157 protein-coding genes, 1 tRNA gene and 2 pseudogenes are annotated in these 173,530 nt (G+C 64.3%); 67 read left to right on the top strand and 93 right to left on the bottom strand.

Annotated features, from left to right (window positions below; translation table 11 throughout):
• Nucleotides 1-8: 8 nt before the first annotated feature.
• The gene (locus ACFFWD_RS10375) at nucleotides 9-710 is read right to left on the bottom strand and encodes a Hint domain-containing protein (protein ID WP_376964583.1); all 702 of its coding nucleotides are present in this window, start codon (nucleotides 708-710) and stop codon (nucleotides 9-11) included.
• A 453-nt stretch (nucleotides 711-1,163) separates the two neighbouring features.
• Here ACFFWD_RS10375 and asnB point away from each other — a divergent pair, with 453 nt between their 5' ends.
• From asnB to ACFFWD_RS10360, 3 genes are all read left to right on the top strand, one after another.
• Nucleotides 1,164-2,948 (top strand): asparagine synthase (glutamine-hydrolyzing), encoded by a 1,785-nt coding sequence (gene asnB, locus ACFFWD_RS10370; protein ID WP_376964581.1) that lies wholly within the window; start codon nucleotides 1,164-1,166, stop codon nucleotides 2,946-2,948.
• 10 nt (nucleotides 2,949-2,958) lie between these two features.
• Nucleotides 2,959-4,113 (top strand): glycosyltransferase, encoded by a 1,155-nt coding sequence (locus ACFFWD_RS10365; RefSeq protein WP_376964579.1) that lies wholly within the window; start codon nucleotides 2,959-2,961, stop codon nucleotides 4,111-4,113.
• Nucleotides 4,114-4,481: 368 nt separating this feature from the next.
• The gene (locus ACFFWD_RS10360) at nucleotides 4,482-5,873 is read left to right on the top strand and encodes a WcaI family glycosyltransferase (RefSeq protein WP_376964577.1); all 1,392 of its coding nucleotides are present in this window, start codon (nucleotides 4,482-4,484) and stop codon (nucleotides 5,871-5,873) included.
• A gap of 51 nt (nucleotides 5,874-5,924) precedes the next feature.
• Here the strand turns inward: ACFFWD_RS10360 and ACFFWD_RS10355 are convergent, their stop codons facing one another.
• Nucleotides 5,925-7,277, bottom strand: coding sequence for an oligosaccharide flippase family protein (locus ACFFWD_RS10355; RefSeq protein WP_376964575.1), 1,353 nt, complete (start codon nucleotides 7,275-7,277; stop codon nucleotides 5,925-5,927).
• Between the two features lie 186 nt (nucleotides 7,278-7,463).
• On the opposite strand from ACFFWD_RS10355, the gene ACFFWD_RS10350 reads away from it, so the two are divergent.
• Nucleotides 7,464-10,037: a tetratricopeptide repeat protein gene (locus tag ACFFWD_RS10350; RefSeq protein ID WP_376964573.1), complete on the top strand. Its 2,574-nt coding sequence runs from the start codon at nucleotides 7,464-7,466 to the stop codon at nucleotides 10,035-10,037.
• Nucleotides 10,034-11,191: an O-antigen ligase family protein gene (locus ACFFWD_RS10345; RefSeq protein ID WP_376964571.1), complete on the top strand. Its 1,158-nt coding sequence runs from the start codon at nucleotides 10,034-10,036 to the stop codon at nucleotides 11,189-11,191. Before ACFFWD_RS10350 ends, ACFFWD_RS10345 begins: the two co-directional genes overlap by 4 nt.
• 189 nt (nucleotides 11,192-11,380) lie before the next feature.
• On the opposite strand, the gene ACFFWD_RS10340 is transcribed toward ACFFWD_RS10345, so the two are convergent.
• From ACFFWD_RS10340 to ACFFWD_RS10295, 10 genes are all read right to left on the bottom strand, one after another.
• Complete coding sequence (locus ACFFWD_RS10340; protein WP_376964569.1) at nucleotides 11,381-12,607, bottom strand: acyltransferase family protein; 1,227 nt, start codon at nucleotides 12,605-12,607, stop codon at nucleotides 11,381-11,383.
• A gap of 207 nt (nucleotides 12,608-12,814) precedes the next feature.
• Nucleotides 12,815-13,372 (bottom strand): type II secretion system protein GspM, encoded by a 558-nt coding sequence (gene gspM, locus ACFFWD_RS10335; protein WP_376964567.1) that lies wholly within the window; start codon nucleotides 13,370-13,372, stop codon nucleotides 12,815-12,817.
• On the bottom strand, nucleotides 13,369-14,442 hold the full coding sequence (locus tag ACFFWD_RS10330; protein ID WP_376964565.1) for a PilN domain-containing protein: 1,074 nt from the start codon (nucleotides 14,440-14,442) through the stop codon (nucleotides 13,369-13,371). The genes gspM and ACFFWD_RS10330 overlap by 4 nt, the downstream gene beginning before the upstream one ends.
• A complete protein-coding gene (locus ACFFWD_RS10325) occupies nucleotides 14,439-15,386 on the bottom strand; it encodes a type II secretion system minor pseudopilin (RefSeq protein WP_376964563.1) in 948 nt (315 codons plus the stop codon). Before ACFFWD_RS10325 ends, ACFFWD_RS10330 begins: the two co-directional genes overlap by 4 nt.
• Entirely contained in the window at nucleotides 15,383-16,063 is a 681-nt protein-coding gene (locus ACFFWD_RS10320; protein WP_376964561.1) for a PulJ/GspJ family protein, read from the bottom strand. Before ACFFWD_RS10320 ends, ACFFWD_RS10325 begins: the two co-directional genes overlap by 4 nt.
• Nucleotides 16,063-16,476, bottom strand: coding sequence for a prepilin-type N-terminal cleavage/methylation domain-containing protein (locus ACFFWD_RS10315; protein ID WP_376964559.1), 414 nt, complete (start codon nucleotides 16,474-16,476; stop codon nucleotides 16,063-16,065). Before ACFFWD_RS10315 ends, ACFFWD_RS10320 begins: the two co-directional genes overlap by 1 nt.
• A complete protein-coding gene (locus ACFFWD_RS10310) occupies nucleotides 16,445-16,975 on the bottom strand; it encodes a prepilin-type N-terminal cleavage/methylation domain-containing protein (protein WP_376964557.1) in 531 nt (176 codons plus the stop codon). The genes ACFFWD_RS10315 and ACFFWD_RS10310 overlap by 32 nt, the downstream gene beginning before the upstream one ends.
• Nucleotides 16,896-17,369 carry a type II secretion system major pseudopilin GspG gene (gene gspG / locus ACFFWD_RS10305; RefSeq protein WP_376964555.1) on the bottom strand — a complete coding sequence of 158 codons (474 nt, stop codon included), beginning with the start codon at nucleotides 17,367-17,369 and terminating at the stop codon, nucleotides 16,896-16,898. Before gspG ends, ACFFWD_RS10310 begins: the two co-directional genes overlap by 80 nt.
• Nucleotides 17,370-17,386: 17 nt before the next feature.
• On the bottom strand, nucleotides 17,387-18,604 hold the full coding sequence (locus ACFFWD_RS10300; RefSeq protein ID WP_376964553.1) for a type II secretion system F family protein: 1,218 nt from the start codon (nucleotides 18,602-18,604) through the stop codon (nucleotides 17,387-17,389).
• A 4-nt stretch (nucleotides 18,605-18,608) separates the two neighbouring features.
• A complete protein-coding gene (locus tag ACFFWD_RS10295) occupies nucleotides 18,609-20,162 on the bottom strand; it encodes a GspE/PulE family protein (RefSeq protein WP_376964593.1) in 1,554 nt (517 codons plus the stop codon).
• 505 nt (nucleotides 20,163-20,667) lie between these two features.
• On the opposite strand from ACFFWD_RS10295, the gene gspD reads away from it, so the two are divergent.
• Entirely contained in the window at nucleotides 20,668-22,980 is a 2,313-nt protein-coding gene (gene gspD / locus ACFFWD_RS10290) for a type II secretion system secretin GspD (RefSeq protein ID WP_376964591.1), read from the top strand.
• A 49-nt stretch (nucleotides 22,981-23,029) separates the two neighbouring features.
• Nucleotides 23,030-23,527: a tetratricopeptide repeat protein gene (locus tag ACFFWD_RS10285; protein WP_376964551.1), complete on the top strand. Its 498-nt coding sequence runs from the start codon at nucleotides 23,030-23,032 to the stop codon at nucleotides 23,525-23,527.
• Nucleotides 23,528-23,555: 28 nt separating this feature from the next.
• Here the strand turns inward: ACFFWD_RS10285 and ACFFWD_RS10280 are convergent, their stop codons facing one another.
• Nucleotides 23,556-24,062 (bottom strand): prepilin peptidase, encoded by a 507-nt coding sequence (locus ACFFWD_RS10280; protein ID WP_376964589.1) that lies wholly within the window; start codon nucleotides 24,060-24,062, stop codon nucleotides 23,556-23,558.
• A gap of 477 nt (nucleotides 24,063-24,539) precedes the next feature.
• Between ACFFWD_RS10280 and ACFFWD_RS10275 the strand changes: the two genes are divergently transcribed.
• The 4 genes from ACFFWD_RS10275 to ACFFWD_RS10260 all read left to right on the top strand — a co-directional run bounded on the left by ACFFWD_RS10275 (nucleotide 24,540) and on the right by ACFFWD_RS10260 (nucleotide 30,712).
• Nucleotides 24,540-25,160 (top strand): transglutaminase-like cysteine peptidase, encoded by a 621-nt coding sequence (locus ACFFWD_RS10275; RefSeq protein ID WP_376964549.1) that lies wholly within the window; start codon nucleotides 24,540-24,542, stop codon nucleotides 25,158-25,160.
• 326 nt (nucleotides 25,161-25,486) lie between these two features.
• Nucleotides 25,487-26,878 (top strand): hypothetical protein, encoded by a 1,392-nt coding sequence (locus ACFFWD_RS10270; RefSeq protein WP_376964547.1) that lies wholly within the window; start codon nucleotides 25,487-25,489, stop codon nucleotides 26,876-26,878.
• Between the two features lie 251 nt (nucleotides 26,879-27,129).
• Nucleotides 27,130-29,298 carry a type I secretion system permease/ATPase gene (locus ACFFWD_RS10265; RefSeq protein WP_376964545.1) on the top strand — a complete coding sequence of 723 codons (2,169 nt, stop codon included), beginning with the start codon at nucleotides 27,130-27,132 and terminating at the stop codon, nucleotides 29,296-29,298.
• Complete coding sequence (locus ACFFWD_RS10260; RefSeq protein WP_376964543.1) at nucleotides 29,285-30,712, top strand: HlyD family type I secretion periplasmic adaptor subunit; 1,428 nt, start codon at nucleotides 29,285-29,287, stop codon at nucleotides 30,710-30,712. The genes ACFFWD_RS10265 and ACFFWD_RS10260 overlap by 14 nt, the downstream gene beginning before the upstream one ends.
• A 119-nt stretch (nucleotides 30,713-30,831) precedes the next feature.
• On the opposite strand, the gene ACFFWD_RS10255 is transcribed toward ACFFWD_RS10260, so the two are convergent.
• Nucleotides 30,832-30,906, bottom strand: a tRNA-Gln gene (locus tag ACFFWD_RS10255).
• Nucleotides 30,907-31,126: 220 nt separating this feature from the next.
• On the opposite strand from ACFFWD_RS10255, the gene ACFFWD_RS10250 reads away from it, so the two are divergent.
• Nucleotides 31,127-32,905: an acyl-CoA dehydrogenase family protein gene (locus ACFFWD_RS10250; protein ID WP_376964541.1), complete on the top strand. Its 1,779-nt coding sequence runs from the start codon at nucleotides 31,127-31,129 to the stop codon at nucleotides 32,903-32,905.
• Between the two features lie 811 nt (nucleotides 32,906-33,716).
• Here the strand turns inward: ACFFWD_RS10250 and ACFFWD_RS10245 are convergent.
• The 3 genes from ACFFWD_RS10245 to ACFFWD_RS10235 all read right to left on the bottom strand — a co-directional run bounded on the left by ACFFWD_RS10245 (nucleotide 33,717) and on the right by ACFFWD_RS10235 (nucleotide 37,688).
• Nucleotides 33,717-33,923: a hypothetical protein gene (locus tag ACFFWD_RS10245; protein ID WP_376964539.1), complete on the bottom strand. Its 207-nt coding sequence runs from the start codon at nucleotides 33,921-33,923 to the stop codon at nucleotides 33,717-33,719.
• Between the two features lie 491 nt (nucleotides 33,924-34,414).
• A complete protein-coding gene (locus tag ACFFWD_RS10240; RefSeq protein ID WP_376964537.1) occupies nucleotides 34,415-37,039 on the bottom strand; it encodes an MASE1 domain-containing protein in 2,625 nt (874 codons plus the stop codon).
• 367 nt (nucleotides 37,040-37,406) lie between these two features.
• Entirely contained in the window at nucleotides 37,407-37,688 is a 282-nt protein-coding gene (locus tag ACFFWD_RS10235; RefSeq protein WP_376964535.1) for a phytanoyl-CoA dioxygenase family protein, read from the bottom strand.
• Between the two features lie 200 nt (nucleotides 37,689-37,888).
• On the opposite strand from ACFFWD_RS10235, the gene ACFFWD_RS10230 reads away from it, so the two are divergent.
• From ACFFWD_RS10230 to ACFFWD_RS10195, 8 genes are all read left to right on the top strand, one after another.
• Nucleotides 37,889-38,650, top strand: coding sequence for an enoyl-CoA hydratase-related protein (locus ACFFWD_RS10230; RefSeq protein WP_376964587.1), 762 nt, complete (start codon nucleotides 37,889-37,891; stop codon nucleotides 38,648-38,650).
• A gap of 61 nt (nucleotides 38,651-38,711) precedes the next feature.
• A complete protein-coding gene (locus ACFFWD_RS10225; RefSeq protein WP_376964533.1) occupies nucleotides 38,712-40,379 on the top strand; it encodes a bifunctional metallophosphatase/5'-nucleotidase in 1,668 nt (555 codons plus the stop codon).
• A 261-nt stretch (nucleotides 40,380-40,640) separates the two neighbouring features.
• Nucleotides 40,641-41,567: a histone deacetylase family protein gene (locus ACFFWD_RS10220; protein WP_376964531.1), complete on the top strand. Its 927-nt coding sequence runs from the start codon at nucleotides 40,641-40,643 to the stop codon at nucleotides 41,565-41,567.
• A 149-nt stretch (nucleotides 41,568-41,716) separates the two neighbouring features.
• Nucleotides 41,717-41,968: an exodeoxyribonuclease VII small subunit gene (locus tag ACFFWD_RS10215; RefSeq protein WP_376964529.1), complete on the top strand. Its 252-nt coding sequence runs from the start codon at nucleotides 41,717-41,719 to the stop codon at nucleotides 41,966-41,968.
• A gap of 498 nt (nucleotides 41,969-42,466) precedes the next feature.
• Nucleotides 42,467-44,392, top strand: coding sequence for a 1-deoxy-D-xylulose-5-phosphate synthase (gene dxs, locus ACFFWD_RS10210; protein ID WP_376964527.1), 1,926 nt, complete (start codon nucleotides 42,467-42,469; stop codon nucleotides 44,390-44,392).
• A gap of 37 nt (nucleotides 44,393-44,429) precedes the next feature.
• Entirely contained in the window at nucleotides 44,430-44,999 is a 570-nt protein-coding gene (locus tag ACFFWD_RS10205) for a nucleoside 2-deoxyribosyltransferase (RefSeq protein WP_376964525.1), read from the top strand.
• A complete protein-coding gene (locus ACFFWD_RS10200) occupies nucleotides 44,996-45,751 on the top strand; it encodes a TlyA family RNA methyltransferase (protein WP_376964523.1) in 756 nt (251 codons plus the stop codon). Before ACFFWD_RS10205 ends, ACFFWD_RS10200 begins: the two co-directional genes overlap by 4 nt.
• Entirely contained in the window at nucleotides 45,744-46,979 is a 1,236-nt protein-coding gene (locus ACFFWD_RS10195; RefSeq protein ID WP_376964521.1) for a class I SAM-dependent RNA methyltransferase, read from the top strand. Before ACFFWD_RS10200 ends, ACFFWD_RS10195 begins: the two co-directional genes overlap by 8 nt.
• Before the next feature lie 136 nt (nucleotides 46,980-47,115).
• Here the strand turns inward: ACFFWD_RS10195 and ACFFWD_RS10190 are convergent, their stop codons facing one another.
• Nucleotides 47,116-47,967, bottom strand: coding sequence for a DUF1194 domain-containing protein (locus ACFFWD_RS10190; protein WP_376964519.1), 852 nt, complete (start codon nucleotides 47,965-47,967; stop codon nucleotides 47,116-47,118).
• A gap of 213 nt (nucleotides 47,968-48,180) precedes the next feature.
• Between ACFFWD_RS10190 and clpS the strand changes: the two genes are divergently transcribed.
• The gene (clpS, locus tag ACFFWD_RS10185) at nucleotides 48,181-48,480 is read left to right on the top strand and encodes an ATP-dependent Clp protease adapter ClpS (RefSeq protein WP_376964517.1); all 300 of its coding nucleotides are present in this window, start codon (nucleotides 48,181-48,183) and stop codon (nucleotides 48,478-48,480) included.
• Between the two features lie 253 nt (nucleotides 48,481-48,733).
• Here the strand turns inward: clpS and ACFFWD_RS10180 are convergent, their stop codons facing one another.
• The 5 genes from ACFFWD_RS10180 to ACFFWD_RS10160 form a co-directional block, all read right to left on the bottom strand.
• Entirely contained in the window at nucleotides 48,734-50,284 is a 1,551-nt protein-coding gene (locus tag ACFFWD_RS10180; protein ID WP_376964515.1) for a porin, read from the bottom strand.
• Between the two features lie 182 nt (nucleotides 50,285-50,466).
• Entirely contained in the window at nucleotides 50,467-51,639 is a 1,173-nt protein-coding gene (locus tag ACFFWD_RS10175; protein WP_376964513.1) for a CaiB/BaiF CoA transferase family protein, read from the bottom strand.
• Between the two features lie 136 nt (nucleotides 51,640-51,775).
• A complete protein-coding gene (locus tag ACFFWD_RS10170; RefSeq protein WP_376964511.1) occupies nucleotides 51,776-52,582 on the bottom strand; it encodes an enoyl-CoA hydratase/isomerase family protein in 807 nt (268 codons plus the stop codon).
• Between the two features lie 63 nt (nucleotides 52,583-52,645).
• Entirely contained in the window at nucleotides 52,646-53,053 is a 408-nt protein-coding gene (locus ACFFWD_RS10165) for a Zn-ribbon domain-containing OB-fold protein (RefSeq protein ID WP_376964509.1), read from the bottom strand.
• A gap of 14 nt (nucleotides 53,054-53,067) precedes the next feature.
• On the bottom strand, nucleotides 53,068-54,231 hold the full coding sequence (locus ACFFWD_RS10160; protein ID WP_376964507.1) for a thiolase family protein: 1,164 nt from the start codon (nucleotides 54,229-54,231) through the stop codon (nucleotides 53,068-53,070).
• Between the two features lie 389 nt (nucleotides 54,232-54,620).
• Between ACFFWD_RS10160 and ACFFWD_RS10155 the strand changes: the two genes are divergently transcribed.
• A complete protein-coding gene (locus tag ACFFWD_RS10155; protein ID WP_376964505.1) occupies nucleotides 54,621-55,841 on the top strand; it encodes an ABC transporter substrate-binding protein in 1,221 nt (406 codons plus the stop codon).
• Between the two features lie 43 nt (nucleotides 55,842-55,884).
• Here the strand turns inward: ACFFWD_RS10155 and ACFFWD_RS10150 are convergent, their stop codons facing one another.
• The 3 genes from ACFFWD_RS10150 to aroC all read right to left on the bottom strand — a co-directional run bounded on the left by ACFFWD_RS10150 (nucleotide 55,885) and on the right by aroC (nucleotide 59,384).
• Nucleotides 55,885-56,652 carry a helix-turn-helix transcriptional regulator gene (locus tag ACFFWD_RS10150; RefSeq protein ID WP_376964503.1) on the bottom strand — a complete coding sequence of 256 codons (768 nt, stop codon included), beginning with the start codon at nucleotides 56,650-56,652 and terminating at the stop codon, nucleotides 55,885-55,887.
• Between the two features lie 389 nt (nucleotides 56,653-57,041).
• The gene (locus tag ACFFWD_RS10145) at nucleotides 57,042-58,232 is read right to left on the bottom strand and encodes an adenylate/guanylate cyclase domain-containing protein (protein WP_376964501.1); all 1,191 of its coding nucleotides are present in this window, start codon (nucleotides 58,230-58,232) and stop codon (nucleotides 57,042-57,044) included.
• 51 nt (nucleotides 58,233-58,283) lie between these two features.
• Nucleotides 58,284-59,384: a chorismate synthase gene (aroC, locus tag ACFFWD_RS10140; protein WP_376964499.1), complete on the bottom strand. Its 1,101-nt coding sequence runs from the start codon at nucleotides 59,382-59,384 to the stop codon at nucleotides 58,284-58,286.
• 167 nt (nucleotides 59,385-59,551) lie between these two features.
• Here aroC and ACFFWD_RS10135 point away from each other — a divergent pair, with 167 nt between their 5' ends.
• A complete protein-coding gene (locus ACFFWD_RS10135; RefSeq protein WP_376964497.1) occupies nucleotides 59,552-59,962 on the top strand; it encodes a hypothetical protein in 411 nt (136 codons plus the stop codon).
• A gap of 42 nt (nucleotides 59,963-60,004) precedes the next feature.
• Here the strand turns inward: ACFFWD_RS10135 and ACFFWD_RS10130 are convergent, their stop codons facing one another.
• Together ACFFWD_RS10130 and ACFFWD_RS10125 are read right to left on the bottom strand one after the other, a co-directional pair.
• Entirely contained in the window at nucleotides 60,005-60,604 is a 600-nt protein-coding gene (locus ACFFWD_RS10130; RefSeq protein WP_376964495.1) for a histidine phosphatase family protein, read from the bottom strand.
• A gap of 13 nt (nucleotides 60,605-60,617) precedes the next feature.
• A pseudogene (locus tag ACFFWD_RS10125) lies at nucleotides 60,618-60,770 on the bottom strand (SDR family oxidoreductase); the annotation flags it as partial.
• Nucleotides 60,771-61,002: 232 nt separating this feature from the next.
• Here ACFFWD_RS10125 and ACFFWD_RS10120 point away from each other — a divergent pair.
• The gene (locus tag ACFFWD_RS10120) at nucleotides 61,003-61,491 is read left to right on the top strand and encodes a sigma-70 family RNA polymerase sigma factor (RefSeq protein WP_376964493.1); all 489 of its coding nucleotides are present in this window, start codon (nucleotides 61,003-61,005) and stop codon (nucleotides 61,489-61,491) included.
• Nucleotides 61,492-61,566: 75 nt separating this feature from the next.
• Nucleotides 61,567-62,331: an anti-sigma factor family protein gene (locus ACFFWD_RS10115; RefSeq protein WP_376964491.1), complete on the top strand. Its 765-nt coding sequence runs from the start codon at nucleotides 61,567-61,569 to the stop codon at nucleotides 62,329-62,331.
• A gap of 378 nt (nucleotides 62,332-62,709) precedes the next feature.
• Here the strand turns inward: ACFFWD_RS10115 and ACFFWD_RS10110 are convergent, their stop codons facing one another.
• Nucleotides 62,710-63,654, bottom strand: a complete 945-nt coding sequence (locus ACFFWD_RS10110) for a DnaJ C-terminal domain-containing protein (RefSeq protein WP_376964489.1) — start codon at nucleotides 63,652-63,654, stop codon at nucleotides 62,710-62,712.
• A 132-nt stretch (nucleotides 63,655-63,786) separates the two neighbouring features.
• Nucleotides 63,787-64,287 carry an RT0821/Lpp0805 family surface protein gene (locus ACFFWD_RS10105; protein WP_376964487.1) on the bottom strand — a complete coding sequence of 167 codons (501 nt, stop codon included), beginning with the start codon at nucleotides 64,285-64,287 and terminating at the stop codon, nucleotides 63,787-63,789.
• A 15-nt stretch (nucleotides 64,288-64,302) separates the two neighbouring features.
• Here ACFFWD_RS10105 and pdxH point away from each other — a divergent pair, with 15 nt between their 5' ends.
• Both pdxH and ACFFWD_RS10095 read left to right on the top strand, forming a co-directional pair.
• Nucleotides 64,303-64,944 carry a pyridoxamine 5'-phosphate oxidase gene (gene pdxH, locus ACFFWD_RS10100; RefSeq protein ID WP_376964485.1) on the top strand — a complete coding sequence of 214 codons (642 nt, stop codon included), beginning with the start codon at nucleotides 64,303-64,305 and terminating at the stop codon, nucleotides 64,942-64,944.
• Between the two features lie 42 nt (nucleotides 64,945-64,986).
• The gene (locus ACFFWD_RS10095) at nucleotides 64,987-65,739 is read left to right on the top strand and encodes an SDR family NAD(P)-dependent oxidoreductase (RefSeq protein WP_376964483.1); all 753 of its coding nucleotides are present in this window, start codon (nucleotides 64,987-64,989) and stop codon (nucleotides 65,737-65,739) included.
• Between the two features lie 135 nt (nucleotides 65,740-65,874).
• On the opposite strand, the gene ACFFWD_RS10090 is transcribed toward ACFFWD_RS10095, so the two are convergent.
• Both ACFFWD_RS10090 and ACFFWD_RS10085 read right to left on the bottom strand, forming a co-directional pair.
• A complete protein-coding gene (locus tag ACFFWD_RS10090) occupies nucleotides 65,875-66,096 on the bottom strand; it encodes a hypothetical protein (RefSeq protein ID WP_376964481.1) in 222 nt (73 codons plus the stop codon).
• Nucleotides 66,097-66,235: 139 nt separating this feature from the next.
• Complete coding sequence (locus ACFFWD_RS10085) at nucleotides 66,236-67,213, bottom strand: magnesium transporter CorA family protein (RefSeq protein WP_376964478.1); 978 nt, start codon at nucleotides 67,211-67,213, stop codon at nucleotides 66,236-66,238.
• Between the two features lie 340 nt (nucleotides 67,214-67,553).
• On the opposite strand from ACFFWD_RS10085, the gene ACFFWD_RS10080 reads away from it, so the two are divergent.
• The gene (locus ACFFWD_RS10080; protein ID WP_376964475.1) at nucleotides 67,554-68,228 is read left to right on the top strand and encodes a L,D-transpeptidase; all 675 of its coding nucleotides are present in this window, start codon (nucleotides 67,554-67,556) and stop codon (nucleotides 68,226-68,228) included.
• Nucleotides 68,229-68,252: 24 nt separating this feature from the next.
• On the opposite strand, the gene ACFFWD_RS10075 is transcribed toward ACFFWD_RS10080, so the two are convergent.
• Nucleotides 68,253-69,353 carry an extensin family protein gene (locus ACFFWD_RS10075; RefSeq protein WP_376964472.1) on the bottom strand — a complete coding sequence of 367 codons (1,101 nt, stop codon included), beginning with the start codon at nucleotides 69,351-69,353 and terminating at the stop codon, nucleotides 68,253-68,255.
• A 76-nt stretch (nucleotides 69,354-69,429) separates the two neighbouring features.
• On the opposite strand from ACFFWD_RS10075, the gene ACFFWD_RS10070 reads away from it, so the two are divergent.
• Both ACFFWD_RS10070 and ACFFWD_RS10065 read left to right on the top strand, forming a co-directional pair.
• Nucleotides 69,430-71,058, top strand: coding sequence for a fatty-acid--CoA ligase (locus ACFFWD_RS10070; protein ID WP_376964469.1), 1,629 nt, complete (start codon nucleotides 69,430-69,432; stop codon nucleotides 71,056-71,058).
• A 224-nt stretch (nucleotides 71,059-71,282) separates the two neighbouring features.
• A complete protein-coding gene (locus tag ACFFWD_RS10065; RefSeq protein WP_376964466.1) occupies nucleotides 71,283-72,140 on the top strand; it encodes a DUF1499 domain-containing protein in 858 nt (285 codons plus the stop codon).
• 53 nt (nucleotides 72,141-72,193) lie between these two features.
• Here ACFFWD_RS10065 and ACFFWD_RS10060 read toward each other — a convergent pair whose 3' ends face one another.
• The 3 genes from ACFFWD_RS10060 to ribB all read right to left on the bottom strand — a co-directional run bounded on the left by ACFFWD_RS10060 (nucleotide 72,194) and on the right by ribB (nucleotide 75,655).
• Nucleotides 72,194-73,111 carry an MBL fold metallo-hydrolase gene (locus ACFFWD_RS10060; RefSeq protein ID WP_376964463.1) on the bottom strand — a complete coding sequence of 306 codons (918 nt, stop codon included), beginning with the start codon at nucleotides 73,109-73,111 and terminating at the stop codon, nucleotides 72,194-72,196.
• 127 nt (nucleotides 73,112-73,238) lie between these two features.
• Entirely contained in the window at nucleotides 73,239-74,453 is a 1,215-nt protein-coding gene (locus ACFFWD_RS10055) for an acyl-CoA dehydrogenase (protein ID WP_376964460.1), read from the bottom strand.
• Nucleotides 74,454-74,581: 128 nt separating this feature from the next.
• The gene (ribB, locus tag ACFFWD_RS10050; protein ID WP_376964457.1) at nucleotides 74,582-75,655 is read right to left on the bottom strand and encodes a 3,4-dihydroxy-2-butanone-4-phosphate synthase; all 1,074 of its coding nucleotides are present in this window, start codon (nucleotides 75,653-75,655) and stop codon (nucleotides 74,582-74,584) included.
• A gap of 273 nt (nucleotides 75,656-75,928) precedes the next feature.
• Here ribB and ACFFWD_RS10045 point away from each other — a divergent pair, with 273 nt between their 5' ends.
• The 3 genes from ACFFWD_RS10045 (at nucleotide 75,929) to ACFFWD_RS10035 (ending at nucleotide 78,184) form a co-directional block, all read left to right on the top strand.
• On the top strand, nucleotides 75,929-76,471 hold the full coding sequence (locus ACFFWD_RS10045) for a DUF3124 domain-containing protein (RefSeq protein ID WP_376964585.1): 543 nt from the start codon (nucleotides 75,929-75,931) through the stop codon (nucleotides 76,469-76,471).
• Nucleotides 76,472-76,531: 60 nt separating this feature from the next.
• Nucleotides 76,532-77,773, top strand: a complete 1,242-nt coding sequence (locus ACFFWD_RS10040; RefSeq protein WP_376964454.1) for an aminotransferase-like domain-containing protein — start codon at nucleotides 76,532-76,534, stop codon at nucleotides 77,771-77,773.
• Between the two features lie 174 nt (nucleotides 77,774-77,947).
• Nucleotides 77,948-78,184, top strand: coding sequence for a hypothetical protein (locus ACFFWD_RS10035; protein ID WP_376964451.1), 237 nt, complete (start codon nucleotides 77,948-77,950; stop codon nucleotides 78,182-78,184).
• Nucleotides 78,185-78,273: 89 nt separating this feature from the next.
• Here the strand turns inward: ACFFWD_RS10035 and ACFFWD_RS10030 are convergent, their stop codons facing one another.
• The 3 genes from ACFFWD_RS10030 to ACFFWD_RS10020 all read right to left on the bottom strand — a co-directional run bounded on the left by ACFFWD_RS10030 (nucleotide 78,274) and on the right by ACFFWD_RS10020 (nucleotide 84,258).
• Complete coding sequence (locus tag ACFFWD_RS10030; protein ID WP_376964448.1) at nucleotides 78,274-79,854, bottom strand: alkaline phosphatase D family protein; 1,581 nt, start codon at nucleotides 79,852-79,854, stop codon at nucleotides 78,274-78,276.
• 261 nt (nucleotides 79,855-80,115) lie between these two features.
• A complete protein-coding gene (locus ACFFWD_RS10025; RefSeq protein WP_376964445.1) occupies nucleotides 80,116-80,547 on the bottom strand; it encodes a hypothetical protein in 432 nt (143 codons plus the stop codon).
• Between the two features lie 237 nt (nucleotides 80,548-80,784).
• Complete coding sequence (locus ACFFWD_RS10020; RefSeq protein WP_376964442.1) at nucleotides 80,785-84,258, bottom strand: indolepyruvate ferredoxin oxidoreductase family protein; 3,474 nt, start codon at nucleotides 84,256-84,258, stop codon at nucleotides 80,785-80,787.
• A 204-nt stretch (nucleotides 84,259-84,462) separates the two neighbouring features.
• Here ACFFWD_RS10020 and ACFFWD_RS10015 point away from each other — a divergent pair, with 204 nt between their 5' ends.
• The 4 genes from ACFFWD_RS10015 (at nucleotide 84,463) to ACFFWD_RS10000 (ending at nucleotide 87,233) form a co-directional block, all read left to right on the top strand.
• Entirely contained in the window at nucleotides 84,463-85,416 is a 954-nt protein-coding gene (locus tag ACFFWD_RS10015) for a hypothetical protein (protein ID WP_376964439.1), read from the top strand.
• A 45-nt stretch (nucleotides 85,417-85,461) separates the two neighbouring features.
• Nucleotides 85,462-86,016, top strand: a complete 555-nt coding sequence (locus ACFFWD_RS10010; RefSeq protein WP_376964436.1) for a carboxymuconolactone decarboxylase family protein — start codon at nucleotides 85,462-85,464, stop codon at nucleotides 86,014-86,016.
• A 1-nt stretch (nucleotide 86,017) separates the two neighbouring features.
• Nucleotides 86,018-86,818 carry an SDR family NAD(P)-dependent oxidoreductase gene (locus ACFFWD_RS10005; protein ID WP_376964433.1) on the top strand — a complete coding sequence of 267 codons (801 nt, stop codon included), beginning with the start codon at nucleotides 86,018-86,020 and terminating at the stop codon, nucleotides 86,816-86,818.
• 190 nt (nucleotides 86,819-87,008) lie between these two features.
• The gene (locus ACFFWD_RS10000; RefSeq protein ID WP_376964430.1) at nucleotides 87,009-87,233 is read left to right on the top strand and encodes a hypothetical protein; all 225 of its coding nucleotides are present in this window, start codon (nucleotides 87,009-87,011) and stop codon (nucleotides 87,231-87,233) included.
• Nucleotides 87,234-87,251: 18 nt separating this feature from the next.
• Here ACFFWD_RS10000 and ACFFWD_RS09995 read toward each other — a convergent pair whose 3' ends face one another.
• Together ACFFWD_RS09995 and ACFFWD_RS09990 are read right to left on the bottom strand one after the other, a co-directional pair.
• On the bottom strand, nucleotides 87,252-90,434 hold the full coding sequence (locus tag ACFFWD_RS09995; protein ID WP_376964427.1) for an efflux RND transporter permease subunit: 3,183 nt from the start codon (nucleotides 90,432-90,434) through the stop codon (nucleotides 87,252-87,254).
• 27 nt (nucleotides 90,435-90,461) lie between these two features.
• Nucleotides 90,462-91,706: an efflux RND transporter periplasmic adaptor subunit gene (locus tag ACFFWD_RS09990; RefSeq protein WP_376964424.1), complete on the bottom strand. Its 1,245-nt coding sequence runs from the start codon at nucleotides 91,704-91,706 to the stop codon at nucleotides 90,462-90,464.
• A 201-nt stretch (nucleotides 91,707-91,907) separates the two neighbouring features.
• On the opposite strand from ACFFWD_RS09990, the gene ACFFWD_RS09985 reads away from it, so the two are divergent.
• Nucleotides 91,908-92,513, top strand: a complete 606-nt coding sequence (locus ACFFWD_RS09985) for a TetR/AcrR family transcriptional regulator (protein ID WP_376964421.1) — start codon at nucleotides 91,908-91,910, stop codon at nucleotides 92,511-92,513.
• Between the two features lie 26 nt (nucleotides 92,514-92,539).
• Here ACFFWD_RS09985 and ACFFWD_RS09980 read toward each other — a convergent pair whose 3' ends face one another.
• The 9 genes from ACFFWD_RS09980 to phnG form a co-directional block, all read right to left on the bottom strand.
• A complete protein-coding gene (locus ACFFWD_RS09980; RefSeq protein WP_376964418.1) occupies nucleotides 92,540-93,151 on the bottom strand; it encodes a pyridoxamine 5'-phosphate oxidase family protein in 612 nt (203 codons plus the stop codon).
• 72 nt (nucleotides 93,152-93,223) lie between these two features.
• Nucleotides 93,224-93,817, bottom strand: a complete 594-nt coding sequence (gene phnN / locus ACFFWD_RS09975) for a phosphonate metabolism protein/1,5-bisphosphokinase (PRPP-forming) PhnN (RefSeq protein WP_376964415.1) — start codon at nucleotides 93,815-93,817, stop codon at nucleotides 93,224-93,226.
• Nucleotides 93,814-94,968 (bottom strand): alpha-D-ribose 1-methylphosphonate 5-triphosphate diphosphatase, encoded by a 1,155-nt coding sequence (locus ACFFWD_RS09970; protein ID WP_376964412.1) that lies wholly within the window; start codon nucleotides 94,966-94,968, stop codon nucleotides 93,814-93,816. Before ACFFWD_RS09970 ends, phnN begins: the two co-directional genes overlap by 4 nt.
• A gap of 13 nt (nucleotides 94,969-94,981) precedes the next feature.
• Nucleotides 94,982-95,680, bottom strand: coding sequence for a phosphonate C-P lyase system protein PhnL (phnL, locus tag ACFFWD_RS09965; protein ID WP_376964409.1), 699 nt, complete (start codon nucleotides 95,678-95,680; stop codon nucleotides 94,982-94,984).
• 8 nt (nucleotides 95,681-95,688) lie between these two features.
• A complete protein-coding gene (phnK, locus tag ACFFWD_RS09960) occupies nucleotides 95,689-96,486 on the bottom strand; it encodes a phosphonate C-P lyase system protein PhnK (protein ID WP_376964406.1) in 798 nt (265 codons plus the stop codon).
• The gene (locus ACFFWD_RS09955; RefSeq protein WP_376964403.1) at nucleotides 96,479-97,363 is read right to left on the bottom strand and encodes an alpha-D-ribose 1-methylphosphonate 5-phosphate C-P-lyase PhnJ; all 885 of its coding nucleotides are present in this window, start codon (nucleotides 97,361-97,363) and stop codon (nucleotides 96,479-96,481) included. Before ACFFWD_RS09955 ends, phnK begins: the two co-directional genes overlap by 8 nt.
• Complete coding sequence (locus tag ACFFWD_RS09950; RefSeq protein WP_376964400.1) at nucleotides 97,360-98,463, bottom strand: carbon-phosphorus lyase complex subunit; 1,104 nt, start codon at nucleotides 98,461-98,463, stop codon at nucleotides 97,360-97,362. Before ACFFWD_RS09950 ends, ACFFWD_RS09955 begins: the two co-directional genes overlap by 4 nt.
• Nucleotides 98,464-98,466: 3 nt before the next feature.
• A complete protein-coding gene (gene phnH, locus ACFFWD_RS09945) occupies nucleotides 98,467-99,075 on the bottom strand; it encodes a phosphonate C-P lyase system protein PhnH (protein WP_376964397.1) in 609 nt (202 codons plus the stop codon).
• Between the two features lie 4 nt (nucleotides 99,076-99,079).
• The gene (gene phnG / locus ACFFWD_RS09940; RefSeq protein ID WP_376964395.1) at nucleotides 99,080-99,541 is read right to left on the bottom strand and encodes a phosphonate C-P lyase system protein PhnG; all 462 of its coding nucleotides are present in this window, start codon (nucleotides 99,539-99,541) and stop codon (nucleotides 99,080-99,082) included.
• Between the two features lie 104 nt (nucleotides 99,542-99,645).
• On the opposite strand from phnG, the gene phnF reads away from it, so the two are divergent.
• Nucleotides 99,646-100,371 (top strand): phosphonate metabolism transcriptional regulator PhnF, encoded by a 726-nt coding sequence (gene phnF / locus ACFFWD_RS09935; protein WP_376964392.1) that lies wholly within the window; start codon nucleotides 99,646-99,648, stop codon nucleotides 100,369-100,371.
• 174 nt (nucleotides 100,372-100,545) lie between these two features.
• Here phnF and phnE (ACFFWD_RS09930) read toward each other — a convergent pair whose 3' ends face one another.
• The 4 genes from phnE (ACFFWD_RS09930) to phnC form a co-directional block, all read right to left on the bottom strand.
• Nucleotides 100,546-101,394, bottom strand: a complete 849-nt coding sequence (gene phnE / locus ACFFWD_RS09930) for a phosphonate ABC transporter, permease protein PhnE (RefSeq protein ID WP_376964389.1) — start codon at nucleotides 101,392-101,394, stop codon at nucleotides 100,546-100,548.
• Nucleotides 101,391-102,275 carry a phosphonate ABC transporter, permease protein PhnE gene (gene phnE, locus ACFFWD_RS09925; RefSeq protein WP_376964386.1) on the bottom strand — a complete coding sequence of 295 codons (885 nt, stop codon included), beginning with the start codon at nucleotides 102,273-102,275 and terminating at the stop codon, nucleotides 101,391-101,393. The genes phnE (ACFFWD_RS09930) and phnE (ACFFWD_RS09925) overlap by 4 nt, the downstream gene beginning before the upstream one ends.
• An 84-nt stretch (nucleotides 102,276-102,359) precedes the next feature.
• Nucleotides 102,360-103,289, bottom strand: a complete 930-nt coding sequence (gene phnD / locus ACFFWD_RS09920; RefSeq protein WP_376964383.1) for a phosphonate ABC transporter substrate-binding protein — start codon at nucleotides 103,287-103,289, stop codon at nucleotides 102,360-102,362.
• A 78-nt stretch (nucleotides 103,290-103,367) separates the two neighbouring features.
• A complete protein-coding gene (gene phnC / locus ACFFWD_RS09915) occupies nucleotides 103,368-104,183 on the bottom strand; it encodes a phosphonate ABC transporter ATP-binding protein (RefSeq protein WP_376964380.1) in 816 nt (271 codons plus the stop codon).
• Nucleotides 104,184-104,371: 188 nt separating this feature from the next.
• Here phnC and ACFFWD_RS09910 point away from each other — a divergent pair, with 188 nt between their 5' ends.
• The 3 genes from ACFFWD_RS09910 to ACFFWD_RS09900 are packed head-to-tail and all read left to right on the top strand — an operon-like array spanning nucleotide 104,372 to nucleotide 106,941.
• Complete coding sequence (locus ACFFWD_RS09910; protein ID WP_376964377.1) at nucleotides 104,372-105,037, top strand: transferase hexapeptide repeat family protein; 666 nt, start codon at nucleotides 104,372-104,374, stop codon at nucleotides 105,035-105,037.
• On the top strand, nucleotides 105,034-106,224 hold the full coding sequence (locus ACFFWD_RS09905; protein WP_376964374.1) for an alpha-D-ribose 1-methylphosphonate 5-triphosphate diphosphatase: 1,191 nt from the start codon (nucleotides 105,034-105,036) through the stop codon (nucleotides 106,222-106,224). Before ACFFWD_RS09910 ends, ACFFWD_RS09905 begins: the two co-directional genes overlap by 4 nt.
• 21 nt (nucleotides 106,225-106,245) lie before the next feature.
• Nucleotides 106,246-106,941: a DUF1045 domain-containing protein gene (locus ACFFWD_RS09900; RefSeq protein WP_376964371.1), complete on the top strand. Its 696-nt coding sequence runs from the start codon at nucleotides 106,246-106,248 to the stop codon at nucleotides 106,939-106,941.
• Between the two features lie 12 nt (nucleotides 106,942-106,953).
• Here the strand turns inward: ACFFWD_RS09900 and ACFFWD_RS09895 are convergent, their stop codons facing one another.
• Nucleotides 106,954-107,904 (bottom strand): LysR substrate-binding domain-containing protein, encoded by a 951-nt coding sequence (locus ACFFWD_RS09895; protein WP_376964368.1) that lies wholly within the window; start codon nucleotides 107,902-107,904, stop codon nucleotides 106,954-106,956.
• Nucleotides 107,905-108,075: 171 nt separating this feature from the next.
• Between ACFFWD_RS09895 and ACFFWD_RS09890 the strand changes: the two genes are divergently transcribed.
• Both ACFFWD_RS09890 and ACFFWD_RS09885 read left to right on the top strand, forming a co-directional pair.
• Nucleotides 108,076-109,206, top strand: a complete 1,131-nt coding sequence (locus ACFFWD_RS09890; protein ID WP_376964365.1) for an aromatic ring-hydroxylating oxygenase subunit alpha — start codon at nucleotides 108,076-108,078, stop codon at nucleotides 109,204-109,206.
• A gap of 36 nt (nucleotides 109,207-109,242) precedes the next feature.
• On the top strand, nucleotides 109,243-110,031 hold the full coding sequence (locus ACFFWD_RS09885; RefSeq protein WP_376964362.1) for a crotonase/enoyl-CoA hydratase family protein: 789 nt from the start codon (nucleotides 109,243-109,245) through the stop codon (nucleotides 110,029-110,031).
• A 19-nt stretch (nucleotides 110,032-110,050) separates the two neighbouring features.
• On the opposite strand, the gene hemC is transcribed toward ACFFWD_RS09885, so the two are convergent.
• From hemC to ACFFWD_RS09830, 11 genes are all read right to left on the bottom strand, one after another.
• Entirely contained in the window at nucleotides 110,051-111,052 is a 1,002-nt protein-coding gene (gene hemC, locus ACFFWD_RS09880; RefSeq protein WP_376964359.1) for a hydroxymethylbilane synthase, read from the bottom strand.
• An 89-nt stretch (nucleotides 111,053-111,141) separates the two neighbouring features.
• Nucleotides 111,142-111,762, bottom strand: a complete 621-nt coding sequence (pncA, locus tag ACFFWD_RS09875) for a bifunctional nicotinamidase/pyrazinamidase (protein WP_376964356.1) — start codon at nucleotides 111,760-111,762, stop codon at nucleotides 111,142-111,144.
• Between the two features lie 7 nt (nucleotides 111,763-111,769).
• Nucleotides 111,770-112,588 (bottom strand): aspartate dehydrogenase, encoded by an 819-nt coding sequence (locus ACFFWD_RS09870; protein WP_376964353.1) that lies wholly within the window; start codon nucleotides 112,586-112,588, stop codon nucleotides 111,770-111,772.
• Nucleotide 112,589: 1 nt separating this feature from the next.
• On the bottom strand, nucleotides 112,590-114,014 hold the full coding sequence (locus ACFFWD_RS09865) for a M20/M25/M40 family metallo-hydrolase (RefSeq protein ID WP_376964350.1): 1,425 nt from the start codon (nucleotides 114,012-114,014) through the stop codon (nucleotides 112,590-112,592).
• A gap of 102 nt (nucleotides 114,015-114,116) precedes the next feature.
• On the bottom strand, nucleotides 114,117-114,605 hold the full coding sequence (locus ACFFWD_RS09860; RefSeq protein WP_376964348.1) for a RidA family protein: 489 nt from the start codon (nucleotides 114,603-114,605) through the stop codon (nucleotides 114,117-114,119).
• A 30-nt stretch (nucleotides 114,606-114,635) separates the two neighbouring features.
• On the bottom strand, nucleotides 114,636-115,043 hold the full coding sequence (locus ACFFWD_RS09855; RefSeq protein ID WP_376964345.1) for a c-type cytochrome: 408 nt from the start codon (nucleotides 115,041-115,043) through the stop codon (nucleotides 114,636-114,638).
• Nucleotides 115,043-116,617, bottom strand: a complete 1,575-nt coding sequence (locus ACFFWD_RS09850; RefSeq protein WP_376964342.1) for a flavin monoamine oxidase family protein — start codon at nucleotides 116,615-116,617, stop codon at nucleotides 115,043-115,045. Before ACFFWD_RS09850 ends, ACFFWD_RS09855 begins: the two co-directional genes overlap by 1 nt.
• A gap of 126 nt (nucleotides 116,618-116,743) precedes the next feature.
• Nucleotides 116,744-117,496, bottom strand: coding sequence for a 2-amino-5-chloromuconate deaminase CnbZ (cnbZ, locus tag ACFFWD_RS09845; protein WP_376964339.1), 753 nt, complete (start codon nucleotides 117,494-117,496; stop codon nucleotides 116,744-116,746).
• A 707-nt stretch (nucleotides 117,497-118,203) separates the two neighbouring features.
• Nucleotides 118,204-119,157, bottom strand: coding sequence for a hypothetical protein (locus ACFFWD_RS09840; protein WP_376964336.1), 954 nt, complete (start codon nucleotides 119,155-119,157; stop codon nucleotides 118,204-118,206).
• Nucleotides 119,158-119,894: 737 nt separating this feature from the next.
• Entirely contained in the window at nucleotides 119,895-121,016 is a 1,122-nt protein-coding gene (locus ACFFWD_RS09835) for an amino acid ABC transporter permease (RefSeq protein ID WP_376964333.1), read from the bottom strand.
• A gap of 1 nt (nucleotide 121,017) precedes the next feature.
• Entirely contained in the window at nucleotides 121,018-122,205 is a 1,188-nt protein-coding gene (locus ACFFWD_RS09830) for an amino acid ABC transporter permease (protein WP_376964330.1), read from the bottom strand.
• 96 nt (nucleotides 122,206-122,301) lie between these two features.
• On the opposite strand from ACFFWD_RS09830, the gene ACFFWD_RS09825 reads away from it, so the two are divergent.
• The 5 genes from ACFFWD_RS09825 (at nucleotide 122,302) to ACFFWD_RS09805 (ending at nucleotide 127,725) form a co-directional block, all read left to right on the top strand.
• Entirely contained in the window at nucleotides 122,302-123,177 is an 876-nt protein-coding gene (locus ACFFWD_RS09825) for a MurR/RpiR family transcriptional regulator (RefSeq protein ID WP_376964327.1), read from the top strand.
• A gap of 5 nt (nucleotides 123,178-123,182) precedes the next feature.
• Nucleotides 123,183-124,532, top strand: coding sequence for an aspartate aminotransferase family protein (locus ACFFWD_RS09820; RefSeq protein WP_376964324.1), 1,350 nt, complete (start codon nucleotides 123,183-123,185; stop codon nucleotides 124,530-124,532).
• A 13-nt stretch (nucleotides 124,533-124,545) separates the two neighbouring features.
• Nucleotides 124,546-125,556, top strand: coding sequence for an amino acid ABC transporter substrate-binding protein (locus tag ACFFWD_RS09815; RefSeq protein WP_376964321.1), 1,011 nt, complete (start codon nucleotides 124,546-124,548; stop codon nucleotides 125,554-125,556).
• A 170-nt stretch (nucleotides 125,557-125,726) separates the two neighbouring features.
• Entirely contained in the window at nucleotides 125,727-126,362 is a 636-nt protein-coding gene (locus ACFFWD_RS09810) for an aspartate/glutamate racemase family protein (RefSeq protein ID WP_376964318.1), read from the top strand.
• Between the two features lie 115 nt (nucleotides 126,363-126,477).
• A complete protein-coding gene (locus ACFFWD_RS09805; RefSeq protein ID WP_376964315.1) occupies nucleotides 126,478-127,725 on the top strand; it encodes a multidrug effflux MFS transporter in 1,248 nt (415 codons plus the stop codon).
• A gap of 45 nt (nucleotides 127,726-127,770) precedes the next feature.
• Here the strand turns inward: ACFFWD_RS09805 and ACFFWD_RS09800 are convergent, their stop codons facing one another.
• Nucleotides 127,771-128,196, bottom strand: a complete 426-nt coding sequence (locus ACFFWD_RS09800; RefSeq protein WP_376964312.1) for a DUF983 domain-containing protein — start codon at nucleotides 128,194-128,196, stop codon at nucleotides 127,771-127,773.
• Between the two features lie 81 nt (nucleotides 128,197-128,277).
• On the opposite strand from ACFFWD_RS09800, the gene ACFFWD_RS09795 reads away from it, so the two are divergent.
• Nucleotides 128,278-129,654 (top strand): aminotransferase-like domain-containing protein, encoded by a 1,377-nt coding sequence (locus ACFFWD_RS09795; protein WP_376964309.1) that lies wholly within the window; start codon nucleotides 128,278-128,280, stop codon nucleotides 129,652-129,654.
• Between the two features lie 132 nt (nucleotides 129,655-129,786).
• The gene (locus ACFFWD_RS09790; protein ID WP_376964306.1) at nucleotides 129,787-131,100 is read left to right on the top strand and encodes a serine hydrolase domain-containing protein; all 1,314 of its coding nucleotides are present in this window, start codon (nucleotides 129,787-129,789) and stop codon (nucleotides 131,098-131,100) included.
• Nucleotides 131,101-131,179: 79 nt separating this feature from the next.
• Here the strand turns inward: ACFFWD_RS09790 and ACFFWD_RS09785 are convergent, their stop codons facing one another.
• From ACFFWD_RS09785 to ACFFWD_RS09770, 4 genes are all read right to left on the bottom strand, one after another.
• A complete protein-coding gene (locus ACFFWD_RS09785) occupies nucleotides 131,180-131,647 on the bottom strand; it encodes a MarR family winged helix-turn-helix transcriptional regulator (protein ID WP_376964303.1) in 468 nt (155 codons plus the stop codon).
• Nucleotides 131,644-132,069, bottom strand: coding sequence for an EVE domain-containing protein (locus ACFFWD_RS09780; protein WP_376964300.1), 426 nt, complete (start codon nucleotides 132,067-132,069; stop codon nucleotides 131,644-131,646). Before ACFFWD_RS09780 ends, ACFFWD_RS09785 begins: the two co-directional genes overlap by 4 nt.
• Nucleotides 132,066-132,494 (bottom strand): SRPBCC family protein, encoded by a 429-nt coding sequence (locus ACFFWD_RS09775; RefSeq protein WP_376964297.1) that lies wholly within the window; start codon nucleotides 132,492-132,494, stop codon nucleotides 132,066-132,068. The genes ACFFWD_RS09780 and ACFFWD_RS09775 overlap by 4 nt, the downstream gene beginning before the upstream one ends.
• A gap of 96 nt (nucleotides 132,495-132,590) precedes the next feature.
• On the bottom strand, nucleotides 132,591-133,823 hold the full coding sequence (locus ACFFWD_RS09770) for a rhodanese-like domain-containing protein (RefSeq protein WP_376964294.1): 1,233 nt from the start codon (nucleotides 133,821-133,823) through the stop codon (nucleotides 132,591-132,593).
• Nucleotides 133,824-134,075: 252 nt separating this feature from the next.
• On the opposite strand from ACFFWD_RS09770, the gene glgC reads away from it, so the two are divergent.
• Together glgC and glgA are read left to right on the top strand one after the other, a co-directional pair.
• A complete protein-coding gene (gene glgC, locus ACFFWD_RS09765) occupies nucleotides 134,076-135,338 on the top strand; it encodes a glucose-1-phosphate adenylyltransferase (protein WP_376964291.1) in 1,263 nt (420 codons plus the stop codon).
• Nucleotides 135,335-136,792 carry a glycogen synthase GlgA gene (gene glgA / locus ACFFWD_RS09760; RefSeq protein WP_376964288.1) on the top strand — a complete coding sequence of 486 codons (1,458 nt, stop codon included), beginning with the start codon at nucleotides 135,335-135,337 and terminating at the stop codon, nucleotides 136,790-136,792. The genes glgC and glgA overlap by 4 nt, the downstream gene beginning before the upstream one ends.
• A gap of 85 nt (nucleotides 136,793-136,877) precedes the next feature.
• On the opposite strand, the gene ACFFWD_RS09755 is transcribed toward glgA, so the two are convergent.
• From ACFFWD_RS09755 to ACFFWD_RS09720, 8 genes are all read right to left on the bottom strand, one after another.
• A complete protein-coding gene (locus tag ACFFWD_RS09755; RefSeq protein WP_376964285.1) occupies nucleotides 136,878-137,210 on the bottom strand; it encodes a hypothetical protein in 333 nt (110 codons plus the stop codon).
• Nucleotides 137,211-137,443: 233 nt separating this feature from the next.
• Nucleotides 137,444-137,950, bottom strand: coding sequence for a DUF417 family protein (locus tag ACFFWD_RS09750; protein ID WP_376964283.1), 507 nt, complete (start codon nucleotides 137,948-137,950; stop codon nucleotides 137,444-137,446).
• Nucleotides 137,951-138,111: 161 nt separating this feature from the next.
• Entirely contained in the window at nucleotides 138,112-139,332 is a 1,221-nt protein-coding gene (locus ACFFWD_RS09745; RefSeq protein ID WP_376964280.1) for an ABC transporter substrate-binding protein, read from the bottom strand.
• 26 nt (nucleotides 139,333-139,358) lie between these two features.
• Nucleotides 139,359-140,333: an NAD(P)H-dependent flavin oxidoreductase gene (locus ACFFWD_RS09740; RefSeq protein ID WP_376964277.1), complete on the bottom strand. Its 975-nt coding sequence runs from the start codon at nucleotides 140,331-140,333 to the stop codon at nucleotides 139,359-139,361.
• 2 nt (nucleotides 140,334-140,335) lie between these two features.
• Nucleotides 140,336-141,109 (bottom strand): crotonase/enoyl-CoA hydratase family protein, encoded by a 774-nt coding sequence (locus ACFFWD_RS09735; protein WP_376964274.1) that lies wholly within the window; start codon nucleotides 141,107-141,109, stop codon nucleotides 140,336-140,338.
• 9 nt (nucleotides 141,110-141,118) lie between these two features.
• Nucleotides 141,119-141,910 carry an SDR family NAD(P)-dependent oxidoreductase gene (locus tag ACFFWD_RS09730; RefSeq protein WP_376964271.1) on the bottom strand — a complete coding sequence of 264 codons (792 nt, stop codon included), beginning with the start codon at nucleotides 141,908-141,910 and terminating at the stop codon, nucleotides 141,119-141,121.
• On the bottom strand, nucleotides 141,907-143,457 hold the full coding sequence (locus ACFFWD_RS09725; RefSeq protein WP_376964268.1) for a class I adenylate-forming enzyme family protein: 1,551 nt from the start codon (nucleotides 143,455-143,457) through the stop codon (nucleotides 141,907-141,909). Before ACFFWD_RS09725 ends, ACFFWD_RS09730 begins: the two co-directional genes overlap by 4 nt.
• Entirely contained in the window at nucleotides 143,454-144,104 is a 651-nt protein-coding gene (locus ACFFWD_RS09720; protein ID WP_376964265.1) for a TetR/AcrR family transcriptional regulator, read from the bottom strand. Before ACFFWD_RS09720 ends, ACFFWD_RS09725 begins: the two co-directional genes overlap by 4 nt.
• A 98-nt stretch (nucleotides 144,105-144,202) precedes the next feature.
• Between ACFFWD_RS09720 and ACFFWD_RS09715 the strand changes: the two genes are divergently transcribed.
• Together ACFFWD_RS09715 and ACFFWD_RS09710 are read left to right on the top strand one after the other, a co-directional pair.
• Nucleotides 144,203-144,622, top strand: coding sequence for a Zn-ribbon domain-containing OB-fold protein (locus ACFFWD_RS09715; protein ID WP_376964262.1), 420 nt, complete (start codon nucleotides 144,203-144,205; stop codon nucleotides 144,620-144,622).
• 18 nt (nucleotides 144,623-144,640) lie between these two features.
• Complete coding sequence (locus ACFFWD_RS09710) at nucleotides 144,641-145,780, top strand: thiolase family protein (RefSeq protein WP_376964259.1); 1,140 nt, start codon at nucleotides 144,641-144,643, stop codon at nucleotides 145,778-145,780.
• Nucleotides 145,781-145,882: 102 nt separating this feature from the next.
• Here the strand turns inward: ACFFWD_RS09710 and ACFFWD_RS09705 are convergent, their stop codons facing one another.
• Together ACFFWD_RS09705 and ACFFWD_RS09700 are read right to left on the bottom strand one after the other, a co-directional pair.
• Nucleotides 145,883-148,105, bottom strand: coding sequence for a fused MFS/spermidine synthase (locus tag ACFFWD_RS09705; protein WP_376964256.1), 2,223 nt, complete (start codon nucleotides 148,103-148,105; stop codon nucleotides 145,883-145,885).
• Nucleotides 148,106-148,265: 160 nt separating this feature from the next.
• Nucleotides 148,266-148,889: a TetR/AcrR family transcriptional regulator gene (locus ACFFWD_RS09700; protein WP_376964253.1), complete on the bottom strand. Its 624-nt coding sequence runs from the start codon at nucleotides 148,887-148,889 to the stop codon at nucleotides 148,266-148,268.
• Nucleotides 148,890-149,153: 264 nt separating this feature from the next.
• Here ACFFWD_RS09700 and ACFFWD_RS09695 point away from each other — a divergent pair, with 264 nt between their 5' ends.
• From ACFFWD_RS09695 to ACFFWD_RS09665, 7 genes are read left to right on the top strand one after another with little or no spacing between them, the layout of a single operon-like run.
• Entirely contained in the window at nucleotides 149,154-150,467 is a 1,314-nt protein-coding gene (locus tag ACFFWD_RS09695; protein WP_376964250.1) for a phytoene desaturase family protein, read from the top strand.
• A gap of 5 nt (nucleotides 150,468-150,472) precedes the next feature.
• Nucleotides 150,473-151,327 (top strand): ABC transporter ATP-binding protein, encoded by an 855-nt coding sequence (locus tag ACFFWD_RS09690; protein ID WP_376964247.1) that lies wholly within the window; start codon nucleotides 150,473-150,475, stop codon nucleotides 151,325-151,327.
• Entirely contained in the window at nucleotides 151,324-152,118 is a 795-nt protein-coding gene (locus tag ACFFWD_RS09685) for an ABC transporter ATP-binding protein (protein WP_376964244.1), read from the top strand. Before ACFFWD_RS09690 ends, ACFFWD_RS09685 begins: the two co-directional genes overlap by 4 nt.
• Complete coding sequence (locus ACFFWD_RS09680) at nucleotides 152,118-154,052, top strand: AMP-dependent synthetase/ligase (RefSeq protein ID WP_376964241.1); 1,935 nt, start codon at nucleotides 152,118-152,120, stop codon at nucleotides 154,050-154,052. Before ACFFWD_RS09685 ends, ACFFWD_RS09680 begins: the two co-directional genes overlap by 1 nt.
• Nucleotides 154,053-154,925 (top strand): branched-chain amino acid ABC transporter permease, encoded by an 873-nt coding sequence (locus ACFFWD_RS09675; RefSeq protein ID WP_376964238.1) that lies wholly within the window; start codon nucleotides 154,053-154,055, stop codon nucleotides 154,923-154,925.
• Nucleotides 154,925-155,971, top strand: coding sequence for a branched-chain amino acid ABC transporter permease (locus tag ACFFWD_RS09670; RefSeq protein ID WP_376964236.1), 1,047 nt, complete (start codon nucleotides 154,925-154,927; stop codon nucleotides 155,969-155,971). The genes ACFFWD_RS09675 and ACFFWD_RS09670 overlap by 1 nt, the downstream gene beginning before the upstream one ends.
• Nucleotides 155,972-156,001: 30 nt before the next feature.
• On the top strand, nucleotides 156,002-157,159 hold the full coding sequence (locus tag ACFFWD_RS09665) for an ABC transporter substrate-binding protein (protein ID WP_376964233.1): 1,158 nt from the start codon (nucleotides 156,002-156,004) through the stop codon (nucleotides 157,157-157,159).
• A 69-nt stretch (nucleotides 157,160-157,228) separates the two neighbouring features.
• Here ACFFWD_RS09665 and ACFFWD_RS09660 read toward each other — a convergent pair whose 3' ends face one another.
• The 6 genes from ACFFWD_RS09660 to ACFFWD_RS09635 all read right to left on the bottom strand — a co-directional run bounded on the left by ACFFWD_RS09660 (nucleotide 157,229) and on the right by ACFFWD_RS09635 (nucleotide 162,902).
• Nucleotides 157,229-158,422, bottom strand: coding sequence for an acyl-CoA dehydrogenase family protein (locus ACFFWD_RS09660; RefSeq protein ID WP_376964230.1), 1,194 nt, complete (start codon nucleotides 158,420-158,422; stop codon nucleotides 157,229-157,231).
• Nucleotides 158,419-159,354, bottom strand: a complete 936-nt coding sequence (locus tag ACFFWD_RS09655; RefSeq protein ID WP_376964227.1) for an alpha/beta hydrolase — start codon at nucleotides 159,352-159,354, stop codon at nucleotides 158,419-158,421. The genes ACFFWD_RS09660 and ACFFWD_RS09655 overlap by 4 nt, the downstream gene beginning before the upstream one ends.
• Nucleotide 159,355: 1 nt before the next feature.
• Entirely contained in the window at nucleotides 159,356-160,108 is a 753-nt protein-coding gene (locus tag ACFFWD_RS09650; RefSeq protein WP_376964224.1) for an SDR family NAD(P)-dependent oxidoreductase, read from the bottom strand.
• A 3-nt stretch (nucleotides 160,109-160,111) separates the two neighbouring features.
• Nucleotides 160,112-160,906, bottom strand: a complete 795-nt coding sequence (locus ACFFWD_RS09645) for an enoyl-CoA hydratase/isomerase family protein (RefSeq protein ID WP_376964221.1) — start codon at nucleotides 160,904-160,906, stop codon at nucleotides 160,112-160,114.
• 242 nt (nucleotides 160,907-161,148) lie between these two features.
• Nucleotides 161,149-161,643 carry an aromatic-ring-hydroxylating dioxygenase subunit beta gene (locus ACFFWD_RS09640; RefSeq protein ID WP_376964218.1) on the bottom strand — a complete coding sequence of 165 codons (495 nt, stop codon included), beginning with the start codon at nucleotides 161,641-161,643 and terminating at the stop codon, nucleotides 161,149-161,151.
• Complete coding sequence (locus ACFFWD_RS09635; protein WP_376964215.1) at nucleotides 161,643-162,902, bottom strand: aromatic ring-hydroxylating oxygenase subunit alpha; 1,260 nt, start codon at nucleotides 162,900-162,902, stop codon at nucleotides 161,643-161,645. Before ACFFWD_RS09635 ends, ACFFWD_RS09640 begins: the two co-directional genes overlap by 1 nt.
• 341 nt (nucleotides 162,903-163,243) lie before the next feature.
• On the opposite strand from ACFFWD_RS09635, the gene ACFFWD_RS09630 reads away from it, so the two are divergent.
• The gene (locus tag ACFFWD_RS09630; protein ID WP_376964212.1) at nucleotides 163,244-163,615 is read left to right on the top strand and encodes a hypothetical protein; all 372 of its coding nucleotides are present in this window, start codon (nucleotides 163,244-163,246) and stop codon (nucleotides 163,613-163,615) included.
• A gap of 196 nt (nucleotides 163,616-163,811) precedes the next feature.
• Here ACFFWD_RS09630 and ACFFWD_RS09625 read toward each other — a convergent pair whose 3' ends face one another.
• Nucleotides 163,812-164,438 (bottom strand): TetR/AcrR family transcriptional regulator, encoded by a 627-nt coding sequence (locus tag ACFFWD_RS09625; RefSeq protein WP_376964209.1) that lies wholly within the window; start codon nucleotides 164,436-164,438, stop codon nucleotides 163,812-163,814.
• A 99-nt stretch (nucleotides 164,439-164,537) separates the two neighbouring features.
• Between ACFFWD_RS09625 and ACFFWD_RS09620 the strand changes: the two genes are divergently transcribed.
• The 3 genes from ACFFWD_RS09620 to ACFFWD_RS09610 all read left to right on the top strand — a co-directional run bounded on the left by ACFFWD_RS09620 (nucleotide 164,538) and on the right by ACFFWD_RS09610 (nucleotide 166,634).
• Nucleotides 164,538-164,714, top strand: coding sequence for a hypothetical protein (locus ACFFWD_RS09620; protein ID WP_376964206.1), 177 nt, complete (start codon nucleotides 164,538-164,540; stop codon nucleotides 164,712-164,714).
• 2 nt (nucleotides 164,715-164,716) lie between these two features.
• Nucleotides 164,717-165,232, top strand: coding sequence for a hypothetical protein (locus ACFFWD_RS09615; protein WP_376964203.1), 516 nt, complete (start codon nucleotides 164,717-164,719; stop codon nucleotides 165,230-165,232).
• 232 nt (nucleotides 165,233-165,464) lie between these two features.
• Nucleotides 165,465-166,634: a PepSY-associated TM helix domain-containing protein gene (locus ACFFWD_RS09610; protein ID WP_376964200.1), complete on the top strand. Its 1,170-nt coding sequence runs from the start codon at nucleotides 165,465-165,467 to the stop codon at nucleotides 166,632-166,634.
• Between the two features lie 97 nt (nucleotides 166,635-166,731).
• On the opposite strand, the gene ACFFWD_RS09605 is transcribed toward ACFFWD_RS09610, so the two are convergent.
• Nucleotides 166,732-168,780: an NF038122 family metalloprotease gene (locus ACFFWD_RS09605; protein ID WP_376964197.1), complete on the bottom strand. Its 2,049-nt coding sequence runs from the start codon at nucleotides 168,778-168,780 to the stop codon at nucleotides 166,732-166,734.
• Nucleotides 168,781-168,989: 209 nt separating this feature from the next.
• Nucleotides 168,990-169,865, bottom strand: a complete 876-nt coding sequence (locus tag ACFFWD_RS09600) for an ABC transporter substrate-binding protein (protein WP_376964194.1) — start codon at nucleotides 169,863-169,865, stop codon at nucleotides 168,990-168,992.
• A 133-nt stretch (nucleotides 169,866-169,998) separates the two neighbouring features.
• Between ACFFWD_RS09600 and ACFFWD_RS09595 the strand changes: the two genes are divergently transcribed.
• The gene (locus tag ACFFWD_RS09595; RefSeq protein WP_376964191.1) at nucleotides 169,999-170,928 is read left to right on the top strand and encodes a LysR family transcriptional regulator; all 930 of its coding nucleotides are present in this window, start codon (nucleotides 169,999-170,001) and stop codon (nucleotides 170,926-170,928) included.
• 129 nt (nucleotides 170,929-171,057) lie between these two features.
• Here the strand turns inward: ACFFWD_RS09595 and ACFFWD_RS09590 are convergent, their stop codons facing one another.
• From ACFFWD_RS09590 to ACFFWD_RS09580, 3 genes and pseudogenes are all read right to left on the bottom strand, one after another.
• A complete protein-coding gene (locus tag ACFFWD_RS09590) occupies nucleotides 171,058-171,954 on the bottom strand; it encodes a dihydrodipicolinate synthase family protein (protein WP_376964188.1) in 897 nt (298 codons plus the stop codon).
• A gap of 217 nt (nucleotides 171,955-172,171) precedes the next feature.
• Nucleotides 172,172-173,260, bottom strand: a complete 1,089-nt coding sequence (locus tag ACFFWD_RS09585; protein WP_376964185.1) for a branched-chain amino acid ABC transporter permease — start codon at nucleotides 173,258-173,260, stop codon at nucleotides 172,172-172,174.
• 74 nt (nucleotides 173,261-173,334) lie between these two features.
• Nucleotides 173,335-173,530: pseudogene (locus ACFFWD_RS09580) on the bottom strand (ISAs1 family transposase); the annotation flags it as partial.

Raw genomic sequence — 173,530 nt, 5'->3', positions numbered from 1 at the left:
GCCCGCTGTCAGGCAGAAATTCCACTTATCGTCCTGTGCAGAATTCCGCGACCAGCTCTGACCTCGCGCTTTGCGGATCCCCCGAATTTGCGCAGATAGCCGGCAAAATTGCTCATCGTCTCATCGACCTGCAGCAAGGTCTCGCATGGAGTTCCTTCAGCATAGATCACATCATGGCTCTCGAGCTTGATGTGGAAAAACTCCAGTTCGTCATGCTCCTCGGCAGTGTAGACGGTAATCGTCACATCGTTGACCAAGCCTCCAGCCGGGATCAGCAGCCCGTCGATCAGCAAGGCGTGACCTTGCGTCACATAGAGGTCAGCAGATGGAACATTAGGGGCGAGCGCGGAGCGGGCAATCCGGACGGGCAGCGCATCTTTCACCCAGGGCTTGCTGAGATCACGCCTGATCCGTCGAAATCGTCCGATCCACTCGATCGGACGCGCTCCTCCAGAGTGTGTCGCAACCATATCGCCGATACCGAGATCTTCGATCTTGCGTTCCCCTGCTATTGTCGAAATTCTGGTGCCTCTAAGGAAGCATTTCCCGTTCCCGTTGCCGCCGCCGTTGCCGCCGCCATTGCCGGCATTCGCAACGTTCGGTGCAATTAGCCCTCCAGCCATTGCGGCAGCCGCCATCGCTGTCTTAGCGACGACCCCGCGACGCGTTACCGCTTTTGTCCGGACCTTCTCGATACTTGGTTTGGACATCCAACATCTCCAGAAATCTCGGCCGGTCGCTCAACCGTGCGAATATTACATCGTCCGACGATAACATTTGATCTAGTTCAAATAATATTAAAGATAACATTGGAACATGATGATTTGCAATACCGCCTCTCCCCGGCTGGCGGGCGCTCTTTCACACTGGTGACAAACCGACGGGATACACAAGCTATATTGGTAACAGGCCAATAGCGTGCAAATGCTGTTGGCGCTCCTCCCTCTGCTCCGGGCGGGGACGATTTCCAGCTTGGTGCGGCCTTGGTGCGCAGACCGTTGTCGATATGCTTTCCGTGCACGAAGGGTGGTCGCGACAGCGCCGGAACTGGGTGGCGTACTTCCAGGGAGATGGCTCCATCGACGCCTAACCTGCGACAACCCTCCGAGGGCCGTGCGCCAGCCTCCGCCAATTCGCAACCCTCGACCCTGAAGAACTGAACCATGTGTGGAATTGCTGGCGCCTTCGCGTACCGCGCAGACGCGCCTCCCATCGACCGAGCCGAACTGCTGCGCGTGCGTGACGCCATGGTCGCGCGCGGCCCGGATGCCGCGGGCCTGTGGCTGGCCGACGATGGGCGCGTGGGCTTCGGGCATCGCCGTCTGGCCATCATCGATCTCAGCGAAGGTGGCGCCCAGCCCATGCTTGACCCCGACACCGGCAACTGGATCTGCTTCAATGGCGAGATCTACAACCACCAGCAATTGCGCGTCCGGTTGAACCAGGACGGCTTCGCGACGCGCACCCAGTCGGACACCGAAGTCCTGCTCAAGCTCTATGCCCAACGTGGCGAAGGAATGTTCTCCCAGCTGCGCGGGATGTATGCCTTCGCCCTCTGGGACGCGCGTCGGCGCGAGTTGCTGCTGGCGCGGGACCCCTTCGGCATCAAGCCGTTGTACGTGGCGGACGATGGCGCCACCGTGCGCTTCGCATCCCAAGTCAAGCCGCTGCTGCAGGCCCCGGTGGACCGGAGGCCCGAACCAGCCGGCCACGCCGGCTTCCTGCTGTGGGGGTCGGTGCCCGAGCCCTACACCCTATATCGCGGCATTCGTGCGCTGCCGCCCGGGCATTGGCAACGTTTCAGCGCCGAGCGCGCCGGGCAGCCGGTCCGTTTTGCGAACATCGTGGATGCGCTGAGTCGCCTGTCCACGGCCGCCGGCACCCAAACCGACGTGGCGCTCGATCAAATAGCTGCAGCGGTCAAGGACAGCGTGACCGCGCACATGGTCGCCGATGTGCCCGTCGGCGTCTTCCTGTCGGCCGGATTGGACTCGACCATGCTTGCGGCCTGTGCGGCGACGGCCGGCGAGCTACGCACGCTGACCTTGGGCTTCAACGAGTACGCCGACGGCCCCAATGACGAGGCGGGGCTGGCCGGCGAGGTCGCCGACCTGCTCGGCGCGAAGCACGCGGTGCATCGTATCTCGGCTCGCGATTTCGAGCGCGACCGACAGAAGCTGATCGCCGCGATGGATCAGCCCTCGATTGACGGTATCAACGTCTGGTTCGTCTCCAAGGCAGCTGCTGCGCAAGGCCTGAAAGTGGCGATCTCGGGGCTCGGCGGCGACGAGCTGTTCGGCTCCTACCCGAGCTTCCGACAGGTGCCGCGCCTAGTGAAGCTGATGCGCCGCGCGCCGGTGGGCGAACAAACCGGACTGCTGCTCCGACATTTGGCCCGGCCCTTCGCCTCGGCGCTGCCGTCGCCCAAATATGCGAGCCTCGCCGAATACGGCCACAGCATGTCGGGGGCTTATCTGTTGCGCCGCGGGCTGCACATGCCGTGGGAGCTCGCGCGCCTGATGGACCCGGCGATGGCCCGAGACGGCCTGGAGGAGCTCGCGACCCTGAACCGCCTCGATTGCAGCATCGACGGACTGGACAGCGATCGGCTGGCGGTCTCCGCCCTCGAAATGCAGTGGTACATGCGCAACCAATTGCTGCGCGATGCCGATTGGGCCGGCATGGCGCATTCGCTTGAGATCCGCGTGCCCCTGGTTGATCTGCAACTGCTGCAACAGTTCGTGGAGCTTCCGGACTTCGACGCAAACAGCGAAAAGCGCACCATCGTCAGGCGCGTCGCGCCACAACTACCCGAAGGCGTGCTGAACAGGCCCAAGACCGGCTTTGCTGTGCCGATCCATCAGTGGCTCAATCCGGGTGCCGGCAGCGCCGTCATGCGGCATCGCGACTGGGCGATGCACCTGTATCGACACTTTGCCGCTGCCTGAGGTGACACAAATGAAGCTGCTGCATGTGATGTCGTCCGTCGATGCTCGGTATGGCGGGCCCGTTGAGGGCGTGCGTCAACGAGGTTTGCGACTGCTGGAGATGGGGCATCAGGTCGAAGTGGCCTGCCTGGATGATCCCAAGGCGCCCCACGTGGAGAGTTTTCCACTGACCGTACATGCACTCGGGCCGCCGCGCGGTACCTACTCCTACGCGGCCCCATTCCGCCCTTGGCTGCGCGCCCATGCCGGCGACTTCGATGCCGTGATCGTGAGCGGGCTCTGGCAATACCACGGCTTTGCCGCTTGGCAGGTCATGCGCGAGCTGCGGCGGCCTTACGTCGTGTTCACGCACGGCATGCTCGATCCCTGGTTCAAGCAGACCTATCCCCTCAAACACCTGAAGAAATGGCTCTACTGGCCCTGGGCCGAGTACCGGGTTCTGCGCGATGCCGCAGCCGTATTGTTCACCAGCGAGGAGGAGCGGCTGCTGGCGCGACAATCGTTCTGGCTGTACCGGGCGCGCGAGGTCGTTGTCTCCTACGGCACTCAGTTGCCGCCGCAGGACGCGGCCTCGCTGCGGGAGGACTTCCTGGCAGTCCATCCCGAGTTGCGCGACAAGCGGGTGTTGCTCTTTCTCGGGCGCCTGCACGTCAAGAAGGGCTGCGACCTGCTGGTTGAAGCGTTCGCCCGTGTGGCGGCCGAGCAGCCTCGCCTGCACCTGCTCATGGCCGGGCCGGACCAGACCGGCTGGGCCAGCCAGCTCAAGACTCGGGCCCAGGCTTTGGGCGTGGCCGATCGGATCACATGGCCGGGCATGTTGCAGGGCAACGCCAAATGGGGAGCGTTCTACTGCAGCGAAGCCTTCCTGCTGCCCTCGCACCAGGAGAATTTCGGCATTGCCGTCGCTGAGGCCCTGGGTTGCGGTCTGCCCGTGCTGATCTCGGACAAAGTCAATATATGGCGAGAGGTCCACGCCGCCCGCGCGGGTTTTGTCGCCGACGACTCGCAAGCGGGCACGCTCAAGAACCTGCAGGCATGGCTGGCACTATCACCGGAAGACCGGGCGGCGATGGGCCAGCGAGCTCGCAGCCTGTTCGCGGATCGATTCAGTATCGACCGGATGGCGACCACGTTGATCGACGCCGTGAAGACGGTGCATTCCTGACAGCAGCAGTGGTTCGAAACCCTGAGCCGGGCGCAGTTCAAGGCAGTGCCCCGTGGCTTGCGTTGGCCGCATAGGCGGTAGCGCCTACGCCAGATTCCGGCCCGCATCACCATCACATTCAATCTCTGATATCATATCATCTTTGTGAGATTGTCACATAATTAATGATATCAACTCCGGCGCGCAAACGCGGCGCGCTGAAGCGTCAAGCAATTTGTTTGATTATTTGACCTGCGTTCAAGGAGTGCGGCCACGGCCAGCGCTTCCTGAGCCGCGGGCCCCGCAGACAACCGCATGACCTTTTCAGCCCGGGCGTAGCCGACGGCGGCCGATCGAAGCGCTTCGCTTCGACGGAAATGGGGGCAGTCATGCGGGTGTTGGTGATTGGGATAAACTATGCTCCCGATCTGATCGGTGTCGCAAAATACACCACCGAGCTTTGCGAGAGCCTGGCCGCGCATGGTCACACGATTCGTGTCGTGACGGCGCCGCCCTACTATCCGGACTGGAAGGTTCCGGCCGAATATCGTTCGGCATGGTACACGAACGAGACACTTAACGACGTCGACATCATACGAGCGCCGATCTACGTGCCGGACCGCCCTTCAGGGGCGAAAAGACTGCTCCACCATGCGTCCTTCCTGATGTCGGCCGCGGTCCCGCTGCTGTCGGCCGCCGTCCGCTGGCGTCCAGACATCGTGTTCGCGGTAGCACCGTCGCTGCTGTCCGCCCCGATCGCGGGGATGGCCGCGAGAATGGCCGGGGCAGTGTCCTGGCTCCATGTTCAGGATATGGAGGTCGACGCCGCGTACGAGCTCGGGCTGTTGCGGAAAGACTCCGTAACGCACAAGCTGATGCTTGCAGTCGAGTGGCGGATCCTGAACTCGTTTGATCGAATATCGACGATCTCGCCGCAAATGATGCGGCGGCTCGAACAGAAGGGAATCGCGCCGGAAAAGTTGCGGGAATTCCGGAACTGGATCGACACGGGCGCTATCGCACCCGGCCCCAGTCAAACAAGCATCCGCTCGGAACTGCGCCTGAAGCCGACCGATATCGTGGCGCTCTACTCCGGCGCGATGTCGAACAAGCAAGGCCTAGAGCTGATCGTCGAAGCTGCCGCCTCGCTTCAGAACAGCCATCCTTCCGTGCAATTTGTTCTCTGCGGAAACGGTCCGATCAAGCCGGCGCTCGTAGACATGGCGAGCGGCATGAGCAACATGCGCTTCCTGGACCTGCAGCCGCAGGCGCGCGTCGCGGAACTGCTCAGTACGGCAGATATTCACCTGCTGCCGCAGAAGGCCCAGATCTCCGATCTGGTGCTGCCGTCCAAGCTTGCGGGCATGCTGGCATCCGGGCGCCCGGTGATCGCCATGGCTGCTCCCGGCACCGGCATCGCGTCGGAAGTCGAAGGCGCCGGCCTGGTCATTCCTCCGGGCGATGCACGGGCACTTGCCGCCGCCGTAACCAGCCTTGCTGGCGACGCCAATCTGAGAACCCGCCTCGGCGCGATCGCACGTTTACGCGCCGAGCAAAAATGGGATCGCATGCCGATCATCCGCTCGCTCGAGCGCGAATTCCTTGCATTTCCGCAGCAGGCAGCGGTTGCAGCTCTTCGCCCGCGGCAGCCGGCACGATCGGTTCGCTCCATGGAGCAACTGACAACAGGCAGCCGCCGCAGGCCGGAGTGGCCAGACCGCATGTCCACAAATCGACGCCTACGTCCGAATGTGACGAGCATCGGATCCGGAAAGGAATAACGGGGCGCGGCCGTTCCATTGCTGAGACTGGCCGATCGCACACCGGCGGGATCAGCCCAAGCGTCGCAAATATCGATATACGACGTAGCAGGCCACGATGTGAAACGAGACCTCTCCGACAACCAATGCGTAGACGCCAAGCGTCGAAACCAGCGCATAGCCGACCAGCATTGCTGTTACCGAAGATATCGCAAGGGCTTTGGCAATCACACCGTAAGCGCCGAGCGCTGCCATCGACTGTGTCATCATCGAGGAGAGTGACAGCATCACGATCGTCGGCGCAAATGCGGCGATGATCGCCGCCCCCCGATGCAGGCCGAAAGCAGGCACCGCAGCCGCGATGACGGAAGCACCGGTAATGCCCACAGCCAGGATCACGGCGCTATGTAGCGCCATCTTCTGCGCTCCCAGAAGGCTGCCAAGGCTGTGCTTTCCCGGCTCAGCCAGTCTCTCGACAAGGCTAGGAAACTCGACCCGAAGAATGAACACGATGATCTGGTTTGCCGCCGTGGCGATCTGCTTGGCATACACGACTAGCGCTGTCGTCTCGGCACCAAGATAGACCGTGCTCAGCAGCAGCTGAACGCGCATATTGATCTGCCCCGGCACGCTCAGGAACAGCAGCGCGGCGCCGTCCCTGAACGCCTTCATCAGTCCAGCCCGCGTCATCTTCCGGAATTGAGGCAACCAGCCTTTGCGCACGAGCGCAATCCATTGTGCGGCCACCGTCACAAAGTACCCGATCGAGAAAGCGCCCCCCAGGATCGCGCCCGCCGCCTCGGCCGACCGGTGCGTCGCCAGGGCAAGGCCGATCGCCGTGATAACGTAAGCTGCGGATCCCGTGATCCCGCTGACTCCGCTCAGCCTGAGACCATCGAGCAGGCCGACTGGATTGACCGCCCATAGCAGCAATCCCGGAACGGCCAATGCGACGTACCATCGCGTAAAGCCGCCAGACACAAATCCGAGCGCGTAAGTCGCGGTGGCCACGCAGACAAGCGCGGCGATCAGAAGTCTGATCGCGGTGGTCTCGCAGAAAGTCTGCCATACTTCGTCGCACGGCGTCCGCTCGCCCGACAAGCGCGCGACAACGCGAGCGAGCGTAGTGCTCGCTCCGGCATCGACCAGGATGATGCCCAGGACCGCGAACGAATAATGCGTGCCGAAAGCGGCAAGCAGGTCGTACTCGCCGGCCGCCACGAGCACGGTCTGGACGGCGAAGATCGTCCCCTGCCCCAGTCCGAACCCCGCGATCAGCAGACCGACGTTGACGATCTGCTGCCATCGACCGTGAACGGCCCTCAGCCCAGCGGCAATACGGCGAGTCGCGAACATGGGCGACGAGGCCGCAATACTTTTCGTTGCTTCCCGGCGTTTGGAACTCGCAGCGGTGGGGTCAAGCATGGCCTGTTCTGAGAACCGATTGCCGTGGCCGGGAGATCGACTGGATGCTCCCCTGTAGACCAACATCACATCGATTGATACCTGATATCGTCGTTACGATATCGCTTATTCGACTGAAGAGAGCCCGCCTCGTGTCACAGTCCTGTTCAAATGGACGCCTAGAAGGGCAAGGTTGGATGAACAGTGATGCGTGACGAGGGAAAGATACTGGATCGGGCGCTCTCCCTGCATAACAAAGGGGATATCGCAGCTGCCGCCAAACTGTATCGACGTATCGTCAATGCCAACCCCGATAACCTTCAGGCGCTGCATTTTCTGGGCGTAGCCGAGGCTGCGGCGGGAAATATCGACCGCGCCAAGCTGCTGATGAAACGGTCGCTTGAGGCGAAGCCGATGAACGTGCAGTTCATCGAGAACTACGCGGCTGTTCTGCAGCGGGCCCGCGAGCATGAAGAGCTTGTCCGGCTTTGCCAACACGGCCTCCAATTCGCCCCCACCAGCCTGGGGCTGCTGCACGGGAGCGCGGCCGGGCTTTTGGCATTGGGCCGCCACCTGCAAGCCATCGAACAGCTGACACGGCTGCTGGCCAACCATCCCAGCCATTTCCCGGCTCACTTCATGCTTGGATCGGCATTGGCGAAGACACGGCAATATGAGCCCGCGCTCGCCTCGTATGATCAGGGATTGCGGCTGAGGCCAAAGTTCGCCGAGGCCCACCTCGACAAGGGCACGATCTACTTCGCGAACTGCCGTTACGACGACGCACTTTTGGCCTATGACGACGCTCTAGCGCTACGGCCCGACTACACCGAAGCGTCGATCGGTCGCTGCTATGCCCTGATCCAGCTCGGCCGACGCGACGAGGCCTTGGCCGCGGCCGACCATGCTCTCGGGCTCCAACCCGACCTTCCCGAAGCGTGGGTGGGCCGAGGCAACGCCCTCCTCGAGCTCGATCGCCGTCAGGACGCAGCCCAAGCCTACGACCGTGCGCTCGCTGCCCGGCAGGACCTAGCGTCGGCCTGGTCCGGGCACGGAAACATCCTTCTTCGATCAGGACGCCAGCGCGACGCGGAAGCCGCGTTCAATCGCGCCATCGCTGCGGATGCCACTTTCGCGGAGGCATGGTTCGGCCGCGGGACGTCGTCGCTTTCGCTTGGTCGTCACGATGATGCCTTGACGGCTCTCGACCGTGCGCTCGCCTTAAACCAGAACCTGACGGGTGCATGGTTGGCGAAGGGTCAGGTCGCCTATCTCGAGAAACGTTACGACGAAGCGTTGGCCGCCTGGAACCACGCTCTTGCTCGCAATCCTGATCAACCAGCCGTAGCTGCTGCTTGCCTGCGCGCCAGGATGCATCATTGCGATTGGACCGATTTCGAGGCCGGCTGCCAGTCGGTCATATCATCGGTCCGAAACGGAACGACGGTCGCGCCGTTCATGTTCATCGCGATTCCATCCACATCTGCCGAGCAGCTTCAATGCGCCCGGTCATGGATCGGGCACAACTTCGGCGCTCCAAGCGCGCCGGCCTGGCGCGGCGCACGCCACGATCAAGATCGCATCCGCATCGGCTATCTCTCGGCCGATTTTCATCAACATGCGACCTCGCAGTTGATGGCGGGCGTCTTCGAGCAACACGACCGGGCGCACTTTGACGTTTCCGCGATTTCGATCGGTCCGGACGATGGTTCGGACATGCGCCGCCGCCTCGAAGCCGCGTTCGACCGCTTCGTCGACGCCAGACCACGGAGCGACGCCGAAATTGCCGAGCTTGTTAGGGCTCTGGGTATCGACATCCTGGTCGACCTGAAGGGATACACTCGGGACGCGCGGACCGGCATTTTTGCCATGCGCCCCGCTCCGATCCAGGTCAACTATCTCGGCTTTCCCGGCACCATCGGCGCCGGCTTCATCGATTACGTCATCGCTGACCGAATTGTCATTCCCGAGCACGATTTCGATTGCTACGCGGAGAAAATTGTCTGGCTTCCTGAAAGCTACCAGGCAAACGATCGCAGTCGCGCGATTTCTGACACAGCGCCGACCCGCGCAGAACATGGGCTCCCCGAGAAGGCTTTCGTGTTTTGCTGCTTCAATGACAACTACAAGATCACGCCAACCGTCTTCTCCAGCTGGATGCGAATCCTGGGGGCGGTAGAGGACAGCGTCCTGTGGCTGTTTGAAGACAATGCGACGGCTGCGTCCAACCTGCGGCGGGAAGCGAACGCACGAGGCATAGCACCGGAGCGACTGGTATTTGCCCGCCGGCTTCCAAACGCCGAGCATCTGGCGCGGCATCGTTGTGCCGACCTGTTCCTCGACACGCTCCCGTACGGAGCACACACCACCGCAAGCGATGCGCTCTGGGCAGGACTGCCTGTGCTGATCTGCCTTGGCGACACTTTCGCAGGTCGCGTCGGCGCCAGCCTCCTGAACGCGATCCGGTTGCCGGAATTGATCACCACAACGCCGACCGCATACGAGCAGTTGGCGATCCAGTTGGCGACCACTCCCGCCAGACTCGCGGAGCTGAAAGCGAAGCTGGCTCGCAACCGATTGGCGACACCACTGTTCGACACGGAGCAGTTCACACGCCACATCGAGGCAGCCTACATTGCCATGATGGAGCGGCTTCTGGCAGGGGTCCCGCCCGACCATATTCGCATGGGGCACTCGATGGCCGAGAGCGAACGGCCGGTCGCACCGCCTGCCCCTGCGCAGGCGGCGAATGACCCGCCAACGTCAGATATCTCCGCATGACCTTGCACGATCATCGCATCTCCATCATTGCGGCTTCGGTCTCGTTCTGGGCGTGGTGCGCGCTTCTGAGCTATCCGATGATCGGCGACAGTTTCGCGATCTGCCAGGCGATCGGATTGGCCTTTTTCCTCGTGACCATGACTCTCACCTATTCTGCTCGCTTCAGCTCGATCGTGACCAGCATGACCCCCGCGCAGCTAGCGATCCTGCTCATTATCTATCTGTCCCTCTTCCTTCAGCTGCACGACGACGAGCCGAGCACCTTAAGCGGCATACTCTACACCAGTCTCCTCCCCGTGACCGCGGTGGCGGTGTCGGCCCTGTGGACGCTGGAGCCCGTCGATTTCGAGAGGTGCATGACGGTTGCATCCGTTCTCTTGTGCTTGTTTGGCGTCTCCGCAATAGTGATCCTCGGCTGGCCAGAAAGCCGCGACGTCGGTGGGATTCTCCAGCCCAACATCTTCGCCGCGCCCTTGCTTGCAGGATTCCTGTTTTCGTTGTTCAGCCCCGGCCTCATCGGGGTCGCAGTACGTATCCTGTGCTTTGGAATGATCGCATTGGTCAGCTCGCGGTATGCGCTGATTGGCTGCCTCACCGCGCTTGCGCTGTTTGAACTCACCTTCAATCCGCTGAGCCCGGCAAAAATTCCGGCGTTGATTGTTGCCCTGATCGCAGCAATCGTCTTCTGGCCGCTGATCGCTCACATCCTGGCGATCGATGACTCCGACCGAGGTCTTACCTCCGGCATCTCCGGACGGGACGAACGCTGGCATCTCGCCGAGAATATGATCACCAACAATCCACTCGGTATCGGTTTCAAGCGGGCAGACCCCGAGGAGGCGGGCCATAACGGCTTCCTGAAGATCATCGTAGAGTTCGGCATTCCCGGTGGCGCCCTGCTGATCTTGCTGCTTGTGTACAGTCTCGTTATCGCGGCCATCGACGCTGGCAGGCGTGTCGGGAAAAGTTGGCAGCAGCACCGGTTTGAGTGCGCCCGCTTTGGCGGGCTCGCCGCCCTGCTATTCGGCGCATTTTTTCAACCGCAAGTGTTCAGCCTCGGAGACACTTTCGCGGTGTCCGTCCTGCTTTTGTTGTTCAAGCCGAGGATGAAACCGATCGTTGGCACAGCTCGAACGCCGGTTCGAGGCATTTGAGACCCACCATCGGCGCATTAACATTGGTGTCCTATAGTGCCTGGTACTCCGCCCGTTTGCGGCGGGTGAGTTCTGGGCTCGAGGCCGGCATCCGTCAGTGAAACGAGCGCGCCTCGACGGTTGCAGACCTTCCAACACCCTGGTTTGGCAAGCCTCCAGCAGTCAGCCCAGGATTCCGTTCCGAAGACCTCAGGTCTCAGGGGCGGATCGATTGAACCACGGTCCCGCGAATATCTGCACGACCCTGTGCCATGCCTTCTCAGGCCATCGCGGATCCATACACGGACGTTCAACTAGCGCGTAGAAGAGCATCCCCACCATCAATGTGACCGGGACCAGAACCGCCCAGGAGACGACCCAAGCCTCAGCCAAGGACCGGAACACAACAAACTTCGACAGGACCTGAGCTCCGGCCTGAATGACCGGCAAATGAACTAGGTATATCGAGTAGCAGGCTCCCCCGATCAGTGCGATCCAGGGAAGCCCGAGAAACGCCTTCGACCACGTTCCTCGAGCCGCCGCCATGAACAGGAGCAGGATGCACGTGGCCCGGAGGAAGCTGTTGGCCATCTCGAAATGAAAAGGCACGTTGAACTGTACCGCTCCCGTGAAGAGGATACCGATCAGTCCGATCACGAACCCAATATCGAAAATAGCCTTGGGAGGCATGGAGAATGAATTCTTCCAGACGACGTAGTCGCATGCGACGATACCAAGCATGAAACCATAGGACTCAGCCAGGAGCGTGTTCCTGACGAAGCCCGTTCGATCCAGCCGGTCCGAAATGACCGCACCGAGCACCAGAAGCACGACCGTGAGAGCGACGCCGACGCCTACGCGCAGACCACGAACGCGGATCTTGCCGTAAACATAGAGTATCAGCGGGGCAAGAACGTAGAACTGAACCTCTCTTTCCAGCGACCATGTGGGCGGGTTCAGCCGAGGATGCTCCCCAAACACGAGAGAATGCGAGTAGGTCAAACTCGCGAGCAAGCTTTGCCAAAGGGGAGCCTGAGTGAAGTAGAAGTTTGGAGCCTCCATCGGCGCAGGAACGATGGAGAGGATTGCAAAGCAACCCAACATCACGACGACGTAAGGAGGCTCCAATCTCGTCAGCCGACGCAAGAAAAAATGCTTGAGAGATGGGGCCCTTCCCGACAAGAACGGATATGCAATGATGTATCCGCTGACGAAGAAGAACAGCGAGACGCCCAGCGATCCGTGCGGGAGATATTGCGCGACAACGATTTCTGCACCGGAGAGGTGCTGATAGAAACGCTCGCCGCGCGCTCCCGCGTGATAGATGAGCACGGGGAGGATCGCCAGAAACCTTAGGCCATCGATCTGCGGGACGTATGTGGTGCTGTTTGTAACCCGAGAAAGCGTTGTCGGCAGCCCACCTATCCAAGAAAGCACTTGATCCCCCGATTATTGATCTGGCCGAGATACGACAAAATCGCGCGTTTCACCCACGGTGCGCCGAATCTGCAGAAGCCGTTTAGGTTCTCCATTTGGCGAAGCCGAACGCCCTCACCCACTAGACGCCATGCGCGTGATCACTGCGAAAAGGAGTCCGGCTCAGAGCATTTTCGATGGCTGATCGCTCCCCGGCGGATGTTTCCTTCATTTCGCACTCTGTCGCTGCGCCGAAATGCCGAGGACGATGCGCAATTTGCTGCTGTCGGTGCCAGCCGAGGCCTGCTGGACGACCAATTCATCGATGAACAGGAAAGGCATGCCCGCCTCCAAATCATAGAGCAGCGGTTGAAGGGAGGCGGAAGCGATCTCGATATTGAACGTCGCCGAGACAAAGCCGGACTTGGCGAGCGGTCCCTGCAGGTCGACCTGCGACGACAGCGCGTTTCCGTTCACGCGCCTGGTCGCCGCGAGCACCCGTTGCAGCAACATCGCACTCGCGACTGACACCGTCGGACCTTCGAGGAATACCGACCCGGTGGGAACGCTCACGTCGGTCCGAGCGGTGGAAGTCCGTGTGAGATGCCGCGCCTCGAGCGTCTGAAGGATGTCGGCGGCCGACGCAGCCGCGTCGCGGCTGCGCAACACCTCGAATACGGTCTGGACCGTCGTGAAGGAAAACAGCACCACCAGCGCAAGATAGGCGGCAGCCGCAGCCAGCGGGAAACGAGCGAGAGCGGCTTCGATCCTTTGCATATCAATCATGTGCCGGATCCGAATTGTGGCTTGATCCTGGTCTCGATATGGAAGCGTTCCCCTGGCTCATTGGCGGCCCGCGTCGTCGGCGCAAAAAAACCGGCACTCGCAAAATGCGACGACTGCTCCAGAATCTGGATCAGTGACGGCGCGTCGCCGGTCAGCCCTGAGATCTGAAGCTTGTCCCCCTCGATCCGCAGCTCTGTCGCGTAAGTGTGGTCAGGCAACAGACCGGAGAGCTCTTCGAGCGCGATCACGGCGGATGGCATCGTCTGTTTGCGGCGTACCAGTACTTCACGCTGGGAGGTCCCCGGCCCTCCCTGGTTGCCCCTTGCGATGGCACGCCGCTCTGCGATCTGTTGCTGGATTTGCTGCTGCTGGGAGTCGTAGGAATCAGCGATCACTCCGCCGAACCCAATCGAAAGCATGGCCAGCGTGCCGGTGGTCGCCAGGAGAGCGACGAGCGCCAGGCGCAGGCGACCAGAACGAGCATGTCCGCCGACGCGCCGACTGTAAACTATGACCCGGTCCATCCCGGGCTGAGCGGCCGATATCTCAACCCCGGCAGCGCCCAGGTCGATAAATGGTTGCGCGAGCGAGTCCACCACGGCGCGTGCGGTCGCAACAACCGTCAGTTCGACGTGGTCGGCGGCGGCGCTGTTTGGGGTGGTCCAGTGAAACACGGCATCGGCCGCATTCCAGGGGGTCAACCGGTCGATCTGTGAGCGAATGATCCCGTCAAGGAATTCAACCGCTCTGCCAGGCAATTCCAACGGTCGGAAAACAAAGCGTGACGGCTGCAGCGCCAGATCGACCATCGCGCCCTTTATGGCGGCAGCCCATTCCGGCGGCACCGGTCCGGTAGCGTCGCCGCCGACCAACTGGATGCGGCAGGGGGGCAATTCACCATCCTTGGTCGCCGCCTTCGAGGCGAGGCGCAAGGTGAGGAGACCTTCATCGCCTTCAGTGACCGCAATCTGGCGTGTTGTGCGCGCGCGCTCGAACCGATCGCTCACCGTGCGCGCCACAGTATCGATCCACAGCGAGAGGGCGGTTGCGATCTGACCCGGAATCCTCATCGGCTTGCCGTCGGCCTGGGCCGCCCTCCTCGATCCGGGTTGATATCGTCGTTCCAGGCAAGCACCCGAAACGCCTGCTTTTCCGCGGGTCCCAGGATCTGGATCACAGCCTCCGGCGCCCGTTGCCGACCGTCGGGAAGCGTGATCCGCATGCGAACGCGATACGCCTCACTACCCGATACCGTCGCGCCCGGCTGCCGTCCGCCCAGGGCGCCAATGACAAACTCCGGATCATCTGACGGCAATTCCTCACGCCTGTTCAAGAATGCATCGAGCTTCGCCGGGGTCATGCCGGGCAACGCGGCGATGACTTCGGGAGCCGCATCCAGCACGTTGATCTCCGCCATCCCGCTATACACGGTGACGAATGGCAGTGCCCTCTCGACCAGCGCGGCCGGCAAACCAAGCACGAGCCACAGTTCATCTGCGCTGTTGAACGGTCCCCGTCGAGGCAGGTAATTCAACCCAGCCGCGCGATAAAGCCCCTGCTCCTCGTCCTGATCATTCGGCCTCGGAGCGCTCCGCCAGGCGATCACCCGACCGGCGTATTGATCAGCTGCTTCGGCCGGCGCTCCAAGCGCTGCAAACAGGCCCGCGATCATGGCTCTCGGCGCCATGTTGAGATTGAGGCGTGCGGCTTCCGACATGTACTCCACCTTCACGGAAGAGTTCGCCAGCCTGAAGCCAACTCCTCCGTGTGTCGGGCGACGAACCGTGACGGGAGCGGACAGTTCATAGGCAGCGAGTTCAACTCCAGCCGTGCTCAGCATTTCCCATTGCGTGGCCGCGTCCAGCGCAGAAAGTGCAGCGGCTGATTGTGCGATGTAGAGAGAAGCCACGGCAGCGAGCGCCGCCAGCCCCGCGAGCAGCCACAACGCGGCCACCATGATGAAGCCGTCACGCGACCCGCATGTGATCTTGCGCGCTGCGGCCGAGCTGTTCATTGCGTCGGGCCATTGCCTGGTTGCGCCTGGGCGGCCTCCGGCTGGCTCGATGGATCGGGCCGCGGCGCTCCCATGTCGACATGGATCCTTGTCGCGCCAGAGATAACGGTCCCGCGTTCGGCGTCCTTGATGTCAAAGCGAACTGTTGTCGGCAATTCGCTGGAGTTGGGCCATCGATTGGTCCACCTGCCGTCCACGTCGGCATAGGCAAAGCCGATACGGAACGGAGCGCGCAAGAGCACGACAGGATCGGAAAACGATATCGAACCGCCCTCGGGATTACCGTCCGGACGCACCACGAAGGGTGCTCGCGTGCGGACCAACGCCGAGCCGCGGCCGTCGTTCATCTCGGCGATCCGGACGATCTCCAATCCCGGGCTGCCGTTCGGGCCGACCACCGAGCGCACGAACATGACGGCCCGCTCAGTGCCCTGAAAGAGCGGCACGTTGTCCGAAGCCTGCGCCACATAGCCGGCCACAGAAAGGTCCGCCGCCAGGCGATCGAGCGCGATCGCGACTTGCTCATTGCGCTGGACGCGAATGAGGCCGCGGTTCCAGTTCGGCAACCATTGCGCGGTGACCGAGGCAAGCGCGCCCAGAATCAGGCCCATGAGGGCCAGGGCGACCAGCGCCTCGAACAGCGTGAAGCCATCCTCCGAGCGACAATGCCGGAACATCAGCTCCCGCTCCTGCTCTGCAGGCGCACCGTTTCGAACGACAGAGTGGCGCCGCTCGGCGACTGCACACGCAGCTCGATACGTTGCGGAATGAAGCGGGACTCCGGAACGACCGGAACATCATCGATGAACGGGGTCACTCGCATCTGCCAGCGATGGGCAGCAACCCGTCCCCTGAGATCTGGGGGCATCGGCGTACCAGCGTGCGGCAGCGTCGACACGACGACCCTAGCGGCATCGACCAACGCCGCATGCTGCTCGAGTTTTCCCGCGCCGCGCGAATTGGTGGCAACAAGCGTTCCGATCGCCGCAAGCACGACCGCCACCAACGCGAGCGCAACGAGAGCTTCGATCATGGTGAAACCGGCTTCGAAGCGCCGCTTATGGAGCCTCTTGCGCGACAATATCGACACCTCCCGTCAACCAGTTGACACGCACCTCGACAGCATTGCCGAGCCGCGTCAGTCGGATCATGCCGCCGCATGACATGCCGCTCGCAAAGAAGCTGATGGTCGAAAGCGCCGGCCTGCCGTTGCAGCGCTGCGGTAGCAGGGCATCAAACACCACGTCCTGCGGGACCTGAACGATCCAGGCGCTCGATCCCGACCTCAGGGTGCGCGCGCGCGCATCGACCACCGCACTGACCGCGCCGTAGCGCGAAAGCGCCGCATTGCGGTCGGCCTTGAGCAGCGCAGCGAGCTCGATCGCATAGGCCTCCAGCCGCGGTCGCGACGTTGCAGTCGGAAAACGAGGAAGCAGAACAGCCGCAAACATCGCTACGATCGCCAGCACGCAGACCATCTCGAGCAGCGTGAATCCGGCGTCGGCCGCGTCAATTCTGTCCAGAGACGAGATCGGTCGACGTTCCCGTCCCGCCTTCTTGTCCGTCGGAACCGAGCGAGCGGATCTCATAAGGCGCACGGTCTGCGGGCTGCTTGTAAACATAAGGGTTGCCCCATGGGTCGTTAGGAACGCTACCGCCCTTCAGATATGGCCCGTTCCAGGCGGCTGTGCCGCTGACTGGACGCACCAGCGCGGCCAACCCCTCCGAACTAGTCGGGAATCGACCGGCATCCAGGTAAAACAGGTCGAGCGCGCTACTGAAGCTCTGGATCTGAATCTTGGCTGCCTTCACCCGCGATTCGCTGAGATAATTGAGCACTCGCGGACCGACCAGCGCCATGATCATGCCAATGATCGTGATGACGACCAGCATCTCCACCAGCGTGAAACCTTCCTCACCTCGGCGCCGCCGACGTCGCCGGTGCAGGGAGCGTGGCGAGACTCTCCATGAAAAGCCGATCATAGCGTGCCTTCCTTCTTTCATCCGACGACCTGCGTCACCGACAATAGAGCCGTCATCACCGAAACGATCAGGCCACCGACGACGATGCTGATGGTAATGATTGCGGCCGGTCCGATGATGCCGACGACGCGATCGAGCTGGCGCTGCAGCTTCTCCTCGTAGAACTCCGCCACCCGGCCCGACAGCGTCGGCAGTTGACCGGTCTCCTCGCCAAGCCGCAGCATGCGGACCGCGACCGGCGGCAGGACCGCCGAGGCGGCGAGCGCATCGGACAGCTTGCCGCCATGGCGTACCCGATCGGACATCGCGGCCCAGACCGGGACATTACCCGTCGCGGTCATGATGTCGATCAGGATGCGCAACGTTGCCGTAAGCGTCACGCCGCTGCCCAAGAGAATTCCGAGGTTGCGCGAGAACAGCGCAGCCCGATGAAATTCGACCACAGTGGAGATCACGGGGAGCCGCGCGAGCTGGGTCACGATGCTGGCCCGAACGGCCGGCCGCCGCCAGGCGAGCCAGCCGCCGATGGCGACCACCAAGACGGCGGCCCCGACCTCGAAGCCATGCCCGCGCAACAGATCGGACAGCATGAGAAAGGTCTCGATGATCGGATCCGTCTTCGCATTGAAGTCGCGGAGCACCGCCGAGAACTGCGGCAGAACAAACGTCACGAAGAAGATCAGCACTCCGCCGGCCGCGAGCAATACGAAGGCCGGATATTGGAGGGCACCGGAGACTTTCCGACGCAGCGCTTCCGCCCGCGTTCGTTCGGCGCCGATTGTCTCCAGAATGTGGTCCAGCGTCCCGGACATCTCGCCGACCCGAACCAGGGCGACATACATGGCGGGAAACAACACAGGCTCGCGGCCTAGCGCCTCGGCAAAACTCTCGCCGGATACAATTGCAGTCTTGATGCTGTGAATGACCGGTCGCAGCCGGCCGACGTCCATATCGTTCGCAAGCAGCTCAAGCGCGTCGTTCAGCCGCGCGCCTGCCTTCAGAAGCAGGGCGAGATCCCTGGTGAAGATGGTCACGTCTGCCGGGGTCGGCCGTGACAGCGACAGCGAGGCCAGGGAGAACGACCATCCCGCCGCCTCCTCTTCCGGTGCGGTATCGATCGCAACGAGGCCGAGATACTCGATGCGCTGGGCCACCTCGGCCAAGTTTGCCGCGGTGATCGATCCGGAGACGACTTCTCCCTTTTGGGTCAGCGCGCGATAGCGGAAATTCGGCATCTCGTCACCGTACGGTGGTTACGCGAAGAATTTCGGCCGCCGAGGTCATTCCTGACAGACATTTGGCAAGACCGTCCTCGATCATCGTTGTCATGCCATTGCGAATGGCTACCTTGTCGATGGACTCCCAGTCGGATTGCGCCTGAACCAGCGCACGAACCTCCTCGTTCATCTCCAGCACCTCGAACACGCCGATACGGCCGCGATAACCGACGCCGCCGCAGCGCTCGCAGCCGACCGGTTCGAAGATGGTGTTGCCGACAGCGAGGCCAACCGCGGCATAGCGCGGGTCGGCCTCGAGGTCTGCGTGATGCAAACGCCGACTGGTCTTGCAGCGGTCGCAAAGTTGGCGCACCAGGCGCTGGGCAATGACGGCGCGCAATGTGGAGCGCAGCAGAAATGCTTCCACGCCGAGGTCAAGGAGGCGCGGCACCGCGGCGGCCGCCGTCTCGGTGTGCAGCGTGGTCAGCACGAGGTGGCCTGTGAGTGCGGCGTGCACCGCGACGTGAGCCGTCTCGGAATCGCGCACTTCGCCAACCATGATGACGTCAGGGTCCTGGCGAACAAAGGCACGCAGCGCAGTTGCGAATGTCAGTCCAATTGATGGCTTGGCCTGGGATTGGCAGACCCCCGCGATCTCATATTCGACGGGATCCTCGATCGTGAGGATCTTCCGCGTCGGTTCGTTGAGAAGCGAGAGCACGGTCGCAAGCGTGGTGGTCTTGCCGCTGCCTGTTGGCCCGGTGACGATGACCATGCCGTGCGGCAGGGTCAACAGCCGCCGCAATCGGCTCTGATCGCCGGCGAGGAAGCCGAGTTTCTCGATCGATAGCAGCGCCCGGTCTCTTGGCAGCAGGCGAATGACGGCGGATTCGCCGTACTGCGTCGGCATGATCGCGACGCGCACGTCGATCTCGGAACGTGCAGCCCGGACCCGCGCGCCTCCGTCCTGCGGCAGGCGGCGCTCGGCGATGTTGAGGCCAGCCAGGATCTTGATGCGGGAGATCACGGCCTGCGGGGGAACACCGCTTGGCGTCGGAACATTTCGCAGGAGGCCGTCAACGCGCATCCGCAGGACCAACGAGGAGCGGCCCGGCTCGATGTGAATATCGCTGGCGCGCAGTTCCACCGCGGTCTCGAACATGTCGTTGACGGCCCGGACAACAGGCGCGCCGCTCGCAAGATCGCGCAGATTGTCGATGTCGTCATCCTGCACAGCGACATTGGCGGCGTTGTCTGCACCGACGCTCTCCTCGTCTCCGAGGCGCTGATCGAGTGCGGTCGCGACATCTTCGAATGACGCGACCTTGATGACTGGCGTCGTTCCCAACACGATCGCTGCTGCCTGAAAGGAAGCGCGATCGGTGGGATCAGCAAGCACGAGCACCGGCGGGCCGCTTGCCGGCTGACAGGGGAAGACCGCCATTTCGCGCAGGAACCGTCGAGAGAACTGCTGCACCTTCGATTCCGCCGCCATCATGTCCTGAAAGGCCACGCGGGGAAGTTCGAAGAAACCGGCAACCTCGTCGGCAAACTCGCTGGCCGACAGGTCGCTCATTTCCCAAAGCTTGCGCAGGCCGCCTTCGGCGCCCGCTCCGTTCAGCCTGCCGAGATTGTCCGGTTCCGCCTTCAGGCCGGCCTTCCGGCAGAAGCGGGTCGCAAACTCGTGCGCATTCGGAGAAGCCATGACGTCTACCGGATTCACTCTGATAGCCGCAAAGCGGCGAGCGCGCCGTTTACCTTACTTCTGCGATTGGAAATGTGACGTTATGATCAGCGACGCCCAGGACCACAAGTGACTTACGATATCAATCTGAGAAACGGCATTGATATCTATGAATTATTCGCACGCGCACTCATCTGCATGACGACAAAAGTCACAAGCAACGCAACCCACCGCGAGCCCATTACAATACTCTTAACACACGACTGTCACACGAGACGGTTAAGCAACCGCCATTCGGCCTGAGCTCACCCTGGCAGGTGTGACAACGGGCGGCGCGCGCGTGAGGCAAACAGTGGGCCGAACAGCATTCCGGATCGGCTTGATTGTCCAATGCGCAATGATCTGCGCGTTGCTGGGATCGTGCAACACGGTCAGCAGCGTTGCCGACGCCGACACCAAGGATCCGGATGTCTTCGAGAAGGTCCACTCGATCGATCTGTTGCCGCGTTACCCGAACCAGCTGCCGCAACGCGAACTCAACATCGGCCCCCGCGCCAAGACCGCGATCTACGCCGCTGACTCCGGTGATGATGCGGCCGCGGCAACATCTGCGCAGCAGGCCGCGACGAGCGGTGACCGCTTCGAGCTCAATTTCGACAATTCGCCGATTGCATCCGTCGCCAAGATCGTCCTTGGGGATATTCTTGGCGTCGGTTACGTCATCGACCCGCGCGTCCAGGGCAACATCAGCCTCTCGTCGGGACGACCGATCCCCAAGTCGGACATTGCGTTCGCGCTCGAAAACGCGCTTCGCATTGGCGGTGTCGCGCTGGTGCGGGATGACACCGGCTACCGGCTGATGCCGCAGGCTGATGCGGTGGGCGTGGGAGCGGCAGATGCCGCGGATCGCATGACTCCCGGCTACGGCATCACGGTGGTGCCGTTGCAATACGTCTCCGCGCAGACGGTACTCAAGCTGGTCGACAGCTTTGCGACCAAGCCGGGCATGGTCCGCGCAGACACCAATCGCAACCTCATTCTGATCCAGGGCACGGGGAGCGAGCGCCGAAACGCGGTGGACCTCGTGTTCAGCTTCGACGCGGACTTCATGAAGGGACAGTCCGTCGGCATCTTCCCGGTGCAGAACAGCAATCCAGGCCCGATCGTCGCCGAGCTCGAGAAGATTGTGGACTCCGGCGAGGGTGGCATGACGCAGAACCTGATCAAGTTTCAGTCGATCGCCAGAATGAACGCGGTGCTCGCGGTGACCCGAAAACCGGAGCTGCTGCACCGCGTCGAAACCTGGATCCGCCGCCTCGACACGACCAATACCGGCCGTTCTGCCGTCCATGTTTATCGCGTGAAGTTCGGCGACGCCCGGCAGATCGCGCGCGTGTTGAACGACGTCTTCGGCGGCGGCGCGGCAGGATCGTCCTCGTCGCCGCTTGACAGCGCGGGAGCACAAGTCGCACCCGGATCGGGCCTGGCGTCAAGCTCGAGCGGCGGCTCTGCGCTCAGCCGCCTGTCGGCCTCGCCGACCGGTCAATCAACGGGAGGCGTCGGATCCAGCGGACGAGCCGCGAGCACGGCGATGGCGGATTCTTCTGCCGGCAATCAATCCACCTACGGCTCGGCGCCCGGCACGCAGGGCGGCAGCCTGTTCGACAGCTCTGCCGCCGGCCAGAATTCTGGACGGGCAGGAGCCGGAAGCTCGGGTCCAGGGAATGTCCTTGACGGCGTACGCATCACTGCCGACAGCGTCAACAACACGCTTCTGATCTACGCGAGTCATGAGCAATACCGCATCATCGAGCAGACCATCAAAGAAATCGATCAACCGCAGCTTCAGGTTGCCATCGATGCCACGATCGCCGAAGTGACGCTGACCGACGGCCTGCAGTACGGAATCCAGTCCTATATCATGAGCCGCGATCTCGGACTGAAACCCGATGTCGGCTCCGCTGGCTATGCGGGCGCGTCCGCGCTTGCCAAAGTTGCAAGCGACGTCGTGCTCAATCGTGCGATTCCAGGCTTCAATTTCCTCGTCGGCTCGGCGGCCACGCCAAGGGCCGTTCTCAACGCGTTGCACGCGATCACCGACGTCAAGGTCCTGTCGAATCCATCGGTGGTCGTCATCGACAACCAGATCGCGACGTTGCAGGTCGGAGACGAGATCCCGATCCAGACCGGGAGCGCGACCGTTCTGACCGGGAGCAACACCATTGCCAACACCACCGACTATCGCAGTACCGGCATTATCCTGCGCGTAGTGCCGCGCATCAACGCCAACGGCAATGTCAGGCTTGATATCGAGCAGGAGATCAGCAATCCCGTCAGCAACTCGTCGTCCTCATCTTCATCGTCGACCGCGACCAACACGCTCACGCCGACCGTTTCGACTCGCAAGGTCCGCAGCTCCGTGGCGGTCGCCAGCGGGCAGACGGTGCTGCTAGCAGGCCTGATCAGCGACACCCAAAACAAGACGCGCGCGGGCATTCCAGGTCTCGATCAAATTCCCGGCATTGGCGAGGTCGTCTTCGGGCAGACAGACAAGCAGATCAAGCGCACCGAGTTGATCATATTCATCCGTCCGCAGATCATCCGCGACGGCGCCGACGCGCATTTTGTCGCCGAAGAGCTGCGCACAAAGCTGCGGGGCTCGATCAACGCGATTGGGTCGAGGCAGACCGCCCCGGCCACTTACCGGTGAGTCTCACCGTTCGCCCGGGGGAACGCGAACCAAATCAGGAGCGGATCACATGATCAGATCGAACGGACTCCTTGTCGTCGCCGTCGTTCTGGGGATCACGTCAACCAGTGTTGCCCACGCCGATGCTCTCGGGGCAGGAAGTGGTGCGTTTTCGCGCGGCGACTTTGAAAGCGCTGCGCGCCAGTTGTTGCCGCTGGCCGAACGGGGATATGCCCGCGCCCAAGCCATGGTCGGCTTCATGTACGCGACGGGACAAGGTCTTCCACAGGCGTATGATGCGGCGAGCTACTGGTACAGGCTGGCGGCCGAGCAGGGTGACACCACGGCGCAATATCTGCTCGGACTCGCCTACGACAAGGGCCAGGGCGTTCCGCAAGACGACGTTGCTGCCTACAAATGGCTCAACCTTGCAGCAGCGCGCGCGCCAAAGCGCCTGCGCGAGCATTACGCGCAGCTGCGCAATGCAGTGGCCTCGAAGATGAGCCGCGGCCAGATTGCAGCAGGGCAATGGCATTCTCTGCGATGGCCCGGCGACTCCCCGTTCTGATCTGGCGCGCGAAGGCAAAGGTCGGCTGTTACCAGCCGCCCTGCACCACCGTCTGTAGCAGCCAGCCGATCCAGATCGCGGGAGCAAAGAACAGTCCGAACGGCAGACGGCTGTTCGGCTGCTGTCTGCGCCGGAGCAGGTAACGGCGCAGCGCGTAGGTCGCCAGCGCCGAGAGGGCTGCGATCTCGATGGCAATCGGCAAGACCGACCAATCAAGCCAGACTCCGGCAACCGCTGCAAGCTTGACGTCGCCGAGGCCAATGCCGTGCCGCCGACGCACCCGGACGTAGGCCAGCCGCAATCCGGCGAAGACGGCAGCAGCGAGGACGGCGCGCAGCACGGCCTCGGCCAATACCGCAAGGTCCCCCCGGCCCAGCACCGCCGCATTGGCAATGCCGAGCATCACCCCGGCAACGTTCAGAGGATCAGGGATCAAGAACGATCTGGCGTCCACGATGGCGATCGCCAGCATCACAAGCGCCAGCCCGACACCGAGCAGGCCCGCCGCGCCCTCGCCCACGGCCGCGCTTGTCACAGCGGCCAAGATACCGACTCCAATGGCTGCTGCGTTAGGACCGGAGCCAGGATCGCTTTCAAGACCGTCTTTGCGATTGTCTTGGGGACTGGCTCCCTGCCCAGGCATCGCATCGGCCGCCGCCGTCAACTCATCCGTCCGGAGAATGATCATGATCGGCTATAGCCCGGCCCTGCCGAATATCAAAGTAGCTCACAGTGACATATCAAAGACGCCGCGTGCGAGACGCCTCCTACGTCAAGCGAGCGACAGACCATCATGCCATGGCTGCCTACCCTCGCCATCACGGCGACCGCGCTTTAACGGAAATCAACCATGGCTGCCAGCAGTTCGACCGCCATCACGCAGATCGGTTCAATTTGAAGCAATCGCTTAGCGAGATCGCGAGCGATCTCTGTCAACCTCTCATTCCGAATAACATTGGGGGAAGGTATGACGAGAGCCTGCACGGCCAAGCAGAGGCAGAGCGCATGGGCAATGGCCGCAGCCGGCCTGTTCGCCGTCTGCTTGTCGAGCGCATATCCTGCCCACGCGTTTCTGGCCCGTCCGGCGCTGTTCGCTGCAATCGGTGGTGCCACAAGGGCTCCTACCGGCTGGGTCCAATTCTGTGCCGAGAATGCCGAGGAATGCCGGCCCCTCGCCGACCAGGCCCGCGACGTCGTCCTTACTCCCGAGCTGCTCCAGCAGCTGTACCAGATCAACAAATACGTCAATGATCGCGTGCAGTGGACCAGCGACCCGGACCTCTATGGAAAGGCCGAACGCTGGACCTATCCGCTCGATCGGGGTGATTGCGAGGACATCGTTCTGCTGAAGCGCCGGCTCCTCGCTAAGGCCGGTTGGCCACAAGGCGCGCTTTTGATCACAACGGTCGAGGAGCGCGGCGCCAACAAGGGACGTCATGCCGTTCTGACCGTCCGTTCCGACCGCGGCGAAATGATCCTCGACAACCAGACGCCGGAAATTCTGTTCTGGTACGAAACCAACTATCGGTACCTTTCCCGGCAAAGTGTGACGGACCCTAACATATGGGTGTCCTTCGGAGCCGAGCAGCCCAGGCCGGACACGGTTCCTGCCGAGCATCAATTCACGCGCTGAAGGTGTCCGAATTTTCCCCGCGTAGGCGCAGACGAAGCGCTGAAGGCCCCGTTCCGAGTTTGCGAATACCGCTAAGGATTGTGGCGTGGCGAGGGATCGCGTTCTCCCGGCAGTCATGCCCCCCTGTCGTGTCCCAACTGCGGGCGACGCGCTTCTTCGCCTCTTTTGGTCGCGCCGACGGTACGAATGGACGATAACGTAATTATCATTTATAACATCACAATATGTTCTATAATTTAAAATATATCACCCGCGGAACGGAATAATTCTCGTTCCGGACTGTAATTGCATCGCGACGCATCCAACTTCTCTCATTTGAGGCACCAATGACCACTGAACTCGTATCCAGCGGCACGACAACCGTCTCCGCTCCCACGGCCACGACCTTTATTGTTGTCGCTCCAGGCACTCTCAATGTCGCGAGCGGCGGCACAGTAACCGGCGCGACCGCGGTCGGCCCCGGCAGCATTATCACGATCGACGCCGGGGGGACGGCCAACAGCTCGACGATCGTGGGCGGCACGCAATTCGACTACGGCACTGTGAATGGCGTCGTTGTCACCAGCGGCGGCGTCCAGCACGTCTATGGCGGGGGCACCGCCAATAACGTCACGATAGCTGCAGGCAGCTACCAGGACATCTGGAACGGCACTGTCAACGGATCAACGCTCGCCGGATATCGGCAGGTATTGGTCGGAGGCGTTGCCAATGCAACCGTCATCGTGAGCGGGGGTGACGAGTTTGTGGCGGCCGGCGGCACCACCAATGGCACGATCATCACGGCCAATGGACTGCAATATATTGCCGCTGACGGCACGGCGAACGGCACCCAGGTCAACAACGGCGGATACCAGTACGTTCTCGGAACGGGCAACGATACCGTCGTCTATGGTGGCGGCACCCAGGAAGTCGCCGGTACGACCGTCAACACGACCATCGACCACGGCGGCGTTCAGCACGTCGTGCTGGGCGGCACCGCGATCACGACAAATGTCCAGGCCGGCGGATTCCTGGACGTCGTGAACGGCAGTGTTCAGAACAGCACCGTGAGCGGTAGCCTTCAGGTTCTGGCCAACGGCACGGCTACCAACACCGTGATCGCAGCCGGCGGCAATGAGTACATCGGCGCCGGCGGTACCGCGACCGGAACGACCGTCAACAATGGAGCGTTGCAATATGTCGACGTCGGCGGCTCGGTCGCCTCAACGACGATCAACGGCGGTTTCGGGTATGTGGCAGGAACGGCATCCGGCACCACCGTCAACCGTGGCGAAGTCGATATTGCAGGTACGGCCAGCAGCACGCATCTCGCCGGCGGAGTTGAGCACGTGCTCGCCGGAGGAGTTCAGCACGACGTCGATTTCGCCGGCTCGGCCGCTACACTCTACCTTGACAACCCCGCCGGGCTGACCGGCACGATCTCCAACTTCGAAGTCGGAGACACCATCGACTTCCTCAACCTGTCGGCGAGCTCCTTCGCGTTCGACGGCTCGACGCTGACGCTGACGACAAGCGGAGGGACCCTCGCCTATCAATTCGCCGGAGTAGAGGCCGGGACCGCGATGAATGTGGTATCCGACGGCCACGGAGGCACAGCCGTGTCGCTCTCACTGCTCTCGCAGTTCTCGGCGAGCCTGGTGCCGGATGCGGGCCAGGATGGGATCACCCCGCAGGTCACGGCTCCGACGACACCTTCGCTGGTCAACGCTCAGACCTGATTGACAACAAAGCTGCTGCGCTGGGACGGTGTCCCGGCGCAGCGCCTGACGTCGCAACTTCGTCGGCGCGTTGAATCGCGCGCAATCGCGCCGCACGGCATAAGGCCCGGTTATGTGAAGAATCCGATCATAGTTATCAACTTGTAACATAAGAACGTTAGCTATCGGTCTTCTCGGCTGCCCTTCCGGAAGTGCGACGATCGTAGCGTGACGTCTGTCCCGGACCCGATAAGCGCGGATGTTTGGTGCTTATGAGCCTTGACGAGATCATAGCAAGTGGGGCCCCGGTTCAAGCCGCGCCGCCGCCGGCGGATCCGGGACTTACTGCACTCGTCATGTTGCTGCAGTTCCTGGGGGTGCCCGCCGAAGCACAGCAGCTCCGCCATCAACTTGGCGTCGACACGGTCGGCATCACCGAGATGCTGCGCTGTACCAAGCAATTCAACATCAAGTCGCGGCTGGTCAAGACAGTTTGGGAGCGGCTGGACAAGACCCCGTTGCCCGCCATTGTCCCGCTGCGCAACGGCGGATTCCTGATCCTCGGGAAAGCGGGCGAGGGCAGGGCCATCGTGCAATACCCCGGTGCGCCGCGCCCGCAAATGATGACCAAGACCCAATTCGAGGTCTTGTGGGACGGCCGCATCGTGCTGATGACCAAGCGCGCCGGCCTGGTCGAGCTTACGCGACGCTTCGACATCACGTGGTTCCTGGGTGCGATCAGCAAGTACCGTTGCCTACTCCGCGAAGTCCTGCTCGCCTCCTTCTTCCTGCAGATATTCGCGCTGGTGTCGCCGCTCTTCTTTCAGGTCGTGATCGACAAGGTGCTGGTGCATCGCAGCCTCGGCACGCTCGATGTCCTGGTCGCCGGGATCGTTGCGATTTCCGTCTTCGAGGTCGTGCTCGGAGGCTTGCGCACCCATCTGTTCTCCCACACCACGAACCGCATCGATGTCGAGCTTGGGGCGCGACTGTTTCACCACCTACTCGCGCTGCCTCTCGCTTATTTCCAGGCACGACGGGTCGGAGACACGGTGGCGCGCGTGCGTGAGCTCGAGAATCTGCGCAATTTCATCACCGGCTCGGGACTGACGCTGGTCATCGACCTGTTCTTCACCTTCGTGTTCCTGGCGCTGATGGCATTCTACTCGCCACTGCTCACCGCGATCGTGCTTGCATCCTTCCCGTTCTTCATTGCGATCTCGGCCATGGCCACGCCGCTGTTCCGCATCCGACTGGACGAGAAATTCAGGCGCGGAGCGGAGAACCAGTCGTTTCTGGTCGAGAGCGTCACCGGCGTGGAAGCGCTGAAGGCGATGGCGGTCGAGCCGCAAATGCAGCGGCGCTGGGAAGAGCAGCTCGCCGGCTATGTCGCAGCAAGCTTCCGCGTCGTGAGCCTGGGCAATGTTGCGAACCAGGCCGTGCAGCTCGTCAGCAAGTTGAACATGGCCGCGCTGCTCTATTTCGGCGCAAAGCTTGTGATCGACGGAGACCTCACGGTCGGAGAGCTCGTCGCGTTCAACATGCTATCCTCGCGGGTCACTGCCCCGGTGCTGAGATTGGCCCAGTTGTGGCAGGATTTCCACCAGGCCCGATTGTCGGTCGAGCGGTTGGGCGACATCCTCAACACCACTCCGGAGCAAACGCACAGCCCCGGGCGCGCGGCACTGCCCGCCATTCGCGGCGACATCGGTTTCGAGCGGGTCAGCTTCCGCTACCGTATCGACGGACCGGAGATACTGAGCAATATCACCCTGGCGATCCCGGCCGGACAGATCGTGGGTATTGTCGGTACGTCCGGCTCCGGCAAGAGCACACTCGCCAAACTGCTTCAGCGCCTCTATCTGCCCGAAGGTGGTCGCGTCCTGGTCGACGGGATCGACATTGCAGCCGTGGATCCGGCATGGTTGCGACGACAGATCGGCGTCGTGCTGCAGGAGAATGTCCTGTTCAATCGTTCGGTGCGCGACAACATCGCGCTCTCGGATCCGGCCCTGCCGATGGATCGGATCATGGCCGTCGCCAAGCTCGCCGGCGCCCACGACTTCATTCTTGAGCTGCAGGATGGCTACGATACCGTCATCGGTGAGCGCGGCAGCACACTGTCCGGAGGACAGCGCCAACGCATTGCGATTGCGCGCGCCCTCACCACCAATCCGCGGATTCTCATTTTCGACGAGGCCACCAGCGCGCTCGACTATGAGAGCGAACGCATCATTCAGCAGAATATGCGGCAGATCACCGCTGGCCGGACCGTGCTGATCATCGCCCACCGGCTTTCGACGGTTCGCACGGCCGACCGGATCATCGCGATTGAGCGCGGCCGCCTGGTCGAGGATGGTTCGCACGAGCAACTGATCAGAAGCGGCGGTCGCTACGCGACCCTGCACCGCGTCCAGGCGGGAATCCATGACGTTGTTTAGGCGGCTCAACGCCTCGCTGCACCGGCCGCCTCGCAGACGCAACGAGCTGGCGTTTCTGCCGGCGGCTCTCGAAATCGTGGAAACCCCGCCCTCTCCCATAGGGCGCGCGATCTCCGCATCGATTGCGGCCGTATTCCTGATCGCTCTGATATGGGCAAATGTCGGGACCGTCGATATCATTGCTACAGCAACGGGCAAGATCGTCCCTGACGGCCGCAGCAAGGTGATCCAGCCGTTCGAAACCGCCGTCGTCCGCACCATCCACGTGCGGGATGGCCAGCGGGTCAAGGCGGGCGACGTTCTCGTTGAACTCGACCCCACCATGAGCGAGGCGGAGCTCGGCCACCTGAGGAGCGACCTCCTGGCGGACGAACTCGAGATCGCACGCTTGCGGGCCGCTCTTTCCGGCAGAGATCAATCGATCAGCAAGTTCACCCCACCCGATCAGGCGACCCGCGAACAGATCGAGACGGCGCAACGCTTCCTGACGATGCAGGCCGCAGAACAGGCTGCAAAGATCACGGCGATCGAGTGGCAAGGCAATCAGAAGAAGGCCGAGCGCGCGACGACCGAAGCGACGATCGGCAAGATCAATGCCTTGATCCCGATCCTGCAGCAGCGAGTCGATGTCCGGAAATATCTGGTGGACAAAGAGTTCGGCAGCAAGCTGCAGTATCTGACCGACATGCAGGAATTGGTCTCTCACCAGCAGGAGCTGCTGGTACAGCAGAGCCACTACGCCGAGGTCGATGCAGCGATAGCTGGACTCGAAGAAACCCGTGCGCGCACCGAAGCCGAGTACAAGCGCGGCCTGCTCGACGACCTTGCCAAGGCCGAACAGAAGGCCGCAGGCCTGCGACAGGACGTCATCAAGGCCGAACAGCGAACCAGCCTCCTGCGCCTCACCGCCCAGGAGGACGGGATCGTGCAGCAGCTGGCCGTGCATTCGGTCGGAGGCGTTGTGACGCCCGCGCAGACGCTGATGGTGCTGGTGCCGTCAGGTGGCGGGCTTGAGATCGAGGCCATGATCTCGAACAGAGACATCGGCTTTGTCAGGGAGGGGCAGCAAGCCGCCATCAAGGTCGACACCTTCAGCTTCACGCGCTATGGCCTGCGCGAGGGCAAGGTCCTGAGCGTCTCACAGGACGCCATTGTGCGCACCAAGCCACCTGAGAAGGGCGGAGATCCCGCCGTGGGGCCGGAAACATCGACGAGCGAGCCGAAAGGCCAGGAACTGGTCTATTCGGCTCGCGTCTCGCTGGATCGGCCGCAAATGGAAATCGACGGCCGCATCGTCAATCTCGCACCCGGGATGGCCGTAACGGTGGAGATCAAGACCGGTTCCCGCCGTATCATTGAGTATCTCGTCTCGCCGCTGCTCCGCTACAGCCATGAGAGTCTGCGCGAACGCTGAACTAGCTGCCGAAACCAGCACGGAATTTTCCAAATGCGAGGTGAACTGAATTTCCAAACGCACTGGAAATTCTCGGTCCTGCCAAGTCAATTTATCTAGTGAATTCAATGCCTTGGCTATGGCTGGGGCGGGAGGGATCGAACCTCCGAATGGCGGAATCAAAATCCGCTGCCTTACCGCTTGGCTACGCCCCAACGCGCCGATCGAGGGCAACGCCGGTCTATAGAGGGAGGCCCACGATTTCAACAGGGCGGACAACGAAATCCCGCGAAACCGGCCGGATGGTCGCGGCGCCACACTCATAAAGTGACGCCGTCGTGGCCGAAACGGACCCCGCGGTGTCCTTTCGGAGTGTTGAGAGGCGGCCGGTTTCGTGGGAAGACCAGCGTCAAACGCCTCCTCGGGAGTAACGCCATGACCTACCGCGCGCCGATCAACGATATCCTGCTGTCCCTCAACCACGGCGCCGGCCTCGCCGCCGCCGTGAAGGCCGGCCATTATGGCGATTTCGACGGCGACATCACCGCCGCCGTGCTCGAGGAAGCCGGCAAGTTCGCCTCCGACGTGCTGGCGCCGCTCAACAAGGTCGGCGACGAGCACGGGATCAAGCTCAACAGCGGCCAGGTGACGACCGCACCGGGCTGGCCCGACGCCTATCAGCGCTGGACCGCGGCGGGGTGGAACGCGGTGTCCGGGCCGGAAGCGTTCGGCGGCCAGGGCCTGCCACTCGCGATCAACGCCGCCTGCACCGAGATCTGGAGCGCCTCGAACGTCGCCTTCGGCCTCTGCCCGCTGCTGACCCTGTCCGCAATCGAGGCGCTCGACGCCCACGGCAGCGACGAGTTGAAGACAATCTACCTGGAGAAGCTCGTCACCGGCGAATGGACCGGCACGATGCAGCTCACCGAGCCCAATGCCGGGTCCGACGTCGGCGCGCTGCGCACCCGCGCCGAAAAACAGCCCGACGGCACCTACCGCATCAAGGGCACCAAGATCTTCATCACCTATGGCGAACACGACATGACCGACAACATCGTGCATTTCGTGCTCGCGCGATTGCCCGATGCGCCCGCCGGGACCAAGGGAATTTCTCTCTTTCTTGTTCCCAAGTTCCTGGTCAATGGCGACGGCTCGCTGGGCGCCCGCAACGACATCTACGCAAGCGGCGTCGAGCACAAGCTCGGCATGCACGCTTCGCCGACCTGCACCATGACGATGGGCGATCAGGGCGGCGCGATCGGCTACCTGGTCGGCGAGGAAAACCAGGGCATGCGCTGCATGTTCACGATGATGAACCAGGCCCGGCTCGGCGTCGGCCTCGAGGGCGTCGGCGTCGCCGACCGCGCCTATCAGCAGGCGCTCGCCTATGCGCAGGAGCGGCGGCAGGGCAAGGCCGTCGGCAAACAGGGCGACGGCATGGACCCGATCATCGTCCATCCCGACGTCAAACGCATGCTGATGCAGATGCGCAGCATGACGGCAGCGGCCCGCTCGATCTGCTACGCCACGGCGGTCGCGCTCGACGTCTCGGTACGCGCCAAGGACGCCAAGGTCCGTGCGGAAGCCGCCGCGCGCGGCGCGCTGCTGACGCCGATCGCAAAAGCCTTCTCCACCGACATCGGCAACGAGGTCGCCTATCTCGGCGTGCAGATCCATGGCGGCATGGGCTTCATCGAGGAGACCGGCGCCGCGCAGCACTACCGCGACGCGCGCATCACCTCGATCTATGAGGGCACCAACGGCATCCAGTCGATCGACCTCGTCACCCGCAAGCTCGGCGCCAATGGCGGCGCCTCGGTGTGGGCGCTGCTCGACGAGCTCGCCGCCATCGTCAAGCAGGTCGAGACCTCGAACGATCCCGCCTTCGGCACCACCGGAGCCAAGCTGCGCGACGCGCTCGCCGCGCTCGAGCGCTCGAGCAAATGGCTGCTCGAGCGGCTTGGCGCTGCGCCGAACGACGCGCTCGCCGGCGCGACGCCCTATCTGCGGCTGTTCGGCGCCACCCTCGGCGGCTGCATGCTGGCCGGCGAGGCGCTCGCCGCCAAGGCCAACGGCGCGGCCGAGCCGCAGCGCTATGTGGCGCTGGCCCGCTTCTTTGCCGAGAACGTCGCGGTGCAGGCGACCTCGCTGGAGAAGACGGTCACCGACAGCGCCGAGGCCGTCAACGGCGCGGACGCGGTGTTGCTGGGGTAAGCGACGCTTCGCGAATCCGTAGCGTCGTAGGGTGGGCAAAGGCGCGAAGCGCCGTGCCCACCATTTCACGCCGTGCTCGCGATGGTGGGCACGCTCCGCTTTGCCCACCCTACGATTCCCGGAGCTCACGCAACCACCGCCGTCATTGCGAGGAGCTCGCGACAAAATTGCAAAGCAATTTTGCGCTGAAGCGACGAAGCAATCCATGCATCCGCGAGCGGTGACATGGATTGCTTCGCTGCGCTCGCAATGACGTAAGTCAAACGTCCTCATTCTCGCGACATGATCTGTCCGAGCTTTGCATCTCGTTCCACCCTCCTGAAGAACAGAGGGCGCAGGGAAGGCCGGGCGCCGATTGCACCCGCGGGTCCCGTGCAACAAAAAGCACGGGGGCGCCGATCGCACCCATGGGTCCCGTGCAACAAAAAGCACGGGGGTAGGACCACAGGTGTAACCGGAATCCCGGCCTTCCCTGCGCGATGGTTTTACGGCTTCCTTCGTGCTCTCCCCGGCGAGACCTGGCTTGTTTGTCACCGTCGCCAGCAAGAGCCTTGCTGATGAGACACCAACCACTGGGGCGTCAGGACCACACGACTTCGCCGTCCGCTCTGGTGCATTCGTCTCGCGCACCTCGGCGTCCACCGCATCTCCACCCAACGCTCGTGACGATCGCGACGCGCCCCTCAGGCGGGTGAGACGGGCAAACCATAGACTGATTTGCCATTCCGAAAAACCGAAATATTTTGTCTGCGGGGGCTTGCGCCGTCGGGCAAATCAATGCCAAGGCGTCACCCTCACCCCACCTCGGGCATTATTGGGTGGAGTCCGGCAAAAATTCCACCGAGCGATCCTCGACGTGGTGGTTCGGAAGCTTGTTTACTCCGGCCATGACGTGAAGTTCTTGGAGCGAAGGCATGCCTGCCGTTTCGGCACGGACGGCGAGAGGTGCGTGCCACCACATCGTCGCGGTTCCAACAAGAGCACTCATTGCAATTGCCAAAATCATCAGGCGCGTCATGGGAAACTCCGTTGTTTCCGACCCCAATCATAGGTCGGCCGGCTGGAGAGGAAGTTCACCGACACCAACGCATCGGATACAATTAGGCGCAGGCACAATGGATCGTGCGATATTCGAGCGCAGCGGTCCGTTCCGAGCGCGAGCGGTTCGGAGAAGAGCAGTCAAATCCAGCGGCGTTCGGCTCAGTGCGCGATCCATATGCCAACCCCGATGATAGCCAGCGATACGATGATCACCAGAAGGTCGACTGTGAGCCAGCCGGGCATGACTTTTGACGGTTGTTCGCTCATGGCGCGACTCCTTCGTTCGCGTCCAAAGCGGCATACTGAATCGGAATAGCGCGCGCTGATATGAACTACTTCACAGGCACGGACCAAAGACGAAAAGCCTGAGAGCTCGCTCCCGGCGCGCTGTTCCAGCACGGCACGGAGATTGGCAAGGGGATTGGTTCTATCATCGAAGGCGCTTCGTAGCGCCCTCGCGGCGACCGATCAGCTTCTCCGCAAAGCGTCAGTCGTGCTTGACGCCAGTGGCGCGCCGGGTGATCTGATTGATCTCGGAGGCGTAAGATCCTGGATAAAGTCTCTTAGCGCCTCGGTATCGAACGGCTTACGCAGTATCTTCAAGTTTGGGGGAGCTGCTTTTGCCGCATCGCTGTAGCCGGTCGTAAGGGCTATGGGCAAATTGGGATACCGCGACCGAATTTCTCTCGCTAGCCCGACGCCATCGATGGTCCCTGGCATGACGATATCGCTGAAGACGAGATCGATCCTTGTGCCGGCTTCGAGCAGTTTTAATGCCGCTTCGGCCGAATCTCGATAGATGGTCTCGTAGCCCAGATGCTCGAACAGCGAGGATGTGACATCCGCCACATCAGCGCTGTCGTCGACAACCAGAACCGTCTGCCGCTGCGAATGCCGTGTTCTTGCTCTGGCAGCGGCGAGCTCCTTGCTGGCGATTTGCTCGTCCGCACAAGACGGCAAGTAGATTGTAATCGTCGTTCCTTGTCCGACCTTGCTGTCTGCCGTCACAGTTCCACCGGCCTGGTGCGCAAAACCATAAACCTGGGACAAACCGAGCCCGGTCCCTTTGCCGACCTCTTTGGTCGTGAAAAATGGATCGAACATCTTGGACAGAAGATTTGGCGGAATACCGGTGCCGGTATCGCTAAACGCTATCGCAAAGAAGTCCTTCCCGGCGCGATCATCGCCGGTTTGCCGGTCTATGGTCACGGCGTGGACGGATAACGTGAACGTGCCGCCGTTTGGCATCGCGTCGCGCGCATTGACGGCGATGTTGACGATCGAAAGCTCCAGCTCGGCGAGGTCCACCTTAACCGGCGAAACATCATCGCCAATGTTTTCATTGTAGACAATGTTCCCGCGCAGTGAGCTCTCGATCATGGTCCGCATGTTCTTGATGGACGCTGTCAGATCAACGATCGTCGGGCTGAGATGCTGATGACGCGAGAATGTCAACAATTGGCGCGTCAGGCTTTCTCCGCGTTTGGCCGCGTTCTGTATGGCTTCGATGGCTCTTGGCAGTTTTGGATCAAGCAGGCGTGCAAAGATCTGGGCACTGCCTCCAATGATCATCAATAGATTGTTGAAGTCGTGTGCAATCCCGCCGGTCAGCTTGCCGATTGCCTCCATCTTCTGAGACATTGCGAGCTGTTCGCGCGCCTGGACCAGTTTCTCCTCCGCGTCGCGTCGCTCGGTTGCGTCCCGAAGTATGTTGATAAAACCGATCAGATTCCCTGCGTCATCATGGCTCGAAGAGACTGAGCCGGTGATGAAGAACGGCGTACCGTTCTTTCTGATGCGCCACCCCTCGACCTCGTGCTTGCCGCTTTGGATTGCCGCTTCCAATGCGTGAGCTGGTGAACCCGCGCGGCGCTCATCCGGCCGATAGAATATCCCAAAATGCTTGCCTATGATCTCTTCCGGGGTGTAGCCGATGATTTTTTGAGCGGTGCTATTCCAGCTCGTAACGTGCCCCTCTCTATCAAGGGCAAAAATTGCATAGTCGACAACGCCCTCGATGAGGGTTTGGAAGTGGCGTCTAACGTTGTCGAGCGCCAAATTCCTCCGTTCAAGCTGACCGTTCAGCCGGTCCTGAACAGAAAGCAAATGAGCTTCAGTGGCCTGGTGAGTGGAAATTGCCGCGGCCAAAGCAAGCGGGGGCACCGATACGCTGATCGAAAGCACGAGCAATGATAACAGCGCTCCATTCGGATCCGCTTTCGCAAATGGATCGTTACCCGTCGAGAACCCCCATGTGGCGATTCCGATGAAAATGAGCGCTGATATAGCGACGTTGCATCGATTGCCGCGCAGACCAGCCCACATCAAGGGCAGGAAGACCAGAAAGCCAAGAAGGCTCCGATGCGGCAGCGGCACGTTGAGGTCGTTGCTGATGAGGTCACTACCGATGATCGGGCTGTAAGCAACGATCCCGATGATGCTCACGAGAGCAGAAACTGCGATCGATTCCAACAGATTCCATTTGAAAGAAATGCGTAGAGGCATCGTCGCCAGCAGCACGATCACCGGAACAATCACCAAGGCGCCGGCAGCGTCTGCAAGCCACCAGGTCAACCAGGCGACGACGGAATCGGAAAAGCCTGGCTCATTGGCGAGAATGAATCCGGCCAAGGCGATGAATGAACTCATCATCGTGGTCGGCGCAAAGGCAATGATTGCAAACTTGACGATGCTGGAGGGGGTTGCAAACGTCTGTTGACCGTTCGACGAGCGACCAATCAGCCATGACCCGGCAAATGCAGCAAGGAGGGTGCCGATTCCGACGGAGCCCAATTCCAGGATCGATCGGTCGGCCATGAGATAGGGAGAAACGGCCCCCACCAGGATCGCGGGCCAGATCCGGTAGCCGCGCAGGAGGAACAACGCGAGCGCAAGCCCGGTTGGGGGCCACAACGGTGTCGCGGACGGATTTATTGCGGGTAGAAGTCGCGCGGCTTCGGCAAGGCCGCCGTAAATCGCGGAGACCACCAAAAGTTCGACCAAATAGGTTGCAGCACCCCGAGTGCTGCCAAAAGCAACGATATTTGCTTTTCCAAACCTCGCCCTTTCCATCACCAGCCTTTGCGTGGACATCTCAAAACGCGGTTGGGGACCCGGCCCGCTGTCCAATGCTAGCCCAAAGAGGGCAGTCGCATTTCCAGCCCGTCGATCCCGCCAAACACTCAATGCAGTTTTGACCGAAGCATGGCCGCAAGATGGTCGCTGGAGGATCGCCTGGCAAGTTCGGGACCAGGCGCGCTCGGGCAGCACCATTGACCTAATAGCGAAGTGTACTGCAAGAGACAAAAGGGTGCATGTCGGGCCCCAAGCGGCGCTCCTCCTCAGCAAGTAGCCCGGATGAGCGCCGCGACATGCGGGATCGCAGCGACACGGCCCCCGGATGTCGCTGCGCTCATCCGGGCTACGCAATCCAAGCAATCACGTGATCGGCTTGACGATCTCAAACCCCAAGCCACCGCAGTCCGCCGGGAAGATCGTGAGCTGCAAAATCGATCTGCAGGACCCTGCGGTGACGCGGCTCGTGCGCGACCTCCGAGGCGTGCAGGATCGGTGTCGCATAGAGCCATATGTCTCCCGCTTCCGCCTCGCAGACCGCCCTTCCGCACCGTTCGACGATAGCCTCCACCTCGCTTTCCCTGATCTGCCCGAGCCGGTGCGACCCCGGCGCGATCAAGAGCGGCGCGACGATCGATCCGGCCGAAGCGCGGCCACCGCACGACATCGTCGCTCAAGTCGAGCCGCTACGACCAACGTCGTCTGCTCGGCAAAGGTGAATTCCGGTTAACTGCATTGCGCCGTCCTCATGCTCGCCTGAGGGGAAATGCCGCATGGAGCACTTGGGGCTTGCAGCGGATCATGTAGGATAGCGCCATGAACTTGCCAGCGGCAACGACGCCGCCCGCTGACCTCAGGGACCGCGCAATGACCGCGCATGTGATCGTGACCGACGAAGCCGCCACGCGCCTGATCAAGCTGCGCCGGCCCGAGAAGAAGAACGCGATCACCCAGGAGATGTATCGCGCGATGAGCGACGCGATCGACAAGGCGCAGAACAATCCGAAGATCCGTTGCCTGATCATCACCGGCGGTTCCGGCGTGTTCACCGCGGGCAACGACATCGAGGACCTCTTGGCCGAGGGCACCTCGACCGAGGATCCGCCGCGCGCCTCCAACCTGGTCAAATTCCTTTATTCGCTCGCGCACAACGTCAAGCCGATCATCGCGGCCGTCGACGGCGTGGCGATGGGCATCGGCACCACGATGCTGTTCCACTGCGACTACGTGCTCGCCAGCAAGACCGCGCTGTTCTCGACGCCGTTCTCCACTTTCGGCCTGGTGCCGGAGGGCGCCTCCAGCCTCCTGATGCCGCGCACCATGGGCCTTCAGCGGGCCTTCGCGATGCTGGTGATCGGACGCACCATGACGGCCGACGACGCGCGCGTCGCCGGCTTCGTCAATACCGTGGTGGCGCCGGGCCATGCCGAGGTCGAGGCGCACAAGGTGGCGCGGGAGATCTGCGCGCTGCCGGCCGAGGCGGTCGCGATCTCGCGCCGGCTGATCAGATTGCCGCCCGAGGACGTCACCCGCCGGATCGACCAGGAAAACCACCTGTTCACCGAGCGCATGCATTCCAAGGAAGCCGTCGCCGCCTTCCGGGGCTTCATGGCACGCACGAAGGCGTGAACGGCGGCGTCGCAAAAATGTTGTGGCCTCGCTTCATGGTCACGTGTTCCATGGACAGGTCATGAGACGCTCCCGCCTTTCGCACCTCACCGCCTCACTCCTGCTGCTGGTTGTCGCCGCCGCCTCCCAGGCGGCGCGCGCAGAGCCCGTGAGCTTGCGCATCCTCGCGATCAACGACTTCCACGGCTATCTGCGGCCGCCGCCGGGCGGCATCCGCATCACCGATCCCGACGACAAGACCAAGAAGGTCATGGTGCCCGCCGGCGGCTCCGAGCGAATGGCGACCCTCGTCAAGCAATTGCGCGAGGGCCACAGGAACAACGTCTTCGTCGCGGCCGGCGACCTGATCGGCGCGAGCCCGTTTCTGTCGGCGATGTTCCATGATGAGCCGACCATCGAGTCGCTCTCGATGATGGGGCTTGCGATCTCCTCGGTCGGCAATCACGAGTTCGACGAGGGCAAGGACGAGCTGTTGCGGATGCAGAACGGCGGCTGCCACCCGGTCGACACGTGCCAGGGACCGCATCCCTTCACGGGCGCCAAATTCCGCTATCTCGCCGCCAGCACGATCGACAAGACCACCGGCAAGACGGTGTTCCCGCCTTACGAGATCAAGCAGTTCGACGGCATCCCGGTCGCCTTCATCGGGCTCACGCTGAAGAACACGCCGAACCTGGTCTCGCCGGCCGGCGTCGCCAGCCTGACATTCCGCGACGAGGTCGAGACCGTCAACGCGCTGGTCCCCGAATTGAAGGCGCGCGGCGTCCAGGCGATCGTGGTGCTGATCCACGAGGGCGGCTTCCCGACCGGCGACTACAACGAGTGCCCGGGCATTTCCGGGCCGATCGTCGACATCGTGAAGAAATTCGATCACGCTGTGGACGTCGTGATCTCCGGCCACACCCATCAGGCCTATATCTGCGAGATCGACGGCCGGCTCGTCACCTCGGGCGACAAATACGGCACGCTGGTCACCGCCATCGACCTGACGCTCGATCCCGCGACGCGCGACGTGACCAGTGCCAGGGCGGCCAACACCATCGTGCGTATCGGCAACTACGCCAGGGATCCCGAGCAGAGCGCGCTGCTTGAATCCTACGACCGGTTGGCCGCGCCGATCGCCAACCGCTCCGCAGGCTCAGTGACGGAAACGCTGTCGCGGACGCCGAACGAGGCCGGCGAAAGCGTGCTCGGCGATATCGTCGCCGACGCGCAGCTCGCCACGACCGCGGCCGCGGACAAGGGCGGCGCCGTGATCGCCTTCACCAATCCCGGCGGCGTGCGCACCGAGATCGTCAGGCGCGAGGACGGCGCGGTCACCTATGCGGATATTTTCGCAAGCCAGCCGTTCCGCAACCAGCTCGTAACGATGACGCTGACCGGGCAGCAGCTCAAGGAGATGCTGGAACAACAATGGGCCGATCCGAGGCGGCCGCGCCCGCTGCAGGTGTCCAAGGGCTTCGCCTATGCGTGGGATGCGACCAAGCCGGACGGCAGCCGCATCATCGCCGAGCGGATGACGCTCGACGGCAAGCCGATCGATCCCGCCGCGAGCTATCGCGTGACCGTGAACAACTTCCTTGCCGAAGGCGGCGACGGCTTCACGGTGCTGAAGGACGGCAAGGCGCCGCAATTCGGCATCTACGATGTCGACGCGCTCTATGCATTCTTCCGGGCCAACAGCCCAATCGGCCCGACCGCAGGAAAGCGCATCGAGCGGATCAATTGAGCTGACTCAACTTCATCCTGAGCGCACGCGAGGTCTGCCGAGCTTTCGAGGCGTCATACCCCGCGCATGCGGGGTATCCAGTACGCCGCGGCCTGGCGGCTCTATCTCTGACGTCTCGGAGTACTGGATGCCCCGCCTTCGCGGGGCATGACGGCCAAGGGATCGCGACCGGGCAAGAGCGAACGCGGGCCTTTCCGTGCGGGCGGTAACCGCCTACATTGGGCCTTCCTCGCACGCGCATCGGTTGCGCCGGGAATTTGCATGACACTGCTTCTGACGCATTCCGCCTGCCTCGACCATTTGACCCCACCCGGACACCCCGAACGCCCCGACCGGCTGCGCGCCGTCGACCAGGTGCTCAGCGAGGACCGCTTCAAGGCGCTGGTGCGCGACCAGGCGCCGGAAGGCGATCTCGATTCGGTGCTGCTCTGCCATGGCGAGCATTATGTCGGCGAGCTCCGCCACATCGCGCCGACCTCGGGCATGATCTATATCGACGGCGATACCTCGATGTCAGCAGGCACCTGGGAGGCCGTGATGCGCGGCGTGGGCGGCGCGGTCGCCGCGACCGACGCGGTGATGGCGGGTCACCACAGCAACGCCTTCGTCGCGGTCCGCCCGCCCGGCCATCACGCCGAGAAATCGACGCCGATGGGCTTCTGCTTCTTCGACAACGCCGCAATCGCCGCGCGCCATGCGCAGCGCAAATACGGCATCAAGCGCGCCGCGGTGGTCGATTTCGACGTCCATCACGGCAACGGCACCCAGGACATCTTCTGGGCCGATCCGACCGTGATGTACTGCTCGACGCACCAGATGCCGCTGTTTCCAGGCACCGGCGCGATGGGCGAGCGCGGCGAACACGACACTGTCGTCAACGCGCCGCTGGCGCCCGAAGACGGTAGCACCAAGTTCCGCGCGGCCTTCGAGAACCTGATCCTGCCGCGGCTGCAGCAGTTCAGCCCGGAGCTCATCATCATCTCGGCCGGGTTCGACGCGCATCACCGCGATCCGCTGGCGGCGATCAACCTGAAGGGTGAGGATTTCGGCTGGGTCACCCGCAAGGTGATGGACCTCGCCGACAAGAGCGCCGGCGGCCGCGTGGTCTCGGTGCTCGAGGGCGGCTACGACCTGCAGGGATTGAAAGAGTCGGTGGCTTCCCACGTCACCGCATTGATGGGCGGTTAGATCCCCGCCACAATACGCCCGCAAAAATTCGATTGATTCTGCGCCTGGGCGAGCATGAAACTGTGGGAACCGGTTTTCCCATCGCGACAAACGCGTAGCGTTTGCGCGGAGGTCATGCTCAATCTGATCTGCGTAGCCGGGAACACATGATGGCCGAAAATACCCAAGCCGACGTCAGGAAGCTCTCCTTCGAACGCGCGATCGAGGAACTCGAATCGATCGTGAAGCGGCTCGAGGACGGCAAGGTCCCGCTTGAGGAGTCGGTTACGATCTATGAGCGCGGCGAAGCGCTCAAGCGGCGCTGCGAGGAGCTGTTGCGACAGGCCGAGGCCCGCGTCGACAAGATCACCACCGACGCCTCCGGCCAGGCGAACGGCACCGAGCCGCTCGACGTGCAATAGGGCGGCAACGTTTCCAAACATTTCCACGGCTCGGCCACCTGCCCGGCGCCGCAATGATGATTGCGGCCGGCGGCCGAATCGCATGGCCCGGACCGTCCGGCTGCTGCCGAAATGGGCAAATTGGAACCCGTAGCGCGCTCGACCATTGAAAACATTAGGTTTTTCGAGACCGGACATGGGAACCCGGCGCACCTAGCGGGTTGGCTTTGGCAACGGCTTTGGTGTAAAGCTTCCAGCTCTATGGGCATTTGAGGGTGGCCGGCTGCCAGATTCTTCGGGCAGCAAGCGTCTCAAATGGTTCGATAAACTGAACCGGGACGGGTGAAGAGACACCAACGTGACGGGTCTCACGTGGTGCAATCCGGAGTGCATCTAGACTTTCAATCAGGCACCGGTCCGCCGGGGCGGCACCCAGTGTCTGGCTTTTCGCTGCGCGTGATCGCGCAACCCTTCTCGCGTTGGACCGTTGGTTCCGACTCGCAAAATTGGAATATCGCTGTGACCACATTTAGTAAGACGCCGCTTCTTGACACCATTCGCACGCCGGACGACCTGCGTCGGCTCAAGGTCGAGCAGGTGCGGCAGGTTGCCGACGAGCTCCGCCAGGAAACCATCGACGCCGTGTCGGTGACCGGCGGGCATTTCGGCGCCGGCCTCGGCGTGGTCGAGCTGACCACCGCCATCCACTACATCTTCGACACCCCGCGCGACCGCCTGATCTGGGACGTCGGCCACCAGGCCTACCCGCACAAGATCCTGACCGGACGCCGCGACCGCATCCGCACGCTGCGCACCGGCGGCGGCCTCTCCGGCTTCACCAAGCGCACCGAGAGCGATTACGACCCGTTCGGCGCCGCGCACTCCTCGACCTCGATTTCGGCCGGCCTCGGCATGGCGGTTGCCCGCGACCTCTCCGGCGGCAAGAACAACGTCATCGCCGTGATCGGCGACGGCGCGATGTCGGCCGGCATGGCCTATGAGGCCATGAACAACGCCGGCGCCATGAACTCGCGCCTGATCGTGATCCTCAACGACAACGATATGTCGATCGCGCCGCCGGTCGGTGCGATGAGCGCCTATCTGTCGCGGCTCTATTCCGGCAAGACCTACCGCACGCTGCGCGAGGCCGCCAAGCAGATCAACAAGCGCCTGCCGAAGGTGATCGCCAACCGCGCCAACCGCGTCGAGGAGTATTCGCGGGGCTTCATGATGGACGGCGGCACGCTGTTCGAGGAACTCGGCTTCTACTATGTCGGCCCGATCGACGGCCACAATCTCGACCACCTGCTGCCGGTGCTAAAGAACGTGCGCGACATGGAGACCGGCCCGATCCTGGTCCACGTCGTCACGCAAAAGGGCAAGGGCTATTCGCCGGCGGAAGCTTCCGCCGACAAGTACCATGCGGTGGCCAAGTTCGACGTCGCCACCGGCACCCAGGCCAAGGCAAAACCGAATGCGCCGGCCTACCAGAACGTGTTCGGCCAGAGCCTCGTCAAGGAAGCGCAGAAGGACGACAAGATCGTAGGCATCACGGCCGCGATGCCGTCCGGCACCGGCATCGACATCTTCAACAAGGCGTTCCCGGAGCGCACCTTCGACGTCGGCATCGCCGAGCAGCACGCGGTGACATTCGCGGCCGGCCTCGCAACCGAAGGCTACAAGCCGTTCTGCGCGATCTACTCGACCTTCCTGCAGCGCGGCTACGACCAGGTGGTCCACGACGTCGCGATCCAGAGCCTGCCGGTTCGTTTTGCGATCGACCGCGCCGGCCTGGTCGGCGCCGACGGCGCGACCCATGCCGGCTCGTTCGACAACGCCTATCTCGGCTGCCTGCCGAACTTCGTAATCATGGCGGCCTCCGACGAGGCGGAAATGGTCCACATGGTGGCGACCCAGGTCGCGATCAACGACCGCCCGAGCGCGCTGCGCTATCCGCGCGGCGAAGGCCGCGGCGTCGAGATGCCGGAAGTCGGCGTGCCGCTGCCGATCGGCAAGGGCCGGGTCATCCGCGAAGGCAAGAACGTCGCCCTGCTCTCCTTCGGCACCCGTCTCGGCGAGTGCGAGAAGGCGGCCGACGAGCTCGCCGCGCACGGCCTTTCGGCCACCATCGCCGATGCGCGCTTCATGAAGCCGCTCGACGAGGAGCTGATCACGAAGCTCGCCCGCGACCACGAGATCCTGATCACGATCGAGGAAGGCTCGATCGGCGGCTTCGGCTCGCACGTCATGCAGTTCCTGTCCGACAACGGCATGCTGGACGGCGGCCTGCGCATGCGCTCGATGATCCTGCCCGACGAGTTCCTCGATCACGACTCGCCGGCGGCGATGTATGCCCGCGCCGGTCTCGACGCCAAGAGCATCGTTGCCAAGGTGTTCGAAGCCCTCGGCAAGGATTTCAAGGCCGAGACCGTCAAGCTCGCGTAACGACGTCGGGCGGCGCTTTGGGCGCCGGGCAAAGTCCATGATCATCTATCTGGCAGGTCCTGACGTGTTCCTGCCGGATGCCGTCGAGATCGGCCGCCGCAAGGCGGAGATCTGCGCGGCGCACGGGCTGACCGGGCTCTATCCGCTCGACAATGCGGTGAACACCGCATCCGCCGACGCGTCGCTGACCATCTTCAAGAGCAACGAGGCGATGATGGAGTCCGCCGACGCCATCATCGCCAATTTGACGCCGTTTCGCGGCCCCAGTGCCGACGCAGGGACCGTCTATGAGCTCGGCTACATGGCGGGCCGCGGCAAGCTGTGCCTTGCCTACTCGAACGATCCGGCGTCCTATGCCAATCGCGTGGCGCGGCGTCAGCAGGTGTTGGCCGCACCCGACGGCCGCCTGATCGATGCGGAGGGGCTGACGGTGGAAGAGTTCGGACTGCCTGACAATCTGATGATGATGCACGCGCTCGATCTGCACGGTGCGCCGCTGGTGACGCCGGCCGAGGCGCCGGCTGACATCTGGCACGATCTCGCCTGCTTCGACGCCTGCGTGCGGCTCGCCGCCGCCCGCGCGCAACGCCAGCCGGGCTTCAATTGACCGCCAGGGGCGCCAGCGACGGACAGGCCAACAAGCGCATCGACGTGCTGCTGGTGGAACGCGGCCTGTTCGAAAGCCGGGCGCGGGCGCGCGCGGCGATCGACGCCGGCCTCGTCGTCGCCGACGGCAGGCCGGTGACCAAAGCGTCCGAGATGATCGCGCCCGACGCTGACATCTCCGCGCAGCCCGCGCATCCCTATGTCTCGCGCGGCGGCGTCAAGCTCGCCGGCGCGTTGGAGCACTATCCGATCGAGATCGAGGACCATGTTTGCCTCGACGTCGGCGCCTCGACCGGCGGCTTCACCGAGGTGCTGCTCGCCAATGGCGCGAGCCTGGTGTTCGCCATCGATGTCGGCCACGGTCAGCTGCATCCCTCGCTGCAGGGGCACTCCAAGATCGTTTCGATGGAGGCGACCGACATCAGGAGTTTTGAGGGCAAGCGGCTGCCGGCGCGGCCTGACGTCGTCGTGATCGACGTCAGCTTCATCTCGCTGAAGCTGGTGCTGCCGGTGGCGCTGTCGCTGGCGGCGGCGCCGATGCACCTGCTCGCGCTGATCAAGCCGCAATTCGAGGCGCCGCGGAAGCACTCCAAGCGCGGCATCATCCGCAACGCGATGGTGCACCAGGAGATCTGCGACGACATCGCAGCGTTCGCCGCCTCGCTCGGCTGCACCGACATCCAGGTGTTCCCGTCCGCGATACCAGGCGGCGACGGCAACATCGAGTTCTTCATCGGCGCGCGGCGTGGCTGAAACCGTCACCATCGATCACGTCGGCCACCGCGGCGACGGCGTCGCATCCGCGCACGGGCGGACGGTCTATGTGCCGTACACGCTCCCCGGCGAGACGATCGAGATCGATTCGTCCGGCGATCCGGAGCGGCCGCACCTGCAGCGCATCGTGCAGCCGAGCCCGGCACGGATCGCGCCGTTCTGTGACTACTTCGAAAAATGCGGCGGCTGCGCCGTCCAGCATTGGCAGGACGACGCCTATCGCGCCTGGAAACGCAAAATCGTGGTCGACACGCTGGCGCAGGCCGGCATCGCCTGCGAGGTCGCCGAGATCGTCGACGCCCACGGCCTCGGCCGCCGACGTGTCACCGTGCACGCCCGCCGCGGCGCCGACGGCGAGCTGCGCACCGGCTTCGCCGCGGCCGGCAGCCATGCCATCGTCGCGATCGCGGATTGCCCGATCCTCGATCCGGCCCTGCGCGGCGCGCTCGATGCCGCGCGCGCGGTCGCCGAGGTGCTGAAGCCGACCAACAAGCCGCTCGATATCCAGATCACCGCCGCCGATAACGGCCTCGACGTCGATGTCCGCGGCTCCGGGCAGGTCGCCACGGCCACGATCGCGGCGCTGTCGCGGATCGCCGAAAAGCACCGGCTGGCGCGGCTGACGCGCCAAGGCGAACTCGTGCTGATGCGCAGCCCGCCCATCGTCACGATGGGCAGCGCACAGGTCACGCTGCCGCCGGGCTCGTTCCTGCAGGCGACCGCAGCCGGCGAAGCGACGCTGGCCGCGCTGGTGCAGGACCGCTGCAAGCGCGCCAAGCACATCGCCGACCTGTTCTGCGGCGTCGGCCCGTTCGCGCTACGCCTTGCCGTAGGCGCGCGCGTGACCGCTTTCGACAGCGACGCCGGCGCGATCGCCGCGTTGCAGAAGGCCGTGACCGCGACCAAGGGCCTGAAACCGGTCAAGGCCGAGGCGCGCGACCTGTTCCGCCGCCCGCTGGTGGTGCAGGAGCTGCGCGATTACGACACGATCGTGTTCGATCCGCCGCGGCAGGGCGCGCAGGCGCAGGTGACGCAGCTTGCGGCGAGCAAGGTACCGACCGTGGTCGCGGTGTCGTGCAACGTCGCGACGTTTGCCCGCGATGCAAAAATCCTGATCGACGGCGGCTACAGGATCGGAGGCGTGACGCCGGTCGACCAGTTCCGCCACACCCCGCATGTCGAGCTGGTGGCGCGCTTCACGCGCTGAGACGGGTGCCTGGCCGACGGGACACAGCTGCGCCACTCAGAATCGTAGGATGGATAGAGCGCGGCGAAACCCATCGCGGGCGAGACGGAATTGATGGGTTTCGCTTCGCTCTACCCATCCTACGGAAGCGCGCGCCTCACCGACCCCAACGGTCCTGCCAGATCTTCTCGCCGATGGTGCAACTAACGCGCGGCTCCTTCTCGGCGGTCGGCACGACGCGAGGCTGCGGCATGCGGTCGGCGACCTCGAGCAGCAGCTTGGTGCGGATCGCTTCCTTGAACTTCTCGCGATCCTTGATCGAGACCACGAACGAGCCGGGCCCGCCGATCACGCAGTCCTCGTAATAGTAATCGAGATTGTCGATATCCATCGTCGAGTAGGAGGGCTCCTTCACCATGATCGGCAGGCCGTTGATGACGATGCCCTTCTCGAGCGCGGCGTCGCGCGCGCCGAGGATCGGCAGGCCGTTGTTGTTGGGACCATCGCCGGAAATATCGATGACGCGCCTGAGGCCGCGATGCGGGTTCTCGTCGAACAGCGGGATCGCAAAATAGATTGCGCCGGAGATTGAGGTGCGCGAGGCGCGGCGGATCGGCGTCTTCATGATCTCGGCCGCGACCGCATCGGCGGATTCCGGACCGTCGATCACGCGCCAGGGAATGATGATCTTCTGGTCGGTGGAGGCCGCCCACTCGAAATAGGTCACCGAGATCCTGCCGTTCGGGCCGGCCTTCAGCGCCTGCAGGAACTCCTTGGACATGAGCGCCTGCGCGTAACCCTCGCGCTGGATCGCCAGTTCGTCCATGTCCATCGAATAGGATACGTCGACCGCCAGGATCAGTTCGACATCGAGGCTCGGCGTGGATTCCTTTTCAGCCAGTTGGCTGGGCGGCTGATATCCCGGTCCCGGCGCGGCAACACCGGCCACATCGCCGCCGGCGAGCAAGCCCGCGACAAGCACAGCTCCGATCGAGACATACCAACGCATGGTGGCCCTCCCGTCGTGTGACTGTCATGGTGACATGCAATCCGGCCTCAGCAAAGCGCGAACATCATCTATCCTTCACATTCAGGTTAGTCGCTGCAGGTTAGTCGGTGCGCCCCTTGCCGCTGTCGCAATGAGCCCGTGCAAATCGGTCAGTTCCAACGACGGCGGGAAGGCAGTATCTTTACGGGGTCTCTCCGAGGGAGGAGCCGGGCGATGCCCGATAGCGTCGTCAAGCCGAAAGCCAGGACCACGGTCGAGCGGCCGCGCCTGCACAAGGTGATCCTTATCAACGACGACTACACCCCGCGTGAGTTCGTCGTCACCGTGCTCAAGGCCGAATTCCGCATGACCGAGGACCAGGCCTACAAGGTGATGCTGACCGCGCACCAGCGCGGCGTCTGCGTGGTCGCGGTCTTCACCAAGGACGTCGCCGAGACCAAGGCGACGCGCGCCACCGACGCCGGCCGCGCCAAGGGCTATCCGCTGCTGTTCACCACCGAGCCGGAGGAGTGACCGCGGCTCAAGCACATTTGGTCTCTGGTTTGATGGAGGTGTCAGCGCCCGTGATGTCGTAGAACCCGGCACCGTGCAAAGAGCAGACATTCCGTACTAGACCGCTGTGGCCTTGACGGGAGATCAGCCGCCAGCGCCCCGCCATGTCGAGCAGAGCGACGTTGAGCCGAGCATGCGAGCTTAGACCTTGAAAGCAAGTGCCCTGCAGTTTCCCGCCGGGCGCTCTGTTGGATGGTGATCAGATCAACCGATCTTACCAGTTGCGCTGGGCGCGGAGAACCATGAGGACAGTGTTCTGATTCTTCAGCTCGTACAGAGCTGCCGGCTTGCCAACCGCGGCGCTGGGCGCCGCGACCGTACCAGCATATTTCTGATCCAGATGGGTCCAGGTCACATCGCCCGAGAAGGCCAGGTTCTTGACCGGGGTCCAGCGGGTGACCAGACCGACCTGGGCGATGTGGTAGTCGGGGTTGCAGGTGGTGATAGCGCCACCGAGAGCATTGAGGACACCGCGGACCGAGCCGCCAACGCCACCAACGCCGCAAAGCATGGTCTTGGCCGTGTCGTTGTACATGACCGCGGCGTAGGCACCATAGAGACCGGAGCTCCAGTAGGGGTTCCAGTTGTGGTTGTAACCACCGCGGAAGCCCCAGGTCTTGATGGTCTGCTGCGAGGTGTTCGCACCACCGATGGCACCAAACACGGTGTCAGGCGCAATACCGAGACCGATGCTCTGGTAGGCGCCGGGCAAGTTGGTGCCACCGTAAATGGTGGCCGCACCGGCCTGGGCGGCTAGGTCCTGGATGTTGTAGCGGGTCGCACCGTCGGTGTAGACGCCCGACATGTTGATCGAGTCGCCAGGCCCGGTCGGGATGTTGCTGATCGACAACGCCAACTGAGCAGCCCAGCCCCACTTGTCGTCTGGATGGCCGGTCAGCTCGGTACCGCCGTAGTAAGCCGCGTGGTTGTCATGCGCCGCGAACGACGCCTGGAACAGACCCCAGGCCTGCTCGACGCGGAGCGCTGCGACGAGATCCGGAGCAATCGTGCCAGCGTAGTCGCTGGTGCCGTAAGCACCGCCAGCGAGGACGTTGTTCACGCCGGCCTGGTCGTAGGCCGTCTGGTCCTGCGCCGACAGAGACAGCGACACGCCGTTGCCGAACTGCGCGGTGTAGCTGAACTGGTTCACGCCCGTGATCGTGCCGCCGCCGCCGACGAGACCGTCGAAGCTGTTGGCCGGATAGTTGGCCCACGGCACGCTGAACTGCGAGACCGCCTTACCCATCGTGAAGCCAGCGAACTGGACGAAGGCGTAGTAGACGCCGACCGTACCGCCGGCGACAGCGCCCGCGCTAGCGTTGTTCGGCGCCTGCGTCCCGCCAATCGACGAGTAAACGGTGCCGCCAACCCCATTTGCCGCATAGCTGTCCGTGGCCCAGTTGAACGTCGCATCGAAGTACGTGCGGAGCGCGCCGTACTCGGTCGCGGTGCGCGTATCGATGTTCAGGTCTTCACGAGAACGCCAAGTGTAGCCGTTCGTGAAACGATTGTTGGCGCCAGCGGGAAGCCCCGTGTTGCCGGTCGCGCCCGAGTTGGTGTTCGCCACCACGTCCATGCGCAGGTAGCCACCCAGCTTGATGCAGGTGTCGGTGCCCGGGATGTAGTAGAATCCGGGACCATACAGGGAGCAGACCTTCACGTACTCGACCGCTTTGGCCTTGACCGGAAGATCGGCCGCCTGAACTCCGCCGACTGCGACGAAAGCCGCCGCTGAGCCAAGGATAAGGCTCTTAACCATCTTCATGTTAACCCCCCAACCATCTTCATGTTAAACTTCCTCCGGATTCGCTAGGTGAGACACCCTAAGGTTAGTTCCCTCGCCCCTTAAAACCCGCTTGGCCGCTTCGCGCCTTCGGACACACCCTCGCAAGCCGCGGACACCGTCAGCCCATAACAAGCAAGCGAGCGTTGCAGCACCTCTCAAGATCAGCCGCCTGAACGCGTCAGCGCATCGATTTCTTCGCCGGACAGGCCGAGCTCGCTCAAGACCTCGCGTGTGTGCTGTCCGAGTGACGGCGCATGGGTGCGAATTGCGGATGGTGTGGCGCTGAACAATGCCGGCGGCCGCGCCTGTCGAAATGAGCCAAATTCTGAATGCTGGCACTCTTGGATAATGCCGTTCTCGGCGATCTGCGGATCCTTTAGCAGATCTTCAAATCCAAGAACCGGTGCGCACGGCACATCATACTGGTCAAGCAATGCCAGCCATTCACGGCTCGTCCGCTGACGCAGGACGCTCTGAATTTCAGCAGAGAAGAGCCGGTCGTTTGCGTTTCGCGCCGCGGCAGTGGCAAACCTCTCGTCGTCGAGCCATTCGGGCTTCTCAAGGGCGGTGCACAGTCCCTGCCATTCGGCTTGGGAAACCGCGACCGTGGTAATGTAACCGTCCGCGGTCTCGAACAGCCTCTCGGGTCTGCCTGGCCCGCGGCGTGCACCGCCCTCCGGTGGCGGAAGCGTGAGGGAACCGAGCGCGGAGACCCAAAGGAACGAGACCATTGCATCCAGCATCGCCAGCTTGACATGTTGTCCCTCTCCCGATCTCGCTCGCGCCAGCAACGCCGCAGTGATGGCCTGGGCGGCCGTCATCGACGTGATCTGATCGGCGATAATCATCTGGACAAGTTGCGGCCGCCCGGTCTCCCGATCGGCCTGTATCGCTGCAATCCCGGATGCCGCCTGAATGATGGGGTCATAGACGCGCTTATGAACGTAGGGTCCGGTCTCGCCAAACCCATTGATCGAGACGAAGACGATATCCGGCTTGATCGAACGAACCGCGGTTTCCGAAAGCCCGAGCCTCGTCGCCGTCCCGGGGCGAAAGTTTTCGACCAGGACGTCGGCCGTCGCAATGAGCTTGAGCAAGGCGCGACGGCCGGGTTCTCTCTTGATGTCCAGCACCACGGAACGCTTGTTGCGGTTGGCGCTCAGAAACGAAGGCGAAACGGACTCCTTGCCGGACAGATAACGCATGGTGTCGCCCTCAGGCGACTCGACCTTGATGACATCCGCTCCCTGGTCCGCCAGCATTTGCGTGGCGACAGGGCCGGAGATCATTGTCGTCAGGTCGACAATCCGTATTCCGCTGAGAGCACCGCTCATCTGTCCTCCTCAAGGCTTTTCTGCCGCGGTCGCAGGCGGAACAAGGCTGCCTAACCAGCTCGCGGAAACGCCAGGAAAGTAAGCGCACCCGGCAACACGCTCCCCGGCAAACAGCCGAACGAACGAAATGGAACGCCTATCGACCGCGGAATTGAGCCGGTCGCTTCTCGGCAAAGGCTCGCGGCCCCTCGCGGGCGTCCTCCGTTTGCACGATTTCCCGTCCGGTCGCCGTTTCAATCGCGAATGCTTCGGCGAGAGGAAGACCACTGGTCTGAAGCGCAACTCTCTTGATCGCCTGCACGGACAGGGGGGCGCTCTTCACGATCGCCTCCACCATCTTCTCGGTTGTGCTCATCAGGGCATTCGGTTCGACCACACGATTGATCATCCCGGCGGCGAGCGCTTCCTCCGCGGTGAATATCCGTCCCGTCATCATCAACTCCATGGCGAGACAGTACGGGATTTGCCTGGGCAGACGAACGATCGAACCTGCACCCGGCACGATACCTCGCTGGGCTTCCGGCAACGCAAACTTCGCGGTCGTTGACGCAATTCTGATGTCGCACGCCAAAACCAGCTCGCATCCACCGGCATATGCAATTCCGTTGACAGCGGCGATGACGGGCTTCGCAATGATCCTTTCTTTCATGAAGCCGCCGCGGCCGGACTTGCGCACCTCGACAACCCGCCGGTCCCACTCGTCCTCGGGCTGACGCGCGCCCGAATAAAGCGGGATCAATCGCTTCAAGTCCGCTCCTGAGCAAAACGCACGGTCACCGGCACCTGTGACAACGGCCACCCGGAGCTCATCGTCCTGCTCAAGCGTCGTCCATGCATCCATCAGCTTGCAGGATGCTTCCGGGCTCACGCTATTGAAGACTTCAGGCCGGTTGAGGGTCAACCACAGGGCCGGACCACGCTTTTCGACAATCAGATCACTCATGTGTTTCCCGTCTCCATGTGAGCCACAGGCCCGCAGCACCAAGTCGTTGGTCGCGCGATGTCTCTACGCCGGCCGAAATTTGATCAGCGTGAACTGGTCGGCGACCTTTTCAAAGACTGCTTTGACTTTCAGGCCGACCGAAATGCGATCGGGATCGCATCCGACAATGTTGGTCGTCAAGCGAACGCCACCTGACAGTTGAACGATCGCAATGATGTACGGCGTGTCGTTCTTGTACTCCTTCATCGTCGCCCAGTGGCACACTGTGTAGGAGTAGACTTCGCCGTCGAGACCACAGCTCACCCATTCGAGATCGGGGCTCCAACATGCCGTGCACAATGGCCGCGGCGGATGCTCCATGTGGCCGCAGGCACGGCACTTCTGGACACGGATTTCCGAATGCTTCGCTCCCTCCCAGAACGGAAGAGAGAGCGCAGACGGTTGCGGCAGGGGTTTTGAATACGCTTCCATGACGGCTCCCCCGACTACTGATTGGCGAGCACGAGGGTGACTTGGTCGCCCATCACGCCGCCGTTGCCGTGAGCGATTCCCAGACTGGCGTTCCTGACCTGACGAGCGTCTCCACGTCCCATCAATTGCCGGGCCGCCTCGACGACATGAATCATCCCACCCGCCGTGCCCGGTTGGCCGACCGACAGCTGACCACCATTGGTATTCAATGGCAGGTCACCGCTGAACGTCAGATCGTGCTCCGCGACAAACGGACCACCGTACCCCTTTGGGCAGAACCCCATGTCCTCAAGGGTCACCAGCACCGTAATGGTGTAGCAATCGTAGACTTGAACAAAGTCCATCTGCTTCGGCAAAACGCCCGCCATCGAAAATGCCGTCGCAGTTGAATCCTTGACCCAGGACTCAGTGATATTCCGGCGCGCCGCAATGGAAAGATGTGTGCCCGCCTCACCCGCACCGATCAGATAAACGGGCCGGTTCGCCGACTTGCGCGCCAGATCCCGGCTCGACACCAGAACCGCAGCCCCACCGGAGCAACGCGAAACAATTTCCAAGAGGTGCAAGGGGTCGAACACCAACGGCGAGTTCAACACCATGTCAATGGTCAACGGCTCCTTGTTGAAGAGAGCGATCGGATTGCGCAGCGCATTGGTTCTCTGATCAACGGCGATCTTGGCCATTTGCTCGGATGTGGTGCCGAATTCGTGCATGTGTCGCCTTGCGATCAACGCATATCCCGCGTTCGGCTGCGATATGCCGAACGGAGCGTCGAATTCAGACCGGGCGGCCGGGCTCAGGTGGCCGAGTTGCAGAGAACCTCCTCCGCTTGTGACGCCGGCGACGACGCAGAGAACATTTCTGCAAAGGCCCGCCTCAATAGCCGCGGCCGCGCGCCAGATCATGCCGGCGGCCGAAGCTCCGCCGAGCTCGACCGTGTCGAAATATCTCAGCTTCATGCCGAGGCTCTCCCCCACAACTGTCGGCCAGAACAGGCTGAACGAGTCGATCGGCGTGGTGGTCAAGAGACCGTCAATCTCATCTTTCTCGAAACCAGCGTCATCCGCGGTATCCCGCGCAAGCTTCGCGATGATGGCGAGCGAACTCAGCTCCTCCGGATTCTTGGTCGGCGGAAATTCCGCATATCCCGTGATGGCTGCCGCACCTTTGAGGGTCACGATGAATGCTTTCTTCTTTATCGCCGATGTGGGCCGGCCTTGATCTGCTCCGGTTCTAGGGTTGGCAAATCGCAAAAGATACCTGACAAAGCTGCGAGGGGACTGCGTGTGCCGAGGACAAAGACACGCGCTGTCGTTCTGATCCCCGACAGCCCGAGCGCCTTCGAGCGGCTCTCAAAATTCGATTTGCGCAAATGTTGCAGCGCGCAATGGCAGGGCAAACACGGCCCTGCTCCGCCCTGGGTGATCCGGGTGGCGCCGACCGACCTGGCGTTTTTGCGGGCTAGAAACGTACGTCGCTTTATCCCTTTGTCGCTCTCCAGCCGGGTTGGTGGACCTGAGTGCCCAACCGCACTCGCTCAAAACCAATCCACCATCTGGAGCCAGCGATGCGTCTGCATAGAGAAATTTTCGGGTTAGGCCTTCTTGTTCTGAGCACCCTGACGGCGCCGGCGGCGGAAAAGAAATACGACATTGGAGCCACCGACGCCGTGATCAAGATCGGCAATATCGCCGCCTATAGCGGACCCGCCTCGCCCTACAGCGCCTTTGCCAAGGCAGAGCAGGCCTACTTCCAGAAGATCAACGATGAAGGCGGCATTCTTGGACGAACGATCAAGTACATTTCCTACGATGACGCCGCCAGTCCACCCAAGACCATCGAGCAGGCCCGCAAGCTCGTCGAAAGCGATGAAGTGCTTGCTGTTCTCAGCTCAATGGGGACTCCCACCAATACGGCGATCCACAGATACCTTAACAACCAGAAGGTGCCTCAGATCTTTGTCGGATCGGGCGCGGCAAAATGGGACAATCCGAAAGACTTCCCATGGACCATGGGCTTTTCGCCCAGCTATCAGGCGGAGGGCCGGATCTATGCGGCTTATCTGCTGAAAGAGAGGCCCGCCGCGAAGATCGGCATCCTCTATGAGAACGACGATTTCGGGAAAGACTACCTTAAAGGATTGAGAGACGGTCTCGGCGCCGCCGCGAAGACGATGATCGCCGCCGAGGTCACCTACGACATCACCCAGCCTACGCTCGACTCCCAAATCGTCCAGCTGAAGGCTGCGAACATCGATACGTTGTACAGCGTCACGACAGCCAAGTTCACCTCGCAAGTGATCAGAAAGCTGACTGATCTGGCCTGGAAGCCTCTGGTCATCATCCCCAGTGTTTCGAGTTCCGTGAGCGCAGCCCTCGAGCCGGCCGGGCTCGAAAACTCAAAAGACATCGTATCGTCGATCTTTCAGAAGGACCCAACCGACCCGCAATGGAAGGATGACGCTGAAACCCAGGAGTACCTGGCCTTCATGGACAAGTATTACCCCGGCGGCAGCAAGGCTGATGGGCTTTACGTTAGCGGCTATGTCGCGGCGCAGATGATGGCTCAGGTCTTGCGGCAATGTGGCGACGACCTCACGCGGGCGAACGTCATGAAACAGGCCGCCAGTCTCCAAGGCTTCCGGGCCGCCATGCTGCTGCCGGACATCACGGTCAACACCAGCCCGACCGACTTTCGCCCGATCAAGGAAATGCAATTGATGCGGTTCAACGGAAAGACCTGGGAGCGATTTGGCTCCCTCACCAGGGGCGAAGCCAGCGCCCAATAGCAAGACGTTCGAGGGGAACGTCCGAATCAGACCCGGCATGGCTCTAGACAACGGAGCCTATCAGACCAAGTTGTGCGGCTCTGGCGACCGCCTGGATGCGATTACTGGCCTGGAGTTTTCTGCTTGCGTTGTCGATATGAAAGCGCGAGGTGCCTGGCCCAATTTTGAGCTCTATCGCTATCTCCTTGTCCGACATGCCACGCGCCACGAGGGTCAGGCAATCGACCTCGCGCTTGGTGAGGTGGCGAAGGGACACAAGCGGTGCAGGCCCCGCATAGTTTCTGAAATAGGCATCCATGATGTAGAGGCCGACTGTCGTCAGTTCCATGCGGTACTCTGCAAGGATGCGATCAAGGTCGGCATGCTCAAAATCAAGAAAACCGAGCGAACCTATTCTGCCGCGTGGCATGTGAACAGGCACGCAGATGCCCCCCGACATTCCATATTTTTCCGCGAAACGCAGAATTCTGCGTTGTCCGCTATCGAGAGCGATCGGGATCGACCATTCGCCCCTGGTGCGCCATACAAATGGAAATGGTTGATAGCGGCAAGCCAGATAGACCGGGCTCTTTAGGCGATATTGCCGTTTGTCGTAGGTCCTGCGGAAATCGTCTTGTCGATTTTTGGAGAACGTCAGCGCAGAACTCATATTGTTTATCGGACGGACGACCGACGACAGGTCGGGCACGACCGTCAAAAACGGCATCTCGATCGCGCGCGCGATCTCCTGAAGATGTTGAAATGCGATTTGAAAATCGTTCGCCTGTCCAACTTTCTCGACAATACGCCGGATCGAATCTTCAGCCATCATGGTCCTTTTCGCTTCATGCAGACAGATCGAGCGGCTGTCGCATCGAATATCATGAGCCGGGTCAGGGATGTCTGAAACCGTTGAATTTCGTCAGACTTCCATTTCAACATGAACGGACCTTATGGACGTGAGGATTATCTAGTCCAGTTGGACGGGCATGGGCAGGTGCCGGGCGAGACCCGGAATGATACCATTACGGTCCATTCGGCACCTCTGCCAGCGTGCGCGAGCCAGGAAGTTGAAGGCGATCCGGGGCGCGAAGGCCCTTGCGCGGCCGCGACCGGCACGGAGAGGGCAGCAGACTGCAATCTGCGGATCGGGTCGCGCCATCGACGCGAAAAATCGCTGTCGCGGCCGCAGCAGCAAAGGGCGCTCCTTGGCTGGAGTGGTCAGGCGCGCGCCTGTGATGCCTCGTCGAACAGGCCGTAGACCCGCGCGGCCTTCGAGAATCCCGCAATCGGAAACTCGCCGAGATCGCTCCAGCCGCCGCGGCAGATGCTGGCGAAGCCTTCGGAGGCCACCACGGTGCGACCGAGGCGGCCGGCGATCCTTTCCAGCCGCGCGGCGAGATTGACCGCCGGGCCGATGCAGGTGAAGTCGAGCCGGTTGCCGCCGCCGATATTGCCGTAGAGCACGCGGCCGACATGCAGCGCGACGCCGAAGCGGAAGCGCTCGACCGTCTCACCGTTAGGAAACTGCAGCGCCTCGACGCCGGCGCGGGATTCGCGCGCGGCTTCCAACACCCGCGAACAGACCCGCTCCTCGTCGTCGACATATTCGTCGATCGGAAACACCGCGAGCAGGCCGTCCCCCATATATTTCAGCACCTCGCCGCCATGGCCGCGGATCGCGGCGACCTGGCAATCGAAATACTGGTTGAGGATCTCGACCACCGTCTCGGACGGCAGCCGGTCCGACAATGCGGTGAAGCCGCGCAGATCGGACAGCCAGATCGCCGCATTCATCGTGTCGGTGTGGCCGCGCCGGATCTGCCCGCCCATGATGCGCTCGCCGGCGCGGTTGCCGACATAGGTGTCGAGCAGCATCGTCGCGGTACGGCGCAGCGAGATGATCTCGGTCACCCGCGCCAGCGGCGCAATGATGGCGCGCATGGTCGCGATCTGCGCGTCGGTGAAGCCGCCCGGATGCTTGGTGCTCCAGCTGCACGCATGGCTCGACCCGTCGAGGAAGGACAGCGGCATCGCGATATAGTCGGTCACGCCCTCGGCGCGCATGTCGTCGAGGAACGGAAACCGCTTGCTGTCGGGATCGTCGATCCGGCCTCTGACCTCGAGCCCTTCCTGGAACACGACCCGCAACGGGCTGCGCGCGAACTCCGGCGTGTCCAGCATCTCGAAATCGACCGTGCCGACCTCGACCTCCTGACCTTGCCGCCAGATGAAGTTGCGGCCGACGATTTCGGGATGCAGCGTCCGGATGAAGACGCCGACGCGCCACAGCGGCAGTCCCGCGGCAACCAGCCGCTCGCAAATCTCAGCCATCATTTTCGACGGACTCGCCGCCGATCGCGCGCCGTCAATCAGCCAGTCGGTCAGTCGTTGCAGTTCCGCGGCATCCATGCCGAGAGTTTGCCGGAAAGCGGCCGGCACAACCAGCACTATGTGGAGTAGCTAGCCGCCGACCTGGCTGCCTACTTGGCCGCGGTGTCGCAGCAAGTGATCCGCCAGCACGCAGGCCATCATGGCCTCGCCCACCGGAACCGCGCGGATGCCGACGCAGGGGTCGTGGCGGCCCTTGGTCAGGATGTCGGTGTCGGAGCCCTTGCGGTCCACGGTGTGCCGCGGGGTGAGGATCGACGAGGTCGGCTTGACCGCAAAGCGCACCACCACCGGCTGGCCGGTCGAGATGCCGCCGAGCACGCCGCCGGCGTTGTTGGACAGGAAGCGGGTGCCGTTATTGCCCGAGCGCATCTCGTCGGCATTTTGTTCGCCGGACAGTTCGGCGGCGCCGAAGCCTGCGCCAATCTCGACGCCCTTCACCGCATTGATGCTCATCATCGCAGCCGCGAGGTCGCTGTCGAGCTTGGCATAGATCGGCGCGCCGAGCCCGGGCGGCACGCCCTCGGCGACCACCTCGATCACCGCGCCGATCGAGGAGCCGCTCTTCCTGATGCCGTCGAGATAGCTTTCGAAGAACGCGGCCTTGTCCTTGTCCGGGCAGAAGAACGGGTTCTTCGCGATCTCGTCCCAGTCCCACTTGTCGCGATCGATCTTGTGCGGGCCCATCTGCACCAGCGCGCCGCGCACCCTCACCTCGGGCAGGACCTTGCGCGCGATCGCGCCAGCCGCGACCCGGGTCGCGGTCTCGCGCGCCGAGGAGCGGCCGCCGCCGCGATAGTCGCGCAGGCCGTATTTCGCCTCATAGGTGAAGTCGGCGTGCCCGGGGCGAAACTTGTCCTTGATCTCGGAATAGTCCTTGGAGCGCTGGTCGGTGTTCTCGATCAAAAGCGCGATCGGCGTGCCGGTCGTGACTTGCACGCCGGTCTCCGGATGCGCCATCACGCCGGACAGGATCTTCACCATATCCGGCTCCTGGCGCTGGGTGGTGAAGCGCGACTGGCCCGGACGGCGGCGGTCGAGATCGCGCTGGATCTCTTCCACGGTCAGCGGGATCAGCGGCGGGCAACCGTCGACCACGCAGCCGATCGCCACCCCGTGGCTCTCGCCAAAGGTCGTGACGCGGAACATGTGGCCGAAGGTGTTGAAGGACATCTGACTGGACGGCTCGCTGAGACGATTGATTTCCGGGTTGTTTGCCCGCGTGTGGTAACGCGCCGCTGCAAGGCGGTCAAATGCACAAACCCAAGGCCGACGGGCTCCATAGCCTTAACGGCGGCAGCCTGAGACCTATATTGGCAGTCATCGGGTGGAAGGAAAGCATGGCGTACGCAATCAAGGCCGAGATCGGCGATCCAAGGGCGAAAACCTTCGTCTTCTCCGCACAAAAGACCATGTATGGCGGCAAGCACATTGTCGAAGGCGACACGATTTTCCTGTTCGCGAGCGAGAACGAAGGCGGCCTGGGGCTGATTGCCCGCGGCGTCGTCACCTCCGCCGAACCGACCAGGCGGAAGCCCGGCATCGCCAGGCAAACGCCGCGTGTCAGCGTTGCCGTCAAGCGCACCGCGCTCGCGAAGCGGCCGCTGGGGCGCCGCGAACTGAAGCCGTTGAACGACTGGAATGACGGCCAGCCCGGGACCGAGCTCAATTTCAAATTCTATCGCCAGGCGACCAACAAGATCGTCGGCATCTCGGACGAGGCGGCCAAATTCCTCGGCACCTTCTTCTAACGCGACCAGCCGCGCCCGTCCGCCTGCCAGGGCTGCAATTCCTTAACTATGTTTTTGCAGCCCGCTTTCGCGAAACACGTAGACCGCGCCCTGCTCGATGAGGAGGTCGGCGGCCGAGGCCGGCGTCTCGAAGGCGAGCGCCACCATCAGCGCCCTCGCCGTGCCGCCATGGGCGACCGCGACCATGTCGGACGTCACCGAGCGGTACCAGTCGGTCATCCGCGCCTGCACGTCGACATAGCTCTCGCCGCCGGGCGGCGACACCGTCCATTTCTCGACTTGGCGGCGCGCGTAGACCGCGGGATCGGCGGCCTGCGCTTCCGCGAGCGTCGAGCCTTCCCAGGTGCCGTAGCCGATCTCGCGCAAGCGCGTGTCGAGCGCGTAATCGCCTCGCGGCAGGCCGAGCTCGGCGCGGACCAGCTCCATGGTCGCGCGCGCCCGGATCAGCGGGCTTGCGACAAACGGCAGCGCGGCCGCATCACGGCCATCGCGCGCCAGGAGATCGGCAAGGATGCGGCCGGCATCGGCGGCCTGGCGGCGGCCGAGATCGTTCAGGCCGATGTCCTGAACGCCTTGCAGCCTGCCTTCCGCGTTCCACGACGTCTCGCCGTGGCGGATATAGTAGATCGTCGGCACAGGCATTTGCGGCTTTCGGCTAGTCCTTGCTCAACGAGATGTCAGGCGCCTCGGGCCGCTTCATGCCGAGCACGTGGTAGCCGGAATCGACGTGATGCACCTCGCCGGTGACACCGCGCGACATGTCGGACAACAGATGGAGCGCGCTGGCGCCGACGTCCTCGATGGTCACGCCGAGGATCGCGCCGCGCTTGCCCCGCATCAGCCCTGAATTCTGCGACATTCGATGTCCGGTCACGCTTGTCTCGATCTGGAGGTACACCAGCACTCCGACCGGGTACAGTCCAAATCGACTTCAGGTTAACGTGAGGCCCGCGCGAATCCGCGCAGCCGGAATAGTCGCGCAATTCGGGTGTTATGTTGGGCAAGGCGTTCGCACCGAGACCATCCAAAGACTGGTATGCATGACCGCGTTTCGTCAAAGTGTCGAAGCCATGATCCCGGCGCTCCGCCGCTACGCGCGCGCGCTCGCGCGTGATGCCGACATCGCCGACGATCTGGTGCAGGATACGCTGGTGCGCGCGCTGCGCTCGGAACGGCTGTTTCTCGGCGGCGACGTCAGGAGCTGGCTCTATACGATCCTGACCAATCTGAACAAGAACCGCCGGCGCTCGCTGGCGCGGCGGCCGCAATTCATGCCGCTGCTCGACAACAACGCCGATGCGAGCGGCACCGAGGCCGAGGGGCGCGATATCAAGCGCGCGCTGTCGACGCTGGTGGAGGAGCAGCGTTCGGTTCTGCTGCTCGTGATGCTGGAAGGCCTGAGCTACCGCGAGGTCGCCGACATCCAGGGCGTGCCGATCGGCACCGTGATGTCCCGGCTTGCCCGCGCCCGCGCCCACGTGAAAGCATCGCTGGAAGGCGAGCGGCCAGCGCTGAGAAGGGTCAAATGACAGAACCACAAGGTGCGTAATGGCAGGCGTTATGCATGACCGATATTCGAACAAGATTTGACAGAGACGACTGATATGACCGACCCGAACATCCCCGTCACCGAAGACGAGCTTCATGCTTACGTCGACAACGAGTTGCCGACCGAGCGCCGCGGCGACGTCGAGGCGTGGCTTTCGGCACATCCCGACGAAGCGGCGCGGGTGCAGTCGTGGCGTGCGATGGCCGACACGCTGCATGCGCGCTACGATTCCGTGCTTGATGAGACCGTGCCGAAGCGGCTCGAGATCGAGCGGCTGGTCCGTCAGCCGCGCCGCTGGGTCTATGGCGCGATAGCCGCCACGCTCGCCGCCTTTGTCGCCGGCGGCGGCATCGGCTGGGTGGCGCGAGGTGCCGCGGCCGCGCCCTCGGCCTTCCAGAGCTTCACGGGCGATGCGCTCGACGCGCACCGGCTCTACGTCGTCGAGGTCCGTCATCCCGTCGAAGTGCCCGGCAGCGAGCGCGCGCATCTGCAGGCCTGGTTGACCAAGCGCTGCGGCTGGGACGTCCGCGCGCCGGAGCTGGCCGGGCTGAAGCTGGTCGGCGGCCGGCTTTTGCCGGGACCGGGCGGGCCGGCGTCATTCCTGATGTACGAAGGCGCCTCCGGCGAGCGCTTCACGATCTACACCGCGAAGGCAGAGACGGAAGCGGCGCAGATGCGCTACGCGACGCAGGGCAATGACGGCGCGCTGTTCTGGGCCGATCGCGGCGTCGCCTATGTCGTCAGCGGCGTCAGCGACCGCGGACGGCTGACCCAGATCGCGAAGGCGGTGTACGAGCAGATGGAGAAGAGCGGCGGATGATGCCCGTAATTTTACGGGAGGTCTGACCGCTCGGGTGCAGTGCAGGCCGTGAGTGAATCCCGCCTCACTCAAGGTCCCAATTCGGACATTGAAAATCTGGAATCGCGTCACCGGCACGTCTCAATATCGCACCGGATGCTCACGCGAAAATGAAGCTGCGCTCGATCCGCCGATCGGCGCACGCGGCCTCGATTGGGGTTTGGTACCGCGCTGGTCCCCCTCTCGAGGCCGCACTCATGTGTCCGCTGCCCGGATCATCTGCACGCCGCAGAGTCCGGCTGACGGTTACCTATTCTCTAGCCCGCTCACAACGGCCGCTGTCTACCCCGAAAAACTTCGGGGTAGGCCAGTTTCGCATCTTGAGCGCATCGCCCGGGATTAACCGAACTCGCTGCGCGGATTGTAGGGGTGTCCATCGCGCCACTTCTGCATCAATGCCTCAAGCTCGGCATCGTTCCCGTTGGGAAGGATGATGCGGGTGGTGACATAGAGATCTCCGATCGCCCCTGCCTTGGGCAGCCCCTTGCCCTTGAGGCGGAAGGTGCGGCCGCTCGAGGTGTTCCTCGGGATCGACAATTCCACCGCGCTGCCGAGCGTCGGCACGCGGACCTTGCCGCCGAGCACCGCCTCATACAGCGTTACAGGCAGGTCGACCCTGAGATCGATGCCGTCCACCTTGAAGAACGGATGCGGCGCGATGCTCACGGTGATCAGGAGATCGCCGGGCGGATGGCCAGCCGCGGTCTCGCCCTGACCCTTCAAGCGGATCTGCTGGCCGCTCGCGACGCCGGCGGGAATCTTGACGTTGAGCTCGCGACCGGTCGGCAGGCGGACGCGCTTCTCGCCGCCCCTGACAGATTCCTCGAGCGACACCGTCATCGCGACGCTGAGATCGAGGTCGAGCCCGACCCCGCCGGTATCGAATTCGAACGGGTTTGACCGCCCGCCTCGCGCGCCGCCGCGGCTGCCGAACATGCTGTTGAGGATGTCCTCGAAGCTGCCGCCCGCCGCGCCACCGGGGCCGCCGCGGAAACTGTACTCAAAACCGCCGGGACCGCTGCGCGCGCCGGCGCCGCCGCCCGGAAAGCCCTGGAAGCGCGGCTTGCCGTCGGCGTCGATCTCGCCGCGGTCGAACTGCTTGCGCTTGTCCTCGTCGCCGATGATCTCGTTGGCGGAATTGATCTCGGCAAAGCGGGCAGCCGCCTTCGGATCACCCGTGTTGTTATCGGGGTGATGCTTCTTGGCGAGCTTGCGATAGGCGCTCTTGATCGCCGCGGCGCTGGCGCTCCGCTGCACCCCCAAGACCTCATAGGGGTCGCGCATCCGTCACGTCTCCTTCACGGGAAGATTGTCCTGAAATCGGAACCTACCGGCCCCACTTTGTCTTCATCTGGGGGCTCAGTGGCATTTTTGCAACTAGTCGGGTGCCCTACCTGGTTCGAAACTACAGGACACTCAGGACTTTCTCCAAGGCTTCAGAGTATGGATTTCCCACCGTCCCTGTCCAGCCTTGCAAGCGGCACCCTGCAGCCAGCTCTCGGTGGTTCCATTGACGTAGCTGGCGAGAAAATCCCGGCAGGTCCGGCCGTCCTCGCCGGAATAGGCCTGGGCCAGCGGCGTCACCGAGCCGCGCGCGCCGGTCTCCGGATTCTCCCAGGGCTGGCTGGAATCCTTGTCGCCCTTGGTCAGCACGTCGGAGGCCGCATTGCGGGCGAAGGCGAGATCGCTCTCGGTCGGCACCGGCGCGCTTACCGGCGTCGGACTGATCGAGCCCGTCACATCCGTGTCGTCCATTTTGGCGATGGCATCGCTGCGCGACAGGCTGCAGCCGCCCGCGCCGACGCCGATTAGAATGAGTGTCGCCAGCGCGCCGAGCGGTCGGATCGCCGATAGGCCAACGCGTTCCCATGTCCTATATAGGGCAAGTAACGCGCGCTCGGACGCGATCGAACGCAAATCGGGACTCCTGACATGACCGACACTACCTCCATCAAACACCCGACACCGTTAACGTCGGGTGATTTTACCGCGGCAGAGGAACCGTTTGCGCTGTTCGGCGAGTGGTTTGCGGAGGCCTGCAAGTCCGAGCCGAACGATCCGAATGCGATGGCGCTCGCAACCGTCGATGCCGATGGCCTGCCTGACGTGCGGATGGTGCTGATGAAGGGCTATGACACCGACGGGTTCGTCTTCTACAGCCACATTGCCAGCGCCAAGGGCCGCGAATTGGCCGCAAATCCTAAGGCGGCTTTACTTTTTCACTGGAAGTCGCTGCGCCGGCAGGTCCGCATCCGCGGCACCGTGACGCCGGTGACGGACGCCGAGGCCGACGCCTATTTCGCCACGCGGCCGAAGCAGGCGCAGATCGGCGCCTGGGCCAGCAAGCAGTCGCAGCCGCTGGAGAGCCGCTTTGCCTTCGAGCAGGCGATCGCCAAGTTCGGCGCGAAATACGTCATCGGCGAGGTGCCGCGCCCGCCGGGCTGGAGCGGCTGGCGGATCACGCCCACGCGCATCGAGTTCTGGCACGACCGCCCGTTCCGCCTGCACGACCGCGTCGAATTCCGCCGCGATGGCGGAGCCGGCGCATGGTCGAAGGTCAGGCTCTACCCGTGACGCCGACCGACTGAAGACCCCGTTCAACGTTGAAAGATCGACATGCCCACCTCATCCAACGCGCCGCGCCGCACGCTGCTTCTGACCGGCGCCAGCCGCGGCATTGGCCACGCCACCGCGATCCGGTTTTCGTCCGCCGGCTGGCGCGTCATCACTTGCTCGCGGCACGCCTTCCCGGAAGTGTGCCCGTGGGGCGCCGGCCCGGAAGATCACATCGAGGTCGATTTCGGCGACCACGATGACACCGTTCGCGCCATCGCCGAAATCCGCAAGCGGCTGGTCAACGACGAGCTCCACGCGCTCGTCAACAACGCGGCGATCTCGCCGAAAGGATCCGGTGGCGCGCGGCTCGGCACCATGGACACCGATGTCGACACCTGGCTGCACGTTTTCCGCGTCAACTTCTTCGCCCCGATCATGCTCGCCCGCGGCCTCCTCGAGGAGCTAAAGCACGCGCGCGGTGCGGTGGTGAACGTCACCTCGATCGCGGGCTCGCGCGTGCATCCGTTCGCCGGTGCGGCCTATGCGACCTCGAAGGCGGCGCTCGCCGCGTTGACGCGCGAGATGGCCTCGGATTTCGGCCGCGTCGGCGTCCGCGTCAACGCGATCGCGCCGGGCGAGATCGACACCTCGATCCTGTCGCCGGGCACCGAGAAGATCGTCGACCAGCAGATCCCGATGCACCGCCTCGGCACGCCGGACGAAGTCGCCAAGATCATTTATGTTCTGTGTACGGAAACCAGCTCTTACGTGAACGGTGCGGAAATCCACATTAACGGTGGCCAGCACGTCTGAGAGCAATCAGGTCGTCATCGCGGGGGAAGCAAGGCGCCGGAGCGATCCCGGCCGCCGCCGCGGCCGTCTTCCAGGGATTGCTTCGATTGCGGGTGCAACGACGCAACGAGGCTTCTGCCTCCGAGGCTCCTGCCTCTAGTCCGCGTAGAACCGGCGCGGCTTCTTCGCAAGCGGCTGCAGCGCGACGTTGTTCAACGCGCTGGAGCATTCGTCTTCGTTCTCACCATCGAGCAACGCGGCGCCGCAGTAACGGCACAGACGCGGCGAGATCGCCTGTACCCTGCCGAGCGTGCGGTCCTGTTGATAGCGCGCAAAGTCGATGACGTTACGCCGTGGCGTTATGATCTTCTCAACCATTGCTGTCCTCCGGCTTCGAGGCGGGCGTTATCGCAGACAAGTTTCGCCCAAACGTTCAGCGCAACACTCAAATTTTAGCTGAGGAAATAAGGCAGCGCCGCCCCAATCCCAAAACGTGACGCACGCGCCGGATGAGGCTTCACAGCCACTTCTTCCACTTGAAGATCCAGTACGGAACAACGGCCGCGACCACCATCAGCACCAGCGCGTAAGGGTAGCCGTGCGCCCATTCGAGTTCCGGCATGATCTTGAAGTTCATGCCGTAGATCGAGGCGATCAGCGTCGGAGGCATCAAGACGACAGCCATCACCGAGAACAGCTTGATGATGTTGTTCTGCTCGAGATTGACGACGCCGAGCATGGCATCCAGCACGAATGTGATCTTGTTGGAGAGATAGGAAGCGTGATCGGTCAGTGACGCCACGTCACGCTGCATGGTCTTGAGCTGCTCGCGCATGTCCTTCGACCATTTGACGCCTTCCATGACCGCGGAGAGGAAGGTGACGACGCGGCCGATCGAGACCAGGCTTTCGCGGACCTTCGAGGTCAGGTCGCCCTTGCGGCCGATCGCGATCAGGATCTGCGAGTACAGCTTGGCGTGGCCGTGGCGCTTGCTCTCGGGCTCGAAAATGTCATGCGACACCTGGTCGATGTCGGCGCCGCAGCGCTCCAGGATGTCGGCACAGCGGTCGATCACGGCGTCCAGGAGTTCCATCAGCACCTGCTCGCCGGTGATGCTGGGGGCGCAGGCGCGCGCCAGCTTGGCCTCCACCAGCGGGAACGGCTTGGGCTGGTCGTAGCGCACGGTGACCAGGCGATGGCCGGCCAGGATGAAGGTGACGGCCGTGGTCCGCGGCATGTCGGTGTCGGAGTTGCACATCAGCGTCGCCGTCATGTAGCGGGCGCTGCTTTCGATGTAGAGGCGGCTGGAAATCTCGATCTCCTGCATGTCCTCCCGGGTCGGAACCGCGATCCCGGCCAGCCGCTCCACGGCGCGGTCCTCCTCCGTCGTGGGATTCACAAGGTCGACCCAGACGACATTCTCGGGCAGCGCCGCCAGATCGGGCGAAACCGCCTTCTTGAGCGAGAATTCCGAGGGGACGAACACCGACAGCATAGGGAACTCCACGAGACAGGCAGACGAAACGCCCGCGGACTTAACGCGATTCTGGCAAGTCCTTCATGACCGGCGCATTAACCGGCCGTCCATACTTGTGGCGCCCGAGTGGCGGTGGCATGGCACCACCCCGACGACCGTTGCCTGTTTGCACAAAAATCGGCCCCCGCGCCAGAACACTTGCGGCAAAAAAGCCACAGATCACGTGCCGCAACGCGGGAGAGGCATCTAAACACTGGGAATAAAGGCAGGGTTCGGCAATAATGCGATTAATGGAATCGTGGCGTTTGAGGCGCAATATTGGCGCTTTGGGGCGCGGATTTTCGATTGGAATGTTGTCATGTCGCTCAAAGTTACCCTGGGAATCCTGGCCGCCGGCCTGATGCTGTCGGGCTGCATGCAGGCCACGACGTGGGAAGCCACCAATACCGCGAACTTCAAGCCGCGCGACAAGGAACTCCTCGCCAAGACCACCTACGTCAAGACGCCGGTCGCCGAGCCGTTCCGCCGCGCCATCGTCGACTACCACCGCAAGGAAGCCCCGGGCTCCATCGTGGTCGATTCCGACAACCATTACCTCTATCTGGTCCAGAAGGACGGCAAGGCGATCCGCTACGGCATCACCGTCGGCGAGGAAGCCATGGCGTGGTCCGGCATCGCCAAGATCGGCAGCAAGACGGAATGGCCGGCCTGGCACCCGACCCCGGGTGAAATCTCCCGGCTGGGCGTTCCGACCTACGTGGCTCCGGGCCCGGACAATCCGATGGGCTCGCGCGCGCTGTACCTCTATTCAGGCGGCAAGGACACGCTGTTCCGCATCCACGGCACCAACCAGCCGGAATATATCGGCGCCTCGATCTCGTCGGGCTGCATCCGCATGACCAACGAGGACGTCATCGACCTCTATGACCGGGTCGGGCTCGGCACCGTCGTCGTGGTGCTGGAGCCGAAGCACGGCGATTCGCCGTTCAAGCCGCAGATGGCGCTGCAGGGCGGCAGCGTGGCCACCTACTAGGCCGCAAGGTAAACGCGGACGAAATCAAAGGCGCCGGCTTTGCCGGCGCTTTTTTGTTGGCTGCGGCTTGGGCTCCGGCGGAGCGTAGGAGGCGGCCTCGTCGTCGGACTTCGCCGCATCGGCCTTGCCGTCATCCGGCCTCGCAGCATCGGATTTGGCGGCGACCTCGCGCGGCGGCGCCTCTTCGGGACGCTCGGCAGGCATGAGCGGCGCGACCTGCGGCAGCGGGTCGTACACGTTCCACTGGCAGATCCGGTAATTGCTGCGCCGTTCCGCCAGGTCGAGATGGATGTGGTCCTCGTGGTACCAGTCCGAGCCGGGGCCGAGCACGGTCGAGAACCGCGCGCAGACCGAATGCAGCACGGCCTCGCGCAGGGTCCGCGGCACGCTGCGGTCGGTGAGCGAGATCGCCTTGCCGTTGGCGAGCTTGAAGGCGCGTACGTCGAGGGCATTGGCGCGGCCATGCTCGGAGAGCTGGGCGCCGACGACGCGGTTGCGGCCGCGGCATTCGAACGAGTCGAAATTGTCGAGATCGCTGATCGTGCTGCCGAGGCCTTGCGCCAGCGGCGCGATGTCCGATCGGATCCAGTCGGCGATCGCCGCCGCCATCTTGCAGCGGAGGATCGCGGCGGGCTTCACCGCGACCTGCCGCTTGTCCGGCAGCACGATCGCCTCCAGCCGCACCAGATCCTCGCCGCCGCAGCCGCCGGCGCCATGGATGTCGGGGATGCTGGGTGCGATCGCAATCGCCTCGGTGAGCGCCTGCCGGCAGGCTGAGAGCTGCGGCACAGGCGGCGACACCTTCTCGTCCGGCTTCGCCGTCTCCGCTGGCGGCTGTTTCTCCCATGTTGCGGGCTGCTCGGGCTCAGCCGCCGGTGCCTCGGCCGGGCGCGGCTTCGGCAGGGGCACCGCCAGGTGGCGATGCGCGGTCGCCCGCGGCTTGCGCGGAGCTGACCCGAACAGGTCGTCCCAGGGGAAGCGCACCGGCCGGCGCGCGGCCTCCGCCGGCGCGCCTTGCATGCCAAGCCAAACGAGCGCCGCGGCAGCGGTAACCATTGCCGCGCCCCCGCGGCCAAACGCGCCATTAGCCCATTTTCGGCTTGCTTTCTCCGCGCTAAAGTTCATGTCAGTTCCGTGATTTCACCGCCGGCCGCTCAAGACGCCGGCGGATCATGCGCGAGGATTGAGGAGGGAATTGCGTATGCTTGGCTTGATGCAAGACTGGCCCTTGCTGTGTCATAAGATTATCGAGCACGCCGCGAAATATCACGGCACGCAGGAGGTCGTGACGCGGTCCGTCGAGGGCCCGATTCATCGTACCACCTACGCCGAAATTCATACCCGCGCATTGAAAGTCTCGCAGAGCCTGGAGCGCGACGGCATCAAGCTCGGCGACCGCGTCGCCACCATCGCCTGGAACACCTGGCGCCATCTCGAGGTTTGGTACGGCATCATGGGGATCGGCGCGATCTGCCATACCGTCAATCCGCGGCTGTTCCCGGAACAGATCGCCTGGATCATCAACCACGCCCAGGACCGGATTGTCATCACCGACCTCACCTTCATTCCGGTGCTGGAGAAGATCGCCGACAGCCTGTCGAGCGTCGAACGCTATGTCGTGCTGACCGACAAGGCGCATATGCCACAGACCACGCTGAAGAACGCGGTCGCCTATGAAGACTGGATCGCCGCGTCCGACGGCAAGTTCCAGTGGAAGACGTTCGACGAGAATACCGCGGCAGCGATGTGCTACACCTCCGGCACGACGGGCGATCCCAAGGGGGTGCTCTATTCGCACCGCGGCAACGTGCTGCATGCGCTGATGGCCAACAACAAGGATGCGCTCGGCACCTCCGCATCCGACACCATGCTGCCGGTGGTCCCGTTGTTCCACGCCAACAGCTGGGGCATCGCTTTCTCGGCGCCTTCGATGGGCACCAAGCTCGTGATGCCCGGCCCGAAGCTCGACGGCGCATCGGTCTATGAGCTGCTCGCGACCGAGAAGGTCACCCACACTGCGGGCGTTCCGACGGTGTGGCTGATGCTGCTGCAGCACATGGCGACAAACAATCTCAAGCTGCCCGATCTGAAGATGGTGGTGTGCGGCGGCTCGGCAATGCCGCGCTCGATGATCCAGGCGTTCCTCGACATGGGCACCGAGGTCCGTCACGCCTGGGGCATGACCGAGATGAGCCCGATCGGCACGCTCGCCACGCTGAAGCCGCCGTTTGCCGGGCGGACCGGCGAGGAACGGCTCGATGTCCTGCAGACCCAGGGCTATCCGCCGTTCGGCGTCCAGATGAAGATCACCGACGACGCCGGCAAGGAGCTGCCATGGGACGGCAAGACCTTCGGCCGGCTCAAGGTCTCGGGGCCAGCCATCGCCAAGGCGTATTTCCGGGTCGACGCCAACATCCTCGACGAGGAAGGCTATTTCGACACCGGCGACGTCTCGACGATCGATCCGCACGGCTACATGCGGATCACCGACCGCTCCAAGGACGTGATCAAGTCCGGCGGCGAGTGGATTTCCTCGATCGACCTGGAGAACCTCGCGGTCGCCCATCCCGCCGTCGCGGAGGCCGCCGTGATCGGCGTCGCGCATCCCAAATGGGACGAGCGGCCGCTGCTGATCGTGCAGCTCAAGCAGGGCCAGAACGCCACCCGCGAGGACATTCTGAAGTTCATGGACGGCAAGATCGCGAAATGGTGGATGCCCGACGACGTCGCTTTCGTCGACGACATTCCGCACACCGCGACCGGCAAGATCCTGAAAACGGCGCTCCGCGACCAGTTCAAGGACTACACGCTGCCGACTGCGGCGGCGTAAACCAGCGAGAAGACGTCATGGCCGGGCTTGTCCCGGCCATCCACGTCTTGGCCGTGATTGAAGTGGGACGTGGATGCCCGGGACAAGCCCGGGCATGACGGTCTCCAAAGACAATCCTGGGGCCAAATTCCCTTGAATTTGCCGCACCGCCATGGTCTTCAGGCGGGCAAATGACGGCGGCATTGGCCGCCCGGCCCGTTTTTCAACCGGTAGATTTTTCGACGATGGCCCGCAGGTTTTCCGCTCCCTACCAGCAGGAGCCCGTGTCGGGTCTCGCCACCTGGTCGCGCAACCTCGCCATCTTCTCCGTCGTCGCGGTCGTGGTCTCGATCATCATCGTGCGCTTCGGCTTCCTCGAGATGAAGCCGGCGCTGGCGACGTTCTTCGGCGCGCTGGGCTGCGCCGCGCTGTCGATCCTGGTCGGCCTCGCCGCCTTTGCCGCGATCTGGCAGAACGGCAGCCGCGGCATGGGCCGGATCCTGCTGGCGTTCCTGATCGACTGCGTCGTGCTCGCCTACCCGGCCTACCTCGCCTATCAGTATCGCAAGCTGCCACCGATCTACGACATCACCACCGACCCGATCGACCCGCCGAAGTTCGAAGCGCTGGCGCGGCTGCGCACCGGCGAGGGCACCAATCCAGCCGTTTATGCCGGCCTCTACTCGGCCGAGCGGCAGCGCGTCGCCTACCCCGACATCGAGACCGTCGAGCTCGAGGTTCCGGTCGACCGCGCCTATGAGGTGACGCTGCGGCTGGTGAACCGCCGCAAATGGCTCGTGATCGACGAGCGACCGCCGCAGTTGCCGCGCCGGATCGGCCGGATCGAAGCGGTGGCGCGGACGCCGATCATGGGATTCCGCGAAGACGTTTCGATCCGCGTCACGCCCGACGGCGAGGACTCGCGAGTCGATATCCGCTCGGCCTCGCGCTATTTCGACGCCGACCTCGGCAGCAACGCCGCGCGGGTGGCAAAGCTGATCGAGGACATCAACACCGCCGTCGATAACGCGAATGCCAAGCCTGCCAGCAAGAAGCCGCAGGCGGCGCCGAAAGCACCGGCCGCAAAGGCGGTGAAAAAATAGCGAGTGGCGAATAGCAAGCAGGGAACGAACGAGCGATCGCCCCCTACTCGCCTTTATGCCAACTTGTATGTCCCGCCGATCACCGGATCGCCATCCGTCGCCACGATGCCGCGTGCGACGAGATCTTCGAGATGCGCCAGCACGGAATAGCCGGCGGCGCCGGCAAGGCGCGGATCGAGCCCGATATAGATCGCGCGCACCATGGTCGGGATGTCGGCCTCGCCCTTGCCGAGGCGGTGCAGGATCGACGCCTCGCGTGCGCGCCGGTGCCGGGTGAGGAAGCGGACGAAGCGCGGCCCCTCCGGAATCTCCGGCCCATGGCCCGAGAAGTAGAGCTGCTCGGGCCGCTGCTCGAGCCGCTCCAGCGACGCCATATAGTCGATCATCGAGCCGTCGGGCGGCGCGACGATCGAGGTCGACCAGCCCATCACGTGGTCGCCGACGAAGTTGATGCTGCGTTCGGTCCAGGCAAAGGCAAGATGATTGGCGGTGTGGCCGGGGGTTGCGACCGCTTCCAGCGCAAAGCCGGCACCTTCGATGACGTCGCCATGCTTGACCTGCACGTCCGGCCGGAAATCGCGGTCGGCACCGGATTCCGGATTGTGCTTCTCACTCTCGAAGCGGGGGCGCGAGGCGCGGTGCGGCCCCTCGGCATAGACGGTCGCGCCGGTCGCGGCTTTGATCCGCGCGGTGTTCGGCGAGTGGTCGCGATGGGTGTGGGTGACCAGGATATGCGTCACGGTCTCGCCCTTGACGGCATCGAGCAGCGCCTTGGCATGCGCCTCGTCGTCGGGACCAGGATCGATGATCGCAACCTTGCCCTTGCCCACGATGTAGCTGACCGTGCCGCTGAAGGTGAACGGGCTCGGATTGTCGCAGAGGACGCGGCGCACGCCGGGACGAACCTCCTCGACCATGCCGGGCTTCAGCGGGAAATCGCGGTTGAACGGGATGTCGTCGTTGTCGGCCATGGGGGCGTCCGTGTTGCGGTCTCGTAGGATGGGTAGAGCGCAGCGAAACCCATCATGCGGCGCATGATGGGCGATAAGATGGGTTTCGCTTCGCTCTACCCATCCTACGCTGTGGTCGTGAGGTCGCTTACGAAAACGCCTGGATACCCGTAATGGCGCGGCCGAGGATCAGGGCGTGGACGTCATGGGTGCCCTCATAGGTGTTTACGGTTTCCAGGTTCGCGGTATGACGCATCACGTGATACTCGATCTGGATGCCGTTGCCGCCGTGCATGTCGCGCGACATGCGGGCGATGTCGAGCGCCTTGCCGCAATTGTTGCGCTTGACGATCGAGATCATCTCCGGCGCCATCTTGCCCTCGTCCATCAGGCGACCGACGCGAAGCGACGCCTGCAGGCCGAGCGCAATCTCGGTCTCCATGTCGGCGAGTTTCTTCTGCACGAGTTGGGTGGCAGCGAGCGGCCGGCCGAACTGCTTGCGGTCGAGCGTGTACTGCCGCGCACGGTGCATGCAGTCCTCGGCGGCGCCCATCGCGCCCCAGGAGATGCCGTAGCGGGCGCGGTTGAGGCAGCCGAACGGCCCCTTCAGGCCGGAGACGTTGGGCAAGAGCGCGCTTTCCGGCACCACCACATCGTCGAGCACGATCTCGCCGGTGATCGAGGCGCGGAGCGACAGCTTGCCGCCGACCTTCGGCGCCGACAGGCCCTTCATGCCCTTTTCCAGAATGAAGCCGCGGATCTGGTTGTCATGGGCGGCCGACTTGGCCCAGACCACGAACACGTCGGCGATCGGCGCATTCGAGATCCACATCTTGCTGCCGTTGAGCTTGTAGCCGTCGGCGACCTTCTCGGCGCGGGTCTTCATGCCGCCGGGATCGGAACCGGCATCCGGCTCGGTCAGGCCGAAGCAGCCGACCCACTCGCCGGTCGCAAGCTTCGGCAGATATTTCTTGCGCTGGGTTTCGTCGCCATAGGCATAGATCGGATACATCACCAGCGACGATTGCACCGAATTCATCGAGCGGTAGCCGGAATCGACGCGCTCGATCTCGCGCGCCACCAGGCCATAGGCCACGTAGCTCGCATTGGCGCAGCCATATTCCTCAGGCAGCGTGACGCCGATCAGGCCAAGCTCGCCCATCTCGTTGAATATCTCGCGGTCGGTCTTCTCTTCCAGATACGCTTTGGTGACTCGCGGCAAGAGCTTGTCCTGCGCATAGGCGCGCGCGGTGTCGCGGATCAGGCGCTCATCTTCGGTGAGCTGGTCGTCGAGCAGGAACGGATCATCCCACTGGAAAGCAGCCGCTGCCGGCTTGTCCTTGGCCTTGGGGCTCACGCTCATGAAACATCCTTTCGCGTCGGTCTCTCGGAATTGGCGGATAAATTAAAGCGCTATGCTGCGAAGCGCAATTGAATTGGACGCCGGTCATTCCGGGCGATGCGCACGCATCGAACCCGGATTGACAGGTGCTAGTCGAGTTTCTCGTTCGAGACGATCTCGATGCCGAAGCCTGACAGGCCTTTGTAGTCGTGCACCGACGACGTCAGGTTGACGATCGAGGTGACGCCGAGATCCCTGAGGATCTGCGCACCGACGCCGACTTCGCGCCACTGCCTGTGGCGGTCGGCCTCCGCAGTCTTTGGCTCGGTGACGGGCTCGACGGGAACACCGGCCGCACCGTCGCGCAGATACACCAGCACGCCGCGGCCGGCTTGCTTGAAATGCCGCAGCACCACTTCCATCCGCGCCTGGCCGGTGAAGAGGTCCTTGACGATGTTCGGCTTGTGCAGCCGCGTCAGCACGTTCTTGCCGTCGCCGATGCCGTTGTAGACGAAGGCGGCATGCATGATCTCGTCGAATGGCGAGCGGTAGGCATAGCCCTGCAGCGGGCCGATCGGACTTTCGGTGGTGAAGGTCGCGACCCGCTCGATCAGCTTCTCGCGGGCCTGGCGATAGGCGATCATGTCAGCGATCGTGACGTGCTTGAGCTTGTGGGCGGCGGCGAATTTCGCGACCTGCTCGCCCTTCATCACGGTGCCGTCGTCGTTCATCAGCTCGCTGATGACGCCGACCGGCGGCAGGCCGGTGAGCTTGCAGAGATCGACCGCAGCCTCGGTATGGCCGGAGCGCAGCAGCACGCCGCCGTCGCGCGCGATCAGCGGAAAGATATGGCCGGGCCGGGCAAAGTCGTTGGCGCCGGCATTGGGGTTGGCGAGCGCACGGCAGCAGGATGCGCGCTCGTCGGCCGAGATGCCCGTGCCGCCGTCCGGCTTGTAGTCGATCGAGACCGTGAAGGCGGTGGTGTGGTTGGACTCGTTGTGGGCGACCATCGGATCGAGCCGCAGACGCCGCGCATCGTCGGTCGTGATCGGCGCGCAGACGATGCCGGAGGTGTGGCGGATGATGAAGGCCATCTTCTCCGCCGTGCACAGCGACGCCGCGACGATCAGATCGCCCTCGCCCTCCCGGTCGTCATCATCGGTGACGACGACGAGTTCACCCTTCGCAAAGGCTTGCAGCACTTCCTGGATCGTATCGGCCATTGTCCCAAAATCTCGCTCTTTCCAAGCAGTGGATTAGCCGGGTTCCGAACCGCGCGCCAGTAGCATTATGCAACCCGCCATGCGCCCGGCAGGCATACCAGGACGACCCGCCCCTAGGGCAGCACCTCGTTCCGTTCGCTGAGCCGGGCGTCCATCTCGGCACGCTTGTCGCCGTGCAGGCCGGCATGGCAAACAGGGTAAGGCGATATCGCGAATAAGTCCGTGCGCCTGTTGCCGCAACCTGGAGGGCTGGGCGTGAGGTTCAAACGAGCAATGTGTCACATCCGTGCAGGCCACATTTTTCTGGCGCTTCTGGCCTGCTTGCTCAGCCTGCCCCCAGGTGAGGCAGCCGCGCAATCCGCCGGAAGTGTTCAGCAAAATTTTGCGAATTCGCTGACGTCCGTGCCGTCGGAGCCTTTAGCGGCGTCAGGCGCGTTCTACGTGCCGGTCTATTCCAGCGTGGCCATGAGCCAGGGCAAGCTTCGCGCGGATTTCTCGGTGACGCTCAGCGTCCACAACGCTTCCGATACGACACCGCTTGTGCTGAAGCGGATCGCCTATTTCGACACATCAGGCAGGCTGGTGGAGAGCTACCTCAAATCGCCGGTCGCGCTAAAACCGTTCTCGACCGTCGAGGTCTCCATCGCCATGGCAGACACCCGCGGCGGCACCGGCGCCAATTTCGTGGTCGACTGGGCCGCGTCCGGCGAGATCGCCGAACCTGTGGTGGAGGCTCTGATGGTCGGCGGGGTCGGCGCCGGACATTATGCCTTCATCAGCCAGGGCCGGCCGACCAGGCTGGTTGGCAAGAACTGACCTCACGGCGAGCCGCGACACGGCCCGCTGAACGAAAAAACGGAACGGAGCGAAACGTCCATGTCCACCCCAGCCCAGTTCGACTTTGCACCCTTGCTCCCGGCCGGCCTGCCCGCGCCGGCCGCGCGGTGGACCGGACTTGCAAAGTACAGCTTCGTCGGCGGCAACAACGATCCCGAGCAGGTTCCGGTCGAAGGGCTGCTGGAGGCGGTCAACAACGTGCTGAAGCGCGAGGGCAAGAATCTCGCGACCTACAACCTCGCGCACGGGCCGCAGGGCTACCTGCCCCTGCGCGAATTCCTCAGCCAGAAACTCAAGCGCGACGCCGGCATCGTCTGCACGCCCGACGAGATCATGATCGTGTCCGGCTCGTTGCAGGCGCTTGACCTCGTCAACCACACGCTGCTTGCCAAGGGCGACACCGTGCTGATCGAGCAGGAGACCTATCAGGGCTCGCTAAACCGGCTGAGCCGGCTCGGCGTCAACCCGGTCGGCATTCCGCTTGACGGCGAGGGCATGCGGATGGACGCGCTGGCGGCCGCGCTCGCCGACCACAAGCGACGCGGCATCACGCCGAAATACATCTACACCATCCCGACCGTGCAGAACCCGACCGGCAGCATCCTCCCCGAGAGCCGCCGCGCCGAGATGCTGCAGCTCTCGAAAGAATATGGCGTGCCGATCTTCGAGGACGATTGCTATGCCGACCTGATCTGGAGCGGCGAGCGGCCGCCGGCGATCTACGCCATGAGCCAGCATGGCGGCGTGATCCATATCGGCTCGTTCTCGAAGTCGATCGCGCCGGCGCTGCGCGTCGGCTTCATCGTCGCCCCCTGGGAGATGATGTCGCGGATGCTGGCGCTGAAGACCGACGCCGGCTCCGGCGCGCTGGAGCAGATGGTGCTCGCCGAATATTGCGCGCCGCATTTCGCAACCCATGTGCCGCGGCTGACGCGCGGCCTGCGCGCCAAGCTCGACACGCTGATGGAGGCGCTGAACGAGCAGTTCGGCACCGCGGCCGAGTTCGAGGCGCCGCAGGGCGGCATCTTCCTCTGGGTCAAGCTGCCCGACACTGTCGATACGCTGAAGCTCTATCAGGCGGCGCTATCCGCCGGCGTTTCGATCAACCCGGGACCGGAATGGTCGACCAACAAGGCCCATTCCGGCAGCCGGCTCCGCCTCTGCTTCGCCAGCCCCTCGCATCAGCAGATCCGCGAGGGCGTCGCCGCGCTCGCCGAGGTCTGCCGCAAGGAGTTCGGCGTGCCGACACGAAGCGCCAATGTCGAGAAGAAAAACGGCTAGCTGCTTACCTGCTGCAAGATGGATTGCTTCGCTTCGCTCGCAATGACGGCTTTACCGGTCATGGGTCAGGATATCGCCCGGCCGCAGCAGATCGAGAATCTCCGAAATCCCCCTGAGGTTCCGCAGGAACGTTTCGACGCGCGCGATGTTTCATCCTCAGTAGAGGAGGATCAGATGAGGAAGCTTGGATATGTCTTTGCGGCGATCGGTGCGCTTGCGATTGCGGCGCCGTCGATCGCGAGCGCAGAGACCGTCGTCATTAAGCGCGACGGCTATCATCAGAGCTGGAATGATCGCTGGCATCATGGCTGGAATGCACGCGCCGAGATGCGTCGTGATCGCGGCTGGCACAGTGGCTGGCGCCATCATCCCGACCGCGTCGTGATCGTGAAGAAACACCGCTACTACTAAGGCCGACACAAAGCGAAATGGCTCCGTGCGGAGCCATTTTTTCCTTGCTGAGCATATCGCGGGACGATTGCCGCGCGAAGCGCTACCTCTCAGATGTGCTGCGCCATGATCTGGCCGGGCCGCGCGTCCGGCCGCGGCGCGATGTCGACGGACCACAAATCGCGGTTGTCGACGTCCTTCAACGTCACCGTCATGACTTCGGTGCTGGCGTCGATGTCGACGCGGCCGAAGAACTGCAGCCCAAAGCACGGCGCGAGGTTGTCGCCCTGCTCGGCCGAGCAGCCCTTCTGGTACATCGCCTTCGGGCCGAAGGTGTTGTCGAGCTCGCCGGGCGACCAGGTGCCGGCGTGCAGCGGGCCGGAGACGAACTCCCAGAACGGCTCGAAATCCTGGAACACGGCGCGGTTCGGATCGTAGTGATGCGCGGCGGTGTAGTGCATGTCGGCGGTGAGCCACACCGTGTTGCGGATGCCTGCGCGCTTCATGAAGGAGAGCAGGTCGGCGATCTCGTGCTCGCGCCGCTCCGGCGGACCGTCGCCGAGCGCGATCGCATCGAGACTGACGAGGCCGATCGGCAGGTCGGCCGCGATCGCCTTCCAGGTCGCGTTCGATGCAACCAGCTCGCGCTTCAGCCAGGCGAGCTGGGTTGCGCCGAGGATGCAGGCCTCGCTCGGATCGCCCTGCTTGTTCCAGGTGGAATCGCGGTAGGAGCGCATGTCGATCATGAAGACATCGAGCAGCGGCCCGTAGGCGATCTTGCGATAGACGCGGCCGTCACGCTCCGGCATCAGCCGCATCGGCATGAATTCGTGGAAGGCGCGCCGCGCCCGCGCCACCAGGCGCGAGGTGCCGTCCTCATCGTAGCCGGTGTCATCCGCGCTACCGATCGGCGACCAGTCGTTGGTGACCTCGTGATCGTCCCATTGCGCGAACATCGGGACGTCGGCATGGAAGGCGCGGAAATTGTCGTCGAGCCAGTTGTATTTATAGTTGCCGCGAAACTGCGCGAGGCTGTGCGCGACGACGGATTTCTCCTCGGTGACGATGTTGCGCCAGACCTCGCCGCCCGGAAGCTTCAATTCCGACGGCACGGTGCAATCGGCATAGATGTGGTCGCCGGAATGGATGAAGAAATCCGGGCAGTCGTTCAGCATGGTGCGATAGGTCCGCATGCCGCCACGCGCCGGATCGATGCCCCAGCCCTGCCCCGCGACGTCGCCGGACCAGACGAACGAAATAGAACGCCGATCGTCCGGCGCGGTGCGGAAGTGTCCGACACGGCTCTCGCCGGCGAGGCCGTCGCGATCGTCGAAGCGCACGCGATAGAACAGATCCTGCCCAGGCGGCAGGCCGTCGAGCAGCAGCTTTGCGGTGAAGTCGCGATCGGGCAGCGCATCGGCAGACGCGGTACGCAGGATGGTCGCAAAGCTTTCGCTCGCGGAACATTCCACCCGCATCCGCGCCGCCCGATCGGCGCAGGCCCAGATCACCGCGGAGTCGGAGGCAACGTCGCCGGACTGGATGCCGCCGGCGATCTGAGGACGATCCGCCGCGCGGCTGAGATAGGGTCTTGCGAGCGAGCCCAGTCCCGCCAGCGCTGCCGTGGATGCGGAGCGGACCAGAAGCTGACGCCTTGTGAGGCCTCGCTTCGCAGGAGTAGCAATCGCCATCGAACAGCCTTCGTCGAATCGCGACGAAGGTTTTGCCTGCGCTCCTTGACTCCCGGCTTACGGTTTCTTGACTCGGAGCCGACGGTTTTGCGACAGCGGGATGACTCGCGATGGAGCTGTGTACGCTGAGCTCGAAGCCCAACCGGTCATCCCCGCGCAACGGCTTAGCCGTTGTCGCTGGAGGAGCGCGCTCCTCAGGATGACGGGTTGAGTATCGTCGCCCGTGTGCAAAAGGGACGCCGGAGCGCTGCGGCAGCGCAATCACCGCCAGTTGCAGATGCCGCCGGAACGGCAGGGCCAGGTCTGGACCCGCGTATCGCGCGCCTGCGCGTCGAGCGGAGTGGCATGCCGCCGCGCCAGCTTGGCGCGGGCGGAAGCACGCGCCGCCGCACGCGGCCGCTCGGCGGGCTCTGCGGTCACCTTGGCCGTGCGCACGGTCTTCTGCGGCTCGACCTTCGGCTGTTCGATCTTGGGCTCGGCCTTGGCCTGCGCATCGCTGCCGCGGTCGCTCTTCGCCTCAACCGGGACCGGCTCAAACTGCGCCGGCGGGCCGAGGCGCTTCGGCGACAGCACGGCCTTGGAAAGATCAAGGCCGAGAAACTCGCTCGGGCGATACTCGTCGGCCGACGCCACGCTGCCCAATGCGAGGGACGCGCCACAAACGGCTGCAACAAAAACGCTTTTCAGGACCATCAAAAGCCTCCTGAAATCACTCAGAGAGCGGTGATCATGTAGGGAGCCAGCCTACGCAATACCAGCCGGTGTTGCGGGCAAGGTTACTGGTCAACCAGGGCGGCCGCGGAAAGTTCCCCGCGGCCAGCCCATAGCGTTCTCGAGCGAGGCGGATACCGGTTCGCGTGAAGAAAACGCGTCAAAACCAGGTTCTTGAGCTTCGTTCTGATTCAATCAAAACCGAAGCTCGAGCGCGCCCTATTCCGCCGCCTGCGCGACTGGCTGGCCGATCGCGCTGTCGAGCCGCGTGCATTCGGCGCGGTAGCGGGCGACATTGGCTTCCTTGACGTGGCCATAGCCGCGCACGAGATCCGCCGATTTCGCGAGCGCCACCAGCCGCGGCAGGTCGAGCGGCTTGTGGCCGTCGAGGTGGCGCAGGATCATCGCCGAATACTCGCCTGGCAGCGCGCGCTCCATCCTGCGTTCAGCGGTGTAGCCGAAGATGTCGAGCGCGGTGCCGCGCAGCCCCTTGAGCCGCGCCAGCACGCCGAAGGCCTTGAACACCCACGAGCCGAACTCGCGCTTCTGCAAATGGCCGGTGGCCTTGTCACGGCGCGCCAAGAGCGGCGGCGCGAGCAGCACCTTGAGCGCCGGATCGCCGTCGAACTGCTCCTTCAGCGCTTTGGCGAACTCGCCGTCCGAATAGAGCCGTGCGACCTCGTACTCGTCCTTGTAGGCCATCAGCTTGAACAGACCTTTTGCGAAGGCTTCGGTCAGCTCATGCGAGCCTGGGGCGGCCGCCGTCTCGGCCGCGCGCACGCGCGCGACATCGGCGAGGTAGCGCTTCGCGTAAGCCTCGTCCTGATAGTCGGTCAGGACCTTGGCGCGGAAAGCGATCGCCTCGTCCAGCGTCCGCTTGGCGGGTGCCGCACCGGCGCTCTTGAAGCGCGCCGCGCTGACCACGCGCGGCAGGTCGTGCGCGGCGAGCCGGCCCCACGCGAACGCCGTCTTGTTCATCTCGATCGCGGCGCCGTTGAGCTCGATCGCCTTCAGTATGGTGTCGAGCGACAGCGGGATCGCGCCGCGCTGGAATGCGAAGCCGAGCATGAACGCATTGGTCGCGATGCTGTCGCCCATCAGCGCGGTGGCGAGCCCGGTCGCATCGAGGATATCGAGATCGCCTGGCGTTACCGCCCCGTTGAGCGCGTCGCGCATCGCGCCGGCCTCGAAATCGATGTCCGGATTGATCACGAAGCTCGCGGTCGGCAGCAGGTCGGCGTTGACGACAGCGCGGGTGACGCCACGCTCGGCGCGGCTCAGCGCCGGTCCGCTGGTGGCAACGACGAGGTCGCAGCCCAGGATCAAATTGGCATTGCCCGGCGCGATGCGCACCGTGGTGAGCATGTCGGCCGCCGGCGCCAGCCGGACATGGCTCATCACGGCGCCGTTCTTCTGCGACAGGCCGGTGAAGTCGAGCGTCGAGCACGCCATGCCCTGGACATGCGCGGCCATGCCGAGCAGCGCGCCGATGGTGATGACGCCGGTGCCGCCGATGCCGGTGACCAGGATGTTGTAGGGACCGGCGAGCGCGGGTGTCGGCGGGGTCGGCAAATCCGCGAACAGCGCCTTCGGATCGGCCGCGGTGCGGTCGGCCTTGCGCAGCTTGGGATCCTGCACCATCACGAAGCTCGGGCAAAAACCCTCGATGCAGGAGAAATCCTTGTTGCAGTTCGACTGGTCGATGCGGCGCTTGCGGCCGAACTCGGTTTCCAGCGGCTGCACCGAGACACAATTCGAAGCTTGCGAGCAGTCGCCGCAGCCCTCGCAGACCCGCTCATTGATGAAGACGCGCTTCGGCGGATCGGGATAGAGCCCGCGCTTGCGGCGGCGGCGCTTTTCGGCGGCGCAGGTCTGGTCGTAGATCAAGACCGTCAGGCCCTTGATGTCGCGCAGCTCGCGCTGCACAGCGTCGAGCTCGCGGCGATGGTGCACGGTGGCATCGGTCGGAAAATAATTCGCCGGATATTTCTCTGGATCGTCGGAGACGATCGCGAGCCGTTTGGTCCCCTCGGCCGCGACCTGGTGGGCAATTTGCGACACCGTAAAGCCGCCTTCGGCCGGCTGGCCGCCGGTCATCGCCACCGCATCGTTGTAGAGGATCTTGTAGGTGATGTTGACGCCGGCGGCGGCCGCGGCGCGGAGTGCCAGCAAGCCGGAATGGGTGTAGGTGCCATCGCCGAGATTCTGGAACACGTGCGGTTCGCTGGTGAACGGTGCCTGCCCGATCCAGCTCACGCCCTCCGCGCCCATATGCGAGATCGTCGCGGTGCGGCGGTTCGGCACCGACAGTGCCATGCCGTGACAGCCGATGCCGGCCATGGCGCGGCTGCCTTCCGGAATCCTGGTCGAGGTGTTGTGCGGGCAGCCCGAGCAGAAATACGGCGTGCGCGCCAGCTTGACGGCACCGGAACCTTCGGCCGGACGGTCGAACGCCTCGAGCTTGGCAAGCCGCTGCTCCAAGAGCGGGCTGCGGTGGCCGAGCCTGCGCAGCCGCGCCACCACCGCCGCGGCCACCATGGTCGGCGTCAGTTCGCCTTCGCTCGGCAACAGCATCGCGCCGCTCTCGTCGCGTTTTCCCACCACCGACGGCCGCTTTGACGCGTCCATGTTGTAGAGGATGCGGACGAGCTGGTCCTCGATGAAGCCGCGCTTCTCCTCGACGACGAGCACGTCCTGCAGGCCTTCGGCGAAGGCGCGCGCGCCGCGCTCCTCGAGCGGCCAGGTCAGCGCCACCTTGTAGATGCGCAAGCCGAGCGCCTGCGCCTCCGCGTCCGTGATCCCGAGATCGGCTAGCGCCTGGCGCAGGTCGAGATAGGCTTTGCCGGTCGCCATGATGCCGAGCCGCGCCGGCTTGGAGTCCAACACGATGCGGTCGAAGCGGTTGGCGCGCGCGAAGGCTGCGACCGCCTCCATCTTCGGGCCGTGCAGGCGCCGCTCCGCCTCGAGCGGCGGATCCGGCCAGCGGATCGACAATCCGCCCGGCGGCATTTCGAAATCGTCGGGGGTGATGATCCTGATGCGATCGGGGTCGCTGACGATCGAGGCCGAGCTTTCGACCGTCTCCGAGATCGCCTTGAAGCCGACCCAGCAGCCGGAATAGCGCGACAACGCAAAGCCGAGGATGCCGAGGTCAAGATAATCCTGCAGCGTCGCCGGATTGACCACCGGCATCAGCGCCGAGGCGAACACCTGCTCGCTCTGGTGGGCGAGCGTCGAGGACTGGCAACCATGATCGTCGCCGGCGAGTGCGATCACGCCGCCATTGGGCGCGGTGCCGGCCGAATTGGCATGCTTGAGCGCATCCAGCGAGCGGTCGACGCCGGGACCCTTGCCGTACCAGATGCCGAACACGCCATTGACCTTGGCGCCCGGGAACATGCCGACCTGCTGGCTGCCCCACACCGCGGTCGCCGCCAGGTCCTCGTTGAGACCAGGCACGAAGGCGATGTCATGCTCCTTCAGGAAGGACTTGGCGCGCCACAATGCGTGGTCGTACATGCCGAGCGGCGAGCCGCGATAGCCGGAGATGAAGCCCGCCGTGTTCAGCCCATGCGCGCGATCGCGTTCGCGCTGCAACATGGGCAACCGGACCAGCGCCTGGGTACCGGAGAGGAAGATACGTTTCGCGTCCAACCGGTACTTGTCGTCCAGCCCAACTTCCAGCAACGCCATTATCGAGGCTCCCCGTCCCTGAATCTCTGCGCCGGTCCGAACCGGTCTCATTATCTGCGCATGATCATGCATCAGCATGCACTGATTTTGTTATGCATGAACAGCCACGTTCCATGGCCGCAGCACATATCTCCGTGTTGCGCGTGCGAGGCCTTGCCGAGCCCCGCCTTCTTTGAAACGGTGGCACTCAAAGGGAGACCAAGGATGATTTCAGTCGAAACAGCGTTCACGACGGAAGTGACGGAGAACGCCAATCTGCTGGTCGGGCCGTGGCGCGGCCCGAAACAGATGCTTCAGGCCCAGGTCTACGATTCCCACGCTTCGATTCACGACGATGCCACCGCGCAAAAGCTCGGCTTCCGGGGCGGAACGATAGAGGGACCGACACATTTCAGCCAGTTCGCGCCGCTGTGCGAGCGGATCTGGGGCCGAGCCTGGTTCGAGACCGGATGCTTGTCCGCGCACTACCGCAATCCGGTCTTCGAAGGCGAAGAGGTGCAGGCCCAGATCGAGAAGCCGAACGCCGGCCAGACGGTGTGTGCGATCGGGATGATCAAGCGCGACGGTACGGAGGTTTTGCGCGGCACGGCCTCCGTCGGCGGTGACGGCAGCGAAACGGCCCTCAGCCATCGGCTCGGCGAACTGAAGCCGCTTACCGATCCCGTCATCCTCGCCGACATCAAGGTTGGCATGAAGACCCCTCGACAGGCGATCAAGATGGATTTCGACCAGAACATGGGCGACCTCTATCCGTTTTCGCTGGCCGACAAGCTGAAGGTGATCACCGAACCCTCGGACGGCTATTATGCGCAGGAGCACAATCCCTGGGGGCGGGCCATCATCCCGATGGAGATGCTGAGCGTGCTGTTCCAGTACCGCGCGCGCGAGGACCGGCTGCCGGTCCGCGGCCCCGCCGTCGGGCTGTTTGCCGATCAGGAGATCCGCCTGCTGCGGGGGCCGTTGTTCCCGGGCGAGACCTATTGGGCGGAACGCGAGGTGGTCGCGCTCTCAGGCAGCAAGCGCACGGAGAGCATGTGGGTGCGCACGACGGTGTTCGGAGCCGACGACAGACCGGTTGCGACCATGCTGCTCAACGGCGCCAGCATGAAGGATTCCTACGCCAACTACCAAAGCGAGCACAAAGCACTCTATGGCTGAGCTGACCGCCGCTTCATCCCGCAAGCCGTCAAATCAAGGACAACGATGGCCCGCCTGCCCTATCTCGAAGCCGACCAGGTCGCGCCCGAGTATCGCGACATACTCAAGCGCAACACCAATCTGCACAAGCTCCTGGTCAACTCGCCTGATATGGCGCGGGCCTTCAACGGCATCGGCGGCTACATCCGCTTCAAGAGCAAGCTCGACCCCCGGCTGCGCGAGCTTGCGATCCTGCAGGTCGGCTGGCTGGAGAAATCGGAATACGAGTTCACCCATCATGTGAAGATCGGCAGGGAGTTCGGCGTCACCGACGCTGATATCCAGGGCCTGATCGCGGAGACCGAAGGCAAGCCGTCGACGCTGGAGCCGCTGGCGAAAGCCGTCCTGCGAGGTGCCCGCGAGATGGTACGCGAGCTTTCGATGTCGGATGCGACCTTCGCGGAGATCAAGCAGGAACTGTCCGACGAGCACATGACCGACCTGGTGCTGACCATCGCCTTCTACTGCGCCGTGGTCCGCGTGCTCGCGACCATGAAGATCGACAACGAACCGCCTTACAAAGACGTACTGCAGCAGTACCCGTTACAGGGAGTGAAGTGAGATGCGCCTCAAAGATCGCGTCGCCATCGTCGTCGGCGCCGGCCAGAGCCCCGGCGAGGGCATCGGCAACGGCCGCGCCACCGCGCTGACCTTCGCGCACGAGGGCGCGAAGGTGCTGTGCGCCGATCACAATCTGGACTCGGCGCAGGAGACCGTCGAGATGATCGCAGCCAAGGGCGGCACTGCTGTCGCCTTCAAGGCCGACGTCACCAGGAATGCCGACATCAAGGCGATGGTGACGGATGCCCACGCGCGCTGGGGTAGCGTCGATATCCTGCACAACAATGTCGGCGTGAGCCTCTCTGGCGGCGATGCGGAACTGCTCGACATATCCGAGGAGGCGTTCGACCGCTGCGTCGCGATCAATTTGCGGAGCTGCATCCTCGCCGCCAAGCACGTGATCCCGATCATGCGGCAGCAGCGGTACGGTTCCATCATCAACATCTCGTCGATCGCCGCGATCACGACCTACCCCTACGTCGCCTACAAGGCGACGAAATCGGCCATGATCGCCTTCACCGAGCAGCTCGCCTACCAGAACGCGTCATATGGCATTCGCGCCAATGTGATCCTGCCCGGGCTGATGAACACGCCGATGGCGGTCGATACCCGCGCGCGAGAGTTCAAGAAGAGCCGTGCCGAAGTGGAGGCCGAACGCGACAGCAAGGTTCCGCTGCGCCACAAGATGGGGACCGGCTGGGACGTCGCCAACGCCGCGCTGTTCCTCGCTTCCGATGAAGCCAACTTTATCACCGGCGTCACCTTGCCGGTCGATGGCGGCGCGAGTGTGCGGCGCGGTTAACCTACGTGATTAACCTGTGTGACGAGATCACGGGCCAAAGCACGTTGCGATTCGTAAAAGTTGAAATATTCCAATGACACGATGATGTGACGGTGCGTGCACATAAATCGAAATCCTGACTCGATGTGGTCGCACGAAATTCATCTGCGCTCGATATCAGGCACCTCGTGAATCTGGAGTGCCTGGACCCATGAGCGAAGAACTCGATCTCGAACTCAGACCCGATCAGTGGGAAGCACTGAAGGCGTTGCGTGCGCCCGCAGCCAACCCGTCAAGAATGAGCCGGTTTGCCGTCGAGAGCCTGATCACGCTGGGCTTTGTTGCAGTGCGAGGTGAATCGCTGGCGTTGACGCCCGCGGGTCGCAAAGCGTTGATCCGCGGCTCGTCGCAACTGCTGCAGGACATTGCAGCCTGAAGGTCTGCGCACGCGGCTTCACGCCGCGTGCGCCTTTCCCGAAATGGTGGCTTCGCCGTGCTGCGTCAACGGCTTCATCCCGGTGACAGTGCGAAGCAGCACATAGAATACCGGCGTCAGAAACAGGCCGAAGACCGTGACGCCGATCATGCCGGAGAACACCGCGACGCCCATCGCGCGCCGCATCTCCGAGCCCGCGCCGGTCGAGAGCACCAGCGGCAAAACGCCCATGATGAACGCCATCGACGTCATCAGGATCGGCCGCAGCCGCAGCCGGCTCGCCTCGATCGCGGCACGGATCGGCGAGCGGCCGGCGAATTCGAGCTCGCGCGCGAATTCAACGATCAGGATCGCGTTCTTCGCCGACAGGCCCACCAACACGATCAGGCCGATCTGGGTGAACACGTTGTTGTCGCCCTTCGAGATCCAGACCCCGAACATCGCGGCCAACAATCCCATCGGCACGATCATGATGATCGAGAGCGGCAGGGTCAGGCTCTCATAGAGCGCAGCGAGCACCAGGAACACGAGCAGGATCGCCAGCGGAAATACCCAGACCCCCGAATTGCCGGCGATGAACTCCTGATAGGTCAGATCGGTCCATTCGAACGCAAAGCCGGGCGGCAGCACCTCGGCGGCAATCCGCGTCGCCGCCTCCTGCGCCTGGCCGGAGGAATAGCCGGGCGCCGCCGCCGCGTTGATGTCGGACGACAGGAAGCCGTTGTAGCGGATCGCGCGCTCGGGGCCTGCGCTTTGGCGAATCTTCAGCAGCGCCGATAGCGGCACCATGTCGCCGGACGACGAGCGCACCTTCAACTGCCTGATGTCGTCGGCGCGGGCACGGAACGGCGCGTCGGCCTGGACATAGACCGAGTAGGTGCGGCCAAATTTGTTGAAGTCGTTGACGTAGTAGGAGCCGAGATAGATCTGCAGCGTGTTGAAGACCTCGGTCACGGGCACCCCGAGCTGCAGCGCCTTGGTGCGGTCGATGTCGGCAAACAGCTGCGGCACGTTGACCTGGAAGCTCGAGAACACGCCGGCGATCTCCGGCGCCTTCTGCATCGCCGCCATGAACGCCTTCGTCGCCTCGTTCAGCGCGTCGTAGCCGAGGCCGGCGCGGTCCTCGATCTGCAGCTTGAAGCCGCCGATCGTGCCGAGGCCGTTGACCGGCGGCGGCGGGAACATGGCGATGAAGGCTTCCTGGATGCCGGCATATTTCTTGTTCATGTCGGCCGCGATCGCCGGACCGCTGAGCGCGGGGTTCTTGCGCTCGTCGAACGGCTTCAGCGTCGAGAACACGATGCCGGCATTGGAGGAGTTGGTGAAGCCACTGATCGACAGGCCCGGGAACGCCACCGAGCTTTCGACGCCGGGCTGTGTCAGGGCGATGTCGCTCATCTTGCGGATCACTTCCTCGGTGCGATCGAGCGTGGCACCGTCGGGCAATCGCGAAAAGCCGACCAGATATTGCTTGTCCTGCCCCGGCACGAAGCCGCTCGGCACCTGCTTGAACAGCACGCCGATCAGGCCGATGAGCAGCACATAGAGACCGATCACCGCGGCCTTGCCGTAGATCACCTTGGTGACCGTGCGGCCATAGTTCTCGGACGACCGGATGAAGACCTTATTGAAGCCGCGGAAGAACCAGCCCAGCGACTTCTCCATGATCCGCGTCAGCCGGTCCTTCGGTTCGTGATGGCCTTTCAGCAGCAGCGCCGACAGCGCCGGCGACAGCGTCAGCGAGTTGATAGCCGAGATCACCGTCGAGATCGCGATCGTCAGCGCGAACTGCTTGTAGAACTGCCCCGTCAGGCCAGAGATGAAGGCAAGCGGAACGAACACCGCGATCAGCACCAGCGCGATCGCGATAATCGGTCCGGACACTTCGCGCATCGCCTGGTTGGTGGCGTCGCGCGGCGACAAGCCGGATTCGATGTTGCGCTCGACGTTCTCGACCACGACGATGGCGTCGTCGACCACGATGCCGATCGCCAGCACCAGGCCGAACAGGCTGAGCGCATTGATGGAGAAGCCGAACACGTGCATCACCGCGAAGGTGCCGACGATCGACACCGGCACCGCGAGCAGCGGAATGATCGAGGCGCGCCAGGTCTGCAGGAACAGGATCACGACCAGCACGACCAGCGCGACCGCCTCCAGCAGCGTATGGATCACGGCCTCGATCGAGGAGCGCACGAACTGCGTCGGATCGTAGACGATCTGGTAGGAGACGCCTTCCGGCATGTTCTTCTTGATCTCGGCCATGGTGGCGCGGACATGATCGGAGATCTGCAGCGCGTTCGAGCCGGGAGCCTGGAAGATCGGGATCGCGACCGCCTGCTTGTTGTCGAGCAGCGAACGCAGGCCGTATTCGGACGCGCCGAGCTCGATGCGGGCGACGTCGCGCAGCCGCACCACCTCGCCCTGCCCGCCGGTCTTCACCACGATCTCGCCGAACTGCTCCTCGGTCGACAGCCGGCCCTCGGCGTTGACCGAGAGCTGCAGGTCGATGCCCTTGACGCTCGGCGACGAGCCGACCACGCCGGCGGCGGCTTCGACGTTCTGCGCCTGGATTGACTTCACGATGTCATTTGCGGTCAGGCCGTGCTCGGCGGCCTTCTGCGGATCGACCCAGACCCGCATCGAATAGTCGCCAGCGCCATAGAGCTGGACGTCGCCGACACCGTCGATCCGTGCCAACCGGTCCTTGACGTTGAGCACCGCGTAGTTGCGCAAGTATGTCATGTCGTAGCGGTTGTTCGGCGACAACAGATGCACGACCATGGTGAGGTCAGGCGAGCTCTTCTTGGTGATGATGCCAAGCTGGCGCACCACCGCCGGCAGGCGCGGCTCGGCCTGCTGCACGCGGTTCTGCACCAGTTGCGTCGCCTTGTCGGGATCGGTGCCGAGGCGGAACGTCACCGTCAGCGTCATCGCGCCGTCGGTGGTCGCCTGGCTCGCCATGTAGAGCATGCCCTCGACGCCGTTGATCTGCTCCTCGATCGGGGTCGCGACCGTCTCCGCGATGACCTTGGGATTGGCGCCCGGATAGGTCGCGCGGACCACAACCGACGGCGGCACGACGTCGGGATATTCCGAGATCGGCATCGCCAGGAGCGAGATCAGGCCGGCGAGGAAGATCAGGATCGAAAGGACAGCGGCGAAGATCGGCCGGTCGATGAAGAATTTTGAGAGATTCATGGGTCCGCCCCCGCGCGCAGGTTCTGCTTAGCGCTGCGCGACGTGCTGGTTGGTTTCGTTGGATGCCTGTTGCGTGCCGCGTGCGCCCATCGCGGCGACCTCCATCTTCAGAAGTGCGCCGGGACGCACGCGCTGCAGGCCGTTGACGACGATGCGGTCGCCCGATTTCAGGCCGGCGGTCACGATGCGCAGCCCTTCAGCCGAGCCGCCGAGCGTGACCGGGCGGTAGACCGCGCGGTTGTCGTCGCCGACGACCATGACGAACTTCTTGTCCTGGTCGGTGCCGACGGCGCGCTCGTCGATCATGACCAGCGTCTGTTGCTGCGGCTGGCCCATGCGCACGCGCGCGAACTGGCCCGGAATCAGCCGGCCGTCGTCGTTCTTGAACACCGCGCGGACGCGAATGGTGCCGCTCTTGCCGTTGACCTGGTTGTCGATGAGCTGGATGTGCCCCTTGGCGCTGCCGCGGCCGGACGTCGTCATCTCGACCGGGATGCGGTCGAGGTTGCCGCGCTTGCCGGAGGCGTCCGCGATCGAGTTCAACGCGCGCAGCACGACTTCCTCGTCCGCATCGAAGCTCGCATAGATTGGGTTGACCGAGACCAGCGAGGTCAAGACCGGCGAAGCGGTGCCGGCGGCAACGAGGTTGCCGACGGTGACCTCGATCTTGCCGACCCGGCCATCGACCGGAGCACGGACCTCGGTGTAGTCGAGATTGAGCCTGGCCGTCTGCAACGTCGCCTCGGCCGCCTTCACATTGGCGACCGCCTCGCGATTGGCGTTGTCGCGCTGGTCGAAATCGCGCTTGGTCACCACGTTGTTGCCGACGAGCTGCGCGCCGCGCTCGACTTCGCTGGCGGTAAAGACCGCGCGGGCCTTGGCCGCCTCGAGCTGCGCCGTGGCCTTGTCGACCTCGGCGCCGTAGGGCGCGGGGTCGATCTTGAAGAGGACATCGCCGGCCTTGACCAGCGCGCCCTCGGTGAAGTTGGTCGAGAGGATCGCGCCGGCCACCCGCGGGCGGAGCTCGACGCGGTCGATCGCCTCCAGCCGGCCCGAAAATTCGTCGAACAGGCTGGTCTGGCGCGGCTCGACGACGGCGACCGTCACGGCGACGGCCTGCTCGGGGGCGGTGGCGCTGGCGGTTGCCTGCGCGGAATGAAAATAGTGGCCGGTCGCGACCGAACCGGCCACCGCGACGGCGCCGAGGATCACGATGCCGCCGACGATGCGTCGGAAACGGCCGGAATGGGGATTTTTGGCGGATCGGGGCATTTGCGCGCTCCAGAATTGTAGTGTTCACTACAAATGTGGAGCTGGACGCCGGTTCGCAAGGTACTTATGTATCAGGCACTACGAAATTCTTAGCGCAATCCTGGGGAAATTGGAAGTCAGGGAAAACATCAGCTCGAACAACAGGATAGACTTAGGGAAAGTCCGTCATAGAAACGGCACCCGGGTCAGGGAGCAACGCAAATGGGAATGGGACGCCCCCGCGCCTTCGACACGGACGCGGCTTTGGAGCGGGCAATGGAGGTGTTTTGGCGGCACGGCTATGAGGGCGCGACGATCGCGCAGCTCACCGACGCCATGAACATCAATCCGCCGAGCCTCTATGCCGCCTTCGGCAGCAAGGAAGGCCTGCTGAAGGCAGCGCTCGACCGCTACACCGAAAGACGCGACGCCTGGATGGAAGAGGTGCTGGGCGCCCCGACCGCCCGCGAAGTCGCGATGCAGCTCTTGATGGGGACCGCCGACGCCCAGACCGATCCCGCCAACCCACCCGGCTGCCTTCTGGTCCAGGGCGGCCTCGCCTGCGGCACCGGATCGGAGAATGTTCCGTTCGAGCTCGCCGCACGGCGGACCCACACCGAGGATCAGTTGCGCGAACGCTTCGTGCGCGCGAAGGCCGATGGCGATCTGAGCGAGGGCGCCGATCCCGCCGCGCTTGCGCGCTACCTGTCTGCTGTCACCGCCGGCATGGGCGTGATGGCCTCCTCGGGCGCCGACCGCGACGCGCTCCGCCAGGTAGCTGCGGTGTCGTTGAAGGCGTTCGAGGAGCAGTCGAGGGGCGAGTTGTAACGGCAAGTACGTGGCGAGGGACTCGCTCACCACATCGTCTGCCGCGCGCGCTCCGGCCATTCGCGGTCGTACTTTTCGCCGCCGACCGTGTTCGCACTCATCTCGGCGAGGATCTGGCCCGGCGTCGGCAAGGTCTTTGGATCGACCCGCTTGTCGGGATTCCAGAGATCGGAGCGCACGATCGCGCGCGCGCACTGGAAATACATCTCCTCCACCGTCATCACGATCACCGTGCGCGGCGCCTTGCCCTCCATCTTGAAGGATTCGAGCAGCGCGGGCTCGGCCGAGACATAGGCCCGTCCATTGACGCGGAACGTGCTGCCCGACCCCGGGATCAGGAACAGCAGCGCGACGCGGGGATCACGCACGATGTTGCGCAGGGAGTCACAGCGGTTGTTGCCGCGGCGATCCGGAATCATCAGCGTCGTCTCGTCGTGAATGCGAACGAAGCCGGGCAGATCGCCGCGCGGCGAGCAGTCGAGGCCCTCCGGCCCGCAGGTCGCGAGCGCCACGAATGGCGACTTCTCGATCAGCACACGGTAGGGCGGCGTCACGCGATCGGCGACCTTCACCGTCGAGGCGTCGTTCGGAAAGCCGTAGATCGCCTCAAGCTGCTCGATCGTCTCTATCACAGACATTCGCGTCCTTCCCTTCGTTGGAGCATGACCCTTGCGGAAAACCGGGTCCCACCTTTCCGGGGTCATGCTCGTCTAGCCGTCCCAGCGCTCGCCCTTGATAACGCGGACAAGCTGCCGCGCGTGGTATTCGGCGGTGCCGGAATTGACGATGGTGACATCCGGCGCAGTGGTCTCGTCCACGGTGCGCGCCAGCCGCTGCTCAAGCCGCCCGTCGCTCGCGCGCGCCCGCATCGCCAGCCGCGCCGCAAGCACGTCAGGCGGCGCGGTGATCGAGACCACGGTGACATTGGCGTAAGTGCGTCGCGCCGCCGAGATCACGGTGCGCGAGACGTTGGCGATCACGGTGCGGCCGGCGCAGATCTCGTCGTCGATCGCCCGCGACAGCGCATAGCGATGGCCGTGCGCCTCCCAATGCATCGCATAGTTGCCCGCGGCGATCGCGTGCTGGAAGGCGTCCGCGCTGACCTCTTCATTGTCTTCCGACGTGGAGGCGGCGCGGGTGATCAGGCGGCGCGGAAACACGATGTTGCGGTCATCGGCACAGGCCGCTTTCGCCAATCCCAGGAGCGTGTCCTTGCCGGCGCCGCTCGGGCCGACCACCAGCACCAGCCGGCCCGGGCCGATCGCACTGACGCGCTGCGCGCTGATATCAGGGCCATCGCTCATGCGACCCTCCTTCCCTCGCGCCAGACGCTGCGCACCACCGGCAGGTCGCGCGCGACATGCACGCGGATCAGGTCGGCGCGCCTGCCTGCTGCGATCTCGCCGCGATCGGCGAGCCCGACTGCCTCGGCCGGCGTCTTGGTCACGGTGCGGATGGCGGAGGCGAGATCGATCGCCGGCACCTGCCGCGGCAGTTGCAGCGCCGCCATCAACAGGCTCGAGGGGATGTAATCCGACGATAGGATGTCGAGCAGCCCCTCGCGGGCGAGATCGACGGCCGCGATATTGCCGGAATGCGAGCCACCGCGCACCACGTTCGGTGCACCCATCAGGATGTCGATGCCGGCCGCGTGCAAGCCCCGTGCGGCCTCGATCGTGGTCGGAAATTCCGCAACCGCGACCCGGTCGCGAACCGCGTCCACGACGTTCTCTTCCGTGGTGTCGTCGTGGCTTGCCAGCGGAATCTTGTGCTCATGCGCCAGCGCGACGATCTCGCGCATGTTGGTCGCGGCATATTGCTTCTGATAGTCGAAGCGCCGCGCGAACAGCACGTCGAGCTCGTCGTCGGTCATGCCGCCGCCCTTGCCGCGGTAGTAGTCGCGGAGCTTCACCTCGTCGCGGAACTGACGCTGCCCGGGCGTGTGGTCCATCAGCGACATCAGCCGCACATCGGGTCGGCCGACCAGCTCCTTGGCTTCTGCCACTACGGTCGGCATCGGGATTTCGCAGCGCAGATGCAGGAAGTGATCGGCGCGCAGCAGGTTCTCCTCGCGCGCGGTCGAGATCGCCGCCGACAGCACGCCGGCGCGACCGTCGACATCCTCGGCGCCGTCCTCACGCCAGACCCGAAGCGAATCCAGCACCGTAGTGATGCCCGATGTCGCAAGCTGCCCGTCATAGGAGATGACGGCGGCAACCGGATCCCAGAACACCTTGGGCCGCGGCACGTAATGCATCTCGAGGTGGTCGGTGTGCAGCTCGATCAGCCCGGGCATGATGAGGTCGCCGCCGGCGTCCTCGCTTGCCCCGGGCACCTTGCCCTCGCCGTAACCGGCGATCTTGCCATCGGCGATGGCAACCCAGCCCTGCTCGATCACGCGATCGGCAAGGACGACCCGGGCGTTGCCGATGATGGTGTCTTGCTTGGCGGTCATCTCAATCGGTCCTTCAGGCAGCAGCGGCGAACGAGGTCACGTCAACGATGCGGTCGGCGATCAGATGGCGGATCTCGTCATCATGGACGATCGCGACCATCGCGACGCCCTTTTTCTTCTTTTCGGCGATCAATTCAACCACCACCGCGCGGTTGGCGGCATCGAGCGAGGCGGTCGGTTCGTCCAATAGCAGAATCGGCAGGTCGGAGATGAAGCCGCGGGCGATATTGACGCGCTGCTGCTCGCCGCCGGAGAAGGTCGAGGGCGGAAGCGCCCAAAGCCGCTCCGGGATGTTGAGCCGCCGCAGCAGGCGGCCGGCGCGCTCACGCGCTTCCTCGCGCGCCACACCGTTGGCGATCAAGGGCTCGGCAACGACATCGATCGTCGCCACACGTGGCACCGCCCGCAGGAACTGGCTGACATAGCCGATGGTCGAGCGGCGCACGCTCAACACCTGCCGCGGCTCGGCGGTGGCAAGGTCGATCACCGCGCCCTGGTGGCGAATACCGATCCGTCCGCCGTCGCAACGGTAGTTGCCGAAGATCATCTTCAGGATCGAGGATTTGCCGGCGCCAGACGGGCCCGACAGCACCACGCATTCACCCGGCTCGACGTGGAACGAGACGCCGCGGACAACCGGCAGCTCGACGCCGCCCTGCAGATGCATCGTGAAGGTCTTCCCGGCGTTGGCTATGTCGATCATTGCAGTCATATTCTATCTCATGGCGGTAGGATCGAGGAGACGAGCAGTTGTGTATAGGGCTCGCGGGGATCGTCGAGCACCTGGTCGGTGAGGCCGGTCTCGATGACGCGGCCGCCCTTCATCACCATCACGCGGTGCGAGAGCAATCGCGCCACCGCGAGATCGTGGGTCACGACAACAGCGGCAAGCCCAAGCTCGCTGACGAGGTTGCGCATCAGGTCGAGCAGGCGCGCCTGCACCGAGACGTCGAGCCCGCCGGTCGGCTCGTCCATGAACACCAGCCGCGGCTCGGTGACGAGGTTGCGCGCGATCTGCAGCCGCTGCCGCATGCCGCCGGAATAGGTCTTTGGCGCGTCGTCGATGCGGCCGACATCGATCTCGACCCGCTCGAGCCAGTTCGAGGCGGTGTCGCGGATCCGGCCGTAATGGTTCCAACCGACCGCCATCAGCCGCTCGCCGACATTGGCGCCGGCCGAGACCGCCATGCGCAGCCCCTGCGCGGGATCCTGATGAACATAGCCCCAGTCGGTGCGGAACAGGAAGCGCCGTTCGGCCTCGCCGAGATCAGCCAGATCGCGCAGCACGCCGTCGCGCATCCGGTAGGACACGCGGCCCGCGCTCGGCGCAAGCTGGGCCGACAACAGCTGCAGCAACGTCGACTTGCCCGAGCCGGACTCGCCGACGATCGCAAGCACCTCGCCGGGATAGAGCGAAAACGAGACGTCGCGACAGGCTGCAAGCCGGCCGTAGTTCCTGGCAAGGCCTTCGGCAACCAGCAGCGGCTGGTCATCGTTGAGGCTGGACGGCTCAGGCATGCGCCTTCTCCTTGTGCGGCGCTGCGTTCTCGGTGCCGCGATGGCCGGCGGCCTGGCGGCCTTCGCAGAAATCGGTGTCGGAGCAGACGAACATCCGCCCGCCCTTGTCGTCGGTGACGATCTCGTCGAGATAGGAGTCGTCAGCCCCGCAGAGCGCGCAAGGCGCGTCGAAGCGGTAGCGCGTGAACGGATGATCCTCGAAATCGAGCGACACCACCTTGGTGTAGGGCGGCACCGCGTAGATCCGCTTCTCGCGGCCGGCGCCGAACAGCTGTAGCGCCGGGCAATTGTCCATCTTCGGATTGTCGAACTTCGGCGTCGGCGACGGATCCATCACATAGCGCGCATTCACCTTCACCGGATAGGCGTAGGCGGTCGCGATATGGCCGAAGCGCGCGATGTCCTCGTAGAGCTTCACATGCATCAGGCCGTATTCGGCGAACGCATGCATGCGCCGCGTCTCGGTCTCGCGCGGCTCTAGGAAGCGCAGCGGTTCCGGGATCGGCACCTGATAGACCAGCACCTGGCCGCCATGCAGCTGCGCCTCGGGGATGCGGTGGCGGGTCTGGATCACGGTCGCGTCCGTCGTCGCAGTCGTGGTGGCGACGCCGGCGGTCTTGCCGAAGAACTTCCGGATCGAGATCGCGTTGGTGGTGTCGTCGGAGCCCTGATCGATCACCTTCAGCATGTCATCGGGACCGAGGATCGCCGCCGTCACCTGCACGCCGCCGGTGCCCCAGCCGTAGGGCATCGGCATCTCGCGGCTCGCGAACGGCACCTGATAGCCGGGAATCGCGATCGCCTTGAGGATCGCGCGGCGGATCATCCGCTTGGTCTGCTCGTCCAGATAGGCGAAATTGTAAGCCGGCGCGTTCATTCCGCGGCCTCCTGCAGTTCCGGAGCCTCATTGGCCTCGGCGAACTCCTGCCGCAGCTTGCGCAACAGGCCGAGCTCGGACTGGAAGTCGACATAATGCGGCAGCTTTAGGTGCTCGACGAAACCGGTGGCCTGTACATTGTCCGAGTGCGACATCACGAACTCTTCGTCCTGCGCCGGTGATCTCACCTCCTCGTCGAGCTCGCGCGCCCGCAAGGCACGGTCGACCAGCGCCATCGACATGGTCTTGCGCTCGCTCTGCCCGAAGGCGAGCCCATAGCCGCGGGTGAAGCACGGCGCTTCGGTTGCCGAGCCCTTGAACTGGTTGACCATCTGGCACTCGGTCAGCGCGATCGAGCCCAGCGACACCGCGAAACCGGCGTCCTCGGCAAAGAACTCGACCTCGACCTCGCCGAAGCGGATCTCGCCGGCGAAGGGATGGTTGCGGCCGTAGCCGCGCTGCGTCGAATAGCCGAGCGCGAGCAGGAAGCCCTCGTCGGCGCGCGCGAGATTCTGCAACCGCAGATCGCGGTCGGCCGGAAAGCTGAGCGGCTCGCGCGTGAGGTCGCCGACCGGCGCGTCGCCATCCGCCTGCGGCGACGGCTCGATCAGGCCGTCGCGGCCGAGGATGTCGGTCACCCGCGGCGTCGCAGCCGGCGAAGCGTCCGACGTCTCCGGCGGCTCGGGTACAAGACCTTCCGCGAGCTGCGGATCGAGCAGTCGATGGGTGTAGTCGAAGGTCGGCCCCAGGATCTGGCCGCCCGGAATATCCTTGAAGGTCGAGGAAATGCGTCGGCGGACCTGCATCTCGCCGGTATTGACCGGCTCGGTCGCACCGAACCGCGGCAGCGTGGCACGGAAGGCCCGAACCAGGAAGATCGCCTCGATCATGTCGCCGCGCGCCTGCTTGATGGCGAGCGCCGCGAGCTCACGGTCGTACAGCGAGCCCTCGGTCATGACACGATCGACGCCGAGCGAAAGCTGCTCGGCGATCTGCGACAACGACACATCGGGCACGTCGCGGTCGCCGCGCCGCTCATGCGCGAGCAGGCGGTGGGCGTTCTCGATGGCGCGTTCGCCTCCCTTGACGGCTACGTACATGGCTCAGGCTCCGCTTGCGACCAGCCGCGTGGTGCGGGGGATCGCCACAATAGTGTCGTCATGGACCAGCACGACATCGATGCCGCGCGGGAACAGGGCTTCGTTGACGGTGAGACGCTCGAACAGGTCGCGCGGCTGGATCATCGCGTGCAATAGCGCCGTGCCGTCGATGCCGGGCCCCTTCAATTCGAAGGCAGGCCCCTGCGTCAGGCTGTCAATCTGCAGGATCAGCGTGGTCGAACGATTCGGATATTCGTTGCTGCCGAACGCAAAGCGATCGAGCGGCGGCAAGTTCTTCGCGTCACCGATCAGCGCGAAGCTCGCGATCGAGGCATCGGCGATCACCGGCGCGCTGGTGTGGAATTTGAGCCATTTTGCGACATCCGATGTCGCCGAGATCGCGGCATCGAGCCAGATCGGCGTGTCGTGATCGAACAGCGTCAACGCGATCGCGGCCGAGCCGCGCATCATCGCGGCAGGCGTCCCGGCCGTTGCCGTGATGCGCTGGACGCTGCCGGGACGCGCCATCGCGTCCATCACGGAGCGGAAGGTCGACTGCGCCGACAACACCTTGTCGGCAAAGCCTGCGGGCAGTTCGGCAACCGTCGTCATCGCATCATCCCTCACCGCGCACCATCGTGTAGAAATCGACCCGCGTGGCCGCAGTTTCCGCGGCCTTGCGGTTGCGGTCGGCAAGCAGGCCCGCACGCAACGGCGCGATCACCTTTGCCTCGACCTCGCTCGAGAACTCCGCCGACTGCACCAGCGCGTCGCACAGCGCGATCATCCGCGCCTTCTGCCGATCACGGCCGAGCGTGTAGCCGAAGCCGACCTCGCCGGTTGCGAGCCGCACCGCGGCGCGCGACACCGTCGCTTCACCGAGATTGAATGGCGCACCGTCGCCGCCGATCCGACCGCGTACCATCACGAGGCCATTCTCCGGCTCGCGCAGGCTCTCGTGCGCGGGAACCGCAATTGCCTTCAGACTTTCAGCGATCTCGGCAGCATCGGAATGCGCCAGCACCGTCATCGCCGCCTTGCGCTGCACTTCCTTAGCTTTCCGCCCTGCCAGTTCCATGAGCAACCTTGCCTGATTCAAGTTGTCTATGATAATAGACAACTTGGTAGCGGAGCGCCATGACTGTTTCGTGACAAGCCGATGATTTCTGGTATCACCGCGCGATGAGCATGCAGGAGAGTTCCGGCGTCGCCCTGTGGCGGCAGGTTGCCGACGGTATCGAGCGCGGCATTGCCGACGGCCGCTTTGTCGCGGGCGAAAAGCTGCCGGGCGAAATCGAGATCGCCGAGACCTACCGGGTGAACCGCCACACCGTGCGGCGCGCGCTCGCCGCGCTGGCGGAACGCGGGCTGGTGCGCGCCGAGCGCGGCAGCGGCACCTATGTCGAGGCGCAGCGCCTTGCCTATCCGCTGCGCTCGCGCACGCGGTTCTCGGAAATCGTCGGCGCCGGCGGCCATGAGCCGCGCGGTCAGCTCATCGACGCGAGGGATGACGTCGCAACGCGCGAGATCGCGCGCGAGCTCGGGCTCAAGACCGGCGCGCCGCTGATCCGGATCGAATCGGTGCGGCTCGCCGACCGCACGCCGATCTGCGTCTCCACCACCTGGCTGTCGGCCGAACGATTTCCGGATGCCGGCAGCGTGTTCGCCAACGTCCGCTCGATGACGAAACTGCTGGCGCATTACGGTGTCAGGGATTACCGGCGCTCATCGACCCGGATCACCGCCGCGATCGCAGATGCCACCGACGCCGCGCGACTCGATCTCGCGCTGGGGCGGCCGGTGCTGGTGGTCGACAGTACCGACGTCGATACCGCGGACAAACCGCTGGTGACCAAGCGCTCGCGCTTCGCGGCGGAGCGGGTGGAGTTCCTGGTGGAGAATAGCTGAGCTGCCGGCGCGCTAACTTCTCCCTCTCCCCGTTCTTCACGGGGAGAGGGTCGGGGTGAGGGGCTGCCTCAGCAAATTCGAGAGTTGAGAGTGCGCGGAGAGCCCCCTCACCCGGAATTTGCGCTGCGCGAAAATTCCGGCCTCTCCCCGCACGCGGGGAGAGGCGAAAGAGAACTAGGCCACCGCCCTCTGCCCGATGATAGCGAAGCGCAGCTTGGTCGAGATGAAATCGATGGCGGCGACCGCGACCAGGATCATCAGGATCAGGAACGAGACTTTCTGCCACTCGAGCACGCGGATCTGCTCGGCAAGCTGCAGGCCGATGCCGCCGGCGCCGACGATGCCGATGATCGTGGCCGACCGTGTGTTGGACTCGATGAAGTAAAGCACCTGGCCTGCGATCACGGGCAGCACCTGCGGCAGCAGGCCGAACCGGATTTCATGCAGCGCGCTGCCGCCGGAAGCCCTGACGCCCTCAACCTGCTTCTTGTCGGCCGCCTCGATCGCCTCCGAGAACAGCTTTCCGAAAGCTCCGAAGTCCGAGACCATGATCGCCAGCACGCCGGCGAAGGGACCGAGGCCGACGACGTTGATCCAGACCAGCGCCCAGATCAGCGTGTCGACGCCGCGGATCGAATCCAGGAAGCGGCGGACCGGAAAACGGATCAGGTTCGACGGGATGATGTTGCGCGCCGCCAGCAGGCTGACCGGCAGCGCCAGGATCGCGGCGAGCGTGGTGCCGAGCAGGGCAATCGAGAGCGTCTCGCCGAGCGCCTGCACATAGAGCGGAAACGACGATCCGGGATTTGGCGGGATCATCATCATGGTGATCCAGCCGAGCTGGCTGAGGCCCGAAATCAGCTTCGATGGCGAGAAATCGAGGTCCACAAGCCCGAACACGAAGATCGCGAGCGCCGCCGCGATCATCGCCGGCGTCGCCAGCCGCGCGGAAGCCGGGCGGGCAAAGACATCCGGGTATTTCGAGCGCAGCAGCGCGGGGTCCGGTTTCGGCATCTGGCTCATCGCCGTGCCTCCTTGCCGAACAGGCGGCCACGCAGCCACCCGGTCGAGATATCGATGATGAAGACCGTTACGATGATGGTCACGAGAATGGCGCTGACGTCGGAATAGTAGAACTTGCGGATCGCGACGACGAGTTCCTGACCGATGCCGCCGGCGCCGACAAAGCCCATGACCGACGCCTCGCGGACGTTGATCTCGAACCGCAGCAGCGCATAGCTGGCATAGCCGGCCGAGACCTGCGGCAGCACCGCGAAACGCATGCTCGACAGCCAGCTCGCGCCAGTGGAGCGGACGCCTTCGACCGGCTTCATGTCCGCGTTCTCGACGATTTCGGCAAACAGCTTGCCCAGCGCGCCGGTCGAATGGATCGCAATCGCGAGCACGCCGGCCATCGGCCCGAGACCGAATGCGATGACGAAGATCAACGCGAACACGATGCCGGGAACGGTGCGCGCGAACTCCAGGAGACGGCGAATAGTGAAGCGCAACCACGGCGCCGGCGACGTGTTCTGCGCCGCGAAAAAATTCAGCGCAAAGGCGCAGACGGCGCCGGCGAGCGTGCCGATATAGCTGATCAGCAGCGTCTCGCCGAGCAGCGCCAGCCACTTCTTCCAACCCCAGAACCACTCCACCGGATCGGTCCAGACCCGCGCACCGCCGTCGAGGGTGAGGATGCGGTCGAAATAGCTGACGAAGTTACCGAAGTAGGTAAAGAGCGTGCGCAGGTTCACTTCGGCACCGAGTGCTGCGGCCAGCAGCGCCACGCCGAATACCACGGCCGCGAGCGTCGCCTTCAGTCGCTTGCGAGCGACTGCCTTGCGATAGGCGTCATTCAGCATCGCCAGTTGCTGCGCGGGAAGGGTCGATACGGCGCTCGCCATAGATGCCTGTCAGTCGGGCTCGAGGTTGAACAGAAAAGGGCCGGGTTTGTCCAACCCGGCCCAATTCGTGCGTGTGTCGATCGATCAGGACGCCTTCTTACGCAGATTGTCGACGAACTTGATCAGCTCGATGGTCTTGTCGTAGTCGGCATTGGTGATCGGCTGCCACGGCAGGTTCTTGCCGTCGGACAGCTTCTTGAAGGCCTCCGCATCCTTCTTCGGCATGTCGAGGAACGCCTGCTTGATCTTGGCCTTCATGTCGTCGGGAAGGCTCTCGAGATAGGCATAGGGCGAGTTGATGATGAGGTCGGACTTCACGATGACACGGAAGTCTTCCTTCTTCAGCGGCGTGCCGTCGCTCGACTTCACCATGTTCTTGGCAAGCATGCGGGTCAGGTTGGAGTCGTCGTCGGCGTTCCACCAGTTGGCGGCAACGTCGACGGTGCCCTGCGCCAGCGCCAGCACCGCGTTCTCATGGCTGCCGGTGAAGATCACCTTGGAGAAATAGGCGTCGGGATCGATGCCCATCTGGTTCAGCTTGAAGCGCGGCATGTTGTTGCCGGAGGTCGAGTTCGGGTCGACCAGGCCGAGGTTCTTGCCTTTCAAGTCCTCGACTTTCTGGTACGGGCTCTTGTTCAGCACGTAGAACACCGAATAGTAGCCCTTCGAGCCGTCGGCGTTGACGTCGATTGCGAAGGCGTCGGTCTTGACGCCGGTCAGACGGGCGCGGGCAAACGACGCCGGACCGTAGTAGCCGATGTGGATGTTGCCGGCGCGCTGGCCCTCGATGACAGCCGCATAGTCATTGGCGACGCGCAGGTTCACCTTGATGCCGAGTTCCTTGGACAGATAGGTCGTCAGCGGGGTGTAGCGCTCGGTGACACCAGAGCCGTTCTCGGCCGGGATCACGGCAAAGGTGATCTCGGGATATTTCGCTTTCCAGTCCTCGGCCGAAGCCGAACCGATGAACGCCAGCGCGGCGGCGCCGGCCAGGACGATGCGACGAGTGATCATGATAAGTCCTCTTGTTGTGGTTACGCCTTGCCGGCCGGACAAAAGGCCCGGCCGCCCTGATCGGAACAATGCGACGCGTCAGGCCGCGGCAGCGGTGCCGAGCGCCGGAGCATTCGCCCCCTCGGGCAGCGGCAACGGCACCGCGCCGATGACGTCATTGGCCTCGAGGTCGTAGAGTTCGCGCGCGATGTGGTCGGTCAGCATCGCGGGCGCGCCGTCGAACACCACGCGGCCGGCCGCCATGCCGATCAGCCGGTCGCAATAGGCGCGCGCCAGGTCGAGCGAATGCAGGTTGCAGAGCACGGTGATGCCGAAATGCTTGTTGATGCGCAGCAGCGCGTCCATGACGATCTTGGTGTTGCGCGGATCGAGCGAGGCGATCGGCTCGTCGGCCAGGATGATGTCGGGCTCCTGCACCAGCGCACGCGCAATCGCGACCCGCTGCTGCTGGCCGCCGGAGAGCTGGTCGGCGCGCTGCGCCGCATATTGCGCGATGTCGAACTGTTCGAGCGCCGACATCGCGAGCGCCCGGTCCTGATCCGGCCAGAGCTGCGCCAGCGAGCGCCAGGACGGGATCTCGGCAAGCCGGCCCATCAGCACGTTGGTCAGGACGTCGAGCCGACCGACCAGGTTGAACTGCTGGAAAATCATCGCGGAACGCGCCCGCCACTGCCGCAGCGCCTTGCCGCGCAGCGCGGTGACATCGGTGCCTTCGAACAGGATACGGCCCTCGGTCGGATCGGCGAGGCGATTGATCATGCGCAGCAGCGTTGACTTGCCGGCACCGGAGCGACCGATGACGCCGACGAAGCTGCCCGGCGCGATCGAGAATGATGCGTTATCGACAGCGGCTTTTGTGCCGAAACGGCACGTCAAACCTTCCACCACAAGCATGCAATGCTCCAACCCCGTCGCGTTGGGCCATCGCTATCCCCCGTGTTTTACAGTTATGTGACGAGCGCGGTGCCGTGCGGCGATCGTCCACACCCGGTCGATTGCCGTCATCGCACCGTCATGCTGTTGTCATCATGCGCCTAGATGACGGACGCATCCCCTGGAAGCCATGATTTGCGGAGGCCATGATGGCCGGAAAAGCACTCTCCGTCGTACCGACCATCGACCCCACGGCATCAGTGCGAGAAAGCAAGCTCGGCACCTATACCGAGGTCGGCGCGCGCACCATCCTGCTCGAAGTCAGCATGGACGACTATTCCTACGTGGTGAACGACAGCCAGATCACCTACACCACGATCGGAAAGTTCTGCTCGATCGCTGCGATGACCCGGATCAACCCGGGCAATCACCCGATGCATCGCGCGACCCAGGCGCACTTCACCTACCGCGCCAGTGCCTATTTTCCTGATGAGCGCGACGACCGCGATTTCTTCAACTGGCGACGTGCGCACCACGTGCATATCGGCCATGACGTCTGGATCGGGCACGGCGCGGTGATCCTGCCCGGCCGGAACATCGGCACCGGGGCGGTCGTTGCCGCCGGCGCGATCGTGACCAAGGACGTGCCCGCCTACACCATCGTTGCCGGCAACCCGGCCCGGCCGATCAAGCCGCGCTTCCCGGAGGCAGTCGCCGCCCGCCTCATCGCGCTGGCGTGGTGGGACTGGGACCATGAGACGCTGCGCCGGGCGCTGCCCGATCTCCGCAAGCTTTCGGTGGAAGACTTCCTCGACAAATACGAGGCCGAAGCCACGGCCCAATCACACGACCAAAAGCGGAGTGCCGCATCGTGACGGACATTTTCATCGAGGGCGGCCGAACGCTGATTGACGGCGCATTCACCGAGACATCGCTGCGGACCGCGGGGCGCGACATCGGCGCAGTCGACGCCGAACAGGGGCGCGCCGCGCTCCATATCGACGCGAGCGGGCTACTGGTGCTGCCCGGCATCGTCGACCTGCATGGCGATGCCTTCGAGCGGCAGATGATGCCGCGCCCCGGCGTCGACTTCCCGATCGACGTCGCGCTTGTCGACAGCGACCGGCAGGCGATCGGCAACGGCATCACGACCGTGTTCCACGCCACCACCTGGTCGTGGGAGCCGGGGCTGCGCAGCGCCGACAATGCACGCAAGCTGCTGGAGGCGATCGAGGCGCTCAGGCCGCAGCTCGCCGCCGACACCCGCTTCCACCTGCGCCACGAGACCTATAACCTCGACGCGGAGGACGAGATCATCGAATGGCTGACCGAAGGGCGCATCGACCTGTTCGCCTTCAACGATCACATGGACGGCACGATCGGCGACCTCGCTCGGCCGAAGAAGCGCAACCGCATGGTCGAGCGCACCGGTCTTTCGGGCGAAGAGTTCGACCGGCTGGTCGAGCGCGTGCTGTCGCGCGCCGACGAGGTGCCCGCCTCGATCGCGCGGCTGGCGCAAACGGCGCGCGGCGCCGGCGTCCGCATGCTGTCGCATGACGATGCCAGCCCGGCGATGCGCGAGCGCTTCCGCGACCAGGGCGTCACTATCGCCGAATTCCCGATCACCGAGGAGACCGCGCGCGCGGCGGCCGCGGCCGGCGACTTCATCGTGTTCGGCGCGCCGAATGTGGTGCGCGGCGGCAGCCATACCGGCTGGACCAGGGCTTCCGACATGATCGCCAAGGGTCTCTGCTCGGTGCTCGCGTCCGACTACTACTACCCGGCACCGCTGCTCGCGGCGTTCCGCCTTGCCGCCGACGGCACGCTGCCGCTCGCAAAGGCATGGGATCTGATCTCATCCGCGCCGGCGCGCGCCGCCGGGCTCGAGGATCGGGGTGTGCTCGCCGCCGGCCGGCGCGCCGACATCATCGTCGTCGACGACAAGGCGCTGCTGCGTCCGCGCATCGTCGCCGTGATCGCCGCCGGGCGATTGGCGCATCTGGCGGATGCGAGCCGCCTCGTTCATTCCGTTGCGCCGCGCAAGGCGGTTGCGGCGGTCTGACACCGCATTATTCTGGCTGCGATGGCAAATCATCCACGTTACGCAATCTACTACGCGCCGTCATCCGACAGCGCGCTGCATCGCTTCGGTTCGACGATTCTTGGCTACGACGCCGTCTCGGGTATTGACCTGCCCTTTCCCGACGGCGTCGCGCCCGATTGGCGCGAGGTGACCGAGGACCCGCGCAAATACGGCTTCCACGCCACGCTGAAGGCGCCGTTCGCGCTCGCCGACGGCAGGAACGAAGCCGAGCTCGTCGCGGCCTGCGCCGCCTTCGCGGACTGGGCGCGCCCCTTTCCCGCGATCGAGCCGATCGTCGATTCCATCAGCGGCTTCATTGCCGTGATCCCGGCGAACCTCTCAGACGAGTTGCAACGGCTCGCCGCCGACTGCACGCGTGATTTCGACGCCTTCCGTGCTCCGCTAACGCGGGAGGATCGCGCGCGGCGCAATCCGGCCAAGCTCTCCGAGCGGCAGCGCGATTATCTCGACCGCTGGGGCTATCCCTATGTCATGGAGGAATTCCGTTTCCACATGACGCTCACCGGGCGGTTGAGCGACGAGCGGCGCGGCGCTGTCGTCGCGTGGTTGCGCGAACGCTTTGCGTCGCTCAGGCTCACCACGCTCACGATCGACAGCATTGCACTGTTCAAGCAGGACGATGCCGCCTCGCGCTTCCGGATCATCGGCGGTTGGCCGCTGCGGTCGCGGGATTGAGGCGGCGAACCGCTAGTCCGACTTCGCGAGTTCGGCCAGCAACCATTTCTTGAAGGTCTGCAGCGCGCGATTACGCTGCGACCCCGGCGGATGAACCAGCCAATAACTGCCGGTCATGTGGCCAACCGGCAATAATCGGCGGATCATGCCGCGGCGTTCGCTTTCACCAAGGAATGGTTCGAGCGCCAGCGCAATACCCGCACCGCGTTCAGCGGCCTGCAGCGCAGCGACAAAGCTGTCGACCGAGATCGTGCGGGTCGGCGGCGGCACGGTTTCGCCGGCGTGCTTGAACCAAAGCGGCCATGCCGCGGGGAACGTCGTCACATGGATGAGCACGGCACGGCTGAGGTCGGCCGCCGTGCGGAGGTTCAACCGCCGAGCCAGCGACGGCGCGCCGACCGGAACAGTCCTGACGTCCATCAGGTGATGCGCAACGACGCCTTCGACCTTGTCAGGCCCGAAGCTGATGCCGGCATCGAACATCTCGGTGTCGAAATCGACATTGCGGTTGGAGGTCTCGATCGAGAGATCGATCTCCGAATGCTGGGTCAGGAACGAGGAGAGCCGCGGGATCAGCCAGGCCGAGGCGAACTGCGGCAGCACTTTCAGCCGAAGCCGGCGGTGGCCGGCCGCTTCGACCGACGATTCAGCCCGAGCCAGCGCCGCGAAAGCGCGGCCGGTCGCGGTGGCGAGCTTCTCGCCGGCACGGGTCGGCCGGACCGCCCGGTGGGTGCGATGAAACAGCGCAACGCCGAGATGAGCCTCAAGCTTGCGGATGCGATGGCTGACCGCCGACGCGCTGAGGTTCAGCATGCCGGCGGCCTCCTTGAAGCTACCGAGCCTGACGGCGACGTCGAACGCCTGCAGCGCAAGGAGATGCGCGGGTCGCAGGCTCGACGAAGCAAGGTCGTCCTGGCGCTGCGCCTCTGCCGACCGCGCCGGCCTTGAGTTTTTCCTGCTCATGGGCCGATCCTAACGGCGGTCCCCGGCCGGTGTCGCCGGGAAAATCATCTCGGATGAATGTCATTCATCCGAACCGTCCGGCTTTCGCTTGTCGCCCGGGACGCGATGCGGAATCCTGGGAGCTATAGCGGACCGGCGACAAGTCCGGCCCGACAAGGGAGGAGGACAAGGATGAAGACGCATCTCGCGGACGAACCTTCCGTCGTCGACCGTATCCTGAAGCATATCGATGCGAAGTCGACCGATCTCAGCGACGGCGTCTGGCACGAACCCGTCGCGCATTACCAGTCGCCGGACCGGCTCGTGGCCGAGATCGAGCAGGTGTTCCGCCGCACGCTCACGCCGTTCTGCCCATCCGCAGCGCTGACCGAGATCGGAAGCTATGTCGCGCGCGACGCCGCGCTGACGCCGATCCTCGCGATCCGCGGCGCCGATGGCGTCGTGCGCGCCTTCCGGAATGCATGCCGGCACCGCGGCGTGCAGTTGGTCGACGGGACCGGCTGCAAGAAGGCGCTGACCTGCCGCTATCACGGTTGGACCTATGGCCTCGACGGCCGGCTGCGTGGCCTCCCCGACGACTACGGCTTCCCGGGCCTCGACAAGAGCGAGCATGGCCTCGTCCCGGTCAGCTGTGTCGAGCGCGGCGGGCTGGTGTTCGTCTCCCAGGACGAGCCCGCCGCGACATCAGATGCCACCGACATGCCAGTGCTGTTCGGCGACGACTGGAAGCTCTACTCCACCACCGAGCAGGAGGTCGCGGCCAATTGGAAGATTGTCGCCGAGGGCTTCCTCGAAGGCTATCACATTCGCTCGACGCATCAGGATACGTTCTATCCGCTACAATACGACAATCTCAACGTGATCGAATCCTTCGGTCGCAACAGCCGGATCACCTTCCCATATCGACGCATCGAGAAGCTGCGCAATGTACCGCCGAACGAGCGCAGGACGGCCGGCATGCTGACGCATGTCTATCACCTGTTCCCGAACGTGATGCTCTCGACCTTCCCGACCAATCGATTGATGACGATGCTCGAGCCGCTCGCCACCGACCGCACCCGCCTGATCACCTACACGCTTTCGAACCAGATCGCGGCGGAGGACGGCCGCGCCGCAGTCGCACAGGGACGCGACTTCGTCACCGCCGGCGCCGCGGAAGATCGCGACATGGCCTGTGCCGCGCAGCGCGGGCTCGCAAGCCGGGCGAATGATCATTTCACGTTCGGCCTGTTCGAAGGCGCGATCAAGCGCTTTCATCAGCATCTGGCCACGATCATTGATAGCAGCGCCGTCATGCGCTGATCCACCGACCGACAGTGTCGTAGCAAGGATTCGAACATGCTGGATCACCCGACCGTCCAATTCCAGACCGAGCAGGCCGTCGCGATCGTGACCATCGACCGCTACGACGAGGCGCGCAATGCGGTGAATCCCGAGACCGCAAACGGGCTGGCGCAAGCCTTTCGTGCATTCGATCGAGATCCCTCACTGTCAGTCGCAATCCTGACCGGCGCCGGCGGCGCATTCTGTGCAGGCTTCGACCTCAAGCGCACCGCTGCCGGCCATCGCGGCCACCGCGTCGAGAACGGTGACGGCCCGATGGGCCCGACGCGGCTGAAGCTGTCGAAGCCGGTGATTGCTGCGGTCGAGGGACCGGCCGTGGCGGGCGGGCTCGAGCTTGCGATCTGGTGCGATCTGCGCGTCGGCGCGCGGGACGCCGTGTTCGGGGTCTACTGCCGGCGTTTCGGCGTGCCGTTGATGGACCTTGGCACCGTGCGTCTGCCGCGATTGATCGGCCATAGTCGGGCGATGGACATGATCCTGACCGGGCGAGGCGTCTCGGGTGAGGAAGCCGGCCAAATCGGATTGGTCAACCGTGTTGTCGCCCCCGGCATGGCGCTCGCCGAAGCGCGCACACTCGCCCACGACCTCTGCCGCTTGCCTCAGGCTGCCCTGCGCAGCGACCGTCTTTCCACCATCGAGCAATGGGAGCTCGGCTGGGACCAAGCCACGCTGAACGAGTTCCGGCTCGGGCTTGCGACGGTCGCGACCGGCGAGACCGAGGCCGGCGCACGCCGCTTCGCCTCGGGCAAGGGCCGGCACGGGGATTTTGCAAATATCACGTGAGGCTCGCGCGCTCCATCCGTTACGGCGAATGCTCATGCTCGTCCGGCCGCGTCCGCGCGATGATCTCGGCGGCGCCCTTGTCGAGCAACTCGAGCCCCACCGCGCGGCCGAGCTCGCGCGGCCGGTCCGCCGGGCCGCGCCGCGTCACCTCGATGAAGCGGTCGCCGGCCTCGTCCAGCACGGAGGCGCGCAGCGTCATCTCGCGGCCGGCAAGCGTCGCATGGCCGGCGATCGGCGAGTTGCAGTGGCCGTTGAGCACCCACAGCACCTCGCGCTCGGCCTCGGCGCTGAGCCGCGATTCAGCGTTATCGATTTTCGCGAGCCGCGCGCGCGTCGGCCAATCGGTCGCGACGCATTCGACCGCGACAATCCCCTGCCCGACCGCCGGCAGCATTTCGTCGACGGAGAAATCATGCGAGATGCGCGCGGTCATGCCGATGCGCTCGAGTCCGGAGCGTGCCATCACCAGCGCATCCGCCGGTCCCACCTCGCCGCCGCCGGGCAGCCGCTGCTTGTCGCCACGGTCGAGTTTCGCAATCCGCGTGTCGGCGGCGCCGCGGAAATGAATCACGGTCGCTTCCGGAAACAGCCGGCGCAGATAGGCGGCGCGGCGGACCGCATTGGTGCCGATCATGAAGCCCTTGCCGCGGGCGGCGCGGAACGCGTCCAGCGACAGGCCGGGCCGCAACACCAGCGAATCATTGGCGGCATCGCGCGCCAGCATGGCGGCGATGACGAGGCCGGGCGTCTCCTCGTTGCCCGGCACGTCCTTCAGCGAATGCATCGCGGCCTGCAGCGTACCGGCGCGCATCGCCTCTCGGATCTCGGCGACGAAGGCGCCGCCCTTGCCGCCATGGCGCAGCAGCTTGCTGGTCTGGTCCTGGTCGCCGCGGGTCTCGAACTTGACGACCTCGACGGCAAGGTCCGGCGCGGAGGCGCGCAGCAGCCGCGCGACTTCGTTCGTCTGCGCCAGCGCCATCACGCTCTTGCGCGTGCCAATCCGTAAGCTCTGTCCCGACAACAGGGTCTCCGCCGCGAATACCTCAACGGCTGGGGCTTAGAACAAAAGCCCAGTCAAAACAATGGTTTTTGCCCACGATCGGCCCGCGCTCAGGCGAGATCGTCGAGCAGCGCGACGCCGGCCGCTGCCATCCCGGCGGAGGCCGCAGCGAGCGAGCCCGCCAGATCGATGGCGCGGCAGCCGGCCAGCACCACCACCGTCTCGAAGCCGAGCCGCCGCGCATCCAGCGCGGAATAGTTGACGCAGAAATCGGTCGCCAGCCCCGCCATGACGATGCGCTTCAGGCCGCGCTCGCGCAGATATCCGGCGAGCCCGGTCGGCGTCGTGCGGTCGTTCTCGAAGAAGGCGGAGTAGGAATCGATCGCCGACCGGAAGCCTTTGCGGATCACGAGTTCGGCCTTCTCGGTTGCGAGTTGCGGGTGAAAGGCCGCGCCCGGCGTGCCCTGCACGCAATGATCCGGCCACAGCGTCTGCGGGCCGTAGGGCATGGTGATAGACGAAAACGGCGCGGAACCCGGATGTGATGTCGCAAACGAGCTGTGGCCGTTCGGATGCCAGTCCTGCGTCAGCACGACATGCTCGAACCGCTCGGCGAGCCGGTTGACCACCGGCACCACGGCGTCGCCATCCGCAACCGCCAGCGCGCCGCCGGGGCAGAAGTCGTTCTGCACATCGATCACGAGGAGCACATCGTCGGACTGGATGTTCATCGGCGTCTCACGTCCCGATCCGCAATGAGGCGCGCAGCTTGCGCAAGGTCGCGATCACCGACAGCGCCGTGATGCGGCCGGTCTTGGGATTCTCCGAGGGGATGTTCTCGATTCCCATCGAGAATCGCGCCGAGTCGGAATCGACCTCGATGCGATGGGTGTTACGCGTCACCGTCGGGTCGGCCCAGATCTCGACCCGGGTTCGATCGGGGCCGATGCCGGCGAGCGACAGCGCGACCGCGACGTTGAGGTTGGCGGGAAAGCCTCTTGCGGCTTCGCGCGCACTCCCCTCGAAAACCCGCAGCGGCTCGGTGATATCAGCGATCTCGATGTTGTGCTCGACCAGATGCGGCGCGCCGAGCAAGCCCGCGACCGGCTTGCGGGTCACGAGCTTCGCCGAGTGGATGGTTCCGACCGCCGCAGCCGTGACCGCGTCGAGCCCGATCAGCGCACCGGTCGGCACGATGATCTGGCCGCCATGCTCCCGGGCAAGACCAATCAGATCCTCGTTCTGCAACAGCGCGCCGACGCTGAGCACGACCGCGGTCTTGCCGCGCTCGACCACCGGCGCCACGATCGACCGCACGAGCTTGCTCGGCGCGCATTCGACCACGATGTCGGCGGCGTCGGCGAGTTCCGCGATCGGCAGCACCTTCGGCTTGCTCGCAAGCTTTGCGAGCCAGCCTTCGTGCTTCCCGGGGCTCTGCGACGCCACCGCAACCAGCCTCAATCCCTCGATGCCCTGATCGAGCGCCTTGACGACGTCTGCGCCGATCGCGCCGAGACCGGCGACCGCGACCCGCGTCTTTGCCTTGACCTCCGCCATCTTACGACTTGCCGCCCGCAAGCATCTTGACCAGGCGATAGAGATACTCCTCGCCCTCATAGAACGATTTCACCAGCACGCGCTCATCCTTGCCATGGGCCCTGCTGTCGTCGACGTCGCTCGCAAGCCCCGAGTGACCATAGGTCGGAATTCCGGCATTGCGCAGATAGCTGCCGTCGGTGGCGCCGGTGCTCATGACCGGCACGATCGGGGCGTTCGGCCAGAACTCCTTCGAGAGCTTCTCGATCGATCCCATGATCTCCTCGTTCAGCGGCGACGGCGCGCTCAGCACCGCCTTGCCGGTCGGAACGACCTCGATCTCCTTGTCGGCCAAGACGCGCTCGATCGTCGCCTGCACGCCCTCGACCGGCTCGCCGGGCATGATGCGGCAATTGACCTTGGCGCCCGCGAGCTGCGGCAGCGCGTTGATCGCGTGGCCGCCCTCGAGCATCGTGGCGACGCAGGTGGTGCGGAGCTGCGCATTGTATCCGACATTCTGCGACAGACGCGCCAGCGCCGCCGCATCAGGTTGCGGCGCCAGGATCGCGCGGATGTCGTCGGCATTCTGCTTGCTTTCGATGTCGGCCATCCGCGCGAAAAAGATTCGCGTCGTCTCGTTGAGGTTCAGCGGGAAGCCGAACTTCGAGAGGCGAACCAGGCCTTCCGCGAGGCGATAGATCGCATTGTCTTTGCGCGGCAACGAGCTGTGGCCGCCGCGATTCTTCACCGTGAGCTGGTAGCCGATCGAGACCTTCTCGCTGGTCTGCACGGTGTTGCGGATCGCCTTGCCCTCCTTCAGCCCGACGCCACCGCCCTCGTTCAGCGCGAATTCGGCGTCGATCAGGTCGCGGTGGTTCTTGATCAGCCACTGGATGCCCAGCGCGTTGCTGTCGAGGATCTCCTCGTCGGTCTCGAGCGCCACGATGATGTCGCGGTCGGGCTTGTAGCCCTCCTTCTTGTAGCGGATCAGATTGGTGACGAAGGCGGCCGCCATGTATTTGTCGTCGCCGCTGCCGCGGCCATAGAAATAGCCGTCCTGCTCGGTCAGCTTGAACGGATCGACCGACCAGTCCTCGCGATTGGCGGGAACGACGTCGATATGGGCGAGCAGGAGCATCGGCTTGCGCGCGCCGGAGCCGCGCAGCCGCGCCACGAGATTGCCCTTGCGCGGCGCCGGCGAGAAGACCTGGACGTCGCCCTCCGGGAAGCCGGCCGCGCGCAGCCGCGCCGCCATCGCCTCCGCCGCCTTCTGGGTGTCGCCGGTCGCGGTGGTCGTATTGATCTCTACCAGCTCCTGGTAGATGCCGCGGGCGAACTGCTGCTGCTCGGTCAATCCTTGCGCCGCGGCGCCGGTTGCCAGCAGCGCCGGGCCAAACGTGGCCGACAGCAGCAGCGATCGAACCATCCCTCGAACCTTGTGCGACATCGTGCTCTCCCAAAACATCATTGCGCCATCGCTTGAATTCAGACAGGCGGCGGTTGCTTTGGCAAGATGGCGAGCCCGTCTATTTCCGCGCGCGACCTCCGCTTATTTCGCGTCCTTGACAGCGACCACCTCGATCTCGACCAGGAAGCCGGGATTGGCGAGCGCCGCGACGCCGACGACCGAGCGCGCCGGCAGGTTCGGCTGGCTGCCGCCGAAGAACTGGGTGTAGCCCTCCATGAAGGCCTTGAAGTCCATCGGCGCGGAGGCGTTGTGCACCAAAAACACCTGCATCTTGACGACGTCGCCCATGCCGAGCCCCTGGCCCTCCAGAATGCCCTTGATGCGCGTGAGCACGCCGACGGTCTGGGCCTTGGTGTCGCCATAGGCCTGCGGGCTCGACGGATCGGCGTCCTTGTTCGCGACGGGCGGCACCTGGCCGCTGACATAGACGGTGGTGGCATTGCCGGTGACAGTCACGGCCTGCGCGATCGGGAAGGTCGAATTGGGGATCGGATGCCGGACAACGTCGGCCTGGGCAGCCGTGGCGGCCACCGCGAGCACGGCCCCCAGAGCAACATTTGCGAATTTCATGGTCCCTTCCCCCTTATTGCCTGATCGCATCTAGCGGCGCGCGTCCTGGACGTCCTTGGCCGTCACCGCATCCTGAAAGCTGTTGCCGAAATGCGTGCGCACATAATTCACAACGGCGGCGACCTGGCCATCGGTCATCATGTCGCCGAACGCCGGCATGCCGCGCCGGCCGTTGATGATGAGGAAGATCGGATATCCGCTGGACTCGAGGTTCTTGTTGCCGGCCAGCGACGGATAGGACCCGGCGCCGGTCGCCCCCTTCGCGTCCGGCATGTGGCAGCCCTGGCAGACATTGGCGAACAGCTCCTCGCCGGTCATCTCGACGAAGCGATAGCCCGAACTGAAGGTCCGCCGGCTCGCGGCATTGTCCCCGGCGAACGCCGCAGTCGCCGACAACAGCGTCAGCACGACGACGGCCGATGCCCTTGCGCTGATCATCACGTCTTCACCACGCGTTCGTGCAGCCGCGCGATGGCGTCGAGCGCGGACAGGATCGCGCCCTCCTGCCAGGCCGGCAGGTTGGAGGCGTGCTCGCCCGCCAGCACGATGCGGCCGTCGATCTGGCAGAGATTGCGGTAATGCTGCGCCCGTCCGGCATCGCTCCACTCGCCGCTGCAGCCGAGCGTAAACGGCACGCGATGCCAGGCGACCGCAACGCCGGTCTCGAACTCGGCCTTGTATTGCGGATGGATCATGGCGCCGAACTCGACCGCGCTCGCCACCCGCTCGGCCGGCGTCATCGCCGTGAACTCGTAGGAATTGGCGCCCTCGAACAGATAGGCGCCAAGCAGGACACCGCGCCCGGCGCGGTTGAAGTCATGGTTCGGATAGGCGATCTGCCGGATCGGCAGGTCAGTATAGCTGATACCGCCATAGATCGCCTCGTCCTCCTCCCAGAAGCGGCGCTTGAACTGCAGCCCGACCTTCACCGAGCCGGCATAGGGCAAGGCATCGATCGCGCTCTTCATGGGTGCGCTGACGTCGACCGGCAATTGGCTCAGGATCGACAGCGGGATGGTGCAGATGCACCAGTCCGCGGTCGCCTGCTGCACGGTGGACGGGCTCGTGGCATCGACATAGCTCACGGTGACGCCCGAGTCGTTCTGCTGGATTTGCGTCACCTTGGCGTTGGTGCGGATGAGGCTGCCGACCTCGCGCGCGAACGCCTTGCCGATCATGTCCATGCCGCCGACCGGCTGGAACATCGTGGTCTGGAAGTTGTAGCGCGCAAACGCCTGCAGATAGCGCCACAGCCGCGAGCGCAGGATCTCCGACAGGCCGATCGGATCGCTCGGCAGCGGATCGCCCGTCAGCCCACCCCCGGGATCGCGCGCGTAGCCGCGGAACTCGGCGGAGCCGAGATTGGCATTGTATTTGTAATCGCGATCGAGCGCGCCCCAGGCCCGCAGCGATTGCAGCAGGATATCCTGATCCTCCTTGGTGACCGCTTCGTCGAGCTTGCCCTGCTGCGTCACCTTGGCAAGCAACTCCGACACCTGGCCCTGGAAATCGGCCTTGATGCTGCGGATGCGCTGTGGCTTGCCATCGAAGGCGCGCGTCGCGTGCAGATAGGCGTTGTGGTTGAGCTGGATGAAGGGTTCCAGCGTCACATTGAGCCGCCGGCAGTAATCGAGCAGCGCGCGGTGGTGGTAAGGAATCCGCCACGGGCCTGGATTGATGTAGAGCCCCTGCTCGAACTCGCATTTCTGCCTGAAGCCGCCGAGCTCGGTGAAACTGTCGCCGCCGCGGATCGTCCAGTTGCGGCCACCGGCGCGGCTGTTGAATTCGAGGATCTGGACCTTGTAGCCGGCCTTGCGCAACTCCAACGCCGCCGCCATGCCGGCAAGTCCGGCGCCCAGGATCAGCACCGAGGCGCCCTTGGGATCGCCCGCAAGCCTGAGCGGGCCCTTGTAGGTCGATTCGGATGCGAAGCCGAGGCTCGTCATCGCATGGTACATCGCCGAGCTGCCGGCGATGCTACCGATCAGCGCGAGCAGATCACGCCGCTTCATCACAGATCCGTTCTGCACCGGCGTTCACCCAACCGCATCCATCGTGTGCGAAGGGAAACGGCTGGCGCGACCGCTGTCAAGAAAGGGCGCACCATTCCGCATCCGCTCACACGCGTTTTTGATGCATCAGATCACCCGCTCGAGATGCACGCGACGGCAGTCCATCTCATAGTCCAACCCGACCACCGGCGGCCGGTTGAAATGCCAGGTCAGGCCGTTGCGAAGCACGCCACGGCGGCCGAGCTCGCTTTCGAGCACCGGATAGGCGTCGTGCAGGGTGTAGAGCTGCACCGCGGTGGTGTCTTTCCAGGTGCCGTCGAACGCGCTCATCCGCCGCTCCATCTCGTCCAGCACCCATTTCGCCTTGGCGAGCATCCCGGCCGGGCTGGTATCGCCGGGCGCGATGATGTGGTCACGGTAGTTGCCCTTGCCTTCGACCGATTCGCCGCTCCCGGCCACGACGAAACTCGCGGGCGCGTCGGCCGCTGCCGGCACCGTGTATGAGAAGGCGTGGAAGCACGGCTCCTGCGGCGGATCGATCTTCGGGCAGACATTGCTGCGCGCCACCGGATTGACGCCGTCGCGCATCACCCCCCATTCGATCAGCGTCTTGATGTAAATCTCGTTGAACGCCCTGAACCCTTCCTCGGTGAACTGCGCCGGCGAGCGCAGCTCACAGGCACCGAACGCCGTGAGCGGCCGCCCCGCAGCCTTCAGGATATCCGCGATGCGGGCAAATCCCTCCTTCAGCGGCACGGGTTCGCTGAACCTGACGCGCGCGATGGCAAAGCCTGACAGCGCGCCGATGCCGCAGGAATACTGGCTGACGCCCGGCATGAAGCGATAGCCGCTGTTGGGAGCTTCGACGGTGTTGGTCATGACGCCTCTGGTTTCAAACAGCTATGACACAGGTGCGCGCCGTGAGCTTTCATGCTGGACTCGCAATGGTGGGCACGCTGACGCTTTGCCCACCTTACAATTCCGCGCGCAGCTTCGCCTTCTCGCGACATGTCTTGTCCGAGTCTTGCCCTTCATGTCCACCCTCTCAATCAATAGAGGGCGCAGGGAAAGCCGGGTGCCGATCGCACCCATGGGTCCCGTGCAACAAAAAGCACGGGGGTAGGACCACAGGTGTAACCGGAATCCCGGCTTTCCCTGCGCGATGGTTTTACGGCTTCCTTCGTGCTCTCCCCGGCGAGACCGGGCTTTCTTGTCACCGTCCTCGCAGAGACGCTTTCCACGTCTTGCGAGGAGACACCAACCACTGGGGCGTCAGGACCACACGACTTCACCGTCCGCTGCGTTGCGTGCTCGTCAGTCACACAATCAGCGTCCACCGCATCTCACCGCAACACTCGTGACGATCGCGACGCGCCCCTCAAGCGGGTGAGATGGGCGGATTATTACAATGATTTTCCATTCTGATAAACCGAAATATTTTTCTTTCGGGGGATTGACAGGTTTTGGGTGATTTGCCCGTCGGGTCGTTTTGTCGCAGCCATCGGCTTTCATTTCGGCCTTGCAATGCAAGGGATCGCGCGAATGCGTGACTTCGGCTGAGCTATTCGACTTCATCGTGAATGAGGTTAATGCTTATTTTTCTGACCCTCGCGCAATCGGGTCAGTTCTCTCTGAAGGGGAGGCCAAGCACATAGCTGAGGGTATCGTTCGGCGCGCCAAGTTGGTTCGGGCGAATGAAGGTAACCGATGAAGAAGCCTAGGTTGCGGTGGAAAGCTTCGAAATCCCGAGCGATCGTTTCTAGGTCGCCTGGTTCATACACGAATATCTTGTCCCGGAACGCTTCTAGAGCTTCAGGTGTAACACCTGAAGCGCTCACTCGAACTGTATGGGCGGCTTGGTCGATGGGATTAACCCAGAGTACTCCTTCTTTTATTTCTTGGGCGGCACCGTACACGCCGTGCACGAGATGGTTTCTTTCCTTTTCTAGACCATTGCGAATATTCATTAGCGCCCCAAAGAGTTCGTAGTCGAGTTCATTCAAAACAACTCGGGCGGCGGCATTCAGAACATCAAATTGTGTTCTGCTGTTCGAGATGGCGAGAAACATTGCTATCGCCGGTTCCGTATTTGCGTGCAGGATTTTGGCCAATAGGTGCGCTTGTTGAACCTCGATATCTGTCCAAAGGGATACGCAGCGAGCAACCAGGGCCGCAGCCGCAGGACGATCCTCAAGATGTCCGGGCCCAAAAGTCGGCTTAACCTTCGGATATTTTCGCTTAAGGGGTTGTCTAGCCATATTAGAGGGCTCGATTCTCTTGGTCGATTGATGGGGAGATGGAATGTCGCGCCTAGCTTTTAGCGGAATGAATTCGTGAGTTTCGTAAAGAACATCGGTCTGACAAAGTGGACATGGAACGCTGAATTGGCCCTCCCCGACAAATAGATTGCTGGGCGGTATTCCCTCGAAGGTAAGGAGATAGATTGGCTCCTTGCATCCCTTGCAATTGAACCCGTAGTACCATTGGCCTTTCTTAACGGCTGGGAAGGTCGCGAGCCGCGAAATCTTACCTTTCTCCATGAGAACTCTGCGCATGAGCGATAAGCCTGACTCGAGATCCCGCGTTTTAAGAAGACGCCGAAGAACCTATTGAATATGAAGCCCAAGCCTCATTCGGAAATGGGGATTGGGAAGAAACCAAAACGGGAGCTAGCCGAAGCTAGCCCCCGCTCTAGTTCACGTCAGAAGAAAGACAAGAACCGCAGCCGCACGGATGCAGGCGGCTAAGTCAACTTTGATCGTGATGGTGATACGAGGTCTCATAATAAAGCCCTCGGATCACGCCGGCGCAATCCGTAAGGGTTGCGAGTAGCGCCCAGTATCAACGGCAATCAACCGGCCGTTCACTGGAGTATCGGCCCACCAACCGGCGTTCTAGAACCGCCCTTGATGGCCCCTTGTCGCTCCCAGTTATCCATTCGCGTGGTCGCGTTTGATGGCGAGGGCGTCCGGGCCGGGCAAGGAGATACGGCGTGTCCATTCGCGCGGGGTGCCTTGCGAAGACAGCGCGGAACGGGGCCATAGCGAAAATGGTGGGCCGAGTCGCTGTTTTGAGTCGAGAGAGTTTTTGCGCTTTCTCCATTGAAGAAAACGCTTGACCTTATGGCGAATCGTTTAGGCCTAGTTAGGCCGTCGATCGGCACTTGCCTTCGATACCCTTAAGCAGGGCTTCCGCACGCATCTTGTCGTTCACACCAAGCGTGGTGCGGTGGTTAAGACGAAACTTTCCCGTTGTTGCCAGACATGCCGCAAGCGCCTCAACCCGGCGTGCGCTGCGCCTCGAGGCCACGGCTGTAGCGCGACATTGCAAAGCAGAACACGAAGTAGATGACGCCGACGAAGACGTAGACCTCGACGCTGAAGGATTGCCAGGCCGGATCGATGATCGCGGTCTTTGCCGTCGTCAGCAAATCGAAGATGCCAATGATCAGGACGAGGCTGGTGTCCTTGAAGAAGGCGATGAAGGTGTTGACCAGCGGCGGGATGACGTGGCGGATCGCCTGCGGCAGCACGATCAGCGCGTTCTTCTGCCAGTAGGACAGCCCGATCGCATCCGCCGCCTCATATTGCCCGCGCGGCACCGCCTGCAGGCCGCCGCGCACCACTTCCGCAAGGTAGGCGCCGGCATAGAGCACGAAAGCGATCTGCGCGCGCAGCAGTTTGTCGAAGTTGACGCCCTCGGGCATGAACAGCGGGAACATCACGCTCGCCATGAACAGCAGGCTGATCAGCGGCACGCCGCGGATCAACTCGACATAGAGCACGCAGAGCGAACGGATCGCCGGCAGCTTCGAGCGGCGGCCGAGGGCAACGAGAATTCCGAGCGGGAAGCCGAAGGCGAGCCCGAAGGTGGCGAGGATCAACGTCACCGGCAGCCCGCCCCAGCGATCCTGCGTCACGTAGGACATCCCGAAGAAGCCGCCCCACATCAACAGCCCGATCACGACCAACGCGGCGGCCCACAGCAGAAAGAGTTCCTTGCGCCAGAAGCTGCGCCGGCTCGAGACCACGAACAGCGCGATGAAGATCAGAACCGCCAGCGCCGGCCGCCACTGCTCGCCGAACGGATAGGTGCCGAACAGGATGAAGCGATACTTTTCCGGGATCACCGCCCAGCAGGCGCCCAACCCGCGCAACGCGCGGCAGGCGCTGCTGTCGCTGCCGGAGACGATCCAGACCGCGTTGGCAATCCCCCATTGCCCAAGGCTGACGCAGGCCTTGCCGAGCACGAAGACGAGCAGCAGCGTGACGATGGTCGAGGGGATCGAGGCGAACAGATTGGCGCGCAGCCAGACCACGATCTGCCCGCCGAGGCTACGCTGCACGCGCGGCCGGCTCAGCGGCAGCGGGTCCTCAGGTGTGTGCGTGACCGAGGTCATCTCAGCGCTCCACCAGCGCGATCCGCGCATTGTACCAGTTCATGAAGAAGCTGATGCCGAGGCTGATGGTGAGGAACACCATCATGATCAGCGCGATCGCCTCGATCGCTTGGCCGGTCTGGTTCAGCGTCGTGTTGGCGACCGAGACGATGTCCTGATAGCCGACCGCGACCGCCAGCGACGAGTTCTTGGTCAGGTTCAGGTACTGGCTCGTCATCGGCGGAATGATGACGCGCAGCGCCTGCGGCAGCACGATATGTCGCAGCACGAAGCCGCGCTTCAGCCCCAGCGCCTTGGCGGCCTCCGACTGTCCCTTCGGCACCGCCTGGATGCCGCTGCGCACGATCTCGGCAATGAACGCCGACGTGTAGGTGACGAGCGCGATCAACAGCGCAAAATATTCCGGCGCCAGCGTCAGCCCGCCGACAAAATTGAACCCGCGCAGCTCGGGCAGCGTGATGCTCCAGCTCGCGCCTGATAGAAACGACACCAGCGCAGGCAGCGCGACCACAAGGACGAGCGCATAAGGCCAGGCCGGACGCGCCTTGCCGTCCAGCATCTGCTGCGCGATCAAACGCCGCCTGACGAGATGCAGCACGATCAATCCGACGACAAGGACGAGAGCCGCCCACAGATTGGCCTCGTGCAGCGGAATCGACGGCAGCACCAGGCCGCGGTTCGACAGGAACACGCCCTCGATCGGCTTCCACGCCTGCCGCGCCGCCGGCAGCCCCTGCATCAGCACGTACCAGAACAGCAATTGCAGCAGGAGCGGCAGGTCGCGCAGCACCTCGACATAGACGGCGGCAAGCCGCGACAACAGCCAGTTCGACGACAGCCGCGCAATGCCAACCAGCGTACCGACGATCGTGGCGAGCACGATGCCGATCACCGCGACGCGCAACGTGTTGACGATGCCGACGATGAAGGCGCGCAGATAGGTGTTCTTCGGGCTGTAGTCGATCCAGCTGTCGGCGATCGGCATGCCGGCCTCGCGGCCGAGGAAGGCGAAGCCGGTCGAGATGCGACGCACCGACAGATTATGCACCGCGTTCGACCACAGCCAGGCGACAATGGCGATTGCGATGCCCACCACCACGATCTGCCAGAACAGGCCGGCGACGCGCGGATCGCTCAGCGAAAGGCGCCAGGGCCGGGCGGGAGGGCGTTTCGGCGTCGATGTCGTCACAGCACAAGGATCCTTGCTTGAAGCGATCTTCTGCCATGCGCTGGGATGCGCACTTCATATGTTGCACCAAATTAAGATTCGTGCAACATATGTTTCATGGCCCAGGCTCAGCCGAAACCATCGCCCCTCAGCGAATTGTGCAGCGCATTGCCGTCGCTGCCAATGCGGTTGCAGGAGGTTGGTCGGTTTGTCGCAGCCAATGATTACGACGCGACCACCCGCTCGATGCGCGAGCTGGCCGCCGTCGCCGGGGCCGACCCCGCCTCCTTCACCCGTCTGGCCAAGGCGCTCGGCTATTCCGGCTGGGACGAACTGCGCGCGGCGCTGACCGAGGCGCGCCGGCCGGCGCAGGGCTCGCCGTTTTCCGGCCGCGCCAAGGGCCGCCGCGCCGGCCCGAACGCCGATGTCACGCTGGTCAACGAGAAGCTCGACGCCGAGGCTGCCGGCCTCGGCCGCATTTCATCCACTGCCATCGCCGATGCGGCGCGTGCGCTGCACTCAGCCGACCGGATCTGGATCACCGGCTTTCGCAGCTGCCGCAGCGTCGCGGAACTCTTGACCTACCAGCTTCGCCTGTTCCGTCCCGGTGCGGTGCAACTCGTCGGCGGTTCCGGCCCGTACGACCTCGACCATGGCGCGTTCCGCGCCGGAGACGCCGTCGTCGTGATCGGCTTTGCGCCCTATACCGCCATCAGCGTCGAGACCGCGCGTGCGGCGCACCAGGCGCGCGCCACGCTGATCGCGATCGCCGACACCATCACCGCACCGATGGCCGAAGGCGCCGATCATCTGCTGCTGTTTGAAGCCGCCGCCTCCCCCGGCTTCTTCCCGAGCCTCACCGGCGCGATCGCGATCGCGCAATCGCTTGCCGCGGTCACCTTCACGCTGGGCGGTGTGAGCGCCAAGCGCAAGCTCGAAGAGACCGAGGCCCGGCTTGCCGAGATGTCGCAATATTTTGCCGAGAAAGGATGAGTGTCATGGCCGCCACCAAGAGCCGCGTGATGCATCGAAGCCTGCGCGAGACGCCGCCGAAAGCGGTCGGCGGCGACGGCGTGTGGCTGATCGCGGAAGACGGCCGCCGCATCCTCGATTCCTCCGGCGGCGCCGCAGTCTCCTGCCTCGGCCACCAGCACCCGCGCGTGCTTGCGGCGATCGCCAAGCAGGCTTCAAAGCTCGCCTATGCCCATACCGGCTTCTTCTCCTCGGAGCCCGCGGAAGAGCTCGCCGAGCGCCTGGTCGGCCACGAACCGGGCGGACTTGCTTACGCCTATTTCGTCAGCGGCGGCTCGGAGGCGATCGAGGCCTCGATCAAGCTGGCGCGGCAATATTTCATCGAGCGCGGCGAGCCGAAGCGCGCGCGCTTCATCGCGCGCCGCCAGAGCTATCACGGCAACACGCTGGGCGCGCTGTCGGCCGGCGGCAACGCCTGGCGCCGCGAGCCCTACGCGCCGCTGCTGTCGCCGTCGTTCAGCCATGTCACGCCAGCCTTTGCCTATCATGAGAAGCGCGACGATGAATCGGAAGCAAGCTTCGTGGCGCGGCTTGCCGCCGAGCTCGAAGCCGAATTCCAACGCCTCGGTCCGGACACGGTCGCGGCCTTCATCGCCGAGCCCGTGGTCGGCGCCACCGCCGGCTGCGTGCCGCCGCCGGAGAGCTACTTCAAGGCGGTGCGCGAGATCTGCAACCGCCACGGCGCGCTGTTGATCCTCGACGAGGTGATGTGCGGCATGGGCCGCACCGGCACGCTGCATGCGTGGGAGCAGGAAGGCATCGCGCCCGACATCCAGGCGATCGCCAAGGGCTTGGGCGGCGGCTACCAGCCGATCGGCGCCATGCTCGCGAGCGGCACCATCGTCGACACCGTGCGCAGCGGCTCCGGCGCATTCCAGCACGGCCACACTTATCTGGCGCATCCGCTCGCCTGCGCCGCCGCGCTCGAGGTGCAGCGGACCATCAGCGAGGAGAAGCTGCTCGACCAGGTCAAGGCGCGCGGCAGGCAGCTCGAGCAGCGGCTCGTCGAACGTTTCGGCAATCACCGCCATGTCGGCGACATCAGGGGCCGCGGCCTGTTCTGGGCGATCGAGCTCGTGGCCGACCGCAGCAAACGGCAGCCGTTCGATCCCAAGCTGAAGCTGCATCAGCGGATCAAGGCCGCCGCCTTTGCCGGCGGGCTCGCCTGCTATCCGTCGGGCGGCACGGCTGACGGCCAGAGCGGCGACCATGTGCTGCTCGCCCCGCCCTATATCGCGACTTCCGGCGACATTGACATGATCGTCGAAAGACTCGGCGCTGCGGTAGACAGCGCGTTGAAAGATGTTGGTCACTAGGAGGAGGAGCAGAATGTACAGGGGTATCATCACGACAGCCTTGCTCGTCGCAGGCGTAGCCAGTGCAGGTGCGGCGACGCTCGACACGGTCAAGCAGCGCGGCACGCTGGTATGCGGCGTCAGCGCCGGCTTTGCCGGTTTCTCGGCACCGGACTCGCAGGGCAACTACAAGGGTCTCGACGTCGACTATTGCCGCGCGCTGGCCGCCGGCGTGCTCGGCGACGCGAGCAAGGTGCGCTATGTCGCGCTGACCGCGCAGAACCGTTTCACGGCGCTGCAGTCCGGCGAGATCGACGTGCTCTACCGCAACTCGACGCAGACCTATTTGCGCGGCGTCACGCTCGGCCTGCGCCAGGGCCCGGTCAACTTCTATGACGGCCAGGGCTTTGTGGTGAAGAAGGACACCGGCGTGAAGGACCTCAAGGGCCTCAACGGCGCCACCGTCTGCGTTGCCCAGGGCACCACGCATGAGGTGACGCTCGGCGACTATGGCCGCGCCAACGGCATCGACTGGAAGCCCTTGGTGTTCGACCGCGTCGATACCATGTACCAGACCTTCTTCGGCGGCCGTTGCGATGCCATGACCCAGGACGCCTCGGCGCTCGCCGGCGCAGTCGCGACCGCAGCACCCAAGGCCGACGACTACGTCGTGCTGCCGCAGACCATCAGCAAGGAGCCGCTCGGCCCGTTCACCCGCAACGGCGACGAGCTCTGGAGCGACATCATCACCTGGCTGCATTACGGCCTGATCGAGGCCGAAGAGCTCGGCGTGACGCAAGCCAATGTCGACGAGATGACGAAGTCGCAGGTTCCGGCGATCCAGCGCCTGCTCGGCACCTCCGGCGATCTCGGCTCGCGGTTCGGTCTCGACAACAAATGGCTGGTCGGCGCGATCAAGGCCGGCGGCAATTACGGCGAGATCTTCGAGCGCAATGTCGGCAAGGCCAGCCCCCTGAAGCTCGAGCGCGGCCTCAACGGCACCTGGAGCAAGGGCGGCCTGATGTACGCCATTCCGTTCAAATGATGATCTTCACCTCGCCCCGCCTGCGGGGAGAGGTCGTCATTCAAGCAGAGCTTGAATGACGGGTGAGGGGGAGCTCCGCGAATTCTACTCTCACCTGCTACGCTGACAGAGCCCCTCACCCCGCCCTCTCCCCGCGAAGAGCGGCGAGAGGGTGAGGAGACAACGACATCATGCGCATCACTCTCATTCACGCTCTCAAGCACTCCATCGTCCCGATCGAGGCGTCGTTCGCACGGCTGTGGCCAGAGGCCCGGTTGATGAATCTGCTCGACGACTCTCTCTCGGCCGACCTCGCGCGCGACGGCAAGCTCACCGATCGCATGACCGAGCGCTTCCTGGCGATGGGCCGCTATGCGGCAAGCACCGGCGCCGACGGCATCCTCTTCACCTGCTCGGCCTTCGGCCCCTGCATCGAAGCTGTTGCGCGCGAGCATGCGCCGATGCCGGTGCTGAAGCCAAACGAGGCGATGATCGAGCGGGCGGTCGCGACGGGAAAGCGGATCGGTTTGCTCTCGACCTTCCCGCCGACCCTGGTCTCGATGCCGCCGGAATTTCCCGCAAGCGTCCAGATCGTGCCGAAGCTCGCCGAAGGCGCGCTGGCCGCGCTCGACCGCGGCGACCGTGCCGAGCACGATCGCATCGTGGTCGAGGCATCCAAAGACTTGCGCGACTGCGACCTGATCGCGCTCGCTCAGTACAGCATGGCACCGGCAGCCGACGGTGTCGCCGAGGTAACCGGCAGACCGGTGCTGACGACACCCGACAGCGCGGTGATGAAATTGAAGGCAATGCTGCGCGTCGCCTGAGCGCCATCGCGGCGCTTCCGCCGACCTCGTCTCTCGCCGACCATCACCCATCCCAAAACGCCCATTGTGCATCGCAGCGAAGCCACTACATTGCGGCCCGCAAGAGGTGCAATACGTGTCTGACATCAATGCCGATGCCTGGGTCTCCTCAGGCCACCGCCCGATGGGCTTCCCCGAATTCGTTGTCGCGATCGCCGCCATCATGGCGTTGAACCCGCTAGCGATGGACATGATGCTGCCGGCGCTGCCCAACATCGGCTCTGCCTTCCAGCTCGCCGACGCCAACCGTCCGCAAATGGTGCTGTCGATCTTCCTGGTCGGCTTCGGCGTCGGGCAATTCGTGATGGGGCCGCTGTCGGACCGGTTCGGGCGGCGCCCGGTGCTGCTCGGCGGCATGATCGTCTATGGCGCGGCGAGCCTGCTCGCGATCGCGGCACCCTCCTTCGAGGCGCTGCTGCTGGCGCGCGCGCTGCAGGGATTAGGCACCGCGGCGACGCGCGTGATCGCGACCTCGATCGTGCGCGACTGCTACGCTGGCCGGCGGATGGCGAGCGTGATGTCGCTTGCGATGATGGTGTTCATCGCCGTGCCGGTGGTCGCGCCGTCGCTCGGACAGGCGGTGCTGGTGTTTTCGCAATGGCGCGGCATCTTCATCGCGCTGATGATCTATGGCGTGGCCGCGCTGATCTGGAGCGCGCTGCGCATGCCGGAGACGCTGCCGGTGGAACTGCGCAAGTCGCTTGCGGTCCGCGACGTGCTCGGCGCCTTCCGCCAGACCGTCACCAACCGCCAGACGCTCGGCTATGCGCTCGCCTGCAGCGGCGTCTGGGGCGCGATGATTTCCTTCGTGCTGACCGCCCAGCAGGTGTTCACCGGCATCTACCACCTCGGCGCCTATTTCCCGCTCGCCTTCGCGGCCATCGCCACGGGGGTCGCGATCGCGGGCTTCCTCAATTCGCGCATCGTCGGCCGGCTCGGCATGCGCGTGATGTCGCACGCGGCCCTGGTCGGCTTCGCGCTGGTCGCCGCCGTGATGCTGGCGGCCGAGATCGCAAACGCCTTGCCGCTGCCGCTGTTCATGGCGTTGACGGCGCTGATGATGTTCAGCTTCGGCCTGATGATGGCTAATTTCACCGCGCTCGCGATGGAGCCGCACGGCAAGATCGCGGGTACCGCCTCTTCGCTGTACGGCTCGATCACCACCCTGCTCGGCATCGCCATCGGCATGGTGATCGGCCAGCACTATGACGGAACGCTGGTGCCGTTCTCGACCGGCTTCTTCCTCTGCGCGGTCGCTGCGCTCGCGATTGCCGCGATCACGGAAAAGGGCCGGCTGTTCAGGCCGCACAACAAGCCGGTTTGACGATCTGTAGCCCGGTCCATCCGGGCTACGAATCTGGAGATCGCGTCAGGCTTCCCGCGTCCGCCCGACGCTGCTCCGCGCTCGCACCGGCGCGACCTCGCGCCGCGATGTCTCGAACCCGTGCATGCCGGTCTGCCATTGCAAGGCAACGATCATGCCCTTGGTCGGCTGCAATAGCGCGAGTGCGCTGACCAGCGTCACCGGCAGCCAGATCGCCAGTTGCACCCAGGCCGGCGGCGCGTAGTTCATTTCCAGCCACAACAGCGCTGGCACCACGACGTGGCCGACCACGATGATGACGAGATAGGCCGGAAAATCGTCGGCGCGCTGCGGGGTGAAATCCTCGCCGCAGACCTCGCAGTGATCGGCGACCTTCAGGAAGCGGCGGAACACATGGCCGCGCCCGCAGTTCGGGCACTTCATGGTAAAGCCGCGCCACAGCGCCTTTGGCAGGGAAACCGCTTCTCGCATTGCCGTGCTCCTTGACCTGAACCGTTGATCCATACAATATGGATTTCAAGGCATACAATCAAAGACAAAGCGCCAGATTGCATGGATTGGATCCCTACAGTTTCCGAATGGCAAGGCCCGTTATTCCTGCGCATCGTCGATGCGCTGGCGGCTGACATCGCGAGCGGCCGGCTGGTGCGCGGCCAGCGGCTGCCGACCCACCGCGCGCTGGCCTCCGCACTCGGCATTGATCTCACCACGGTCACGCGGGCCTATGGCGAAGCGCGGCGGCGCGGATTGCTGGACGCGCGCGTCGGCCAGGGCACTTTCGTGTCGGAGACGACAGCGCGCGCGGCGTCCGACCTGCCCGCACCTGTCAATATCGACCTGTCGATGAACCTGCCGCCGCAGCCGGTCGAGGCCAACCTTGATCTGCGCATCGCGCAGGGGCTCGCGACCATCCGCGCCGACGCCGGCTTCAGCGCATTCCTCAGCTACGCGCGTCCCGGCGGTACCACCGATGAACGCGAGGTTGCCGCCGGCTGGTTGCAGCCGCGCGTGCCGGAGGCGTCGGCCGACCGCATCGTGGTGTATCCGGGATCGCAGGCGATCATCTTCAACGCCCTGCTCGCGCTGACCTCGCCCGGCGACGTCGTGCTGACGGAAGCGCTGACGTTTCCCGGCGTGAAGGCGGCCGCGGCGCGGCTCGACGTCCGCCTGGTCGGCGTCGCGATGGATGTGGAAGGCGCCCGCCCCGATGCGCTCGACGAGGCCTACCGCAAGCACAAGCCGAAGGCGATCTATCTGGTGCCGACGCAGCAGAACCCGACGACGGCGACGATGGGTGCCGTCAGGCGCAAGGCGATCGCCGATGTCATCCAGAAGCGAGGCTGTGTGCTGATCGAGGACGACGTCTATGGCCCGCTCGAGCCGCAGACGGCCCCGATCGCGACCCTGATCCCCGAACACACCTATTACGCCGCCAGCATCGCCAAATGCATCGCGCCCGCGCTGCGGGTCGCCTATCTGCTGGCACCGGATAGCGCCGCCGAGCAGCGGATGCGTGCCGGCCTGCAGGCCACCATGCAGATGCCGCCATCCCTGATGGTCGCGCTGGTCACGCAGTGGCTGCGCTCCGGCGTCGCCGGCGAAATCATCCGCGCGATCAGAAACGAGGCGGCCGCGCGCCAGCAGCTTGCCGCACGCTTCCTGAAAGGCGTGACCTATGCGGCGCGGCCGGCAAGCCATCACCTCTGGCTGCCGCTGCCGAAGCATTTCGACGGCACCGACCTGTTGTCGCATTTGATGCGCAATGGATTGGCCGTCGTCGGCGAAGACGCGTTCGCAGTCGGCGACGGCGCACCGCGCGGCCTGCGCGTCTCGCTCGGCGCGGCGCGCAACCGCGCCGAATTGAGCCAGGCATTGCAGGTGCTGTCGAACGCGGTGCGGACGCCGGTCGGCGCAACGCAAATTGTCTGAACTCCGACGTTCTTTGCAGAAGCGATGCGGCAGGAAAATACTGTATCGCGGCAGACGCCCGCGTTAAGGTCGCGGCGCAAGGCCTGAAGGGCAGCTTCAGGCTGGCATCGGGCAGTCGGGGCGCTCTCATCAATGTCATGCAGATATGATCGGGTTGTCCATATCGCGTCGGCCGCAACGCAGTTGCTCCGCGCGACGCTCCTGCTGATCGCAGCGCTCACCCTTTGCCTCGGCGCCTTCAACGCAAGCCGCGCCGCCGACATCCCCGCCCCGTCGCCGGAAAAGCTCGCGCGCATCACCGAATTCTTCAACGACGAGGTCGCCTCGGGCCGGCTGCCCGGGGCCGTGATCCTGATCCAGCAGCACGGCAAACCGGTCTATCTGCAATGCTTCGGCGTGCGCGACGTCGCGACCAGGGCGCCGATGACGCCGGACACGATCTTCGCGCTGCATTCGATGACCAAGCCGATCACCAGCGTCGCGGCCATGATGCTGATCGATGAAGGCAAGCTGTCGCCGCAGGATCCGCTGTCGAAATACATCCCGGCCTTCGCCGATGTGAAGGTCGGCATCGAACCACCGAACGACAACAATCTGTCGGACCTGAAGCTGGTGCCCCCGGTCCATCCCGTCACCATCCAGGACCTGATGCGGCACACCTCGGGTATCACCTACGAATATATTGGCGCCAACTGGGTCCAACAGATCTACATGCAGGGCCATCTGTTCGACGGTCAGTTCGACAACAAGGCGTTTGCCGAGCGGATCGCCAAGCTACCGCTGTCGCGGCAGCCCGGCACGCTGTGGCGTTACGGCCATTCGACCGACGTGCTCGGCCGCGTCACCGAGATCATCTCGGGCAAGACGCTCTACCAGTTCGAGAAGGAGCGGATCTTCGATCCCCTGCGCATGACCAGCACGAAGTTCGTGCTCGACAGCGGCGAGGAGCGCGCGCGGATGGCAAGGCCGCTGCCATCGGACAAGATTCTGCTCGACGCCGAGCGTGACAGGCTCGCGCATCCCGAGTGGGAATCCGGCGGTGGCGGGTTGCTGTCGACGGTGCTCGACTATGCGTGGTTCGCCCAGATGCTCCTTAACGGTGGCGAACTCGACGGCAGGCGCTATCTCAGCCCCGCCGCCTTCAAGGACATGACGACGGACCACATCGGGCCGGGCTCCGGCGTCGGCCGCGACTACTGGTACTTTCCCGGTGACGGCTTTGGCTATGGCTACGGCATCGCCGTGCGCACCGATCCCGGTATTGCCAAGCCACCACCGGCGGGCTCGATCGGCGAACTGAAGTGGGACAGCGGCAGCGGCACCTATTTCGGCGTCGATCCGAAGCTCGACATGATCTACATCCTGCTCGAGCAGACCCAGAACGAGCGCCAGCGCATTACGCCGGCGTTCAAGAAGCTGGTCTACGACGCGTTCGGCGCCAATTGAGCCGCGATCGCGTCTCTTGCGCGTGGCAGCGCATCCCCTTCGAAACGTCGCCGCGCGCCTGCCGACGCCTTGGGCTAGTCTAGGTGTCGCCGGCAAGCGCCTGCAATAGCCTGACGAGACTGCCGGCACGATCGGTCACCGGCCGGAAGAAGGCGGCGTCGGTTTCCTCGACCACGACCACCGCCTTCTGCGCCAGCGTGCGGCCCGCGCTCGTCACGGCGATCAGCTTGGCGCGCGGGTCGTCGGGGTGCTGGCGTCGCGTCAGATATTTCAACGCTTCCAGCGAGCGCACGATCTGCGACGTCGTCATCGGATCGACGCCGGTGAGTTCGCCGATCCGGGCCTGGGACAACGTCTCCTTCTCGCCGAACCAGGTGGCGCAGGCCAGGATCACGAACTGGGAGTGCGTTAGGCCAAGCGGCTGCAACGCCGCGCGCTGTCGGCGCTGCCACGCGTTGGAGACCCGCCACAGCAGGAAGCCCGGGCTGTCGGCCGGCCCCGAGAAGCGCGTCGGCAGCGGCGGCGCCGCAGGTTTCCTGGTCGTCATGCCGGCAGGGGTACTTTCACGTCCATGGCGTGTGCGATGGTCGCAAAATCGCGCGGCGTCAGCAACAGATGTCCGCGACGCAGCGCCATTCCCCAGTTCGGCTGTGCACAGAGATCGAGGCTGTCCTTGAGATCGGCAAGCGGCACCTCGCGTGCCGTCGTGTAACGCACCCGGCGGCGAAACGGCACAAAGCCGCCGCCCATATCGAACTTGAACACCTCGTCATCGGCAACCTCGCCGATCGCCGTGAATGCGCGCAGCGCTTCGCCGCCCATCTCCATCGTCGGCGAGTAATAGATCAGCCAGTCGCCGGCTCGCATGAGCCGCAGCGGCTGCGCCTTGCCGTGGCACAATTGCGCAAAGCCACCGGCCACTCCGCGCTGCACATGGGTGCGCGACACCACGCCGAGCCAGCCGGTCATGACCGCCTGCCCTCCGCGATGGCAACGAGCGCGGCCAGCACATCCGGGAAATCGGCCGAGATCATCGGACCGATCTCCGCCGCGCCCTCGCCGCGCGCGTCGACCGCGTAGGTGATGCGCGTGCGCGACGGCGCGAGGGGCTCGATGCGGTGCGTGACCGCGATCACGAGATCGTCGATGCGGGTCTCGTCGACAAAGCTCTCGTTCTCGCGCACCTCGGTCAGCACGGCGCGAAGCGGTTCCTCGCCCGGCGGCTTCATGACGAAGCCGGTGCCGGCCGCGAACGGACCCTCGAGCGCAATCGTTTCGATCCCGGCGTTCCATAGCGTCCATCCGGGAACGTCCCGGAACAAGGCCCAGATCGCCTCGGGGCTCGCGCTGGTCTCAATGCTGAATTGGGTCTGCCAGGCAGGTCGCGCGTCCATGGTCATCCTCCATATACTAAGTGCGATTATTATATGCACACTTAGTATATGGACGCAAGCCCGGTCGGCGCGCTCATGGGGCGGCTGGCCCCTCACTCAGATCACGTAGAACCCATGCGTGCCATCACGGCGCAGTTGCTCGACGAGGCCGAACTCCCAATCGAGATAGGCCTGCATCGCGGCCTCCGCGACATCGGTGCCCTCATAAGGGCGCCGGTAGCGGTGGGACGGATCGGGCTTGGGCAGGACCAGCGGCGGCCCGATCTCGAGTGGTCCCTCATAGCCGCCCTCGAGCACGTAGACCTCCCATCCCATCTGCGCGAGCCAGGACGCGGTCATGTCGGCGCGAACGCTCCTGTCGTCGGTCAGCACGATCCGTGCACCACGCACCGGCGCCGCCATGTCGATCTCCTGGACGAGTTGGCCCCCCGCATAATGGCGGAAGCCCGCGAGATGGCCGGCGGCATAATCATCGGTGTCGCGGACATCGAAGCGGTAGAGTGTGCGCGTGGTGTCCGCCTGCAGCACCGCCAGTTCGCGCACGCCGATACGCCGGACACCGGCGCGATAGGCGACGTCGCGGGCCTTGTCGCCGGCGCCGTCGAACAGGCCGATGTCGCCGCGCGTGTCGGCACCGTGTTCGAGGCCATGCCTGGCGAGCGTCCAGCCGATCGTGCCGTTGCGCAGCGCCCGCACCTTGTTGGGCAGGCCCGCATTGATCAGCGATTGCGTTCCGATGATCGAGCGCGTGCGGCCGGCGCAGTTGACGATGATCGTGGTGTCGGGATCGGGCGCGGCGCGGCCCGCGCGCAGCACGAGCTCCGCGCCGGGCACGCTGACCGAGCCCGGAATGTTCATGGTGGCATATTCATCGAAACGGCGCACATCGAGGATCGCGATGTTGGCCTTGCCGGCAATCAGCGAGGCGACCTCGTCGGCGCTGAGCGACGGCGTGTGGCGGCGCGCCTCGACCAGCTCGCCGAACGCCTTGGCGTAGGAATTGACGTCCTGGAACACCTCGTAGCCGGCCGAGCGCCAGGCCTGGAGGCCGCCGGCCAGCGCGCGAACGTTGCTGTAGCCGAGCGCCTCGAACTGGTCTTTCGCGTTCGCGATCAGGCCCTCACCATCATCATAGAGGACGATCGAGACGTCCCTGCGCGGCAGCCGAACGCCGGCCTCGAGCGCGATCCGGCCGGCCGCCATATTGGCGGCAAATAACGGATGGCCGGTCGCGAACGCCGCTTCATGCCTGATGTCGAGCAGCGCGATCTCCTGGCGCAGCAGGAGCGCGGCACGGATGTCCTGGGGCGTGACGGTGGCAAGGGGCATGGACTGGCCTGAGCGAGAACGAGGGGCTGGCCTGCTCTATACCGAAACGGCCGCGCGTCAAAGGTTTGCAGGGCCTCCCCCGCACTGGCTGCAGTCGTGGCCACACAGATCCGTGGAACGAAACGCGGCCGGGCCGCTTTGCTCATCCTGACCGCGCTTGCTACGCTCGCGATCGGCCCTGATGGCACCCGATCACGCCTTCCAGACAAGAGGAGGTGACGGAGCCATGCCCTGGAGCCCGGGAGGACGACAATGAGAACCGTCGGAAATGAACCGCTGTCGCGTCATGCCCTCGCTTTCGTGCTGGCCGGCGGACGCGGCAGCAGGCTGCTGGAGCTGACCGACAGGCGCGCCAAGCCCGCGGTCTATTTCGGGGGAAAATCCCGGATCATCGATTTCGCCCTGTCCAATGCGGTGAACTCCGGCATCCGCCGCATCGCGGTCGCAACCCAGTACAAGGCCCACAGCCTGATCCGGCATCTGCAGATGGGCTGGAATTTCTTCCGCCCGGAGCGGAACGAGAGTTTTGACATCCTGCCCGCGAGCCAACGGGTGTCGGAGACCAACTGGTATCTCGGCACGGCCGATGCCGTGTACCAGAACATCGACATCGTCGAGCCGCACGGCACCAAATACATCGTGCTGCTCGCGGGCGACCATATCTACAAGATGGACTACGAGCTCATGCTGAAGCAGCATGTCGAGAGCGGCGCCGACGTTACCGTCGGCTGCCTCGAGATGCCGCGAGCGGAATCCAGCGGCTTCGGCATCATGCATATCGACGAGCACGGCGTGATCCAGTCCTTCCTCGAGAAGCCGGCCGATCCGCCGCCAATGCCCGGCAAGCCCGACAAATCGCTCGCCAGCATGGGCATCTACGTGTTCGATTCAAAATTCCTATTCGACGAACTGCGTCGCGACGCAGCGGACCCGAATTCGAGCCACGATTTCGGCAAGGACATCATCCCCCATATCGTGAAGCATGGCCGGGCGGTGGCCCATCAGTTCAACGACTCCTGCGTCCGCTCCGGTGACGATCCCCGCGCCTATTGGCGTGACGTCGGCACTGTCGATGCCTATTGGGCCGCCAACATCGATCTCACCGACGTCGTGCCGGAGCTCGACCTCTACGATCGCGCCTGGCCGATCTGGACCTATGCCGAGATCACGCCGCCCGCAAAATTCGTCCACGATGAAGACGGCCGGCGCGGACAGGCGGTGACGTCGCTGGTATCTGGGGGCTGCATCATCTCGGGTGCTGCGCTCCGCCGCTCCCTGCTGTTCACCGGCGTGCACGTCAATTCCTACGCCTATGTCGAGAATGCCGTCATCATGCCCTATGTCAATGTCGGGCGGGGCGCGCGGCTCCGGAATGTCGTGATCGATCGCGGCGTCCAGATCCCGGAGGGTCTGGTTGTTGGGGAAGATCAGGGGGTCGATGCGCAACGATTCCGCACCACCTCGAACGGCATCACGCTGATCACGCAGCCGATGATCGACAGGCTCAATACATGACGTCGGTCAGCGTGCTTGCGGTTGCGTCCGAAATCTACCCGATCGTCAAGACCGGCGGCCTGGCCGATGTGGTCGGCGCGCTGCCGGCGGCATTGAACGAGCACGGCATCGCGACACGAACGCTGGTTCCCGGATATCCCGACGTGCTCAAGGCGCTGCCGTCAGCGGAACTGCTGCTGCACTGGCCGGACCTCTATGGCGGGCCGATCCGCGTGCTGGCCGGATCGCATGACGGCCTCGATCTCTACGCGCTCGACGCGCCGCATCTGTTTGCGCGCGCGGGCAATCCCTATCTCGGGCCCGACGGCAAGGACTGGCCGGACAACGGCATCCGCTTTGCGGCGCTGTCCCGCGTCGCCGCCGAGATCGGCCACGGCGCCATTCCGTCCTTCGTGCCTGACGTCGTGCACGCGCACGACTGGCAGGCTGGGCTGGCGCCCGCCTATCTGCACTATGACCACCGCCCGCGGCCTTCAACCGTGATGACGGTGCACAACCTCGCCTATCAGGGGCAGTTTTCGCCCGACATGCTCACAACCTTCGGACTGCCTGCGGAATCCTATCGTATCCATGGCGTCGAATATTACGGAACGATCAGCCTGCTGAAGGCCGGCCTGCAATTCGCCGATCGCATCACCACCGTCTCCCCGACCTACTCGCGGGAAATCCAGGGCGACGATGGCGGGATGGGGTTCGGCGGATTGCTGCGCGAGCGGTCGGGCGTGCTGAGTGGCATCCTCAACGGCATCGACATATCGGTGTGGAATCCGCAGACCGATCCGCAGATCGCCGCGCGTTTCGGCGCGGAGCAATTGGCGCCGCGCGCGTCGAACAAGCAGGCACTGCAGCAGCGCTTCGGGCTCGAACCATCGGCCGACGCGATGCTACTCGGCGTCATCAGCCGGCTGTCCTGGCAGAAGGGCCTCGATCTCCTGCTTGAGACCATTCCGACACTCCTGAGTGAGGGCATGCAGCTCGCGCTGCTCGGAAGCGGCGACCGCGACCTGCAGGATCGCTATTCTGCGCTGGCCCACGCTCATCGCGGACGGATCGCGGTCGTGATCGGCTACGATGAAGCGCTCGCGCATCTGATCCAGGCCGGCGCGGACGCGCTCGCCGTGCCGTCGCGCTTCGAACCCTGCGGCCTCACCCAGCTCTGCGCGCTGCGCTACGGCGCGGTGCCGATCGTCTCCGACGTCGGCGGGCTTGCGGACACCGTCGTCGATGTCGACGAGGCCGCGGTTGCCGGCGGTGCGGCGACCGGCGTCAAATTTGGTCCGGTGGTGCCGGAAGCCCTCGCCCACGCGCTGCGCAAGGCCAACCTCCTGTTCAACGACAAGGTGACGTGGCGCCGGCTGCAGCACAGCGGCATGACCACCGACGTGTCATGGCGCGATCGCGCCGGCCGCTATGCCGCGCTTTATCGCGAGCTGGTCGCCGCGCAGCAGGGCTAGGGCGTGACGCTTCACCGCCCTTCGAGCAAGGCATCGCGCACCAGTCGCGACAGCCGCGCGACAGATCGCGCAGCTCTTGCGCCGGTCAGTGCAGGAGATCGCAGGCGGCGATCCGGTTGAAGTCGGCGAGGCGCCGGTCGGCATTGGCGTGAAGATCGATGCTTGCGACGAGGTCGAGCAGCCGGCCATAGGCGCGATCAGCGACCGCAACGGGCAGCGGCTCCTCGTCGAAGGCCTCGACATAGCTGCCGACGAGACTGCTCAGCAGCCGGCACAGAGCACGCTGCTCGGGGGCGTCCCTGCTCAAGGTCTCGAGTTTTTGCTGGAAGGTCTTGAAGGTCCGCAAGCCGTGGTGCTGTTGCGAAAGCCACGCATGCAATTCGGACGTATTCAGATCAGGCGTATTCAGTTCGGTCATGTCAGCCTCTTCGAATAGGAGAAGAAGCTACCGGCTTATACAGCCGCTCCGCTCGCCGCGCCACGACATTTTTTGCATCCCACCCCCTCGTTTGGGCAGAAGCTGTCATCTGGCTGTGCCGTGGTGCCGTTAATCTCGCGCGAGTGCCGGGAGGATGCGGTGCTGCGATGGCCTCGTGTTACCGCCGAAGCCACCGCATCAGAATTCACGATTGCGCGCGCTGACGGTCAACGTCACCGCGCAGGATCACTCTCTGCGGCGCTCACCCGAACAACGGATCGCGGCAGCGACGCCAGCAACAGCACGACGCAGACGCAGAGCAGCACGATGTCCTTGAAGATGAACTCGCCGGCCAGGTTCCAGGCCATCGGGTCGGTCGACAGGCTCCACCTCACGACCCCCGGCGTCGTGAAGAAGAACGACCATGTGATCGCAAAGGTGATCACCCCCATCAGCGCACCGATCGCCGACAGGATCGGATTGAATGCACCTGCTGCGAGCAACGCGGCGATAGCGAACTCGACCACGCCGAGCACATAGGCCTCGCCCCTGAGGCCGAACACCAACAGCCACGAGACGAACGGGCTGTTGCTGATGAACTGGACGATGCCCTGCGCCGACTGCAGCGTGAACTTCTGCATGCCGAACGACACGAAGATCACGACCATGACCCAGCGCAGGATCGCGAGCAGACGATAAGACCCCTCGCCCTTTTCGGCGATGTTGAAAGACAAGTTCATGCGGACGTTTCTTCCCTGATTGCGAATGACCCCCAGCCGGCGCATTTGCTGCGCCCGTGGCTGGTTTACGCAGGGTCCCGCCCCACCGTTACGCGCGGGGCACGATCGTCCGGTTCACAATGATGTGCGCGCGAGGTGATGAGCCCGGCCGCCTGATGTCCTCAGCCTGCGTTGAGCAGCTCTCCGACCTTCTCATAGGCCTCGCCCTTGAACCGCATCAGCTGAAACTGCTTGATCGGCACATAGTCGTTCGGCGTCGTGTTGAGGGTAATGCCGGGAATGAGGAGCGGCGCGGCAAAGTTTCTGAGATTGGCCGCCTGATGCAGGACATTGGCACGCGTCAATTGATCACCGCACTGGCCGATGACGTGGGCGGTGGTCGCCGCGACCGTATAGCCGATGGCGTAGAGATCGTCGGCGCGATCGGCATTGGGCACATAGCGGTCCAGAAACGCCATATACTCCTTCATGTCGGGCGCCTCGGTCCACAATGGATTACCCGGATCTTTCCGCGTCACGAAGGCGAGGACGCCCTGGGCATTCTCGAACCCTGCGGGCTGCAGGGTTGCCCGCGTCGACGCATTGCCTGCGCCGAGAAACACCTGCGGTCGCCAATCGAGCGCGGCCATCTTCCGCAACGCCTGGCTTGCCATCCTCGGGATGGTGATGAGAAACACCACGTCGGCACCCGCCATCTTCATCTGGACGATCTGGGAGTCGATCGTGGGATCGCTGACCGAATAATTCAGTTCCGACACGATCTGCGAGGTCCTCGCGCCCAGACCGTTCTTCAGGCCGGACAAGGTTGCCTTGCCGGCGTCGTCGTTCTGGTAGAGCAGCCCGACCTTGGCGCCAGGCGACGTGCTGGCGATGTAGCGCCCGATCACGGCGCCCTCGATTTCGTAGGTGGTCCCGCCGACCATTGTCCAGGGATTGGCCGCGGGGTCCGACAGCTTGCTGGCGGCAGCCGCCAGAAATAGCTGCGGAACCTTCCGCGCGTTCATGTATTTCTGCACGGCGATGTTGCCCGGCGTTCCCATCGCGCCCGAGATGAACAGGACCTCATCGCCCTCGATCAGCCGCCGTACCGCTTCGACCGATTTCGGCGGGCTGTAGGCGTCGTCATAGTTGATGAACTTGATCGTACGGCCGTTGACGCCGCCTCGCTCGTTAAGCATGCGAAAGTACGCATCCATCGCGTTGGCGAGCACGCCGAACGACGAGACCGGCCCGCTGAGCGGTCCGAACTGGCCGATGCGGATCTCCTTGTCGGTCGCGCCGGGATCATATGAGGCGCCGGCGAACGCCTTGCCTCCGATGGCTGCGGCCGCAAGCCCGGCCGCCGTGGTCTTGAGCAAAGCTCTGCGGCTGACTCGTTTCATGGCTTCCTCCCGAGGACGTCGGCGTCTTACGCGCCGTTACCGTCGAATGCCGCGTCATACTGCCCGGCTATTTCATCGATGAGGTCGACGACGCTGCCGACCGCGCGCACGCCCGACACCGAATGGCCGGCACTCCAGACCTCGATCCAGCGCCGCGGCCCCTCGGTGGAATTCTTGCCGCCGAACTTCTCGCGCGCCCGCGCTTCGGAGACCGACTCGTCGAGGTTTGCGGGATCGAGCCCCGCGGCGATGATCGACGGGCGCAGCATGCTCGCAGCGAGCCCGGTGAATGCCCGCGTCAGCAGGACGTCGTCGAGCGTGCTGTCGACCAGCATCTGGCGATAGGCGTCGCTCGCCATGCTCTCGCGGGTCGCGATGAAGCGCGTCCCCATATAGGCGAGGTCGCAGCCGAGTACGCGCGCGGCGGCGAGCGAGACGCCGTCGCTCACGCCGCCCGCGAGCACGATCGGTCCGTCGAACATCGCGCGCACCGCCCGCACGAATGCGAACGGATTGACCCAGCCGGTCTGTCCGCCGGCACCTGCGCTCAGCAGGATCAGGCCATCGACGCCGGCCTCGATCGCCTTCTCGGCATGGCGCAGCGACGCGATATCCGCAAACACCAGGCAGCCGACATCATGGAGCGGCGCAATTGCCGCCGCGGGCGAACCGACGCTGGTGATGACCATTTCGACCTTGTGCCGCACGAGACAGGCCAGATCGTCCTTGAAGCGCGGCTGACGGATGATGAGGTTCGGACAATGCGGCGCAGCCGGCCGTTCATTGTCGGCGACGCCGCGTTCGATCCGGAGAAGCCATGAGTCGAGCTCCTCGACCGAGCGTGCATTGGCGGTCGGAAATGCGCCGATGGCTCCGGAACGGCAGACCGCCGTGACCAGATCGACTCCGGAAACACGGAGCATCGGGGCGGCGATCAGCGGCAGACGAAGCCGCTCCGCGATCGCGGCCGGCAGCGCGCTTCGCCGGGCAGCGGCCGGCATGGCTAACGTCCCTTCCATACCGGCTTGCGCTTTTCGGCAAACGCCTTGAGCCCTTCGGTGCGGTCTTCGGCGCTGAACGCCCGGTCGGCGATCGGCATCTGTGCGCTCCATCCGCCCTCGTCGGTCCAGTTCGCGGCCTGGAAGATGATCTCCTTCGATGCGGCAAGCGCCGTCGGTCCGTTGATCAGGAGCTCATTGCCGAAGGCGATCGCCGCCTCCAACGCCTGCCCCGGCTCGACAAGCCGGTTCACGAGCCCCAAGCGTTCGAAGAACTCCGCGCTCTTGAACTGGCCGGTCAGCGCCAGCTCCATGGCGATGTGATACGGAATTCGCTTCGGCAGCCGGAACAGGCCGCCGCCGACGGCGACGACATTGTGCCTGACTTCCGGCAGGCCCATCTTCGCGTCACGCGCGGCGACGATCAGGTCGCATGACAGGCAAAGCTCGAGCCCGCCGCCGACAGCGTAGCCTTCGACGGCCGCGATCAACGGCTTCCGCGGCGGCCGTCGAAACAGCCCGAAACCGCCGCGCTCGGTCACGCCCCGTTCGCCGCGCGCGACGGCCTTGAGATCGGCACCGGCCGAGAAGTTGCCGCCGGCCCCCGTGACGACGCCGACGAACAGCGCATCCTCCGCGTCGAGCAGATCCATCGCCGCCGAGATGCCTTGCGCGACCGCAAGGTTGCAGGCGTTCCTGGCCTCGGGCCGGTTCAGGGTGACGACCAGGATATGTCCGCGACGTTCGGTCAGTACGACCTGTTCACTCTCGTTTGCCATTGATGAACCTCACAGCGCAAAGGTGAAGCCGCCATTGACCGGATAGGTCTGGCCGGTGATCCACGCACTCGCATCGGAGGCGAGGAACAGGACCATGTTGGCGACGTCGGACGGCTGACCGGGACGACGGATGACGTACTTCTCCATCATCTTCTTCTGCATCTCGGGGTTGGCCTTGAGCCGCGCCTCGATCGCCGGCGTCAGGGTGGCAGCGATCGCGACGCAATTGGCCGTGATCTGATAGCGGCCGAGCGATCGCGCGATCGCGCGGGTGAAGCCCGCGGCGCCCGCCTTGGCGCCGGAATAGACTTCCAGTCCCGCTTCGCCGGCGCGGCCGGCGTCAGAGATGATCGTGACGATGCGCCCGCCTTGGCGCTCGATCATCCGCGGAATGCACGCCGATGCGCAGTTGATGACGCCATACAGGTTGACGCCGATGAAGCTGTTCCAGACCGCAGGCCCGGTCTCCCAGAACGGCTTGCGCGCATCGGGATCGGGAACGGCGCCGGCATTGCCGGCATTGTTGACGAGGACATCGACCGGGCCGAACGCCTGCTCCGCCTTCTCGACCATCGCCTTGACCGACGCGAGGTCGGTGACGTCGGCCTGCGCCGCAATCGCCTTGCCGCCGGCGGCGTTGATTTCGGCGGCGACTTGCTCGGCCCGCTCGAGGAAGTAGTCGTTGACGACGATGCCGGCTGCCCTGTGGGCGGCGAAATGCAGGGCGATCTGACGTCCCACACCCTGGCCGGCGCCGGTGACCAAGGTCACCTTGTTCTGCAGATCGAGAAGATCACTCATACATTCCGCTCCCGTCCCTTCCAGTAAGGTTCACGCAGTTCCCGCTTGAGCAGCTTGCCCATTGTGTTGCGCGGCAGTTCGTCGACAATCGACAGCGTTTTGGGCCGCTTGTACGAAGCCAGGTGCTCGCGGCAGAAGTCGAGGATCGCGTCCTGGTCGGCCTTGTGGCCCGGCTTCAGCTCGCAGAACGCCTTGACCTGCTCGCCGAATTCGTCGTCGGGAATTCCGATCACCGCGACGTCCTGAACGTCGGGATGCTTCAGGATCGCGGCCTCGATCTCCGCGGGATAGATGTTGACGCCGCCGGCGATGATCATGTCCTTGGCGCGATCGGTGATGAACAGATAGCCGTCGTCGTCGAGCATCCCGACGTCGCCGACGCGGAAGAATCCATCGGCATCGCGGGTGTCTGACCCGAGCGGCTGGCCGTTCAGATAGGAGCGGATCGTCACCGGCGTCCTGATCCAGATCTCGCCTGAGACATTGCGCGGCAGCTCCCGCCCCTCGGCGTCGCGGATGCTGATGTCGACATGCGTGTGCGGACGGCCGCTCGAGCCCGGTTTCTTGTCCTGCATGTCCGGCGGCAGGAAGCTGATCATGCCGACCTCGGTCGCGCCGTAGCCTTCACCGAGAACGCCGCCGCCGAAATAGCCGATGATCCATTGCTTGAGCTGGTAGGGCACCGGCGCTGCGCCGACCGAGAGCGCGCGGATCGACGAGACGTCGTAGCCGTCAAGCACCGCCTTCGGAAGCGCCGCGAGACGCTTGTACATCGTGGGCACCCCGGTCCAGTTGGTGACGCGATGCTTGGCGATCAGCCGAAGCGCGCCTTCGGGATCGAAGCGGCGCATCATGACGGTGGGATTGCCGAGTTGGACCGCGCCCCAGACCTGCGCCGGGCCGGCGCCGTGATGCAGCGGCAAGGTCAGGAGCGACACGCCGCCAGGCTGTCCGCGCCGGGTCTTCGCGACGTCGCTCAGATATTCGCTGGTGCGCGCATCCATCTGCACGCCCGGCTGCACCACCGAGACCACGCCCTTGGGCAGGCCGGTGGTCCCCGACGTATAGAGGATCAGCGGCGGCCGGCCGGCGGCGAACAGCGGAGGCTCCGCCGGAGACGTCAGGAGACTGGAAAACGCGACGAAGCCGGGTGACGCGGCCCCGATCGAGACGGCGAGCTTGATCGGCAGGCCTTCGAATGCGGGCTTCAGCGCGGCCGGATCGTCGTCGTCGCAAACGACGACGGTGGCTCCGCTGTTGGACAGCACATACTGGGTCTCCGATGGCGTCAGGCGCCAGTTGAGCCCGAGCAGCGAACAGCGGAGCTTGCCGAGCGCCTCGCTCAGGATCGGCCACTCGATCCGGATTTGCGTCCGCAGCACGACGATATCGCCGGCCACCACGCCCCGCGCCGCCAAACTATGCGCAACGCGGTTCGCGGCGTCGTTGAGCTGCGACCATGTCAGCTGCCGGTCGCCCTCGATGAACGCAACGTCGTCGGGACGGCTTGCGGCCCAGGCCTCGACCGTGTTCGGCTGAACGCTCATTTCGAAAGCCTCCGCTCGACGGCTGCGACAAACTGCTCGCCCATCTTGTCGAGATCGATCCCGTCGGGATCGACCAGCCACTGCGCCACCGATCCGCGCAGCGCGGCGAGAATGAGCGCGCTCTCGATGTCTACATCGATGTCGGTGCGCAGCTTTCCCGCGGCGATCCCGGCCTTGAGGCCGGCGGCGATCTCGGTCCTGGTGTCGCGATTGAGCTTGGCCACGGTGGTTGCGATCGCGGGCACAGTGAGAGCGCCGGCCAGCACCGCATGAAAGGCGCGAACCATCTCGGGCGCCCCAGGCGGCAGCACGAAATAGTATCTGAGCGAGGCGACCAGGGCTTCATACCCGACGAGACCCGGCGCGACAGCGCGGCGCTTCACCATGAAGGAATCGATCACGTAGGCCGCGAGCGCGGACAACAGGTCGGCCTTGGTGCGGAAATAGTGCGACGGCAGTCCGCGGCTATAGCCGGCGCGTGCGCCGGCTTCCGCCAGCGTGATCGCCTCGAGCCCGCCTTCGGCGACGATCAGCGCGGCGGCCTCGAGAATCCGGCGCTCCGCTTCGTCGCGGCGCTCGACCTGCGTGCGCCTTGAGCCAGGCGCATCGTCCCGCGACTCCAGCGCACGTCGAACTGCTCGTGTCATTCGGTTTCGCTCCCTAGCCGCCACCCGACGACTTTTTGCTTGCAATCAAGCTACAATAATGTTTGTTGGTTGGTCAACAAGTTTATTGAAGGAAACGCATGACACCCGCCAAACTGCTGAAATCCAGTCTGTATTCTTCTGAACAACACGATCCGGCCGACATCGGACCACGCCTGCAAGGCGGCCGGTGCCGCTGCGGCTACGTCTTCTTCCCGATGCAGACCTACGGCTGCGAACGCTGCGGCAGCCACGGCGACGCGCTGACACCCTGCGAACTCTCGACGCACGGAACGCTGCTTGCGGAAGCGACGGTCCACCTTCACGCCGACAAGACCCGCCCTGCTCCCTTCACGATCGTCAAGATCGCACTCGACGACGGGCCGGTCGTCCGCACGCTGTTGGCCGAAGACAGCGCAGCCGTTGCGCCGGGGCAGCGCATGGTCGGCAAGCTCGTGCCGCTCCAGCAAGGCGAGAGCAGCGAGATCGTGCTCGATATCCGCTTCTGCGCCGCATCCTGACACATACGGAGGTTTGCCATGGCCCGTTCTCTCAGCGATCTGCGTCCGGTCTACGTCGTCGGCATCGGCTGGCACCGCTATCAAAATCCGAGCGAGACGCCTTACGTCCCGCTCGGCCTCACCGCGATCCGCGCGGCGCTCGCCGATGCGCGCCTCGAATGGCCCGCGGTGGAGTCGAGCTATGTCGCGACCGCCCTGCTCGGCATGGCGGCGGGCCGGCCGATGCTGCGCCATCTCGGCGCCACCGGCGCGCCGCTCGTCCATATCGAGAACGCATCAGCTTCCGGATCGAGCGCGTTCCGGCACGCCTGCATCGAGGTCGCAAGCGGCATCAGCGATGTCGCGCTCGCGGTTGGCGTCGACAAGCGCAATCCGGTGCGGCGGTCGGAGACCGGCATCGGCCACCTCGCCGACGATGCGATCGTTCCCTTCACGCATTTCGCGCTGCTCACCAACGAGTACGCCTCGCGCCACAAGGTCTCCGTCGAGGACATCGCGCTGGTCGCCGTCAAGAACCATCGCAATGGCGCCAGGAATCCCAACGCCCAGCGACAACAGGAACGAACCCTCGAGGAGGTTCTCGGTGGAAAACGCGTGTCGGGATCGCTGACGGCCCTGCAATGCACGCCGATCGGCGAAGGCGCCGCAGCCGTTATTGTCGCGTCCGAAGAAGGCATCCGGCGATACGGCATCGATACCGGACGCGCCATTCGCGCCACCGCATCCGTCGGTCGCAGCGAGCGGGTGTATCCGCCGGGCGTCGGGTCCGACGCAGCGCTGACACGAGAGACCACCGAACTGGCACTGGCGGAGGCCAGGTTGCAGCCCAAGGATCTCGACATCATCGAACTGCACGACGCGTTCACGGTCGAGGAGCTGCATTACATCGAGAGCATCGGCCTGTGCGCCGAGGGGCAAGGCGTTCGCATGCTGAAGGACGGCGCGCTCGATATCGGCGGCCGTTGCGCGGTGAACCCGTCAGGCGGCCTCATCGCGATGGGACACCCGATCGGCCCGACCGGAATCGGCCAGATCGGTGAAATCGTCATGCAGCTGCGCGACGAAGCAGGTCGGCGTCAGCACCCCGGCGCACGCACCGGGCTTGCGCACATGGTGGGAGTCGGAGCCGTCTGCTACGTCCACATCCTGCAACGCTGACGCAGTCCGCGCAGACCCCGCCGGCATTCACGATTGCGCCTGGCGGGGCGCCGCCGGCCTGCCCTACGCCAGACGAACATCGATCCGCGCCTCGCGTTGCCGTTACTCCAGATCCAGATAGTAGCGCCACTCGGTGCCCATGTTGTCGTCGGTGATAAGGGCCTTGTCCGAGGTTTGCGCGAGCAGGACAGGACATTGCTCGATCATGTCGCCCTGGAGGCGATAATGCTGCATCAGCGCATCGAGGAAGTCACGGTCGGCGGGATCGGCCAGATTGAATTCGGGCTTACCATCGATCGTGTAATGCTCGAGAACCTTCCGCCACCGCGCATGGTTCCAGTCGAGTGGCGCGTTCGATATGACGGCATGGTTCGTGAATCGGGCGCCGTACGGAAACACGGCGCACGCCGTCTTCTGGGCCCGCCTGGACGAGGTCGTGTTGTAGAAGAAGATACCGCCGGGGTTGAGGTGCTGGCTGACCAGCCGGAGGAACTCGGTCGAGAGCAGGTTGGTTGCGTTCGCCCGGAAGTGCCACGTCGTGTTCGAGACGATCGCGTCAAACTGCCTGCCTGGATGCCGGCTCAACCACCGCCGTCCATCGTCGGCGATGATCTTGACCTTCGGATTGCGCAACACCGACTGCACCTCGGGCTGCTGCGCAATCAGCGCGACATATCCCGGATTGATCTCGACGATCGTCAAGGTCTCGACTGCCGGGTTGTTTGCGATGACTTGCGCCCAGGAACCGGACGACAGCCCGATCATCAGAACGTCGCGCGGCGACGGGTGGAACAAGCTGAGCGCGAACGGGCGGACAATTCCATTGCGATCCGACTTGAGGTTGGTGTTGAAGCGCCCGTCATACATGCCGTTGCCGTACACGACCCCGTCGGCGTCGACCGTGATCACGCCGCTTCGATTTTCCACCACATGCGCAAAGTCACGACCGGATATCGTCCAGCTCTGAAGGTTCTCGAACAGATGGCGGGAAAGCGGCGGCGCGATCACCGTTCCGGCGACAAGAACCGTAACGGCGACAGCGGCCGCCCTCCCTCGCACGCCAGCCACGGCGTTGGAATTGCAGATCAACAGCAGCGCGCACAGTGTTCCGATGGCGAGCAATAGCGTGCTGATCTGTTGCAAGCCGAGGTAATTCGTCAGGACGAAACCGGTAACGACGGCGCCGGCAGCGCAACCGGCGATATTTGCGGCGTAAAGCAGCGCCGTCTGCATGCCGGCGCGTTGATCGGCCGCAATTCCGAAATGCGACAGGAACGGCAGCAGCGCGCCCCATTGCCGCGCGACCAGATAGATTCCGAGCAACACCAGCACGAAGACGCCTGCGCCGGCCCAGGCAAACTGGGTGACGAGCGGAAGAAAGGCCGCCCCGACGAGATTGGCCCAGATCAGGCCCTTGGCAGCCTCATGCATCGCCTCCGACGGAGTGAGCCTGTCGCAGACTTTTGCCGCATGGTACGCGCCGCTGGCTATGCCTGCCAGAAAGCCGCACAGCACGAAGGCGAAGGCCATCGAACTTGATCCGGACCCAACGGACACGGCGCGGAAGAAAAAGATCTCGTACGACAGCGAGACGAAACCGCTCACGGCCGCGAGCAGCGCCACGAATGGCATCGAGAGGATCGGCTGCGTCGCGCGCTGGCACGCCTGGTGGCGGTCCGTCTCGTCGGAGCGTTGACGGCGGGAATGCGCCACGAACGCGCCGACCGCAACGGCGATATTGATCCCCGCGGCGATGTACACCGCCATATGCATCCCGAAGTGCGGGAAGATGACCAGCGCGCAGAGCAAGCAGGCGGCAGACGCGCCGAGCGTGTTGACATAGTAAAGCAGACCGACCGAGCTGCCGATCTGGCCCGACGCCCTGACCAGATACGACACGAGGATCGGAAGCGTCGCCCCCATCAAGAGCGTGGGGACGAGGACGAGCAGCAGGTTGACGGCGGCAATCGCGGGCAGCGACCAGTCCAAGGTGAAGTGGCCGACCTGCTCGAAGATCGAGAGCGAAGCGAGACCAAATGCCGCAGTCGCGAATTCGATGGACCCAAGCAGCAACAGCGGCTGCACATTGCGACGCCGCGTGATCCATCCGCCGGCAAGGCTGCCGACGCCAAGGCCCAGCATGAAGGCCGTGACGACGACCGTCACGGACTCGGTGTTGACGCCAAAGATGCGAAACAGGCTGCGTTGCCAGGTGAGTTGGTAGATAAGTGCGGGAAGTCCCGAGAAGAAGAAGAGAATATAGAGGACACGGACACGCAACGCTGACGGCGCCGACGCGGCCGTCGAAATTTCCAGGGTAGTCACTTCCATCTCCCAACCGAGGGAGATTGCTGGCTAGCAACAATTCGTCAGTCAAAGGTTGCAGCGGCCCCTTGGATTCGACCAACAGCCCGCTTTCCTGAGTTGCACATCGGACGAGAAGGTGCGGCCAAAGGACGCGGTGCAATGCCTCAGTGACATCGGCTCAGGCGCGCTGGCGCTGGGCCTTCGCCGGCAGCGGCATGGTGAAGCCGTACAGGAACAGGTCCACCACCATGTCGGCGAACTCCCTGGGATCGATCCCGCCCTTCGGATCGTACCAGGTGTGGCTGAAGTTCAAGATGCCGAACAGCATCATGCTGTAGATCTTCTTGGTGCGCTTGACGATCTTGCCTTCCTTGTCGAGCCGGATCAGAAGGTCTGAAATCGTGTCGACCAGCTGGCGCTCCAGCGCCTTGATCGCATCCTGCTCGGTCTCGCCGAGGAACGACAGGTCGTTCAGGATCACGCGCTGCTCGTCGCTCGAGCGCGCATTGAGCTCCACGATCGCCTGGATCGCGGCGCGAAATTGCTCCAGCGTCGTCGACTTGCCGGCCATCGCGGCCTCGACATCCGCGATCATCTCGCGGATATGCGCGTCCAGGATCGCGAACAGGATCGCTTCCTTGGAATCGAAATAGTGGTACAGCGCGCCGCGCGACAGCTTGCAGGCGTCGGCGAGGTCAGCGATCGAGGCGCGCATGTAGCCCTGCCGGGCGAACAGGCCGCAGGCGGTGGTGAGGATCCCCCGCTGAATGTCGTCGTAGTTTTCCGAGCGCGTCCGCGCCATCACCGTCTCTCTTGTCCAAGCCTTCTTGCAAGACAGGCATCGCCCGGATTGGGCGACTCCCGCCTCTCTATACTACCGGCGCGCCCGACGCTGGCGCCTTTGCAGCCGCCATCCACGAGAACTGTCGCAACACCCCGGGACCGGTTTTTGATCTGCGTCAAAAAATAATTTGAACGACCGGTCGGATTATATTATCGTCGTCTCCATCAGGCAAGCAGATCGCAGGCACGCGGAACCAATCCGCGGCATCGAGGGAGGCTGTTCGTGGATGCTCAGAGGGTCGATGCGGTCGTGATCGGAGCCGGCGCCGGCGGGCTGTGCGCCGCGGCGCGGCTGGCCCATGGCGGCCTGAACACGCTTGTCGTCGACGACAAGGCCCGGCTTGGCGGACGCGCCTCGACTGAAGAAATCGACGGTTTCAAGGTCAATATCGGCGCGATCGCGATCGAATTCGGCGGCGTGTTCGAGGAGACGTTCCACACCGTCGGCGCGCCGCTCGACATCCGCGCGCCGGAACCTGCCAGCTCCTTCTTCATCGACGGCAAGCTGATCGACGTCGGCCGCGGCGGCTGGTCTCTCCTGCTCGGACAGCTGACCAAGCAGGCCTCGCGCATCCTGGAGAAATTCGCCGACGCCCGATCCGGCAATCTGCCCGACGGGCGGCAATCGACCGAGGACTGGCTCAAGGGCTACACCAATAACGCCACCGTGCACGCGCTCTTCCGCAACCTGTGTGCGGCGATCTTCGCCTGTAACGCCGCCGAGCTGCCGGCGCGGGCCTTCCTCACCTATTTCACCAGCAAGGGCGCGTTCAAGAAATTCGGCTTCTGCCCGCAAGGAACGATCGGCGTCTGGAATAGCCTTGCGACCGCGGTCCGGCGCAACGGCGACATCTGGCTCGCCACGCCGGCGACCGACATCCACACCGCGAACGGCCGGGTCACAGGTGTGACGGTCCTTCGCAACGGCACGCCGACGCGGATCGACACCGATCTCGTCGTCAGCAATGCCGGGCCGAAAGCGACCGTCGCGCTCGCGGGCGAGGCGGCCTTCCCGGCAGAATATGTCGCGAAGGTCCGGAACGACCTGCGTCCCGCCGCCAACATCGTCATCAACATCGCAAGCCGCGAGCCGCTGGTGAACCATCCCGGCATCGTGACCTTCGGCAAGACACGCCGGCTCTGCAACATGGCAAACCTCACCGCGACCTGTCCCGAGCTCGCGCCACCCGGCTGGCATCTCTATGTCGCCTATGCCGTGCCGATCCCGGCGCTTGGCGATTTCGACTCGGACGCCGAAGTCGAACTCGCGCTCGCCGACCTGCGCGAGCAGTTCAAGAATTTCGACCAGGCCAAGATCCTGTCGATCCGGGTGATGCGCGACGACTGGCCGGCGCAACGCAGCTGCGCCGGCTACGATCTGCCGCGCGAGACCGGGATCGACGGCCTCTGGTGCGTCGGCGATGCGGTCAAACAGTATGGCAATGGCGGCACGCAGGCCTGCGCCGAGACCGCGAAGATCGTGACCGACGCGATCCTCGCCGCGCGCCCGCACGTGCCGCAGGCGAGCCGGGTCTGAGCGCGATGCCGACCACGATCCCGCACCGGACACCGTCTGCCGCGCCTCAGACGATGGGTGGGCACGACAGCCTGCTTGAGTTCCGCAACATCCGCATCGTCTACGACAATGCGATCGAGGCGATCCGCGACGTCTCGATCGCGGTACCCGAGGGCGGCATCGTTGCGCTGCTCGGCTCCAACGGCGCCGGCAAGTCGACGCTTCTGAAGGCGATGTCCGGCATCCTCTACACCGAGGAAGGCGTGATCGAGAACGGCAGCATCCGCTTCCGCGGCAACGACGTGCACGATCTCGCGCCGGACGAGCTGGTCCGCCGCGGCATCGTGCAGGTGCCGGAAGGTCGCCGCGTATTCGCCGCCCTCACGATTGATGAAAACCTGCAAATGGGCGGCTACACCAAGACCGGCGCCGAGGCGCGCGCGCGCCGCGACAAGGTGTTTGCCCTGTTCCCGCGGCTCTACGAGCGGCGCGACCAGATCGCGGGCTACATGTCCGGCGGCGAGCAGCAGATGCTGGCGATCGGCCGCGCGCTGATGACCGATCCGGTCCTGCTCGCGCTCGACGAGCCCTCGCTCGGGCTCGCGCCCCTGATCATCGATCGTATCTATGAGGTGGTCCTCCGCCTGCGCGACGAATTGAAGATGACGGTGCTGCTGGTCGAGCAGAACGCGCAGCGCGCGCTCGACATTGCCGATTATGGCTACATCCTCGAGACCGGCCGCGTGGTGCTCGACGGCACGGCGAAAAAGCTGACCGCCAACGAGGACGTCCAGGAATTCTACCTCGGCGTCTCCTCCACGGGTCGCAAGAGCCTGCGCGAGGTCAAGCACTACAAGCGCCGCAAGCGGTGGCTGTCGTGACCGCGCTGCTCACGATCGAGAACCTCTCCAAGCGCTTCGGCGGCCTGCAGGCCGTGGCCGATGTCAGCCTGCGCGTCGAACGCGGCGAGATCTGCAGCGTGATCGGCCCGAACGGCGCCGGCAAGACCACGCTGTTCAACATGATCTCGGGCGTGCTGCGGCCGAGCGGCGGCCGTATCACCTTCGACGACGTCGACCTTGCGACGATCTCGCCCTGGCGTTTCGCCGCCGCCGGCATCGGCCGTACCTTCCAAAACCTGGCGTTGTTCAAGCACGGCACCGTGGTCGAGAACATCCTGACCGGCCGCCACAGCCATCTGCGCTCGAACGTGCTCGATGCCGTGATCTTTTTCGGTCGCACCCGCAGCGAGGAGATCGCGGCGCGGCAGCGCGTCGAGCACATCATCGAATTCCTCGAGATCGAACATGTCCGCGATGCGGTCGTCGGCACCCTCTCCTACGGCCAGCAGAAGCGCGTCGAACTCGCGCGTGCGCTGGCTTCGGAGCCGAAGATCCTGCTGCTCGACGAGATGGTCTCCGGCATGAACCAGGAGGAGACCGAGGACATCGCCCGCTTCGTGCTGGATATCCGCGACGAGCTCGGCATCACCGTGCTGATGATCGAGCACGAGATGCGGATCGTGATGGACATCTCCGACCGCGTCCATGTGCTCAATTTCGGCCGCAAGATCGCCGAAGGCACGCCCGATGAGGTCAGGCGCGATCCTGCGGTCGCGGAAGCCTATCTCGGCGGGCAGCGCGCCGGAACACTCGCAAGGGCGGGCAGCTGATGACGACGCTCGAGAACCTGCGCACCGCCCATCCACCGCTCCAAGCCGACGCCGTACACACGGCGCCGGCGACCGATGCCAACGCCTTCCGCAACGCGCTGCAGGACGCCGCTATCACGATCCCGCAAATGCTGCGGCAGCGCGCCGCGATGCATGGCGACGCGCTGGCGCTGCGCGAGAAGGACTACGGCATCTGGAATCCCTATTCCTGGGGCCACTATTACGAAACTGCGCGCGCGGTCGCGCTTGGCCTCCTGTCGCTCGGCATCAAGCCGGGCGACCGCGTCGCCATCGCCGGCGAGAACACACCGGAATGGTTTTACGCCGATCTCGGCACCCAGATGATCGGTGCAGTCGCCGTCGGCATCTATCCGACCAATCCCTGGGTCGAGCTGCAATACATCGTCAAGCACTCCGGCGCCCGTATCGTCGTCACCGGCGACCAGGAGCAGACCGACAAGGTATTGGACGCCATCGCCAACAATGGCGGCCTGCCCGACCTCGAGGCCATCGTCTGCATCGACATGAAGGGGCTGCGGCACTACCGCCAGTCGGAACTGATGTCGTTCGAGGCGCTGTGCGCGCGCGGCATGGCCTATGCGCTGGAAAATCCTGAAGCGAATGCGGCGCTCGATCGCCTGATCACGCAAGGCGCGCCCGACGACGTCTGCATCCTGGTCTACACCTCGGGTACGACGGGCCCGCCCAAGGGCGCGATGCTCACCCACCGCAATCTGGTGTACGCGGCCTACACCTACGCCAAAGCCGTCGGCATCGCCGACAAGCCGTTCGAGGCGGTGAGCTATTTGCCGCTCTGCCACGTCGCCGAGCGCTGCTACGGCATGGTGACGCACCTCGCGCTCGGCGGCACCGTCAGCTTTGCCGAATCGATCGACACGGTCGCGGTCAACATCCGCGAGATCGCGCCGACCTTCTTCGTCGGCGTTCCCCGCATCTATGAGAAGCTGCAGCAGGGCTTCCTGTTCAAGCTCGGCGAAAGCGGCGCGCTGCGCCAGCATTTCACCAGGACCTGCCTCGCCTTGGGCCGCGTGCTGTCCGACCGCCGGCAATCCGGCAAGGAGAGCCTGCTCGACCGCGCCGCCTACGGGCTGCTCTATGTCCTGATGTTCCGCAATTTGCAGCGCCATCTCGGCTTTGCCTATAGCCGCCACCGGCTCTGCGCCGGCGCGTCGATCTCGCCGGAGACCTTGCGCTTCTTCGACATCATCGGCCGCCCGGTGTCGCAGGGCTATGGCCTCACCGAGAGCGGCGGCGTCGCCTTCATCCAGAGCGCAAGCCACCACCGGCTCGGCGGCTGCGGGCTGCCGCTCGCGAGAACCGAATGGAAGCTCGATAGCGACGGCGAGATCCTGTTGCGCAACCCCGGCGTCTTCAAGGGCTATTTCCTCGACGAGAAGGCCTCGACCGCTTCGCTCGAGCCGGGCGGCTGGCTACGCACCGGCGACATCGTCGAGGTGCTCGACAATGGCGAGATCACCGTGGTCGATCGCAAGAAGGCCATCATCATCACCGCCGGCGGCAAGAACATCGCCCCCTCCGAGATCGAGAACGCCCTGAAGGATTCCGAATTCATCAAGGAAGCGATCGTGGTCGGCGAGGCCAAAAAGTATCTCGGCGCCATCGTCCAGGTCGACTACGACAATGTCGGCCGCTGGGCCCGCGACCGGGCACTCGCCTACACCAACTACAAGTCGCTGTCGCAACTCTCCGAGGTGCACGAACTGGTCGAGCGCATCGTGGGCGAAACCAACAAGCGCTTCGCCCGGGTCGAGAACATCCGCCGCTTCGCCATCCTCGAAAAGGAGCTCGACCACGACGACGGCGAATTGACTGCAACCCAAAAGGTGCGCCGCGCCATGATCGAGAAGAAGTTCGCGCGCGAGCTTGCCATCATCTATCCGGCGGAGGGCTGAATGCAGTATCTCCTGCAGCTCCTGATCTCAGGCCTTGCGATCGGCGCGATCTACGGCCTGATCGCGATGGGCTTTGCGGTGATCTACAAGTCGACCGGGCTGGTCAATTTCGCCCAGGGCGAGATGACCATGATTACGGCCTATATCGCCTGGACGATCTCGACCACGGTCAGCGCCAACGTGTTCGTCGTCGCCGCCGGCGCCATCCTCGGCGCGATCGTGCTCGGCGTCGTCATCGAGCGCGTGGTGATGCGGCCGATGCTGGGCGAACCTGTGTTCGCGACCGTGATGGTGACGATCGGGCTCGCGGTGATCCTGCGCTCGGCGATCAACTTCATCTGGGATGCCTATCCGCACGGCCTCGAGATCGGCATGGGCCGCGGTATCGTGCATTTCGGCGGCATCGGCGTGCGCACCGGGCAGATCGCCGTCATCGCGACGCTGCTCCTGCTGCTGGCCGCGATCTGGGCGTTCTTCCGCTACAGCAAGATCGGCGTTGCGATGCGCGCGGTCGCGGCCGACGACCGCACCGCGCTGTTGATGGGCATCAGCGCCACAAAAATCCACGCGCTGGCCTGGGCCGCCTCCTCCGTCATCGCCGGCATCGGCGGGGTGTTCTTTGCGCTGTCCTATGACCTGTCGCCGGCGATGTTCCAGCTCGGGCTGAAGGCCTTTCCGGCGACGATTCTGGGCGGCCTCGATGCGGTGCTCGGCTCCGGCATCGGCGGCCTCCTGATCGGCATCACCGAGAATCTCGCCGGCGGCTATCTCGGCTCCGGCATGAAGGAAGTCGCGGGCTTCGCGATGATCATCGTCGTGCTGATGATCCGCCCGTTCGGCATCTTCGGCGAACGCGACATCGAGAGGGTCTGATGCGCACCGGCGATTACAAGCAGACGTATGGCGAACTCGTCGCGCTGATCGATTCTCCGCCGGTCTGGCTGTGGTCGGCCGTGCTGGTGCTGGCGCTGATCGTGGCGCCCCATGTGCTGAACTCCTATGCGTTGTCGTTCCTGACCATCATCCTGATCACGGTGACCGGCGCGCTCGGCCTCAACATCCTGACCGGCTACACCGGCCTGATCTCGCTCGGCCATGTCGGTTTTCTCGTCACCGGCGCCTATGCCTACGCGATCCTGGTCTCCAAGTACCACATGCCGCCGCTGATCGGCTTCCTCGGCGCCGGCGTCGTGCCGGCGCTCGCGAGCCTCGTCGTCGGCGCGCCGTCGCTGCGGCTCAAAGGGCTCTACCTCGCCATCACCACGCTCGCCTTCTCCTTCATCATCAACACCGTGATCCTGGAGATGCGCTGGCTCACCAACGGAGCCCGCGGCATCCAGGTGCAGCGGCCGGAGATTCTTGGCATCAGCTTCGAGGGCGATACCGCCTTCACCTATCTCTGCCTCGGCGTCGCCGTGCTGACGCTGTTTGCCACCCTCAACATCCGCCGTAGCCGCGTCGGCCGCGCCTTCGTTGCCATCAGAGACAACGACACCGCGGCCCGCGTCATGGGCATCAACCTGCACGCCTACAAACTGTTCGCTTTCGCGACCTGCGCCTTCATCACCGGCATCGCCGGCGCGCTTTACGGCATCTATCTGTCCTTTGTCAGCGTCGAAGGCTTTCCGTTCCTGCTCTCGATCGAGGCACTGGCGATCCTGATCGTCGGCGGACTGGGATCGGCGCTCGGCGCCGTGCTCGGCACCATCCTGATCGTGCTGCTGCCGGAGGCGACCCGGCTCGTCTTCAGCCTGTTCAGCGCGCAGATGGACGCGACGTTCACGACCGGCGCGCAGGAGCTGAAGAGCATGCTCTACGGGCTCGTCATCATCCTGTTCCTGCGCTTCCAGCCGCGTGGGCTGGTCGGCGCCTGGCACGACATCAAGCGGACCTGGGTGCACTGGCCGCTGCGCTACTGACCAAAAAAAGCACACCATGAGGAGGAGACGATGATCAAGCACCTCGCGGCGGCATCGCTGCTACTGTCCGCCACCTGCCTTGCAGGTCCGGCGATCGCCGCCGACCCCGGCATCACCGACACCGAGATCCTGATCGGCGACGTCGAGCCTTTGACCGGCCCGCCCGCGCTGCTCGGCGTCGCCGCCTCGATCGGCCACAGAATAGCGATCGCGGAGGCCAACGCCGCCGGCGGCATCAACGGCCGCAAGATCAAATATGTGCTTGAAGACGACGGCTACGTCACCGCGCGCACCATCCAGGGCGTCAAGAAGGTGATCGACGTCGACAAGGTCTTCGCGATGATCGGCATCTCCGGCTCGGGCCAGTCGATCGCGGTCATGCCGGTGCTTGAGAAATCCGGGATTCCGACCGTCATCGACGTCGCGCCGGTGAAATTCCTCTGGGAGCCGCCGCGCAAGAATGTGTTCGTGATCGGCCAACCCTACGAGGAAGGCATCATCCATCTCGTCAACTATCTCGCCGACAAGAACCCCGGCAAGAAATGGGGCTTGATCACGCAGGACGACGACTACGGCATCACCGTGCGCGACGGTTTTGACTCCGTGGTCAAGGCCAAGAAGCTGAATGTCGTCTACAGCGGCAACTACAAGAAGGGCCAGCAGGACTTCTCGTCCGACATGCTGCAGCTGAAGGATTCCGGCGCCGAAGTGTTCCTGGCCGGCGGCATCATCGCCGAGAACATCGCGATGATGAAGGAGCTCGAGAAGCTCAACGTCAAGCCGGTGACCGGGATCTTCTGGCCCGGCCGCATCGAGCCGGTGCTGAAGCTGATGGGCCCGGCCGGCGACGGCATCTATGCGGTCGACTATGTCGAGCCGTTCGCGGGCGAGGCCGGCAAGGCGTTCCTCGAAAAAGCCAGGCCGCTGGTGTCGGAGGCCGAGTTCAAGGGCATCAACCGCTACACCATGACCGGCTACGCCGCGGCGAAGGTCTTGATCGCCGCGATCGAGCGCTGCGGCAGGCAGCCGACCTGGGCCTGCACCATCAGCGAGCTGGAGAAGACCAAGAATGTCGAGACCGGCGTGATGGCCCCGATCAGCTTCGGCCCCGGCGTCCGCTTCTCGAACCAGAAGCTGCAGATCATGCAGGCCGACGCGGCGACGCTGAGCTTCAAGCCAGTGAAGTGAGGCTGGTTCCGCGTCCCCCCTCACCTCTCCCGCTTGCGGGAGAGGGGAGTCCGGGCAGCGACCACCCCTTCACATCCGTTTCGCGACTTCCTCCAGCATCACCTCGGTGGCGCCGCCGCCGATGGTCAGGACGCGGGCGTCACGCACCATGCGCTCGATCGGCGTGCCGCGCATGAAGCCGCTGCCGCCATGCAGTTGCAGGCAGCCATGCACGACTTCGTGCAGCACCTCCGGCGACAGCGCCTTCACCATCGAGACCTCGCGCAGGCATTCCTGCCCGGCCGCAGCAAGCTCGGCGGCATGATAGGCGAGCTGGCGCGCCGCCGCGGCCTTGGCCGCGAGCTGGGCAAGCTTCAGCCGCACCGCCTGCTGGTTCCAGAGCGGCCCGCCGAACGCCTGCCGTGTCTTCACGTAGTTTGTCGTCAGCTCGATCGCCTTGGCGGATTCGCCGGCGCAGATACCGCCGATGCAGATGCGCTCGTTCTGGAAGGTCTCCATGATGCCGTAGAAACCCTTGTTCTGCTCGCCGAGCAGATTCTCGGCCGGCACCCGCACGTCCTGGAAGGCGATCTCGGCGGTGTCGGAGCAGAGCCAGCCGTGCTTGTCGAGCTTCGTCACCGCGATACCCGGCGTGTTGCGCTCGACGATGAACAGCGAGATGCCCCGACTGCCCTTGGCGTGCGGATCGGTGCGCGCGGCAACAATCAGGATGTCGCCATAGACCGCATTGGTGATGAACATCTTCGAGCCGTTGATCACCCAGGCATCGCCGTCGCGCACCGCGCGCGTCTTCAGCCCGGCGACGTCGGAGCCCGCGTCCGGCTCGGTCACCGCGATCGAGCAGATGGTTTCGCCGCGGATGATCGCCGGCAAATATTTCTGCTTCTGCTCCGGCGTGCCGCGCAGCGTGATATGCACCGCCGACATGTCGGTGTGCACCAGCGTCGACGAGGTGAAGCCGCCGAAGCTCGAGCGCCCGAGTTCCTCCGCGAACACCATCGACGCCAGCGGCCCCATGTCGGTGCCGCCATAGTCGGCCGAATGGCGCATGCCGAGGAAACCCAGCGCGCCCATGCGGCGGAAGATCTCGCGCGGGATCTTGCCCTCGCGCTCCCAGGCCTCGCCATGCGGCACCACCTCCTTCTCGACGAAGCGGCGGACCTGCTCGCGCAGTATCCGCAGCTCCTCCGGAAGATTGGGCTGTTCCGAGAAGCGGAATTCGGCTTCGCTGAGCTGGCGCGGACCTGAAGTCATGACGTTCATTGTGACGCTTTCGCGGGTGTGATGTGAAGGTGTCGGCGCAAAAATTCTGCGAGGCCGGCGATCGCCGCTCGCGCCTCTGGGATGTCGGGGAATAGCTGGAACACATGGATCATGCCGTCCCAGACCGTGAGCTCGACGTCGACGCCGGCGCCCCTCGCCTTGGCAGCGAGTTCGGCGGAATCGTCGCGCACGGTTTCCCTGTCACCGGCCTGGATCAGCAGCGGCGGCAGGCCGGCCAGATCGGCGTAGAGTGGCGAGGCCAGCGGATGACGGGGATCGCAGTCGGCGCCGAGGTAGTTCCTGGCGAGCGCCAGGATCATCGCGCGCTGATGGATCGGATCGGCCTCGGCCCTGCTCTCGTAGCTTGCGCCGGTCGCCGCGAGATCGGTCCAGGGCGACATCAGCGCGGCGGCGGCCGGCTGCGGCAGGCCGAGGTCGCGCGCGGCCAGCATCGCGCCGAGCGCGAGATTGCCGCCGGCGGAATCGCCGGCGAAGGCGATGTCGGCGGCACCAAGGCCCTGATCCAGCAGGTAGCGATACGCCGCCAGCGCATCGTCGAGCGCGGCCGGGAAACGATGTTCCGGCGCCAGGCGGTAGTTGATCGCGAGCACGCGGCAGCCGCTGGCCTCGGCAATCCGCGCGATCAAGTCGCGGTGCGAGGCGACCGAGCCGATGCGGAAACCGCCGCCGTGGAAATAGAGGATCGCCTTGTCGTGCGGCGCATCTGCCGGCACGATCCACTCGCCGTCGACGCCGCCCGCCGAGACCTGCCGGCACAGCACCGGCACCGAACAGCCGGCGAAGGCGGCGTCCCAATCGCTGCGCATCTGCTGAACCGTCGTGTCGCGGGTCCAGTTGCGATAGACCGATCGCAGCCGCTCGATCGCGTGGTCGACCGGCGTCATCGCGATATCGTCGGCCGCCTCGCGCATCTCAACCGCCGAGCCCCATGCCACCGGAGACGCCGAGCGTTTCACCGGTGATGTAGGCCGCCTGATCGGAGGCGAGGAACAGCGCGGCGGATGCCACCTCCTCCGGTTCGCCGAGCCGGCCGAGCAACGTCGCGTCCGTCATCGCGCGTAAAATCCTGTCGCCGCCTTTTGCCACCGCCTGCTCCAGCATCGGCGTGCGGATCGGTCCCGGCGCGATCGCATTCGCGGTGATGCCGTAGCGCGCATTCTCGCGCGCGATGCTTTTGGTGAAGGCGATCACGCCACCCTTGGCCGCGGAATAGACCGAGCCGCCCTTCGATCCCAGCCGCGCGGCTTCCGACGTGATGTTGATGATGCGGCCGAACCGCACCGCCTGCATCGCCGGCAATGCGGCGTGGGTGCAGGCGAGCACCGACAACAGATTGACCGCAAGGAGCTTCGTCCAATCCTCCGCGGTGGTGTCGGTGAAGAAGGCGTGCTGGTCGACGCCGGCATTGTTGACGAGGATGTCGAACGGGCCATGCTGCGCCACCACCGCCTGCACCGCGGTCGCATCGCTGACATCGAGCTTTGCGGCCAGCGCGCCCACCTCGCCCGCAAGCTCAGACGCCGCCGCAAGGTCGAGATCGGCGATCACGACACGCGCGCGCGCCCCCGCAAAGCTCCGCACGATCGCAGCGCCAATGCCGCGCGCGCCGCCGGAGACGAAGGCCCGGCGGCCATCGAGACGCCCGAATGGTAACGGCGCGGCCACGCCTTAGCGCCCTGTGAAGTTGGGCTTGCGCCGCTCGATCACGGCCGCGAGGCCCTCGCGCGCGTCTTCCATCCCCGAGAGTTCGGCGACCGTGCGCGCCTCCTCCGACAGGCACTGCTCGATGCTGGTGCCGGTACCGGCCCAGACCAAACGCTTGGTCGCCGCGAGCGCCTTCGGCGCGCCGGCCGCCAGCTCGCGTGCCAGCTCCAGCGATGCGTCGGCAAGATCATTGTCGGGAACGACCTTGGTGACGATACCTATCTGCAGCGCTTCAGTCGCCGAGATCACCGGATTGGTCAGCAGGATCGACATCGCGCGCCTCAAGCCCACCAGCCGCGACAGCGTGACGGAAACACCGGCATCCGGCGCCATCGCCACCCGCGTTGCGCCGGCGAGGAATTTGGCCGATTCCGCCGCGACGACGATGTCGGAGGCGCAGACAAGGCCAAAGCCACCGCCGCCTGCCGCAAAGCCCTGCACCGAAGCAATCACCGGCGCCTCGAGCCGCAACAGGCCCGTCACCGCGTTCTGCAGGTAGGCCGTGGCCTGGCGAATGTAAGCCGGCAGCTTCTCGCCCTTCGACGCGAATGCGCGCACGTCGCCGCCGGCGCAAAAGTTCGCACCCTCGCCGCTCAAGAGCACCACGCGCAGATCCGGATGGCCGTGGCAGGCCATGATGGCGTCGCACAGCGCGCGGAGCAGCTCGACGCTCATGCCGTTGGCCGCGTCAGGCCGGTTGAGCCGAAGCCGCGCGATGCCGTCGGTGATATCGAGCAGAACGGGTCCCTTGTCGATCATGGCCAGACTCCCTTGAGCAGCGGGACAATCGCATATGACGTCTGCGGAGTTTGTCCCCCGGCTGCCGTCGCCTCTCCCGCTTGCGGGGGAGGCCGGATCGCATCGCAGATGCGATCCGGGTGGGGGCTATCTCCTCCATATGACTCGCGGAGAGACCCCCACCCCAGCCCTCGCCCGCAAGCGGGAGAGGGAGCCTGGTGCCGATGCCGTTGCCACTCGAATCTCATACGCGATCGCCTTTCCTAAACCAGGAATGACAGCGTGTAGATCGCCTTGTCATTGTTGACGAGGACGACCTTCTTGTAGGCCATCCGCAATTCGCCATCGACATGACGCAGCCGGTATTCGTTGCGCGCGGCCCACAGCGTGTCGTCGCGCAGGCTCGATTCGAAGATCAGGCTGTTGCTGGCGACCACGATGTCGCCGCCCGGCTGCTCGTCGAGCAATTCGATATTGGAGACGAGCCGGCGCAGGTTCGACTGCGGCGTCTGGGTGAAGTGCTTGCCGGTCATCAGCTGGCGGACGCGCAGCGCGATCCGCGAGCGGTTGTCGTAGATGATCGACATTTCCCGCTCCGGGTCGATGTCGGCGCCATTGGCCGGCACCCAGTAGACGCCGTCTTCGGTCCAGAGCTTTTCCCAGGCCTCGTATTGATGCTCGTCCTGCAGCCGCGCCTCGCGATAGAGGAAGGCGGTGACGGCGTTCATCAAGGTGGCGCTGCTCTCGCGCGACAGCATCAGACAGGCTCCATCAGCTTGCGGTAGTGGCTCCAGATGCCGCGCGACGGCACCTCGTCGGTGACGTGGCCGACCGTGAAGCCGAGCTCGTCGCGCCGCTCGCGCTTCTCGCCGCGGCCGAGGAATATCCATTCCGGATTGCGCGCCAGCACGCCGCGGTGGCAACGCTCGTACATTTCGGAATCGTCGGCCAGCAGGAAGCCGGCCGGGCCGACCGAGCCCATGGTCTGCTGGCGCAGCCGGCGGTTCAGGTCGGGCGCACCCTTGAACTGCAGCGCGGTGACGTGCTGCACGCTGTCATCGACGCCAAGCGGCTGGATCACGAACATCTGGATCTCGGCGATGAACAGGTTCGGGAAGATCATCACATGCGGCGTGCCGTCGATCATGATCTCGCGCGCCGCGGTGTCGCCATAGGCCGCCTTCATCCGCGCCGCATAGTCAGGCAGCCGCTCCTCGCTGGTTCCGAACCAGCTCATCGGCGCGTCGCGCTTGCGGAACTCGGGACGCAGGTCGATCTCGGTATGGCCGTTGCCGTAGTCGCGCGTAAGTGCCGTGGAGGCGCCGCCATAGAGCTTGCCGATCATGCTGTCGGCAACGCCGAAGATCGAGGTGTGCACGAAGGCGGGATGGTAACCGTCGCACTCGTTCTCGAGGATGAATTTCCAGTTCGCCTTGACGCGATGCTTGAGGAAGCCCGCCGTGATCTCGACCTCGCCTTCCGGCGAGGTACGCACCAACCGGTCGATGGTCTCGGCCGCGCCGCCGAGATGTTCCTTCAGCGTCGGTCCATCGGACGCGAATGAGCCGAACACGAAGCCGCGGTAGGATTCGACGCGCGTCACCCGCCCGAGCGCGAGCCGGGACTTGTCCTGGCCTTCGTAGCCGTCCGGGAAGGCATAGCCGACCAGCCGGCCGTCATTGGCAAAGGTCCAGGAGTGGAACGGACAGGTGAAGGAGCGCGCATTGCCGCGCTCGAAGGAACAGACCTGGTTGCCGCGGTGCGAGCAGCGGTTGAGCAGGAGGTTGACCTTGCCCTGCTCGTCGCGCGTCATGATCACGGATTGCGGGCCGATCGACTTGACGACGTAGTCGTTGGCGTTGGGCACCTCGCTCTCGTGCCCGACATAGACCCAGGTGCGGTACCAGATGTTGGCAAGCTCGGCCTCGAAGATCGCGGGGTCGGTATACAGCGAGCCGTGCACCCGGTCGGGCCGGATCAATTCATTCCATTGCGATATCCGCGGCACGACGTTCATCGCCTGACCTCCCACGGCGCGTGTCCCGCCCCCCTCGCCGGGCGCCTCGGAGCCGCGCCTTAAATAATAATCCGACCGACCGTTCGAATTATAGCCGACACTGATTGCCTCCGCAAGGAGTTTTGTAGCCCTCCCCGCGGCGGCGTCCTAACCTCCCCTGACGGCCGGCGGGATGCCACTTCGGCGGCGCTCGCCACGCTTGGCGCGAATCGGAGACTGCGCGGCCGATCGGGCATGGTCATCTTCAGACACTCCGGAGCGCGAAACGACTCCATGGCAATGGAGCCGCGCCTCGATCGCGCGCCGATCCGGCCGATGAAGCGTGGCCGGGTTCCCCACGCGTGTTGAATCTCGGCAACACCGCCGGACAAAAATCCGCAATCGAGTCGATTACGGATTTTGAATCACGATCGCGCCGCATCGTGGTCCGATCCTGCTTTGCAATGGGGCGACAAAAACACTCTTGGGGAACAGCCTCCATGCAGCAGAGACCGTCGGGCGCACTCAGCGCGGATTCGTCCGGATACGTTTTCTATTTTCAGCTGGCGAGCAACGGCGCGAGACGCGCGTGCAGCCTGACGATCAAGGCGGAGAGCGCCATCGAAGCGACCAGGATCTTTCGCGAGAACTGGACCACGATCGAATCGATGGCGCGCGACGGCGTAAGCGCGGGGATGATCAGTTCGACGCCTGTCTGCTTGGCGTTGTCGTGATGCGCACGTCGCTCGGTGCGCGTTGAGTTGCGCTGGCTCCAGGCACACGGACCCGAGCGATGAATTGGTCGCTATCGCAGGAGTCAAATTCTGCGACGCTTTGACGCGCACACGTGCGTGCTTGCATTGGATGCCGTAACGTCGTTGGCGGCTCGCCAGGCGACGCCAACCGCGGCGTAGCACGAAAGACCACCTCTCACGGAAACGCGTGCAGGATGCCTTCGGTCACCAGGCGTCGAAACATCGCATCCACGCGCTGAGGCGGCAGCTTCGCGCCACCGTCAAGCCACCATGTCATCACCGCCATGAAGGCACCGACGACATATTGGACGACCGCCTCACGCGGAATATGGTCTGTCGACGTCCGGTCGTTGGTCGCCGCAAGCTCGTTGCGGATGAGATCAGAAAGGATCTGGCGAATGGTGCCCAGCGCGACCGCACCGCCACGGCCACCAGCCAGCGCCTTGTAGAGGTCGAGATGGTCGCGGGCATGCTCAAACATGGCGAGGCTGAAACCCAGGCTTCGATCCCGGGCATGTGCTGCTGTCCTTGCTTCCACCTGCCGCGCAACGAGCTGCCTTCGCAGATGCTCAAGGCCGCTCCGTCGCAGGTCGTCCTTGCTGGTGTAATGCGCATAGAAGGTCGAGCGGCCCACATTCGCCGCCTCGCAAATCTCGTCGACTGTAATCGCCTCGTAGTCTTTTTTCAGGATCAACGAGACATGGGCCTGCTGCAGCAACGCCCGGGTCCGCGCGACGCGACGGTCGATCTGCCTCTTGGCCATGCTCACACCATTTCCGGACATATCGGCCGCGATGTCCACTAACGGACGTTCGTGGCGAACTGTTCGTTGACGAATTCTGGACCCTTTGTCTCTTATCGCACGCGGCGTCCACGTCTCGCAATTGGGAAGCAGTCCCGCATGACCGATCCACCATCCTATCCGGGCGCGCCGCACTGGCTGCGCATGTTCGCCTTCGCCGTCGGCGCGTTCGTCCTGCTGGTCATCGCGCTCGGTCATTTCGGCGGCGCACCTCGCTACGGCCCGCCGGCGTTCGGCAGCCACCACCACAGCACCGCTCCGGAAGGCAACCACTGAGGATGCCGCCACGCCTGCGCAAATTCGCGCTCGCCTTGCATGTGACGTCCTCAGTCGGGCTGCTGGGGTCGATCGCGGCGTTCCTCGCGCTCGCGATCGCGGTACTTGCAGGCCAGGACACGCAGATGATTCGCGCGGCTTATCCGGCAATGCAGGTGATCGCCCGCTTTGTTGTCGTGCCACTGGCGATCGCCGCCCTCTTGAGCGGTCTCATCCAGTCACTCGGCACGCCCTGGGGTTTGTTCCGGCACTATTGGATCGTGGTAAAGTTGCTGCTCACCGTCTTCGCGGTCACGATTCTGCTGCTGAAGATCCCACTGATCGATCGCGCCGCCCGCCTCGCCTGCGAGCAGACCTTGCCTTACGTTGCTCTTCGCGAGGCAGGCGTTCAACTTGCGGTCCACGCTGCCGGCGGCCTCTGCGTGCTGCTCGTGACTCTGGTGCTCTCAATCTACAAGCCTCCAGGCACCACACGCTATGGATGGCGCAAGCAGTTCGAGCAGCGCTTTTCGCCGTAACCCTGGCGGGCGCCGGCGGCGCTCATCGAGGCGGACGCCGCATCGCGCGTGATCGATTTCAAACCATTCTACGCGATACCGCACCTTAGAGAGATTCAAGTCCGGCACGGTTCTTTCCAGGCACCGCGGCTGCTAGACGCGCCGTCGTGAATCTTGGCGGACTTGGAAGTCGTGGAAGTGACTGTAGACACTGACGGCCGGCGCATCGCCCTGATCAGGGAGGCCGGCGTCGATGAGTGAAGCCCGGCGCACGAGCAAGGCCGTCCTGCTGCAGGTCCATTCCGTCGTTGGGCTTACGCTCGCGCTGCTATGGGCCTTGATCGGCATATCAGGCGCGACGATGAGCTTCGAGGACGAGATCGAGGCGAGCCTCAATGCCTCGATGACACGGGTCGAGGCGCGCGCAGCGCCAAGGCTGACGCCGGACGAACTGGTGGCGCGGTTGCCGACCGAGTTCGGCAAGGTTTCCGCCGTGACGATGGCGAGCGATCCAGCGGCCGCGGTACGCATCCGCTTCGCCCGCACCGGGGACGGCGCGCAGCCGTCCTCGGTCTATGTCGACCCCCATGACGGCCACATCCTCGGCTCGCCGTGTGGCGAGGCGTTCTTCGCAACCGTCCGCAAGCTGCATCGCTGGCTGCTGTTGCCGGGCGACGGCAACGGCTATGGCCGTACGATCACCGGCGTGGCCGCGCTCTGTCTGATCGTGATGCTGATCTCAGGGCTCGTGCTGCGCTGGCCGCACCGCGCCGGCAGCGTGGGGATGTGGCTGAAGCCAAATCTCGTGCTGCGTGGTCGCGGCCTGCACCGCTCGCTGCACGCGGTTGTTGGCACCTGGGTGCTGCCGGTCTATCTGGTAACGACGCTCACCGGCCTGTGGTATTCGTTCGAGTGGTACAAGGGCAGCGCCAACTGGCTGCTGGCGCGCCCCTCGGCCGTGACGGCGAAGCAGCCGAAGGCGCCGCGCGGTGCTGCCGCGACCGATACGGGGCCGCTGACCTTCGACCGCGCCTGGTCGACCTTCCTGCACGACCAGGGCAGCCGCTTCACAACAGCACAGCTGACACTGCCGGCCGCCGGCGCGGGCACCGCGGTCCGTGTCAGGTCATGGGCAAAGGATTCAACGCTCGAAAGCGTGCGCGACGAATTCCGCATCGATGCCGTCACCGGGCGCGCGATCTCATCGGATCTCTACGCGGACAAGACGTTCGGCGAGCGCGTCCTCGCCGGCGTGCTCGACATTCACCGCGGCGCCATCCTCGGCTGGCCCGGCAAGCTCGCCTTCATGCTGGCCGCGGCGCTGATGCCGCTGTTCACCGTCACGGGCTTTCTGCTGTACCTCTCGCGCCGCCGGCATCGACGCCTGGCGCGAAAGCCGCTGAGCCTTGTTCCGGGCGAATGAGATCAGCGTCTCAAGCTACGGCGCGCGCTTCCCGGCGAACAGCTGGCCGATATTGACCGCGGTCACCGTGCGTGCCGTGTCAATACCGGTTCGTGCGTTACACCAGCGCGTAGGTCGCGGCCGCCTGGGCGTGGGTCACGCCGTGGGACGTCGGATTCCAGCCGAGCGCAGCCATGACCACGACGTCGTTGCCGTTCAGCGGCTCGGTGACACCAGGGAAGCTGAACCCGAACGGGTCGGAACCCACCGTACTGTTCCAGTCGCCATAGTCGGCGCTGCCGGTCGACGAGTTGAAGCCGCCGAGATTGGTGTGGCCGCCATCGATCGAGAAATATTCGAAGTTGCCGCCCTGCCGCGCCAGGGCGCGGACCGGCGTTCCCGCCGCGGGATCGGCGTTGTTGGTCGAGGTGTAACGGAAGAGATCGAGCACGGTGAAATTGCCACCGCTGCCGACCGATGCAGTGCGGCCCAGCACCTCGGTGATTTCGTGCTGGATGGCGCCGATCGCGTCAAACTGGCCGGAGGCAGCGTTCTGGGTGAACTCGAACGACAGCGCGCTCGACAGGCCGATGTAACCATCGAGGTTTGCGCTTGCGCCGGACAGGCCGAGCGCCTTGGCTTGCGCGCTCGAGATCGCGAATGAGCCGCCATGGGTGGGGTCGCTTGCGCCGAGGCTCGCTGCGGCGGTGGCCTGGATTGCCGAATTGCCGGCATAGCCCTGGATCGCCGATGCCAGTGCGGAATAGTTGACGCCGCGCTGATAGCTGACGCTCTGTGCGGCAGCACCCGGCGAAACCGGTTGGCCGGCTACTTCGCCGTAACCGACCTGGATGTTCACCACGACGTTGTTGGAAAATTCCGTCGCGAGGCCGGCCGCGGCGGCGACAACCGCATTGCGGAAACCGGTCGGCGCATTCGCCGTGCTCGCGCCCCAGGACAGGTTGAATTGCAAGCCGTTGGCGACGCCGACGACCGTCGTCGCCGAGAGCTGCTTGGCCGAGAAGGAGGAGATCTGGGCGACCGACAGGCTGTTGGCCTGGTTGGCGAGCAGCGATGCGGTCTGTTGCGCCGACAATTCCGCAAGGTGCTGGTTGGAGAGCCCACTGACCGCGCCGCCGCTGAGGCTGCCGAGCTGCGACGGATCGAGCGCGACGAGCTGGACGCGCGACAACCCGCTGATCTGCGAAGCGCTCAGTTTCGTCAATCCGGTACCCAGGCTCTGCAACTGGGCGGTGGTGAAATCGCCGGCATCCAGCGCGCTGAAATTCGCCTGGCTGAGGCCGTCGAGCTGGCGCGCCGTCAGCGCGTTGGTCTGCGCCGTGGAGAAGCCGCCGATCTGCGTCGTCGACAGGCTGTTGAGCGCGGTGACCGACAGCGCGCGGATCTGGCTTGCGCCAAGCCCCGCAATCCCGGCCTGCGACAGGCCGGCCACGGCGGACGCGCTCAGCGACCCGACCTGCGCATCGGTCAATTGCTCGACCGCGGCACGCGACAGCCCGGCGGTCTGGGTCGCGGTCAGCGCGCCGATCTGGGTCAGGGACAATCCCCGCGGCTGGTAGAACGCCAGATTGCCGACGGTCGCCGTCGTCAGGCCCTGAAGCTGCGTGGTCGACAGCGCGCTCACATCGAGCGTCTGCAGCGACGCCTGCGAGATGCCGTTGAGCTGGGTTGTCGTCAAAGCGCCGATCTGGCTCGACGACAACGCGCGCGGATGCGACGCGATCAGCGCGTCGGCTTGCGCCGCGGACAGATTGCCAATTGCGGTAGAGTCCAGGCTGCGGGCCTGCGCCGTGGTCAGGCTGGCGACGTTCAACGCGTTCAGGTCGCTCGCGCCGAGGCCGTTGAGTTGCGAGGCCGTCAGCGTCTGAACCTGCTGCTCCGAGAGCCCGCCGATCTCGGTTGCGGTGAGATTTGAGGTCTGCGCGCCGGAGAGCGCGAGGAAGGTCGTGTAGGAAATGGCGCCGATCTGCGACGGGCTGAACGCCGCGATCGCGGACGGCGACAGCGAATTCAATTGATCGGCGGTGAAGCCGGCGACCTGCGTCGTGGTCAACGGCGTAATGTCGGCACTGGTCAATTGCGACACGGTGCTGGTCGGCAGCTGGCCAATCTGGCCTGCCGTCAGGCCACCGACACTCGAAACCATGATACGCCCTTGCCACGCCACACACGACGACCGCGATGCCGCGCCGGTCGTGTCACTGGCTGCGAAACTAGCAGGCAAGGGTTAACATTGCGTCACGGTGGCTCGGGGCTCAGGCAAGTTTTGATTAACCATCCTCCGGCGCGGTCAAGCGTCTGCGGACCCGCGTTTGCAGCCGGCGTAGCCGGCTGCCGGTCGCTCTCCCGCCCGCCTCAGCGCGGCGCGAGCGACAATGTCGCCTGCTCGAAATTGCCGGCGCCCATGCTGTCGGGCGCGAAGATCTCGTGGCTCTTGATCCACTCGAACGACTGCTCGAACACATCGCGGCTGTAGGGCTCGAACACGATACGCTCGCCCGGCCCCCAGCGCCGCGTATCCATCGCGGCGTGGAATCGCTCGGGAAACTCCATCTTGTAATAGTGGGTGTAGAGCTCGGGCCGCAGATCGATGTCGCGCTGCGCCCGCCGCAACGCCTGAAAATACTTTCGCACGTCCTCCATGTCGGGATCGCCGTTGATCATGGCGCCGATCATGAAGGTAGTGTCGATGATCTTGCGGAAGCCGAGCTGCTCGGCGAAGTAATACGGCCCGCCGAACAGCGTGGCGGCCGCGGCCTTGCCATCGAAGAATGCCTCCATGCGGCTGAACAGCATGCCCTCGCCGAACGACAGCTTGATCTGCTCGCGCGGTATATAGGCTTCCAGCGCCTGGATCGTGGCGTAGTGGCTGCCGGACTGGAAGCCGACCGAGACCGCAACGCCGGCGAGATCGGCGGGCGATTCGATCGACGAGTCTGATGGCACGAAGATGCCGGAGGGCGCCACCGAATAGGCATCGGCGAACAGCTTGGTATGGCCGCGCGAGGCCGCCACGTTCACGGTCCAATGGCAGGCGCAGGTGATATTGGACTCCCGCCCCTTTTCGATGCTCTGGAACGCTCCGCTCGCGCCGGTCACGTGGTGGGCGCCGCCGCTCGAGCGAATGAACTCCTTGAACTCGTAGTCGAGCCCTTCGGCGCGGAAATAGCCCTTCTCCTCCGCCACCCACTCCTGCAGCCTGAAATGCGGCTCGATCTTGAACATTGCCATGGCGTTCCTCCGACGCTGGCGCCGTTGCTGGCGCATTGCTTGCGGCCGGCGCGTTGGCGCCTCGCCGATCTGCCTTGACCGAAGGCTAGGCCTGGGCTCACTCTCTGGCGATGCCGCAGCTGGAATGATGGTCATGCCGAAAGAGAATGATGCAGGCCTGCACTTGCGTGACCTGCGCCTGCTGCAGGTGATGCTCAGCGAAGCCAGCCTGACGCGCGCGGCGGCCCTGCTCGACACCACCCAGCCGACGCTGAGCAAGGCGTTGGCGCGGCTGCGCGCGCATTTCGGCGATCCGCTCCTGGTGCGCCACGGTCAGGCGATGCGGCCGACGCCGAAGGGTTCCGAGATCCTGACGCCGCTGCGCGATCTGCTCAGCGCGGCCGACGGCCTGGCGCATCCGGTCACCCTACCGTTCGATCCGCAAGCCTCGGAACGTCACTTCAGGGTCCTGGTCAGCGATGTCGGCATGGTCCGCTTCCTGCCGCCACTGACCGCGCATCTCACGGCGGCCGGGCCCAGACTGAAGCTTGAGGCGCAGCTGTTGGATTCGCGCAACTTCGAGGCCAAGCTCGGCAGCGGCGAGGCGGACCTCGCGCTCGGCGCCTATCCCCGGGCGCCGCGCGATCTTCGTCGCCAGTTGCTCTACACCGACGGCTACTCAGGCGTGGTGCGCCGCGATCATCCGAAGCGGCAGCGGCTGTCGCGGCTCGCCGAGTTTCGCACCGCAAGGCATATCCTCGTGGCGGCGTCCGACACCGGGCACGCCGCGCATCAGGTCGCCCAGCAAACCATCGAAGCCGCTGTTGCCGCCGACCACATCCTGCTGCGGCTGCCGAGCTTCACCGCCGCTGCGTTGGTCGCCGCCGAGACCGATGGGGTAGCGACCGTGCCGACCAACCTCGCGCAATTGCTGAAAGACCGGCTGCAGCTTGCGACGTTCCGGCTGCCGGTGGCGATGCCGCCGATCGCGGTGGCGCAATACTGGCACGAACGCTATCACCGCGATCCCGGGCACCGCTGGCTGCGCCAGGTGTGCGTTAGCCTGTTCGCACGACGGACGTGATTCGGCGACGGCTGCCCGTTCCGTATCGAGATCGGCCGATCCTCGTTCGCCCCCTCCTGGAAACGACACGCGCCTCAATGGAAGAACATCCCGGCAAGCGATGCGCCGGGATGTCGGGATTTGTCCTGCTTACGCCGCAGCGGGCAGCGGCTGCCTGCTCGCCAGTGCCTGACGCACGATCGCCTCGACGTCCGCACGACGATCCCCGGCAAGCGGCATGCGCGGCGCGCGGACACGTTCGGTCGAGCCGATGGCGATCGCTTCCGCGAGCTTGATGTTCTGGACGAGATAGGTCGAAACATCGAGGTCGAGCAGCGGACGGAACCAGCGATACACCGCAAGCGCCTCCTCGATCCGGCCGGCCTTCATAAGGCGGTAGACCGCGACCGTCTCCGCCGGGAAGGCGCAAACCAGACCCGCCACCCAGCCGACCGCACCGACGGCGAGCGCCTCGAGCGCCAGATTGTCGACGCCGGTCAGCACCGCATAGCGCGAGCCGAGGCGGTTGATGATCTCGGTGGTGCGGCGGATGTCGTCGGAGGATTCCTTGATGGCGACGAAGCGCGCATCGGAGGCGAGTTCCTCCATCAGCTCCGGGGTGACGTCGACGCGATAGGCGACGCGGTTGGAATAGATCATCACCGGCAAATCGCCCGCCGCGGCCACCGCACGCAGGGCTGATACGGTCTCACGCGGATCGGTGTGGTAGATCGGGCTCGGCACCACCATCAGTCCCGAGGCGCCGGCCTGCGCCGCCTTGCGCGCCAGCGCGCAAGCCTCGCGGCTGCCCGCTTCAGAGACGGTCAGCAGCACCGGCTTGCCGCCGGCCACCGACTGCGCCGTCTTCAACACCGCGATGCGTTCGTCATGGCTGAGCATCGGTCCTTCGCCGAGCGAGCCGCACACGATCAGGCCGTCGCAGCCTGCCTTCATCTGCAGATCGAAGCAGCGCTCCATCTCCGCATGATCGAGAGCGCCGTCGGCGTTGAACTTGGTCGTGACGGCGGGAATGACACCGCTCCACATGGTCTGTTCTCCTGTTAAGTCTATGTTGAAGGGAAGCGCCGACTTTTGCGATCATCGATCGGTCCCGCACACGCGTCGGCAGCAGGCATGGCGGACGAAAGCTTGGAACGGATCCGCTAAGGCGCGATGAGATCAGGTTGAATCGTCGTCGCGCCTTAGCTTCTTGTTTAAGCATGATCATTTCGGAAAACCGCTTCACACTTTTCCGGATCATGCTCTAGGCGGGTTTGGTCACGGCAACAGCCGACCGCGCATCACCGGCCTGCTCCGGCGCGGCCCGGCGCCGAAACTCCAGCCACTCGCCGACGACGCCGCGACGGAAGAACGATACGCACAGGATGAAGATCAGCCCGATCACCACGGTGACGAGATCGCCGATGGTGGCGAGGTAGTTGTTCAGCCCGACCACCAGCGCCGCCCCCAGCAGCGGGCCGAAGATGGTGCCGACGCCGCCGAGCAGCGTCATCAGCACCGCCTCCGTCGAGGTGTGCAGCGAGACGTCGTTGAGCGACACCAGCTGAAACACCAGCGCCTTCATGGCGCCGGCATAGCCGGCGATCGATGCCGACAGCACGAAGGCGAGGAGGCGGAAGCGGTCGGTGTCGTAGCCGAGCGAGGTGGTCCGCGGCTCGTTGTCGCGCACCGCCTGCAGCACTTGGCCGAACGGCGAGTGGATGATGCGATAGACCAGCAGGAAACCCGCCGCGAACAGCGCGGTGGTCAGGTAGTACATCGCGGTGTCCGAGGAGAGGTCGACGAGCCCGAGCAGCGTGCCGCGCGGAATCCCCTGCAGGAACAGATACCAGGTGCCGAGGCAGACCAGCAGCGAGGCCACCACCACGAACACACGGTACTTCGGCAGCAGCATGAAGCCGAGATCGACCGGCCCCTGCAGCACCTCCGGCGGCTCATAGCCCTGTCCGGACACGCCGAAGCCGTAGCGGAACAGCCCCTCCATCACCAGCGCGAAACCAAACGTGAGCAGCAGCCCGTAGAGATGGTCGAGATGATAGAGGCGGCGCAGGAACACGCGCTCGATCGCCATGCCGACCAGCCCGACCAGGAATGGCGCCAGCAGCAGCGCCCACCAGAAGCCGACCTGGAGATCGGGCCGGCCAAGCCACGGGCCGAGCTGCGTGAGGCCGATCCAGGTCAGGAACGCCGCCATCATGAATTGGGCGCCATGGGCAAAATTGATGATGTTGAGCAGGCCGAAGATGATCGCCAGCCCCAAGCTCAGCATCGCGTAGAAGCAGCCGCTGATCAGTCCGATCGTCAACTGCGCCATGAAGGCCTGCGAAGTCATGTCTCACGAGATCCCGTGGTGTGAGGGAAGAAGGTGACGGAGCGCGACGGCCCCGCCCCCGGTCGCCCGCAGGGCTATCGCATGTGGCCGAGGAGTTCGAAGAGGAAGGCATCGTTCCACCCGGCGCGCTTGAGCTTACCGCGCAGGGAGATTGTCGTGTCTGGGTGGGCTTGGGCGACGTTGAGGGCCAGCCGCCTGAGCACGGCCAGGTTGGCCGGTCCGTTGTCCTTGCGGTTGCGGGCAAGGTCCTCATCGAGGGTGACGTCGAGC

The organism is Bradyrhizobium erythrophlei, assembly GCF_042430365.1.
In the GTDB taxonomy this organism is placed as follows: Bacteria; Pseudomonadota; Alphaproteobacteria; order Rhizobiales; family Xanthobacteraceae; genus Bradyrhizobium; species Bradyrhizobium erythrophlei.
Note: the sequence above shows the minus strand (reverse complement) of the source record. Positions and strands in the feature narration are given on the sequence as shown.

What these genes read in the sequence shown, in the direction of transcription:
- ACFFWD_RS10375 (WP_376964583.1), bottom strand. Translation starts at nt 710, where the DNA reads ATGTCCAAACCAAGTATCGAGAAGGTCCGGACAAAAGCGGTAACGCGT.
- asnB (WP_376964581.1), top strand. Translation starts at nt 1,164, where the DNA reads ATGTGTGGAATTGCTGGCGCCTTCGCGTACCGCGCAGACGCGCCTCCC.
- ACFFWD_RS10365 (WP_376964579.1), top strand. Translation starts at nt 2,959, where the DNA reads ATGAAGCTGCTGCATGTGATGTCGTCCGTCGATGCTCGGTATGGCGGG.
- ACFFWD_RS10360 (WP_376964577.1), top strand. Translation starts at nt 4,482, where the DNA reads ATGCGGGTGTTGGTGATTGGGATAAACTATGCTCCCGATCTGATCGGT.
- ACFFWD_RS10355 (WP_376964575.1), bottom strand. Translation starts at nt 7,277, where the DNA reads ATGCTTGACCCCACCGCTGCGAGTTCCAAACGCCGGGAAGCAACGAAA.
- ACFFWD_RS10350 (WP_376964573.1), top strand. Translation starts at nt 7,464, where the DNA reads ATGCGTGACGAGGGAAAGATACTGGATCGGGCGCTCTCCCTGCATAAC.
- ACFFWD_RS10345 (WP_376964571.1), top strand. Translation starts at nt 10,034, where the DNA reads ATGACCTTGCACGATCATCGCATCTCCATCATTGCGGCTTCGGTCTCG.
- gspM (WP_376964567.1), bottom strand. Translation starts at nt 13,372, where the DNA reads ATGATTGATATGCAAAGGATCGAAGCCGCTCTCGCTCGTTTCCCGCTG.
- ACFFWD_RS10330 (WP_376964565.1), bottom strand. Translation starts at nt 14,442, where the DNA reads ATGAGGATTCCGGGTCAGATCGCAACCGCCCTCTCGCTGTGGATCGAT.
- ACFFWD_RS10325 (WP_376964563.1), bottom strand. Translation starts at nt 15,386, where the DNA reads ATGAACAGCTCGGCCGCAGCGCGCAAGATCACATGCGGGTCGCGTGAC.
- ACFFWD_RS10320 (WP_376964561.1), bottom strand. Translation starts at nt 16,063, where the DNA reads ATGTTCCGGCATTGTCGCTCGGAGGATGGCTTCACGCTGTTCGAGGCG.
- ACFFWD_RS10310 (WP_376964557.1), bottom strand. Translation starts at nt 16,975, where the DNA reads ATGAGATCCGCTCGCTCGGTTCCGACGGACAAGAAGGCGGGACGGGAA.
- gspG (WP_376964555.1), bottom strand. Translation starts at nt 17,369, where the DNA reads ATGATCGGCTTTTCATGGAGAGTCTCGCCACGCTCCCTGCACCGGCGA.
- ACFFWD_RS10300 (WP_376964553.1), bottom strand. Translation starts at nt 18,604, where the DNA reads ATGCCGAATTTCCGCTATCGCGCGCTGACCCAAAAGGGAGAAGTCGTC.
- ACFFWD_RS10295 (WP_376964593.1), bottom strand. Translation starts at nt 20,162, where the DNA reads ATGAGCGACCTGTCGGCCAGCGAGTTTGCCGACGAGGTTGCCGGTTTC.
- gspD (WP_376964591.1), top strand. Translation starts at nt 20,668, where the DNA reads ATGATCTGCGCGTTGCTGGGATCGTGCAACACGGTCAGCAGCGTTGCC.
- ACFFWD_RS10285 (WP_376964551.1), top strand. Translation starts at nt 23,030, where the DNA reads ATGATCAGATCGAACGGACTCCTTGTCGTCGCCGTCGTTCTGGGGATC.
- ACFFWD_RS10275 (WP_376964549.1), top strand. Translation starts at nt 24,540, where the DNA reads ATGGCCGCAGCCGGCCTGTTCGCCGTCTGCTTGTCGAGCGCATATCCT.
- ACFFWD_RS10270 (WP_376964547.1), top strand. Translation starts at nt 25,487, where the DNA reads ATGACCACTGAACTCGTATCCAGCGGCACGACAACCGTCTCCGCTCCC.
- ACFFWD_RS10265 (WP_376964545.1), top strand. Translation starts at nt 27,130, where the DNA reads ATGAGCCTTGACGAGATCATAGCAAGTGGGGCCCCGGTTCAAGCCGCG.
- ACFFWD_RS10260 (WP_376964543.1), top strand. Translation starts at nt 29,285, where the DNA reads ATGACGTTGTTTAGGCGGCTCAACGCCTCGCTGCACCGGCCGCCTCGC.
- ACFFWD_RS10250 (WP_376964541.1), top strand. Translation starts at nt 31,127, where the DNA reads ATGACCTACCGCGCGCCGATCAACGATATCCTGCTGTCCCTCAACCAC.
- ACFFWD_RS10245 (WP_376964539.1), bottom strand. Translation starts at nt 33,923, where the DNA reads ATGACGCGCCTGATGATTTTGGCAATTGCAATGAGTGCTCTTGTTGGA.
- ACFFWD_RS10240 (WP_376964537.1), bottom strand. Translation starts at nt 37,039, where the DNA reads ATGTCCACGCAAAGGCTGGTGATGGAAAGGGCGAGGTTTGGAAAAGCA.
- ACFFWD_RS10235 (WP_376964535.1), bottom strand. Translation starts at nt 37,688, where the DNA reads ATGTCGTGCGGTGGCCGCGCTTCGGCCGGATCGATCGTCGCGCCGCTC.
- ACFFWD_RS10230 (WP_376964587.1), top strand. Translation starts at nt 37,889, where the DNA reads ATGACCGCGCATGTGATCGTGACCGACGAAGCCGCCACGCGCCTGATC.
- ACFFWD_RS10225 (WP_376964533.1), top strand. Translation starts at nt 38,712, where the DNA reads ATGAGACGCTCCCGCCTTTCGCACCTCACCGCCTCACTCCTGCTGCTG.
- ACFFWD_RS10220 (WP_376964531.1), top strand. Translation starts at nt 40,641, where the DNA reads ATGACACTGCTTCTGACGCATTCCGCCTGCCTCGACCATTTGACCCCA.
- ACFFWD_RS10215 (WP_376964529.1), top strand. Translation starts at nt 41,717, where the DNA reads ATGGCCGAAAATACCCAAGCCGACGTCAGGAAGCTCTCCTTCGAACGC.
- ACFFWD_RS10205 (WP_376964525.1), top strand. Translation starts at nt 44,430, where the DNA reads ATGATCATCTATCTGGCAGGTCCTGACGTGTTCCTGCCGGATGCCGTC.
- ACFFWD_RS10190 (WP_376964519.1), bottom strand. Translation starts at nt 47,967, where the DNA reads ATGCGTTGGTATGTCTCGATCGGAGCTGTGCTTGTCGCGGGCTTGCTC.
- clpS (WP_376964517.1), top strand. Translation starts at nt 48,181, where the DNA reads ATGCCCGATAGCGTCGTCAAGCCGAAAGCCAGGACCACGGTCGAGCGG.
- ACFFWD_RS10180 (WP_376964515.1), bottom strand. Translation starts at nt 50,284, where the DNA reads ATGAAGATGGTTAAGAGCCTTATCCTTGGCTCAGCGGCGGCTTTCGTC.
- ACFFWD_RS10175 (WP_376964513.1), bottom strand. Translation starts at nt 51,639, where the DNA reads ATGAGCGGTGCTCTCAGCGGAATACGGATTGTCGACCTGACGACAATG.
- ACFFWD_RS10170 (WP_376964511.1), bottom strand. Translation starts at nt 52,582, where the DNA reads ATGAGTGATCTGATTGTCGAAAAGCGTGGTCCGGCCCTGTGGTTGACC.
- ACFFWD_RS10165 (WP_376964509.1), bottom strand. Translation starts at nt 53,053, where the DNA reads ATGGAAGCGTATTCAAAACCCCTGCCGCAACCGTCTGCGCTCTCTCTT.
- ACFFWD_RS10155 (WP_376964505.1), top strand. Translation starts at nt 54,621, where the DNA reads ATGCGTCTGCATAGAGAAATTTTCGGGTTAGGCCTTCTTGTTCTGAGC.
- ACFFWD_RS10150 (WP_376964503.1), bottom strand. Translation starts at nt 56,652, where the DNA reads ATGATGGCTGAAGATTCGATCCGGCGTATTGTCGAGAAAGTTGGACAG.
- ACFFWD_RS10145 (WP_376964501.1), bottom strand. Translation starts at nt 58,232, where the DNA reads ATGGATGCCGCGGAACTGCAACGACTGACCGACTGGCTGATTGACGGC.
- aroC (WP_376964499.1), bottom strand. Translation starts at nt 59,384, where the DNA reads ATGTCCTTCAACACCTTCGGCCACATGTTCCGCGTCACGACCTTTGGC.
- ACFFWD_RS10135 (WP_376964497.1), top strand. Translation starts at nt 59,552, where the DNA reads ATGGCGTACGCAATCAAGGCCGAGATCGGCGATCCAAGGGCGAAAACC.
- ACFFWD_RS10130 (WP_376964495.1), bottom strand. Translation starts at nt 60,604, where the DNA reads ATGCCTGTGCCGACGATCTACTATATCCGCCACGGCGAGACGTCGTGG.
- ACFFWD_RS10120 (WP_376964493.1), top strand. Translation starts at nt 61,003, where the DNA reads ATGACCGCGTTTCGTCAAAGTGTCGAAGCCATGATCCCGGCGCTCCGC.
- ACFFWD_RS10115 (WP_376964491.1), top strand. Translation starts at nt 61,567, where the DNA reads ATGACCGACCCGAACATCCCCGTCACCGAAGACGAGCTTCATGCTTAC.
- ACFFWD_RS10110 (WP_376964489.1), bottom strand. Translation starts at nt 63,654, where the DNA reads ATGCGCGACCCCTATGAGGTCTTGGGGGTGCAGCGGAGCGCCAGCGCC.
- pdxH (WP_376964485.1), top strand. Translation starts at nt 64,303, where the DNA reads ATGACCGACACTACCTCCATCAAACACCCGACACCGTTAACGTCGGGT.
- ACFFWD_RS10095 (WP_376964483.1), top strand. Translation starts at nt 64,987, where the DNA reads ATGCCCACCTCATCCAACGCGCCGCGCCGCACGCTGCTTCTGACCGGC.
- ACFFWD_RS10090 (WP_376964481.1), bottom strand. Translation starts at nt 66,096, where the DNA reads ATGGTTGAGAAGATCATAACGCCACGGCGTAACGTCATCGACTTTGCG.
- ACFFWD_RS10085 (WP_376964478.1), bottom strand. Translation starts at nt 67,213, where the DNA reads ATGCTGTCGGTGTTCGTCCCCTCGGAATTCTCGCTCAAGAAGGCGGTT.
- ACFFWD_RS10080 (WP_376964475.1), top strand. Translation starts at nt 67,554, where the DNA reads ATGTCGCTCAAAGTTACCCTGGGAATCCTGGCCGCCGGCCTGATGCTG.
- ACFFWD_RS10075 (WP_376964472.1), bottom strand. Translation starts at nt 69,353, where the DNA reads ATGAACTTTAGCGCGGAGAAAGCAAGCCGAAAATGGGCTAATGGCGCG.
- ACFFWD_RS10070 (WP_376964469.1), top strand. Translation starts at nt 69,430, where the DNA reads ATGCTTGGCTTGATGCAAGACTGGCCCTTGCTGTGTCATAAGATTATC.
- ACFFWD_RS10065 (WP_376964466.1), top strand. Translation starts at nt 71,283, where the DNA reads ATGGCCCGCAGGTTTTCCGCTCCCTACCAGCAGGAGCCCGTGTCGGGT.
- ACFFWD_RS10060 (WP_376964463.1), bottom strand. Translation starts at nt 73,111, where the DNA reads ATGGCCGACAACGACGACATCCCGTTCAACCGCGATTTCCCGCTGAAG.
- ACFFWD_RS10055 (WP_376964460.1), bottom strand. Translation starts at nt 74,453, where the DNA reads ATGAGCGTGAGCCCCAAGGCCAAGGACAAGCCGGCAGCGGCTGCTTTC.
- ribB (WP_376964457.1), bottom strand. Translation starts at nt 75,655, where the DNA reads ATGGCCGATACGATCCAGGAAGTGCTGCAAGCCTTTGCGAAGGGTGAA.
- ACFFWD_RS10045 (WP_376964585.1), top strand. Translation starts at nt 75,929, where the DNA reads ATGTGTCACATCCGTGCAGGCCACATTTTTCTGGCGCTTCTGGCCTGC.
- ACFFWD_RS10040 (WP_376964454.1), top strand. Translation starts at nt 76,532, where the DNA reads ATGTCCACCCCAGCCCAGTTCGACTTTGCACCCTTGCTCCCGGCCGGC.
- ACFFWD_RS10035 (WP_376964451.1), top strand. Translation starts at nt 77,948, where the DNA reads ATGAGGAAGCTTGGATATGTCTTTGCGGCGATCGGTGCGCTTGCGATT.
- ACFFWD_RS10030 (WP_376964448.1), bottom strand. Translation starts at nt 79,854, where the DNA reads ATGGCGATTGCTACTCCTGCGAAGCGAGGCCTCACAAGGCGTCAGCTT.
- ACFFWD_RS10025 (WP_376964445.1), bottom strand. Translation starts at nt 80,547, where the DNA reads ATGGTCCTGAAAAGCGTTTTTGTTGCAGCCGTTTGTGGCGCGTCCCTC.
- ACFFWD_RS10020 (WP_376964442.1), bottom strand. Translation starts at nt 84,258, where the DNA reads ATGGCGTTGCTGGAAGTTGGGCTGGACGACAAGTACCGGTTGGACGCG.
- ACFFWD_RS10015 (WP_376964439.1), top strand. Translation starts at nt 84,463, where the DNA reads ATGATTTCAGTCGAAACAGCGTTCACGACGGAAGTGACGGAGAACGCC.
- ACFFWD_RS10010 (WP_376964436.1), top strand. Translation starts at nt 85,462, where the DNA reads ATGGCCCGCCTGCCCTATCTCGAAGCCGACCAGGTCGCGCCCGAGTAT.
- ACFFWD_RS10005 (WP_376964433.1), top strand. Translation starts at nt 86,018, where the DNA reads ATGCGCCTCAAAGATCGCGTCGCCATCGTCGTCGGCGCCGGCCAGAGC.
- ACFFWD_RS10000 (WP_376964430.1), top strand. Translation starts at nt 87,009, where the DNA reads ATGAGCGAAGAACTCGATCTCGAACTCAGACCCGATCAGTGGGAAGCA.
- ACFFWD_RS09995 (WP_376964427.1), bottom strand. Translation starts at nt 90,434, where the DNA reads ATGAATCTCTCAAAATTCTTCATCGACCGGCCGATCTTCGCCGCTGTC.
- ACFFWD_RS09990 (WP_376964424.1), bottom strand. Translation starts at nt 91,706, where the DNA reads ATGCCCCGATCCGCCAAAAATCCCCATTCCGGCCGTTTCCGACGCATC.
- ACFFWD_RS09985 (WP_376964421.1), top strand. Translation starts at nt 91,908, where the DNA reads ATGGGAATGGGACGCCCCCGCGCCTTCGACACGGACGCGGCTTTGGAG.
- ACFFWD_RS09980 (WP_376964418.1), bottom strand. Translation starts at nt 93,151, where the DNA reads ATGTCTGTGATAGAGACGATCGAGCAGCTTGAGGCGATCTACGGCTTT.
- phnN (WP_376964415.1), bottom strand. Translation starts at nt 93,817, where the DNA reads ATGAGCGATGGCCCTGATATCAGCGCGCAGCGCGTCAGTGCGATCGGC.
- ACFFWD_RS09970 (WP_376964412.1), bottom strand. Translation starts at nt 94,968, where the DNA reads ATGACCGCCAAGCAAGACACCATCATCGGCAACGCCCGGGTCGTCCTT.
- phnL (WP_376964409.1), bottom strand. Translation starts at nt 95,680, where the DNA reads ATGACTGCAATGATCGACATAGCCAACGCCGGGAAGACCTTCACGATG.
- phnK (WP_376964406.1), bottom strand. Translation starts at nt 96,486, where the DNA reads ATGCCTGAGCCGTCCAGCCTCAACGATGACCAGCCGCTGCTGGTTGCC.
- ACFFWD_RS09955 (WP_376964403.1), bottom strand. Translation starts at nt 97,363, where the DNA reads ATGAACGCGCCGGCTTACAATTTCGCCTATCTGGACGAGCAGACCAAG.
- ACFFWD_RS09950 (WP_376964400.1), bottom strand. Translation starts at nt 98,463, where the DNA reads ATGTACGTAGCCGTCAAGGGAGGCGAACGCGCCATCGAGAACGCCCAC.
- phnH (WP_376964397.1), bottom strand. Translation starts at nt 99,075, where the DNA reads ATGACGACGGTTGCCGAACTGCCCGCAGGCTTTGCCGACAAGGTGTTG.
- phnG (WP_376964395.1), bottom strand. Translation starts at nt 99,541, where the DNA reads ATGGAACTGGCAGGGCGGAAAGCTAAGGAAGTGCAGCGCAAGGCGGCG.
- phnF (WP_376964392.1), top strand. Translation starts at nt 99,646, where the DNA reads ATGAGCATGCAGGAGAGTTCCGGCGTCGCCCTGTGGCGGCAGGTTGCC.
- phnE (WP_376964389.1), bottom strand. Translation starts at nt 101,394, where the DNA reads ATGAGCCAGATGCCGAAACCGGACCCCGCGCTGCTGCGCTCGAAATAC.
- phnE (WP_376964386.1), bottom strand. Translation starts at nt 102,275, where the DNA reads ATGGCGAGCGCCGTATCGACCCTTCCCGCGCAGCAACTGGCGATGCTG.
- phnD (WP_376964383.1), bottom strand. Translation starts at nt 103,289, where the DNA reads ATGATCACTCGTCGCATCGTCCTGGCCGGCGCCGCCGCGCTGGCGTTC.
- phnC (WP_376964380.1), bottom strand. Translation starts at nt 104,183, where the DNA reads ATGCTTGTGGTGGAAGGTTTGACGTGCCGTTTCGGCACAAAAGCCGCT.
- ACFFWD_RS09910 (WP_376964377.1), top strand. Translation starts at nt 104,372, where the DNA reads ATGGCCGGAAAAGCACTCTCCGTCGTACCGACCATCGACCCCACGGCA.
- ACFFWD_RS09900 (WP_376964371.1), top strand. Translation starts at nt 106,246, where the DNA reads ATGGCAAATCATCCACGTTACGCAATCTACTACGCGCCGTCATCCGAC.
- ACFFWD_RS09895 (WP_376964368.1), bottom strand. Translation starts at nt 107,904, where the DNA reads ATGAGCAGGAAAAACTCAAGGCCGGCGCGGTCGGCAGAGGCGCAGCGC.
- ACFFWD_RS09890 (WP_376964365.1), top strand. Translation starts at nt 108,076, where the DNA reads ATGAAGACGCATCTCGCGGACGAACCTTCCGTCGTCGACCGTATCCTG.
- ACFFWD_RS09885 (WP_376964362.1), top strand. Translation starts at nt 109,243, where the DNA reads ATGCTGGATCACCCGACCGTCCAATTCCAGACCGAGCAGGCCGTCGCG.
- pncA (WP_376964356.1), bottom strand. Translation starts at nt 111,762, where the DNA reads ATGAACATCCAGTCCGACGATGTGCTCCTCGTGATCGATGTGCAGAAC.
- ACFFWD_RS09870 (WP_376964353.1), bottom strand. Translation starts at nt 112,588, where the DNA reads ATGGCGGAGGTCAAGGCAAAGACGCGGGTCGCGGTCGCCGGTCTCGGC.
- ACFFWD_RS09865 (WP_376964350.1), bottom strand. Translation starts at nt 114,014, where the DNA reads ATGTCGCACAAGGTTCGAGGGATGGTTCGATCGCTGCTGCTGTCGGCC.
- ACFFWD_RS09860 (WP_376964348.1), bottom strand. Translation starts at nt 114,605, where the DNA reads ATGAAATTCGCAAATGTTGCTCTGGGGGCCGTGCTCGCGGTGGCCGCC.
- ACFFWD_RS09855 (WP_376964345.1), bottom strand. Translation starts at nt 115,043, where the DNA reads ATGATCAGCGCAAGGGCATCGGCCGTCGTCGTGCTGACGCTGTTGTCG.
- ACFFWD_RS09850 (WP_376964342.1), bottom strand. Translation starts at nt 116,617, where the DNA reads ATGAAGCGGCGTGATCTGCTCGCGCTGATCGGTAGCATCGCCGGCAGC.
- cnbZ (WP_376964339.1), bottom strand. Translation starts at nt 117,496, where the DNA reads ATGACCAACACCGTCGAAGCTCCCAACAGCGGCTATCGCTTCATGCCG.
- ACFFWD_RS09840 (WP_376964336.1), bottom strand. Translation starts at nt 119,157, where the DNA reads ATGGAGAAAGGTAAGATTTCGCGGCTCGCGACCTTCCCAGCCGTTAAG.
- ACFFWD_RS09835 (WP_376964333.1), bottom strand. Translation starts at nt 121,016, where the DNA reads ATGACCTCGGTCACGCACACACCTGAGGACCCGCTGCCGCTGAGCCGG.
- ACFFWD_RS09825 (WP_376964327.1), top strand. Translation starts at nt 122,302, where the DNA reads ATGGCCCAGGCTCAGCCGAAACCATCGCCCCTCAGCGAATTGTGCAGC.
- ACFFWD_RS09820 (WP_376964324.1), top strand. Translation starts at nt 123,183, where the DNA reads ATGGCCGCCACCAAGAGCCGCGTGATGCATCGAAGCCTGCGCGAGACG.
- ACFFWD_RS09815 (WP_376964321.1), top strand. Translation starts at nt 124,546, where the DNA reads ATGTACAGGGGTATCATCACGACAGCCTTGCTCGTCGCAGGCGTAGCC.
- ACFFWD_RS09810 (WP_376964318.1), top strand. Translation starts at nt 125,727, where the DNA reads ATGCGCATCACTCTCATTCACGCTCTCAAGCACTCCATCGTCCCGATC.
- ACFFWD_RS09800 (WP_376964312.1), bottom strand. Translation starts at nt 128,196, where the DNA reads ATGCGAGAAGCGGTTTCCCTGCCAAAGGCGCTGTGGCGCGGCTTTACC.
- ACFFWD_RS09795 (WP_376964309.1), top strand. Translation starts at nt 128,278, where the DNA reads ATGGATTGGATCCCTACAGTTTCCGAATGGCAAGGCCCGTTATTCCTG.
- ACFFWD_RS09790 (WP_376964306.1), top strand. Translation starts at nt 129,787, where the DNA reads ATGTCATGCAGATATGATCGGGTTGTCCATATCGCGTCGGCCGCAACG.
- ACFFWD_RS09785 (WP_376964303.1), bottom strand. Translation starts at nt 131,647, where the DNA reads ATGACGACCAGGAAACCTGCGGCGCCGCCGCTGCCGACGCGCTTCTCG.
- ACFFWD_RS09780 (WP_376964300.1), bottom strand. Translation starts at nt 132,069, where the DNA reads ATGACCGGCTGGCTCGGCGTGGTGTCGCGCACCCATGTGCAGCGCGGA.
- ACFFWD_RS09775 (WP_376964297.1), bottom strand. Translation starts at nt 132,494, where the DNA reads ATGGACGCGCGACCTGCCTGGCAGACCCAATTCAGCATTGAGACCAGC.
- ACFFWD_RS09770 (WP_376964294.1), bottom strand. Translation starts at nt 133,823, where the DNA reads ATGCCCCTTGCCACCGTCACGCCCCAGGACATCCGTGCCGCGCTCCTG.
- glgC (WP_376964291.1), top strand. Translation starts at nt 134,076, where the DNA reads ATGAGAACCGTCGGAAATGAACCGCTGTCGCGTCATGCCCTCGCTTTC.
- glgA (WP_376964288.1), top strand. Translation starts at nt 135,335, where the DNA reads ATGACGTCGGTCAGCGTGCTTGCGGTTGCGTCCGAAATCTACCCGATC.
- ACFFWD_RS09755 (WP_376964285.1), bottom strand. Translation starts at nt 137,210, where the DNA reads ATGACCGAACTGAATACGCCTGATCTGAATACGTCCGAATTGCATGCG.
- ACFFWD_RS09750 (WP_376964283.1), bottom strand. Translation starts at nt 137,950, where the DNA reads ATGAACTTGTCTTTCAACATCGCCGAAAAGGGCGAGGGGTCTTATCGT.
- ACFFWD_RS09745 (WP_376964280.1), bottom strand. Translation starts at nt 139,332, where the DNA reads ATGAAACGAGTCAGCCGCAGAGCTTTGCTCAAGACCACGGCGGCCGGG.
- ACFFWD_RS09740 (WP_376964277.1), bottom strand. Translation starts at nt 140,333, where the DNA reads ATGCCGGCCGCTGCCCGGCGAAGCGCGCTGCCGGCCGCGATCGCGGAG.
- ACFFWD_RS09735 (WP_376964274.1), bottom strand. Translation starts at nt 141,109, where the DNA reads ATGGCAAACGAGAGTGAACAGGTCGTACTGACCGAACGTCGCGGACAT.
- ACFFWD_RS09730 (WP_376964271.1), bottom strand. Translation starts at nt 141,910, where the DNA reads ATGAGTGATCTTCTCGATCTGCAGAACAAGGTGACCTTGGTCACCGGC.
- ACFFWD_RS09725 (WP_376964268.1), bottom strand. Translation starts at nt 143,457, where the DNA reads ATGAGCGTTCAGCCGAACACGGTCGAGGCCTGGGCCGCAAGCCGTCCC.
- ACFFWD_RS09720 (WP_376964265.1), bottom strand. Translation starts at nt 144,104, where the DNA reads ATGACACGAGCAGTTCGACGTGCGCTGGAGTCGCGGGACGATGCGCCT.
- ACFFWD_RS09715 (WP_376964262.1), top strand. Translation starts at nt 144,203, where the DNA reads ATGACACCCGCCAAACTGCTGAAATCCAGTCTGTATTCTTCTGAACAA.
- ACFFWD_RS09710 (WP_376964259.1), top strand. Translation starts at nt 144,641, where the DNA reads ATGGCCCGTTCTCTCAGCGATCTGCGTCCGGTCTACGTCGTCGGCATC.
- ACFFWD_RS09700 (WP_376964253.1), bottom strand. Translation starts at nt 148,889, where the DNA reads ATGGCGCGGACGCGCTCGGAAAACTACGACGACATTCAGCGGGGGATC.
- ACFFWD_RS09690 (WP_376964247.1), top strand. Translation starts at nt 150,473, where the DNA reads ATGCCGACCACGATCCCGCACCGGACACCGTCTGCCGCGCCTCAGACG.
- ACFFWD_RS09680 (WP_376964241.1), top strand. Translation starts at nt 152,118, where the DNA reads ATGACGACGCTCGAGAACCTGCGCACCGCCCATCCACCGCTCCAAGCC.
- ACFFWD_RS09675 (WP_376964238.1), top strand. Translation starts at nt 154,053, where the DNA reads ATGCAGTATCTCCTGCAGCTCCTGATCTCAGGCCTTGCGATCGGCGCG.
- ACFFWD_RS09670 (WP_376964236.1), top strand. Translation starts at nt 154,925, where the DNA reads ATGCGCACCGGCGATTACAAGCAGACGTATGGCGAACTCGTCGCGCTG.
- ACFFWD_RS09665 (WP_376964233.1), top strand. Translation starts at nt 156,002, where the DNA reads ATGATCAAGCACCTCGCGGCGGCATCGCTGCTACTGTCCGCCACCTGC.
- ACFFWD_RS09660 (WP_376964230.1), bottom strand. Translation starts at nt 158,422, where the DNA reads ATGAACGTCATGACTTCAGGTCCGCGCCAGCTCAGCGAAGCCGAATTC.
- ACFFWD_RS09655 (WP_376964227.1), bottom strand. Translation starts at nt 159,354, where the DNA reads ATGCGCGAGGCGGCCGACGATATCGCGATGACGCCGGTCGACCACGCG.
- ACFFWD_RS09645 (WP_376964221.1), bottom strand. Translation starts at nt 160,906, where the DNA reads ATGATCGACAAGGGACCCGTTCTGCTCGATATCACCGACGGCATCGCG.
- ACFFWD_RS09640 (WP_376964218.1), bottom strand. Translation starts at nt 161,643, where the DNA reads ATGCTGTCGCGCGAGAGCAGCGCCACCTTGATGAACGCCGTCACCGCC.
- ACFFWD_RS09635 (WP_376964215.1), bottom strand. Translation starts at nt 162,902, where the DNA reads ATGAACGTCGTGCCGCGGATATCGCAATGGAATGAATTGATCCGGCCC.
- ACFFWD_RS09620 (WP_376964206.1), top strand. Translation starts at nt 164,538, where the DNA reads ATGACCGATCCACCATCCTATCCGGGCGCGCCGCACTGGCTGCGCATG.
- ACFFWD_RS09615 (WP_376964203.1), top strand. Translation starts at nt 164,717, where the DNA reads ATGCCGCCACGCCTGCGCAAATTCGCGCTCGCCTTGCATGTGACGTCC.
- ACFFWD_RS09610 (WP_376964200.1), top strand. Translation starts at nt 165,465, where the DNA reads ATGAGTGAAGCCCGGCGCACGAGCAAGGCCGTCCTGCTGCAGGTCCAT.
- ACFFWD_RS09605 (WP_376964197.1), bottom strand. Translation starts at nt 168,780, where the DNA reads ATGGTTTCGAGTGTCGGTGGCCTGACGGCAGGCCAGATTGGCCAGCTG.
- ACFFWD_RS09600 (WP_376964194.1), bottom strand. Translation starts at nt 169,865, where the DNA reads ATGGCAATGTTCAAGATCGAGCCGCATTTCAGGCTGCAGGAGTGGGTG.
- ACFFWD_RS09595 (WP_376964191.1), top strand. Translation starts at nt 169,999, where the DNA reads ATGCCGAAAGAGAATGATGCAGGCCTGCACTTGCGTGACCTGCGCCTG.
- ACFFWD_RS09590 (WP_376964188.1), bottom strand. Translation starts at nt 171,954, where the DNA reads ATGTGGAGCGGTGTCATTCCCGCCGTCACGACCAAGTTCAACGCCGAC.
- ACFFWD_RS09585 (WP_376964185.1), bottom strand. Translation starts at nt 173,260, where the DNA reads ATGACTTCGCAGGCCTTCATGGCGCAGTTGACGATCGGACTGATCAGC.